General features: G+C 71.6%; 202 protein-coding genes, 1 tRNA gene and 1 riboswitch (2 of these 204 running past the window's edge). Of the genes, 115 read left to right on the top strand and 88 right to left on the bottom strand.

Annotated elements, in window-relative coordinates:
* The 4 genes from OG521_18820 to OG521_18805 all read left to right on the top strand — a co-directional run.
* Positions 1–1,162, top strand: the 3' portion of a protein-coding gene (locus OG521_18820) for an alpha/beta hydrolase (GenBank protein WUW22741.1). It extends 1,166 nt beyond the left edge of the window; the window shows 1,162 of its 2,328 coding nt (coding positions 1,167–2,328); its start codon lies beyond the left edge, outside the window; its stop codon occupies positions 1,160–1,162.
* Positions 1,159–1,755 (top strand): hypothetical protein, encoded by a 597-nt coding sequence (locus OG521_18815; GenBank protein WUW22740.1) that lies wholly within the window; start codon positions 1,159–1,161, stop codon positions 1,753–1,755. Before OG521_18820 ends, OG521_18815 begins: the two co-directional genes overlap by 4 nt.
* A 255-nt stretch (positions 1,756–2,010) precedes the next feature.
* Complete coding sequence (locus OG521_18810; protein ID WUW22739.1) at positions 2,011–3,003, top strand: bifunctional lytic transglycosylase/C40 family peptidase; 993 nt, start codon at positions 2,011–2,013, stop codon at positions 3,001–3,003.
* Positions 3,004–3,271: 268 nt separating this feature from the next.
* A complete protein-coding gene (locus tag OG521_18805; GenBank protein WUW22738.1) occupies positions 3,272–4,006 on the top strand; it encodes a phosphatase PAP2 family protein in 735 nt (244 codons plus the stop codon).
* Between the two features lie 246 nt (positions 4,007–4,252).
* Here the strand turns inward: OG521_18805 and OG521_18800 are convergent, their stop codons facing one another.
* Both OG521_18800 and OG521_18795 read right to left on the bottom strand, forming a co-directional pair.
* A complete protein-coding gene (locus OG521_18800; protein WUW22737.1) occupies positions 4,253–5,845 on the bottom strand; it encodes an FAD-binding oxidoreductase in 1,593 nt (530 codons plus the stop codon).
* Between the two features lie 85 nt (positions 5,846–5,930).
* Positions 5,931–6,119 carry a hypothetical protein gene (locus tag OG521_18795; GenBank protein ID WUW22736.1) on the bottom strand — a complete coding sequence of 63 codons (189 nt, stop codon included), beginning with the start codon at positions 6,117–6,119 and terminating at the stop codon, positions 5,931–5,933.
* Positions 6,120–6,251: 132 nt separating this feature from the next.
* Here OG521_18795 and OG521_18790 point away from each other — a divergent pair, with 132 nt between their 5' ends.
* Together OG521_18790 and OG521_18785 are read left to right on the top strand one after the other, a co-directional pair.
* A complete protein-coding gene (locus OG521_18790; protein WUW22735.1) occupies positions 6,252–7,136 on the top strand; it encodes a hypothetical protein in 885 nt (294 codons plus the stop codon).
* Positions 7,137–7,297: 161 nt separating this feature from the next.
* Positions 7,298–7,492, top strand: a complete 195-nt coding sequence (locus tag OG521_18785) for a hypothetical protein (protein ID WUW22734.1) — start codon at positions 7,298–7,300, stop codon at positions 7,490–7,492.
* A 36-nt stretch (positions 7,493–7,528) separates the two neighbouring features.
* On the opposite strand, the gene OG521_18780 is transcribed toward OG521_18785, so the two are convergent.
* Positions 7,529–7,912 carry a metal-sensitive transcriptional regulator gene (locus tag OG521_18780; GenBank protein ID WUW22733.1) on the bottom strand — a complete coding sequence of 128 codons (384 nt, stop codon included), beginning with the start codon at positions 7,910–7,912 and terminating at the stop codon, positions 7,529–7,531.
* Between the two features lie 200 nt (positions 7,913–8,112).
* On the opposite strand from OG521_18780, the gene OG521_18775 reads away from it, so the two are divergent.
* Both OG521_18775 and OG521_18770 read left to right on the top strand, forming a co-directional pair.
* Positions 8,113–8,733, top strand: coding sequence for a DUF47 family protein (locus OG521_18775; protein WUW22732.1), 621 nt, complete (start codon positions 8,113–8,115; stop codon positions 8,731–8,733).
* Positions 8,734–8,738: 5 nt separating this feature from the next.
* Positions 8,739–9,737 (top strand): inorganic phosphate transporter, encoded by a 999-nt coding sequence (locus tag OG521_18770; GenBank protein WUW22731.1) that lies wholly within the window; start codon positions 8,739–8,741, stop codon positions 9,735–9,737.
* A 119-nt stretch (positions 9,738–9,856) separates the two neighbouring features.
* On the opposite strand, the gene pstB is transcribed toward OG521_18770, so the two are convergent.
* From pstB to mshD, 11 genes are all read right to left on the bottom strand, one after another.
* Positions 9,857–10,633, bottom strand: coding sequence for a phosphate ABC transporter ATP-binding protein PstB (pstB, locus tag OG521_18765; protein WUW22730.1), 777 nt, complete (start codon positions 10,631–10,633; stop codon positions 9,857–9,859).
* A gap of 23 nt (positions 10,634–10,656) precedes the next feature.
* A complete protein-coding gene (gene pstA / locus OG521_18760; GenBank protein WUW22729.1) occupies positions 10,657–11,742 on the bottom strand; it encodes a phosphate ABC transporter permease PstA in 1,086 nt (361 codons plus the stop codon).
* Positions 11,739–12,731 (bottom strand): phosphate ABC transporter permease subunit PstC, encoded by a 993-nt coding sequence (pstC, locus tag OG521_18755; GenBank protein WUW22728.1) that lies wholly within the window; start codon positions 12,729–12,731, stop codon positions 11,739–11,741. The genes pstA and pstC overlap by 4 nt, the downstream gene beginning before the upstream one ends.
* 130 nt (positions 12,732–12,861) lie before the next feature.
* On the bottom strand, positions 12,862–13,998 hold the full coding sequence (gene pstS, locus OG521_18750; GenBank protein WUW22727.1) for a phosphate ABC transporter substrate-binding protein PstS: 1,137 nt from the start codon (positions 13,996–13,998) through the stop codon (positions 12,862–12,864).
* Positions 13,999–14,327: 329 nt separating this feature from the next.
* On the bottom strand, positions 14,328–14,756 hold the full coding sequence (locus OG521_18745; protein ID WUW22726.1) for an NUDIX hydrolase: 429 nt from the start codon (positions 14,754–14,756) through the stop codon (positions 14,328–14,330).
* Positions 14,753–15,769 (bottom strand): CHAD domain-containing protein, encoded by a 1,017-nt coding sequence (locus OG521_18740; GenBank protein ID WUW22725.1) that lies wholly within the window; start codon positions 15,767–15,769, stop codon positions 14,753–14,755. Before OG521_18740 ends, OG521_18745 begins: the two co-directional genes overlap by 4 nt.
* Complete coding sequence (locus OG521_18735) at positions 15,756–18,011, bottom strand: RNA degradosome polyphosphate kinase (GenBank protein ID WUW22724.1); 2,256 nt, start codon at positions 18,009–18,011, stop codon at positions 15,756–15,758. Before OG521_18735 ends, OG521_18740 begins: the two co-directional genes overlap by 14 nt.
* A gap of 243 nt (positions 18,012–18,254) precedes the next feature.
* Positions 18,255–19,265 (bottom strand): hypothetical protein, encoded by a 1,011-nt coding sequence (locus tag OG521_18730; GenBank protein ID WUW22723.1) that lies wholly within the window; start codon positions 19,263–19,265, stop codon positions 18,255–18,257.
* The gene (locus tag OG521_18725; GenBank protein ID WUW22722.1) at positions 19,262–20,164 is read right to left on the bottom strand and encodes an ABC transporter ATP-binding protein; all 903 of its coding nucleotides are present in this window, start codon (positions 20,162–20,164) and stop codon (positions 19,262–19,264) included. The genes OG521_18730 and OG521_18725 overlap by 4 nt, the downstream gene beginning before the upstream one ends.
* A complete protein-coding gene (locus tag OG521_18720) occupies positions 20,161–20,571 on the bottom strand; it encodes a GntR family transcriptional regulator (protein WUW22721.1) in 411 nt (136 codons plus the stop codon). The genes OG521_18725 and OG521_18720 overlap by 4 nt, the downstream gene beginning before the upstream one ends.
* A 91-nt stretch (positions 20,572–20,662) precedes the next feature.
* Positions 20,663–21,601: a mycothiol synthase gene (mshD, locus tag OG521_18715; protein WUW22720.1), complete on the bottom strand. Its 939-nt coding sequence runs from the start codon at positions 21,599–21,601 to the stop codon at positions 20,663–20,665.
* Positions 21,602–22,141: 540 nt separating this feature from the next.
* Here mshD and OG521_18710 point away from each other — a divergent pair.
* From OG521_18710 to OG521_18700, 3 genes are all read left to right on the top strand, one after another.
* The gene (locus tag OG521_18710; GenBank protein WUW22719.1) at positions 22,142–24,007 is read left to right on the top strand and encodes a 5'-nucleotidase C-terminal domain-containing protein; all 1,866 of its coding nucleotides are present in this window, start codon (positions 22,142–22,144) and stop codon (positions 24,005–24,007) included.
* A 485-nt stretch (positions 24,008–24,492) separates the two neighbouring features.
* The gene (locus tag OG521_18705; protein WUW22718.1) at positions 24,493–25,386 is read left to right on the top strand and encodes a phosphatidylinositol-specific phospholipase C; all 894 of its coding nucleotides are present in this window, start codon (positions 24,493–24,495) and stop codon (positions 25,384–25,386) included.
* A gap of 52 nt (positions 25,387–25,438) precedes the next feature.
* On the top strand, positions 25,439–25,753 hold the full coding sequence (locus OG521_18700) for a hypothetical protein (protein ID WUW22717.1): 315 nt from the start codon (positions 25,439–25,441) through the stop codon (positions 25,751–25,753).
* A gap of 109 nt (positions 25,754–25,862) precedes the next feature.
* On the opposite strand, the gene OG521_18695 is transcribed toward OG521_18700, so the two are convergent.
* The 6 genes from OG521_18695 to OG521_18670 all read right to left on the bottom strand — a co-directional run bounded on the left by OG521_18695 (position 25,863) and on the right by OG521_18670 (position 32,824).
* The gene (locus tag OG521_18695) at positions 25,863–27,161 is read right to left on the bottom strand and encodes an LPXTG cell wall anchor domain-containing protein (GenBank protein WUW22716.1); all 1,299 of its coding nucleotides are present in this window, start codon (positions 27,159–27,161) and stop codon (positions 25,863–25,865) included.
* A gap of 284 nt (positions 27,162–27,445) precedes the next feature.
* On the bottom strand, positions 27,446–28,882 hold the full coding sequence (locus OG521_18690; protein ID WUW22715.1) for a HAMP domain-containing histidine kinase: 1,437 nt from the start codon (positions 28,880–28,882) through the stop codon (positions 27,446–27,448).
* Positions 28,879–29,610: a response regulator transcription factor gene (locus OG521_18685; protein ID WUW22714.1), complete on the bottom strand. Its 732-nt coding sequence runs from the start codon at positions 29,608–29,610 to the stop codon at positions 28,879–28,881. Before OG521_18685 ends, OG521_18690 begins: the two co-directional genes overlap by 4 nt.
* An 89-nt stretch (positions 29,611–29,699) precedes the next feature.
* Complete coding sequence (locus OG521_18680) at positions 29,700–30,854, bottom strand: trypsin-like peptidase domain-containing protein (GenBank protein WUW22713.1); 1,155 nt, start codon at positions 30,852–30,854, stop codon at positions 29,700–29,702.
* Between the two features lie 92 nt (positions 30,855–30,946).
* Positions 30,947–31,996: a LacI family transcriptional regulator gene (locus OG521_18675; protein ID WUW22712.1), complete on the bottom strand. Its 1,050-nt coding sequence runs from the start codon at positions 31,994–31,996 to the stop codon at positions 30,947–30,949.
* A gap of 24 nt (positions 31,997–32,020) precedes the next feature.
* Positions 32,021–32,824, bottom strand: a complete 804-nt coding sequence (locus OG521_18670) for a response regulator transcription factor (protein WUW22711.1) — start codon at positions 32,822–32,824, stop codon at positions 32,021–32,023.
* A 301-nt stretch (positions 32,825–33,125) separates the two neighbouring features.
* On the opposite strand from OG521_18670, the gene OG521_18665 reads away from it, so the two are divergent.
* From OG521_18665 to OG521_18635, 7 genes are all read left to right on the top strand, one after another.
* Positions 33,126–34,010: an alpha/beta hydrolase gene (locus OG521_18665; protein ID WUW22710.1), complete on the top strand. Its 885-nt coding sequence runs from the start codon at positions 33,126–33,128 to the stop codon at positions 34,008–34,010.
* A 53-nt stretch (positions 34,011–34,063) separates the two neighbouring features.
* Entirely contained in the window at positions 34,064–34,318 is a 255-nt protein-coding gene (locus tag OG521_18660; GenBank protein WUW22709.1) for a MoaD/ThiS family protein, read from the top strand.
* A gap of 10 nt (positions 34,319–34,328) precedes the next feature.
* Entirely contained in the window at positions 34,329–35,672 is a 1,344-nt protein-coding gene (locus tag OG521_18655; GenBank protein ID WUW22708.1) for a hypothetical protein, read from the top strand.
* Between the two features lie 171 nt (positions 35,673–35,843).
* A complete protein-coding gene (locus OG521_18650) occupies positions 35,844–36,533 on the top strand; it encodes a DUF2993 domain-containing protein (protein WUW22707.1) in 690 nt (229 codons plus the stop codon).
* Between the two features lie 539 nt (positions 36,534–37,072).
* Positions 37,073–37,918 (top strand): sulfurtransferase, encoded by an 846-nt coding sequence (locus OG521_18645; GenBank protein WUW22706.1) that lies wholly within the window; start codon positions 37,073–37,075, stop codon positions 37,916–37,918.
* Between the two features lie 49 nt (positions 37,919–37,967).
* Complete coding sequence (locus OG521_18640) at positions 37,968–38,255, top strand: DUF1416 domain-containing protein (protein ID WUW22705.1); 288 nt, start codon at positions 37,968–37,970, stop codon at positions 38,253–38,255.
* 179 nt (positions 38,256–38,434) lie between these two features.
* A complete protein-coding gene (locus OG521_18635; GenBank protein WUW22704.1) occupies positions 38,435–38,767 on the top strand; it encodes a DUF3099 domain-containing protein in 333 nt (110 codons plus the stop codon).
* Between the two features lie 13 nt (positions 38,768–38,780).
* Here OG521_18635 and OG521_18630 read toward each other — a convergent pair whose 3' ends face one another.
* Entirely contained in the window at positions 38,781–39,143 is a 363-nt protein-coding gene (locus OG521_18630; GenBank protein WUW22703.1) for a DsrE family protein, read from the bottom strand.
* Positions 39,144–39,441: 298 nt separating this feature from the next.
* On the opposite strand from OG521_18630, the gene OG521_18625 reads away from it, so the two are divergent.
* From OG521_18625 to OG521_18600, 6 genes are all read left to right on the top strand, one after another.
* Positions 39,442–40,233 (top strand): hypothetical protein, encoded by a 792-nt coding sequence (locus OG521_18625; protein ID WUW22702.1) that lies wholly within the window; start codon positions 39,442–39,444, stop codon positions 40,231–40,233.
* Positions 40,230–41,042, top strand: coding sequence for a hypothetical protein (locus OG521_18620; GenBank protein ID WUW22701.1), 813 nt, complete (start codon positions 40,230–40,232; stop codon positions 41,040–41,042). Before OG521_18625 ends, OG521_18620 begins: the two co-directional genes overlap by 4 nt.
* Positions 41,039–41,920, top strand: a complete 882-nt coding sequence (locus OG521_18615; protein ID WUW22700.1) for a hypothetical protein — start codon at positions 41,039–41,041, stop codon at positions 41,918–41,920. The genes OG521_18620 and OG521_18615 overlap by 4 nt, the downstream gene beginning before the upstream one ends.
* A 262-nt stretch (positions 41,921–42,182) precedes the next feature.
* A complete protein-coding gene (locus OG521_18610) occupies positions 42,183–42,758 on the top strand; it encodes an FABP family protein (GenBank protein ID WUW22699.1) in 576 nt (191 codons plus the stop codon).
* 85 nt (positions 42,759–42,843) lie between these two features.
* Complete coding sequence (locus OG521_18605; protein WUW22698.1) at positions 42,844–43,305, top strand: transcriptional repressor; 462 nt, start codon at positions 42,844–42,846, stop codon at positions 43,303–43,305.
* Positions 43,306–43,326: 21 nt separating this feature from the next.
* Positions 43,327–44,292: a folate-binding protein gene (locus OG521_18600; protein ID WUW22697.1), complete on the top strand. Its 966-nt coding sequence runs from the start codon at positions 43,327–43,329 to the stop codon at positions 44,290–44,292.
* Positions 44,293–44,365: 73 nt separating this feature from the next.
* On the opposite strand, the gene dtd is transcribed toward OG521_18600, so the two are convergent.
* Positions 44,366–44,815, bottom strand: coding sequence for a D-aminoacyl-tRNA deacylase (gene dtd / locus OG521_18595; protein WUW22696.1), 450 nt, complete (start codon positions 44,813–44,815; stop codon positions 44,366–44,368).
* Between the two features lie 117 nt (positions 44,816–44,932).
* Between dtd and OG521_18590 the strand changes: the two genes are divergently transcribed.
* From OG521_18590 to OG521_18580, 3 genes are all read left to right on the top strand, one after another.
* Complete coding sequence (locus tag OG521_18590) at positions 44,933–45,571, top strand: ABC transporter substrate-binding protein (GenBank protein ID WUW22695.1); 639 nt, start codon at positions 44,933–44,935, stop codon at positions 45,569–45,571.
* Between the two features lie 46 nt (positions 45,572–45,617).
* Positions 45,618–46,610 carry an asparaginase gene (locus OG521_18585; protein ID WUW22694.1) on the top strand — a complete coding sequence of 331 codons (993 nt, stop codon included), beginning with the start codon at positions 45,618–45,620 and terminating at the stop codon, positions 46,608–46,610.
* Between the two features lie 122 nt (positions 46,611–46,732).
* On the top strand, positions 46,733–47,986 hold the full coding sequence (locus OG521_18580; protein ID WUW22693.1) for a GNAT family N-acetyltransferase: 1,254 nt from the start codon (positions 46,733–46,735) through the stop codon (positions 47,984–47,986).
* A 37-nt stretch (positions 47,987–48,023) separates the two neighbouring features.
* On the opposite strand, the gene OG521_18575 is transcribed toward OG521_18580, so the two are convergent.
* On the bottom strand, positions 48,024–48,191 hold the full coding sequence (locus OG521_18575) for a hypothetical protein (protein WUW22692.1): 168 nt from the start codon (positions 48,189–48,191) through the stop codon (positions 48,024–48,026).
* A 256-nt stretch (positions 48,192–48,447) separates the two neighbouring features.
* On the opposite strand from OG521_18575, the gene OG521_18570 reads away from it, so the two are divergent.
* The 3 genes from OG521_18570 to OG521_18560 all read left to right on the top strand — a co-directional run bounded on the left by OG521_18570 (position 48,448) and on the right by OG521_18560 (position 51,481).
* The gene (locus OG521_18570; GenBank protein WUW22691.1) at positions 48,448–49,407 is read left to right on the top strand and encodes a winged helix-turn-helix domain-containing protein; all 960 of its coding nucleotides are present in this window, start codon (positions 48,448–48,450) and stop codon (positions 49,405–49,407) included.
* Between the two features lie 2 nt (positions 49,408–49,409).
* A complete protein-coding gene (locus tag OG521_18565) occupies positions 49,410–50,198 on the top strand; it encodes an HAD family phosphatase (GenBank protein ID WUW22690.1) in 789 nt (262 codons plus the stop codon).
* Positions 50,199–50,323: 125 nt separating this feature from the next.
* Positions 50,324–51,481 (top strand): aminoglycoside phosphotransferase family protein, encoded by a 1,158-nt coding sequence (locus tag OG521_18560; protein WUW22689.1) that lies wholly within the window; start codon positions 50,324–50,326, stop codon positions 51,479–51,481.
* On the opposite strand, the gene OG521_18555 is transcribed toward OG521_18560, so the two are convergent.
* Together OG521_18555 and OG521_18550 are read right to left on the bottom strand one after the other, a co-directional pair.
* Positions 51,462–52,238 carry an ABC transporter permease gene (locus tag OG521_18555; protein ID WUW22688.1) on the bottom strand — a complete coding sequence of 259 codons (777 nt, stop codon included), beginning with the start codon at positions 52,236–52,238 and terminating at the stop codon, positions 51,462–51,464. The two genes, OG521_18560 and OG521_18555, sit on opposite strands and share 20 nt — an antisense overlap.
* Entirely contained in the window at positions 52,231–53,184 is a 954-nt protein-coding gene (locus OG521_18550) for an ATP-binding cassette domain-containing protein (GenBank protein ID WUW22687.1), read from the bottom strand. Before OG521_18550 ends, OG521_18555 begins: the two co-directional genes overlap by 8 nt.
* Positions 53,185–53,269: 85 nt before the next feature.
* On the opposite strand from OG521_18550, the gene OG521_18545 reads away from it, so the two are divergent.
* Positions 53,270–54,037: a TetR/AcrR family transcriptional regulator gene (locus tag OG521_18545; protein WUW22686.1), complete on the top strand. Its 768-nt coding sequence runs from the start codon at positions 53,270–53,272 to the stop codon at positions 54,035–54,037.
* Positions 54,038–54,106: 69 nt separating this feature from the next.
* Positions 54,107–54,808: a TetR/AcrR family transcriptional regulator gene (locus tag OG521_18540; GenBank protein WUW22685.1), complete on the top strand. Its 702-nt coding sequence runs from the start codon at positions 54,107–54,109 to the stop codon at positions 54,806–54,808.
* 42 nt (positions 54,809–54,850) lie between these two features.
* Here OG521_18540 and OG521_18535 read toward each other — a convergent pair whose 3' ends face one another.
* The 4 genes from OG521_18535 to OG521_18520 all read right to left on the bottom strand — a co-directional run bounded on the left by OG521_18535 (position 54,851) and on the right by OG521_18520 (position 58,149).
* Positions 54,851–55,309 (bottom strand): DUF2199 domain-containing protein, encoded by a 459-nt coding sequence (locus tag OG521_18535; protein ID WUW26726.1) that lies wholly within the window; start codon positions 55,307–55,309, stop codon positions 54,851–54,853.
* 124 nt (positions 55,310–55,433) lie between these two features.
* Positions 55,434–55,970 (bottom strand): pyridoxamine 5'-phosphate oxidase family protein, encoded by a 537-nt coding sequence (locus OG521_18530; GenBank protein ID WUW22684.1) that lies wholly within the window; start codon positions 55,968–55,970, stop codon positions 55,434–55,436.
* A gap of 40 nt (positions 55,971–56,010) precedes the next feature.
* The gene (locus OG521_18525; GenBank protein ID WUW22683.1) at positions 56,011–57,501 is read right to left on the bottom strand and encodes an MFS transporter; all 1,491 of its coding nucleotides are present in this window, start codon (positions 57,499–57,501) and stop codon (positions 56,011–56,013) included.
* A 159-nt stretch (positions 57,502–57,660) separates the two neighbouring features.
* Positions 57,661–58,149: a MarR family transcriptional regulator gene (locus OG521_18520; protein ID WUW22682.1), complete on the bottom strand. Its 489-nt coding sequence runs from the start codon at positions 58,147–58,149 to the stop codon at positions 57,661–57,663.
* 131 nt (positions 58,150–58,280) lie between these two features.
* Here OG521_18520 and OG521_18515 point away from each other — a divergent pair, with 131 nt between their 5' ends.
* Together OG521_18515 and OG521_18510 are read left to right on the top strand one after the other, a co-directional pair.
* Positions 58,281–59,399, top strand: coding sequence for a DUF4037 domain-containing protein (locus tag OG521_18515; protein WUW22681.1), 1,119 nt, complete (start codon positions 58,281–58,283; stop codon positions 59,397–59,399).
* Between the two features lie 226 nt (positions 59,400–59,625).
* Positions 59,626–61,059, top strand: a complete 1,434-nt coding sequence (locus OG521_18510) for an MFS transporter (protein WUW22680.1) — start codon at positions 59,626–59,628, stop codon at positions 61,057–61,059.
* Between the two features lie 24 nt (positions 61,060–61,083).
* On the opposite strand, the gene OG521_18505 is transcribed toward OG521_18510, so the two are convergent.
* On the bottom strand, positions 61,084–61,725 hold the full coding sequence (locus OG521_18505) for a sigma-70 family RNA polymerase sigma factor (GenBank protein ID WUW22679.1): 642 nt from the start codon (positions 61,723–61,725) through the stop codon (positions 61,084–61,086).
* 74 nt (positions 61,726–61,799) lie between these two features.
* Between OG521_18505 and OG521_18500 the strand changes: the two genes are divergently transcribed.
* A complete protein-coding gene (locus OG521_18500; GenBank protein ID WUW22678.1) occupies positions 61,800–62,627 on the top strand; it encodes an alpha/beta hydrolase in 828 nt (275 codons plus the stop codon).
* A 46-nt stretch (positions 62,628–62,673) separates the two neighbouring features.
* Here the strand turns inward: OG521_18500 and OG521_18495 are convergent, their stop codons facing one another.
* A complete protein-coding gene (locus OG521_18495; protein ID WUW22677.1) occupies positions 62,674–63,495 on the bottom strand; it encodes an aminoglycoside phosphotransferase family protein in 822 nt (273 codons plus the stop codon).
* Positions 63,496–63,564: 69 nt separating this feature from the next.
* Positions 63,565–64,596, bottom strand: a complete 1,032-nt coding sequence (locus OG521_18490) for a saccharopine dehydrogenase NADP-binding domain-containing protein (GenBank protein ID WUW22676.1) — start codon at positions 64,594–64,596, stop codon at positions 63,565–63,567.
* A gap of 109 nt (positions 64,597–64,705) precedes the next feature.
* Between OG521_18490 and OG521_18485 the strand changes: the two genes are divergently transcribed.
* Complete coding sequence (locus OG521_18485) at positions 64,706–65,653, top strand: helix-turn-helix domain-containing protein (GenBank protein WUW22675.1); 948 nt, start codon at positions 64,706–64,708, stop codon at positions 65,651–65,653.
* A 162-nt stretch (positions 65,654–65,815) separates the two neighbouring features.
* Here the strand turns inward: OG521_18485 and OG521_18480 are convergent, their stop codons facing one another.
* On the bottom strand, positions 65,816–66,514 hold the full coding sequence (locus OG521_18480; GenBank protein ID WUW22674.1) for a TetR/AcrR family transcriptional regulator: 699 nt from the start codon (positions 66,512–66,514) through the stop codon (positions 65,816–65,818).
* Positions 66,515–66,712: 198 nt separating this feature from the next.
* Between OG521_18480 and OG521_18475 the strand changes: the two genes are divergently transcribed.
* The gene (locus OG521_18475; protein ID WUW22673.1) at positions 66,713–67,831 is read left to right on the top strand and encodes a beta-lactamase family protein; all 1,119 of its coding nucleotides are present in this window, start codon (positions 66,713–66,715) and stop codon (positions 67,829–67,831) included.
* Between the two features lie 16 nt (positions 67,832–67,847).
* Here OG521_18475 and OG521_18470 read toward each other — a convergent pair whose 3' ends face one another.
* From OG521_18470 to OG521_18455, 4 genes are all read right to left on the bottom strand, one after another.
* Entirely contained in the window at positions 67,848–68,756 is a 909-nt protein-coding gene (locus OG521_18470; GenBank protein ID WUW22672.1) for an aminoglycoside phosphotransferase family protein, read from the bottom strand.
* A 204-nt stretch (positions 68,757–68,960) separates the two neighbouring features.
* Positions 68,961–70,241, bottom strand: coding sequence for an MFS transporter (locus OG521_18465; GenBank protein WUW22671.1), 1,281 nt, complete (start codon positions 70,239–70,241; stop codon positions 68,961–68,963).
* Positions 70,238–70,855 carry a helix-turn-helix domain-containing protein gene (locus OG521_18460; GenBank protein ID WUW22670.1) on the bottom strand — a complete coding sequence of 206 codons (618 nt, stop codon included), beginning with the start codon at positions 70,853–70,855 and terminating at the stop codon, positions 70,238–70,240. Before OG521_18460 ends, OG521_18465 begins: the two co-directional genes overlap by 4 nt.
* Before the next feature lie 153 nt (positions 70,856–71,008).
* Complete coding sequence (locus OG521_18455; GenBank protein ID WUW22669.1) at positions 71,009–71,917, bottom strand: aminoglycoside phosphotransferase family protein; 909 nt, start codon at positions 71,915–71,917, stop codon at positions 71,009–71,011.
* A 253-nt stretch (positions 71,918–72,170) separates the two neighbouring features.
* Between OG521_18455 and OG521_18450 the strand changes: the two genes are divergently transcribed.
* The 3 genes from OG521_18450 (at position 72,171) to OG521_18440 (ending at position 73,764) form a co-directional block, all read left to right on the top strand.
* Entirely contained in the window at positions 72,171–72,638 is a 468-nt protein-coding gene (locus tag OG521_18450; protein WUW22668.1) for a helix-turn-helix domain-containing protein, read from the top strand.
* Positions 72,639–72,665: 27 nt separating this feature from the next.
* The gene (locus tag OG521_18445; GenBank protein WUW22667.1) at positions 72,666–73,310 is read left to right on the top strand and encodes a hypothetical protein; all 645 of its coding nucleotides are present in this window, start codon (positions 72,666–72,668) and stop codon (positions 73,308–73,310) included.
* A gap of 121 nt (positions 73,311–73,431) precedes the next feature.
* Positions 73,432–73,764: a DUF2516 family protein gene (locus OG521_18440; protein WUW22666.1), complete on the top strand. Its 333-nt coding sequence runs from the start codon at positions 73,432–73,434 to the stop codon at positions 73,762–73,764.
* Here OG521_18440 and OG521_18435 read toward each other — a convergent pair.
* The 3 genes from OG521_18435 to OG521_18425 form a co-directional block, all read right to left on the bottom strand.
* Positions 73,746–75,089: a fused response regulator/phosphatase gene (locus tag OG521_18435; protein WUW22665.1), complete on the bottom strand. Its 1,344-nt coding sequence runs from the start codon at positions 75,087–75,089 to the stop codon at positions 73,746–73,748. The genes OG521_18440 and OG521_18435 overlap by 19 nt on opposite strands.
* A gap of 315 nt (positions 75,090–75,404) precedes the next feature.
* Positions 75,405–76,466, bottom strand: coding sequence for an NlpC/P60 family protein (locus OG521_18430; protein WUW22664.1), 1,062 nt, complete (start codon positions 76,464–76,466; stop codon positions 75,405–75,407).
* A gap of 241 nt (positions 76,467–76,707) precedes the next feature.
* Positions 76,708–77,484 carry a class I SAM-dependent methyltransferase gene (locus OG521_18425; protein ID WUW22663.1) on the bottom strand — a complete coding sequence of 259 codons (777 nt, stop codon included), beginning with the start codon at positions 77,482–77,484 and terminating at the stop codon, positions 76,708–76,710.
* Positions 77,485–77,720: 236 nt separating this feature from the next.
* Here OG521_18425 and mshA point away from each other — a divergent pair, with 236 nt between their 5' ends.
* The 4 genes from mshA to OG521_18405 all read left to right on the top strand — a co-directional run bounded on the left by mshA (position 77,721) and on the right by OG521_18405 (position 82,788).
* Positions 77,721–79,085, top strand: coding sequence for a D-inositol-3-phosphate glycosyltransferase (gene mshA, locus OG521_18420; protein ID WUW22662.1), 1,365 nt, complete (start codon positions 77,721–77,723; stop codon positions 79,083–79,085).
* 62 nt (positions 79,086–79,147) lie between these two features.
* Complete coding sequence (locus OG521_18415; GenBank protein ID WUW22661.1) at positions 79,148–79,756, top strand: YbjN domain-containing protein; 609 nt, start codon at positions 79,148–79,150, stop codon at positions 79,754–79,756.
* A gap of 85 nt (positions 79,757–79,841) precedes the next feature.
* Positions 79,842–81,626: a glycoside hydrolase family 55 protein gene (locus OG521_18410; GenBank protein WUW22660.1), complete on the top strand. Its 1,785-nt coding sequence runs from the start codon at positions 79,842–79,844 to the stop codon at positions 81,624–81,626.
* Between the two features lie 364 nt (positions 81,627–81,990).
* Positions 81,991–82,788, top strand: a complete 798-nt coding sequence (locus tag OG521_18405; protein ID WUW22659.1) for a hypothetical protein — start codon at positions 81,991–81,993, stop codon at positions 82,786–82,788.
* A gap of 7 nt (positions 82,789–82,795) precedes the next feature.
* Here OG521_18405 and OG521_18400 read toward each other — a convergent pair whose 3' ends face one another.
* Positions 82,796–83,038 carry a hypothetical protein gene (locus tag OG521_18400; protein ID WUW22658.1) on the bottom strand — a complete coding sequence of 81 codons (243 nt, stop codon included), beginning with the start codon at positions 83,036–83,038 and terminating at the stop codon, positions 82,796–82,798.
* Positions 83,035–83,283 carry a hypothetical protein gene (locus tag OG521_18395; protein ID WUW22657.1) on the bottom strand — a complete coding sequence of 83 codons (249 nt, stop codon included), beginning with the start codon at positions 83,281–83,283 and terminating at the stop codon, positions 83,035–83,037. Before OG521_18395 ends, OG521_18400 begins: the two co-directional genes overlap by 4 nt.
* Before the next feature lie 181 nt (positions 83,284–83,464).
* Here OG521_18395 and OG521_18390 point away from each other — a divergent pair, with 181 nt between their 5' ends.
* Together OG521_18390 and OG521_18385 are read left to right on the top strand one after the other, a co-directional pair.
* Positions 83,465–83,635, top strand: a complete 171-nt coding sequence (locus OG521_18390) for a hydrophobic protein (protein WUW22656.1) — start codon at positions 83,465–83,467, stop codon at positions 83,633–83,635.
* Positions 83,636–83,933: 298 nt separating this feature from the next.
* Positions 83,934–84,287, top strand: coding sequence for a PRC-barrel domain-containing protein (locus OG521_18385; GenBank protein WUW22655.1), 354 nt, complete (start codon positions 83,934–83,936; stop codon positions 84,285–84,287).
* Between the two features lie 83 nt (positions 84,288–84,370).
* Here the strand turns inward: OG521_18385 and OG521_18380 are convergent, their stop codons facing one another.
* Positions 84,371–85,129 (bottom strand): phosphoglyceromutase, encoded by a 759-nt coding sequence (locus OG521_18380; GenBank protein WUW22654.1) that lies wholly within the window; start codon positions 85,127–85,129, stop codon positions 84,371–84,373.
* A gap of 193 nt (positions 85,130–85,322) precedes the next feature.
* Between OG521_18380 and OG521_18375 the strand changes: the two genes are divergently transcribed.
* On the top strand, positions 85,323–86,654 hold the full coding sequence (locus OG521_18375) for an MFS transporter (protein WUW22653.1): 1,332 nt from the start codon (positions 85,323–85,325) through the stop codon (positions 86,652–86,654).
* 66 nt (positions 86,655–86,720) lie between these two features.
* Here OG521_18375 and OG521_18370 read toward each other — a convergent pair whose 3' ends face one another.
* Both OG521_18370 and phoU read right to left on the bottom strand, forming a co-directional pair.
* On the bottom strand, positions 86,721–86,870 hold the full coding sequence (locus OG521_18370; GenBank protein ID WUW22652.1) for a hypothetical protein: 150 nt from the start codon (positions 86,868–86,870) through the stop codon (positions 86,721–86,723).
* A gap of 201 nt (positions 86,871–87,071) precedes the next feature.
* Positions 87,072–87,749 carry a phosphate signaling complex protein PhoU gene (gene phoU, locus OG521_18365; GenBank protein ID WUW22651.1) on the bottom strand — a complete coding sequence of 226 codons (678 nt, stop codon included), beginning with the start codon at positions 87,747–87,749 and terminating at the stop codon, positions 87,072–87,074.
* A gap of 198 nt (positions 87,750–87,947) precedes the next feature.
* On the opposite strand from phoU, the gene OG521_18360 reads away from it, so the two are divergent.
* Together OG521_18360 and OG521_18355 are read left to right on the top strand one after the other, a co-directional pair.
* Positions 87,948–89,222: an ATP-binding protein gene (locus OG521_18360; protein ID WUW22650.1), complete on the top strand. Its 1,275-nt coding sequence runs from the start codon at positions 87,948–87,950 to the stop codon at positions 89,220–89,222.
* Positions 89,219–89,899 carry a response regulator transcription factor gene (locus tag OG521_18355; protein WUW22649.1) on the top strand — a complete coding sequence of 227 codons (681 nt, stop codon included), beginning with the start codon at positions 89,219–89,221 and terminating at the stop codon, positions 89,897–89,899. The genes OG521_18360 and OG521_18355 overlap by 4 nt, the downstream gene beginning before the upstream one ends.
* A gap of 95 nt (positions 89,900–89,994) precedes the next feature.
* On the opposite strand, the gene OG521_18350 is transcribed toward OG521_18355, so the two are convergent.
* Positions 89,995–90,672, bottom strand: coding sequence for a DUF461 domain-containing protein (locus OG521_18350; protein WUW22648.1), 678 nt, complete (start codon positions 90,670–90,672; stop codon positions 89,995–89,997).
* A gap of 619 nt (positions 90,673–91,291) precedes the next feature.
* Between OG521_18350 and OG521_18345 the strand changes: the two genes are divergently transcribed.
* The 10 genes from OG521_18345 to OG521_18300 all read left to right on the top strand — a co-directional run bounded on the left by OG521_18345 (position 91,292) and on the right by OG521_18300 (position 102,508).
* The gene (locus OG521_18345; protein ID WUW22647.1) at positions 91,292–91,774 is read left to right on the top strand and encodes a CarD family transcriptional regulator; all 483 of its coding nucleotides are present in this window, start codon (positions 91,292–91,294) and stop codon (positions 91,772–91,774) included.
* Positions 91,775–92,206: 432 nt separating this feature from the next.
* Positions 92,207–92,953 (top strand): 2-C-methyl-D-erythritol 4-phosphate cytidylyltransferase, encoded by a 747-nt coding sequence (ispD, locus tag OG521_18340; GenBank protein ID WUW22646.1) that lies wholly within the window; start codon positions 92,207–92,209, stop codon positions 92,951–92,953.
* Positions 92,943–93,455, top strand: coding sequence for a 2-C-methyl-D-erythritol 2,4-cyclodiphosphate synthase (ispF, locus tag OG521_18335; protein ID WUW22645.1), 513 nt, complete (start codon positions 92,943–92,945; stop codon positions 93,453–93,455). Before ispD ends, ispF begins: the two co-directional genes overlap by 11 nt.
* A gap of 125 nt (positions 93,456–93,580) precedes the next feature.
* A complete protein-coding gene (locus OG521_18330) occupies positions 93,581–94,207 on the top strand; it encodes a GNAT family N-acetyltransferase (GenBank protein ID WUW22644.1) in 627 nt (208 codons plus the stop codon).
* Between the two features lie 27 nt (positions 94,208–94,234).
* A complete protein-coding gene (locus OG521_18325) occupies positions 94,235–95,761 on the top strand; it encodes an ABC transporter substrate-binding protein (protein ID WUW22643.1) in 1,527 nt (508 codons plus the stop codon).
* 124 nt (positions 95,762–95,885) lie between these two features.
* Entirely contained in the window at positions 95,886–97,661 is a 1,776-nt protein-coding gene (locus OG521_18320; GenBank protein WUW26725.1) for an ABC transporter permease subunit, read from the top strand.
* Entirely contained in the window at positions 97,658–98,062 is a 405-nt protein-coding gene (locus OG521_18315) for a PPOX class F420-dependent oxidoreductase (protein WUW22642.1), read from the top strand. Before OG521_18320 ends, OG521_18315 begins: the two co-directional genes overlap by 4 nt.
* A 113-nt stretch (positions 98,063–98,175) precedes the next feature.
* Positions 98,176–99,579 (top strand): cysteine--tRNA ligase, encoded by a 1,404-nt coding sequence (gene cysS, locus OG521_18310; GenBank protein WUW22641.1) that lies wholly within the window; start codon positions 98,176–98,178, stop codon positions 99,577–99,579.
* A gap of 82 nt (positions 99,580–99,661) precedes the next feature.
* Positions 99,662–100,618, top strand: coding sequence for a 23S rRNA (guanosine(2251)-2'-O)-methyltransferase RlmB (rlmB, locus tag OG521_18305; protein WUW22640.1), 957 nt, complete (start codon positions 99,662–99,664; stop codon positions 100,616–100,618).
* A gap of 210 nt (positions 100,619–100,828) precedes the next feature.
* Positions 100,829–102,508, top strand: a complete 1,680-nt coding sequence (locus OG521_18300; protein WUW22639.1) for a DoxX family membrane protein — start codon at positions 100,829–100,831, stop codon at positions 102,506–102,508.
* Positions 102,509–102,578: 70 nt separating this feature from the next.
* Here the strand turns inward: OG521_18300 and OG521_18295 are convergent, their stop codons facing one another.
* The 3 genes from OG521_18295 to ugpC all read right to left on the bottom strand — a co-directional run bounded on the left by OG521_18295 (position 102,579) and on the right by ugpC (position 105,082).
* The gene (locus OG521_18295; GenBank protein ID WUW22638.1) at positions 102,579–103,289 is read right to left on the bottom strand and encodes a nucleotidyltransferase family protein; all 711 of its coding nucleotides are present in this window, start codon (positions 103,287–103,289) and stop codon (positions 102,579–102,581) included.
* A 35-nt stretch (positions 103,290–103,324) separates the two neighbouring features.
* Positions 103,325–103,738: a hypothetical protein gene (locus OG521_18290; protein WUW22637.1), complete on the bottom strand. Its 414-nt coding sequence runs from the start codon at positions 103,736–103,738 to the stop codon at positions 103,325–103,327.
* 207 nt (positions 103,739–103,945) lie between these two features.
* Positions 103,946–105,082, bottom strand: a complete 1,137-nt coding sequence (gene ugpC / locus OG521_18285) for a sn-glycerol-3-phosphate ABC transporter ATP-binding protein UgpC (GenBank protein ID WUW22636.1) — start codon at positions 105,080–105,082, stop codon at positions 103,946–103,948.
* A 181-nt stretch (positions 105,083–105,263) separates the two neighbouring features.
* On the opposite strand from ugpC, the gene OG521_18280 reads away from it, so the two are divergent.
* A tRNA-Thr gene (locus OG521_18280) sits at positions 105,264–105,337 on the top strand.
* 122 nt (positions 105,338–105,459) lie between these two features.
* Here the strand turns inward: OG521_18280 and OG521_18275 are convergent.
* The 3 genes from OG521_18275 to OG521_18265 all read right to left on the bottom strand — a co-directional run bounded on the left by OG521_18275 (position 105,460) and on the right by OG521_18265 (position 108,766).
* Positions 105,460–106,551: a winged helix DNA-binding domain-containing protein gene (locus OG521_18275; protein WUW22635.1), complete on the bottom strand. Its 1,092-nt coding sequence runs from the start codon at positions 106,549–106,551 to the stop codon at positions 105,460–105,462.
* Positions 106,552–106,638: 87 nt separating this feature from the next.
* Positions 106,639–108,039, bottom strand: coding sequence for an FAD-binding oxidoreductase (locus OG521_18270; GenBank protein WUW22634.1), 1,401 nt, complete (start codon positions 108,037–108,039; stop codon positions 106,639–106,641).
* Positions 108,040–108,091: 52 nt separating this feature from the next.
* Entirely contained in the window at positions 108,092–108,766 is a 675-nt protein-coding gene (locus tag OG521_18265; GenBank protein WUW26724.1) for a hypothetical protein, read from the bottom strand.
* A gap of 33 nt (positions 108,767–108,799) precedes the next feature.
* Between OG521_18265 and OG521_18260 the strand changes: the two genes are divergently transcribed.
* The 3 genes from OG521_18260 (at position 108,800) to OG521_18250 (ending at position 111,005) form a co-directional block, all read left to right on the top strand.
* Complete coding sequence (locus OG521_18260) at positions 108,800–109,720, top strand: aminoglycoside phosphotransferase family protein (GenBank protein ID WUW22633.1); 921 nt, start codon at positions 108,800–108,802, stop codon at positions 109,718–109,720.
* A 31-nt stretch (positions 109,721–109,751) separates the two neighbouring features.
* Entirely contained in the window at positions 109,752–110,225 is a 474-nt protein-coding gene (locus OG521_18255) for a GNAT family N-acetyltransferase (protein ID WUW22632.1), read from the top strand.
* A 69-nt stretch (positions 110,226–110,294) separates the two neighbouring features.
* Positions 110,295–111,005, top strand: a complete 711-nt coding sequence (locus OG521_18250; GenBank protein WUW22631.1) for a pentapeptide repeat-containing protein — start codon at positions 110,295–110,297, stop codon at positions 111,003–111,005.
* Between the two features lie 19 nt (positions 111,006–111,024).
* Here OG521_18250 and OG521_18245 read toward each other — a convergent pair whose 3' ends face one another.
* The 3 genes from OG521_18245 to OG521_18235 all read right to left on the bottom strand — a co-directional run bounded on the left by OG521_18245 (position 111,025) and on the right by OG521_18235 (position 113,489).
* Positions 111,025–111,522 (bottom strand): hypothetical protein, encoded by a 498-nt coding sequence (locus OG521_18245; GenBank protein WUW22630.1) that lies wholly within the window; start codon positions 111,520–111,522, stop codon positions 111,025–111,027.
* Positions 111,523–111,594: 72 nt separating this feature from the next.
* Positions 111,595–112,233: a response regulator transcription factor gene (locus tag OG521_18240; GenBank protein WUW22629.1), complete on the bottom strand. Its 639-nt coding sequence runs from the start codon at positions 112,231–112,233 to the stop codon at positions 111,595–111,597.
* Positions 112,230–113,489: a sensor histidine kinase gene (locus OG521_18235; protein ID WUW22628.1), complete on the bottom strand. Its 1,260-nt coding sequence runs from the start codon at positions 113,487–113,489 to the stop codon at positions 112,230–112,232. The genes OG521_18240 and OG521_18235 overlap by 4 nt, the downstream gene beginning before the upstream one ends.
* Positions 113,490–113,720: 231 nt before the next feature.
* Here OG521_18235 and OG521_18230 point away from each other — a divergent pair, with 231 nt between their 5' ends.
* The 4 genes from OG521_18230 to OG521_18215 all read left to right on the top strand — a co-directional run bounded on the left by OG521_18230 (position 113,721) and on the right by OG521_18215 (position 117,562).
* A complete protein-coding gene (locus OG521_18230; protein ID WUW22627.1) occupies positions 113,721–114,278 on the top strand; it encodes a heme-binding protein in 558 nt (185 codons plus the stop codon).
* Positions 114,279–114,303: 25 nt separating this feature from the next.
* Positions 114,304–114,918: an ankyrin repeat domain-containing protein gene (locus tag OG521_18225; protein WUW22626.1), complete on the top strand. Its 615-nt coding sequence runs from the start codon at positions 114,304–114,306 to the stop codon at positions 114,916–114,918.
* Positions 114,915–116,048, top strand: coding sequence for a hypothetical protein (locus tag OG521_18220; protein ID WUW22625.1), 1,134 nt, complete (start codon positions 114,915–114,917; stop codon positions 116,046–116,048). Before OG521_18225 ends, OG521_18220 begins: the two co-directional genes overlap by 4 nt.
* A 74-nt stretch (positions 116,049–116,122) precedes the next feature.
* A complete protein-coding gene (locus tag OG521_18215) occupies positions 116,123–117,562 on the top strand; it encodes a M1 family metallopeptidase (GenBank protein ID WUW22624.1) in 1,440 nt (479 codons plus the stop codon).
* Positions 117,563–117,589: 27 nt separating this feature from the next.
* On the opposite strand, the gene OG521_18210 is transcribed toward OG521_18215, so the two are convergent.
* Positions 117,590–119,173, bottom strand: a complete 1,584-nt coding sequence (locus OG521_18210; GenBank protein WUW22623.1) for a M4 family metallopeptidase — start codon at positions 119,171–119,173, stop codon at positions 117,590–117,592.
* Positions 119,174–119,449: 276 nt separating this feature from the next.
* Positions 119,450–120,025 (bottom strand): TerD family protein, encoded by a 576-nt coding sequence (locus OG521_18205; GenBank protein WUW22622.1) that lies wholly within the window; start codon positions 120,023–120,025, stop codon positions 119,450–119,452.
* Between the two features lie 202 nt (positions 120,026–120,227).
* On the opposite strand from OG521_18205, the gene arfB reads away from it, so the two are divergent.
* Positions 120,228–120,662 carry an alternative ribosome rescue aminoacyl-tRNA hydrolase ArfB gene (arfB, locus tag OG521_18200; protein WUW22621.1) on the top strand — a complete coding sequence of 145 codons (435 nt, stop codon included), beginning with the start codon at positions 120,228–120,230 and terminating at the stop codon, positions 120,660–120,662.
* A 24-nt stretch (positions 120,663–120,686) separates the two neighbouring features.
* On the opposite strand, the gene OG521_18195 is transcribed toward arfB, so the two are convergent.
* Positions 120,687–121,250: a flavin reductase family protein gene (locus OG521_18195; GenBank protein ID WUW22620.1), complete on the bottom strand. Its 564-nt coding sequence runs from the start codon at positions 121,248–121,250 to the stop codon at positions 120,687–120,689.
* A gap of 315 nt (positions 121,251–121,565) precedes the next feature.
* Here OG521_18195 and cdgB point away from each other — a divergent pair, with 315 nt between their 5' ends.
* Together cdgB and OG521_18185 are read left to right on the top strand one after the other, a co-directional pair.
* Entirely contained in the window at positions 121,566–123,215 is a 1,650-nt protein-coding gene (gene cdgB, locus OG521_18190; protein WUW22619.1) for a diguanylate cyclase CdgB, read from the top strand.
* 164 nt (positions 123,216–123,379) lie between these two features.
* Complete coding sequence (locus OG521_18185) at positions 123,380–124,375, top strand: carbohydrate-binding protein (protein WUW22618.1); 996 nt, start codon at positions 123,380–123,382, stop codon at positions 124,373–124,375.
* 70 nt (positions 124,376–124,445) lie between these two features.
* Here OG521_18185 and OG521_18180 read toward each other — a convergent pair whose 3' ends face one another.
* From OG521_18180 to OG521_18160, 5 genes are all read right to left on the bottom strand, one after another.
* The gene (locus OG521_18180) at positions 124,446–125,297 is read right to left on the bottom strand and encodes a class II fructose-bisphosphate aldolase (protein ID WUW22617.1); all 852 of its coding nucleotides are present in this window, start codon (positions 125,295–125,297) and stop codon (positions 124,446–124,448) included.
* 56 nt (positions 125,298–125,353) lie between these two features.
* Positions 125,354–126,298, bottom strand: coding sequence for a 1-phosphofructokinase family hexose kinase (locus OG521_18175; GenBank protein ID WUW22616.1), 945 nt, complete (start codon positions 126,296–126,298; stop codon positions 125,354–125,356).
* Between the two features lie 171 nt (positions 126,299–126,469).
* A complete protein-coding gene (nagA, locus tag OG521_18170; protein ID WUW22615.1) occupies positions 126,470–127,627 on the bottom strand; it encodes an N-acetylglucosamine-6-phosphate deacetylase in 1,158 nt (385 codons plus the stop codon).
* The gene (locus OG521_18165; GenBank protein ID WUW22614.1) at positions 127,627–128,556 is read right to left on the bottom strand and encodes an ROK family protein; all 930 of its coding nucleotides are present in this window, start codon (positions 128,554–128,556) and stop codon (positions 127,627–127,629) included. Before OG521_18165 ends, nagA begins: the two co-directional genes overlap by 1 nt.
* 143 nt (positions 128,557–128,699) lie before the next feature.
* Positions 128,700–129,611 (bottom strand): sugar isomerase, encoded by a 912-nt coding sequence (locus OG521_18160; GenBank protein WUW22613.1) that lies wholly within the window; start codon positions 129,609–129,611, stop codon positions 128,700–128,702.
* 293 nt (positions 129,612–129,904) lie between these two features.
* On the opposite strand from OG521_18160, the gene OG521_18155 reads away from it, so the two are divergent.
* The 8 genes from OG521_18155 (at position 129,905) to OG521_18120 (ending at position 138,421) form a co-directional block, all read left to right on the top strand.
* Positions 129,905–131,122 (top strand): extracellular solute-binding protein, encoded by a 1,218-nt coding sequence (locus OG521_18155; GenBank protein WUW22612.1) that lies wholly within the window; start codon positions 129,905–129,907, stop codon positions 131,120–131,122.
* A gap of 32 nt (positions 131,123–131,154) precedes the next feature.
* Positions 131,155–131,424: a DUF3263 domain-containing protein gene (locus tag OG521_18150; GenBank protein WUW22611.1), complete on the top strand. Its 270-nt coding sequence runs from the start codon at positions 131,155–131,157 to the stop codon at positions 131,422–131,424.
* A gap of 145 nt (positions 131,425–131,569) precedes the next feature.
* Complete coding sequence (locus OG521_18145) at positions 131,570–132,586, top strand: trypsin-like peptidase domain-containing protein (protein WUW22610.1); 1,017 nt, start codon at positions 131,570–131,572, stop codon at positions 132,584–132,586.
* Positions 132,587–132,645: 59 nt separating this feature from the next.
* The gene (locus OG521_18140) at positions 132,646–133,422 is read left to right on the top strand and encodes a hypothetical protein (protein WUW22609.1); all 777 of its coding nucleotides are present in this window, start codon (positions 132,646–132,648) and stop codon (positions 133,420–133,422) included.
* Between the two features lie 142 nt (positions 133,423–133,564).
* Positions 133,565–136,531, top strand: coding sequence for a tetratricopeptide repeat protein (locus tag OG521_18135; GenBank protein ID WUW22608.1), 2,967 nt, complete (start codon positions 133,565–133,567; stop codon positions 136,529–136,531).
* A gap of 145 nt (positions 136,532–136,676) precedes the next feature.
* Positions 136,677–136,871 carry a hypothetical protein gene (locus OG521_18130; GenBank protein WUW22607.1) on the top strand — a complete coding sequence of 65 codons (195 nt, stop codon included), beginning with the start codon at positions 136,677–136,679 and terminating at the stop codon, positions 136,869–136,871.
* Between the two features lie 104 nt (positions 136,872–136,975).
* Positions 136,976–137,992, top strand: coding sequence for an anthranilate phosphoribosyltransferase (gene trpD, locus OG521_18125; protein WUW22606.1), 1,017 nt, complete (start codon positions 136,976–136,978; stop codon positions 137,990–137,992).
* 198 nt (positions 137,993–138,190) lie between these two features.
* Positions 138,191–138,421, top strand: a complete 231-nt coding sequence (locus OG521_18120) for a hypothetical protein (protein WUW22605.1) — start codon at positions 138,191–138,193, stop codon at positions 138,419–138,421.
* Positions 138,422–138,565: 144 nt separating this feature from the next.
* On the opposite strand, the gene OG521_18115 is transcribed toward OG521_18120, so the two are convergent.
* From OG521_18115 to OG521_18095, 5 genes are read right to left on the bottom strand one after another with little or no spacing between them, the layout of a single operon-like run.
* A complete protein-coding gene (locus tag OG521_18115; protein ID WUW22604.1) occupies positions 138,566–139,393 on the bottom strand; it encodes an ABC transporter permease in 828 nt (275 codons plus the stop codon).
* Positions 139,390–140,310 carry an ATP-binding cassette domain-containing protein gene (locus OG521_18110; protein WUW26723.1) on the bottom strand — a complete coding sequence of 307 codons (921 nt, stop codon included), beginning with the start codon at positions 140,308–140,310 and terminating at the stop codon, positions 139,390–139,392. The genes OG521_18115 and OG521_18110 overlap by 4 nt, the downstream gene beginning before the upstream one ends.
* A gap of 17 nt (positions 140,311–140,327) precedes the next feature.
* Positions 140,328–141,098: an alpha/beta fold hydrolase gene (locus tag OG521_18105; protein ID WUW22603.1), complete on the bottom strand. Its 771-nt coding sequence runs from the start codon at positions 141,096–141,098 to the stop codon at positions 140,328–140,330.
* 17 nt (positions 141,099–141,115) lie between these two features.
* A complete protein-coding gene (locus tag OG521_18100) occupies positions 141,116–141,910 on the bottom strand; it encodes an ABC transporter permease (GenBank protein ID WUW22602.1) in 795 nt (264 codons plus the stop codon).
* Positions 141,907–142,911, bottom strand: a complete 1,005-nt coding sequence (locus OG521_18095; protein WUW22601.1) for an ATP-binding cassette domain-containing protein — start codon at positions 142,909–142,911, stop codon at positions 141,907–141,909. Before OG521_18095 ends, OG521_18100 begins: the two co-directional genes overlap by 4 nt.
* Positions 142,912–143,163: 252 nt before the next feature.
* On the opposite strand from OG521_18095, the gene OG521_18090 reads away from it, so the two are divergent.
* The 14 genes from OG521_18090 (at position 143,164) to OG521_18025 (ending at position 176,563) form a co-directional block, all read left to right on the top strand.
* Positions 143,164–151,164 carry an amino acid adenylation domain-containing protein gene (locus OG521_18090; protein WUW26722.1) on the top strand — a complete coding sequence of 2,667 codons (8,001 nt, stop codon included), beginning with the start codon at positions 143,164–143,166 and terminating at the stop codon, positions 151,162–151,164.
* Positions 151,161–158,936, top strand: coding sequence for an amino acid adenylation domain-containing protein (locus tag OG521_18085; GenBank protein WUW22600.1), 7,776 nt, complete (start codon positions 151,161–151,163; stop codon positions 158,934–158,936). Before OG521_18090 ends, OG521_18085 begins: the two co-directional genes overlap by 4 nt.
* Entirely contained in the window at positions 158,933–164,557 is a 5,625-nt protein-coding gene (locus OG521_18080; GenBank protein ID WUW22599.1) for an amino acid adenylation domain-containing protein, read from the top strand. Before OG521_18085 ends, OG521_18080 begins: the two co-directional genes overlap by 4 nt.
* A 157-nt stretch (positions 164,558–164,714) precedes the next feature.
* Entirely contained in the window at positions 164,715–167,252 is a 2,538-nt protein-coding gene (locus tag OG521_18075; GenBank protein WUW22598.1) for a non-ribosomal peptide synthetase, read from the top strand.
* Between the two features lie 61 nt (positions 167,253–167,313).
* The gene (locus tag OG521_18070; GenBank protein WUW22597.1) at positions 167,314–168,318 is read left to right on the top strand and encodes a TauD/TfdA family dioxygenase; all 1,005 of its coding nucleotides are present in this window, start codon (positions 167,314–167,316) and stop codon (positions 168,316–168,318) included.
* Positions 168,319–168,358: 40 nt separating this feature from the next.
* A complete protein-coding gene (sbnB, locus tag OG521_18065) occupies positions 168,359–169,384 on the top strand; it encodes a 2,3-diaminopropionate biosynthesis protein SbnB (GenBank protein WUW22596.1) in 1,026 nt (341 codons plus the stop codon).
* Positions 169,385–169,425: 41 nt separating this feature from the next.
* Positions 169,426–170,415 carry a 2,3-diaminopropionate biosynthesis protein SbnA gene (gene sbnA / locus OG521_18060; GenBank protein WUW22595.1) on the top strand — a complete coding sequence of 330 codons (990 nt, stop codon included), beginning with the start codon at positions 169,426–169,428 and terminating at the stop codon, positions 170,413–170,415.
* A gap of 71 nt (positions 170,416–170,486) precedes the next feature.
* Entirely contained in the window at positions 170,487–170,708 is a 222-nt protein-coding gene (locus OG521_18055) for an MbtH family protein (protein WUW22594.1), read from the top strand.
* Positions 170,709–170,730: 22 nt separating this feature from the next.
* The gene (locus OG521_18050) at positions 170,731–171,234 is read left to right on the top strand and encodes a YbaK/prolyl-tRNA synthetase associated domain-containing protein (GenBank protein ID WUW26721.1); all 504 of its coding nucleotides are present in this window, start codon (positions 170,731–170,733) and stop codon (positions 171,232–171,234) included.
* A gap of 100 nt (positions 171,235–171,334) precedes the next feature.
* Positions 171,335–172,270: a clavaminate synthase family protein gene (locus OG521_18045; GenBank protein WUW26720.1), complete on the top strand. Its 936-nt coding sequence runs from the start codon at positions 171,335–171,337 to the stop codon at positions 172,268–172,270.
* A gap of 23 nt (positions 172,271–172,293) precedes the next feature.
* Entirely contained in the window at positions 172,294–173,892 is a 1,599-nt protein-coding gene (locus tag OG521_18040; protein WUW22593.1) for an anthranilate synthase component I family protein, read from the top strand.
* Positions 173,889–174,482, top strand: a complete 594-nt coding sequence (locus OG521_18035) for an aminodeoxychorismate/anthranilate synthase component II (GenBank protein WUW22592.1) — start codon at positions 173,889–173,891, stop codon at positions 174,480–174,482. Before OG521_18040 ends, OG521_18035 begins: the two co-directional genes overlap by 4 nt.
* Before the next feature lie 40 nt (positions 174,483–174,522).
* Entirely contained in the window at positions 174,523–175,851 is a 1,329-nt protein-coding gene (locus OG521_18030; GenBank protein WUW22591.1) for a 3-deoxy-7-phosphoheptulonate synthase class II, read from the top strand.
* A gap of 37 nt (positions 175,852–175,888) precedes the next feature.
* Positions 175,889–176,563 carry a response regulator transcription factor gene (locus OG521_18025; GenBank protein WUW22590.1) on the top strand — a complete coding sequence of 225 codons (675 nt, stop codon included), beginning with the start codon at positions 175,889–175,891 and terminating at the stop codon, positions 176,561–176,563.
* 81 nt (positions 176,564–176,644) lie between these two features.
* Here OG521_18025 and OG521_18020 read toward each other — a convergent pair whose 3' ends face one another.
* The 7 genes from OG521_18020 to OG521_17990 all read right to left on the bottom strand — a co-directional run bounded on the left by OG521_18020 (position 176,645) and on the right by OG521_17990 (position 182,991).
* The gene (locus OG521_18020; protein WUW22589.1) at positions 176,645–177,256 is read right to left on the bottom strand and encodes a sensor domain-containing protein; all 612 of its coding nucleotides are present in this window, start codon (positions 177,254–177,256) and stop codon (positions 176,645–176,647) included.
* Positions 177,257–177,328: 72 nt separating this feature from the next.
* Positions 177,329–177,622 carry a chorismate mutase gene (locus OG521_18015; protein ID WUW22588.1) on the bottom strand — a complete coding sequence of 98 codons (294 nt, stop codon included), beginning with the start codon at positions 177,620–177,622 and terminating at the stop codon, positions 177,329–177,331.
* A 1-nt stretch (position 177,623) separates the two neighbouring features.
* Positions 177,624–179,108: a cation:proton antiporter gene (locus tag OG521_18010; protein ID WUW22587.1), complete on the bottom strand. Its 1,485-nt coding sequence runs from the start codon at positions 179,106–179,108 to the stop codon at positions 177,624–177,626.
* Positions 179,105–179,599 carry a flavin reductase family protein gene (locus OG521_18005; GenBank protein WUW22586.1) on the bottom strand — a complete coding sequence of 165 codons (495 nt, stop codon included), beginning with the start codon at positions 179,597–179,599 and terminating at the stop codon, positions 179,105–179,107. The genes OG521_18010 and OG521_18005 overlap by 4 nt, the downstream gene beginning before the upstream one ends.
* Before the next feature lie 237 nt (positions 179,600–179,836).
* A complete protein-coding gene (locus OG521_18000) occupies positions 179,837–181,378 on the bottom strand; it encodes a tryptophan 7-halogenase (GenBank protein WUW22585.1) in 1,542 nt (513 codons plus the stop codon).
* A gap of 141 nt (positions 181,379–181,519) precedes the next feature.
* Positions 181,520–182,305, bottom strand: coding sequence for a 4'-phosphopantetheinyl transferase superfamily protein (locus OG521_17995; GenBank protein ID WUW22584.1), 786 nt, complete (start codon positions 182,303–182,305; stop codon positions 181,520–181,522).
* A gap of 35 nt (positions 182,306–182,340) precedes the next feature.
* The gene (locus OG521_17990; protein ID WUW22583.1) at positions 182,341–182,991 is read right to left on the bottom strand and encodes a hypothetical protein; all 651 of its coding nucleotides are present in this window, start codon (positions 182,989–182,991) and stop codon (positions 182,341–182,343) included.
* Between the two features lie 88 nt (positions 182,992–183,079).
* Here OG521_17990 and otsB point away from each other — a divergent pair, with 88 nt between their 5' ends.
* Positions 183,080–183,937, top strand: coding sequence for a trehalose-phosphatase (gene otsB / locus OG521_17985; GenBank protein WUW22582.1), 858 nt, complete (start codon positions 183,080–183,082; stop codon positions 183,935–183,937).
* Here otsB and OG521_17980 read toward each other — a convergent pair.
* Together OG521_17980 and OG521_17975 are read right to left on the bottom strand one after the other, a co-directional pair.
* Positions 183,914–185,305 carry a trehalose-6-phosphate synthase gene (locus OG521_17980; protein WUW22581.1) on the bottom strand — a complete coding sequence of 464 codons (1,392 nt, stop codon included), beginning with the start codon at positions 185,303–185,305 and terminating at the stop codon, positions 183,914–183,916. The genes otsB and OG521_17980 overlap by 24 nt on opposite strands.
* Positions 185,306–185,359: 54 nt before the next feature.
* Positions 185,360–186,322 (bottom strand): glucosyl-3-phosphoglycerate synthase, encoded by a 963-nt coding sequence (locus OG521_17975; protein ID WUW22580.1) that lies wholly within the window; start codon positions 186,320–186,322, stop codon positions 185,360–185,362.
* Positions 186,323–186,475: 153 nt separating this feature from the next.
* Positions 186,476–186,602, top strand: a riboswitch (SAM riboswitch).
* Positions 186,603–186,619: 17 nt separating this feature from the next.
* Between OG521_17975 and thrC the strand changes: the two genes are divergently transcribed.
* The 4 genes from thrC (at position 186,620) to groL (ending at position 190,830) form a co-directional block, all read left to right on the top strand.
* Positions 186,620–187,915, top strand: coding sequence for a threonine synthase (gene thrC / locus OG521_17970; protein ID WUW22579.1), 1,296 nt, complete (start codon positions 186,620–186,622; stop codon positions 187,913–187,915).
* Positions 187,916–187,954: 39 nt separating this feature from the next.
* The gene (locus OG521_17965) at positions 187,955–188,233 is read left to right on the top strand and encodes a MoaD/ThiS family protein (protein ID WUW22578.1); all 279 of its coding nucleotides are present in this window, start codon (positions 187,955–187,957) and stop codon (positions 188,231–188,233) included.
* Between the two features lie 417 nt (positions 188,234–188,650).
* Positions 188,651–188,857, top strand: coding sequence for a cold-shock protein (locus OG521_17960; protein ID WUW22577.1), 207 nt, complete (start codon positions 188,651–188,653; stop codon positions 188,855–188,857).
* Positions 188,858–189,204: 347 nt separating this feature from the next.
* Positions 189,205–190,830 (top strand): chaperonin GroEL, encoded by a 1,626-nt coding sequence (gene groL, locus OG521_17955; GenBank protein WUW22576.1) that lies wholly within the window; start codon positions 189,205–189,207, stop codon positions 190,828–190,830.
* Positions 190,831–190,938: 108 nt separating this feature from the next.
* On the opposite strand, the gene OG521_17950 is transcribed toward groL, so the two are convergent.
* Positions 190,939–191,655 (bottom strand): TetR/AcrR family transcriptional regulator, encoded by a 717-nt coding sequence (locus tag OG521_17950; GenBank protein ID WUW22575.1) that lies wholly within the window; start codon positions 191,653–191,655, stop codon positions 190,939–190,941.
* 105 nt (positions 191,656–191,760) lie between these two features.
* Between OG521_17950 and OG521_17945 the strand changes: the two genes are divergently transcribed.
* Together OG521_17945 and OG521_17940 are read left to right on the top strand one after the other, a co-directional pair.
* Positions 191,761–193,452 (top strand): CocE/NonD family hydrolase, encoded by a 1,692-nt coding sequence (locus OG521_17945; GenBank protein ID WUW22574.1) that lies wholly within the window; start codon positions 191,761–191,763, stop codon positions 193,450–193,452.
* 146 nt (positions 193,453–193,598) lie between these two features.
* Positions 193,599–194,546, top strand: a complete 948-nt coding sequence (locus OG521_17940; GenBank protein WUW22573.1) for a helix-turn-helix transcriptional regulator — start codon at positions 193,599–193,601, stop codon at positions 194,544–194,546.
* 38 nt (positions 194,547–194,584) lie between these two features.
* Here the strand turns inward: OG521_17940 and OG521_17935 are convergent, their stop codons facing one another.
* The 7 genes from OG521_17935 to OG521_17905 form a co-directional block, all read right to left on the bottom strand.
* Positions 194,585–198,283: a S8 family serine peptidase gene (locus OG521_17935; protein ID WUW22572.1), complete on the bottom strand. Its 3,699-nt coding sequence runs from the start codon at positions 198,281–198,283 to the stop codon at positions 194,585–194,587.
* 152 nt (positions 198,284–198,435) lie between these two features.
* Positions 198,436–202,719, bottom strand: coding sequence for a S8 family serine peptidase (locus tag OG521_17930; protein ID WUW22571.1), 4,284 nt, complete (start codon positions 202,717–202,719; stop codon positions 198,436–198,438).
* A gap of 156 nt (positions 202,720–202,875) precedes the next feature.
* Positions 202,876–203,691, bottom strand: coding sequence for a hypothetical protein (locus OG521_17925; protein ID WUW22570.1), 816 nt, complete (start codon positions 203,689–203,691; stop codon positions 202,876–202,878).
* 289 nt (positions 203,692–203,980) lie between these two features.
* The gene (locus OG521_17920; GenBank protein ID WUW22569.1) at positions 203,981–205,042 is read right to left on the bottom strand and encodes a CU044_5270 family protein; all 1,062 of its coding nucleotides are present in this window, start codon (positions 205,040–205,042) and stop codon (positions 203,981–203,983) included.
* Positions 205,039–205,614 (bottom strand): RNA polymerase sigma factor, encoded by a 576-nt coding sequence (locus OG521_17915; GenBank protein WUW22568.1) that lies wholly within the window; start codon positions 205,612–205,614, stop codon positions 205,039–205,041. Before OG521_17915 ends, OG521_17920 begins: the two co-directional genes overlap by 4 nt.
* A gap of 77 nt (positions 205,615–205,691) precedes the next feature.
* The gene (locus OG521_17910; protein ID WUW22567.1) at positions 205,692–205,967 is read right to left on the bottom strand and encodes a DUF397 domain-containing protein; all 276 of its coding nucleotides are present in this window, start codon (positions 205,965–205,967) and stop codon (positions 205,692–205,694) included.
* Positions 205,948–206,790, bottom strand: a complete 843-nt coding sequence (locus tag OG521_17905; GenBank protein ID WUW22566.1) for a helix-turn-helix domain-containing protein — start codon at positions 206,788–206,790, stop codon at positions 205,948–205,950. Before OG521_17905 ends, OG521_17910 begins: the two co-directional genes overlap by 20 nt.
* Before the next feature lie 113 nt (positions 206,791–206,903).
* On the opposite strand from OG521_17905, the gene OG521_17900 reads away from it, so the two are divergent.
* A complete protein-coding gene (locus OG521_17900) occupies positions 206,904–207,146 on the top strand; it encodes a hypothetical protein (GenBank protein WUW22565.1) in 243 nt (80 codons plus the stop codon).
* Positions 207,136–207,378 (top strand): hypothetical protein, encoded by a 243-nt coding sequence (locus OG521_17895; GenBank protein WUW22564.1) that lies wholly within the window; start codon positions 207,136–207,138, stop codon positions 207,376–207,378. The genes OG521_17900 and OG521_17895 overlap by 11 nt, the downstream gene beginning before the upstream one ends.
* An 18-nt stretch (positions 207,379–207,396) precedes the next feature.
* Here OG521_17895 and OG521_17890 read toward each other — a convergent pair whose 3' ends face one another.
* Positions 207,397–211,752: a tetratricopeptide repeat protein gene (locus OG521_17890; GenBank protein WUW22563.1), complete on the bottom strand. Its 4,356-nt coding sequence runs from the start codon at positions 211,750–211,752 to the stop codon at positions 207,397–207,399.
* 1 nt (position 211,753) lies between these two features.
* On the bottom strand, positions 211,754–212,068 hold the full coding sequence (locus tag OG521_17885; protein WUW22562.1) for a hypothetical protein: 315 nt from the start codon (positions 212,066–212,068) through the stop codon (positions 211,754–211,756).
* A gap of 302 nt (positions 212,069–212,370) precedes the next feature.
* Between OG521_17885 and OG521_17880 the strand changes: the two genes are divergently transcribed.
* The 8 genes from OG521_17880 (at position 212,371) to OG521_17845 (ending at position 224,693) form a co-directional block, all read left to right on the top strand.
* Positions 212,371–214,437, top strand: coding sequence for a right-handed parallel beta-helix repeat-containing protein (locus OG521_17880; GenBank protein WUW22561.1), 2,067 nt, complete (start codon positions 212,371–212,373; stop codon positions 214,435–214,437).
* 157 nt (positions 214,438–214,594) lie between these two features.
* Positions 214,595–217,165, top strand: a complete 2,571-nt coding sequence (locus OG521_17875) for a S8 family serine peptidase (protein ID WUW22560.1) — start codon at positions 214,595–214,597, stop codon at positions 217,163–217,165.
* Positions 217,165–220,104, top strand: coding sequence for a hypothetical protein (locus OG521_17870; GenBank protein WUW22559.1), 2,940 nt, complete (start codon positions 217,165–217,167; stop codon positions 220,102–220,104). Before OG521_17875 ends, OG521_17870 begins: the two co-directional genes overlap by 1 nt.
* Positions 220,105–220,264: 160 nt before the next feature.
* Positions 220,265–220,657: a VOC family protein gene (locus OG521_17865; protein WUW22558.1), complete on the top strand. Its 393-nt coding sequence runs from the start codon at positions 220,265–220,267 to the stop codon at positions 220,655–220,657.
* A gap of 79 nt (positions 220,658–220,736) precedes the next feature.
* Complete coding sequence (locus tag OG521_17860; GenBank protein WUW22557.1) at positions 220,737–221,189, top strand: helix-turn-helix transcriptional regulator; 453 nt, start codon at positions 220,737–220,739, stop codon at positions 221,187–221,189.
* Between the two features lie 10 nt (positions 221,190–221,199).
* Positions 221,200–221,610 carry a VOC family protein gene (locus tag OG521_17855; protein ID WUW22556.1) on the top strand — a complete coding sequence of 137 codons (411 nt, stop codon included), beginning with the start codon at positions 221,200–221,202 and terminating at the stop codon, positions 221,608–221,610.
* A 23-nt stretch (positions 221,611–221,633) separates the two neighbouring features.
* Positions 221,634–224,027: an excinuclease ABC subunit UvrA gene (locus tag OG521_17850; protein ID WUW22555.1), complete on the top strand. Its 2,394-nt coding sequence runs from the start codon at positions 221,634–221,636 to the stop codon at positions 224,025–224,027.
* 195 nt (positions 224,028–224,222) lie between these two features.
* On the top strand, positions 224,223–224,693 hold the full coding sequence (locus OG521_17845) for a hypothetical protein (GenBank protein WUW22554.1): 471 nt from the start codon (positions 224,223–224,225) through the stop codon (positions 224,691–224,693).
* An 81-nt stretch (positions 224,694–224,774) separates the two neighbouring features.
* On the opposite strand, the gene OG521_17840 is transcribed toward OG521_17845, so the two are convergent.
* The gene (locus OG521_17840; protein ID WUW22553.1) at positions 224,775–225,131 is read right to left on the bottom strand and encodes a hypothetical protein; all 357 of its coding nucleotides are present in this window, start codon (positions 225,129–225,131) and stop codon (positions 224,775–224,777) included.
* Between the two features lie 268 nt (positions 225,132–225,399).
* Between OG521_17840 and OG521_17835 the strand changes: the two genes are divergently transcribed.
* From OG521_17835 to OG521_17810, 6 genes are all read left to right on the top strand, one after another.
* Positions 225,400–225,663 (top strand): hypothetical protein, encoded by a 264-nt coding sequence (locus OG521_17835; protein WUW26951.1) that lies wholly within the window; start codon positions 225,400–225,402, stop codon positions 225,661–225,663.
* Between the two features lie 54 nt (positions 225,664–225,717).
* The gene (locus tag OG521_17830; GenBank protein WUW22552.1) at positions 225,718–226,533 is read left to right on the top strand and encodes an inositol monophosphatase family protein; all 816 of its coding nucleotides are present in this window, start codon (positions 225,718–225,720) and stop codon (positions 226,531–226,533) included.
* 43 nt (positions 226,534–226,576) lie between these two features.
* The gene (locus tag OG521_17825) at positions 226,577–227,461 is read left to right on the top strand and encodes an EamA family transporter (protein WUW22551.1); all 885 of its coding nucleotides are present in this window, start codon (positions 226,577–226,579) and stop codon (positions 227,459–227,461) included.
* 153 nt (positions 227,462–227,614) lie between these two features.
* Positions 227,615–228,421 (top strand): AfsR/SARP family transcriptional regulator, encoded by an 807-nt coding sequence (locus OG521_17820; protein WUW22550.1) that lies wholly within the window; start codon positions 227,615–227,617, stop codon positions 228,419–228,421.
* A 205-nt stretch (positions 228,422–228,626) separates the two neighbouring features.
* A complete protein-coding gene (locus tag OG521_17815) occupies positions 228,627–229,424 on the top strand; it encodes an alpha/beta fold hydrolase (GenBank protein ID WUW22549.1) in 798 nt (265 codons plus the stop codon).
* Between the two features lie 28 nt (positions 229,425–229,452).
* Positions 229,453–230,686, top strand: the 5' portion of a protein-coding gene (locus OG521_17810) for a fatty acyl-AMP ligase (GenBank protein WUW22548.1). It continues 548 nt past the right edge of the window; 1,234 of the gene's 1,782 nt are visible here — the first part of the coding sequence; its start codon is at positions 229,453–229,455; the stop codon falls past the right edge of the window.

Here is a 230,686-nt window from a genome sequence, read left to right as displayed (position 1 = left end):
GTCCGCGGTCCGGGACTCCGAGCGGCAGTACCTCAACGACCGCATTCCGACCGGTTCCAGCGCCGCCGGCCGCAAGGCCTGGTGGAACGGGCTGACGCAGCAGGAGCGTGACCGGTACCTGGAGCTCTCCCCGGACCGGATCGGCGCCCTGGACGGCATTCCGGTCGCCGACCGGGACACGGCCAACCGCCGGCACCTGCCCGATCTGATCGAGAAGCTGGAGGGGCAGACCGACAAGCAGTCGAAGGAGCAACTGGCCGGGCTCCGCGAGATCGAGCGGCAGCTGAAGGAGGACAGCCAGCCCCCGATGTACCTCATCGGCATCAGCGACGAGGGCCAGGGGCGGGCGATCGTCTCGTACGGGAACCCCGACACCTCGCAGAACGTGTCGGCCTACGTCCCTGGACTGAACACCTCCCTCGACGAGGAGTTCGCGAAGAACGACCTCAAGCGCGCCCGTGACACGGCGATCGGCGCCCAGGGGTACGACCCGTCCAGCGCGGCGATCGTCTGGCTCGGGTACGACACACCGCAGGCCCCCGACGGGCTGCAGAGCCTGGCCGTCGCGGGTACCGGGCGGGCGGAGAAGGGCGGTGCCGCCTATTACGACTTCATGGGCGGCATCGCGGCCACCCACCAGGGCAAGGATCCGCACATCACGGCGATCGGGCACTCCTACGGCTCCCGTGCCGTCGGCGCCGCGACCCAGCGGCTCAACGGGATTCCGGGGGTGGACGACATCATCCTCGTCGGCAGCCCCGGGGTGGGCGTGGACCACGCCGTGGATCTCGGGGTCGGGGCGGCGCACGTCTACGTCGGCGCCGCGGCCAACGATCCGGTGACCCAGCTCCCGTCCAAGACGCAGGTGGCGGTGGGCGCGATCGGGATGATCCTGGGCGGGCCGGCCGGCGCGTACGTGGCCGGGGACCTGGCCGATCCGGGCGACGACGATCTCTGGTTCGGCAAGGATCCGGCGAGCAAGGCGTTCGGGGCCGTACGGTTCCCCGTGGATCCGGGCAAGCCGCTCGTCAGCGGTGACGGGGTGAGCTTCGACGCGCACTCGAACTACTTCAATCCGGTGCGGGACGCGATGTCCGCCGACAGCATTGCTCTTATCGTGTCGGGACATGCCGACCGGCTCAAGATGGAGGAACAGCGATGAGCCGAAGGTTCCAGATCATCGCGGTGGCTCTGGCAGCCGGTTTCACGCTGTCCGCCTGTGGCAGCGAGACGGCTTCGTCGGGCGGGAGCGTGGGGGCCGGCGCCTCCGAGAGCCCGAGCGGCAGCAAGGGGAAGAGCATGGACATGCAGGGGGCTGCCGAGCACGCCGACGGCATGCTCGACGCCGTACTGAAACAGATCGACCCGAAGGTGCAGTGGGCCCACGGCCCGACGACCAAGGGCAGCTGTGACGTGACCCGCAGACGGACCGTCATGACCATCGTGTCCGCGGACCGCCGGCAGACCTTCCTCGACCAGGTCGAGAAGTTCTGGCGGACGAGCGAGTACCGCATCAAGGCAAAGAACGACGACGCGGTGTTCCCGGCGGTCTACGCGGTGACGAAGGACGGTTTCGGCATCAGCGTGAGCGTGCGTGCCAAGGGGCAGGCCTTCTTCGAGGCGGACACCCCCTGTGTGAAGGAGTCGAAGGTTGCCGACTCCGCGTCCAAGCCGAACGGGCCCGCGTACCGGGGTGTCTATCCGCTCCCCGGTCCCAACGTGCGGTCCGACTACTGGTCCGCGGGGCAGGCCTGAGGAGCAGTCGGAGGGATGGGGCCGGAGCCCGGCGGGCGGAAGCGAGCCGGGCATGAGCACGGCACGCCCGGTACGGCGCAGATCCGTGCGCCGTACCGGGCGTCCTGTGCGCCGGGCCGTGATCCCGGTGACCCCGGCGACCCGGGATTGCACCCGCATTGACCCCTGATTGACCCGGATGACTCGTACACACCCTCGAAACCGGCCATGAACGCCGCACCGATGGGGGATGGTTGAGGTGTGCGGAAATTCTGGATGGCTGGTGGGATCGGCGTCGGCGTCGCCATGTGCTTCGTGGCGCTGCTCGTCGTCGGTACGTACTCCGCCGCGGCCGGTCTCGGCGGCGGTGGGGGCGGTGCCGTGGGTCTGGCCAAGGGGGCCGTGCCCGCCAGGTACCAGCCGCTCGTCCAGAAGTGGGGCAACCTCTGTCCCGCCATCAATCCCGCCCTCCTCGCCGCCCAGCTCTACCAGGAGAGCGGCTGGAACCCGCGGGCGCGGAGCCCGGCCGCCGCTCAGGGCATCGCCCAGTTCATCCCGGGGACCTGGGCCTCGCACGGGGTCGACGGGGACCAGGACGGTGACCGTGACGTCTGGGACCCCGCCGACGCGATTCCGTCCGCCGCCTCGTACGACTGCGAGCTCGCCGGGTACGTGAAGAAGGTCCCCGGCGACGCCACGAACAACATGCTGGCCGCCTACAACGCCGGTGCGTACCGCGTCATCAAGTCCGGCGGCGTCCCGGCCATCGCGGAGACACAGAACTACGTCAAGATCATTCGGACCCTGGAGAAGAGCTTCGCCCGGCCCGTCGGGCGGGTGCAGCCCTCGCAGCAGGCGGCTGGCGCCATCTACTTCGCGCAGAAGAAGCTCGGCACGAAGTACCTGTGGGGCGGCAACGGCACCCCGGAGCAGGGCGGGCGGTTCGACTGTTCGGGGCTGACCCAGGCCGCGTACCGGACCGTGGACATCGAGCTGCCGCGGGTGGCGAACGACCAGTACAACGCCGGTCCGCACCCCTCGCGCGAGGAACTGCTCCCCGGGGACCTGGTGTTCTTCTCGGACGACCTGACCAACTCGCGGGCCATCCATCACGTCGGCCTCTACGTCGGGGGCGGGTACATGATCAACGCCCCGTACACCGGTGCCGTCATCCGCTTCGACAAGATCGACACGCCCGACTACTTCGGTGCGACACGCGTCACCAAGGACGGTGCCGCGGCACTTCCGACCACCCGGCCCGCGGCCTGACATCCGGGCGCCGGTGGCCGGAACTCTCCGTGAAGCCTGGGCCCTGAGCTGCGACGATGAGTCACTCTTCGATAACGTCATGGTGATCATTCGGTGGAGAGTGGAACGTACGCACGGGACGCGTCGTTCTCTGGTTGGACCGGGGCCGCAGCCACTGACCTAGCGTCGCCCCCACGCACGTGAGTGATCGAACCGAACACGGGGGTTCGTCAAAGCGGCGCACATGGGTGTGCGTCGCAGCAGCAGACAAGGCAAGGGGCCGCGGCAGATGGCTGGACTCGCACTGGATGGGTCGAACCCCGATGTCAGCCTGCTCTACGACATCAACGGACTCGCCAGATCCGCTCCCACCTGGTTCGACCGGATCATGGAGTTCGTCGGCGAGTACGGAATCATGCTCGGCATGGTCCTGGTGGTCCTGTGGTGCTGGTGGAGCGTCCGCCGGCGCGGCACGGCCGAGGACTCGGTGACCGCGGTCGCCGGGCTCGTCTGGGCGCCGCTCGCCGCCGGGATCGCCCTGCTGATCAACATCCCGATCCGCGGTTTCGTCGAACGGCCCCGGCCCTTCAAGGACCACCAGGGGCTGGAAGTCCTGGTCGACGGGAAGAACGACTTCTCCTTCGTCAGCGACCACGCCACCATGGCGATGGCCCTCGGCGTCGGGCTCTTCGTGGCGAACCGGAAGTTCGGCATCGCGGCGATCGCGCTCGCCCTGCTGGAGGGGTTCTGCCGGATCTACATGGGCGTCCACTACCCGACCGACGTCATCGGCGGCTTCGCGCTCGGCACGGCCGCCGCGCTGCTCCTCGCGCCCCTCGCGATGATGCTGCTGACCCCGCTGATCGGCGCCGTCGCCCGGTCCGGCCGGGTGGGCCGGCTCGTCCGGTCGCGCCGGCCGCTCGCCCCTTCCGTGGCGGGGGGCCGGGGCGAGGCGCTCGGGATCCCCGAGCCGCGGCCCGGTTCGGGCGGCGGCTCGGAGGGCGAGAAGGGCCTCGCGGCCTAAGCGCAGGCCTAAGGGCTGTCCCGCAATTCCTGGCGGGCGCACGACGACAACTACGGCACCTCGCCGCGTTGTCGAAACGCCCGAATACGTCCAGTATGCGGGCGCCTCTCCGCCTTGCGATGCACCGCATCTGACGCCGCGCGCTGATCCACCAGGAATTGCGGGACAGCCCTTAGGGGCTGTCCCGGAAGTCCCGCCTGCTCGGTGACGCCCGGCACGGCCCGGTCCCGCGGGGTGCCCCGCGGTTCACAGCGACTGCGGGTACGTGAACACGTCCTCCGGGTCGTACTGCTTCTTCACCTCGCCGAGTCGGCCTGCCGCCGATCCGTAGTAGGCCTGCCGCCAGTCCGTCAGCTTCGGGTCGCCGTAGTTCTGGTACGCCGCCCCCGAGGCGTACCGGCGCAGCGCGGAGTGGGTGTCTTTCAGCCACTTCTGCTGATCCGTGCCGGCCGTGCCCGCACGCCAGGCGCCGATGTACTGGGCGAGCATCCGTGAACGCCGGTGGACGAACGCGGTGGCCTGCGGGTCGACGCGGTTGACCGCCCCGCCCAGCGCGGTGAGGGCGACCGATCCGCCGCCGCCCTGGTCCTCGCCGATCCGGGTGAAGGCCTCGGTCCGGTCGAGCAGGGCCTGGATGCCGGCCGGCGGCAGCGAGCGGTCGTAGAAGTCGGATGCCGCCGCGTACGTCTCGCGCTGGAGCGAACCCTGCGGGGAGCGGCCCGGGGTGGTGCCGGGCAGGTGGCACTGGTCGTCGGTGATGCCCGAGCAGCCCGCGTACACGAGCATCGCCTCCTGGTAGCTGCGGCGGCGCAGCGAGACCGAGGCCGCCGAGGCGCCGATCCGGTCGGCGAGGCGGTCGACGGCGTTCTGCAGATCGCCGTACGTGCCGAGGCTGAAGGCCGAGACCGACACCGTCGGACTGCCGCCGCCCGGTCCCGCCGCGACATGGGCCGAGGACCAGATCTCGTCCGGCTGGTCCGGGCCCCACTCCTGCCAGGCCGTCAGGACGGCCCGGGCGCGCGACCACGGCCAGGACATGTAGGCGGAGACGGTCTGCGGGGCGGAGCGGGTGCGGAAGCGGAGTTCGGTGACGACGCCGAAGTTGCCGTTGCCCGCGCCGCGCAGCGCCCAGAACAGGTCCGGGTGGTGCTTGGCGTCGGCGGTGAGGGTCTTGCCGTCGGCGGTGACGAGGGTGGCGGCGGTGAGGCTGTCGCACGTCAGGCCGTAGGCCCGGGAGACGACGCCGTGGCCGCCGCCGAGGGTCAGGCCGGAGATGCCGACCGTGGGGCAGGAGCCGCCGGGGATCGTCAGGCCGTGCGCGGCGAGGCCCTGGTAGACGTCGAGGAGCCGGGCCCCCGCGCCGATCGTGCCGTCCCCGCCGACGCGGTTCAGTGACGAGACGTCGACGACCAGCCGCCCGGTGCCGCTCGACCAGCCGCCGTAGGAGTGTCCGCCGCCGCGGATGGAGACGGGCACGGAGGCGCGGCGGGCGAAGGCCAGGCACTCGCGGATGTCGGCCTCGTGCCGGACGTAGGCGACCGCGGCCGGTTTCTGGCCGTCGTAGCGGGTGTTGTAGAGCTGACGGGCGGTCGGATAGTCCGCGTCGTCGGGGCGTACGAGGGAACCGGCGAGGCTCTTGGCCAGCGCCGGCCAGTCCGCGGCCACGGCCGACGCGCTCTTCGACGGTGTCGCCGGGGAAGCGGTGCTCCCCGTGGGGGCCGGGGTGGAGCCGCCGGCCGGTGCGCCGGGGTCCTTGCTGTCGCAGGCGGTTGCGGTGGCGCCGGTGAGTACGGCTGCGGCGCCGGCGGTCAGGACGGTGCGCCGCTTCAGCAGGGTCATCGGACCTCCGGTGTGGGGGGAGAGGAAGCGAGCCGTCCCTGGGAGAGGGAGGAGGGAGGAGTGGGGGGTGAGGAGGGTGCGGTGGTCAGAGCGTCGATGCTCTGTGTTCCTCGGCGTCCGTGCGGGCCCGGTCGCGGGACCGGCGGGCCGGTCCCGACCAGCCGCAGCCGCAGCGGGCGGTGCAGAACGAACCGCGTTCGACGGTGGTGGGTTCGTGGGAGGGCCGGGCCGGTGGGACGGCCGGCGGGCCCTCTGCGGTGTGTTGGTCGTACACGCGTCCACGGTACTGGGCGGGGCCGTCCGGCGGTGAGGGGTGTGCGAGCGGCGTTACGGGGGGCTGGGGCTGTCGTTATGCGGAACGGGTGGGGGGCTCGGGCAGGCGGTCGGCGTTGGGGGTTGGCAGGCGATGGTGGTGCAGCAGCACAGGGCCGGAGGCGGGGCGCGCGCTGTGTGCGCCCTCGCCGTGATGGGCGTGATGGCGACGGCCGCCGGGTGTGCCGGGGGCGGGGGCGGGGATCGTGCCGCGGCCGACGACCGGGCCGGCGCCGGGGCCGTCGAAGCGGTGCGGCAGGCGGCGGCGGTGCTCGTGGGAACGGGTTCCGCGGCCGGGAGCGCCGAGGTGAGCACGTCGATGGAGACGGCGTCCGGCGGCACCCGGGTGACGATCAGGGGCAAGGGGACGTACGACTTCCGCACCCAGTCCGGCCGGCTCAAGGTCGTGCTGCCGCAGGACGCGGCGGGCGAGGAGGAGCACCGGCCCATCACGGAGCTGCTGGCCCCGGGCGCGCTCTACATGATGAACCGCGGCGCCGGGGTGCCCGCGGACAAGTGGGTGCGGATCGACACGACGGCCCTGGCGGACGGCAATCTGGTGACCGGCGGGGTGACCGATCCGATGGCCGCGGCCGAGCTGCTGCGCGGGGTGCGGGCGGTGACGTACGTGGGGGAGAGCGATCTGGCCGGGGTCACCGTGCGGCACTACCGGGGGACGGCCGACATCGGACGGGCCGCGCGCCAGGCGTCGGCCGCCTCGCGGGGGGCGCTGACGGCCGCGGCGAAAGGGTTCAGCACGGACGCGGTGCCGTTCGACGCGTATCTGGACGAGCAGGGCCGGCTGCGCAAGGTGCGGCACCGGTTCAGCTTCGCCAACGAGGGACCGGACCGGGAGGTGGTGTCGACGACGCTGCTGTACGGGTTCGGGGTGCCCGTCTCCGTACCGCTGCCGGACGAGCGCGACATCTACACCGGGGAGATCGACACCGGGGAGAGCGGGCAGGGGCGGCGGGAGTGACCGCCGGGCGCGGGCGCTGCCCCGGGGCAGCGGTCGCGGCATGATCCGGACGAGAGGTCCTAGGCATCTGGCGGCGGCGAAATGGTCCGTCCGTGCCATGCGCGGTGTGTGTTCCGCTCCCTACCCTAGGAAGCCGGCGACGGCAGTGAGAGGTGAGTGACGTGGTGACGCTCAGCGCGCGGACCGTATCGGACCATGTGGCCCTCGCCGAGATCGAGCTGTGCGGCGAGCTCATGATCGCGGCGTCGGCGGCGATCGGGGAGCGGCTCAGCGCGGACCGGATCGACGAGGTGCTCGACGTGAAGGTGATCACCGAACGCACCACCGTCCCCCGGCAGGCGGACCACCGGGGGTGACGGGGGAGGGGGCGACGGGCGGGAAGCCGGCCCCGGTCAGGTGCGCAGCAGACGGGCGATGGCCTTGGTGGCCTCCTCGACCTTCGCGTCGATCTCCTCGCCGCCCTTGACCGCGGCGTCGGCGACGCAGTGGCGCAGGTGCTCCTCCAGCAGCTGGAGCGCGAAGGACTGGAGCGCCTTGGTGGACGCCGACACCTGGGTGAGTATGTCGATGCAGTAGACGTCCTCGTCGACCATCCGCTGCAGGCCGCGGATCTGGCCCTCGATGCGGCGCAGCCGCTTGAGGTGTTCGGCCTTCTGGTGGTGGTAGCCGTGTATCCCGCGGTCGTGGTCGGTGATGATCGCGTCCGTGTCCGCGGGGGCCGTGGCGCCCGTGCCGTCCGGCGACCGATCCGCCTCGGTGGCCTCGGTGGTGGTCATTACTGCCTCCCGTTTTCCCTTTACCCTGCCGTTTATATACCCCTGGTGGGTATATCCTAACGAATTCAGCTGAAACGTGACCGGGGGCCCGTGCTGATCACTGTGCCTGATGCGCGACACTGAAGAATGCCGGTTAGCCGTGGCCGGATGATGCGCCTAGCATCAGCCTGACCGAATCCAAAGCACCCCGAGGACCCCACGTGCGCTTTCGTCTGACCCCCAGGGAGACGAGCTTCTACGACATGTTCTCCGCATCCGCGGACAACATCGTCACGGGCTCGAAACTCCTGATGGAACTGCTCGGGGCGGATTCTGCCTCCCGAGTCGAGATCGCGGAGCGCATGCGGGCAGCGGAGCACGCGGGGGACGATGCCACCCACGCGATCTTCCACCAGCTGAACTCCTCCTTCATTACGCCGTTCGACCGCGAGGACATTTACAATCTCGCCTCGTCGCTCGACGACATCATGGACTTCATGGAGGAGGCCGTCGACCTGGTCGTGCTGTACCAGGTCGACGAGCTCCCGAAGGGCGTCGAGCAGCAGGTCGAGGTGCTGGCACGCGCGGCGGAGCTGACCGCCGCAGCCATGCCGAACCTGCGGACCATGGACAACCTCACCGAGTACTGGATCGAGGTCAACCGCCTGGAGAACCAGGCCGACCAGATCCACCGCAAGCTGCTCGCCCAGCTCTTCAACGGCAAGTACGACGCCATAGAGGTGCTGAAGCTGAAGCAGATCGTGGACGTGCTGGAAGAGGCTGCCGACGCGTTCGAGCACGTCGCGAACACGGTGGAGACCATCGCGGTCAAGGAGTCCTGAACCACGTGGACACCTTTGTACTGGTCGTGACCATCGGCGTCGCGCTCGGATTCACGTACACGAACGGCTTCCACGACTCGGCGAACGCGATCGCCACGTCGGTCTCCACCCGGGCGCTGACCCCCCGTGCGGCCCTGGCCATGGCCGCGGTGATGAACCTCGCCGGTGCGTTCCTCGGCAGCGGCGTCGCCAAGACCGTCAGTGAGGGTCTGATCGCGACGCCCGAGGGCGACAAGGGGATGGGAATCCTCTTCGCCGCCCTCGTCGGCGCGATCATCTGGAACCTGATCACCTGGTACTTCGGCCTGCCGTCGTCGTCCTCCCATGCCCTGTTCGGCGGCATGGTCGGCGCCGCGCTCGCGGGCGGCACGCTGGTGCACTGGGACGGGGTGCTCGACAAGGTCGTCATCCCGATGTTCATCTCGCCGGTGATCGGCCTGGTGGTCGGCTATCTGGTGATGGTCGCCATCATGTGGATGTTCCGGCGGTCCAACCCGCACAAGGCCAAGCGCGGTTTCCGCATCGCGCAGACGGTCTCGGCCGCGGGCATGGCGCTCGGCCACGGTCTGCAGGACGCGCAGAAGACGATGGGCATCGTGGTGATGGCCCTGGTCATCTCCGGCCACGAGACGTACAGCGACCCGATCCCGGTCTGGGTGAAGCTGGTCTGCGCGCTGATGCTGTCGCTGGGTACGTACGCCGGCGGCTGGCGCATCATGCGGACGCTCGGCCGGAAGATCATCGAGCTGGACCCGCCGCAGGGCTTCGCCGCGGAGACGACGGGGGCGTCGATCATGTTCGGTTCGGCGTTCCTGTTCCACGCGCCGATCTCGACGACGCACGTGATCACCTCGGCGATCATGGGTGTGGGCGCGACCAAGCGGGTGAACGCGGTCCGCTGGGGTGTCGCGAAGAACATCATCCTGGGCTGGTTCATCACGATGCCGGCCGCGGCGCTGGTCGCCGCGGCGAGCTACGGGATCGTCCTGCTGCTGTTCGGCTGACCGCCGGCCGGTCCACCGTACGAACGGGTCCGCCCCGCTCTCCTCACGGAGAGCGGGGCGGACCCTTCGCCTTGTGGTGGCACCGCCATGCAGCACCCCAAGGCCGTCAGGGGGACCGGTCAGCCGAAGCGGCCGGAGATGTAGTCCTCCGTGGCCTGGACCGACGGGTTGGAGAAGATGCGCTCGGTCTCGTCTATCTCGATGAGCTTGCCGGGCATGCCGACCGCCGCGAGGTTGAAGAACGCCGTGCGGTCCGAGACACGGGCCGCCTGCTGCATGTTGTGCGTCACGATGACGATCGTGAAGCGCTCCTTCAGCTCACCGATCAGGTCCTCGATGGCGAGGGTGGAGATCGGGTCCAGGGCGGAGCACGGCTCGTCCATCAGCAGGACGTCCGGCTCGACCGCGATGGCGCGGGCGATGCACAGCCGCTGCTGCTGACCGCCGGAGAGACCGGAGCCGGGCTTGTTCAGCCGGTCCTTGACCTCGTTCCACAGGTTCGCGCCGCGCAGCGACTTCTCCACGATGTCGCCCAGGGCGCTCTTGCGGTACTTGCCGTTCAGCCGCAGGCCCGCCGCCACGTTGTCGAAGATCGACATGGTGGGGAACGGGTTCGGGCGCTGGAAGACCATGCCGACCGTGCGGCGCACGGTGACCGGGTCGACGTTCGATCCGTACAGGTTCTCGTCGTCCAGCAGCACCTTGCCCTCGACGCGGCCGCCGGGGGTGACCTCGTGCATCCGGTTCAGGGTGCGCAGGAAGGTGGACTTGCCGCAGCCGGACGGGCCGATGAAGGCGGTCACCGAGCGGGGCTCCACCGTCATCGAGATGTCGTCGATCGCCTTGTGGCTGCCGTAGTAGGCCGAGAGGCCGCTGATGTCGATGCGCTTGGCCATCTGAATCACTGCTTTCCGTGGCCTCAGCGGCCGGTCTTCGGGGCCTTCCAGCGGGCGATGCCGCGGGCCACCAGATTGAGGATCATGACGAAGGCGATCAGGACCAGGGCGGCGGCCCATGCGCGGTCGTAGGACGCGGCCTCACCGATCTTGTACTGCTCGTAGATGTAGAACGGCAGTGACGACTGGGCGCCTTCGAAGGGGTTCGGGTTGATCAGCTGGCTGCCGAAGACCAGCAGGATGATCGGCGCGGTCTCGCCTGCGATGCGCGCGACGGCGAGCATGACGCCGGTGGCGATGCCGCCGATCGCGGTCGGCAGGACCACCTTCAGGATGGTGCGCCACTTCGGGATGCCGAGGGCCAGGGACGCCTCGCGGAGCTCGTTCGGTACGAGCTTCAGCATCTCCTCGGTGGAGCGGACCACGACCGGGATCATCAGGATCGTCAGGGCCAGGGCGCCCATCAGACCGGAGGGTTCGAGACCCGCGATCAGCATGATCGAGAGGATGAACAGACCGGCCACGATGGACGGGATGCCCGTCATCACGTCGACGAAGAAGGTGACGGCCCTGGCGAGCGCGCCCTTGCCGTACTCCACCAGGTAGACCGCGGTGAGCAGGCCGAGCGGGGCGGAGATCACCGTGGCGATGCCGACCTGCTCCAGGGTGCCGATCAGGGCGTGGTAGACACCGCCGCTGGCCTCGGGTCCGAGGACGCCGGCCATCGAGTGGGTCAGGAAGTAGGGGTCCAGGCGCTCGGAGCCGCGGCTGATGGTCGTCCAGAGCAGCGAGGCCAGCGGGACGACGGCGATCAGGAAGCAGACCCACACGAGGCTGGTGGCGAGGCGGTCCCTGGCCTGGCGCTGGTTCTCGACGACGGTGGTCGCGACGTACGAGATCGTCAGGAAGAGCAGTGCGGAGATCAGGCCCCACTGGACGCGGCTGTGCCAGCCGGCGGCCACGCCGATGCCGACGCCCAGGGCGATCGACACGACGGCGAAGCCGAGCGGGGCCAGGCGGGGCAGGGTCCGGCTGCTGAGGCTGTTGCGCGGCGCGGCGGGCGCGGGGGGCGTCGGGCGGTCCTGGACGCTGGTGGATGCGTGGCTCATGCGTTGGCCCCCGAGTACTCCTTGCGGCGGGCGATGATGAGCCGCGCGGCGCCGTTGACCAGCAGGGTGAGGACGAAGAGGACCAGGCCGGAGGCGATCAGGGCGTCGCGCCCGAACGCGTCGGCCTCGCCGAACTTCGCGGCGATGTTCTGGGCGAACGTCCCGCCGCCCGGATTGAGCACGTGCAGCGAGATGAGGAAGCTCGGCGACAGGACCGTGGCGACGGCCATCGTCTCGCCGAGCGCGCGGCCCAGGCCCAGCATGGACGCGGAGATCACGCCGGAGCGGCCGAACGGCAGCACCGAGAGGCGGATGACCTCCCAGCGGGTGGCGCCGAGGGCGAGCGCGGCCTCCTCGTTCATCTTCGGGACCTGGAGGAAGACCTCGCGGCTGACGCTGGTCACGATCGGCAGGATCATGATCGCGAGCAGGATGCCGACGGTGAACAGCGAGCGGGCGACGCCGATCTCGGTCTTCTCGAAGATGTACGTCCAGCCGAAGAACTGGTCGAGCCAGAGGTTCAGGCCCTCCAGGTACGGCACCAGGACGAGCGCGCCCCAGATGCCGTAGACGATGCTGGGCACCGCGGCGAGCAGGTCGATCACGTACGCGATCGGACCGGCGAGCTTGCGCGGTGCGTAGTGCGAGATGAAGAGGGCGATGCCGACAGCGATCGGAACCGCGATGGCCATCGCGATGATCGAGCTGATGACGGTGCCGAAGAGCAGGACGGCGATGCCGAAGACGGGCGGGTCGCCGGCCGGGTTCCAGTCGAAGGTGGTGAGGAAGTTGCCCTCGTCCCCGGAGATGGCGATCGCTGCGCGGTAGCTGAGGAACACGGCGATCGACGCCATGATCACGAGCAGCAGGATGCCCGAGCCGCGGGAGAGGCCCAGGAAGATCCGGTCACCGGCGCGGCCGGTGGACTTGGCGCGGGCGCGCCTGCCCGGCGGGGCCGGTGGAAACTCTGTCTGCGTGGTGGAAGCCATGGTCTTTCCGGTCTGTGTGGGGGAGCGGGGCTCCCCTGGCGGCGGTGCACCGGATGGGGGTGGCGGACCGGTCCGGAGGGGTGCACCGGACCGGGCCGCCTGTTGCGTCGTACGTCTTGCGTCGTGCTCGTTACGAGAGGCCGGCGACCGTCTCGCGGACCTTGGCGTTGATCGCCTCGGGGATCGGGGCGTAGCCGGCCTCGGTGAGGAGCTTCTGGCCGTCCGCGGAGGCGGTGTAGGTCAGGAAGGACTTCACGGTGCCGAGGGTGTCGGCCTTGTTGCCGGTGTCGCAGACGACCTCGTACGTCACCAGGACCAGCGGGTAGGCGCCGTCGGCCTTGGTGGTGTAGTCGAGGTCGAGCGCCAGGTCCTTGCCGGTGCCCTTGACCTTGGCGGCGGCGATGGCCTTGGAGGCGTTCTCCGAGGAGGCCTTCACCGGGGCGGAGCCGCCGGTGTTGATGTCGACCGTGGTGATCTGCTGCGAGGCGGCGTAGGAGAGCTCGAAGTAGCCGATCGAGCCGTCCACCTGCTTCACCTGGGTGGCGACACCGGAGGAGCCGGTCGCGCCCTGGCCGCCGGGGGCCGGCCACTTCTTCTCGGGCTCGTACTTCCAGTCGGACGGGGCCGTGGCGCTCAGGTACTTGCCGAGGTTCTGCGTGGTGCCGGAGTCCTCGGAGCGGTGGAAGGCCTGGATTGCCTTGTCCGGCAGCTTGGCGTCCGGGTTGAGCTTGGCGATCGCCTCGTCGTTCCACTTCTTGATCTTCGTGTCGAAGATCTTGGCGAGGGTGGGGGCGTCCAGGGTCAGGCTGTCGACACCCTCCAGGTGGAAGCCGACCGCGATCGGGCCGCCGACCATCGGGAGGTTGATGCCCTGGCCGGTCTTGCAGATCTTCTTCGAGTCGGCGACCTCCTCGGGCTTCAGCGCCGAGTCGGAGCCGGCGAAGCCGACGGTGCCCTGGTTGAAGGCGACGATGCCCTCGCCGGACGAGGAGGAGTTGTAGTTGATCTCCACGCCGGAGCAGGCGGCCATGTACTCCTTGACCCAGAGGTCCATGGCGTTCTTCTGCGCGCTGGAGCCGGAGGCGCGCAGCTGGCCCTTGGCGCCGTCGCACTTGACGTTCGAGGCGGCCTTCGTCTGGCTGGCGTTCCCGCCGGTGTCGCCACCGCTGTTGTTGTCCGAACCGCACGCCGTGAGGACCAGGGCGCCGGAGACGGCGAGGGCACCGAGCGCGGTGGCACGAAGCCGGTTCTTGCGCTGAAGCTTCACTTTCGGGTGTTCCTTCCAGAAGCCGCCGCGGTGGTTTCGGTCTACGACGGCGTGCGAGGTGTGGGTGGTGCGGAAGTCATGTCCGGTGCGGGAGATTCCCGGAGTGGTGCGGTCGTTCGCCGCGCACCGTGTACTGCCGAAATTAGGCAGAACAGGTGAAGCGGTTTGCGGGGGTGAGTGAACGGAAGGTGAACCGTGTCGGGCGGCCCGGTTCCGGGGCGGCGGGGTCCACGGCATGACGGCTCCGGGCGCACGCCACACGCGGGGGCGGCCCGGTCCCGGGCGGCGGATTCCGCCCTCGGACAGCGGGCGGGGCGGAGCGGCCGGCGTTACGCGGCCGGCAGGGTCCGCAGGGCCGCGTCCAGCAGATCGCGGTCGCGGGGCTGGGTCAGGCGGGTGCGGGCGGCCGACGCCGGGAGCCACAGCACGCCGTCCACCTCACTGTTCGGGACGAAGGCGCCCGCCGTGGCCTCGGCGGACCAGTACGTGACCTCCTTCGGGCGGCCGTTCGCGACGTACCGGGCCGTGGGGAGCACGGCACCCGGCACACAGTGGTGGCCCGTCTCCTCCAGGACCTCGCGCAGAGCCGCGTCCCGCGGGGACTCGCCGCGTTTCAGCTTGCCCTTCGGGAACGACCAGTCGTCGTAACGCGGCCGGTGGACGAGGCAGAACTCCACGCCCCCGCCGGCGGACGCGGGCGGGCGGCGCCAGAGCACGCACCCCGCCGCCCGCACCGTGCCGTTCGCCGTCCGGGTCATGGCCGGGTCGCCGCCGCGGTCGCGTACGGCCAGCACTCCCGGAAGACCGACCGCGCCGCCTCCACCTCGTGGCGCTGGTCGGCGTGGAGCACGCCCAGGGCGTACGCGGTCGTCGGCGCGATCCGGGGGGTGCGGGCGGCCGCTGCCGCCGCTGCCGCCGCCTCCGCCGCGTCCCGGTGCAGGTCGAGGGCGTGGCCGGGGCCGGCCAGGACCGGATCGGGGGCGCCGCGTACCACCTCGTGGGCGTACCGGTGCAGGCGCAGCAGCAGCCGGGTCTGGTGCCAGGGCGCGTCGTGCGCCTCGTTGTACGGCTCGGTCGTCCCGTACGGGGGGAGGGCGGCGACGGCGCCGAGCAGGCGCTGCTCGGCGCGGCCGGCCGGGTCGTGCAGCAGGTCGCCGGAGGGGTCGGCGGCCGCGGCGGAGAGCGGGACCTCGGAGGCGAGCAGCGCGACGGCGTCGGCCACCGCGTGGAAGCGGGAGGAGCCGAGCGCCTGGAGCGCGGCGGAGTGGGCGCGGGTCCGGGCCAGGGTCAGCTGGCGCTCCAGCAGCGCCCCGGCGCGGGCGGCGCCGACGCCGAGTACGGCGCGCTCCTTGTCGGCGGAGGCCGAGGCGGAGGCGGAGGCGGAGGCGGTGCCGGACGCGGTACGGGCCGCAGGCAGCGGCGCCCCCGAGAGGCCGTGCAGTGCGTCGAGGAGCCGGTTCAGCCGGTCCGCGTACGCGTGCTCGCGGCCGAGCGTGCCGGACAGCCAGGCCAGCTCGGTGCGCAGCTGCTCGGCCCAGAGCGGGTCGAGCGCGGCCCGGAAGGTGTGCAGGGTGCCGCTGATCCGGCGGGCCGATCGGCGCAGCGCCCAGGCGGCCTGTTCGGCGGCCTGGGGTCCCGCGTCCGTGGGGGCACTGTTCTCGCGGTGCAGACGCAGGCTGCGCAGGAAGTCCGCGGCCTGTGCCCGCAGATACGGTGCGAGCACCGCCCCCGCGGTCACGTCCGCCTGTGTCTGGTGGTCAGGGCGTCGCACGCCGGCGCCTCCGGGCGTCAATGAGCATTTCCTGTACGTGCCGCAGCGGCCGGCCCTCCGCGTCCGTGGCGTGCCGGGTCCAGTTCCCGTCGGGACCCAGGTGCCAGGAGGAGGTGGTGTCGGCCATGCCGGTCTCCAGGAGCCGGCTGAGGGCGGCCCGGTGGGCGGGGTCGGTGACCCGGACCAGGGCCTCGATGCGGCGGTCGAGGTTGCGGTGCATCATGTCGGCGCTGCCGAACCAGACCTCGGGCTCGCCGCCGTTGCCGAACGAGAAGACCCGGGAGTGTTCGAGGAAGCGGCCGAGTATCGAGCGGACCCGGACGTTCTCGGAGAGGCCGGTGACGCCGGGCCGGATCGCGCAGATGCCGCGGACCCAGATGTCGACCGGGACGCCCGCCTGCGCGGCCCGGTAGCAGGCGTCGATGATCGCTTCGTCGACCATCGAGTTGACCTTGATGCGTACATACGCGGGCCGGCCGGCCCGCTGGTTCGCGATCTCCTTGTTGATCCGGACGATCAGCCCGTCGCGCAGGGACTTCGGGGCGACGAGCAGCCGGCGGTAGGTCTCGCGGCGGGAGTAGCCGGAGAGCCGGTTGAAGAGGTCGGAGAGGTCCGCGCCGACCTGCGGGTCGGCGGTGAGCAGGCCGAGGTCCTCGTAGAGCCGGGCCGTCTTGGGGTGGTAGTTGCCGGTGCCGACGTGCGAGTACCGGCGCAGGGTGTCGCCCTCCTGGCGGACGACGAGGGAGAGCTTGCAGTGCGTCTTCAGGCCGACCAGCCCGTAGACGACGTGGCAGCCCGCCTCCTCCAGCTTGCGCGCCCACTTGATGTTGGCCTGCTCGTCGAAGCGGGCCTTGATCTCGACGAGGACGAGGACCTGCTTGCCGGACTCGGCGGCGTCGATGAGGGCGTCCACTATCGGTGAGTCGCCCGAGGTCCGGTACAGCGTCTGCTTGATCGCGAGGACGTCCGGGTCGCCCGCCGCCTGCTCCAGGAAGGCCTGGACGGAGGTGGAGAAGGAGTCGTACGGGTGGTGCAGCAGTACGTCGCGTTCGCGCAGGGCGGCGAAGATGTCGGGCGCGGAGGCGGACTCGACCTCGGCGAGGTCGCGGTGCGTGCCGGCGATGAACTTGGGGAACTTCAGCTCCGGCCGGTCCAGCGACGCTATGCCGAACAGTCCGGTGAGGTCGAGCGGCCCGGGCAGCGGGTAGACCTCGGCGTCGGACACCTTCAGCTCGCGGACCAGCAGGTCCAGCACGTACGGGTCGATGGACTCCTCGACCTCCAGGCGGACCGGCGGCCCGAAGCGGCGTCGCATGAGCTCCTTCTCCAGGGCCTGGAGCAGGTTCTCGGCGTCGTCCTCCTCGACCTCCAGGTCCTCGTTCCTGGTGACCCGGAACATGTGGTGCGCGAGCACCTCCATCCCCGGGAAGAGCTCCTCCAGGTGGGCGGCGATGACGTCCTCGATGGGGACGTAGCGCTGCGGCGAGGCCTCCAGGAAGCGGGTCAGCAGCGGCGGGACCTTGACCCGGGCGAAGTGCCGGTGGCCGCTGACCGGGTTGCGTACGACGACGGCGAGGTTGAGCGAGAGGCCGGAGATGTACGGGAAGGGGTGCGCCGGGTCCACGGCCAGCGGGGTCAGCACGGGGAAGACGCGCTGGCGGAAGAAGGTGAACAGGCGGGCCTGCTCCTTCTCGTTCAGCTCCGGCCAGCGGATCAGCTGGATGCCCTCGTCGGACAGCGCGGGGGCGACGTCCTGCTGGTAGCAGGCGGCGTGCCGGGCCATGAGTTCGCGCGACCGGGTCCAGATCAGGTCGAGGACCTCGCGGGGCTGGAGGCCGGAGGCGGACCGGGTGGCGACACCGGTCGCGATACGGCGCTTGAGGCCCGCGACCCGGACCATGAAGAACTCGTCCAGGTTCGAGGCGAAGATGGCGAGGAAATTAGCCCGTTCGAGGAGGGGGGTCGACGGGTCCTCGGCCAGTTCCAGAACGCGTTCGTTGAATGCGAGCCAGCTGCGTTCCCGGTCCAGGAATCGGCCCTGGGGCAGTTCGTCGCCGTCGGCATCGGGTTCGTACGCGTCGACGTCGGCATCGATGTCGGGGTCGAGATCCGCCGCGGTGGACAGGGCGGCGTGGCCGGCCGACCCGGTGGCGACGGCGTGCGGCCGGTGCGCGGCGAGGGAGCCGACGGACGGCTGGGCGGTGGGCTGGACCGGGACCTCGGAGCTGGGCTGCTGGCTCATGGGCCCATTCTTCCGCGCGGAGTGCTCGGGGGGCGCGTCGGAGGGGGATGAGATCGCGGAGATCGCGTGGTCGGCGCGCTCTCCGCCGGGAATTCTCCCGTTGCGGGGGGTCGGCACAGCTGGCTGCATTGTGTGAGGGTCGCAAGACCGTCTGAATGGCCGGTAACGGCGACATGACATGCAGGAAGCGGTGTGGGCCCGGTCCGGGGGCCGGTGGGGCCCCCGGACGCGGTTCCCCGAGCCTCAGCCGTGCCGTCGGCGCAGCACCCGGAACGTGACGGCGACCAGGGCCGCGGCGAGGACGAGCAGGATGCCGGTCTCGACGAGCTGGAGCGGCCAGAAGTGCGAGGTGGGGTGGTAGTCGATGTAGAACCCGGTCGCGTGGTGCTCCGCCGCGCAGCGGGCCTCCGCAGCGCTGAAGTCCGGCCGGCAGGTCTCCATCGCCAGTCGGCGGCCGTCGGCGGTGATCCGGCCCATGTCGACTTCCCAGGAGTTCCCCTCTAGGCCGCTGATTTCGGTGCTGATCGACGTCCGCAGGGGCCACAGAGCATCTAGCTGGGTGGTCAGTACCACGATGGACGCGCAGGGGGCCAGTACTGCCACGGACATCGCGGGCACCGTGCGGCGGATCAGGACGCCGGCGAGCGCACCGATGGCGAGCCCGAGCAGGGCGCGGCCGACGGGCGCGGTGCCCATGGCGGGGAAGACCAGGGGCGACCACCAGCTGGACGTGTGGTCGAAGTCCAGGTGTGACCGGGCCCAGGCGAAGGCGGCGGACAGGACGGACACCACGGCGATGAGCAGCAGGGCCGGAACGGCGAGCTTGGCCAGCAGCCAGCGGGTCGGGGACACCGACTGCGTCCAGGAGACCTTGTACGACCCGTTCTCGAACTCCCTGGCGATCAGTGGCCCCGCGACGAATGCGCCGACGAACACGGGCAGGAGCAGCATGGCCAGTCCGGTGTACGTGAGCAACGTGCCGAACTCGGACATGGAGTCGCCGAACTCCTGGATCCTGGCATCGCAGCGGGCGCCGCTCGCCCCGGCCGACGAACAGGGGTCGCTCTCGAACGCGTCGGTGACGTGGACGGCCCACAGTGTGTAGCCGACCAGAACGAGGGCCCCGACGAGAGCGAGTGCGCCCGCGGCCCACAGGGCCCGCCGGTGCTGCCGCAGAACGACGCGGGTACTGGCGCGCAGAGTGGGGCCGGACCTGGTAGGGAGGGGCGGTGCGGGTGCGATGGTCGTACTCATGCCGCGCTCACCGCCACTCGGGTCCCGGCGTCCGCGCTCGGCGTGAGCAGGGCGGGTGCGTCGGGGGACCGCAGGTGCGCCAGCAGCAGCTCCTCGAGGGACGGTTCCGTCGTCTCCCAGGCCGAGGTGTCCACCGGACCCTCCTTCCTGACGAGTGCGGTCAGCTGCCGTCCCGTGGTGCGCGACTCCACGACGGTGTGCGGGGACAGGTCCCGCACCGGGCCGGTGAGCAGGGTGTGTGCGGCGAGCAGTTCGTCCGTCTCGCCGCCGAGCCGGATGCGGCCGCCGTCGACCAGGAGAAGGTAGTCGCAGGCGCCCTCCAGTTCGGTGAGGATGTGCGACGACATCACGATGGTCGTGGCGTGCTCGGCCGCCTCCACCATCAGGGCGCCCATCAGCTGGTGCCGGGCCAGCGGGTCGAGATCGGCCATCGGCTCGTCCAGCAGCAGCAGTTCGGGCCGCTTGCCGAGGGCGAGGGCCAGGGCGAGGCGGGTGCGCTGGCCGCCGGAGAGCGAGCGGACCTTCGCATCCCGGGGAAGCGGTGCGGTGATGCGTTCGGCGGCCTCCTGGGACCAGGTGGCCGGGTTGAGTTCGGCACCCGCCCAGAGCGTCTCGGTCACCGTCAACTGCGGGTACAGCGGCTTGTCCTGGGCCACGAAGGCCATCCGGCTACGGGCTTCGGCGGGCGGCGAGCCCAGCACCCGTACCGTTCCCTCGGCGGGCCGCAGGAAGCCCGCGGCGATGCCCAGCAGGGTCGACTTTCCGGCACCGTTGGGTCCGACGAGGGCGCACACGCGCCCGGCGGGCAGCCGGAACGAGCAGTTGCGCAGCGCCCAGCCCCCGCCCCTGCCCCGGTACTTCATGCCGAGGCCGTCGGCCTCGATCGCAGCGCCTGTCATCCGGGCTGATCCCCCTCGAAGGTCGTGTCCAGTACGGCGGTGAAGAGCGCGCTCACGTCGTCCCTGTCCAGGCCGGCGGAGCGGGCCCGGCGGGCCCAGCCGGCGAGTTCGGCGCGCAGCGGGGCGTCATCGGCGGCCGCCGCGCCGCCGAGGGTCCGGGTGACGAAGGTGCCGAGCCCACGCCGGGCCTCGACGAGCCCTTCGCGCTCCAGCTCGCGATAGGCCTTGAGCACGGTGTTCGGGTTGATGGCGGTGGCCTTCACGACCTCGCGGGCGGTGGGCAGCCGGTCACCCGGCTCCAGCAGCCCCAGACGCAGGGCGTGCTTGGTCTGCTGGACGATCTGGAGGTACGTGGCGACGCCGCTGCGCCGGTCGATGCGGAACTCGACCGCTGCGGACTGTGCCATGTTCACCCCTTTCACTAATTGAGTAGTGAAAGGGTGGCGCAAGAAAGGGGCGGCGTCAAGAGACGCCGCCCCGCGGGGTGTTGAGGGGAGCTCAGGACTCCGTGCGGTACATCAGGTCCACCTCGTGGGTGGTGAAGCCCATGCGCTCGTAGACCGTCACGGCCGCGACGTTGTCCGCGTCGACGTAGAGCATCGCCGTGGGCAGCCCCTCGGCGGCGAGGTGGCGCAGCCCGATCGCGGTGAGCGCCTTGCCCAGGCCGCCGCCCTGTGCGTCGGGACGGATGCCGACCACGTACACCTCGCCGAGCTGCTCCTCGGCGTGCACCTTCGTCCAGTGGAAGCCGATGAGCTCGGTGCCCCCGTCGTCGGTGGCCCGCTCGGCGAGGAAGAAGCCCTTCGGGTCGAACCAGGGCTCGGCCTTGCGGTCGTCGAGGTCGCGCTGGGTCAGCGAGCCCTGCTCGGGGTGGTGGGCGAACGCGGCGCTGTTCACCGCGAGCCAGGCGGCGTCGTCCTCGCCGGGCACGAAGGCGCGGACGGTGACGCCCGCCGGCAGCACCGGCTCCGCGAGGTTCAGCGGGCTCAACGGCCTTCGCAGCTGCCGCAGTTCGCGGAACAGGGACAGGCCGAGCACCTGGGCGAGGTGACGTGCCGCGGACTTCCCGCCGTGCGCCCAGACCCGCAGCCGCTTGCCGGTCGCGGCGAGCAGCGCCGCCCCGAGCGCCCGCCCGTGCCCGTGCCCGCGGTGCGCGGGGTGCACGACCAGCTCGGCGGCCGGTGCCTCGACGGGGTCGGTGTCCTCCAGCTGTGCGTACCCGACCAGCACGCCCCCGGCGGTCAGCAGGAAGTGCCGCACACCCTCCCGGTGCCCGCCCCGCAGCTGGAGCCGCCCCTGCTCGGACACGGCCTGCCGGCCGTCGGACCGGGCGGCCTCGGCGAGGAGCTCGGAGACGGCTCCGGCCTGGTCGGGGGAGAGGGTGTCGAGCGTCTGGATCTCGCGTCCGGGGGCGGGGAGGGGTACGTCAGTCGTCATGTGTACGAGCGTACGGGGGGTGGCGGGGTTCCGTCCTCAATCGCCGGACGGGCTTGTGTGCGGGTTCCCCGCGGGGCGCGCTTGCCGGTGGGTGGGGGTCCGGTGCCCCTCCGGGGCGTCTCCTCAGACGACGAACGTTTCCAGTCCCACGCGGCGGGAGCCCGGTATGTGTTCGTCGTCCTGCGGGGACTCCCCTGCACGGCCCCGGACCCGGCCGCCGAGCGTCTGCGGCGTTCGTACCGCCGGGGTTCAGACGCACGCGAGAGTGGGTGGGGGCGTGCAGGGGCGTCCCCGCAGAAAAATGGCGTACTACCCGGCCCCCGCTACGTGTCGGGTTGCCACGCCAGTTTTTGAGGAGACGCCCCGGAGGGCCCCCACCCCCACACACCGGACAGGGGCGAACCCCGCGAAAACCTCGGCGGCAACCTTTTCGTAACCCCAAACATCTGTCGCGCTACGCGCGTTGACTCTAGGCTGCGGCACGCAGGATCCAGACTCGTCACCACCCTCAAACCTCCCGCTGAACTCACAAGGGGTCCGATGTCAGCGACACCGCAGAAGAACCGCGCGTCCCGGCGGGTGCTCGCCGCCGCGGCCGGTCTGGCCACCGTCGGCGCGCTCGTCGCCGCCATGCCGGCCGGCGCCCACGGGCACGGCAAGGGCCACGGCCATCACCCCCCGGCCCGGACCGTCGACGTCCAGCTGCTGTCCTTCAACGACCTGCACGGCAACCTGGAGCCGCCGGCCGGTTCGGCCGGCACGGTCAACGAGACGCAGGCCGACGGCACGGTGAAGGCCGTTCCGGCCGGTGGCGTCGAGTACCTCGCCTCCTCGCTGCGCACCGCGCGCAAGGGGCACCCGTACTCGATCACCGCGGCCGGCGGCGACATGGTCGGCGCGAGCCCGCTGCTGTCGGGTCTCTTCCACGACGAGCCCACCATCGAGGCGCTCAACAAGATCGACCTCGATGTGACGAGCGTCGGCAACCACGAGTTCGACGAGGGCGCCACCGAGCTGGCCCGCCTCCAGAACGGCGGCTGCCACCCGGTCGAGGGGTGCTACGAGCAGGGCAAGAAGTTCAAGGGCGCCGACTTCCCGTACCTCGCCGCCAATGTGACGGACGAGAAGACCGGCAAGCCGATCCTCAAGCCGTACACCGTGTGGAAGAAGAACGGCGTCAAGATCGGCTTCATCGGGGTGACCCTGGAGGGCACGCCGAACATCGTGACGGCCAACGGCGTCAAGGGCCTGAAGTTCCACGACGAGATCGAGACGGTCAACAAGTACGCCAAGGAGCTGGACCGCCAGGGCGTCAAGTCGATCGTCGCGCTCATCCACGAGGGCGGCGCCCCGGCCTCGTCCTCGTACAACTACGACTGCGACAGCCCGGGTGCCGGTGACGGCATCTCCGGGCCGATCACCGACATCGCCAAGGGCATCTCGCCGAAGGTCGACGCGCTGGTGACGGGCCACACCCACCAGGCGTACGTCTGCACGATCCCGGACCCGGCGGGCAACCCGCGCCTGGTCACGTCGGCCGCGTCGTTCGGCAAGCTGTACACGGACACCACGCTCACGTACGACCGCCGCACCAAGGACATCGTGCGCACGGCGGTGAAGGGCTCCGGTACGGCGAAGTCCTCCAAGCACCACCCCGCGCCCGCGAACCCGGTCTCGGCGAACCACGTCGTCACCCGGGACCAGGCGAAGGCCACGGACATGACGGCGCTCATCGCGCGCTGGAATACCCTCGCGGCGCCGATCGCCAACCGGCCGCAGGGCTTCATCTCCGCGGACATCAACGGCCGCGGCTCCACGGCCCCGGAGAAGCCGCTCGGCAATCTGATCGCCGACGCGCAGCTCGAGGGTCTGGCCCCGGCCGACAAGGGCGGGGCGGTCGTCGCCTTCATGAACCCGGGCGGCATCCGCGCCGACCTCGTCTACAAGGCGACGGGCAGCGAGGGCGACGGCGTGGTGACGTACGGGGAGTCGTTCACCGTGCAGCCCTTCACCAACATGATGAACGTCGTCGACCTGACCGGCGCGCAGCTCGTCACCGCGCTCCAGCAGCAGGTCAGCGGTTCGAACGAGGCCAGCCCGAAGATCCTCCAGGTGTCCAGGGGCCTCACCTACACGCTCGACATGACGAAGAGCGGGGCGGACCGGGTGGTCGCGGACACGATCAAGTTGAACGGTGCGGCGATCGACCCCGCCAAGAGCTACCGCGTCGCCATGAACGAGTTCCTGGCGGGCGGCGGCGACGGCTTCGCGGCCCTCGGTGCGGGCACCAACAAGCTGGTCGGCGCATCCGACCTGGACCTGTTCAACGCCTACCTGGCCGCGCACTCCACGGCCGCGGCGCCGCTGGCCCCGCCGGCGACGGACCGGATCACGGTCGTTCAGTAGGACGTACGTGGCAGGGGCGCGGGGGCGGTGGGCCGGACGGTCCGCCGCCCCCGCGCCCGTGTCCGAGTCGGTGCGGGCGGTCCCAGGGCCGGTGCTGAGGATGACCGTCTGTTCCGCGGCCAGCAGGGATGCGGTGTTCAGGTCCGACCGGGCCCAGGCGGTGTGGGTGACGTCCACGAGGTACGGACGCACTCCGGCGGACCGGGCGGCGGCGAGCCGCGGTCCCCGTGTGTGAAGGCCAGGCTCCATATGCCGATCGTTCCGAGGTTCATCCGCGGCTCCTCCGGTGTGGGGGCTCTTTTCCAACCACGCGTCAGCGGCACGCTGCCGGTGCTTGCACCACTCTGTCCGGAACGGGTCCACGGGTGTCCGGATGCCCGGGGGACGGCCTCTTCCTGCGGTGACGTGCACCCGACATAATCCATGGGCCCGGCCCGCACGCCAGTACCACGCTGACCCCACACGGCACCCGGAGGCGACCCCGCATGAGCCCGTACACAGCCAACCGCCGGAACTTCCTGGCCGGCGCACTGGCCGTTTCCGCCACCGCGGTCCTGGGCACGGCACCCGCCCGCGCCACGGCCCGCAGAGCCCTCACCGCTCAGGACTGGATGAGCGGCATCGCGGACGCCACGGAGCTGCGACGGCTCACCATCCCCGGCTCGCACGACTCCGGCGCCCGCTACGGCGGGCCCTGGACGGAGTGCCAGAACACGACGATCGCGGAACAGCTGAACAGCGGGCTGCGCTTCCTCGACGTGCGGTGCCGGATCACGGACGGGTCTTTCGCGATCCACCACGGAGCCTCGTACCAGAACCTGATGTTCGGGGATGTCCTGGGCGCCTGCCGGGACTTCCTGTCCGCGCGGCCCACCGAGACGGTACTGATGCGGGTCAAGCAGGAGTACTCGGAGGAGAGCGACGCGGCGTTCCAGGCGGTTTTCGACGACTACCTGGACGCCAGGGGCTGGCGGCCGCTGTTCCGCATCGACTCCGCGCTGCCCGCGCTGGGGGAGGCGCGCGGCAAGGTGGTGCTGCTGGCTGACAACGGGGGCCTGCCGGGGGTGCGTTACGCCGATCCGGACCTCTTCGACATCCAGGACGACTACATGGCGGAGCCGTTCGCCAAGTACCCGAAGATCGAGGCCCAGTTCCGCAAGGCGGCGGAGCAGCCGGGCAAGCTCTTCATGAACTACGTCTCGACCGCCGCTCTCCTGCCGCCCCGGGGGAACGCGGACCGGCTCAACCCCCAGGTCCAGTCGTTCCTCGACGGCGCGGAGGCGTCCGGCTGGACCGGTCTCGGCATCGTTCCGCTGGACTTCCCGGCGACCCGGTCCGGACTGGTGGAGTCCCTGCTCCGGCACAACCCGGCGGCCTGAGCCGCCGTTCCGGGTCTACGACCTGCTCGCCTGGACCTGCGTACTCGGCCCCTTGGCCGGGATCACCGAGGGTGTGCAGCACGGTCCTCTGTGCGGCTTCCTGAGCGGGCTGGTGTTCGGGCTCGTGTCCGCGTTCGCGGGCGGGATCGGACACGGACTCACCATGACCGCGTGGTGCCAGTGGGTGGCCCTGTGCCGCATCTGGCTGCCCTTGCGGGGACGCCTGTCCTGGGCACTGATCGCCTTTCTCGACGACGCCCACGAGCGGGGTGTGCTGCTGCGGTCCGGTGCGGTCTACCGGTTCGGGCACGCACGGCTGCAAGACCAATTGAGCCGCACTTCATACCGAACCGTTGGGCCGGAGTGACCATCGACCGCACCGACGTCGAAAAGGCGGCGGGCTCCGGAGCCCCGGAGTACGCGGTCAGGGGTGGCGGGCCGACCGGCCTGCCACCCCTGACCGCGGTTCCCGGCTGTCAGACCTGGGAGCCGGCCTTGCGGCGGCGGACGACGAACATTGCCGCCGCGCCGAGTGCCACGGCCGCAGCGCCGAGGAGGCCGAGCTGCGAGGTATCGGACGAACCGGTGGAGGCGAGGGTGCCGTCGCCGGTGGCCACCGGGTTGCTCGACGCCGTGCCCTGGGCCGACGGGTTGGAGCCGCCCGAGGTGCCGGTGGTGCCGGTGCCGGTCGTGCCCGTGGTGCCGGAGTCGGTCTTGCCGGGCTTCGGCTTCGCGGCCTTGAGGACACCGAAGTCGTACATGGCGATGTCCGGGTTGCCCCCGCAGGAGCCGTTCTCGTTGGTGTAGTCGGCCGACACGAAGGCGGCGCCGTTACCGGCCGGGGCCGACGCGTCGATGGTGAGGCGCAGCTTGATGTCGGCGTGGGCGCCGGCCTTCAGCGGGCCGATGCCGTCGATCAGGTGGTCGCCGCCGATGCTGTGCCACTTCGGGGAGGACGCCGTGGACCACTGCAGGTGCACGAGCTTGTCCGTCTCCTTGAGGCCGCTCGTGTCGGTGGCGTGGGTGAAGGCGTGGGCGAGGACGTCGTCCATGGCCTTGTCTGTGCGGTTGCTCACCCGGAGGGAGAGGGCGGTGGTCGTACCGGCGGTGATCGAGTCCGGAACGCCGGTCAGGACGGTGGTGAGACCGGGCTCGGCCACGCAGTCCTGGTTCTCGTTCTCCTCTTCGCGGGCCTTGGCCAGCGCGTCGTCGGCGGCGGTCTTCGCGTGGAGGGCGTCTGTCAGGGCCTTCTGCACCAGGGAGTAGGCGCGGGCAGCGGCGACCCGTGCGTCGTCGGCGGCATTGCCGGCCTCCTTGGCCTTCGCGTCGGCTGCCGTCTTGTCGGCGGCGGCGGCTGCGGCGGTGGCCTCGGCCCGGGTGACGGCGGTCTCGGCCGCGGTCCGCTCCTCCTCCGTGGCCGTCTCGGGCAGCGCGTCGAGGGCGGCCTTCGCGTCGGTGACGGCCTGGTCGGCGGCGGTCTTGGAGGTGCCTGCCTCGTCTGCGGCCGTCTTGGCGGCTTTGGCGGCCAGGGTGAGCGGTGCCGTGTCGGAGAGCGCCTCCTTCAGCACTTCGTAGGCGGCGGTCTTCGCGGCGAGTGCCTTGTCGTAGGCCTCCTGTGCCACGGCCGCGGCCTTTTCGAGCTCTTCCAGTGTCGGCTTGGCCTGCGTCTGTGCCGTCGGTGGGGCGTCCGCGAACGCGGGGGTGACGGAGAGCAGTACGGCGGGTGCGGTCACGGCGACGGCCACGGCAGTGGCGAGAATGCGGCGAATCTTCACATGAGCCCTTGGGTCCGGATCCGAAAAGGAAAGAAATAGGGGCGAACGGCTGCCACGGCGGCAGGATCACGCGGGCGGCTGTGAAGATGCTATGGCTGTCGCTGGAGGCGGTGGCGTGCTTTTTCCGGCGCTATGGACCGGTCCGGGGCCCCGGTCGCGGACAGACGTCACGAAAGGGCGCAGTTGCTCTCAGCCCTGTGCCTTTCGTTGTGACGAAAGGCACAGGGCTTGCCCGGACCCTTGCTGAGCTGCGCGTTGCCCACCCCGGCAGTTGCCCCGCCCCCTCACCCCAGCGGCTCCGGCGGTGGCTGGGGTGCTCCGGGGAGTCGGATGGCGGCCTCCGTGCCGCCGCCGGGGCCGGGCAGCAGGGCGATCTCGCCGCCGGCCTGCTGGACCGTGCGCGCGACGATCGACAGGCCGAGGCCCGAGCCCGGCAGCTGGCGGGCGGAGGGGGAACGCCAGAAGCGTTCGAAGACGTGCGGGAGTTCGTCGGCGGGGATGCCGGGGCCCTGGTCGCGGACCGTCAGCTCGCCGCGGTGCAGGACGACGTCGATCGTGCCGCGCGGCGGGCTGAACTTCACCGCGTTGTCCAGGACGTTGACGACCGCCCGCTCCAGCGCGGCCGGCTCGGCCCTTACGTACCAGGGGGCCAGGTCGGCCGTGATCGTCAGCTCGGGACCGCGCAGGCGGGCGCGTTCGAGGGCGGTGCGGGTGATGTCGTGCAGGGGCACCACCTGGAGCGGCCCGGGCTGGGCGGCGTCCGGGCGGGCGAGCTCCTGGAGGTCACCGATGAGCGAGGCCAGCTCGGTCATCTGGGCCTTGACCGAGGACATCAAGGCCTTGCGGTCGTCGGGCGGGATCGCCCGGCCCGTCTCGTCACTGCGGGCGAGCAGTTCCACGTTGGTGCGGAGTGAGGTGAGGGGGGTGCGCAGCTCGTGGCCGGCGTCCGCGATCAGCTGGGCCTGGCGGTCGCGCGAGGTGGCCAGGGAGGCCGTCATCGAGTTGAAGGACCGGGAGAGGCGGGCGATCTCGTCCTCGCCCTCGACCGGGATGCGGACGGTGAGGTCCTCGGTGTGTGCCACGTGCTCCACGGCCTCGGCGAGTTCGTCGACGGGCCGCAGGCCGGAGCGGGCGACCCAGAGACCGGCGGCGCCCGCGCCGACGACGCCGATGCCGGAGACGAGGAGGAGGACCCAGGCGAGGGTGGAGAGGGATTTGTCGATCTCGCTCACCGGGCGGGCGACGGAGACGCCGAGATCGATTTCGGCGCGCGGCTGACCCGGCCCGCGGGACACCGTCACGGTCACCGGATAGGTGAAGACCCGCATCTTCACCCCATCGGCATCGGCCTCGGAGTGAAGCGCCCCGCTCCGCTCGTGACTGACGACCGCGAGGTCGTCCGCGGTCACCGGGAGCGCGGACGAGTCCGGGGAGGTGCAGGCCGTCCCCTGGGCGTCGATGAGCTGGACGGTGAAGCCCGTGTAGGGCCGGGTCGGCTGCTTGCTGATGCCGGTGCAGTGCTGGTAGAGGTCGATCAGGTATTCGTTGTCGACCTTGGTGGAGCGCAGCGTCGTGTCCCGCTGCTGCTCCAGCTGTGCCTTCGTCACGAACCAGCACGCCGCCGCGACCGCCGCCACCGCGACCGCCACCGCCGTCGCGACCAGCAGCGCCAGGCGGGACCGGAGCGGCAGGGTGCGGAAGCGGTGCAGGGGCCCCGTCACCCCTCGCCCCCGCCCGCCCGCAGCGCGTACCCGACGCCCCGCACCGTGTGGACCAGGCGCGGTTCGCCGCCCGCCTCGGTCTTGCGGCGGAGGTACATCACGTACACGTCCAGCGAGTTGGAGCTCGGCTCGAAGTCGAAGCCCCAGACGGCCTTGAGGATCTGCTCGCGGGTCAGCACCTGGCGGGGGTGCGCGAGGAACATCTCCAGCAGGGTGAACTCGGTGCGGGTCAGCTCCACGCGGCGGGTGCCCCGGCTGACCTCGCGGGTGGCGAGGTCCATCCGGAGGTCCGCGAAGGCCAGCACGTTGTTGTCGGGGAGGTCGGCACCCGACGCCGTCGCGTACGAGCTGCGGCGCAGCAGGGCGCGGATGCGGGCGAAGAGCTCGTCCAGCTCGAAGGGCTTGACCAGGTAGTCGTCGGCGCCCGCGTCGAGTCCGGTGACGCGGTCGCCGACGGTGTCGCGGGCGGTGAGCATCAGGATGGGTGTGGTGGTGCCCGTGGCCCGGATGCGGCGGGCTGCGGTCAGCCCGTCCATCCGGGGCATCTGGATGTCGAGGACGATGAGGTCGGGTGCGTACGACTCCGCCTTGGTGAGGGCGTCGAGACCGTCGACGGCGACCTCGGTGCCGTATCCCTCGAACGCGAGACTGCGTTGCAGGGCCTCGCGCACGGCGGGCTCGTCGTCGACGATCAGGATGCGCTGCGGATCGTCTTCGGCGGGGCTCATCGCTGCTTCGTCCTCTTCTCGGTCCGTACGGGGCGGGGCGCCGCCCGCCAGTTTCTCAGCCTCGCACGGCCCGGGTGCGGCGGCGCGGATCAGGAGCCGTCGCCGGCCCGCAGGGTGTCGAGGTCGGCCTTGAGGGTGTTCACCGGGATGGCGAAGCCGAGGCCGACGCTGCCCGCGCTGGAGCCGGTGGAACCGCTGCTCGAACTCGCCGAGTACATGGCCGAGTTGATGCCGATGATCTCGCCGTCCATGTTGATCAGGGCGCCGCCGGAGTTGCCCGGGTTGAGCGAGGCGTCGGTCTGGATGGCCTTGTACGTGGTGGTGGAGTCGCCGGTCTCGCCGTTGAACTGCTGTCCGCCGAACTCGAACGGCCACTGCTGCCCGCCGCCCTGCCCCTGCCCCTGACCCTGGCCGCTGCCGCTGCCGCTGCCGCTGCCGCTGTCGCCGTCCTTGGCGACCGTGACATCACGGTCGAGCGCGGACACGATGCCGCTGGTGACCGTGCCGGTGAGGCCCTCCGGGGAACCGATCGCCACGACCTGGTCGCCGACGGCGACCTTGGAGGAGTCGCCGAGCGTGGCCGTCTTCAGCCCGCTCGCGCCCTGCAGCTTGATCAGCGCGAGGTCCTTGTCGGCGTCGGTGCCGACGATGTCCGCGGTGTACGTCCTGCCGGTGCTCAGCGTGACCTTGACGGAGGTGGCGCCCGCGACGACGTGGTTGTTGGTGACGATCTCGCCGTCGGACGTGATGACCACACCGGAGCCGGTGGACTCGCCCGCGTTCGAGGTCGCGCCGATCTCGACGATCGTCGGTGAGAGTGCCGAGGCCACGCCGGAGACGGTGCCCTTGCTGCTCTGCGCGACGGTCGTGCCGGGGACGACGCCGCTGCCGTTGCTGGTGGTGCCGTTGTCGGTGAGCTGTCCGATCACGGTGGCGGTGCCGCCGCCGACGATCGCCGCCGCGATGGCCACGGCCGCGAGGAGCGCGACCGGGCGGCGGACCCGGCGCCGGGAGGGCGCGGGCTCGGGCGCCGGCTGCGGCAGCCCGTGGAGGCCGTCACCGCCGTGGCCCGCACCGCCGTCGTACGCGTCGGCCGCGCCGGGACCGGGCCACACGGTGGTTCCGGGGCCCGTGCTGACCGGCTGCGCGGGCTGGTATGACGGCGGCGGCGGGTAGGCCGCGTCGCCGTTGCCGTACGAGGGGTACATCGGGTACTCGCCGCTCGGGCGCTGGCTCTCTGTCATGTCTACGAGAGTGTCCAGCGAACATGAGAGGACCCTGAGTACGTCCTGAGAAGCCCGGCAGAACCTCGTATGCCCGATATAAAGGCCAGCCCTCAGGACAGCACCCGTGCCGCCGGCGGTTCTCCGCAGCCGCACGAGCGCCGGACCACCAGGGCCGACGGGAACTGCTTCAGCCGCTCACGCCGTGAGCCCGACACCCGCAGCGAGTCGTCGAGCACCAGGTCCACGGCCGCCCGCGCCATCGCCGGGCGGTCGGAGAAGACCGTCGTCAGCGGCGGATCGGTCAGACCGGCTTCCTTCACGTCGTCGAAGCCCGCCACCGCCAGCTCGCCCGGCACGTCGATCCGGAGCTCGCGCGCGGCCCGCAGCACCCCGATGGCCTGGTCGTCCGTCGAACAGAAGATCGCCGGGGGACGGTCCGGGCCCGCGAGGAGCTCCAGCGCCACCCGGTAGGCGTCGTAGCGGTTGTACGGGGCCTGGAAGAGCCGGCCCTCCGTGGAGCGGCCCGACTCGTGCATCGCCCGGCGCCAGCCCTCGACGTGGTCGGCGACCGGGTCGCCGACCGCCGGGGTCGACTCCATGCCGCCGAGGCACGCGACGTACTCGTTGCCGTGTTCCAGCAGATGGCGGGTGGCGAGCTGGGCGCCGCCGACGTCGTCCGTGACGACCGCGACGTCGTCGATCGCCTCGGGCCGCTCGTGCAGCAGCACGACCCGGGCGTCCCACGCCTCTATCTCGGCAGCCGCGCGCTCGCTGGGACCCTGGCTGACCAGGATCAGCCCGGAGACCCGCATGCCGAGGAAGGCCCGCAGGTAGTGGACCTCGCGCTCGTCGCGGTAGTCCGAGTTGCCGACGAGCACCATTTTCCCGCGCTCGGCGGCGGCCTGTTCGACCGCGTGCGCCATCTCCGCGAAGAACGGCTGCCGCGCGTCGGGCACGATCATGCCTATGAGGTCGGTCCGCCGCGAGGCCATCGCCTGGGCGACCCGGTCGGGCCGGTAGCCCAGCTCCTTGATCGCGGCGAGTACCCGCTCGCGCGTGGCCGGGGCGACCGGCCGGGGTCCGTTGTTGATGACGTAACTGACCACTGCGGTCGACGTCCCCGCCAGTCTCGCCACATCGTCCCGCGTCACCTTGGCCACGCGCGGCAGTCTACGCGGATGGACCTACCTCTTGGCAGGCTGGACCGGGGCTTCTTCCGTGACCTCCGCTACCTCGGGCTGCTCCGAACGGGTGACGGTTTCGGTGGCCGCCTTCGCGGCGGCCGCCTTGGCCTCCTCGGCGGCGGCCCGCTCCACCTTCTCCGGCGCGACGAAGCGGTAGCCCACGTTGCGGACGGTGCCGATGAGCGACTCGTGCTCGGGGCCGAGCTTGGCGCGCAGCCGCCGTACGTGGACGTCGACCGTCCGCGTACCGCCGAAGTAGTCGTAGCCCCAGACCTCCTGGAGCAGCTGGGCACGGGTGAAGACCCGGCCCGGGTGCTGCGCCAGGTACTTGAGCAGTTCGAATTCCTTGAAGGTCAGGTCCAGGACCCGGCCCTTCAGCTTGGCGCTGTACGTCGCCTCGTCCACCGAGAGATCACCGTTGCGGATCTCCATCGGGGAGTCGTCGGAGGTGATCTGCTGCCGGCCGGTGGCCAGCCGCAGCCGCGCCTCGACCTCGGCGGGGCCCGCCGTGTCCAGCAGCACGTCGTCGATGCCCCAGTCCGCGGTGACGGCCGCGAGGCCGCCCTCCGTGACGACGAGGATCAGCGGACAGCCGGGTCCGGTGGACCGCAGCAGCTGACAGAGCGAGCGGACCTGGGGAAGGTCGCGGCGTCCGTCGATGAGGATCACGTCGGCACCAGGGGTGTCGACCAGAGCGGGTCCTTCGGCGGGGGCGACCCGCACGCTGTGCAGCAGGAGGCCGAGGGCGGGAAGCACCTCCGTCGACGGTTGGAGGGCATTCGTCAGGAGCAGCAGTGAACTCATCGCCGCCCACCTGCCTGGGTCGTCGGTCGATGATCGTGCACGGTTGGCTCGCCCATTACGTCGGTCCTCCTCGTTCCCTGCGAGAGGGGCACTCCCGGGTGGGACCCGGGGGAGTATTCGGCACTGCTTCGTACGCTTTTTCGTGCGGGGCCGTACGACATTTCGTCATACGGTTTTTACCGGTGCGGCCCGCGCCCAGGACCGCTGAGCTTGTCGAAACGTCGTCGTAACAACGCGCGGAAAGCACAAAAGGACCCGGGGGCTGCTTTGCCCGGATCCTCTTCCCAGCAGAATAGCCCACATGAGTTCTGTGTCCGAGGGGCGATTTCGCACTTCTTCTGTTCCCTTGATCACGCGCGGTGCGCTGCGGACCACGTTGCCGACCGATGACGGGGTCCTGATCGAGGCGGTGTACGAACCGTGTACGGCGGATGCCGGCGCGGGCGGGGAGGCCGGTGACGCGGGTACGGCGATCGTCGTCGCGCACGGATTCACCGGTTCGGCCGACCGCCCCGCGGTGCGGCGCGCCGCGGAGGTGTTCTCCCAGCGTGCGGCGGTGGTCACGTTCTCCTTCCGGGGGCACGGGCGCTCCGGCGGCCGGTCCACGGTGGGCGACCGCGAGGTGCTGGATCTGGCGGCCGCGGTGGCCTGGGCGCGGTCGCTCGGACACCGGCGCATCGTTACGGCCGGGTTCTCGATGGGCGGCTCCGTGGTGCTTCGGCACGGGGCGCTGTATACGGCCCCCGGCGCGGAGGGGGAGGCGGAGGGGCGCACGGAAGCGCACGGGGAGGCGCACGCCGACGCGGTGGTGTCCGTGAGCTCCCCCGCGCGCTGGTACTACCGGGGGACGGCCCCGATGCGGCGGCTGCACTGGATGGTCACCCGGCCCACCGGCCGCGTCGTCGGCCGGTACGGCTTCCGGACCCGGATCGACCGGAACGACTGGGACCCGGTGCCGCTCTCCCCGGCCGAGGCCGCCGGGCTGATCGCCCCCGCCCCGCTGCTGATCGTCCACGGCGACCAGGACCCGTACTTCCCGCTCGACCATCCGCGGATGCTGGCCGACGCGGCGGGCGGGGCGGCCGGCCTGTGGCTGGAGCACGGCATGGGCCACGCGGAGAACGCGGCCGACGAGACCTTGCTCACCCGCATCGCCGACTGGGCGATGGACCCGGTGACGCCGTGAACCATGATGGACAGCCGACGCGTGAGCTGACGCGAGACGAGAGGAGCGCCGCCATGCCCGCGGGAACGATCCGCTACTGGGCCGCCGCCAAGGCCGCGGCCGGAACCGCGGAGGAGCCGTACACCGCCGCGACGCTCAAGGAGGCGCTCGACGCGGTGCGCGCGCAGCACCCCGGTGAGCTGAGCCGGGTACTCCAAAGGTGTTCGTTCCTCATCGACGGTGACCCCGTCGGGACCCGGAGCCATGAGACCGTACGCCTTGCCGAGGGCGGCACGGTCGAGGTGCTCCCGCCGTTCGCAGGAGGGTGAACCGCAGAACATGAGCAGCAGCGATCAGCAGCAGCCGTACCCGCAGCAGCCGCCGCCGCCGTATCCGTACGGACAGGAGCCGCAGCAGCAGCCGCAGCAGCCGCAGTACCCGTACGCAGAGCCGTCGCCCTACGGCGGTCAGGGGTATCCGGAGCAGGGGTACCCGGATCCCTCGTACGGGCAGCAGGCGCCCTACGCGGGCGATGCGGCGCCGTACGGCGTCCCGTACGACCCACAGGGCGCTTACGACCCGCAGGGCGCGTACGACCCGCAGCAGGCCCCACAAGCCCCACAGGCGCCCCAGGCCCCACAGGTCCAGCAAGCGCCCCAGGCGCAGGCCGGCGGTGGCTGGCCGGCCGGTGAGCAGGGCGTCACCCAGACGTGGGAGGGGCAGACCTGGGACACCCAGTACCAGCCGACGATCCAGCCCGCACCGGCCGCCTCCCAGCTGCCGCCGCAGGGCGCCGCAGGCTCGTACCCGCTGCCTCCCGAGGCACAGGACGTCCCGGCGGCCGGTCCCGCACCGGTGGCCGGGCCGCAGGCCGCCGCGCAGGGCGAGGACGGCTACAGCGCGCCGACCACCCTGGGCAACAGCCGCATCACCGACGCCCAGCGCGCCCGTGCCGAGGGCCGCTCGCCGATCATCGCCCCCGGCATGCAGCCGGCCGCGATCACCGCGGGGCTCGGGCTGCTGCTCGCGCTCGGGGCGGCCGTCGGGCCGTACGCCCTGGTCGTTCCGCTGGTGCTGCTCCAGGCGGTGACCGCGGCCGGGTGGTTCCGGCTCAACGGCATGTGGCCGGCCCGGCAGGGCATCGCGCTCGCCTTCGCCGGCGGACTCGTCGCCGATGTGGCGCTGCTGGCCGCGGGCCGGGAGAACGGGCCGGCCGCGATGCTCGGCACGCTCGGCGTCTGGGTGCTGCTCACCGTCGTGCTCCAGCTGCGCAGCCGGGCGGGCGCCGACGAGCGGATGCAGGGGCTGATGGCCACGGTCGCGTCGGCCGCCCTCGCGGTCCTCGCCGCCGGTCACCTCGCGGCCGTTCCGGACGCGGTGACGGTCGGCGGCGTGGCCGTCGCGCTCGCCGTGCTCGTCCGGGCGCTCCCGCTGCCCGGACCGGCCTCGGTCGTGGCGGCGCTGGTCGTCGCCGCGGGCGCCGGCGCGGTGGCGGGCGCCGTCACGGACCTGGGCGGCAAGGGCGCACTGCTCGGCCTCGCGGCCGGCGGCTGCGCGCTGATCGGGCTGCGGGTGGCGAGCTATGACTACCCGTCACGCTTCGTGCACATGACCGCCGGAGTCGCGCTGCCGCTCACCTCGGCCGCCCCGGCCGTCTACCTGATCGGACGCATGCTCTCGTAGGCCCTTTCCGCGAACGATCCGCGATCCGTTTCGCGGCGCAGGCATGAGAAGCCCTCCACGGGGAACCGGTGGGGGGCTTCCGTACGTCGATCACCCCGGGCGTGACGTGCGGCCGCAGTAGGCTCACGGGCGCCGGGCGTCCGGACGGACGCGGGGTGGGGGAGGACAGGCATGCGAGCGCTGCGAATACTGCTGGTCGTCGTGGTGGTTCTGGCCGGTGTGTTCATCGCCGTGGACCGTGCGGCGGTGTATTTCGCCGAGTCGGAGGCGGCGGACCGGGTCGTGGTCCAGGGGGCGAGGATCGGTTCCACCGACGTCTCCATCAAGGGCTTTCCGTTCCTGACCCAGGTGGCCGGATCGGAGCTCGACGAGGTCGACGTGAAGGTCACCGGCATCGAGACGAGCGCCGGCGGCCGCACGCTCCGGATCAGCCGGATGAACGCGGAGCTGCGCCAGGTCCGGCTGACCGACGGCTTCTCCGGCGCCACCGCGGCCCGTGCCAGCGGCACGGCCGTCATCTCGTACGCGGACCTGACCGAGGCGGCCGACAAGGACGTCGTCGTCGAGTACGGCGGCAACGGCAAGGTGAAGGTGACCGGTGCGGTCAACATCCTCGGCCGCACGATCACGCGCAGCGTCCTGTCCACCGTCACCCTGGTCGACGGCCACACCGTGCGGGTGCACGCGGACAAGGTCCCGGGTGAGGGAATCCCCGGCCTGGAGGGTCTGATCCGCGAGAAGACCGACTTCGAGCGCGGGGTCGGCGGACTGCCGAACGGTCTGAAGCTGCAGAAGATCCAGCCCACCGCCGACGGCCTGGAGATCTCCGTGACGGGCACGGACGTCCGTCTCGCCGGATAACACCTCCCGCGGCCGGGTAGAGGCCCTGGGTGGCCCGACCGCCCCTTGGCGCCGTGACAGCGGTTGAGCGCCTTGAGGGCCGCCGCGCCACATGCTGAGACGCCGGAGTCCGTTCCGTAGATGCCCGACGGGCCCCACGCCCCGGGCAGGCGCTCCGGACCCTCCGTGTTCCGACTCTCGTCTCGCATTCCGGACGATCGTGTCTCAATATGCGACACAACGGTGACATGTCCGCCCGTACGTCCCTACGATCGGTCCCATGCAGTGCTCTATTAGCGGTCTCCGACAGCGGGGACAGGCGGATCTCACGAAGCGGCGGGCAGTGGACCTGTGCCGCGTCGCCGCCATGCTCTGTCGCACTGTCTGAGCGGGATCTGTCGATTTCGACCTCCCGCATTCCCGGCCCCTCGACCGCTCGTCGGGGCCATCCCGCGTGACGACGGTGCACGCGCCGAGCCCGCGCCGCGCACATCCGGACCGCGCACCATCACGCACCAACTCGCATCATCTCGCCGCAGACTGCCCCGGAGGAGAACAGAATGAGCCGCAGTGACGTCCTGGTAGACGCCGACTGGGTCGAGGCCCACATCGACGACCCGAAGGTTGCCATCGTCGAGGTCGACGAGGACACCTCGGCGTACGAGAAGAACCACATCAAGAACGCGATCCGGATCGACTGGACCAAGGACCTCCAGGACCCGGTCCGCCGCGACTTCATCGACCAGGCCGGCTTCGAGGAGCTGCTGTCCGGCAAGGGCATCGGCAACGACACCACGGTCGTCCTGTACGGCGGCAACAACAACTGGTTCGCGTCCTACGCGTTCTGGTACTTCAAGCTCTACGGTCACCAGGACGTCCGCCTGCTCGACGGCGGCCGCAAGAAGTGGGAGCTCGACTCCCGCGACCTGGTCGACGGCGACCAGATCCCGTCCCGCCCGGCCACCCAGTACAAGGCCCAGCCGCAGGACGAGTCGATCCGCGCCTACCGCGACGACGTCGTGAAGGCCATCGGCACCCAGAACCTGGTCGACGTGCGGTCGCCCGACGAGTTCAGCGGCAAGCTGCTCGCCCCGGCCCACCTCCCGCAGGAGCAGTCGCAGCGCCCCGGCCACGTGCCGAGCGCCCGCAACATCCCGTGGTCGAAGAACGCCAACGACGACGGCACCTTCAAGTCGGACGACGAGCTCAAGGCCCTCTACGAGGACGAGCAGGTCGACCTGGCGAAGGACACCATCGCCTACTGCCGCATCGGTGAGCGCTCCGCGCTCACCTGGTTCGTGCTGCACCAGCTGCTCGGCCAGGAGAACGTCAAGAACTACGACGGGTCGTGGACCGAGTACGGCTCCCTCGTGGGCGTGCCGATCGAGCTCGGCGCCAACAAGTAACCCGTACGACCTGGACCAGCACGACCCCCGACCAGAAGGACAGAACGCCATGTGTGGAGCAAAGGCCGGCGGCCCCGACGCTTCGACGATCAAGCCCGGTGAGACCACCATCCAGGGCAGCGTGACCCGCGACGGCGAGCCCGTCACCGGCTACGTGCGCCTGCTGGACTCGACCGGCGAGTTCACCGCCGAGGTCCCGACCTCGGCGACCGGACAGTTCCGCTTCTACGCGGCCGAGGGCACCTGGACGCTGCGCGCCCTGGTTCCGGGCGGCAGCGCCGACCGTACGGTCGTGGCGCAGACGGGCGGCCTCTCCGAGGTGGCCATCGCCGTCTAGTGCCTCTTCCGCACATGCGGCAGCGGTAGTCGCGGCTCTGCCGACGACCGGCCGAAGGGCCGTACCCCAGGGGGTTGGACGCCTTCCTGAAACCGGGGTACGGCCCTTCGTGCCGTCCGGGCGCAAGCCGGCGCGGTCCAGGACCGGCCGGGTGGGCGAATCGGGCCTACGCTGGATTCATGTACCGCCGACGCCGGCGCGCCTACTTCCTGATGATGGGCGGATGTCTCGTCCTCTTCGTCTCGGCCTGGGCCTTCGTGAGGCTCTGGTCGATGCCAGCCGCCATCGTGATGTGCGTGGTCGCGATGGTGATCCCGCCCGTCGCGGCGATGGTCGCGAACCGGAAGGGCCCGGAGGACCGCTGGTGGGACGACCCCGCCCCGGGGTCCCGGCCCCGGCCCGCGGGCCCGCCCCGCTCCGGCAGGGGCGGCCCCCCGCCGAAGGGTCCCACCGGCGATCCGGAGTCGGACGCGTGGTGGGACGAGCTCGACGGCAAGAAGCGCCGCCAGTGAGCGACCGGCCCCGTCAGTAGACGAGGGCCTGGACGCCGTCGGCCATGACCTCGCTGACGAAGACCTGGGCGCCGGCGATCCGTACGCCCTCCAGGACGTCCTGCTCGGTGATGTCGCGGCGGGCCGCGCACTGGGTGCAGAGGGTGATCAGGCCGCCCGCCTGGATCGACTCGATCAGATCCGGCAGCGGGGCCGCGTGCGGGAGTTCGAACTCGGCGGCACGCCCCGGCAGGGCGAACCAGGCGGACTCCCCGGTCAGCCAGAGCGAGACCTCCACGCCGCTGGCGACGGCGACCGCCGCGACGGTGAACGCCTGCGAACAGCGCTCTGCGGAGTCGGCACCTGCGGTCACCTTGATCACGAGCTTCTTCGGCATATGCCGAACTGTAATCCTCGGCCGTGCAACCTCGTTGGCGCCTTGGGGGTCAGGTGGGTGCGCGGATAACGGAATCCGCGCCTCAGGTCTCGTGGGGGGACCCCTTTTGAATCCGAAAGACACCATTCCTGACGGACCGGCCGAGCCGTCCGACCAGGTGGGAGCGGTGGACCCGGCAGTACCGGAAGCATCTGCTCCGCAAGCGGCGGGCGTCGTACAGCCGGCCGCACCGGCAGCCGCACCGGCAGCCGCACCGGCAGTCGCACCCGCACCCGCACCGGCAGTCGCACCCGCAGCGGTGACGCCGCTTCCCGAGGCTCCGGCCGAGGAGCCGTCCGGTCCGCGGCCCGTCGCGGCGAAGCGGCGCCCGCGCGGCCGCACCACCCTGATCATCGCCGCCGCCGTGGTGCTCGGCATCGCGGCCGGCACCGCCGTCGGCTACGGCGTGCAGGCCCGGCGCGAACCGACCCCGCTGACCGCGCTCTCGCAGCCAGGCCTCGCCTACCCGGCCAAGGCACTGCCCGCCGGCCAGGCGCCGGCCCCGCTCCCCGCGTCGCAGGACCGCCGGGTCCGTACGGACGGTGATCTGCGCAAGCTGATCGCTCCCCGGCCCGCGGGCTGGGAGGACGACAAGGAACTGGACATGTTCGCGCCGGACGGGTGGATGGGGGTGGAGGACTACGCACTCGACTTCGAGGACGAGGACTTCATGTACACCAACCTCCTGGAGTCGGACATCCGCCGGGTCGCGGCCAAGGCCTGGAAGAAGGGCCGGTACCGCACGGCCGCGGTCTGGCTGGTGCAGTTCCGCTCGGGCGCCGCGGCGGCCGAGCACGCGGAGGGCCAGCGCGCGTACATGCCCGACTCCGACCACGGCGCGGGCAACGAGGGCTCCGCGCTCAAGGGCAGCGGCACGGGCCGCTACTACGTCTTTCCGGCCGAACGGAAAGCCGGCTACATGCCGCTGCACCACGCCAGAGCGGTCTTCCACCGGGGCGACGTGATGGTCGACATCAACATCTACGACACCGAGTCGATCAGCAAGAAGGACATCCGGACGCTGGCCGAGCGACAGCTGGAGCGCCTGTGAACGACGACGTGACCCCGCCGGCCCCTGCCGGGCCCGCGCCCGGAACCGCTCCGGAGCCCGCCCGTAAGGGCCGGGCCCGCCGGGTCGTCCTGGCGACCGTCCCCGTCGTGCTGGTGCTCGCCGCCGTCGCCGGCGCGGCCGCGTACACGAAGGTCACGGTCGACGGAGCCGACCGTACGGTCAGCACGGCCCTCTGGCGGAAGCCCGCGCACGGACCGGGCAAGGACCCGGCCGGCGACGTCGCCCGGGGCCGGGCCTCCACCGAGCTGAGCAGGCTGCTGCTGCCCGTTCCCTCCGGCTTCCGGCTCGGTCCGGACTCCGGGACGTACGGGAACGACACCGAGCTCAGCGGCCGCGCGGCGACCGCCCAGATGAAGGACGCCAGCCGCGGTCTGTCGGGCAAGCAGCGCCGGGAGTTCGAGAAGCGGATCGACAAGCTGCATGTGCAGGGCCTCGCGATCCGTACGTACGCCTCGGACGCCAACGACCTGACCGTCGACACCCAACTGGTGCGGATGAAGGACAAGAAGGCCGTCCGGGACCTCTACACGTTCAAGTCGGAGCTCTTCGACAGCATCGGCGTCTTCCGGGACGGCCCGGCGATCAGCGGTCACAAGAAGAACGCCACGTGCTTCCTGGACCCGAAGAGCAGCAAGCAGACGATCGAGGGGATGTTCTGCACGGCCTACGACGGCGAGCTGGTGCTCACCTTCAACGCGTCCGGGACCAAGCCCTTCGACAAGTCGGCCGTCGCCGAACTGGTGAAGGACCAGCTCGACCACATCACGTCCCCGGGGGAGTACGTATGACCGAGCAGACGGCCGCGCCGGCCGCCACCGACACCGCACCGGTCACCGAGCCCGCACCCGCGCAGCTCCCGCCCATGCCGCTGCTGCCGCCCCTGCCCCCGCCGCCCGCCGCACCCCGGCCGCCGCGGCGGGTCCTGCGGGCCGTGGCCCGGTGGACCGCCGCCGTCCTGGTGCTCGGCGGAGTCGGCGCCGGCACGGCGTACGGCATCACCTCGATGGAGCGCACCGAGGTGCCGGGGCTGGCCACCGAGGGTGACGGACGCTGGGAGTACCCCCGGCTGAGCCTGCCCGCCCTCCCGGCGGGCGCGCCGCGCCCCTTCCACGAGGGCAACACGGCCGAGGTCCACCACGCCGACCTGCGCAAGCTGCTGCTCCCGGCCCCGGCCGGAGCAACGGCGGACAAGAAGCTGACGGGCGGCTGGGTCTCCACGCAGCAGTTCGTCTCCGAGTACGACAAGGAAGCCCGCGCCGGCCTGGGCGTCACCCTGCGGGACGCGGCCCTGCGGCATATCGCTGCCCGCGGCTGGACCATGCCGGACGGCACGTCGAGCCGGATCTACCTGCTCCAGTTCAACTCGACGGCCGACGCGGACGCGTACCGCGACGAGCGCTCCATCGGGTCCTCGGCCGGCGATCCGCTGGCCGGTGCGGCCGAGATGGCCCTCGACGAGTCGTGGGCGGGCGGGGGAAGAGTGGTGAACACGTCGTCGTACGTGTTCAGCGAGCAGAAGCCCTTCGGGGCCGCGCAGGCCCGGCAGGGTTATCTGGTCGCCGGCGACACCGTCGCCCTGGTCGTCCAGTCCCGGAAGGGGGGCGGGGGGACGCCGCGCGTCCCCTTCCACCAGACCCTGATCCTTCAGAACCAGCTGCTGGGCTGAGCCGCCCCGCGGCAAACCCCGAACCGACGGGCCGGGCCCCCACCCATTAGGCTGGGGCCCGGCCCTGTACTGCCGCCATACCGCTCGTTCAAGGAGCTCCCGTGCTTGAGGCATTCTTCTCCGCCCTGCTGGTCCTGGTCTGCCTCGGCGTTCTCGCCTTCGCCGGCGTGACCGTGAAGAAGCTGTACCAGGGTCAGCGCTAACCCCTTCCTCCCGTTCCCGGCGTCCCCGCCTCCCGCCTCACAGATCGACTGAGCCGCTCATGATCGAGATCCCGTCCGACCTTCACCCGGACCTCGTCCCGCTGGCCTTCCTCCTGGGCAACTGGGCGGGCGCGGGCGTGTCCGACTTCCCCGGCGCCGAGAAGTGCAACTTCGGCCAGGAGGTCTCCTTCAGCCACGACGGCCGGGACTTCCTGGAGTACGTCTCGCACACCTGGGTCCTCGACGCCGAGGGGAACAAGGTCAGCGCGCTGGAGTCCGAGTCCGGCTACTGGCGCATCGACAAGGACCGCAAGGTCGAGGTCGTCATGGCCCGCGACCAGGGCGTCATCGAGATCTGGTACGGCGAGCTGGCCGACCAGAAGCCGCAGATCGACCTGGTCACCGACGCGGTGGCCCGGACCGCGGCCTCCGGCCCGTACAGCGGTGGCAAGCGGCTCTACGGCTATGTGAAGAGCGACCTCATGTGGGTCGGCGAGAAGGCCACCCCCGAGGTCGAGCTGCGGCCGTACATGTCGGCGCACCTGAAGAAGGTCGTCACCCCGGAAGAGGTCGAGGCGATGGCGAAGAGCCTCGGTGACGACCTGCCGGACGACGGCATCGCGTTCTTCAAGTAGCCGGCGCGGCCCGTTCCGCCCGCCCGCGCGGCCGTTCCTGCGGACAGCCCGGGCCGGGCGGTCACCCGGACCTACACTGGAGCCTGTGGTGAGCACCGACTGGAAGACCGATCTTCGGCAGCGCGGCTACCGGCTGACGCCGCAGCGGCAGCTTGTCCTGGAAGCCGTCGACACGCTGGAACACGCGACGCCCGACGACATCCTGTCGGAGGTGCGGCGGACCGCGTCCGGCGTGAACATCTCCACCGTGTACCGGACCCTGGAGCTCCTGGAGGAGCTGGATCTGGTCAGCCACGCCCATCTGGGCCACGGCGCCCCGACGTACCACCTGGCCGACCGCCATCACCACATCCATCTGGTCTGCCGGGACTGCACGAACGTCATCGAGGCCGATGTCGACGTCGTCGCCGAGTTCACCGAGAAGCTTCGGGGCACGTTCGGTTTCGAGACGGACATGAAGCACTTCGCGATCTTCGGCCGCTGTGCGGACTGCACGGCGAAGGCGGCCGCGGCCGCCCAGGAGGCGACACCCGGTACCGCGCCCTAGATCGAGTCGTACGCTGGTCGCATGAAGAGCCCCCTGCTGTCCCTGCCCGGCGCCGTCCCCGCCGAGGGGCGCGACGAAGGCGTCGCCGCGCACTACGGCGACCTGTTCCGCGAGCAGCGCGCCCTCGCCGATGGTTCCGGACTGGTCGACCTCTCGCACCGCGGAGTCGTGACCGTCACCGGGAGCGACCGGCTGGCCTGGCTGCACCTGCTGATCACGCAGCACGTCACCGACCTCGCGCCCGGCCAGGCCACCGATTCCCTGATCCTCACGGCGAACGGGCACATCGAGCACGCCATGTACCTCGTCGACGACGGCGAGACCGTGTGGATGCACGTCGAGCCGGGCACCCAGGGTGAGCTGATCGCCTATCTGGAGTCGATGAAGTTCTTCTACCGCGTCGAGGTCGCCGACCGCACCGAGGACTTCGCGGTCGTGTACCTGCCGGCCGGTTCCATCGCCGAGGTGCCGGAGGGTGCCGCCGTACGCGAGACGCCGTACGGCCGTGACCTGTTCCTGCCGCGCGCGGACCTGGAGGCGTACGCGGCGGCGCACGGCCCGGCCGCCGGGGTGCTGGCCCACGAGGCGCTGCGCGTCGAGGGCCACCGTCCGCGGCTCGGTTTCGAGACCGACCACCGCACGATTCCGCACGAGCTGGGCCTGATCGGCAGCGCCGTCCACCTCCAGAAGGGCTGCTACCGGGGCCAGGAGACCGTGGCCCGGGTGCAGAACCTCGGCAAGCCGCCGCGGCGCCTGGTCTTCCTGCACCTGGACGGCAGCGAGGTGCTGCTGCCCGGGCACGGCACCCCGGTGCGGCTCGCCGCGGACGGGGCCGAGGGCCGTCAGCTGGGCTTCATCACCAGCTCCGCCCGCCACCACGAGCTGGGGCCGATCGCCCTGGCCCTGGTGAAGCGGAACGTGGCGGTGGACGCGGAGCTGCTGGCGGGGGACACGGCGGCGGCCCAGGAGACGGTCGTCGAGCCGTAGGGCCCGGTTCCGCCCCGAGGCCGTTTCGGACCTCGGTTCAGGCCTTGGCCCAGACCTCGACGATGACCTCGGCTCAGACCTCGACGATGACGGTGAACGGGCCGTGGTTCGTGAGCGAGACCCGCATGTCCGCTCCGAACCGGCCCGTCTCCACGTGCGCGCCCAGCGCCCGCAGCTGCGCCACGACCTCGTCGACCAGCGGTTCGGCGATCTCGCCGGGCGCCGCTGCGTTCCACGTGGGCCTGCGGCCCTTGCGGGCGTCCCCGTAGAGAGTGAACTGCGAAATCACCAGAAGTGGCGCATTCACATCGGAGCAGGACTTCTCGCCCTCCAGGATGCGGACCGACCAGAGCTTGCGGGCGAGCTGCGCCGCCTTCTCCGCGGTGTCGCCGTGGGTGACTCCCACCAGCACACACAGCCCCTCGCCGACGATTTCGCCGACGACCTCGCGACCGCCGTCCTCGCCCCCGGCGCCGGCCACCGTGACGCTCGCCCCGTCCACCCTCTGTACCACTGCACGCATACAGACCAACCTATCTTGGGCTGAACGGGTACAGAGCAACTCCACGGGCCCCCTCGGAGTGGCACCATGCACAAGAGGCGGTGTGCCGACGCACCGGTCGAGGGGATGGACACAAACATGAGCACGCATGGAACCGGGCAGCCCCCGGGCGCAGTGCCGGTCGCGCGCCCCGGCGTCAACAGCAGTGTCAGTACGAGTACGGCTGCGAGTACGAGCACCATGCGGCCACCTGTTCAGCGGACCGGGCACGGCTCCGAGGACGGGTCCGCGGGGGCGGCCGCGCCCGATCTGGGCGCGCTGCGGCTGCCGGAGCTGCGTGCGCTGCGGCGCGACTCGCAGCGTGACGAGGCCGATCTCAGCTATGTGCGGCGGCTCGTCCAGGGGCGCGTCGACATCCTGCGGGCCGAGCTGGCCCGGCGCCGGGACCCCGAGTCGCCGGTGGTGGACCGGCTCTCGGAGATCCTCGCCGACACCCCGTCGCTGCACCGCTCCTCCGCCCGGCACGTCACGCTGAGCACGCCGCGCAGCGACGAGTACCGGAAGCTGGCGGCCGAGACGCTCGCCGAGGTCGAACTCTCCGACCTCGACGCCCGGACGGACGAAGAGCTGCACACCGCCATGGGGCGCCTGGTCCGCTACGAACAGCAGGTCTCCCGGCGCCGGGCACGGCTCCAGCGCACCGCGGACGATTGCAGTGCGGAGATCGCCCGCAGGTACCGTGACGGGGAAGCACAAGTAGACGACCTGCTCGCCTGAAGCGATCCTTCCGGAGGCGGGTCCCGCCCGTCCCCGGAAGGCCACCATGACCTCCAGCGCAGTCCCGTCGCCCCCGTCCGGCATATCCGGCCCGGCTCCCGCCCTGCCCGTGCTGGCCGAGGTCGTCCGGTCCGGTTTCGTGGAGGGCCGTCACCGGGGCTCCCTGGTGGTCCTGGCCGCCGACGGCAGCGTGGAACTGTCCCTGGGCGATCCGGCGGCCCCGGTCTTCCCGCGTTCCTCCAACAAGCCGATGCAGGCCGCGGCGGTGCTGCGGGCCGGTCTCGACCTGTCCGGGGAGCGGCTGGCACTGGCTGCCGCGAGCCATTCGGGCGAGGGCTTCCACCTCGATCTCGTACGCAAGATGCTCACCGAGCACGGGCTGTCGCCCGACGATCTGCAGACCCCGCCGGATCTGCCGCTGGACCCGGTCGAGGCGGAGACGTACCTCGCCGCGGGCCACGTCCGGGAGCGGATCACGATGAACTGCTCCGGCAAGCACGCGGCGATGCTCGCGGTGTGCCTGCACAACGGCTGGGACCCGGCCACCTACCTCGACCCGGCCCACCCGCTCCAGCAGCTGGTCCACCGGGTCGTGGAGGAGGCGGCGGGCGAGCCGGTCGCGGCGGTCGGCACGGACGGCTGCGGGGCGCCGCTGATGGCGATCTCGCTGGTGGGTCTCGCGCGGGCGTTCCGTACGTTCGTCACGGCGGAGCAGGGCACGGCCGAGCGCCGGGTGGCGGACGCGATGCGCGCCCATCCCGAGTACGTGGCCGGCACCCGGCGGCCCGACACCTGGCTGATGCGGGAGGTGCCGGGCACGCTGTCCAAGATGGGGGCGGAGGCGGTCCAGGCGGTGGCGCTGGCGGACGGCCGGGCACTGGCCTTCAAGATCGACGACGGTTCGACCCGGGCACTGGGTCCGGTGCTGGCCCGGGCGCTGGGCCTGCTGGGCGTGGACGCGCCGGTGGTGTCGCGGATCGGCCGGGCACCGCTGCTGGGCGGCAGCGCGGAGGTCGGGCAGATCAGGGCGGCGTTCTGATCCGCCGCTGACCCGCTGACCGGGCAGCCCGGCCGTGCCCGGTTTGCTGCCCGTGCCCGTCCCCGTACCACCCGGCCGAAAACCGGGCGACATCCGGACCCTCCGAATCTAGCGTGGGGCGTATGACCAGCCTCGATGTCCGTACCGTCGCCGAATCCGAGCTCCACGACTGGCTCCGCGCTCTGAACACCGGTTTCCTGCGGGCGCCGACACCGTCGGACGAGGAGGTGGCAGGCCGGTTGCCGTACCTGGACCTGGCACGCATGCAAGGGGTGTTCGACGAGGGGCGGTGCGTGGCGACGTTCCGTTCGTTCGCGCAGGAGATGACGGTCGTCGGCGGTGCCACGGTGCCGACGGACGCGGTCACCAACGTCACGGTGACGCCCACGCACCGCCGCCGCGGGCTGCTCTCGCGGATGATGGCGACGGACCTGGCGGCGGCGAAGGAGCGCGGCGATGTGGCGGCCACGCTGATCGCCGCCGAGTACCCGATCTACGGGCGGTACGGCTTCGGCCCGGCGGCGTGGACCACCGAGTGGGAGGTCGACGTCCCCCGGACGGGCCTCGACCCGCACCGCAGGGTCCCGTCGGCCGAGGACGGCGGCCGGATCGACCTGGTCGACGGCGCGGAGGTCCGCAAGCTGGGGCCGGTGCTCCACGACCGGCTGCGGGCCCGGCAGCACGGGGCGGTGAGCCGCGGCGAACGCTGGTGGGACCTCGTCACCGGTGAGGTGCTCTTCCCGCACGACACCTGGACCGAGCCGTTCTACGCCGTCTACCGCGGGGCCGATGGCACCGTCGACGGCCTGCTGGTCTACCGCTCCGACGACAACTGGGGCGACGCCAAGCAGCCGCTGAACCGGGCGACGGTGCGCAGCCTGATCGCGGTGACCCCGGCGGCGGAGCGGGCACTGTGGCACTTCCTGTGCTCCATCGACTGGATCTCCACGATCCGCACCGGCCACCGCGCCCCCGACGACCTGCTCCCGCTCCTCCTCCCGGACCCGCGCGCGGCCCGCGTGGTGACGCACGCCGACTTCATGTGGGTCCGCGTCCTCGACGTCGTACGCGCCCTGGAGGCCCGTACCTACGCGGTCCCCGGCTCGCTCGTCCTGGACATCCACGACTCGACGGGCCTCACCGCGGGCCGCTTCCACCTGGATGCCACGCGCGAGGGCGCGACGTGCACCCCGACGACGCGGTCGGCCGATCTGGCGATGGACGTACGGGAGCTGGGCACGCTGTACCTCGGCGACGAGTCGCCCCTGCGGCTGGCGGCCCTGGGCCGCATCGAGGAGCTGACCCCGGGCGCCGCGGCTCGCGCGGACGGGGTGCTGAGGGCGGGGCGGCGGGCCTGGTGCCCGGATGTGTTCTAGGGCGGCGGGGGGCGGTGCCTGACCGTGCGAGCGCGGGTCAGGAGTCGGTCGGGACCAGGAGCAGGGCCAGGATCAGGGCCCCCGCACAGGCGCAGTTGGGGCTTCCCGCCTTGAGGCCGAAGGACAGCAGGGCGAAGCCCACCGTCCCCATCAGCCCGTACTTCCACTGCACGATCTGCTCGATGCCCAGCGTGACGAATGGCATGACGATCACTCCTCCGGCGGTGAAGGGGCGTCGATGCTCGCACTCCGTTGTGTCGAGAGGACGCTGCCTGTGTACCTAGAACAACCGATTAACCTCTTAGATTTGACTGGTTGGCTTGACTGTAGGTTTCCCTACGAATGAGTAGTCGTAAACTTGTATGGTTGCCTGGATTGGTTGGTTGTCGTGATGGTCATGTGATTTTCATGGTTGCTCACCCGAAGTCTCCCTGTCTGGCGACCAGTTGTATGGTTGTGATGTGACGAATCGTGAGCATGACTTGGCTGAAGGTGACTTCATCTATCAGCGCGTCGCCGACGAGCTGCGTCAGGGCATCAGCGGCGAGGAGTGGGGGCCGGGCGACCGTCTGCCCACGCGCGCCCAGCTCGCCGAGCGGTTCGACGTCTCGCCCGCCACGATCAACGAGGCGCTGAAGCGCTTGCGCGGCGAGGGCCTGATCGTCACCCGGCAGGGCAGTGGCACCTTCGTCCGCGGCGGACCGCATGGTGACGGGCGTGCGGCGTCGCAGGGGGCCCGTGCCGGTGAGGGCGCCGGGGGGCCGGGCGGTCCCTGGGCCGTGATGGCCGAGGGCGTCAAGCCCGTGAAGCTCGGACCGTATCTGGCCGAGGCGTTCGAGGCGTCCGAGGTGACGCTCGATGTCTTCTCGATGACCACGGAGACGCTGGCCAAGCGGGTGTCGGACCTGAAGGACCGGTTCATCCAGGAGAACATCCCGCCGCCCCGCAGCATCAAGGCCCGGCTGATGCTTCCGGACTGCGACTCCCCGATGCTGACCATTCCCCGCAGGGTCGACGGCGAGGACGACCCCCGCGTGCGGCAGCGGTTGAAGTCGATCCTGCAGAGCCACGCGACGATGTTCCAGGAGGCGTTGTTCGAGCTCCAGCGCTGCGACCCCGCGCCGGAAGTGGACGTCGAGGTGCGAGTGGTGCCGTGCTCGCCCCAGATGAAGTTGTACATTCTGAACCGCAGCCTGGCGCTGCAGGGCTTCTACGTCGTGGATGTGGGCAGCATCCCGCTCCCTCCGGGACGTGAGGAGGTCCGGATATACGACGCGTACGGCACGGGAGCCACCCTCTTTCCGTACCGTGTCGCGGCGACGGCGAAGACCGCCGGGAGCGGACAGCGCGACATCGTGCAGGAGTGCCAGGCGTTCTTCGATTCGTACTGGAATCACCAGGCCACGAGGGTGGATCTCTGATCGTGCTGTCCCCAGTTGCTGCCCCTGTACGTGACGAGGCCCAGGCCGTCCGGCGTGCGCGGAATCTGCTCGCCCGTGCCCAGTGCCTCGTCTGGGACTTCGACGGGCCCATGGTCCGGCTCTTCGTCAGCGAGCAGGGGAGCGGGGACAGCGAGGCGCACCTGATCGCCGACGAGCTCATCGGCATCGCCGCGCAGCACGGCCCCGTGCCGGACGAGGTGCGGGGTAATCCGGACCCGCACGGTGTCTTCCGGCGGTACGACCGGCTGGCGCATCGGCCGGGTGCCACGGAACGGGCGCGCGCGATCGTGGTGGAGATGCGCCACGCGCTCACCGCCCGGGAGCTGAAGGCCGCCGAACACGCTACCCCCACCCCCGGGGCGGACCGGCTCGTCAGGGCCTGGCACGCGCTCGGCCGAGGGCTCGCCGTGGCGTCCAACAACCATGCGGACGCGGTGCGGCGCTATCTGGAACGCACTTCGCTGGACCGGTACTTCGGGGGCGCACCGGTCATCGGGCGCTGCGATGCCGACACCCGGCGGATGAAGCCCGATCCCTGGGTGCTGAACGGGGTCGTCGCCGCGACGGGTCTCGGTGTCGACGGCCATGTGATGATCGGCGACTCCACCGCCGATCTGGGGGCGGCCGGTGCGATCGGCATGCCGTTCATCGGCTATCACCGGGATCGGGCGGGGCGGGACGCCCTGACGGCGGCCGGTGCGCGTACGGTCGTGGGCTCCATGGCGGTGCTGGCCGATGCCGCCGAGGCGTTGTCGGCGCAAGTGCGCTGAACCGGCGGGAAGTTGTACCGTCCCTGTATGGGTCTCAACGCGGGGGGACGCCGTACCCCGACGGTCCGCGGCCGGCAGCCGGCGCCGCCACCCACGGCGCCGGTCACCCCCGGCCGGTGGCGGCGGTGACGCAGGACCACCTGTCCGGCGACCTGGCGCTGCCCGCCGGGCGGGTGGACGCCCAAGTGTCGGCGGCCCGGCGGCGTGCGGCCGCGCTCGTCTCCGACGAGCGGCTCCTGGTGGGCCCGCTCAAGGGCTACCACCATGAGACGTACGCCTTTCCGCTTCCGGACGCCGACGGCTCGGGACGGCAGACCTGGTGGAAGTGCCGGGATCCGCGCGCCGGCCTGTTCTGGTTCGATCTGCGCGCGTTCGCCTCGGAGAAGGAGCTCGTACGGGCCCTGCAGGGGAGCATCACCCGCATCCCCGTGGTGATCGAGCGGGAGGGGGTCTCCCTCTACACCTTCGTCGAGGGGCGGACGCTCGGCGAGGCATGCCCTCCCGGGCAGCCGCTTTCGGGGCGTCACGCGGGGCAGCTCGGGGCCCTGTTCGGCGAACTCGTCTCCGTCCGGCCCGAGTCGGTGGTCGCGTCGGCCGGCCGGGCGGCAGGGCTCCGTCCCGCCGGACGGCAGAACGACTCCGCCGCCTTCCTCGCCCGGCTGATCGACTTCACGGATGCCCACATCTACCAACGGCATCTGCCGCGCTACCACCCGCTCTTCCGGGACCTCGGCATACCCGGCGGCGCCCTCGACGGTCTCCGTGCGGCGGCCGGGGATCTCGTGTCCCGCCCCTTCGCCCTGCTCCACGGCGATCTGCACCGGGAGAACTTCATCGTCGACGCCCGCGACGACCTGTGGACGATCGACTGGGAGCTGGCCATGATCGGTGATCCGCTCTACGACCTGGCCACCCACCTCCATCTGATGCACTACCCGCCCGGGCAGCGGGCGCGGATCACCGGCATCTGGCGCCGCGCGGTCGAGAACGCCCGGCCCGGGAGCTCGGACGGGTGGGAGACGGACCTCCCGGTGCTCCTCGCCTACAAGCAGGCGCAGTCCGTCTACACGGATGTGATCCGGGCGGCGCTGGCCCTCGGCGGGCTCACGGAGGAGCAGCGGCGACGGCAGCTGCCCCGGGCGGCCCGGCGGATCGAGAGGGCGCTGGGGGCCGCGCGCCGGACCCTCGGGCTCACCTGTGAGCTCTCCGCGGACGAGGTGGCCGCCGTGTATGTCCGGTGGTTCGGCGACCGACCGCCCGCCGTCACCGCGTCCGCACCCTGAACAGTGCCCCCGACAGGCCGATCGCGAGCAGCAGCAGGCCCGTGGCCCAGCCGAGGGCGATCCAGGGGGTGTTGCCGGCCGGCTGGTTCAGGAGGAGGGCGCGCAGGGACTCGATGGCCGGGGTGACCGGCTGGTGGTCGGCGAAGGCGTGGAGCCAGGTGGGCATGGAGTCGACCGGGACGAAGGCGCTGCTCGGGTAGGGGAGGAACGACATCAGGAAGGTGAATCCGCCTGCCGCCTCGGGGGTCCTGGCGAGCAGGCCGATGGCCGCGGAGAGCCAGGACAGCGCGACGATGTACGTGGTCAGGACGGCGAGTGCGGTGAGCCAGCCGGTGGGGGTGGCGCTGGGGCGGAAGCCGATCAGGAGGGCGACGCCCAGGACCACGGTGGTGGAGACCAGATTGCGGGCCGTGCTCGCGGCGACATGGCCGGCCAGGATGGCGGCGCCGCCGATGTCCAGGGAGCGGAAGCGGTCGATGATGCCGTTCTGCATGTCCTCGCTGACGGCCACGGCGGTGCTCGCGGAGCCGAAGCCCGCGCACATGAGCAGGACACCGGGGACGACGTAGGTGACGTACGAGGAGTGCGGGGCGCCGGTGTCGATCGCGCCGCCGAAGAAGTAGACGAAGATCAGCATCAGCAGGACCGGCAGCATCAGCGAGGTGATGAGCGCGTCGGTGTTGCGCCTGCTGATCCGCAGAGATCGGCCCGCCATGGTGCCGGCGCGGGCCAGGGGCGCGGTGAGGGTCTCAGACATGGGCGGTCCGGGTCTCCTTCGTCGTGGTGAGGGCCAGGAAGACGTCGTCGAGCGTGGCGCTGTGCAGGGAGAACCGTTCGACCGCCGTCCCGGCCGGGTCGATCTCGTCGAGCAGGGCCCGGACATGGGCCGCCGAGCCGTCGGTCGGCAGGCCGAGGGTGAGCGTCGAGGGTGCGTGGTGCACCGCGCGGTGGGTGAGGCGGAGGTAGGCCGCCCGGTCGGCCAGGACCACGTCGAGGCGGTGACCGGCGACGCGGGACTTGAGGGTCTCGGCGGTGCCCTCGGCGACCGTGCGTCCGTGGTCCAGGACGGCGATGCGGTCGGCCAGCCGGTCGGCCTCCTCCAGGTACTGGGTGGTGAGCAGGACCGTGGCGCCCTCGGCGGCGAGGTCGCGGACCACCTGCCAGAGTTCCTGGCGGCTGCGCGGATCGAGGCCGGTCGTCGGCTCGTCCAGGAAGAACACCTCCGGCAGCGGGCTGCCGACGAGCCCGGCCGCCAGGTCGAGCCTGCGCCTCATGCCGCCGGAGTACGTACGGGCGGGGCGGCGGGCCGCCTCGGTCAGGCCGAAGCGTTCGAGGAGGTCGGCGGCGCGGCGGCGGGCGTCCGCGCGGGAGCGGCCGGCCAGCCGGGCCATCATGCGCAGGTTCTCCTCGCCGGTCTGGGCCTCGTCGACGGCGGCGTACTGGCCGGTCAGGCTGATCGCGCGGCGGACCCGGCTCCGGTCGGCGACGACGTCGTACCCGGCGACACGGGCCGTGCCGCTGTCGGCCGCGGTGAGCGTGGCCAGGATGCGGACGACGGTGGTCTTGCCCGCGCCGTTGGGGCCGAGCAGGGCGAAGACGGTGGCGCGGTCCACCCGTAGGTCGATGCCGTGCAGGACGGGTGGCGCGGATCTTCCGTACGACTTGGTGAGGCCGTGGGCCTCGATCATGGCGGACGACGGCATGACTTCCCCTTCTGCGTATGTGGTACGTGGTAGTGCGTAAGGGTTACGCATAACTAGGATGGACGTCAAGGGAAGGTGGGTTCAGGTGACGCGAGGGAACGGTTCGCAGGGCGGTACGGGCCTGCCGGCCAGCATCGAGGCGGCCTGGGGACTGCGGGCGCGCCCGGTCAAGGGGCCCAAGCCCGGACTGACGCTGGAGCGCATCGTGGACGCCGCGGTGGCGGTGGCGGCGGCCGAGGGGCTCGGCGCGGTGTCGATGGGCCGGGTCGCCAAGGACCTCGGCGCCTCGACGATGTCGCTCTACCGGTACGTCGCCGCCAAGGACGAGCTCTACGTGCTCATGCAGGAGGCGGCCATGGGCCCGCCGCCCCCGCTGCCCGCCCTGGAGGAGAACGCGGGCTGGCGCGAGGCCCTCGCGCAGTGGGCCGGGGCGATGCGCCGCGTCTACCACGCCAACCTCTGGATGCTCCGCATCCCCATCGCGGGACCGCCCGCGAGCCCCCACTCGGTCGCCTGGTGGGAACAGGGCCTCCAGGCCCTCGACGGCACCGGTCTGGGGCCGGGCGAGGAAGTCTCCGTCATCCTTCTGGTCAGTGGTTTCGTGCGGAACGAGGCGCTGGTGACGGGCGATCTCGGCGCCGCCGTCGAGGCCCGCGGCGTCTCGGAGACGGAGGTCATGGAGGGCTACGCCCGCACGCTGGACCGGCTGGTCGATCCCGTACGCCATCCCTCGCTCACCCGGCTGCTGGCCTCCGAGGTGATGTGGGCGCCGGACGCACCCGACTACGAGTTCACGTTCGGCCTCGAACGCGTGCTGGACGGGATCGAGGCGCTGGTCCGGTCCCGGCGGTAGGGGACGGGTGTCGTACCGGTTGCGGGGCTTTGGACGTCAAGTCCGCTTGAGGTCAAGGGCGTACGCTGCATGGTCATGAGCGCAGAGAAGCCCGGGTCAGGGACATCGGCGGATGCGGCGGCGACGGGCGGGGGAGCGGCCGGGCGGGCCGCGCCGGATGCGCCGACGAGTCTGCGGGAGCGGAAGAAGCAGCTGACGTACCAGGCGGTGTCCGAGGCCGCGATCTCCCTGTTCCTGGAACGCGGCTTCGACAAGGTCTCGGTGGCGGAGATCGCGGCCGCCGCGGATATCTCCAAGCCGACGCTGTTCCGGTACTTCCCGGCCAAGGAGGACCTGGCGCTGCACCGGTTCGCCGACCACGAGGACGAGTCCGCCCGGGTCGTCGCCGGCCGCGCCGACGGCGAATCCCCGCTGGACGCGCTGCGCCGCCACTACCTGGACGGCCTGGAGCGGCGCGACCCGGTCACGGGGCTGTGCGACGTCCCGCAGGTGCTGGCGTTCCACCGGCTGCTGTACGGGACACCGTCCCTGGTGGCCCGGCTCCACGCGTACCAGAGCCGCTCCGAGGCCGCGCTCGCCCGCGCGCTCGGTGACCGGGTGACGGACCGGCTGGCCGCGGGCCAGATCATCGCGGTCCTGCGCATCCTGGCCATGGAGAACTGGCGGCGGATCAGCGAGGGCCGCAGCGCGGACCAGGTGTACGGGGCGGCGGTCGAGGAGGCGGAACGGGGCTTCGCGCAGCTGCGGTCGGGGCTGGGGGAGCGGCGGTAGTCCGGCCCCGCCGCCCTGGCGCCCGGCTCCCGGGCTGCTCCGCTACTGGCCGTCCACGGCATGCTGCACCGCTTCCGCTATCTCCCGGACCCGGTCGAACGTGATGCCCGTGCGCTGCTCGACGGCCAGCGGATGATCGGTGGGCTCCAGCTCGATGAACGGGCGCCGGCCGATCGGACGGGTGTGCGCATTGGTCTTGAGGTTGGTCGTACGGGGGGTGTAGAGCCCCAACTCGGTGGTGAGCCAGCCGAAGTACGGCTTCTCGGACTCCCGGCCCGGCGTCTCCCACACATCGAGGGCGCGGCCGAAGTTCTCCCGGCTCAGCGACACCCAGACACCCCAGGAGAACGGCTCCGGGCTGCCGGCCACGGGTATCTCGATCAGGCCCTTGATGAAGTAGTGCTCGTGTCTGACGATGCACTGGTCCGACGAGAGCATGCTGTCGGGGTCGCTCTCCAGGCTCGCGTCCCAGACGTCGGGCGCCATGGTCGAGTACCCCATCGGGAGTTCCGTGTGGTGTTCGCCGCAGCGGGAGCAGGTGTAGCCGGGGTCGGTAGCCATGGGCGGGATCCTAGAGCTTCCGGGAGGTGCTCATGTGGCCCCGGGTGGGGCCCGGCCGCCGAGCTCAGTCCGCGGCCGGGATGTCCAGCGCCGTTCCGTACAGCCGGGAGACGCGGATCCGGATCACCACGCGCCGGTCCGCGACCACCTGGGCCAGGAAGGCCGCCTCCTCGGCCGGGTCCGCGAAACCCGGTGTCAGGGAGAGGAGTTCGCGACTGACGTCGTCCCCGGGCACGGCCGCCGGAGCCGACACCTCCGCCTCGCCCTCGGCGACCGCGAACGAGAACACGTCCGGGCCGCTGACGTGCAGCGCCGCATGCGGATCGGTGCGCAGCTGACGCGGCTTGAGGCGGTCGGCGGTGCTGGACACGCGCACCACACGCTCTTCGGCGTCCCAGGAGTAGAGCACCGTCGTCAGATGGGGGTGCCCGGTGCGCCGCACGCTCGCCAGGACGCCGAACTGCTGCTCCCGGAGCAGCCGGGACAGTTCCGCTTCGGTGAGCACGCGCGGCCCCGGACCTGCGCCCGGACCGGAGTCGGAGCCGGTGTCGGTGACGGACTGTGGTTCGTTCTCGACGGGGGTGGTGGGAAGGGGCGGCATGGGTTTCTCCTCAGGGCCGGCGGGGACCGGTGGGCAGTGGTCAGGCGGAAGGTGCGGGACTTGTCGGTGCGGCTGTTGCCGCCGTGGCCGTGTGGCGGTCCGGCCGTCCGAGCACCACCAGCGCGACGAGGAACGCGGCGGTGAGCAGTCCGGCTCCCACGGCGAAGGCCAGGTGGTAGCCGCCGGTCAGCGCCTCGGCCCGGCTGCTGCCGTCGGCGAGCAGGGTGTCGGTACGGGAGGCGGCCAGCGTGGACAGGACGGCGACGCCCATCGCCATGCCGATCTGCTGGGTGGTGTTGAACAGTCCGGACGCGAGTCCGGCGTCCTCCTCGCCCGCCCCCGACATGCCGAGCGTGGTCAGCGCCGGGAGGGCGAGGCCGAATCCCGCGGCGAGGAACATCACCGGCAGCAGATCCGTGGCGTAGTGCGCGTGGACGGGGAGCCGGGTGAGGAGGCCGAGCACGCCGATCAGCAGGACCAGCCCCGCCAGCAGCACGCTCCGGTCGCCGAACCGTGTGCTCAGCCGGGCCGATATCCCCAGCGACACGGCACCGATGACCGCGGCCGCCGGCAGCATGGCGAGCCCGGTGGCTGTGGCCCCGTAGCCGAGCACCCGCTGCAGATACAGCGCGACCAGGATCTGGAACGAGAACAGCGCGGCCACCATGAGGATCTGGACCAGATTGGCGCCCGCGACACTGCGCGAGCGCAGGATGCGCAGCGGAAGGAGCGGGGTCGCGGCCGTGGCCTGGCGGACGAAGAACGCGGCGAGCAGGGCCACCGCGAGGGCGCCGAGCCCGAGCGTGTGCGGTGACACCCAGTCGTACGACTCGACCTCGACGACGGAGTAGATGCCCACCATCACCCCCGCGGTGACCAGGAGTGCGCCGACGGCGTCCGCGCCCGCGGTGAGGCCGGGCCCGCGGTCGCCGGGCAGGACGCGCGCCGCGACGAGCAGCGCCGCGAGTCCGATCGGCAGGTTGATGAAGAAGATCCAGTGCCAGCCGAGCGCGTCGGTGAGGATCCCGCCGAGCACCTGCCCGATCGAGGCCCCGGCCGCGCCGGTGAAGCTGAACACGGCGATGGCGCGGGCCCGTTCGCGGCTCTCGGTGAAGAGGGTGACCAGGATGCCCAGGCCGACCGCGGACGCCATGGCGCTGCCGGCGCCCTGGAGGAAGCGGGCGGCGATCAGCAGGGCGGGGGTACCGGCCGCTCCCGCCAGTACGGAGGCGGCGGTGAAGACCGCCGTGCCGGCCAGGAACATTCGCTTGCGGCCGATGAGGTCACCGAGCCGCCCCGAGAGCAGCAGCAGGCCGCCGAAGGCGATCAGGTACGCGTTGACGACCCAGCTGAGGCCGCCGGGAGTGAAGCCGAGGTCGTTCTGGATGGCGGGCATCGCCACGGTCACGATCGAGCCGTCGAGCACGGTCATCAGCAGACCGGTGGCGATCACGCCGAGAGCGAGGTGGCGCGAGCGGGCGACGGGCGGGGCGGGGGCCGGGGCGGGAACGGGGCGAGCGGGCGCGGACATCGGGCTCTCCTGTCGGTCGGTTCGACAAGAGAGAACGTAGCAGATGGTTTTGTTGCGGACTATTTCTTTCGGTTCTATTTTCCGCGGATGGCGCGGCTTCCGCCGTGCTGCGCCCGTGGGTGGCGGGGTGGGGGATGGGTGCTGGGCCGGTGGTGTCGCCTACTTCTGGCTCTGGCGGGCCCTGCGGACCGCCCGCGGGTTCTCGGCCGGGGTGGCCAGGTGCTCGCCGGCCAGCTGGCTCAGCGCGCGCAGGAGCGTCTCCCGGTCCGCCCGGGCCAGGCTGCCCAGCGCCTCCTCGTGCACCCGGTCGACGATCTCCTGGCTCCGCGCGGCCAGGGCCGCGCCCTGCTCGGTGACGGCGATGATCCGCGCCCGCCGGTCCCGGCTGGAAGGGCGGCGCTCGGCGAGGCCCGCGCTCTCCAGCGCGTCCACCGTCACCACCATGGTGGTCTTGTCCATGTCGCCGATCTCGGCGAGCTGGATCTGGGTGCGCTCCTCCTCCAGGGCGTGGACCAGGACGCAGTGCATGCGTGCGGTGAGCCCGATCTCGGCGAGCGCCGCCGACATCTGGGTCCGCAGGACGTGACTGGTGTGGTCCAGGAGGTAGGAGAGGTCCGGTGCGGTGCGGGTGGGTGCCATGGCGGTCATGTCTGCCAGCGTAACAATTCGGTCTGTGGCAGATCGTCCGCAAGTGGACGTCTTGCTTCCTGCCCCTCCGCCCGGCAGGGTCGCCGGATAATCGCTGGCGGGCCCCTTCCGGCGGCGGCAGAGTCGACCGTATGCCGATCCCCGTCGAAGCCGCGTTCCTGCCCGGTCTGGAGCTCTCCAGGATTCTGTACGAGACCGCGGTGCGGCCCGTCCTCGACGACGCCTTCCCCGGCCTGCCGTACGCCGCCGCGCGGATCGGCGCCGGATCGGAGGTGCTCGGCTTCGACACCGCGCGCTCGACCGACCACGACTGGGGCCCGTGCCTGGACCTCTTCCTCGCGCCGGACGACGCGGCGGCCCACGGCGACGCGATCCGGCGGCTGCTGGCGGACCGGCTGCCCAAGGAGATCCGCGGCTGGCCCACCCATTTCCGCCCGGCCGCCGACCCGCTCGACCCGGTCGGCCACATGGCGATGACCGACGGACCCGTCGACCACCGCGTGGTCGCGCACGACACCGGCGCCTGGCTGGTCCGGGAGGTGGGCCTCGACGCCTCCACCACGGAACCCGCCGTACGGGACTGGCTCGCCATGCCGCAGCAGAGGCTCGCCCAGGTCACCGCCGGCGCCGTGTTCCACGACGGCCCCGGTCTCCTCACCACCGCACGCGCGCGGCTGGCCCGCTACCCCGAACAGGTGTGGCGCCACGTCCTGGCCTGCCAGTGGCAGCGGATCTCCCAGGAGGAGGCGTTCGTCGGACGCTGCGCCGAGGCCGGCGACGACCTCGGTTCGGCCGTCGTCGCCGGGCGGCTGGTCCGCGACCTCATGCGGCTGTGCCTGCTGCTGGAGCGGCGCTACCCGCCGTACGGCAAGTGGCTGGGCAGCGCGTTCGCCCGGCTGGAGGCGGCCGGGGAGCTGACGCCGTCGCTGCGGGGAGCGCTGGCGGCGACGGAGTACCCGGAGCGGGAGCGGCACCTGTGCGCGGCGTACGAAGCGGTGGCGGTCCGGCAGAACGCGGCCGGGCTGACCGACCCGGTGGACCCGTCGCCCCGCCCGTACCACGGCCGTCCGTTCCTCGTCCTGCACGCGGAACGCTTCGCCCGCCCGCTGGCCGCCTCGGTCACCGACCCGGACCTGCGCGGGCTGCCGCTGACCGGGGTCGTCGACCAGTGGGCGGACAGCACCGACCTGCTCATGGGGAGGGACGGGGACGCGCTGCGGGCGGCGAGTGCGGCGGTGGGCGGACGCTGAGGCGTACGGCCCGGATCCGAGGGCGGCGGCCGCGGTCGGCGGTGCGGCTTCGGACGGCATGAAATCCGGTGGCGGGCCTTCGTGCGCTCCGCCTAGTTTGGACGCCCGTGACCCATGATCCGAAAGCCTTCGCCGACGGGTGCGCGCATGCTCCCGCCCGCACCGAGTTCGTGCCAACTCCCGTCCGCGGCGAGGGATTCGGCCGGTCGATGACCGGCGGCAGGCGATGACCGGCCAGGCGGCGGTGCGGCCCGCGGCCGCCGATGAGCGGCTGTTCTCCCGGACGTACGCGGCCGCCACGTTCAGCTTCGCCGCGGTCATGTTCCTGACCGGGTTCGCCGCACTCGCCGTCGTGCCCATGCTGCCGGTGGCCGCCCGCGACTTGGACGGGGTGCCGCTCTACCCGCTGGTGGCGGGCTGTTTCGTCGCGGCGAGCCTGTTCGGCGGGGTGCTGGGCGGTGACTGGGCGGACCGTGCGGGGCCGGGCCGCCCGCTGGCGGCGGGCGTGGTGCTCGCGGTGGTCACCCTGGTCGTCTCGGCCACCAGCACCACCATCTGGCAACTGGCGGCGGGGCGCTTCCTGGACGGGGTGGCGGCCGGGATGATCGCGGTGGCCATCAACACGGCCATCGCCCACGCCTATCCGGACCGGCTGCGGGCGCGCGCCCTGGCGTTGATGAGCACCTGCTGGATCATCCCGTCACTGGCCGGCCCGCCGCTCGCGGGCCTGGTGGCCGCCTGGTGGTCCTGGCGCCTGGTGTTCTTCGGGCTGGCCGCCCTCACCGTGATCCCGTCGCTGGTCGTCGTCGTCATGCTCCGCAACCCATCCTGGCAGGGACAGGGACAGGGACAGGGGCAGGGGCGGTCCCGGGCGCGGTCGAAGCAGGAAACCGGTCCGGCGGCGGACGTGACGCCGCGGCCCGCGCTGATGGTCGCGGCGGCCGTGAGCGTGGGGGCGGCGCTCGGGCAGTACGCCGTCTCGGGCTGGGACGTACGCCATCTGCTGTGCGGGGTGGCGGGAGTCGCCCTGCTGGTGGTGTTCGTGCCGAGGCTGCTCCCGGCGGGCACGTGGCGTGCCGCGCGCGGACTGCCCGCCGCCGTGCTGCTGCGCGGCCTCACCTCGGGGGCGTACTTCACGCTGGAGGCCTTCGTGCCGCTGCTGCTGAACACCGCGAGGCGCGTGCCGCCCGTGCAGACCGGACTGGCCTTCACGGGGGCCGCCATCGCCTGGGCCGGCTCCTCCTGGCTCCAGGGGCGGCTCCAGGGCCGGGTCTCCCGCCACCGGTTGGTCACGGCCGGGGCCCTGGTGATGGGGGCGGCGGTGGCGCTCGCCGCGGTGGGCACGCTGCCCGCGCTGCCCGCCCTCACCGCCGCCGGGGCCATGGTCCTCGCGGCCGTCGGCATGGGCATGGCCACGCCCTCCCTCACCCTGCTCTCGCTCACCCACAGCCCGCCGGGCCGGCAGGGGTACGCCAGCAGCGCCATGCAGACCAGTCAGAACCTGGGCCAGATGGCGGTGATGGGGGTGGCCGCGGCCCTGTTCAACCTCTTCCTGGGCTTCGGCTCCGCCGACCTGGCGGCCTATGCCGCCGCCTTCGGCCTGCTGCTCGTGCCGAGCGTCCTGGCGGCGACGCTCGCGGTCAGGGCCCGCGAAGCCTGAAGGAGGGGGGCGCGCCGGGGCCGTCTAGCCCCTCAGCCGGTCGCGCTGGATCCGGTGGGCGAGGGCGCGGCGCACGGAGGCCGAGCCGGCCGGGGCGGTGGCGGTCCCGGCCGGTACGTCGAGGCCGCGGCTGATCTCGTCGTACGCCTCGCGGTGGCCGGCGGGCAGTTCCGCGGCGTGCAGCCGCAGGTCCTCCTCGACGAGCCGGCGCAGTTCGTCGACGGTCCGCTCGGTGAAGCGCTTCTTCCCGCGCGCGAGTGCGCCGACGCAGGGAGTGCAGCGGGCGGCTCCGTCGTACGTCTCCGAGAGGTCCTCGGCGAGCCCCCACAGGCGTCCCTCCAGCCACGGCAGGTCGTGCTGGCCGAGGGAGACGTCCATGGAGGGTCCGGGACCGGCGTCCCGGTACTTCGCCACCTGCTTGGACACGGCGGGCTGGCTCATGTCGGTGAGCCGGGCGATGCGCTCCTGGGTCCAGCCGAAGCCGGTGAGCACCTGGATCATCTCGGCGCGGAGCCTGCGCATCTCCTCGCCGGCGCGGATCACGTCGTTCATCCCGGCGAACATCCGCCCGGCCTGCTCCTCGGTCAGAGCGGGGGTACCGCCGGTGCCCGCCGCGGCCGCCGGGGTGCGCGGGGTGTGTCGTGTGTTCTCTTCGGCTGCTGCCACAACCCAGTTATATACCCTGCTCCATACGTCATAACCGAGTTGTATAACCGGGTTATGAGTGACAGGATCGCCCTGTGTCCACCTTCTGCGCCTCCGACGGAACCCAGCTCGCCTACCGCACGTACGGAGCCGGCGATCCGCTCGTCTGCATCCCCGGCGGCCCCGCGGACTCCCGCTACCTGGGCGAGCTCGGCGGCCTCTCCGCCCATCGCCGTCTGATCGTCCCGGACCTGCGCGGCACAGGCCGCTCGGCGGTCCCCGAGGACACCGCCGGCTACCGCTGCGACCGGCTCGTCGACGACATCGAGGCCCTCCGCGCTCACCTCGGTCTCGCGCGTACGGACCTGCTCGGGCACTCCGCCGGAGCGAACATCGCCGTCCAGTACGCGGCCCGCCACCCGTCGCGCGTCGGCCGCCTCGCCCTGATCACCCCCGGGGCCCGGGCCGTCGGCATCGACATCGGCGGGGAGGAGCGGCGTGCGCTCGCCCGGCTGCGGAGCGGCGAGCCGTGGTTCCCGGCGGCGTTCGCCGCGCTGGAGGCGATCACCCGGGGGACGGGCACGGACTGGGCGGCCGTCGACCCGTTCTTCTACGGCCGGTGGGACGAGGCCGCCCGCGCCCACCACGCGGCGAGCCGGCCCGACAACCCGGACGCAGTCGCGGGCTTCGGGGCCGAGGGCGCCTTCGACCCGCCCGCCACCCGTGCCGCGCTCGCCGCCTTCGGGGCGCCCGTCCTGCTGCTCGCCGGGGAGTTCGACCTGAACAGCCCGCCCCGCTCGGCGGCCGACTTCGCCGCCCTGTTCCCCGACGCGACACTCGTCGTCCAGGAGGGGGCGGGGCACTACCCGTGGGTCGATGACGCCGACCGGTTCACGGAGCTGGTGTCGGCGTTCCTGGCATAGGGCCGGCGCGCCTCGCCGGACCGTACGGGATCGCGCCCGCCCGGTCTCAGTCCAGCAGCCGGGACAGCCGAACCGCCTGACGTTCGGCCGTCCCCGGCGGATTGCGGGGGTGCTCGGGGTCGTCGAACGAGAGCAGGAACAGCCATACGAGGGCGACCAGCCGACGGGTGTCGAGCAGCAGGGCCCGCTCCGCGGCGTCCAGTTCGAAACGGCCGATGAACTCCTCGGCGTCGAGGGGTTCGCCGACCCAGGCGGACACGTGCTCGGTGATCTCCGCCAGTTCGAGGGGACGGTCGCTGCGGCCGGACTCCTCGAAGTCGACGATCCGTACCCGGGAGCCGTCCCACAGGTAGTTGGCGAGGTTGCCGTCCCCCGGGCCGAACACCGGCCGGATGCCCGGCCGGTCTCCCGCGTGCCACGGGTCCGCGCCCGCCAGCCACTCCAGGCCGCGGTCCATGGCCCCGCCCACCCCGGGCCCGACCCGGGGGCGGGTCCGCGGCGCCCAGGCCTCGATCCGACGGGCCAGGTACTGCCGGTGCCCCGGCCTGACGGGCACCTCGTCCAGCAGGTGCGCGGGCACGCAGTCGTGCACCTCGGTCACCGCCGAGACCAGGGCGTCGAGCCGGGGGCCGTCGATCCGTTGCCCGCGGAGCGGCAGGCCCGGGAGGCGGAACATCGCCACGGTCGGTTCGTCGGAGGTGAGATCCGCGTGCCGGGGCGCGGGGGCGAGCCCGGGAGCGTGGGCGCCGAGCAGCGTGAGCGCCCGCCATTCGCGCTCGCTCTGCTCGTGGTGGCCGGGACGGAACGTCTTGATCACGGTGTCCGGCCCGAGGTCGAGACCGTGCGTGCTCCAGGAATCGGCAGTCATGGGAGGGGATCCTGCCAGGCGGGCAGGGCCGGGCCGGCGGCTCGGCCCTCACGCCCGAGGCGCGGCCGGTCAGGCCGGCAACTCGACCGTCACGTACGGGGCCAGCGCGCGGAGGAAGTCCGCCGCGTCGAACATCGCCCCGGCCGAGGCCACCCCCGTGGTCCGCGTGCGGCCGGTCAGGATGCGTGCGACGGCCTCCACCGCCAGGGGTGCGGTGACGGCGTAGATGTCCTGGCCGCGTGCCGTGGCGCGGCGCTCGACGCCGTCCGCGCGGACCAGGACGTCGACGACGAACGTCTGGTCCGAGCGCCCCAGCGTGTCGACCGCCTCCGGTGCCGGAGTGTCCTTCCCCGCCAGGTCGCCCGCCGCCTCGACGGACATGTGGGTACGGACCTCGGACACCTTCACATGGCTGGGCACGGTGACGACGTCGGCCATGGTGAACTCCGTGATCACCGCGCGCCGGCCCAGCGGTTCGGGGAACAGCCAGTCGCCCTGCGACACCGCGTCGTCGTGGTAGCGCAGCGCGCCGTCCGCGTACCGCACCCGACGGCCCGCGCGGCGGTCGTGGGAGACCTGTCCCGCCTCCCGGGTGCCCGCCGTGGGGCGCCAACTGCTCAGTCCGTACGCGACGTCCACCGAATCGGCGGACGTCGCCCCGCCCATCGCCGCGGTGACCAGCAGGTCGCCCAGCCCGCCGTAGAAGGCCATGGCCGGCACCACGGGAGTGCCCGCCCGCAGGGCCGCCTCCGTGTGGTCGGCGAACATCGCGGCGTTCGCCTCGATCTCCGCCGCGACGTCGACGTACGGGATCCCCGCCCGCAGGGCGGCCTCGACGACCGGGCCGCCGGTCACCGCGAAGGGGCCGGCGCAGTTGATGACGGCCGCCGCGCCGGCGAGCGCCCGGTCGAGCGCGCCCGCGTCGTCCACGCCGGCCGGCCGTACCTCCGCCTCGCCCCACTCGGCCGCCAGCGCCTCCAGCCGTGCCGCGTTCCGGCCGGAGAGGACCGGGGTGAATCCGCGCCGCCGGAGCTCGGCGACGATGAAGCGACCGGTGTGTCCCGTCGCCCCGTAGACCACGACCGCAGTCGCTGTACTCATGGTTTCCCGCTCTCGACCTGGTGGTTCGGTGTGCTGAGGTGTCCAGTCTCGGTGCGTGCGGTGTCCGGCCGTGAGGGTCCGGACCGACAGCATGCGTACACTTTCGGACATGCCAACTGTCGCGCTGCTGACGGCCGGTGACCTGCTCCACTTCGAACTGGGGGTGGCGTACGAGATCTTCGGCAACCCGCCGCGCGAGGCGTCGGACGGCTGGTACGACGTACTGCTCTGCGGGCCCGGTCCGGTGCGGGTCGGCCCCTTCACGGTCGAGCCGGACCACGGGCTGGAGCGGGCGGCCGGCGCCGACACGGTGATCGTGCCCGCGTGCGTCGACATCGACGTGCCGCCGCCGGCCGAACTGGTCGAGGCGGTGCGCGCGGCGCACGAGGCGGGCGCGCGGGTCGCCTCGCTGTGCACCGGGGCGTTCGTGCTCGGTGCCGCGGGGCTGCTGGACGGCCGGCGGGCCACCACCCACTGGGCGCACGCCGCCGAGCTGGGCAGCCGCCATCCACAGGCCGTGGTCGACCCGGACGTCCTGTACACGGACAACGGCAGCGTGCTCACGTCCGCGGGCAAGGCCGCCGCCGTGGACCTCTGCCTGCACCTGATCCACCTCGACCACGGCGCTGCCGTCGCCAACGCGGTCGCCCGCCGCCTGGTCATGCAGCCGCACCGGCCGGGCGGCCAGGCCCAGTTCGTCGCCACGCCGGTGCAGGTCTCGGGCGACCACGCCCTCGCCCAGCTGCTCGCCTGGGTCCAGCAGCGGCTGGACCAGCCGCTGTCGGTCACCGACATGGCGCGCAAGGCGAACACGAGCCCGCGCCACCTCGGGCGGCAGTTCCGGTCCGTGATCGGACAGACGCCGATCCAGTGGCTCCTGATCCAGCGCGTGCGCCGCGCGCAGGAGCTGCTGGAGGCCACCGACGAGAGCATCGAGGCGGTCGCCGTTGCCACGGGCATGGGGACGGCGACGACGCTCCGGCGCCAGTTCAAGCGGATCGTGGGGGTTCCGCCGGACGCCTATCGGCGCGCGTTCCGCAGCACGCACGCGGTCTGACGGGGCCGGACGGGTGGCCGTCGCGGCCCCGGGGCCTGCCCTCCGGTCCCGCCCCACCGGGCCTCAGGCCCGTATCCGATGCTCCCGGGGCCAAGACTGGATTCAGCCCCGGGTTCAGTCCTGGGTTCAGCCTCGGATTCAGCCCTGGGGTTAGTCCCGGATTCAGCCCCGGCTTCCGTCCGCGGTTCCGACGGCCGCCCCGGCCTTCGCTTCGACCTCCGCTTCGATCCCGGCGAGCTGCGCGGCCAGGATCTCCTCGAACGCGGCGCGGCGGTCCGCGCCGAGCGGGCGGACGTCGCGGGCGAAGTGGGCCAGGGCCGGGAAGCGCTCGGGGTCGGCGCCCAGCACCGCCACGCGGAACAGCTCCATGCCCTGCTCGTGCTCCTCCGGCGTGACCGTGCTGCCCCCGGCCTCGGAAGCGATCAGCGCGGAGATGAGCACGGCGATCCGGTGGTAGCGCACCGGGATCTCCGCGTCGGGCAGGCCCGAGGCGCGCAGCGCCTGCAGCACCTCCTCCATGACCAGCCGGGAACCGGTGCCGCTCGACGCGTAACGCCCCCAGACGGCGGCGAGCTGCGGCTGTTGGCCGAAGGCCTCGCGCATGCACAGGGCCAGGGCCCTGATGCGCTGCTTCCAGTCGCCCTCGGCGCTGTGCTCCTCCATGGCGGCCAGGATGATCCGGTCGGCGACCGCGCGCAGCAGTTCGGTCTTGCTGCGGAAGTGCCGGTAGAGGCTGGAGGAATCGGTCCCGAGCACCGCGGCCAGCTTGCGCACGCTGAACGAGTCCGCGTCGCTCGTGCGCAGCAGCTCCGCCGCCGCATCCAGGATCTCTTCGGTCGACCAACGCCTTCGGCCTGCCATTTCGCTCCTCGCCACTGCCTCTCGACTGCCTTCAGCCTAGCTTATGCACTTGGTGTTGCACGCACCGCGTGCATAATGGGGACATGAGTGTGCCGGACGGCCGGGCAAGGACGGGCCGGCATGCCACTCGTGCCCTGTTGTCCCGGGCCGGGCGACCGATGCGGAGCTCGCCCCGGGGATTACGGAAGGACGCATGACGTGAAGAACCCACTGGACACCGCAGCGCTGAACGCGGCCGTCGACAACGTCCACCGCGCCGGGATGCCGGGACTGTTCGCCGAGGTGCGGGACGGCGACCAGGTCTGGCAGGGCGCCGCCGGGGTCGCCGATGTCTCCACCCGCCGCCCCGTCACCGCCGGGATGCGGCACCGCGTCGGCTCCATCACCAAGACCTTCACCGCCGCCGCGGTCCTGCAACAGGTCGAGGCCGGCCGGATCGGCCTGGACACGCCGGTCGGCCGGTACCTGCCGAAGCTCGTTCCGGGGGAGCGCGGTGACGCGATCACGGTCCGGATGCTGCTGAACCACACGAGCGGCCTCGCCGAGTACCTCCCGTACGCCTATCCGTCGCTCAAGGCGTTCCCCGTCCTCGCGGAGACCGGACCCGAGAGCCTGGACGACCACCGGTTCACGCGGTTCGACCCCGTCGAGCTGATCGCGATGGGCGTCACCGCCCCCGCCGTCGGCACCCCGGGCGGCAGTCCGGGGGTGTACTCCAACACCAACTACCTGCTCCTCGTCCAGCTCCTGGAACAGGTGACCGGCGGCACGGCCGAGCAGTGCATCACCCGGAACGTCATCGAGCGGGCCGGGCTCCGGGACACCGAACTCCCCGCCGGGACGCACGTCGACGGCCCGCACTCGCGTCTCTACGAGTCCTGGTTCGGCATGATCGACCCGCCGCGCGACTACAGCGTGTACGACATGTCCTGGGTGGGCCCTTCGGCATCGCTGATATCGACCGTCGCGGACCTCAACCGCTTCTACGGGCTGCTGCTGGCCGGGGAGATCGTCGGCCCGTCGTCGCTGGAGCAGATGCGACGTACGGTCCCGGTCGTCTCCCAGGAGGGCAGGATCATCGAGTACGGACTCGGGCTGCACCCGATGGAGGGCTCCGGGCAGGGCGACTTCTGGGGCCACGGCGGCACCGTCTGGGGCGGGGGCGCGCTGGCCATGGCCCGGGCCGACGGCGGGCGCCGGATGGCGGTCGCGGTGAACATGCAGCGGTGGAACAGGCTGGACTCCGCCGGCCGGCCGCAGCCCCACCCCATCGACGCCGCACTCGCGGAGCTGTACCGCGTCGCGCTGTACGGCTGACCGGCGTCGGGCGGCTTCAGGCGGTCGTGGCCTCCGCACGGCCGAGCAGGATCGCTGCGCGATCGAGGAGCTCGCTCACGTTCCGGATTCCCGGCTCAAGGCCTCGGCTGTGGACGAAGACGGTGAGATCGAGGGCGACTTGCGCGAAGCAGTACGCCAGCACGCCGGGGCCGGCCACGTGCTCGCCGGCGGCGCAGAGCATCCGCACCGCGTCGGGCGTGATGCCGTGGGCGCTCAGCAGCGTCGCGTAGTCGAAGACCCTCGTTCCACTGCCCAGGGCTTCGATGTCGATGACACCGCTGACGCGATCGGCGTGCAGGAGGATGTTGCCGGGGCGGAAGTCGCCGTGGACCAGGTCTCCGGTGGGCAGAACCACCGGTCCGTGGAGGGCGAGGAGCCGTTCGCAGATACGGACGAGTTCCCGCCCGACCGGGCCGGTCCCGTCCGCCTGCCGCCACAGGTCGCCGCGACGGTCGGCGATGCGGCCGGTGACGAACCGCGACCAGCACCTCCCGGGGTCGGGATCGAGACCGGTGTGCGTCTCCAGCAGACCGATCAGCAACCTGGCCTCAGACGCGCCCACTTGTTGGGGGCTGTGTCCGACGACGTACTCCTGGACCTGGTATCCGAATCCGTCCGCGCTCGTGCCGACGGCGAGCCAGGCCGGCGTCGGATATCCGGCGGCGCGGATCCTCGCGACTCCCTCGGCGGCGCGCTCGATCCGGCGGGCCAGGTCGCGGGCGGGGTTCCATTTGAGTACCGCCTGTCGGCCGGTGTCATCGGTCAGGAGCCAGGCTCCTGACTGGAAACCGTCGTCGAACCGGTGGTCGAGCCGGAACCGGGTGTGATGCGTACGGTTGGCCTCGGTCAGGACGGCCTGCGCCGTACGGGCATCGGCTCGGCCGGGCGGGTTGTTCCGGGGCACGGGGATCTCCTGGCACGTCGAACGGGCCGCGGTCGGGCGCTGACGGCGGCGGGGCGCATGCGTCGGCCGCCGGTCGGGCCGGCGGCAACGGAGATCAAGCCACCTGATCCACGTTACGGAGCGCCGGGGCCGAGGAGCAAGGGCGTTTCGGCAGGTGCCACCCCCTCGGTCCACGTCACTGCGGCGCCCCGGCGCCCCGGCCCGTCATGCCGGGGATGACGAGGGTGCGGGCGTGGATTCGGCTCCATCGCCACGGAGTTCGGCGCGGCGCAGCGCCGGGGCCGCGACACCGAACACCGCCGCGAGCAGGCAGATTCCACCGCACACGGTGAAGAACATGGCGGCGCCCCACACGTCCACGGTGACGCCGGCCACGGGGAAGAGGACCGGGGCGAGACCCAGCGCGCAGAGCGTCGTGACCGAGGTGACCCGGCCCAGGTACCGGGGGTCGGTCTCCGTCTGGACCAGGGCGCCGGTCACCGTCGCGGTGACGCCGCTGGTCAGCCCGACCAGCGCGCCGAACGCGACGGCGAGCGGCAGGGATCGGGCGTGCCCCAGGGCGACGGTTCCCGCGGCCGTGACGAACAGTGCGCCCGACACGGTCATTCCGGCGCGCGGGACACGGGAGCCCACCGTCAGCAGCAGCGCGGCGGCCGCGGCGCCGACGCTGAACGCGCTCGCGATCCACCCCATCCCCGCGGCACCCCAACCGCGTTCGTCCGCCAGGAGCACCAGACCGGCGGCGACCGGACCGCTGAAACACATCTCGCTCAGCCCGATCACCGTGACCAGTGGCGCCAGCATCCGATGGCGTCGGACGTAGCGCAGCCCGTCACGCAACTCGCTCACGGCGGAAGCACGGTCGTCCGTCGACGGAAGGGAAGGCAGGGGCGGCACCCTGACGGTGAGCAGCAGGGCGAGCGAGAGGGCGAACAGCGCACCGGCGGCGGCGAACGCGCCCGCCGCGCCGCCCACGGCGAGCACGACCCCCGCCAGGAGAGGGCCCGCGGCATTGCTGAGCCGGATCGAGAGGCCGCGCATCCCCTGGACGCGGGCGAGCTGTTCCGGGGCCGCGATGCGCGGCGGAAGGGCGCCCACGGCCGGCATGAACACCGCGTCGACCACGCCGAACACCACGGCCACCGGGACGAGCAGCCAGAGGCCCGGCGAGATCAGCAGCACGGCCGCCGCGGCGGCGAGAATCACGACGCTGCGCGTCGCGTCGCTCGCGACGGCGACCCGGCGCGGCCCGAACCGGTCCGCCACCACACCCCCGCCGAGCATGAGCACCGCCCGTGGCAACGCCCCGGCGGCGATCACGAGCCCCACCTGCGACGGCCCCGCGACCCTGGCCGCGGACCAGGAGAGGGCGAGGAAGTAGACCACGTCACCGGTGACGGAGGCGGTGTAGGCGGCGAGCCAGCGCAGGACGTCGGCGTCCCGGTACGCGGGCGGTCCGGGCACCGGGACGCCCTGCGGGGTCATGCGTCACCCACGTCGAGATCCACGGTGCCGGGCACGGGAAACGCCTGCACCTGGAGTGACACCGGGACGGCCCCATGCGGCGCTCCGGCCTCGCCCTGCCGGTAGGCCGAGATCACCTCGAAGATCTCGGCGCGCATCCGCTCGACGTCCTGCGGGGCCAGCCGCATCGTGAAGTCGCTGTACACGCTGGCCTCGTACCACTCCGCCGGAAGCAGCGGCACCTCGTCGGCGGCCTTCCGCAGGCGTTCGACGGCGGCGAGGGCGACAGCATGGGCGTAGGCGCGCCCGGCCGCGCGCTCGTGCTCGGGTTCGTCGGCCGGGTCGTGGATCGACTGACGGTGCACGGACTCCCACCATCGTTCACGCCCCGTGCCGCGACCCGGCGTCTCCACGATGAGCCCGCCCGCCGCCAGCCGGCGCAGGTGATAGCTGGCCGAACCGGGGTTGATGCCGAGCTCGGCGGCGATCCGGGTCGCCGTGGACGGGCCGCGCTGCCGGAGCAGGGCCAGCACGTTCAGGCGCAACGGGTGGGCGAGCACGCGGAGTCTGGCGGTGTCGAGCCGGATGTCCTGGGTCCCGGCGGGCTGGTCGGGCGGTGCGGGCGAAGGGGTCATGGCCGCAGAGAGTAGACCCACAACAGTTGTTTCGAAAGAGTTGTTGTGACACTGCCTGCGCTGTGCCTCGCCCCCGGCCCGGAGTCCCCTCTGAGACGCAGAGACGCGGACACGCAGAGACGCGGACACGCAGAGACTCAGTTGCTCAGTGACTCAGCGCGTGGTCGCGTCAGTGAGGATCGCCTGAAGCCGGGCTCGGCATTCGGCGACGAAGGCGGGGAACGTGTCCCAGTAGTAGGAGATCCCGCTGACGCCCACCGCGATCGCCCAGGCGCGGGCACGGGTCCAGGTCACGGTGTCGAGGTCCAGGGCGTTCCAGTAGGCCTGTCGGGCTTGCGGCGGCAGGTCCCAGAGCGTGGAGTGCTCGGCGTCGGGGAAGCCGACCGACAGCCCGCCGAAGTCGATCACCGCGTGGAGTCTGCCGTCCCGGACCAGGAGGTTGGTCGGCTTGAGATCGCCGTGGAGCCACACGTGAGGCCCGGAGGGCTCGGGCAGTGCGAGTGCGGCTCGCCACAACCGTTCCAGGGTGTCGACGTCGAGCTCCTGACCCACGGTGGTCCGGCAGTCGTCGAGGCACCCGCTGATCCACTGGTCGCACGGCGTCAGGCCGCCTCCGCGGTACCAGCTGAGGCCGTCCGTGCGAGTCGCGCCCATGAGGTCGATGCGGTGGAGCTCCCTCACGACCGCCGCCAGGTCGGCCCCGAAGCCGGCCCAGTCCCGGACGGTGCCGGGGCCCGCCTCGTCCCCGTCGATCCAGCGGTAGACCGACCAGACCAGCGGGAAGGCGTCGGTGGGCGTCCCGGCGTGGACGGGTTCAGGAACCGGACACGAAAGGTGGGGGGCCAGACGGGGAAGCCATTCCTGTTCCTTCCGCACGGACTGTGCGTTGCCGGCGGTTCGTGGAAGGCGTACGAGCAGGTCGTCGCCCAGCCGGTACATGGTGTTGTCCGTACCCGCGCCCGCGGGCGACAGCGGCAGGGCGGCCCATTCCGGGCGCTGCGCCCTCAGCAGCGATCGGACCAGCGTCTCGTCGACCGGGATCTCGTTCTCGTGAAGCGTCACACCGGAAGTCTCATCGCCGGCCGGAGCGGAAGGCCAGCGACTTTCGTCGTCTCGTAGCTCGTAGCTCGTAGCTCGTAGCTCGTAGCTCGTAGCTCGTGCGCGAGGAAGGGTGGCACGGGAGCAGGTGGCGGACGGCGTGCGAGGGGACAGCGGCGCCGGTCGTGCCCCGCATGGGTCACCCGTACGAGTGGTACGGAACACTTTTGCAAGCACCTGCTTGCAAAAGTTAGCAACGAGGGTCCAGTATCGGGTCATGGCATCACTCAACGTCGGCAATCTCGGCGAGTACCTGCGCGAGCAGCGCCGTACCGCGCAGCTGTCGCTGCGGCAGCTCGCCGAGGCGGCCGGCGTGTCCAATCCCTATCTCAGCCAGATCGAGCGCGGGCTGCGCAAGCCCAGCGCCGAGGTCCTGCAGCAGGTCGCCAAGGCGCTGCGGATCTCCGCCGAGACCCTGTACGTGCGGGCCGGGATCCTGGACGAGCGGGAGCGGGAGGAGCTGGAGACGCGGGCGGTGATCCTGGCCGATCCGTCGATCAACGAGCGGCAGAAGAGCGTGCTGCTGCAGATCTACGCCTCCTTCCGCAAGGAGAACGGGTTCGAGGACGAGCCCGTGGACGAGCCAGTGGACGAGGAGGGGCGTGCGTCCGGTGCGGATGCGCCCTTCAGTGTCGACGGCAGTGCTGCCGATACAGCTTCAAAGCCCTCAAAACCCTCACACTGAGTCTGATGATCCGGGAGGACCACAGTCATGGCCATCACCGATGACCTGCGCAAGACCCTCACCGACCCGACCCCCCTCTACTTCGCCGCCGGTACGGCCGATCTCGCCGTGCAGCAGGCCCGGAAGGTTCCGGCCCTGATCGAGCAGCTGCGGGCCGACGCGCCGGAGCGCATCGAGGCCGTGCGCAACACCGACCCCAAGGCCGTCCAGGAGAAGGTCGCCGGGCAGGCCAAGGAGGCGCAGGCCACCCTGCAGGCCAAGGTCACCGAGGTGATCGGGGCGTTCGACACCGACCTGAAGAAGCTGGGCGAGAGCGCCCAGGACCTGGCGCTGCGCAGCGTCGGCGTGGCCGCGGAGTACGCGGTCAGGGCCCGGGAGACGTACGAGAAGGTCGCCGAGCGCGGCGAGCAGACCGTGCGGACCTGGCGTGGCGAGACGGCCGAGGAGATCGTCGAGATCGCCGTCGTCGTCGAGCCGCGCAAGGAGTCGAAGCCGGAGACGGTGAAGGCGGAGCCCAAGGCCGCGCCGAAGCCCGCGCCCAAGCCGGCGCCGGCCAAGCCCGCGCCCGCCGCGAAGACGGTGAAGGCCGAGGCCAAGCCGTCGCCCGCCGCCAAGAAGGCGCCCGCCCGCAAGCCCGCGGCCAAGAAGACCACGCCGCCCACCGCCAAGTAGCGGCGGCGCGGTGCCCGGCAGGTGTGCCGGGAGGACGGGCGGGCACCTTTCGGGGTGTGCCGGTCGTTGTCCCGGTACCTTGGCCGCGAGGCGCTCATTCACTCACTAGGCGGTGCACATCATGTTGCTCGAAGGCTTCAACACGTTCCTCGGGCTGATCTACACGGCCATGCTCGTCCTCGCCGTGGTCGCGCTGGTCATGGCCGCGGTCGCCCGCGAGGACGCCTACCGTGCCGCGGACAAGCAGAAGAAGTCGTTCTGGCTGATCATCCTCGGCATCGCGGTGGTGGTGAACCTCTGGGTGCCGTTCCTCTTCGTGCAGATCGCCGGGCTGATCGCGTCCATCGTGTTCTTCGTGGACGTGCGGCCCGCGCTCAAGGCCGTCTCCGGCGGCGGGCGTCGCGGCGGTTCCAGCAGCGACGGTCCGTACGGGCCCTACAACGGCGGGCGTTGAGCACCCGCGGGTGACACCTGTCCGGGGCGGGGGCGCGGGATGCTCCGGCCCCGGTCGCACTGCTGCGCCCGGCGGCGGACGGCTTCCTGGTCGCGGTCGAGCAGCAGGACCGCGACGTCGTCGGTGAGTTCGCCGCCGTTCAGCTCCCGGACGTGGGTCACCGCCGCTTCCAGCAGGTCCTCGCCGGTCAGGCCCTCGGACAGCTGACGGTTGATCATCGCGACCATGCCGTCCTGGCCCAGGCGCTGGGTGCCGTTGCCGACACGGCCCTCGATCAGTCCGTCCGTGTACATCATCAGGCTCCAGGAGCCGCCGAGCTCCACCTGCCGGCGCGGCCAGCGGGCGCGCGGCAGCAGCCCGAGCGCCGGGCCGCCGTCCTCGTACGGCAGCAGATGCGCGGCCCGTCCCTGCCGGGCGATCAGCGGTGCGGGGTGGCCCGCCAGGCACAGGCCCGCACGGCGGCCGTCCGGCGCGATGTCGACGGTGCAGAGCGTCGCGAAGATCTCCTCGCTCTCCCGCTCGTGCTCCAGGACCTGCTGGAGGGTGGAGAGCAGTTCGTCGCCGCAGAGCCCGGCCAGGGTCAGGGCGCGCCAGGCGATGCGCAGTTCGACGCCGAGGGCCGCCTCGTCCGGGCCGTGCCCGCAGACGTCGCCGATCATCGCGTGGACCGTGCCGTCCGGTGTGCGGACCGTGTCGTAGAAGTCCCCGCCGAGCAGCGCGCGGCTGCGGCCGGGGCGGTAGCGGGCCGCGAAGTGCAGATCGGAGCCGTCCAGCAGGGGCGTGGGCAGCAGTCCGCGCTCCAGCCGGGCGTTCTCCTGGGCGCGCAGCCGGGACTCGGTGAGCTGGTGCTGGGCGACGTCGGCGCGTTTGCGTTCGACGGCGTAGCGGATGGCGCGGCTCAGCAGCCTGCCGTCGAGCTCGTCGCGGAAGAGGTAGTCCTGCGCGCCGACCCGTACCGCCTCGGCGGCCAGCTCGGCGTCGTCCTCCGCGGTGAGCGCGAGGACGGCGTGCCGGGGCGCGATGCGCAGCACGTGCTTGAGGGTGGCGAGACCGTCCGGCTCCGTGCCCCGCTCGCCGCGTGTCTCGGCGCCGGTCGGCAGGGCCAGGTCCAGCAGGATGCAGTCCACGTCGTCGGTGAGGAGGCGGCCCGCCTCGGTCAGGTTGCGGGCGGCGCGGATGCGGACCCGAGTGCCCGCGGCGGTGGAGAGCTCCGGGACGGTGAAGGTGCCCGCCGGGTCGTCCTCGATCACCAGGAGGGTGAGGTCGGTGCCGGAGCTGGCCTCCGCAGCGGGAGCGGCACGTTGCTGCGGTACGGGTACGGGCATCGGTTCGGGTTTCCTTCCCTCCCCCCGAGGGCGCGGCGGAACGACGATCGACGACCCGCCAGACGGGGACGATAGCGGTACCGGATACGGGAACGGAATGGCGCGCGGCACTCCGCCTCCGGCATATGCACCGCCATAAGCCGCGTCAGGTCACGGATCCGGCGCGATGTGCCGTCCGCGGCCGCCCGGGACGGCATGACAAAGGTCACGCCGGCCGTCCGGGCCGCAGTGGCACCGCTCACGCCGGTGGCCGCGGGGGAGGAGTCGTCGGCGCCCGGATGCGTCCGCTCGTCCGGACGGACGGGTCCGGGAGCCCTACTTGTCCGGGCGGACGACGCCGAGGATCTCCATCGAGCCCGCACCGGCGAGCGTGACGTTGCGGCCGGGGCGCGGGGCGTGCACGATCGCGCCGTCGCCGATGTACATCCCGACATGGCTGGCGTCGCCGTGGTAGATGATCAGGTCGCCGGGGCGCATGTCCTCGATCGCGATGTGCGGCAGCTGCGCCCACTGCTCCTGCGAGGTGCGCGGGATGGGCCGGCCCGCCGACGCCCACGCCTGGGAGGTCAGCCCGGAGCAGTCGTACGACTTGGGGCCCTCGGCCCCCCACACGTACGGCAGTCCGATCTTGGCGGTGGCGAAGGCCACCGCCTTCTTGCCGCTCGCACTCGCCTCGCGGTTGATCTCCTTCAGGGCGCCGGAGCTCAGCCAGGCGGTCTGCGACTTGTACTCCGCCTCCTGCTCCAGCTGGAGGAGCCGCGCGCGCTCCTTCTTCTCCAGCCGGGACTCCAGCTTCTTCGCCGCCGCGATCTGCTCGTTGATCTTCTTCTTGGCCTTGGCCTGCTTGACGCGATTGGCTTCGAGCTTGGTCCAGTTGGTGCTCGCGTCCTGGGTGTACGTCTCCAGGTCCTGCTGGGTCCTGTTCAGTTCACCCAGCAGTCCCTTGGTGGCCTGCTGGCCCTGGCGGGCGCGGCTGACGCCGTCCAGGAAGAGCCGCGGGTCGCCGCTGAGCATCAGCTGGGCGCCCGCCGGGAGTCCGGCGTTGCGGTACTGCTCGCGGGCCTGGGCACCCGCCCTGCTCTTGAGGTCGGCGATCTTCGCCTGGCCCTCGACTATGGCCTGGGCCAGCTTGACGATCTCGCCCGACTGCTTCTTGGCCTTCTCCTCGGCGAGGTTGTACGCGTCCGTGGCCGATCCCGCCGCCCGGTACAGGCCGTCGATCTCCTGGCGCACCTCTTCGAGGCTCTTCTTCCCCGGCTCGGCGGGGGGAGCCGGCGAGGGAGGGGCGGGTGCGGCGAAAGCCTGGACCGGCGCGGCCAGTACGGCCATGGCGCACACCAGAGTCATCGCGGCAGCGGCGCAGTGACGTCGGTACACGAACTCCCCCTCCGAGCAGATCCCATGAATCTGATTTACCGTCAGTAACTTATGGTGCCGACGAGATCGTGCCATGCCCTACCGAAAAGCAACAGAGGCAGACACATCTCCGCCGGTCCGCGCCCCTCGTGTCACTCCAATGGCCCGGCTCCCGTGATCCGGCTTCCCTGTTCTGGGACGAACGATGCCGGGCCGGTGTTCCCGTTGGAGGGGGATTCCTCCCCGTTCTCCATGTGTTGGGCTACTGCTCGGGTCGCAGTGCCGCCCATTTCACCGTCACTTCGCCCTGGCGCCACCGCCGTACGCCGTCCGTCAGCGGCCAGTCGCCGGACAGCGCCCGCACCGCGGTGATCCAGCGCTGCCGGGCGCCCAGCGAGGCGTACGGCGCCGCGGCCGCCCAGGCGCGGTCGAAGTCGCGCAGGAACGCGTGGACGGGCTCGCCCGGCACATTGCGGTGGATCAGCGCCTTGGGCAGCCGCTCGGCGAGGTCGGACGGCCGGCCGAGGGAGCCGAGCCGGGTCGCGAACGTGACCGTACGGGGGCCCTCCGGGCCCAGCGCCACCCAGACGTGGCGGCGCCCGATCTCGTCGCAGGTGCCCTCCACCAGCAGTCCGCCCGGAGCGAGCCGTTCGCACAGCCGCTGCCAGACGGCGGCGACCTCGCCCTCGTCGTACTGGCGCAGCACGTTCGCCGCCCGGATCAGGGCGGGCCGCTGCGGCAGCGGGATCTCGAAGCCGCCGTGCCGGAAGGTGAGGCCCTCGCGCTCGTACGGACGCGCCGCCACGACCCGCTCGGGGGAGATCTCGATACCGACCACCGAGGTGCGCGGTTCGGCGGTGCGCAGGCGCTCCAGCAGCTCCACGGCGGTCCAGGGGGCGGCGCCGTACCCGAGGTCGACCGCCACGGGGGCGTCGGCGCGGCGCAGGGCGGGGCCGTGCGTGGCGGCGATCCAGCGGTCCATGCGGCGCAGCCGGTTCGGGTTGGTGGTCCCGCGGGTCGCGGTGCCGATCGGGCGCATGACACAGAGCGTAACGATCCCGGCGGACGGCCCGCCCCGGGACCGCCGTGACGCGGTCGCGGGGGTGCGGCAGCCGTTGCGGCGACACGCCGGAGCCCGACCGTAATGATTTGGCAAAGCGGAAATGAAAGGAGGAGTTCCGCTGTTCCAGACCTTCGAAGGGACCCTGTGTCCCTTCGGTGCCATGCCTTGAACGAAGTCGGTACCAGTGCCCTGAGCGAGGAGGACCGGACGACGTGAGCCAGTACGTCTCTCGGCTCGGCAGCAGCCGCGTCGCACCGCGTCTCAGGTTCCCCGCCGGTCTCACCGGCACCTTCGCGGGCGGCCCCCGCAAGCCGCGCCGGATCGCGATGCTCTCCGTGCACACCTCCCCGCTGCACCAGCCGGGGACGGGCGACGCGGGCGGCATGAACGTGTACATCGTGGAGCTCGCCAAGCGCCTGGCCGCGATCAACATCGAGGTCGAGATCTTCACCCGCTCCACCACCGGCGCGCTGCCGCCGGCCGTCGAGCTGTCGCCCGGCGTCCTGGTCCGGCACGTCGACGCGGGCCCGTACGAGGGCCTGGCCAAGGAGGAGCTGCCCGCCCAGCTCTGCGCCTTCACGCACGGCGTGATGCAGGCATGGGCCGGCCAGCGCCCCGGCTACTACGACCTGGTGCACTCCCACTACTGGCTCTCCGGCCACGTCGGCTGGCTCGCCGCCCAGCGCTGGGGCGTCCCGCTCGTCCACGCCATGCACACCATGGCCAAGGTCAAGAACGCCTCGCTCGCCGAGGGCGACACCCCCGAACCCGCCGCCCGGGTCATCGGCGAGACGCAGATCGTCAGCGCGGCCGACCGGCTGATCGCGAACACCGCGGAGGAGGCGGACGAGCTCGTCCGCTTCTACGAGGCCGATCCGGGATCCGTCGCCGTCGTCCATCCCGGCGTCAACCTGGACCGCTTCCGCCCCGCCGACGGGCGCGCCGCGGCCCGGGACCGCCTGGGGCTGCCCCAGGACGCCCTGATCCCGCTCTTCGCGGGCCGCATCCAGCCGCTGAAGGCCCCGGACGTGCTGCTGCGCGCCGTCGCCGTCCTGCTGGACCGCGACCCCTCGCTGCGCTCCCGGATCGTCGTGCCGGTCGTCGGCGGCCCCAGCGGCAGCGGCCTCGCCAAGCCGGAGGGGCTGCAGAAGCTGGCCGCCCGGCTCGGGATCGCGGATGTCGTGCGCTTCCATCCACCGGTCGGGCAGGACCAGCTCGCCGACTGGTTCCGGGCCGCGTCCGTGCTGGTCATGCCCTCGTACAGCGAGTCCTTCGGCCTGGTCGCCATAGAGGCCCAGGCGGCCGGCACCCCGGTCGTCGCCGCGGCCGTCGGCGGGCTGCCGGTGGCGGTGCGCGACGAGGTCAGCGGCTTCCTGATCCCGGGGCACGACCCGCAGGCGTACGCCCGCGCGCTCGAACGCTTCGCCGTGGCGCCCGAGCTGGTCGGCCGGATGGGCCGCGCGGCGGCGGAGCACGCCCAGCGCTTCGGCTGGGACACGGCGGCGTCGGCGACGGCGGACGTGTACGGCGCGGCGATGCAGGAACACCGGCGGCGGACGCGGTCGCACCACGCCTGAGGGGTGCCCGCCCGCAGGCTTCCCGCCGGACGGGCGTCCGGTGCCTGACGTACGCTCGTTCCATGGCTGACGTACCCGGCGAAGCGGCAAAGACACAGGTCGAGCAGGGCGAGCAGGCCGAGGCTGTCGAGCAGGGCGAGCAGGCCGAGGCGGGCGGGCAGGCCGAGGCGGGCGGGCAGGCCGCGCAGGTCTTGCGGATCATCGAGGCGACGTTCGAGGACGCCGGACTCGACTGGGAGAGCCCCGCGCCCGGCAGTTACGTCGTCCAGCTGCCCGGCACCCGCAAGCTCGCCACCACCTGCTCGCTCATCGTCGGCGCGCACGCGCTCTCCCTCAACGCCTTCGTCATCCGCCACCCCGACGAGAACGACGCGGCGGTCCACCGCTGGCTGCTGGAGCGCAACCTCCGGCTCTTCGCGGTGAGTTACGCGATCGACTCGCTCGGGGACGTCTACCTCGTCGGCAAGCTGCCCCTCTCCGTGGTCACGCCTGAGGAGCTGGACCGGCTGCTGGGTGCCGTCCTGGAGGCCGCCGACGGCGCCTTCAACTCCCTCCTGGAGCTCGGTTTCGCCAGTGCGATCCGCAAGGAGTACGCCTGGCGGGTGGCGAACGGCGAGTCCACGCGGAATCTGGACGCGTTCACGCATCTGACCCAGCGTCCCGCCAACTGACGCTCATTGCCCGGCGGTTCCCGCCCGGTTCCCCTGTCTGATTTCCCCGGTGCACGGCTCTTTCGCCGTGCCGGGGACTCGTGGCATGCTCACCGCCGACGAGGACATGAACGTCGTTCACATCCATGAAAGGCGGATCGGGCTCATGGTGACCATGGGGAACAGGGCGGACATCAGCAGGCGTGGACTGCTCGGCGGCGCGGTGGCCGTCGCCGCGGCCGCGGCGACCGGCACGTTCGGCGGCGGGACGGCCCTCGCCGCGGACGGCGCCGCCACCGCCGCGACGGCCGGCGGCGGGCCCCGGTTCACCCCGCTCTGGGGGGAGTTCGCCGCGGAGCCCTTCACCCACCCGCAGATCCCGTTCATCGGCCGGGCCGGCTACCGCGGCGGCTCCGCCCTGCCCCGCCCCCGGGGCGGCCACGGCTTCACCGCCAACGTCCTGCACTACGGCGCGAGGCCGGACAACTCCGCCGACGCCGCCCCCGCGATCAACCGTGCCATCGCCGCTGCCGGAGAGCGCGGCGGTGGCACGGTCCTCATCCCCGAGGGCACGTACCGCATCGACGACGTCATCCGCATCGGTCACAGCGACGTCGTCGTGCGCGGCGCGGGCAGCGGCCGCACCACCCTGTACGCGACGAAGAACCTCACCGAGCTCATCGGCGTGTACGGCAGCCGCTACGGCGGCGACAAGTCCAGCTGGTCCTGGGCGGGCGGGCTCATCTGGCTCTGCCCCGAGGCCCGTTGGACCTCGCTCACCGACGCCATCAAGGCGAAGGCCTGGCCCTTCGAGGGGTGGACCGGCAACAAGCGCGACGAGTGGCGCACCCTGACCACCGTCGCCCCCGCCCGGCTCGGCGACCGCACGATCACCGTCGACGACGCCCGGAAGCTGAAGCGCGGCGCGCTCGTCCTGCTGCGCCTCGCCGACGACTCCGCGCACACCCTCCTGGAGCACATGGCGGGCGGCGGCGCGGGCCCGGAGGCGTACTACTGGGACGACAAGACGAAGCTGACCTCGTACGTCCCCTACGAATGGCCGGTCCGCATCACCGCCGTGCACGGCCGCCAGGTCACCCTGGAGCGGCCCCTCCCGCTCGACGTCCGCCCCGAGTGGGACCCGCGCCTGACCACCCTGGCCACCCCGCTCACCGGTTCAGGCGTCGAAGGGCTCACGCTCGAAGCGGTCGAGACCCCGCAGTCGCAGCACCTGCTCGACAAGGGGTACAACGGCGTCGCGTTCCAGTGCGCGTACGACTGCTGGGCCGAAGACATCACCGTCCGCCACGTCGACAACGGCTTCGGCCTCATCGGCGCCTCCGCCTGCACCCTGCGCCGCACGAGGGTCGCGGGGCGCGGCTCGCACCACCCGTACTACTGCCGCGAGGGCAGCCACGACAACCTGGTCGAGGACTTCACCATCGAGCAGCGCACCGTCCCCGCGCCCGACGGGACCCAGCTGCACGGCATCAACGTCGAGGGCCTGTCCAGCCACAACGTGTGGTCGCGCGGGGTGATGGAGATGGGCACGTTCGACTCGCACCGCGGGATGCCGTTCGCCAACGTCCGCACCGACATCACCGTGAACAACAACGGGCGGCACGGCGGTGACGCGAGCGCCGGACCGCTGTTCGGCGCCCGCTTCACGCACTGGAACATCCGCGTCACCAACGGCCGGGCCGGCCTGATGCGGATCGACGGCCTCGCCCCGTACAGCGCGACCGTGGGCGTCAGCGAGGTGACGGAGTTCGACCAGATCGACGTCCCCGACTTCACCGGCGAACTGCACACCCGCCTGGAGGCTTACGGAACCCCGGGCGCGGTCCGGCCGGCCAACCTGCACGACGCCCAACGGGCCCTCGGGCGCTGAGGAACGGGAGCCGGCGCTGCCGCGGCCCTCGGGCCCTGTCCGGGGTCCCTCGTCCGCGCAGTGCCGACTCCACCTCACCGAGCGCCGCTTCGAGCTGCGGCACCACCTCGTTCCACGTCCACTCCAGCTGCTCCCCGGACGTCTTCCGGCGCGGGTTGCTGCCGTTTGTGCCGGATGCCCCGTTCAGGGCCCTGCCGGAGTGATCACGACGTCGTCACGATCACGTGCGATGCCCGCTTTGACGGATCGCCAAACCACAGCGTGCTCATAGAGTTGGCAAACCCCCACGACCCCACAGCCGCGCCGAACCCGGTGGCGGCCGCTCTCGTGCGGGCGAAACACCTTGAGACAAGAAGGACGGGCCATGCGACCCACTGCCATACGCCGTACCGCCGTTGCCGCCACCGTGATGTCCCTGGCCCTCCTCACCGCCGCCTGCGGTTCGGACACCGCGGACGGCGACGCGGCGAACAAGGACAGCGGCAAGGCGGGCGCCTCCTCGTCCGCGAAGCCCGCGGACAAGGCCGGCGCGAAGGCGCTGAGCGCGGCCGAGCTGGAGAAGGTCTCGCTGGCGCAGGGCGACGTCAAGGGCCACAAGATCGCCAAGGCCGGTCCCGCCGACGCGATCTCGGGGGACGACGTCACCACGGACAAGGCGGCCTGTGACGCCTTCGCCGACGCCCTGATGGGCGCCAAGGCCGGACAGCCGGCCGCGTCCACACAGCGCAAGGTGGTCAGCGAGCCGAAGAAGGGCGGCGACAAGGAGAGCGACGACCCGGCGGAGGCCTTCAAGGCCGCCTTCGACATCACGACGACGCTCGTCACCCTCGCCTCGTACGAGGACGGGGGCGCCGAGAAGACGCTGTCGGGCCTGCGGACCGCCGCGACCGAGTGCGCCTCCGGCTTCACGCTCACCGCGGCCGGCTCGAAGCAGAAGATCGTCAAGATCGCGGAGGTGCCGGTCAAGGGCGGCGAGGAGGCCGTGGCCTGGTCGGTGACGGTCGAGGCGGAGGGCGAGAAGAGTGCGATGAAGCTGATCGAGATCCGTCAGGGCGCCACGGTCGCCTCGCTGACCTCGCTCAACCTGGGCGCGGCCGGCGCGGGCGGCGACTTCGAGCTGCCGACCGCCGTGATCGACGCCCAGGCCGCCAAGCTCGCCTGAAGCGCGGTCAGGGCAGCGGGACGAGCCGCACCACGGTGACGGTGAGGACCGATCCGGAGACGTAATAGAGCACGATCGCCCCGGCGACCGTGGCCTCACGGCGATCGTGCTCACTCTTGACGGCGGACGAGGCGTGCCCGTACGGGTCCCGGCCCAGCGTGCGCGCCATCTCGTCCCGGAAGGTGTCGCCGTCCCGCATCTTGGCCAGGGTGTCGTCGGCGGGCGGCGCGTAGGAGATGCGGAAGCTCAAGCGACGCTCCGCCTCTCGGCCTCGTCCTGCGCCAGCCGGTCCAGGATCCGCTCGGCCTCCGGATCGGGTACGGCCTCCAGCATCCAGTGCCGCATCACGGACTGGATCTCGTGCACCCCGGCCTCGTTGATCGCGTGGTCGAACTCCTCGCGTCTCGCCTCGGGCAGGGCGTCACGGATGGCCGGGATGCTGTTGGGCACCTCGACCTCGGCGCCGCCGACAAAGGTCTTCAGGGGCTCACTCATGGCTCTCTCCCCGCTCTCCCCGCATGCGCCACAGGGTACGACGGCGAGTGAGGCGCGTCACGTCCGGCCACGCCGGTACCGCGAACCACCACACACGGAACGGGCTTTGCGGCGAACTTGTGGACCCGGGGTGAGTAGGGCGCGAATACCGGGGCACATGACGCCTCGGAGGTTGATACCCATGGTTCCTATCATTCTTGTTCTTCTGCTCGCGCTGCTTCTCTTCGGTGCCGGTTTCGCACTGAAGGCTCTGTGGTGGATAGCCGTCATCGTGCTGGTGGTGTGGCTGCTCGGATTCGTTATCCGTCCGACCGCATCCGGCGGTAAGCGAGGCCGCTGGTACCGGTGGTGACGCGGCATGAAGACTGACCGCACAATAACGCGGGGTGGGCCACGACAATTCGTCGTGGCCCACCCCGCGTTATTGCGCGCTCCAGCGAAAAGGGTGCTGGGCCCGGAGCCGGGACCAGGGCCGTGACGCCCGTCGCCACAGGGCCCGGAGCTTCTTCTGCCGCGAACGTGTGTAGGGCTCTTGATGCAGGGCAGGCGATCTTCCGAGAGGGTGCCGGCCTTTCGGTCAGCACCAAGACGCGACTCCCCGGACTATCCGGTGGAGGGGCGCAGAATCTCGAAGAAGGAGCTGTTTTTCCATGAGTGACAACATTTGGGGCTATCAGCCGGCCGCCGGCCACACCGCGGGCGCTGACCTGATCGGCTACAAGGTAGAGGCGACCGACGGAAGTATCGGATCGGTCGACAAGCACTCGGACGAAGTCAACTCCTCGTATCTCGTTGTGGATACCGGTGTCTGGATCTTCGGAAAGCACGTCCTGCTGCCGGCGGGCACGGTACTCACCGTGGACACCGAGCAGCGGAAGGTCTTTGTCGACCTGACCAAGGACCAGATCAAGCATTCCCCGGAATTCGACAAGGACAAGCACGTCGGTGACGCCGGCTACCACGAGCAGGTCGGCGGCTACTACCGGAGCCACCGCCGCACCTGATCCCCACAGCGCGACCCGGTAGACCAAGAAAGCCCCCTGCCCGCGGAGCATCCGCGGGCAGGGGGCTTCTTCGGGGCTGTCCGCTACTTCTTGCCCTGGTTCTTCACGGCCTCGATGGCGGCCTTCGCCGCGTCCGGGTCGAGGTAGGTGCCGCCCGGCTTCAACGGACGGAAGTTCTCGTCCAGTTCGTAGGCGAGCGGGATGCCCGTCGGGATGTTCAGGCCCGCGATGTCGGCGTCGGAGACGCCGTCGAGGTGCTTGACCAGGGCCCGGAGGCTGTTGCCGTGGGCGGCGATCAGGACGGTCTTGCCGGCGAGGAGGTCCGGGACGATGCCGTCGTACCAGTACGGCAGCATGCGGTCGACGACGTCCTTCAGGCACTCCGTGCGCGGGCGCAGCTCCGGCGGGATCGTCGCGTAGCGCGCGTCGTCGCTCTGGGAGAACTCGGTGCCGTCCTCGAGGGCGGGCGGCGGGGTGTCGTAGGAGCGGCGCCAGAGCATGAACTGCTCCTCGCCGAACTCGGCGAGCGTCTGCGCCTTGTCCTTGCCCTGCAGGGCGCCGTAGTGGCGCTCGTTCAGCCGCCAGGAGCGGTGGACGGGGATCCAGTGACGGTCCGCGGACTCCAGCGCGAGCTGGGCGGTGCGGATCGCGCGCTTCTGGAGCGAGGTGTGCAGTACATCGGGGAGCAGGCCGGCGTCCTTGAGCAGCTCACCGCCGCGGACCGCCTCCTTCTCGCCCTTCTCGGTGAGGTTGACGTCCACCCATCCGGTGAACAGGTTCTTCGCGTTCCATTCGCTCTCGCCGTGGCGGAGGAGGATCAGCTTGTACGGTGCGTCGGCCATGGGTCCGAGCGTAATCGAACCCGTACGGGCAGCGCGCGCCCGGCCACAGGGCGGACAGGTGGGGCGGCGGCGGCGCCGATTGACGGCTGCCGTCAAATGAGTGGCAGGCCGGAATCCCGGATTTGTAATGTTCGGACGGCTGGCGGGCCTCTTACCGTCGGTCTTCGATCCGTACGTCCCGGGGGGAACCCACATGCCTGTCGCCGGTCTCAGACGGGCTGCCCGTGAAACCGTGTCCGGTCTCCCCAGGGAGTTCTGGTGGCTGTGGACCAGCACGCTGGTCAACCGCCTCGGGGCGTTCGTCGCCACCTTCATGGCCCTGTACCTGACCCTGGACCGGGGCTACTCCGCCTCGTACGCCGGTCTGGTCGCCGCCCTGCACGGGCTCGGCGGGGTCGTCTCCTCGCTGGGGGCCGGGGTGATGACGGACCGGATCGGCCGGCGGCCCACGATGCTGGCCGCGCAGGTCTCGACCGCCGTGTCGGTCGCCGTGCTCGGCTTCATGGTCCATCCGGTGGCGATCGCCGCCGTCGCCTTCGTCGTCGGCATGGCGAGCAACGCCTCGCGTCCGGCCGTCCAGGCGATGATCGCCGACATCGTTCCGGCGAAGGACCGGGTGCGGGCCTTCTCGCTCAACTACTGGGCGATCAACCTCGGGTTCGCGGTCTCGTCCGCGGGGGCCGGCTTCGTCGCCGAGTACAGCTATCTCGCGGGCTTCGTCGCCGAGGCGGTGATGACGCTGGTCTGCGCGGTCGTCGTCTTCATGAAGGTGCCCGAGTCCCGGCCGCGGAAGACCGTGTCCGCGGTGCCGGGCAACGCCTCCGCAGCCGTCGCCTCCGACGACGTACGGCTGGGGACGGTGCTGCGCGACGGGCGGTTCATGGGGGTCGTCGGGCTGTCGTTCGTGATCGCCCTGATCTTCCAGCAGGGGTACGTGGGGCTGCCGGTGGCCATGGGGGCGGACGGGTTCAGCAGCTCCGACTTCGGTACGGCGGTCGCCGTCAACGGCGTACTGATCGTGGTCCTGCAGATCCCGGTCACCCGGTTCATCCAGAGCCGCGACCCTCGCCGGCTGCTCATCGTGTCGTCGCTGCTCGCCGGGTACGGCTTCGGGCTGACCGCCTTCGCCGGATCGGTCGCGGTCTACGCGCTGACCATCTGCGTCTGGACCGTCGCCGAGATCGTCAACGCGCCCGTGCAGAACGGCCTGGTCGTCCGGCTCTCGCCGGCCCACGGCCGGGGCCGCTACCAGGGCATGTACACCCTGTCGTGGTCGGCCGCCGCACTCGTCGCCCCGCTGATGTCCGGTGTGGTGATCGACCACTTCGGGGCCGGCTGGCTGTGGGGGACGTGCGCGGTACTGGGCACCCTGGCGGCCCTCGGCTACTGGCTGCTGATGCGGAGCCTGCCGAAGGAGGGGGCGGCCGCGGTCCCCGCGGTCGTGGAGAGCGGGCCCGCTGGTGCGGCGGACGGGATCGTCGCCGGGACCACCGGGCCGGAGCCCGCCGTGGAGCGGATGGCCTGAGGGCCGGCCGGGACGCGGAATGGGGCGCCCCGCGCGGAGACTTCCGCGGGGGCGCCCCGGCGCCGGTCAGCCGGAGCAGCCGCCGCACTGGCACGGCGCTCCGGACTGGCAGCCGCACCCGCAGCCCGAGCCGCAGCCGCAGGCGCCGAGGACGCCGCCGTGCGCCGCATCGACGGGTGTCTCCCGCTGGGGTTCGGTCGTGGGGGAATCGGCCATGGTTCCTCCTCAGGACGTACGACAGGGCCGTGTGCCCGCGCGGGACCCACGACCGGGGCGTACGGACAAGTCGTGCCGCCCCACCCCATTGCATGCCCACCCGGGCGGGCGCATCAACGGCGCACACGCGCAGGAACGAATGTGCGTATCCGGATGTGCTGGATATGTTCCGTGTCTGCCGTTATGTGACTTCGTGGAGCGTTACGCGCCGTCGACCGGTGTCGGCTGCTGGATGTCGTCCGCGTGCTCGCCCGTCACCAGGTAGACGACGCGCTTGGCCACGGAGACGGCGTGGTCGGCGAACCGCTCGTAGTAGCGGCCGAGCAGCGTCACGTCGACCGCCGTCTCGATGCCGTGCTTCCAGCGGTCGTCCATCAGGTGCTGGAACAGCGTGCGGTGCAGCAGGTCCATCTCGTCGTCGTCCTGCTCCAGCTGGAGCGCCAGGTCGACGTCCTTGGTGATGATCACCTCGGCGGCCTTGGCCATCAGGCGCTGCGCGAGCTGGCCCATCTCCAGGATGGTGGCGTGCAGGTCGTGCGGGACGGCCGACTGCGGGAAGCGCAGCCGGGCCAGCTTGGCGACGTGCTGGGCGAGGTCGCCGGAGCGCTCCAGGTCGGCGCTCATCCGCAGCGAGGTCACCACGATCCGCAGATCGGTCGCCACCGGCTGCTGGCGGGCCAGCAGTGCGATGGCCCTGGCCTCCAGGTCGTGCTGCAGGTCGTCGACCTTCTGGTCCGCGGCGATCACCGTCTCCGCGAGCTTGAGATCGGCGTCGAGCATGGACGTCGTCGCCCGGCCGATCGCCGATCCGACGAGCCGGGCCATCTCGACCAGCCCCTCGCCGATCGAGTCGAGTTCCTCGTGGTACGCGTCACGCATGGGATGTCCCTCTCCAGTCCTGAACCGAGGCCGGGGCCAGCTCTGCACCCCACGGTGCCACCGTGACGGCCGTACGCGTCGGGTTCCGACCGGCCAAGTGAACCGGTGCTTGCCCCTCGGTGAACTCTGGGCGACGAGTGTTCGGACAGGCACCCGGACGGCTGGGAGAGTGTCCGCCGTGCCGCATAACCTGGAGGCATGGACGTGAACGCGGCGGTCGCCGCAGCTGCAGCGATCGCCGGGGTGTGCACCGGTGTGATCGCCATGCTGGCGTTCCGCTGGAGCGAGCGCGAACAGAAGAAACCCACGCGTACGTCCCTGCGGCCCGACAGCGGTACGCCCCTTCCCCCCGGGGTCGACACGGTCCTTTCCGTGCTCAGCTCCTCCGCGGTCGTGCTCGACGAGAGCGACAGCGTCGTCAAGGCCAGCTCCGCCGCGTATGCGCTGGGACTGGTCAGGGGAGGGCGGCTGGCCGTCGAGCCGATGCTGAACATGGCGAGGGACACCCGGCGCGACGGCGAGATACGGCAGGTCGAACTGGACCTGCCCCGGCGCGGCACCGGCCGGGGCGAGGCCCTCGCGGTCTCCGCCCGGGTCGCCCCGCTGGGGTCCCGGCTGGTGCTGCTGCTGGTCGAGGACCTCACCGAGGCCCGCCGCATCGAGGCGGTCCGGCGCGACTTCGTCGCCAACGTCAGCCATGAGCTCAAGACGCCGACCGGTGCGCTGTCCCTGCTCTCGGAGGCCGTCATGGACGCCTCCGACGATCCGGAGGCGGTGGAACGGTTCGCGGGCCGGATGCAGATAGAGGCGACCAGGCTCACCAACCTCGTACAGGAGCTCATCGACCTCTCCCGGGTGCAGAACGACGACCCGCTGGAGGACGCCGAACCGGTCCGGGTGGACGAGCTGGTCGCCGAGGCCATCGACCGCTGCCGGCAGCAGGCCGGCTCCAAGCAGATCACCATGGCCGCGGGCGGCACCGCCGAGCTCCGGATATGGGGCAACCGCGGCCAGCTCGCCGCCGCGCTCGGCAACCTCGTCGAGAACGCCGTCAACTACAGCCCCGCCCGCACCCGCGTCGGCATCGCCGTCCGCCGGGTGGTCGTACCCGGCGGGGACGAGATCGAGATCGCCGTGACCGACCAGGGTTTCGGCATCTCCGAGAAGGACCGGGAACGGGTCTTCGAACGCTTCTACCGCGTCGACCCGGCCCGCTCGCGCGCCACCGGTGGCACCGGCCTCGGCCTCGCCATCGTCAAGCACGTGGCCGCCTCGCACGGCGGGGAGGTCACCGTCTGGAGCTCGGAGGGACAGGGCTCCACCTTCACCCTGCGGCTGCCCGAAGCGGGCTCCGCACGGGACCGGGACCGCACATCCGGCGGCCCGCTCATCGTCAACGGCGACGAGGCGTCCTACCAGGACGCCGCACCCGACACTTTTGATTCGTTCCCTGCCCCGGAGGCTCTTCCGTGACCCGAGTGCTTGTCGTCGAGGATGAGGAATCCTTCAGCGACGTCCTGTCCTACATGCTCCGCAAGGAAGGCTTCGAGGTCGCCATCGCGGCCACCGGACCCGACGGCCTGGACGAGTTCGAGCGCAACGGCGCCGACCTCGTGCTCCTCGACCTGATGCTGCCCGGCCTCCCCGGCACCGAGGTGTGCCGGCAGCTGCGCAGCAGGTCCAACGTTCCCGTGATCATGGTCACGGCCAAGGACAGTGAGATCGACAAGGTCGTCGGCCTGGAAATAGGAGCCGACGACTACGTGACCAAGCCCTTCTCCTCGCGGGAGCTCGTCGCCCGCATCCGCGCGGTGCTGCGCCGCCGCGGGGAGCCGGAGGAGGTCACCCCGGCCGCCCTGGAGGCGGGACCGGTCCGGATGGACGTGGACCGTCACGTCGTCACGGTCTCCGGCGGCAAGGTCGACCTGCCGCTGAAGGAGTTCGACCTGCTGGAGATGCTGCTGCGCAACGCCGGCCGGGTGCTGACCCGGATGCAGCTGATCGACCGGGTCTGGGGCGCGGACTACGTGGGTGACACCAAGACCCTCGACGTCCACGTGAAGCGGCTGCGCGCCAAGATCGAGCCGGACCCGGGCGCCCCGCGGTTCCTCGTGACGGTGCGGGGGCTCGGGTACAAGTTCGAGCCGTAAACCGGCCCACGGCCGCCTGCGGGGGTCATGGATACGGCTGAGGCGCCTCCCGGTCCGGGAGGCGCCTCAGCCGTGTGCGCGTGCGGGGTGTGCGGTCAGCCGTTCGGCTGCGCCGAGTCGGACGCCGCGTCGGTCGGGGTGCCCGAGTCGCTCGCGGAGGCCGAGCCCGAGGGCGTGGTGGACGCGTCCGGGGTCTCGGACGCGGAACCGCCGGCCGACGCCTCGGGCGTCTTCTCCGGCAGCTTCGGCGCCTTCGGCAGCGAGCTGGGGCCGAAGCCCCTGAAGTAGTTGTCGGAGGGCACGACGGACGCGCCCAGCGTGAGGGCGCCGGTCCGGCTGAACTTGAAGACCAGCGGCTGCACGTTGCCGTTCTTCGTGGCCTCGTTGCCGTTCTCGATCACGGCGGACGCGTTGCCCTTGCCGCCGAGGACGACCCGGCCGCCGGCCGGCACCACGACCGGGCCCGAGCCCTTGGCGGCGTGCAGCTGCACGGAGCCGCTGCTGCCCGTCAGGGTGATGGCGTCGAGGGTCTCGGCCTTCGAGCCGTTGTTGAACACCGTGGCGGTGACCACGGCCGGACCGTTGGCGCCGCGCACCGGCTGGGTGACGACATTGGCGTTCTGGATCTTGATGTCGCCGGACGAAGTGGCGGCGTTGTCAGGCCTGACCTCGAGCGTCTGCGCGTTGTTGCCCGCACCACATGCGGAGAGCGCGGCGATCGAGAACGCGATGGCAGTGGCGGCGAGGGCGCCGTGTCGAAGGCTGCGGCTCACGGCGGCGGCAACTCCTTGAACGAGCGGACGTGCGGACGGGGTCGGGCGAGCGGTGTAAAGCCGCCCTAAGGGTGTGTCAGCGGCCAGGTTACCGAGCCCCCGTCCCCGCCCCGCACCCGACCCGCCCCTCACGGGCCCGGGGATCGCGGGCCGTCACGGGGCTGATCATTCGCACGCCGTTCACATAACACGCTTGATCAATTCCGCCGCGCGTTCGCCACGCGCTTCGCGCCGCTGTTCACGTGCCGTGGCGCATTCATTGCGCTTAATCCGCGCGGAGCTTCCACGGCGTCCGGCGTTGATCAATTTCATTGGCCATCGGCACTTACCGCCGTACGGGTGATCGATGCCCGAACGGAGTACGGATTGTTCATCATCCGGAACCCGGCAAAACGGGACTTCTCGTCACTTCCGAGCGGGTTCCGGTAGGTGTAACGTCCGCGTTTCTCCTCGCCCGTACAGCGGCTCCGACCTGCGAATACCGTCCTCCGCGGGCCTTCCGCAGCACGTCCGTGTTGCAGTTGTCAAGCCCCGAGATATGCCCTGACCTGCGAAAACGCCATTCAGGAGAAGCAGTTCTCGTGTTACTCTTGATAGCCACGGAAGGGGTACCTGTCACATGACGTTCAAGGTTGGCGACACCGTGGTCTATCCCCATCACGGGGCCGCGCTGATCGAGGCTATCGAAACTCGCCAGATCAAAGGCGTGGACAAGACCTACTTGGTGCTCAAGGTCGCTCAGGGCGACTTGACGGTGCGTGTACCAGCGGACAATGCGGAGTTCGTGGGTGTGCGCGACGTGGTCGGGCAGGAAGGGCTGGACCGGGTCTTCGAGGTGCTGCGCGCACCGTATGCCGAGGAGCCGACGAACTGGTCCCGACGCTACAAGGCAAATCTCGAGAAGCTCGCATCCGGCGATGTCATCAAGGTCGCGGAAGTTGTCCGTGACCTGTGGCGTCGTGAGCGCGAGCGTGGACTCTCCGCAGGTGAGAAGCGCATGCTCGCCAAGGCTCGCCAGATCCTGGTGAGCGAGCTCGCTCTCGCGGAGAACACGAACGAGGACAAGGCCGAGGCTCTTCTCGACGAGGTCCTCGCGTCCTGAACCGGATCGCACCGGTCGTAAATAATGTGCCGCGGTGCCCGCTGACCAGCCGTTCACACGGTGTGTCGTCGGGCGCTGCGGCATGTCCGGGCGCGGTCATGACGCGGGGCTCCCACGGGGAGGGCGTTCCCTGCGGGGAATCCGGGCAGGAAGGCACGCTCGCGGGACTCCTGCGGGCGGCGCGGCCCGGCGAACCCGGATGTTCTTCGCGAAGCGCCGACGCGTTGGCCTCGTCGACGATCCCCCGGTACTTTGCTCGCGATCTTGTGAAGACGACGTGCGGCGTCGATCCCGAGCGGCCGGGGCGGTACCCGTCTCGCCCGGGGTCACGGAAAGGGTCCCGGTCGGGTCAGGGCGCAGCGCCCGGCTCGCTTGTGGCCATACCCACGTCGGCCGTGGAGACAAACATGCCGATGCTTCGGAGTGCAACCGATGTCTGAACAACCGCGTCCTTACCGCACCGCCGCCGTGATTCCCGCGGCCGGCCGCGGCGTACGGCTCGGCCCGGGCGCCCCCAAAGCGCTCCGCGCGCTGGGCGGGACCCCGATGCTCGTCCACGCCGTGCGGGCCATGGCGGCCTCCCGCCATGTGTCCCTGGTCGTGGTCGTCGCGCCGCCGGACGGCGCTCCTGAGGTGCGGAACCTCCTCGACGAGCACGCCCTGCCCGAGCGCACCGACTTCCTGGTGGTGCCCGGCGGCGAGACCCGGCAGGAGTCGGTGCGGCTCGGGCTGGACGCGCTGCCCGCCGATGTCACCGCCGTCCTGGTCCACGACGCGGCCCGCCCGCTGGTGCCCGTCGACACGGTGGACGCGGTGATCGAGGCCGTACGGGACGGGGCACCCGCCGTCGTCCCCGCGCTGCCGCTCGCCGACACCGTCAAGGAGGTCGAGCCCGGAGCGCCGGGGGAGCCCGAGCCGGTGCTCTCCACTCCGGTACGGGCCAGGCTGCGGGCCGTACAGACGCCGCAGGGCTTCGACCGCGCCACCCTGGTGCGCGCCCATGAGCAGGTCGCCGTCAGCGGCGAGGGCGCGACCGACGACGCGGGCATGGTCGAGCAGCTCGGCGCGCCCGTCGTGGTCGTGCCGGGGCACGAGGAGGCGTTCAAGGTGACCCGGCCGCTGGATCTGGTCCTGGCCGAGGCGGTACTCGCACGCAGGAGGGCGAACGATGGTTTCTGAGAGCTCCGAGGGGCGCAGCGCACCCGTGATCCCGCTCGTCGGGATCGGCACCGACATCCACGCCTTCGAGGAGGGCCGCGAGCTGTGGTGCGCGGGTCTCCGCTGGGACGGCGAGGGCCCCGGCCTGGCCGGGCACTCCGACGCCGACGTCGTCGCGCACGCCGCGTGCAACGCGCTGTTCTCGGCCGCCGGTCTCGGCGACCTCGGGCAGCACTTCGGCACCGGGCGCCCCGAGTGGTCCGGCGCCGCGGGCGTCACGCTGCTGACGGAGGCGGCCCGCATCGTCCGGTCCGAGGGCTTCGAGATCGGCAACGTCGCCGTCCAGGTCGTCGGTGTGCGGCCGAAGATCGGCAAGCGCCGCGACGAGGCGCAGAAGGTGCTGTCCGCGGCCGTGGGCGCACCGGTCTCGCTCTCCGCCGCCACGTCCGACGGGCTCGGCTTCACCGGCCGCGGCGAGGGCATCGCGGGCATCGCGACGGCCCTGGTCTACCGCACGGGCTGAGCGGGTCGTCGTGGTGCCGACGGCCTGACCTGGGGCTACCCGGAACCCGCGGCCTTGTTGCACATCACTTGCACGTACGCTGATACGGCAATGATGCGGCGCGCAAGGGACGGTGAAGCTCCGGGATGAGCACGACGACGATCGCTCCGGCAGGGGCCGACGCCGACGGGTACGTCCTGCGCACCGCCGGTCCGCAGGACGTCGGCGGGGCCCGGGCCGTCATGCTCGACACCGTCTACCGCGACCTGCGGTCCGGTTACGTACCGCGCTGGCACGCCGACATCATCGATCCCGGGGCCGCCTACCTGAGCCCCGGGCGCTGCACGCTGCTGGTGGCCGAGCACGCGGGCGAGATCGTCGCCACGGGTGCCGTGCGCGACCGGGGCCCCCAGGCGCCGCCCAATCCGCAGTGGGTCGCCGACCGCTTCCCGTCCGGCACCACCGCCCAGCTCTGCCGGATCTACGTCAGGCCGGAGCACCGCAGGCGCGGGCTCGCGCGCCGGATGGTGCGCGAGCTGTGCGCCTTCGTGGCGGACGCCGGCGGGTACGAGGCGGTCTACCTGCACACCGATCCCGCCGTGCCGGGCGCCGAGCCGTTCTGGCGGTCGCTGGCGACGGAGGTGTGCGACGAGCGCGCACTGCCGGGCGGCGGCCAGGGCATCGTCCACTTCGAGCTGCCGTTCCCGGGGGCCGGGCCGCGCGAGGGCGCCGCCGTCGGCGCGGGCGCCACGGTCACCCCGCCCGTTAAATGACAATCATTTTCATATAAGGTCGTTGCCATGCCCACGCCCCGACGCCGTCGCTCCGCGCTGCCGCTGACCCTGTCCGCGACCGCCCTCCTCGTCCCGCTCGCCACCGCCTGCTCCGGCGGCGCGTCCGGCACCGATGGCGCGGCGGACGACGGGAAACGCCTCCGGGTCGTCATGGCCTTCCCGCCCGCCCAGGCGATGTCCCCCTACGGCGACGACGCCGTCACCCTCAGCCGCCTCGCGGTCATCGAGGGCCTCACCGGCCTCGGCCGCGACGGCGCGGCCGAGCCCGCACTCGCCTCCTCCTGGAAGCGGGACAGCGCCAAGGAGTGGACCTTCACCCTGCGCGATGCGGTCTTCCAGGACGGCACGAAGGTCGACCCGGCCGCCGTCGTCCGGTCGCTGAACGCCGCCGAGAAGGCGTCGCCCAAGCCCCGCGTCCTGTCCGACACCGGTATCACCGCGAGCGCGGCGGGTGCCGGCGCCGTACGGATCGTCACCGACGAGGCCGACCCGCTGCTGCCCCAGCGCCTGGCCAACCCCTCCCTCACCATCCTGTCCGCCGCCGCCTACCGCGACGGCAAGGTGAACCCGGCCGGGCACGCCACCGGACCCTTCACCCTCGCCGCGGTCAAGGGCGCCGTCAGCGCCACGCTGGAGCGCAACGACACCTACTGGGGCGGCAGGGCCGAGTCCCCCGGCGCCGACGTCACGTTCGTCGCCGACGGCACCGCCCGTGCCAACGCCCTGCGCACGGGCGCCGTCGACGTCGCCGAGTACGTACCCATCTCCCAGGCCTCCCTCCTCGGTGACGGGCTCGTCCACGCATTCCCCTCCGCCCGCACCAACGGCCTCTCCCTCAACACCCGGCACGGTGTCTTCGCCGACCCGGCGATGCGCGCCGCCGCCCGTTCGGCCATCGACTCCGAGGCCCTCGTCAAGGCCGTCCACGAAGGCCGCGCCGACACCGCGCAGGGCCTGCTCGGCCCCGGTGTCCCGTGGGCGGCCGCCGCCCGCAAGGCCCCCGTCGGCCGGGCGGCGGCCGCGGACCGGGCGCAGGTGGCGAAGACGAAGGAGATCGTCCTCGCGACGTACACCAACCGGCCCGAGCTCCCCGAGGTCGCCACCGTCGTCCAGCAGCAGCTCACCGGGCGCGGCTTCACCGTCAGGCAGGTCGTCCGCGACTACGCCCAGCTGGAGGCCGACGCCCTCGCCGGGAAGTACGACGCCTTCATCCAGGCCCGCAACACCCTCCTGGACACCGCCGACCCGGTCTCCTACCTCGCCTCCGACTTCACCTGCGACGGCAGCTTCAACATCTCCCAGCTCTGCGACGAGCGCGTCGACGCCGCCGTGGACAAGGCCGCGGGCACCGCCGGGACCGACGCCCGCCACGCCGCCGCCGCGGCCGCCGAGGCAGACGTACTCGGCACCGACGCCCTCGTACCGCTCCTCCACGAACGCTTCGTCCAGGGCTACGACGACAGCCGCGTCCACGGCGTCTCGCTCGACCCGATGGAGCGCACCCTCATCACCGCAGACACCCGCGTCGGGTGACCGGGTGAAGCACCCGGTGCAGCGGCGGGAGACGCCGGCCCCGCCGCGACGCCCGGCACGCACTCCCGCCGCGCGCACGCGCCGGACGCCGCTCCGCCGCGGGCCGACGCTGCCGGCCGCGGCACTGGCCGGGCGGCTCGCCGCACTCCTCGCGGTCGTCGCCGTCATCGGGCTGCTGCCCCGGCTGACCCGGACCGATCCCGCACTGACGATCCTGCACGCCCGGTACGCCGACCGGCCGCCCACCGCCGAGACCCTCGACGCCATCCGCGCCGACACCGGCCTCGACGGCGGGCCGCTCCACGTACTCGGCGGCTGGCTCGGCGGGCTCCTCCGCGGCGACCTCGGCACCTCCTGGGTCTCCGGGCAGCCCGTCGCCCCCGACGCGATATCCGCCCTCGGGGTGTCCCTGACCCTGATGGGCGTCTCACTCGCCGTCGCCCTCCTGACCGCCGCCGCGCTCGCCGCCCGCACCCTGCGGCGCGGGGCGCGCAGCCGGATCGTCACCGCCGGGGCCGGCACCGGCGCCGCCGTCCTCGCCGCGCTCCCCGAGTTCCTGATCGCCGCCGTCCTCGCCGCGGTCGTCGCCGTCCGCCTCGACTGGCTCCCCGCCCTCGGCTGGGGCACCCCCGCACAGGCCGTGCTGCCCGCCCTCGCCATGGGTATCCCGGCGGGCGCACTCCTCGGCCGGCTGCTGGACGACGCACTGCCCGCCGCGTTCGCCGAGCCGTGGGCCCGCGCCGCCACCGCGGCCGGCCTGCCCGGACACCGCACCGCCCGCCACGCCCTGCGCCGCACCCTGCCCGGCCTGCTGCCCCAGCTCGGCATGGTCGTCGTCGGGCTCACCGGCGGAGCCGTCGCCGTCGAGACCCTCTACGCCGTCCCCGGACTCGGCTCCACCGCGCTGGCCGCCGCCCTCGCCCAGGACCTCCCCGTCCTCCAGGCCTGCGTCCTGATCCTGCTGGTCCTGGGCACCGCCGCCGGCCTCGCGGCCCGCCTCACCACCCGCGCGCTGCTCGGCCCCGCCCTCCACGAGGACGCCCTGCCCGCGCTCGTCCCGCCGGCCGCCCGCGCACGCCGGTCCTTGATCGCCGGCGCACTCCTCCTCGCCGCGCTCTTCGCCGCCGTGACCGCCGCCGGACTCCTGCGCGACCCGCTCCACATCGACGCCGCCGCCCGCCTCGCCGGACCCTCCGCCGCCCACCCCTTCGGCACGGACTCGCTGGGCCGCGACATCCTCGCCCGCCTCGGCCACGGCGCCGCCCGCACCGTCCTGACCGCCGTCGCCGTCTCCGCCGCCACCCTGCTCATCGGCCTCGTCATCGGAGCCGTACGCGCCGGAGCGCTCACCGAGACCGCCAACGCGCTGCCCGCGATCCTCACCGGCCTCGTCGTCGCCGGCGTCGCGGGCCCCGGTCCCTGGGGGGCCGCGGCCGCCGTCACCGCCGTGGCCTGGGCGCCCCTCGCCGCCCACACCAGCGCCCTGCACGCCCAGGAACGCGCCGCCCCGCACCTGGCCGCCGCCCGCGCACTCGGCGCCGGACCGCTCCACCTGCTGCGCCGCCACCTCCTGCCCGGCGTCCTGCCGCCCATCGCCCGCCACGCCGTCCTGCGCGTCCCCGCCATCGCCCTGGCCCTCGCCTCCCTCGGCTTCCTCGGCCTCGGCACCGCACCCCCCTCACCCGAATGGGGGCGCATGCTCTCCGAGAACCTCCCCTACGCCGAACGCGCCCCCTGGTCCGTCCTCGCCCCCGCGGCCGCCCTCGCCGTCCTCGGCGCCCTGGCCGTCCTCACCGCGGCGGCGGTACGCGGCGCCGGAAGCGGGAAGCGGGGCGGGGGAGGCGTGGTTGGGGTAGGGGTAGAGGCATCACCGACCCGCTCAGGAGGACGTACGCCATGACCGCCGCACTCTCCCCCGAACTCAAGGCGCTGCTCGACACCCCGGTCTTCGTCACCGTGGCCACCGTCCAGCCCGACGGCAGCCCCCAGGTGTCCCCGGTCTGGGTGAAGCGGGACGGCGACGACGTCCTCATCTCCACGACCACCGGCCGCCGCAAGGAACAGAACCTCGCCCGCGACCCGCGCGTCTCCGTCGTCGTCCAGCCCTTCGACGCCCCGTACACGTACGCCGAGATCCGCGGCACCGCCACCCTCACCACCGAGGGCGGACAGGAACTCATCGACGAGCTGTCCCTGAAGTACACCGGCAAGAAGTACGCCGACTTCAACCCCACCTCCGGTGCCGACGACCCCCGGGTCGTCGTCCGGATCACGCCCCGGAAGGTCGTCGGAGCCGTCTGAGCACCCCGGACGATCACCTGTCACGGCTCCGGCCCGCCCGGAGCCGTAACAACTGTCCACGCAATCGCCCAAGGGGTCGCTGGGCACTGGTGCGCGCCCACTACCCTTGAGGCGTGACTATTCGCCTGTACGACACCAGCGCCCGGCAGATCCGTGACTTCGTCCCGCTCACAGCGGGCTGTGTCTCGATCTACCTCTGTGGCGCTACTGTCCAGGCCGCCCCGCACATCGGGCACATCAGGTCCGGACTGAACTTCGACATCATGCGCCGCTGGTTCGCCCACCGCGGTTACGACGTGACGTTCGTCCGGAACGTCACCGACATCGACGACAAGATCATCAAGAAGTCGGCCGAGCAGGGCCGCCCCTGGTGGGCCATCGGCTACGAGAACGAGCGCGCGTTCAACGACGGCTACGCCGCGCTCGGCTGCCTGCCGCCCACGTACGAGCCCCGCGCCACCGGCCACATCACCGAGATGATCGAGATGATGCGCGGCCTCATCGAGCGCGGCCACGCCTACGCGGCCGACGGCAACGTCTACTTCGACGTCCGCTCCTTCCCCGGCTACCTGGAGCTCTCCAACCAGGACCTGGACGACCTGCGCCAGCCCTCCGGCGACGGCGAGACCGGCAAGCGCGACCAGCGCGACTTCGCCATGTGGAAGGCATCCAGGCCCGGCGAGCCCAGCTGGGAGACCCCCTGGGGCCGCGGCCGCCCCGGCTGGCACCTCGAATGCTCCGCGATGGCGCACAAGTACCTCGGCACCGCCTTCGACATCCACGGCGGCGGCATCGACCTGATCTTCCCGCACCACGAGAACGAGATCGCCCAGGCCAAGGCCTTCGGCGACGAGTTCGCGAAGTACTGGGTGCACAACGGCTGGGTCACCATGGCCGGCGAGAAGATGTCGAAGTCGCTGGGCAACTCCGTGCTGGTCAGCGAGATGGTCAAGGCCTGGCGCCCCATCGTGCTGCGCTACTACCTCGGCACCCCGCACTACCGGTCGATGATCGAGTACAGCGAGGACGCCCTGCGCGAGGCGGAGTCCGCGTTCGCGCGCATCGAGGGCTTCGTCCAGCGCGTCACCGAGAAGGCCGGCGAGACCGTCGAGCCGGCCGCCGAGGTGCCGCCCGCCTTCGCCGAGGCGATGGACGACGACATGGGCGTCCCGCAGGCCCTCGCGATCGTCCACACCACCGTCCGTCAGGGCAACTCCGCCCTCGCCGCCGACGACAAGGAAGCGGCCGTCGCCCGCCTCGCCGAGGTCCGTGCCATGCTCGGCGTCCTCGGTCTCGACCCGCTCGACGAGCACTGGGCCGGCGAGAGCGACCGCGGCGACGATCTGCACGGCGTCGTCGACACCCTCGTCCGGCTCGTCCTCGACCAGCGCCAGTCCGCCCGCGAGCGCAAGGACTGGACCGCGGCCGACGCCATCCGCGACCAGCTCAACCAGTCCGGCCTCGTCATCGAGGACAGCCCGACCGGACCACGGTGGACACTCGGCCCGCGCCAGTAGTCCTCCATGTGCCGCCCGGCCCGCCGGGCGGCACACTTTCACTTATACGCATGCACGTCTGAAGCAACGAAACAGGTAGGTCATGGCCGGGAACAGCCAGCGCAGGAACCGCCGCACGTCCAACAAGAAGGGCATGCAGGTCGGCAGCGGCGGTAACCGACGCCGCGCTCTCGAAGGCAGGGGACCGACGCCGCCCGCCGAGGAGCGCAAGAAGCACAAGAAGAACCGCATCGCGACCGCCAAGGCCAAGCAGGCCGCCAACCGCCGTCCCGCGCCCCGCCGCGGCGGCGTCAAGGGCACCTCCGAAATGGTCGTCGGCCGCAACCCGGTCTTCGAGGCCCTGCGCGACGGCGTGCCCGCCACCACGCTGTACGTCCAGCAGTACATCGACAACGACGAGCGCGTCCGCGAGGCCCTCCAGCTCGCCGGCGCCCGCGGCAACATCAACCTGATGGAAGCCCCGCGCCCCGAGCTCGACCGCATGACGAACGGGCTCAACCACCAGGGCCTCGTCCTCCAGGTCCCGCCGTACGAGTACGCGGACCCGCAGGACCTCACCGCCGCCGCCTACGACAACGGCGAGGACCCCCTCATCGTCGCGCTCGACGGCGTCACGGACCCGCGCAACCTCGGCGCCATCGTCCGCTCCGTCTCCGCCTTCGGCGGCCACGGCGTCGTCGTGCCCGAGCGCCGCGCGGCCGGCATGACCGCCGGGGCCTGGAAGTCCTCCGCCGGCACCGCCGCCCGTACGCCCGTCTCCCGCGTCACCAACCTGACCCGGGCACTGGAGGCGTACAAGAAGGAGGGCATCGCCGTCGTCGGCCTCGCCGCGGACGGCGAGCACACCGTCGAGGACCTCGAAGCCCTCGGCGGCCCCGTCGTCATCGTCATCGGCAGCGAGGGCAAGGGCCTCGGCCGCCTCGTCGGCGAGACCTGCGACTACCGCGTCCGCATCTCCATGCCGGGCGGCGCCGAGTCCCTCAACGCCGGTGTCGCCGCCGGCATCGTGATGTACGAGGTCGCGCGCCGCCGCGCCTGATCCGCCACCGGGACGGGCCGCACGGCCCGTCCCGCGGGACCACCCGCCCGGGCGGCGCCCGACCGGCCCCCGGGCCGCCTCCGCACGGGTCACACCGGGGGCGCATCCGGACCCGCGCACGCCCCGGCGCACCCCGCCACCCCCTGTTGACGGGCCTCGGACACTTCGACACCGTCAAGGCAGTGTCCTAAACACACATCACTCGGTTAGATGAGTGTGGACACCAGAACGCCTCGGTTCGACGAACAACCCGCCCTGAGCATGACCAAGGTGGACTGCGACCCTGCGCAGGTCATCGTCAACCACGCCAGCTTCCGGGTGCAGCTCGCCCCCGGCCAGCGCGCACGGCTGCGCGGTGTGACCCCCGCCGGTGCGCCCAGGATCCCCGCCATGAGCGGCAGCGGAGCCGGCCGCGGCCGGCGCGCCCCCGTCGTGTGGAGCGGCAGGTCCGCCCCCGGCGACCCCGGCGCCACCGGACTCCTCCAGGCCGTCCGGAACTCCACCGCCGGCCGGCCCGACACCGCGTACGACCCCTACGAGCCGTACGCCTCCTACGAGTTCGAAAGCGGCCGCGGCGGCGCCGGCACCCAGGTCATCCCGCGCCTCGAAGAGACCCAGCCCAACCCGGTCGTCACCGCGCCGCAGGGGCCCGGCCGTCCCGGCGGCCCGCTGCTGCCGCCCATGCGCCAGGCTGTGGGCGCCTACGACGCCGTCGAGCCCGGCCGGTACGACCAGGACGGGCCCGACCCGGACGCGTACGACGACTACGCCGACGACATCACCGACACCCGCGGCCGGCGCCAGGGCGCCGACGCCGTCCGGCACGCGTACTACCCCGGCCGCCGCATGAACCTCGGCGTCGTCCTGCTGCCGATGCGCGTCTTCCTCGGCTTCATCTCCATCTACGCCGGCATGGGCAAGCTCTGCGACCCCGTCTACTTCGACGGCGGAGACCGCGGCTCCATGGTCAAGTGGCTGACCTCGCTGCACCCGTGGGCCCTCGCCGGACCCCTGCGCGACTTCGCGCTCTCGCACCCCGTCGGCGCCGGACTCACGATCGCCTTCCTCCAGGTCGTCGTCGGCGTCCTGACCGTCCTCGGCCTCTGGCAGCGCGTCGCGGCCTCCGTCGGCGCCCTGCTGTCCGCCGCCCTCCTGGTGACCGTCAGCTGGCGCACCGTCGCCGTGTACGACGCGCCCGACATCATCTACCTCGCCGCCTGGAGCCCCCTGATCATCGCGGGCGCCCCCGTCTACTCCGTCGACGGACGCCTCGCCGGAGAGGCCTGGCGCAAGCTCGGCCCCCGCTCCGAGATCTGGGACCTCCGCCGCCGCGTCCTGCGCCGGGGCGGCGTCGTCGCCACCGTCGTCGTCGGCCTCACCCTCCTCATCGGCTCCATGCTCGGCGGCGCCGTCCGCTCCTCCGAGGTCGTCACCGTCCCCGGCCCGAACGGCGTCCCGACCAACCAGCTCCCCGGCTCCCCGCTCCCCGGGGAGTCCCGCGGCGGCAAGGCCTCCAAGTCCCCCGCCGGACAGCGGCCCGCGCCCTCCCGCAGCACCGCTCCCCGCACCCCGTCCGCGAAGGCCTCCACGCCCGCCACGGACAGCGTCCGCGAGTCCGGCCAGGCGGCCGGCGCGAGTGCCGGACAGCCCAGCCAGACCCAGGGCACCGGCCCCGGTACCCCGCAGCGGACCACCCCCCAGCAGCAGTCCCCGGCAGGCAGCTCCGGCCCCAGCTCATCCGGCCCCGCCGGCAGCGGCGGCGGTTCGTCCACCGGCGGCACCGCCCCCGGCAGCGGCTCCACGGGCGGCTCCACCGGCGGCGGCGACACCGGTGGCGGTGGTGGCGGCGGCGGTGGTGGCCGCAACCCCATCGGCGGCCTCCTCGGCTGACCCCCACGAGCACGCCGAAGGGGCGGGTACCGGAAACGGCTCCGGTACCCGCCCCTTCGGCGTGTGCGCGCTACTGCCCGTCCAGCTCCTTCGCCGCCTCCGTCAGGTCCTTCGCGGTGTCGATGGCCCGCCAGTACGCCCCGTGCGGCAACGGATACCCGGCCAGCCTGCGCTCGCGCGCGAGCCGGGGGAACGTCGTCCGCTCGTGGTCGCCCCGGTCCGGCAGCAGCCCCGTGAACGCGGGGGAGAACACGTACACCCCCGCATTGATCAGATACGGCGAAGGCGGGGACTCGATGAAGTCCGTGATGTGCCCGAACGCATCCGTCTCCACCGCACCCCACGGAATGCGCGGCCGGGCCAGCGCCAGCGTCGCGGTCGCATCGCGCTCGGCATGGAACGCGGCCATCTCGCGCAACGAGAAACGGGTCCAGATATCACCGTTCGTCGCGTACCAGGGCTGCTCCGGATCGGGCAGCCGGGCCGCCGCGTACTTCAGCCCGCCACCACGCCCCAGCGGCTCGGACTCCACCACCGTGGTGACCCGCAGCGGCAGCACGGCCTCGGCCAGCCACTCCTGCAGCACCTCGGCGAGATGCCCGCACGACACCACGGCATCGGTCACGCCCTCGGCGGCCAGCCAGGAAAGCTGATGGCCGATGATCGGAGTCCCGGTGCCCGGGATCTCGACCATCGGCTTGGGGCGGTCATCGGTGTACGGGCGCAGCCGCGATCCCTGGCCACCCGCCAGGATCACGGCCTGCGTCGGAAACGTATGCATGCCAGGCACGATATGCCGTGCCCGGCCGGGAGCGGTCAGCTGAACTGCGCGACACCCGAGGCGAAGGAGGTGTCGCAGACGGGCCGCGAGAAGCGGTGCGCACGGGTCGGTCCGTACTGCGCGACGGCCGCCTTGCCCAGGGCCCTGGCGATCGACATGCAGTGCCGGGCGAGCGACGGGCGCCCCTCGACGGCGCGCTGCAGATCCGTCAGCGCGGCACCGGGGTCCTTCTCCTGGAGCTCCAGGAGGAGCTTGTCGCGCAGGATGTCCTGCGGAGCACGCGGCTTGGCGCGCTTGGAGACGGTCTGCGCGGACGCGGTGAGCATCTGGGCGTCGGAGTTGGAGGCTGCCCACGGCACGGCGGTGACCGCGAGGGTCCCGGACAGGACCATGACGACAGGCAGTACGAATGCGAGAGTTCGGCCGATACGGCGCGCGGTGTGGGTCACGCAGCGAGCGTAGCGGTCAGTGATGATTTGGCGACATTTCGTCACCCTCGCGGGGGACGGTTCGAGTGAGTTTTTCGAATCCCGTGTTGACGACCGGTAGTGAAATGCCCGTTGTGCCGGGGAATTTGCCGCCGCCCGCCCAAACCCCCCAACGCGCGGTGGCCCCGCACGAGAGACGTGCGGGGCCACCGTACAGCGTGCGCGGGATCAGTCGGTGAGGCGCTCACCGGTCGAGGTCGCGAAGACGTGCAGCTCGTCCGGGCGGGGCACGACGTGGAGCTTGGTGCCCTTCTCCGGGACGGCGCGGCCGCCGACGCGGACGACCAGGTCCTTGTGCTCGCCACCGACCTCGGCGGCGCCGTAGACGAAGCCGTCGGCGCCGAGCTCCTCGACGACGTTGACCGAGACGGCCAGACCGGCCGGGGCGTCGGCGGAGTCCTTGGTGAGGGTCTTCGCGGCGGCGCCGCCGTGCTCGACGATGTCGAAGTGCTCGGGACGGATGCCGACCGTGACGGTCGTGTCACCGCGGTCCGCGGCGGCGGTGAGCGCCTCGCGGGAGACCGGGACGACGCTGTTGCCGAACTTCACGCCACCGTCGGTGATCGGGACCTCGACCAGGTTCATGGCCGGGGAGCCGATGAAGCCGGCCACGAAGAGGTTCGCCGGGCGGTCGTACATGTTGCGCGGCGAGTCGACCTGCTGCAGCAGACCGTCCTTGAGGACCGCGACACGGTCGCCCATGGTGAGGGCCTCGACCTGGTCGTGGGTGACGTACACGGTCGTGATGCCCAGGCGGCGCTGGAGCGAGGCGATCTGCGTACGGGTGGAGACACGGAGCTTGGCGTCGAGGTTCGACAGCGGCTCGTCCATGAGGAAGACCTGCGGCTCACGCACGATGGCGCGGCCCATCGCCACACGCTGACGCTGACCACCGGAGAGCGCCTTCGGCTTGCGGTCCAGGTAGTCGGTGAGGTCCAGCATCTTGGCGGCCTCTTCGACCTTCGCGCGGATCTCGGTCTTGTTGATACCGGCGATCTTCAGCGCGAAGCCCATGTTGTCCGCGACGGACATGTGCGGGTAGAGCGCGTAGTTCTGGAACACCATGGCGATGTCCCGGTCCTTCGGCGGCAGGTGCGTGACGTCGCGGTCACCGATGCGGATCGCGCCGCCGTTGACGTCCTCGAGACCCGCGAGCATGCGCAGGGAGGTCGACTTGCCACAACCGGAGGGACCGACGAGGACGAGGAACTCGCCGTCCTCGATGTCGATCTCGAGCTGGTCGACCGCCGGCTTGGTGGAGCCGGGGTAGACGCGGGACGCCTTGTCGAACGTGACACTGGCCATGCTGAATCTTCTCCTCAACCGGCAGGAACGTGCCGGACGATCCGTTGCAAAGGGAGTGGTCTGGTCCACCTGGGTGAACTTCCAGCGACGCTACCTGGCGGTTTGCGATCTGTCAGTAGTTGGAGGTGTGTGAGATTTCTGCGCGGGGCGGGGGCCGCCGTTGGTTACACTGCTCCGGCACGCCTCCTTAGCTCAGCTGGCCAGAGCAACGCACTTGTAATGCGTAGGTCATCGGTTCGAATCCGATAGGGGGCTCGGCGAAAACCCCAGGTCACGTGTGCTGTGACCTGGGGTTTTCTGTTGCCTGGACGCGATGGTGGGCCCGAGTGACTCCGCGCAGTACTCGGCGACCAGGGCGGCCACCGCGGCGGGAGCGGTCATGGCAGCGGGTCTCCGTCGAACGGGGCGGCCTCGACGCTGTGCCGGGCGGCCCGGGGATGGAGGAAGCGGAGCAGTCGTACGCCCTCGGGCTCGGCGTCGTCCGGAAGCTCCGCGCGGACCAGCGGGGTGAGAACGAGCCGGGCGGCCGACCCCTTCTCGCCGGCCGACCAGGTGCCGGCCACCCGGCCGTCGACCAGGTAGGTGGCCGCCACGTCACCGTTGGACCGGTTGACGACGCGGCGCTGGACCTCCGGGTCCATGATCCGGCCGCGGTCGGTGTGGGCGAGCAGCGCCGAGTCCCATTTGGGCAGCAGCCGGAACGGCACCCGGACCCCTTCGTCCGGGTCCATGGCATCCGGCACGTCCAGCAGGTCCCGGCCGTCGGGCCCCTCCAGCCGCTCCACCGGGTCCGCGTACGGCAGACCCGCCCGGACCCGTCCCACGGTCAGGCCCGCGAACTTCGCCGCGTCGCGCAGTCCGGCGGGTCCGTACGCGGTCAGGTAGGCGCGCAGCCAGCGGCCCATCGCCGCCGGGCCGACGAGCTCCGGCGGTTCCCGGTGGCACTGCAGACTCGCCTTGCCGTGGTGTCGCCAGAAGCCGGACGGCGGCGGTTGCACCAGCGGCACCAGGGCGCGGGCGACATGGAGCAGTTCGCGGGGCGTCACCGCGTCACCCGTCAACTCGCCCATGAAGGCGCGCAGTTCTTCGCGCTCACGCGGCTCGCGGGTGAACTCGGCGACCGCGGCCGCGGTCTTCTCGTCCAGGCCCGGACAGCGGCGGCTCCAGTGCTCGGTCGCCTGCTCGCGCCAGATCTCGCCCCAGACCGGATAGTCCGCCCCCGCCACGAGATGCAGGGTGCCGCGCATGAGGGTGGACTTCACCACCGTCGCATCGCGCAGACAGTCCTCCAGTCCGGTGGTGGAGGCTCCGTCCAGCCGTGCCAGCAGGGCGAGATAGGGCGAGGGCGAGTACTGGGCCTGGAGTCCGAGCAGCAGCCGCACCGCCTGCCCGCTCCCCATCGGGGAGCGGGCGAGCAGCAACTGGCGTTCCAGGTAGCGCAGTGTCAGCCGGCGTTCCGTCAGCCGCATGACGGCTTCCTTCGGTTCGGGGCACCTCGTCAGGAGAGGGACGCCTGTGCCAGGTGTTCGGTGCTGTTCCTCGATTTCGCCGGACGCTCAGCCCCGCCCCGACAGCCGGTCCGCGAACTTCGCGATCGGGTCCGTGCCGGGGCGCGGTGAGGTGAGTTCGCGGCGGTCGGCGGTGCGGTAGGCGGCGTACATGCCGTGGACGCCGAGCCAGCGGAGGGGTTCGGGTTCCCAGCGGCGGACGCGGTGGTTGACCCAGGGGAGGGTGGTCAGGTCGGTGGGGCCGGACTGGCCGGAGTCCTGCTGGATGAGGTCGCGCAGGGTGCGGGCGGCGAGGTTGGTGGTGGCGACGCCGGAGCCGACGTAGCCGCCGGCCCAGCCGAGGCCGGTGGAGCGGTCGAGGGTGACGGTGGCGCACCAGTCGCGGGGGACGCCGAGGACGCCGGACCAGGCGTGGGCTATCGGGGTGCCGGCGGTGGTGGGGAAGAGGCGGATCAGGAGTTCGCGCAGGGCCTCGATGGTGGCCGGCCGGGTGCGTCCGTCGTTGTCGGTGGCCGAGCCGTAGCGGTACGGGAAGCCGCGGCCGCCGAGCGCGATGCGGTCGTCGGCGGTGCGCTGGGCGTACATGTAGGCGTGGGCCATGTCGCCGAGGGTCTCGCGGCCGTCCCAGCCGATGGTGTCCCAGACGGCGGCGGGGAGGGGCTCGGTGACGATCATCGAGGAGTTCATCGGGAGCCAGGTGCGCTTCTGGCCCTTGAGGTTCGCGGTGAAACCCTCGGTGCAGCGCAGGATGTAGGGGGCGCGGACCGTGCCGTACGGCGTGATGGCGTGCTTGGGCTTGATCTCGGTGACGGGCGTCGACTCGTGGATGGTGACGCCGAGCGCCTCCACGGTGTCGGCGAGGCCCGTGACCAGTTTGGCGGGGTGCAGGCGGGCGCCGTGCGGGGTCCAGCTGGAGCCGACGGCGCCGGTGACGCGGACGCGTTCGGCGGTCTCGCGGGCGCCGTGCAGGGTGCGGTCGCTCTCGCCGAAGGCGATCTCGACGGAGTGGAAGTCCTTGAGGCGGGCGAGCTGGGCGGGGGTGTACGCGACTTCGAGGACGCCGCCCCGGTGGATGTCGGCGTCGATCTTCTCCTCGGCGGCGACGTCGATGACCTCGGTGACGGTGTCGTTCATCGCCTGCTGGAGGCGGACGGCCGCGTCGTGGCCGTGGAGTTTCGCGTAGCGGTCGCGGCCCGCGATGCCGTTGTAGAGCCAGCCGCCGTTGCGTCCGGAGGCGCCGTAGCCGCAGAACTTGGCTTCCAGGACGGTGATGTTGAGGAAGGGGACGGCCTTCTTGAGGTAGTACGCCGTCCAGAGGCCGGTGTATCCGCCGCCGACGATGCAGACGTCGGCGTTGCTGTCGCCGGGCAGGGGTTCGCGGGGGGCCGGGGTGCCCTGGTTCGCGTACCAGAAGGATATGCCGCCGTTGACGGTACTGACGGTGCTCATGTGTCCCCTGCTGTCCGTGTGGCCGTGGAGTGCGGTGCTCTCTGGCGGGACGTTACTGCGCGGGGCGGGGTTTCGTCTTGTGAGTGGTGCGGGTCAGCGGGTAGCAGGCGAGGCCGATGAGTGCGGCGGTGAAGTGGCCGACGTCGGTGAAGGTGGCGCCGGTGATGAGGGGGACGCCGTAGATGACGAGGACGGCGAAGAGGTAGACGTACCGCCAGGGGCGTGCCACGTAGTAGGTGAGGACGGCGACGACACCGGCGAGTGCGTAACTGACACCCACGTCCAGGGTGTTGACGGCGGTCTCGGGGGCGTGGCCGTGCCGGATGGCCCAGGCCAGTACGCCTTCGCTGACGAGGGTGGCGAGGACGTGCGCGGTGGCGGCGACGGTGAGCCAGCGCAGGGTGCCCAGGCGGCGTTCGGCGGGGGCGTGGAAGACGGTGTAGAGGACGGCGTAGGGGAGCCATCGGCCGCCGTCGATCCAGAAGGCGCTGCTGATGAGGACGCGGACGGGGTTCTGGGACAGTTCGTGGATGTTGGTGGAGCGCTGGCGGAGGAAGTCCTCCTCGAAGGCGGGCGACATCTGGTGGACGATGACGGTCGTGACGAAGAGGACGGCCAGCCAGATGTACGTGCCCGGGGCGCTGCGGATCCAGGAGCCGGCGCCACGGAGCCACGCGGCGGGTGCGGAGCGGGGCCGGGTGGGCGGGGCGGGCTGGCTCGGGGTCATAGCCGATTGACGCACGCTCCTAGGATCGTGCGCGTGATTGACATTCCGGATGCGCTGATCGCCACTCAGTCCAAGTACAACGGTGCGGCCGGGCGGGCGTTCGTCGCGGCGCTGCCGGGGACGGCCGAGGGGTTCCTGGAGCGGTGGGGGCTGCGGCTGGACGGGGACGCGGCGTACGGGGTGTGCGCGCTGGTGCTGCCCGTGGTGCGGGAGGCGGACGGGCTTCCGGCCGCGCTGAAGCTGCAGGCGGTCGACGCGGAGACGGTGGGGGAGCCGGTCGCGCTGCGGATGTGGGGTGCGGCGGCGGCCGGCGCGGTGGGGCTGCTGGAGCATGACGCGGCGACGGGGACGATGCTGCTGGAGCGGCTGGACGGGGGCCGGCCGCTGTCGGGGTTGGCGGATGCGCGGGAGGCGGTGAGGGTCGTCGCGGAGCTGCTGGCGGGGCTGACCGCGGTGCGGGTTCCGGAGGGGGCCGGGCTGCGGGGGCTGGGTGAGGCGGCGGACCGGATGGTGGCGTCGGCGCCGGAGGTGGCGGGGCTGCTGGCGGACGCGGAGGAGCGGCGGCTGGTGGCGGACTGCGCGGCGGCGGTGCGGGAGGTCGCGGGGGAGCCGGGGGACCGGTTGCTGCACTGGGATCTGCATTTCGGGAACGTGCTGGCGGGGTTCGGCGGCGGCGCCGGGGACGCGGACCGGTGGGTGGCGATCGATCCGAAGCCGTTGGCCGGGGACGCCGGGTTCGAGCTGTTCCCGGCGCTGGCGGACCGGTTCGACGCGGCCGACGCGGTGTGGCGGTTCGATCTGATGACGGACGTGCTGGGGCTGGACCGGGGGCGGGCGCGGGCGTGGACGCTGGGGCGGGTGCTGCAGAACGCGTGCTGGGACACGGAGGAGGGCGGGCGGCGGCTGGCGCCCGTCCACGCCGAGCTGGCGCGGAGGCTGCTGGGGCGGGAGTAGGGGGTGTGCCGGTGCTGTCTACGCTGCCCTCATGATTCGTACCGCTACTGCTGCCGACGTCCCCGCCATCCACGCGATGGTCCGCGAACTGGCCGACTACGAGAAGGCGCTGCACGAGGCGAAGGCCTCCGAGGAGCAGCTGCGCGAGGCGCTGTTCGGTGAGCGTCCTGCCGCGTACGCGCATGTCGCCGTGTCGGACGACGACGGTGAGGTGGTCGGTTTCGCCCTGTGGTTCCTGAACTTCTCCACGTGGCGCGGGGTGCACGGCATCTACCTGGAGGATCTGTACGTGCGCCCGGAGCGCCGTGGCGGCGGGCACGGGAAGGCCTTGCTGAAGGAGCTGGCGCGGATCTGCGCCGAGCGCGGTTACGAGCGGCTGGAGTGGTCGGTGCTGAACTGGAACGCCCCGTCCATCGCGTTCTACGAGTCCCTGGGCGCCCGGCCGCAGGAGGAGTGGACGGTCTACCGGCTGACGGACGGGGCCCTGGCGGAGCTCGGCCGCTGAGACCGGGGCGGCGCCCTGCCGCGATGTCCGCGGCGGGGCGTTGTCAGTGGTGTGCGTCACGATGGGGGCATGGTGCGCAGCAGCGGTAGTGGTGGCGGGACGGGCAGGTCGGGCAGGGGCGCCAGGGGCGGTGTCCCCGAGGCGCGTCGTCCTGAGGTGCGGCTGCCGCCGCTGGTGGCGTACGAGGGGGGCGGCCTGGAGGCGGACGGGGATTACGACGGGGTGCGGTTCGACGGGGTGGACCTGGCGGACGAGTCGGGTCCGGGGGCCCGGTTCATGGACTGTGCGCTGGAGGGCTGCGCCCTGGACCGTACGGAGCTGGTCAGGTCCCGGTTCATCGATTCGGTGCTGACGGGGGTACGGGGGGTGGGCACCGACCTCGCGGGGGTGTCGATGCGGGACGTGGAGGTCGTGGACGCGCGCCTGGGCGGGGTGCAGATGCACGGCGCGGTGCTGGAGCGGGTGCTGATCAGGGGCGGGAAGATCGACTACCTGAATCTGCGGAAGGCCCGGCTGAAGGACGTGGTCTTCGAGGGCTGCGTGCTGTCGGAGCCGGATTTCGGGGAGGCGCAGCTGACCCGGGTGGAGTTCCGGGACTGTGTGCTGAAGCGGGCGGACTTCAGCGCGGTGCGGATGGAGTCCGTGGATCTGCGGACGGTCGCGGAGCTCGACATCGCACGGGGTGTGGAGCGGCTGGCCGGTGCGGTGATCAGCCCGTCGCAGCTGATGGAGCTGGCTCCGGCGTTCGCGGCGCAGATCGGGGTGCGGGTCGAGGCGTGAGCGGGCGGGCCGCGCCCGGTCAGATGCGGGGGAAGCGGGCCTGGAGGTCCCAGACGGTGGGGTTGTCGGCGAGGCCTTCGTGCATGTCGGCCAGGTCGGCGATCAGGTCGTGCAGGAAGTCGCGGGCCTCGCGGCGCAGCAGGGAGTGGCCGAAGGTCAGCGGTGCTTCCTCGGCGGGCATCCAGTCGGCCTCGACGTCGACCCAGCCGAAGCGGCGCTCGAAGAGCATGCGGTCGGAGGATTCGGTGAAGTCGAGTTCGGCGAACTGGCGGCGGTGCGAGCGGTTGCCGCGCGGGTCCCGGTCGAGCTGCTCGACGATGTCGCACAGGGCCCAGGCGAAGTCGAGTACGGGCACCCATCCCCAGGCTGTGGAAACTTCGCGGTCCTCCTTGGTGTCCGCGAGGTAGACGTCCCCGGAGAACAGATCGTGGCGCAGGGCGTGGACGTCAGCCCGGCGGTAGTCGGTCTGCGGGGGGTCGGGGAAGCGTCGGGAGAGGGAGTAGCCGATGTCGAGCACGGTTCGATGGTGTCATGCCCGGCGTGTCGCTCCCGCACCAGCGGAGGGGCGGGGTCCGGCGCGGAGGGTGGTTCAGGGCAGGAGCCGCTGCTCCTTGGCCACGGAGACCGCGCCGGCCCGGGTGTCGACGCCGAGTTTGTCGTAGATGCGGCCCAGGTGGGTCTTGACCGTGGCCTCGCTGATGAACAGCGCGCGGGCGATGTCGCGGTTGCCCAGGCCCTGTGAGAGCTGGCCCAGGATGTCGCGTTCGCGGTCGGTGAGGCTGGGCAGTGGTTTGCGCATGCGGGCCATGACGCGGCTGGCGACGGGCGGGGACAGGGTGGTGCGGCCCTGGGCGGCCGAGCGGATCGCGGCGAAGAGCTCCTCGGGGCGCTCGGCCTTCAGCAGGTAGCCGGTGGCGCCGGCCTCGATGGCGCGGGTGATGTCGGCGTCCGTGTCGTACGTGGTCAGGACGAGGACGTGGGCGCCCTCGGTGCCGGCCACGATGCGACGGGTCGCTTCGACACCGTCGATGCCCTCGCCCAGCTGGAGGTCCATCAGCACGACGTCCGGGGTGAGCCTGGCGGCCAGGGCGACGGCCTCCTCGCCGCTACCGGCCTCGCCGGCCACCTCGATGTCGGGCTCGCTGCCGAGGAGGGCGAGGAGCCCGGCGCGTACGACGGCGTGGTCGTCGCAGAGCAGGATCCGGACGGGCGGGTTCGCGTCGGTCATGCGGTGTCCCGGTGGGTGAGGGGGCCGGTGGGGCGGGCGGGTGCGTCGGGCAGGGGCACGGTGGCGGTCACCACGGTGCCCTCGCCGGGGGCGGACTCGATGGTCAGGGTGCCGCCGAGCTGCTGGATCCGGGCGCGCATCGCGGGCAGCCCGTGCCCGCGCACCCCGTCGGGCGTCCGGGCCCGTGCGGCGGGTGCGAAGCCGTGGCCGTTGTCGGCGATGTCGAGGACGGTCCGGTCGTCGACATGGGTGAGGGTCAGGGCGGCCTCGGTGGCGCCCGCGTGCTCCCGGACGTTGGCGAGGGCGCCCTGGGCGATCCGCAGCAGCGCGGACTGCACCCGGCCGGGCAGCGGGCTGTGCGGTGTGCCCTCCACATGGCAGCGCACGGTGAGCCGGCCCTCGGACTGCGCGGTCTCGCGGGCGGCGAGCGCGTGCAGGGCCGCCTCCAGGCCGCCGCCCTCGGCGAGGTCGGCGGGGGCCAGGTCGTGGACGAAGCGGCGGGCCTCGGCGAGGTTGCGTTCCGCGATGCCGGTGGCGGTACGGACGTGGCGGCGGGCCGTCGCCGGGTCGGCGTCCCAGGTGCGGTCGGCGGCCTGGAGCAGCATCTGCTGGCTGGACAGGCCCTGGGCCAGGGTGTCGTGGATCTCCATGGAGAGCCGCTGGCGTTCGGCGAGGGTGCCTTCGCGGCGTTCGGTGGCGGCCAGTTCCCGGCGGGTGCGCAGCAGGTCGTCGATGAGTTCGCCCTGGGTCTCCGCCTGGCGCTGCATATGGACGAAGACGGCGGTGGCGACGGCCGCGACGGCGGGCGGGGCGAGGACCAGGTTGGGGTCGAAGCCGTGCGCCAGCCGTAGCTGCGCGGCGACGACGAACAGCGTCAGCAGGGCCACCAGCGCGAGCGCGGCCCGTGGCGGCAGGATGCGCAGCCCGGTGTAGAAGAGCGGGACCGCGCACCACGCGAAGCTCGGCGCGAGGACGACGAGCACCATCCAGACGGCGACCAGCACCCCGAGCCAGAGCAGGCTGCGCGGGGTCGGGCGGGAGCCGAGGACCGGCCCGAGGACATACAGGACGGCCAGGGCGACGGACAGGCCGATGATCCACGGGGTGCGTGTCTCGCCCGGGTGCCGCAGCAGGAACCGGGTCAGCGAGGCGCCCAGCAGCAGGAAGAACGCGGCGTGCATGAGCAGGGCCAGGGCGCGGCTGCCGGGGTCACCGGCCCGCCCCGCGTCTCCTGCCCGCCGCCTCCGCTGCTCCACCCCGTCCCCCTTCCCCTCACCGGGCCCCCTCGCGGGAACTGCTTCTGACCTGCGCGGACCTTCATCGTCACGCCGAACGGGCGTCTTCGCATCAACCGATCGGCCGATGGGGCCGTCAGCCGTCCCGCACGTGCTGTCGAGCCGGTACGCCGACCGTTCGGAGCCGGAACCGGCCCAAGGATGGAAACAGAACGCAGAAGCCACGCACCACCCCCGCCGAAGGAGCTCACCATGAAGAAGATCTCGCTGCGCACCCGTGTCCTGACCGGTGCCGTCGCCGCAGCCGCCCTCGGGGCCGGCACCTTCGGCGCCATGTCCGCGAACGCCTCCGCCCCGGCCGCCGCCCCCGCGACCACCGTCAAGGCGGACACCGCGAACCGCAACCTCCAGCAGTCCACGCACCTGACCGCGGACGCCGCATCGAAGGCCGCGCAGGCCGCCCTGGACGCCGCGGAGAAGGAGAACCAGCGGGTCGCCGTCTCCGTCGTGGACCGCAACGGCAACACCATCCTGACCCTGCGCGGTGACGGCGCGGGCCCGCAGGCGTACGAGTCCGCCGAGAAGAAGGCGTACACCGCCGTGTCGTGGAACGCCCCCACCTCCGAGCTGGCCAAGCGGCTGACCCAGACCCCGAACCTGAAGGACATCCCTGGCACCCTGTTCCTCGCGGGCGGCGCCCCGGTGCAGGTCAAGGGTGCTCCGGTCGCGGGTATCGGAGTGGCCGGAGCGCCCAGCGGCGACCTCGACGAGAAGTTCGCCGAGGCCGGCGTCGCCGCCCTCGCCAAGTAGTCGCCACCACGTACGGGAGACGGACATGAACGCCCTCGATCAGCAGCTGCTCGACGCCGCACGCACCGGCGACACCGATTCCGTGCGGACCGCGGTCGAGGGCGGCGCCCGGGTGGACGTCCGCGACGGGGAGCTGCGCACCCCGCTGCTGCTGGCCGTGCACGGCGGTCATGTGGAGGCCGCCCGGCTGCTCGTCGACGCGGGCGCGGACCCCGACGCGCAGGACAGCCGGGAGGAGAGCCCCTGGCTGGCCACCGGGGTCACCGGCAGCGTCGCGATGCTGCACGTGCTGCTGCCGGCCGGTCCGGACCTGAAGCTGTGCAACCGGTTCGGCGGGATCGCGCTGATCCCGGCGAGCGAGCGGGGCCACGTCGCCTACGTACGGGAGCTGCTGCGGGTCACCGACATCGACGTGGACCACGTCAACCGGCTGGGCTGGACGGCCCTGCTGGAGGCCGTGATCCTCGGCGACGGCGGCCGGGCGCATCAGGAGATCGTCGAACTGCTGCTGGCCGCGGGCGCGACGCCCGGGCTGCCGGACGGCGACGGTGTGACGGCGCTGGCGCACGCGGAACGCCGCGGCTTCACGGAGATCGCCGCGCTGCTGCGGGGCGCACGGGACGCGGAGGACACCCGGTGAGGGCCCGGCGGGCGGTGCTGCTGCTGGCCGCCGCGGCCGCGCTCGCCGGCTGCGCCACCGGGACCACCGGCGCACCGGACGGGAGCGCGGCCGCGAAGAGCCCGGCCGCGACGGGTCCGGCGGTCACCCCCTCGGTTCCGGCGGCGGCCGGGAACACCCCCGACGGCACGCTGCTCGTCGCCGACTTCGGCGGGGACACGGTGACGTTCGTCGATCCGGAACGCGGGGCGTTCGACCGGGTCGAGGTCGGCACCGCCCCCTACGGTCTGGTCGTCGGGGACGACGGCCGGGCCTGGGTGGCCACCGCCGAGGGCGTCGCGGTCGTCGACACCCGGACCCGCACCCGGCCGGCCCTGATCCCGTACGAGACGGAGACCGGGCCGGTCACCACGGGCGAGTACCGCGGCGGCGGCATGGGCATCGCCCTGGCGCCCGACGGCCGGCACGTCTACGTGGGCGTCAACGTGCCCGGTGCCGAGGGGGTGCTGGAGGTGATCGACACCGGGTCCCGGAAGGTCACCGGCACCGCCCCGGTCGGCCGCCGTCCCTTCGACGTGGACGTCTCGCGCGACGGCGCGGAGGTGTACGCCACCGGCCACGACTCCTTCGACGTGACGTCCGTGCGCACCGACACCCTGCGCACCCGGCGCATGGAGGTGGCTCCGTACGGCACCGAGGGCGGTCTCGGCTCCTGGCTGAAGCCGCACTACGCGGCCGTCCGGCCGGCGGACGGGAAGCTGCTGCTGCCGTTCGAGGGCGAGCGGCTGGCCGTGCTCGACCCGCGCACCGGCAAGGTCGCGATCGAGCCGATGACGGCCGGCACCCACCAGCACGGTGCGGCCCTGGCCCCGGACGGCACGCTCCTCGTCGTCGGCACCGGACCGATCGCCTCCGACGACGAGGAGGCGTCGCTGACGGTCCGGAAGCCGGACGGCTCCGAGCGCGTCGTCCCGCTGGACGGTCCGCACGAGGACGTGGCGGTCTCCGGGGACGGCCGCACGGCGTACGTCACCGGCGGCTTCACCCGGGACGGGTACTGGAACGGCATCACGGTCGTGGACCTCGCAGGGAAGAGCGCGCCGGTCCGGCTGGCGGCGGGCGAGCGGCCGTTGGGGATCGCGGTGCTCTGACGGCCGGGGGCCGGGGCTCCCCGCCCCGGTCAGGCGCCTCCGGACTCCGACATTCCGCACATAGGATCACCGGTGTGGATCATCGACCTCCGGCATCCCGCACGGCCCGCGGCCCCCGCACGGCAGGGGCGGCCGCCCTGCTGCTCGCCCTCGCGGTCCTGGCCCCCGCCTGCACCGCCGGGACCGGCGGGGTCGAGGGGAAGCCGGGTGCCTCCGGTGTGCACGATCCGTACTTCCCGAAGCTGGGCAACGGCGGCTACGACGTGACGCACTACGACCTCACCCTCGACGTCGACCCGGACGAGCAGACGCTGCGCGGAACCGCCGAGATCACCGCGCGGGCCACCCAGGACCTGAGCTCGTTCAATCTCGACCTGGCCGGGCTGACCGTCGATTCGGCGACCGTGGAGGGGCGTCCGGCAGCGGTCAACCGGGCGGGCGACGAGCTGACGCTGCGTACGGACGCCGGGGTCGAGGACCGGCTCCACAAGGGCGAGACGTTCCGCACCGTCGTGCGCTACTCCGGCTCCCCGCGGACCATCACCGACGCGGACGGGTCCGAGGAGGGCTGGCTGCCGACCGACGACGGCGCACTCGCCCTCGGGGAGCCGACCGGGTCGATGGCCTGGTTCCCGGGCAACCACCACCCGGGCGACAAGGCCTCCTACGACCTGAAGGTCACCGTCCCCGAGGGACTGGCGGCGGTGTCCAACGGGGTGCCGGCCGGCCCGCCGGTGACCTCGGGGGACCGCACCACGTACCGCTGGCACACCGCCGAACCCATGGCGAGCTACCTCGCGACCCTGGCCGTCGGCCGCTTCACGACCAGGACGTCGGTCATGGCGGGCGGCATCACGGTGTTCACCGCCGTGGACCCGGAGTCGGCGAAGGCGAGCGCGGCCACGCTGGCCCGCGTCCCGGAGGTCGTGAAGTGGGAGGCGGAGCACTTCGGCCCGTACCCGTTCTCCGCCACCGGCGCGATCGTGGACCGCAAGGACGACGCGGGCTATGCGCTGGAGACGCAGAACCGGCCGTTCTTCCCCGGGCCGCCGAGCATCGGGCTGCTCGTCCACGAGATGGCGCACCAGTGGTTCGGCGACTCCGTCACGCCCGAATCCTGGCGCGACATGTGGCTCAACGAGGGTCTGGCGACGTACGCGGAGTGGCTGTGGGAGGAGGAGAAGGAGGACACCCCGGCCCAGGACTCCTTCGACGAGGCCTATGACGACGACGCCAACTGGGCCTTCCCGCCGGCGGATCCGCCCGGCGCCGCGGACATCTCGGAGCAGCCGGTGTACGGGCGCGGGGCCATGGTGATCCACAAGATCCGCGAGGCGGTCGACGACGACGAGGAGTTCTTCGCGCTGCTGGCCGGCTGGACGAAGGCGCACCGGCACGGCAACGCCTCGACGGCGGACTTCACCGCCTATGTGGAGAAGACGACCGGGCAGGATCTGTCGGACCTGTGGAAGAGCTGGCTGTACGGCAGGAGCCGGCCCGCCGCGGACGGCTGACCGGCTCCCGGGGCAACGCGTTGGGTGTTACTTCACGTTGACGCCGGCCCAGGCGGCGCTGACCGAGGCGAGCTCGGCGCTGTCCGCCCCGTACAGGTCGGTCGCCGCCTTCTCGGTCGCCTCGCGGGCGGCCGCGTAGTCGGTGGTCGACGTCATGTACTCGGAGAGGGCCTTGTACCAGATCTGGACGGCCTTGTCCCGGCCGATGCCGGTGACGGTGGAGCCGTCGGAGGTGGGGGAGTCGTAGTCGACGCCGTTGATGGTCTTCGCGCCGCTGCCCTCGGCCAGCAGGTAGAAGAAGTGGTTGGCGACACCGGACGAGTAGTGGACGTCCAGGTCACCGACGCTGCTGTCCCAGTAGTCGGCCGAGCCGCCGTCCTTGCTGGGCTGGTCCATGTAGCGCAGCGGGGTGCCGTCACCGTTGATGTCGATCTTCTCGCCGATGAGGTAGTCGCCGACGTCGGTGGCGTTGTCGGCGAAGAACTCCACCGAGGTGCCGAAGATGTCGCTGGTGGCCTCGTTGAGGCCGCCGGACTCGCCGACGTAGTCGAGGTTGGCGGTGGAGGCGGTCAGGCCGTGGCTCATCTCGTGGCCGGCGACGTCGAGGCCGGTGAGGGCGCTCTTGTTGTCGGCGCCGTCGCCGTACGTCATGCAGAAGCAGCTGTCGTCCCAGAACGCGTTGACGTACGCGTCGCCGTAGTGGACCCGGGAGTAGGCGGCCTTGCCGTCACCGGCGATGCCGTCGCGGCCGAGCGCCGACTTGTAGAAGTCCCAGGTCTGCGCGGCGCCGTAGTGGGCGTCGACGGCGGCGGTCTGGCGGTCGTTGCCGGTGCCGTCGCCCCAGGTGTCGTCGTCGTCGGTGACGAGGTCGCCGGTGCCGCTCTCGCCCTGGTTGAGGTCGTACGTCTTGTGGCCGCCGCGGTCGCCGTCGGTCAGTTCGAAGCCGGAACCGGACGCGGTGGTGGTCAGGTCGACCTTGCCGCTGTACTGGCTGTTGCCGACGCCGGCGGTCTCGATCTCCTCGTAGCTGTGCAGGACCTTGCCGGTGGTGGCGTCGGTGATGATGCGCTTGCGGCTCGGGGTGCCGTCCTGCTGCACGCCGGTCTTCACCGACTCCAGGGCGAGGACGGGCTTGGAGCCTCCCGCCCAGATCACCTTGCGGGCGCCGGCCACCGTCTTGATCTTCGCCGTCGTGGACGGCACGGATATTTTGGCGTTCGTCGCCTTGGTGACGCTCTTGAGCTTGCCGTTGCCCGTGGTGTGGGTGACGAGGTCGCCGCCGAGGACGGGCAGCCCGGCGTAGGTGCGCTCGTAGCGGGTGTGGACGGTGCCCTTGGCGTCCTTGATCACGTCACGGGCGATCAGCTTCTCCTGGCTGCCGAGCCCCAGCGAGTCGGCGGTCGAAGAGGCGTCGCTCTGGGCCGACTTGATGGCGGACGTCCGTGCGGAGGCGCTGTTGAAGGCGGGCGAGGTGGTGCGGGGAGAAGCGGAGGGACCGTCACCGGGGGTGTTCGGGTCGGCGTTCGCCGCACCCGTCTGCACTCCGACGACGACCATCGCGGCCACGGCGGCCAGGGCTGCGGCGCGACGGGTGTTCATGTGGGGGGTCATGCTTTCTCCGTTGCTCGTTCCGTGGGGGGTTACGAGCGGAGAGCGTGCCACCGAATGACCAGCTTTGACGGTGTACCAACAATTACCTCACAATTCTTTGACCAGTTCTTGTCCGACTGGGGCAGGACTGTGTCCGCTATCCGGCGGACTTCCTTCGATTGGGCAAACACGCGTGGCGTGCGCTCCGTTGGCCGCGATCAGTGGTATAAGGGCACGCCTAAGCCCCCGGCCGCAGGACGTTCGGCCGGGGGCTTCGGTGGGGCTGGGTGCTGGACGTCAGAGGCTGACGCCGAAGTCCTGCGCGATGCCGCGCAGGCCCGAGGCGTAACCCTGGCCGACGGCACGGAACTTCCACTCGGCGCCGTTGCGGTAGAGCTCGCCGAAGACCATGGCGGTCTCGGTGGCGGCGTCCTCGCTCAGGTCGTAGCGCGCGATCTCGGCGCCGCCGGCCTGGTTGAGGATGCGAATGTAGGCGTTCCGCACCTGGCCGAAGTTCTGGCTGCGGGTCTCGGCGTCGTAGATCGACACCGGGAAGACGATCTTGTCGATGTCGGCCGGCAGGCCCGCCAGGTTGACGTTGATCTGCTCGTCGTCGCCCTCGCCCTCACCCGTGACGTTGTCACCGGTGTGCACGATGGTCTGGTCCGGCGTCGACTTGTTGTTGAAGAAGACGAAGTGGCCGTCGGAGAAGACCTTGCCCGCCGTGTTGACCGCGATCGCCGAGGCGTCGAGGTCGAAGTCGGTGCCGGTGGTGGTACGGACGTCCCAGCCGAGGCCGACCGTGACGGCGGTGAGGCCGGGGGCCTCCTTGGTGAGGGAGACGTTGCCGCCCTTGGACAGGCTTACTGCCATGGGAAGTCCCTTTCATCTTCGGGTGCGGGCTTCGTGCCATCACGAAGCTACCGTCACAGTTCATAACGCAGGCAGGGGACCGTGAGGTTCCTTCCGCCTTTACTTTCTTTACCGAACTGATGACGGGGCGCGGCAGACGGCGGACGGGATACGTCAGGGGCGCGTCAAAAGAAGGTGACGTACCCCCGGCGGGACAGGGAACATGGGTGTCATGTCCGGGCCCTATGTCATCCGCGGTGCCGTCCTCCTGCCGGAGGCCGAGCTCATGTGGCGTTTCTCGCGGTCCTCCGGGCCCGGGGGACAGCACGTCAACACCAGCGACTCCCAGGTGGAGCTGCGCTTCGACCTCGCGGCGACCGAGTCGCTGCCCGAGGTGTGGAAGGAACGCGCGCTGGAGCGGCTGGCGAACCGGCTGGTCAACGGCGTGGTCTCGGTCCGCTCCTCGGAGCACCGCTCGCAGTGGCGCAACCGTGAGACGGCCGCCGTGCGGCTCACCGCCCTGCTGGCCGAGGCCACCGCGCCGCCCCCCAAGCCGCGCGTGAAGCGCAAGATCCCGCGCGGGATCAACGAACGCCGGCTGCGCGAGAAGAAGCAGCGCGCCGACACCAAGCGCGGCCGCTCCGGCCGCGACTGGTAGCGGGCGGCCCGCGGCCGGTCCGGTTCAGCCCAGCTGCCGGTAGCGCCCGCGGAAGTAGGCCAGCGGCCCGCCGTCGCCGCTCGGCAGCTGCGCGCCGAGCACCCGGCCGATCACCAGCGTGTGGTCACCCGCCACGATCCGCTGCTCGGTGCGGCACTCCAGTGTCGCGAGCGCGCCCCCGACCAGCGGTGCGCCGGTCACCTCTCCCCGTACATAGGGGATGTCCTCGAAGAGCAGCCGGTCGCTGATCCGGCCCTTCATGGCGAACCGTCCCGCGATGTGCCGCTGGCTCTCCGACAGTACGGACACGGCCCACAGCGGCTGTTCCGCCAGCAGGTCGTCCATCCGGGAGTCGTTGCGCAGGCTCACCATGACCAGGGGCGGGTCGAGCGACACCGACATGAAGGCGGTCGCCGTCATGCCGACGTCCTCGCCGCGGCCGTGCTCGTCGAGCGGCGGCTCCTGGGCGGTGATCAGCACCACTCCGGCTGCCAGCCGGGCAAGGGCGCCGCGGAACTCGTCGTTGCTCACCCCCTCAGCATGGGGGACGGGCTCGGTACGCGGGACTGGGGGCTTCGTCTGCAACACACCGGGAACGCTAGCCGCGTACGGTGGGGCCCCGCATCGGGCCAGGGGACCAGCCAGGTCCTAGGACCTGCCGTCCCGGGCGGGTCCGCCGGAGGATTTGCGTTTTTGCGTTCAAGAAAAGGACGGACCACTTGGGGGCGAGACCGGGACCCTTCACCATCTGTTGTGACTTGAGTCACAGAGCGCAATATTTGTTGACCCTGTGTACCGGGTGCACAGCTCACTGTGATTCAGTGGCCGTGACACTGCAGTAAGTACGTCAGGTACGTCGATATGAAATCTGGAGTGCTGTCGAGGTCTCGGGGAGTGCGAGCGATGGAGGCCGAGTCGGAGCCGTACGTCCGTCTTGCGACGATGCGGCAGCTGCATCAGGCCGTGGCCGATCTCAACACGGCGCGGAGCCTGGCCGACACACTGCAGACCGTCGCCGACGGAATCGTCGCCGGTCTCGGCTACGAGCTTGCCTGCGTCAACCTCGTCCGCCCCGACGGTGACCTCGTCGTCGCCGCCTTCGCCGGCAACAGCGCCGCCGAGGCCCTGATCACCGGCCGCGTCGGCTCCCGCGAATCCTGGGAGCGCCGGCTGGGCATGGGCGAGATATGGGACGAGCTCCGTTTCATACCCCACACCGACGGATGGGTCCTCCTCGACGACGACGTCCCGCAGTGGCACACCGAGGGCCCCGAACCCCGCTTCGAGGACGAGTGGCACCCGCAGGACCGGCTCTACGCACCGATGTACGCCTCGGGCGGCGGCCTCGATCTCCTCGGCGTCATATCCGTCGACCGCCCCCGCAACGGCCGCCGGCCCGGTGCCTGGGGCCGCGAGGCGCTCCAGATGTACGCGTCCCAGTCGGCCATTGCGATCAGTAACGCCAGGCTCCGGGCAAACATGCAGCGCGCCCTGGTCCGCCTGGAGCGCGAGCAGCAGGCGCTGCGGGCCAGTGAGGAATCCTTCCGCCAGGCCTTCGAGTACGCCCCCAGCGGCATGGCCATCGCCGAGCTGGGCGGCGACCAGCACGGCCGGCTGCTGCGCACCAACGACGCCCTGTGCCGCCTGCTGGGCCGCCCCGCCTCGGTGCTGCGCCGCTACTCCTTCGCCGACCTGGTCCACCCCGAGGACATCGGCACCCTGCTCAGGACCTCCGCCGAGGGCGGCCGCGCCGAGCTGCGGCTGGGCCGCAGGGACGGCAGCTGTCTCTGGGTCTCGCTGCGCAACTCCGTCGTCGCGGACACCGCGGACGGGCCGCGCTTCCTGCTGACGCACGTCGAGGACATAGAGGAGCGCAAGCGCCACGAGCTGAACCTCGCGCACCGCGCCTCGCACGACGCCCTGACCGGGCTGCCCAACAGTGCGGAGCTGCGGGCCCGGCTCGGCGCCCGGCTGTGCGAGCGTCCGCACTCGGTGGCGTCCACGGACGTCGAGGCGCTCGACGCGGCGTACGGCGATATCGACGAGGCCCGTGTGCACGGCTTCCCCTCCGAGGCGTTCGACGCCGGGCGGAGCGTCGCCCCGTACGACCACCATGTGCATTCCGTCGCACCCGACACGTCGGGCGACGACGGGTCGAAGGGGCTCGCGGTCCTCTTCTGCGATCTCGACGGCTTCAAGTCGATCAACGACCGGTTCGGCCACCACACGGGTGACGCGGTTCTCATCGAGGTGGCCCGGCGGCTCACCACGTGTGTCCGCGACGGGGACACCGTCGCCCGGCTCGGGGGTGACGAATTCGTCGTTCTCGCGGACGGGCTCGGGGCGGCGGACGCCGCGGACCTGGCCGTACGCCTGCGTAACGCCATCATTCCGCCCATTCGGGTCGACGGCCGGGCGGTGCGGGTCGGGGCGAGTTTCGGCATCGGCTGGGCCGCCTGCGGGATGACCGCCGAAGAGGTGCTGCGCTCCGCCGACCAGCGGATGTACGTCGAGAAGCGGTCCCGGTCGAAGGTTCACCGCAGGGCCGGCTGACGTTCGCCGGCGCTTCGCACCGCGGGTTCCGCGTGTACCCCACCCCGGTTCCCGCCGCACCTCCGGCAATTCTTGGTGACGGCCGTTCGGGGTAGGCTCGGCCGGTCGGCGACGGCTGACTGCATACGGCGACGGCTGGCGACATGGTGAGGAGTGACCCAGGGATGGCCGGGAACAACGGCGCGAGCACACCCGAGGACGACGATCCGTTCGGCTACCTCTACGAGGACGGGCGGGCAGCCGGCGCACAGCCGCCGGGTGGTCAGGGCGGCTACGGCTACCCGGGTCCCGCCGCGCAGCCGGGCGTGCCGCGGACCTCGTACAACCAGGTGCGGACCGTCGGCGAGCGCCAGTACGGCCAGCAGGTGCCGCAGCAGCAGGCGTACGGGCAGCCGCAGGCGCCCTACGGCCAGCCGAACCAGCAGTACGGCCAGCCGAACGCGCAGTACGCGGCCCCGGAGACGCACCCCGGTGGCGCCCCCACCGCGCAGGTGCCGCACCAGGGCGGCCGCGGCAGTGGCGGCGGCCCCGGCAAGGGCGGACCCAACACCAAGGGCCTGCTGATCGGTGCGGTCGCGGTGGTCGCGGTCGTGCTCATCGGCATCGGTGCCGCGCTGATGACGGGCGACGGCGACAAGGGCGAGAAGAAGGACGACGCCGCGACCTCCTCCGGCGCGGCCGGACAGGTCGAGGAGTCCCCGAAGCCCGAGCAGAGCGCCAGCTCCGAGGCTCCCGTCGAGCTCCCGAAGCAGGACGCGGCCTCGCTGAAGCTCGGCGGTGACGCGGGGCTCGACAACACCGTCAAGGGCGCCAAGAGCAACAACGGGCAGTACATCAACCTCAACGCGGTCGGCAGGTCGGCGACCTGGTCGGTCGAGGTGCCGCAGGCCGGCGAGTACACGCTGTTCGTGACGTACGGCGTGCCGGGCAAGGACGCCAAGACGTCCCTGACGGTGAACTCCGAGGACCCGCGCTCCATCAACATGAAGAACTTCGCCAACGCCCCCGAGGGCGATCTGGAGAAGGGGTGGACGACGACGTACGCCTACGTCAACCTCACCAAGGGCCCGAACACCCTGATGATCTCCTGCAACGACGGCGACCAGTGCGACGCCAATCTGGACCAGCTGTCGCTGAAGGCCGGTCACCAGACGCGCTGACCCGCCCCGCCCGTACGCACGACGGCCCCCTCGCCATTCTCGGTGAGGGGGCCGTCGGCGTCCCGGACGCTCAGCCCATCAGGGCGAGGAAGCCGGCCACCGTCGCGGCCATCGCCTCGCGGCCCGGGGCGATGTACTTGCGCGGGTCCACGCCCGCGGTGTGCTCGGCCAGGTGGGCGCGGACGGCTCCGGTGAACGCGGTGTTCAGCGCCGTGCCCACGTTGATCTTGACCATGCCGGAGGCCGTGACCGCCCGGCGGATCTCCTCGTCCGGGACGCCGCTGGAGCCGTGCAGCACCAGCGGGACGGGAACGGCGTCGCGCAGCCGGCCGATCAGCCCGTGGTCCAGGGCGGCGGTGCGCTCGGTCATGGCGTGCGAGGAGCCGACGGCGACGGCGAGCGCGTCGACGCCGGTGGCGGCGACGTACGCGGCGGCCTCGGCCGGGTCGGTGCGGACGCCGGGGGCGTGGGCGTCGAGCGGGGCCTCGCCCTCCTTGCCGCCGACCTTGCCGAGCTCGGCCTCGATCCAGATGCCACGCCCGTGGCCCCAGGCGACCGCGGCGGCGGTGGCCCGCACGTTCTCCTCGTAGCCCAGCTTGGAGGCGTCGAACATCACCGAGCCGAAGCCCTCGTCGTGCGCCTGGTGGAGCAGTTCCACGGACTCGACGTGGTCGAGGTGGAGGGCGAGCGGGGCGGTGGAGGAGCGGGCGACGGCTGCGGCGGCCGCCGCGACGGGGCCGAGCCGGCCGCCGTGGAACTTCACGGCGTTCTCGGAGATCTGCAGGATGGCGGGGGCCCCGGCGCGCTCCGCACCGGTGGCGATGGCCTCCGCGTGCTCCAGCGTGATGACGTTGAAGGCGGCGATTCCGCGTCCCCGGGCCTGTGCGGCGGAGACGAGTTCACCGGTGGTGACGAGCGGCATTGCGGACCTCTGTCGATTCCTCGGGCCCGTGGGAGGACCCGGTGGGGGAGCGGCGCTCAGGCCGCTCCGGGTGCGTGTTCCTCGATACGGACGCGCGGCAGCAGTTCCTCGTACGCCGCACGGTCGAACTCACCGGCCGTGGGGGAGAGCACGGTCGCCGTCGACAGTGCCACCGCCCGTCGCAGCCGGTCCGGCCAGTCCAGGCCCTCCACGAGTCCGGACAGCAGTCCGGCCACCGCGGAGTCGCCTGCCCCGGTCGGGTTGCCCTTCACGGGCGCGGGCGGGGACGCCTGCCAGCTGCCGCCGGAGGCGACCGCCAGCATGCCGTCGGGCCCCAGGGAGGCGATCACCCCGTGGGCGCCGCGGCGGCGGGCGTCGCGGGTGGCCCGCAGGGGGTCGCGGGAGCCGGTGAGCTGGGCCAGCTCACCGGCGTTCGGCTTGATCAGGTCGGGGCGGGCGGCGATGCCGCGGCGCAGCGGCTCGCCGCTGGTGTCGAGCAGGACGGGGACACCGGCGGCGCGGGCGAGGCGGACCAGTTCGGCGTAGGCGCCGACGTGGATGCCGGGCGGCAGGCTGCCGCACAGGGCGACCGCGTCGGCCGTGGCGAGCAGGTTCCCGTACGAGGCGAGGAAGGCGGTCCACTCGTCGGCGGTGACGTGCGGTCCGGGTTCGTTGAACTGGGTGGTGTCGCCGGTGGCCCGGTCGACGACGGCCAGGGTGCGGCGGGTGTCGCCGGACACGGGGACGAGCGCGTCGGTGACGGTCGCGGGGCCGGCCGGGAGGGCGGCGAGCAGCGCGCGCAGGACGGCTCCGGTGGCGCCTCCGGCGAAGCCGGTGACGACGCTCTCGTGGCCGAGGGCGGCCAGCACCCGGGCGACGTTGACGCCCTTGCCGCCGGGGCGCTCGGAGAGGTCGGTGACCCGGTGGCTGGAGTGCGGGACGAGTGCCGGGACGCCGTACGTCAGGTCGAGTGCCGTGTTCAGCGTGACCGTGAGGATCACCTCGGCCGCCCCCTCGATCCGTGTGGAGCGCGGATCCCTTGCCAGAACGCGCTTTCCCCGTCTGTTTCCCTGGCGATCATGTCAAAAGGGCGACGGTCGGCCCAGACCTCCGGGCCAACCGCCGTCTCTTCGTTACGTAGCCCGGCCGCGGTCATCGGCGGGCCGGCGCGGTCATCGGCCGGTCTGCGGCCGGATGATCCACTCGCCCTTGCGCATGACGCCCCTGAGCCGGAACTCCTCGTCCAGGACGACGAGGTCGGCGTCCTTGCCGGGCTCCAGCGAGCCGACCCGGTCGTACACGCCGAGGAGCCGTGCCGGGTTGGCGGAGATCGACTGCACCACGTCGCCGACCGGGATGCGGTCGATGGTGACGGCCCGGTGGAAGGCGGTGTCCAGGGTGAGGGTGGAGCCCGCGATGGAGCCGCCCTCGACGAGCCGGGCGACGCCGTCCCTGACCTCGACGGCGAGCGGGCCCAGCTGGTACTCCCCGTCGCCGAAGCCGGCCGCGTCCATGGCGTCGGTGATCAGCGCGACGCGGTGGGCGCCGGCGTGGTGGTAGGCCAGTTCCAGGGCGGCCGGGTGCAGATGCGTGCCGTCGTTGATCAGCTCGACCGTGATCCGCTCGTCCTCCAGGAGGGCGGCGATCGGGCCGGGCGCGCGGTGGCCGAGGGCCGGCATCGCGTTGTAGAGGTGCGTGGCGACGGTGGCACCCGCGTCGATCGCCTCGACGGTCTGCTCGTACGTGGCGTCGGTGTGGCCGATGGCTGCGATGACACCGTGCTCGGCGAGCAGCCGTACGGACTCGATGCCGCCGGGAAGTTCGGTGGCGAGGGTGAACATCTTCGCGGTGCCGCGGGCGGCGTCCATCAGCTTGCGGACCTCGGCCGGGTCCGGGTGGCGCAGCAGCTCCTCGCTGTGGGCGCCCTTGCGGCACGGCGAGATGAAGGGGCCCTCGAAGTGGATTCCGGCGAGGTCGCCCTGCTCGACGAGCTCGGAGAGGATGCCGGCCCGTTCGGCGAGGAAGTCCATCTCGCCGGTGACGGTGGAGGCGACCAGGGTGGTGGTGCCGTGCTCGCGGTGGGTACGGACGCCGGTGAGGACGTCCTCCACGGTGCCGGAGGTGAAGGAGCCGCCACCGCCGCCGTGGTTGTGCATGTCCACGAAGCCGGGCACGACCCAGTGACCGGAGAGGTCGACGACCGGGGCGTCCTGTGCCGAACTGCCGGCGATGCGGGTGCCCTCGACGATCACCCGGCCGTTCTCGACGGTGCCGGTGGGGAGTACCACCCGGGCACCTGCGAGAACGGTGCTTTCTGCGCGTCCGGCCATCAGGCGGATACCTCCGTGGAGAGAAGATCCCAGGCGAGCAGCCCTGCGCCCAGGCATCCGGCGGTGTCCCCGAGGGCCGCCGGGACGATGTGGGGCAGCTTCTGGAACGTGACGCGTTCCTCGACGGCCGCACGGAGTGGTGTGAACAAGGTTTCCCCCGCCTCGGCGAGACCGCCACCGATGATGATCGTGCGGGGGTCCAGCAGGGTGAGCGCGGTGACGAGTCCGGCGGAGAGGGCGTCGACCGCGTCGCGCCACACCTCGACGGCCTTCGGGTCGCCCGATTCGACGGCCTTGGCGCAGTCCGCGGCGTCGGCCTTCGCGTCGCCGGACGCGGCGGCCCAGGCGCGGCTGACGGCGGCCGCGGAGGCCAGGGTCTCCAGACAGCCGCGCTGGCCGCAGTTGCAGTCCGGGCCGTCCGGCCGGACCACGATGTGGCCGATCTCGCCCGCGTAGCCGTGGGCACCGGACTCGATGCGGCCCGCGATGCCGATGGCGCCGGCGATGCCGGTGCCCAGCGGCACGAAGAAGAAACGGTCGGCGCCCCTGCCCGCGCCGATCCGGCCCTCGGCGAGCCCGCCGGTCCTGACGTCGTGGCCGAGGGCGACGGGTACGCCGATCCGTTCGCCCAGCAGCCGCCGCATGGGTACGTCGCGCCAGCCGAGGTTCACGGCGTTGACCGCGATCCCGTTCTCGGCGTCGACGATGCCGGGCACGGCGACACCGGCCGCGAGGGCGCTCTCGCCGAGGTGCTCCTCGCCGTGCGCGCGCAGATCCGCGGCGAAGGCGAGGACCGACTCCACGACGGCGTCGGGACCGCGCTCCCTGCCGGTGGCGCGCCGTGCCTCGTGGAGCAGGGTGCCGTCGGCCCCGACCAGTGCGGCCTTCATTCCGGTGCCGCCCACATCGAGGGCGATGACGTGTTTCACGGGAAACAGTTTCGCCCGACGAACCCCAAAAGGTCTAGTCCACTATCGCTGTTTGTTGCGCATCCATACAAAAGTCGGGGGCGCAACACGGCCGCAACCCGCCGACATCCGTCCGCAACCGGCGGTCGGCGGGTACGGAACCTTTACGCGCCCGGCAGGATCACGCTGCGCGAGAGGTTGCGCGGGTGGTCCGGGTCGTACCCCTTGGACTCGGCGAGGACCACCGCGAGCCGCTGCGCCCGGATCAGGTCGGCCATCGGATCGGCGGAGCGGTGTGCGACGAGCGTCCCGCCGACGGCGGCCACCTCGCCCGCGAGCCCCTCGGGCAGGGCGCCGAAGACCCAGGCGACCCGGTGCGGGCCGGTGATGGCGATCGGGCCGTGGCGGTACTCCATCGCGGGGTACGACTCGGTCCAGGCACCCGCCGCCTCGCGCATCTTCAGCCCGGCCTCCTGCGCGAGCCCGTACGTCCAGCCGCGCCCCAGGAACGTCCACTGCTCGGCCGCGACCACCGCCTCGTCCAGCGGCTCGGTCACCGCCAGCTCCGCGTCCACGGCGGCCTCGGCGACCGTCTTCACCCCGGCAGGCAGTGGGCCCGCCGCCTCCAGGCCGGCCCGCAGGAAGGCCAGCGCGGTGGTGGCGAAGCGGGTCTGGACGACGGACTCCTCGTCCGCCCAGTCCAGGACGGCCACCGTGTCGGCGGCCTCCATCACCGGGGTCTTCGGGTCGGCCGTCAGCGCGACCGTGGCCGTCCGCCCGCGCAGCTCGCCCAGCAGCGCCAGCACCTCGCTGGTCGTGCCCGAGCGGGTGATGGCCACGACCCGGTCGTACGCCCGCCCGGCGGGGAACTCCGACGAGGCGTAGGCGTCCGTCTCGCCCTGCCCGGACGCCTCCCGCAGCGCGGCGTAGGCGATGGCCATGAACCAGGAGGTGCCGCACCCGGTCACGGCGACCCGCTCGCCCGGACGCGGCAGTCCGTCGAAGACCGCACCCGCCTCGGCGGCACGTCGCCAGCAGCTGGGCTGGGTGGCAATTTCTGCTGCGGTACGGGACATGCTGGACGGCTCCTTGCGGCTGGCGGATGGCTGGGAGGTCCGGCGACACCGCGGTGTCCGGGTGTCCGGCCGAGACCTCCTTAGCAGCCGCTCCGCGTCCGGTGCAATGCGGCTGCGTTGCGGAAGCGATACCCGTGTGGTGTAGACCTCCTGGTGAGGGGTGGGGGAAAATCGCAGCTCATCCGGAGGGCCCCATGCCGACGTGGGTGCCGCGGATGGCGTGATCAACGAGGACGGACTGGGCTGTGCAGCGGCGTTACTTGGGACTGACGGCGATTGTCGCCGCACTGGGGATGACGGCCACGCTGTCGGGCTGCGGCGGTGAGAGCGGCTCGGGCGACGTCACACTGAAGCTCGTCGCGGCCGACTACGGCACCGGCGAGGCGAACAAGTCCGACACGTACTGGGACGGGGTCGCCCGGAGCTTCGAGGCGTCCCACCCCGGCATCAAGGTCGACGTGACCGTCCTGCCGTGGACGGACATCGACCGCAAGGTCGCCGAGATGGTGAAGGCCGGAAAGGCCCCCGACATCGCGCAGATCGGCGCGTACGCGGACTACGCCAAGGCCGGCAAGCTCTACTCCGCCGACCAGATGCTCAGCATCCCGACCCAGGCGAACTTCCTGCCGAAGCTCGCGGAGGCCGGCCGGGTCAACCGCATCCAGTACGGGCTGCCGTTCGTCGCCAGCACCCGGCTGCTCTTCTACAACAAGCAGCTCTTCTCCAAGGCGGGTCTGCACGCCCCGCAGACCTGGGACGACATAGCCGCCGACGCCGCGGCGCTCAAGCAGCGCGGGGTGTCCTACCCCTTCGCGCTGCCGCTGGGCCAGGAGGAGTCCCAGGCCGAGACCATGATGTGGCTGCTCAGCGGCGGCGGCGGTTACACCGACGACGTCGGCTCGTACGACATCGACTCGGTCGAGAACGTGAAGACCTTCGACTGGCTGAAGTCGAACCTCGTCGACAAGGGTCTCGTCGGCCCGGTCGCCCCGGGCAAGCTCGACCGGGCCAAGGCCTTCGCGGCGTTCACCAAGGGCGAGGTCGGCATGCTCAACGGCCACCCGACCCTGATGGAGGAGGCCGAGAAGCAGGGCGTGGACGTCGGCATGGTGCAGCTGCCCGGCACCGACGGCCCCATCAAGGAGTCGATGGGCGTCGCCGACTGGATCATGGGGTTCAAGCAGAACGACCACCGGGTCGAGATCGGCAAGTTCTTCGACTTCATGTTCAGCGACAAGAACGTGATCGAGTTCGCCGACACCTACGACCTGCTGCCGGTCACCGACAGCGCGTCGGCCGCGATGGAGGACGACCCCAGGTTCAAGCCGCTGCACAAGTTCCTGGCCACGCTGCCCAACGCGGAGTTCTACCCGTTCGGCAAGACCTCCTGGGCCCAGGCCAGTGAGTCGATCAAGCAGAACATCGGCAAGGCGGTCCAGCCGGGCGCCAACCCCGGGAGCGTGCTCGAACACATCGCGCAGGAGTCGACGGCCGCGGAGAACGCGGAGTAGCGGCCCGCCGCCCGCGCAATATATTGGCTGATATGACCGCCCTCCCCCCGAACGGCCCCGCCGGCCCCGACGACTCCACTCCGCTGACCGACCGGGACCGCGCGGTCCTGGCCGTCGAGCGGCAGTCGTGGGCGGGCCCGGGGGCGAAGGAGCGGGCGATCAGGGAGCGGCTCGGCATCTCCCCGACCCGCTACTACCAGCTGCTGAACGCCCTGCTGGACGACCGGCGGGCGCTGGAGGCGGACCCGGTGACGGTGAACCGGCTGCGGCGGGTGCGGGAGGCCAGGCGTGGACGCCGGTGACATCCGGTCGCGCCCACCGCTCCTGACGGGGCCGCTTCGCGGAGCGAAGCCCGGACGATAGGAGTCCGAAGTCGCCCTTTCCTAGCGTCGTCTGACGCACGCGGCACTCCGTGTGCGTCAGGCTTCCTAGGGAAAAGGACTCTTCATGTCCGAACGGAGCAGTAACGGGCCGCACGAGAAGAGAGGGCTCCGGGCCGGGAACCGCCGCAGGATCGGGGGACTGCTCGTCGCCCTGAGCGCGGTACTCGCCTCGCTGGTGGCGGCCCCGTCGGCGCAGGCCGTCGGTGACGACGACCTCATGACGATGACCCGGGCGCGCATCGACGTTCCCGGTGCTGGTCCCGGCAGCCAGGCGCAGCGGGCCGCGCTGCGGGCCTACTGGACGCCCGAGCGGATGCGCGAGGCGATCGGGGACGAGGAAGGGGGCGCGGCAACGGCCCGTACCGCGGCGGGGACAACGGCGGCGGCGGCCGTGGCGGACGAGGCGCTGTCCGAGACCGTCGGCTATCTGCTGTTCAACCACCCGGACGGGACGCCTTCCCACTGCACCGGGACGGCCGTCGCCACAGCGTCGCAGACACTCGTGCTGACCGCGGCTCACTGTCTGCACGAAGGCCCGGACGGCGGCTGGATGAAGAACATCGTCTTCGTCCCCGCGTACGACAACGGCGCCTCGGGGCACGGGCTGTTCGAGGCGTGGAACATCGCCACCGACTCGCTCTGGTCCAGCGGATCCGAGCCCGATTTCGAGCACGACTACGGCATGGTGATCACCGAGAACAACAGTAAGGGCCAGCGGCTCGGGGAAGCGGTCGGCGGCCAGCCGCTGGCCGCTGAGTACGAGGTCGACAACGGCGAGCCCGTCGCCGTCATCGGATACTCCGGCAAGCCCTTTGACGGGGAGCACCAAGAGCTCTGCGAAGACCTCATCCTGCCCGCTCCGCCGCCCGAGAACCTTTGGGAAACCGACTGCCCCAACATCACCGGCGGGGCGAGCGGCGGCCCGTGGATCGTCGGCTACGACCCCGCCACAGGCTCCGGACACGTCGCGGGGCTGACCAGCCAGGGCATCGCGGGCGGTACGGCGTTCTCGCCGCAGTTCGACGACCGCGCGGTCGACTTCGTGGACCTGATGGAGCAGATAGCCGGGGCACGGCCCTGAAGTCCTGAAGGCCCGACGGCGGCCTGAGCCGTACGGTGAAGGAGGACGGAGGGAGCCCGATGCGGGACGAACCAGGCCATGGGCATGAGCCCGTCGACGGGCCTCCGTACCGCTGGACACCCGAGCGGATGAGGGCGAGCCGGCCGTCGCCCCTCCCGATGCGGCCGCCATGGCCCGGAGGAGAAGGGGGCGGCGGCCGGCTTCCCTCGTCCGTGCTCGGCCTCGCCTCGCCCCCCGAGCGGCTCCGCCCTCCGGCCGAGGGGGCGCAGGTGTGGACCCTGCTGCTGTCGCAGCAGGGTCCGCGCCACGAGGCCGCCGGTGCAGCCGCGCTCACGGCGGCGGAACACGGGGTGTACTCAGGACTCGAACCGGGCGCGGCACGACGCCGGTTCGCCGTCGTCCGCGGAGGGCTGCGGCTGCTCGCCGCAGCGCATCTGGGGTGTCTGCCGGGCCGGGTCGCCGTCCTGGACGGCGCCTGCCCGCTGTGCGCACGGCTGCACGACTGCGTGGCGGCGGGCGAGGGGGCCGGGCCCGTGCACCTGTCCTGGGACCGTTGCGGCGATCTGGTCGTCTACGCGCTGGCCGGGACGACCGTGGGGGTGGGTGCCGCCCCGTTCGCCGAGGACAGCGACCCGGCCGCGAGGGGGGACGCACGGCGGGCGGCCCGCAGGACGGCGGCCGGCCGCGCGCTGATCCGCGGCGGGTGTGCGGCAGGCCCGGGGACCATCGGGGACCGGACCGTGGATCAGGTGGCCGTTCCCCGTGGATACACCGCCGCGGTGGTGTGCCGAGCGGCCGTACCCAGCGGCCCGGAGCGGCCCGCCGCGATCGCGTGAAGGCCGTCCGCGGCCCTTTTCCCTCCCCTTTCGAACGCGTGGTTGGGTAACGTGATCTGCGCATGTCCTCGGGGGGCGGGGGTGTACAGCAGGGGGAATCGTGGGGGAACGTCTGAATTTCAGGATTTTGGGACCACTGGCGGTGACGGACGGGGAGACCCGCGTCGCGGTCGGCGGCGCACGCCAGCGCACCATTCTCGCGCTGTTACTGCTCAGTCCGGACCGCGTCGTGTCCGTCGACACGATGGTCCATGTGGTGTGGCACGGCAGACCACCGGCGACCGCGCGCACGCAGATCGCGATCTGCATTGCGGCGCTGCGCAAGACCTTCAGAGCCCAGGGAGTGGACGAGGAGATCATCGCCACCGCGCACCCCGGCTATCAGCTGAACACCGCCGGTCACGACATCGACGCGGTGGACTTCGGCCGCCGCGTACAGGAAGCCGAACTGGCAGCCGAGGAAGGGCGGACCGCCGAGTCCGCGCACGCCTACGCGCGGGCGCTCGGGCTGTGGCGCGGGCCCGCCCTCACCGGGGTGACGGGCCAGCTCGTCGAGGACGCGGCGGGCCGCCTGGAGGAGCTCCGGCTCAATGTCTTCGACGACAGCACGTCGGTGCAGCTGGAGCTCGGACGCCAACAGGAACTGGTCCCGGAACTGGCCGCCGTCGTACGGGAACACCCCTTGCGTGAACGGACCCGGCACAACCTGATGCTCGCGCAGTACCGGTCGGGCCGTCGCGCGGAGGCGCTGGAGACCTTCCGTGACGCCCGGCGCCACTTCATCGACGAGCTCGGCCTCGAACCCGGTCCCGATCTCCAGGAGCTGCACGACGCGATTTTGGCCGACGACCCGTCCCTGGCGGCCGTGGCCGCCGAACCGGCCCAGTCGCCGCGGGAGCGGTCGGCCGCCGCCGAGGACGTCGTCATCATTCCGTCGGAACTTCCGCCCGATGTACCGGGGTTCGCAGGCCGTGCCGCCGAACTCGCGGCACTCGACACGTTGATGACCGGTACCGGTGAGGAGAACGTCACTCCGCTCGGGCTGATCACCGGGGTCGCCGGGGTGGGCAAGACAGGGCTGGCAATGCGCTGGGCCCACCGGGTCGCCGACCGGTTCCCCGACGGCCGGCTCTTCGCCGACCTGCGCGCCTACGACGAACACTACGAAGCCACTGCGGCGACCGAAGTGCTCGGCAGGCTCCTTCGCTCACTGGGCGTGCCCAGCCAGCAGATTCCGGCCGCTCCGGAGGAACGGGCCTCGCTCTACCGCAGCATGCTGGCGAGCCGCAGCGTCCTGATCGTGCTCGACAACGTACGCACACTGGCGCAGATCCGGCCGCTGCTGCCGGGCAGCGGCAAGTGCTGCGTGCTGGTCACCAGCCGGGAGCAGCTGGAGTCGTTGGTGACCTCGTCGCAACAGGCGCGGGTGCACCTCGGGCCGCTGTCCGAGGCGGAGGCGCTCCAGCTCCTCGGTCATGTGGTGGGCAGGGGCAAGGTGGACGCCCAGCATGCCGACGCCGTGCGTCTCACCGAGCTCTGCGACCGACTGCCGCTCGCCCTGCGGATCGCCGCAGCACGCCTTGCGTCCAAGCCGCACTGGAGCGTCCGCCATCTGGTGGCGCGGCTCAGCGACGAGCGCCGGAGGCTCGACGAACTGAGTCAGGGGGAGTCCCAGGTACGTGCCGGATTCGCCCTCAGCTACCGGTACCTGCCCCCGGAGGCGGCGAGGCTGTACCGGCGGATCGGTCTGCTGGACGCGCCGGACGTCACCGCCTGGGTGGGGGGCGCGCTGCTGGACATCGACGTACTGGAGGCGGAACGGCTCATAGAGCACCTCGTCGACGCCCAGTTCCTCGAAGTCATCGGCGTCGATGCCACGGGTCAGCTCCGCTACCGCTTCCAGAGCCTGCTGCGCCTGTACGCGTGGGAACGGGCCCAGGACGAGGAGCAGGAGGCGGACCGAGTGGCCGCCTGCGAGCGGGTCTTCCGCACCTGCCTCACCATTGCCGAGGAGGCCCATCGGCGTGAGTACGGGGGCCACTTCAGCATCGTGCACAGCGACGTTCCACGCAGGCCCACCGATCCTGTGCTGCTCGAGTCGCTGCTGTCGCTGCCCCTGGAGTGGTACGAGTCCGAGCGGCTCCCGCTGGTCGCGGCGATCGGTCAGGCGGCGCGGATGGGTATGACGGCCCTGGCCTGGGACCTGACCCTGTCCATGACGGTGCTCTTCGAGACGCGCAACTACATCGACGACTGGCGGGCCTGCGCCGAGCAGGCCCTCGAGGCCGCCCGCGCCGCCGGGGACGTGCGGGGCCGGGCGACGATGTCGCACAGCCTGGGCGCGGCTGAACTGCGGCTGCGCAAGCTGGACGATGCCGAGAAGCACCTCCTGACCGCACTGGACCTGTACGCGGCGGTGGGGCAGGAGCTGGGCCTGGCCCTGGTGCTGCAGAGCCTGGCGGTCATCGACCGCATCCGGGGCGACGTCGGAGCGGCCATGAGGCGTCTTGAGGCGGCGCTGCCGGTCTTCCGCAAGCACGGTGACCTCTCGTCGGAGGCGTACGCCTTCAGCGGGATGGCGCAGCTGGAACTCGAACGCGAGCGGCCGGAAGTCGCCCTGGAGCTGGGGGTCGAAGCGGTCCGGGTGTCCGAGAGCATCGGAGAGGGCGGGGAGCGCAACCTGGCCCAGTCCACGTACCGGGTGGCCCGTGCCCATCTGGCCCTGGAGCGGTGGGGCTCCGCGGAGGAGGCCTTCCTGCGCGTGGTGCTGATCGTCAAGGAGAAGTCCGACATGGTCGGCCTGGCCTACGCCCTGCTCGGCCTCGGCGAGACCAGGCTCGGTGCCGGGTCACCCGAGCTCTCGGAGATCACCCTGCTCGACGCGCTGGACATCGCCCAGCGCGTCGACAGCCCCCTCGTGGAGGGCATGATCAGTCTGGCTCTCGGCGAGGCGGCCCGGCGCAGTGGCCGGTCCGCGGAGGCCCGGGACTGTCTGACGGCCGCCGAGGCGTTGTTCAGCCAGGTCGGTGCGCCGCGTTGGGAGGAGCGCGCGCACCGGATTCTCGCGCGTCTCGACCAGGGCGATGTGGGGCGGGTGGAGTCTCCCTGAGCGAACGGCGCCCGTCTGACATAGGGGTTATCGTCCGGCGCGGGCCACGAAGTCCGGACAATACCGAGCCGAAGCCGTGCCTTCATAACGTTCATCCCGTCGAAGAAAGCCGCAGCTCAGCGGAGTTCACGGGAGAGGGAACGACATGCAGCGCACCTGGGGTTCACGCATCAAGCACACCACCGTCGCACTGATCGGGGCGGCGGCACTGCTGACCGCCGTTCACGTCGGCACCGACGTGGCCGACGGTGCCGCGAGAACCTCGGTCGCGGGTGGGCCGACGGAGTCGGCCTCCGCGACCCCGCTGACCAGTGGGCCGGGGAACGAGGACTGGAACTGAACCGCAGCGCCCGGCCCGCCGATGTTCCACAGGGAGAAACGGTGATCGTTGATACCGCTCCGCTCAGCCCCCGTCCCACCTGGCCGAGGTTGCTCCACGCCACTATGAACGGGCGTGACCTGTCGGCCCCCGACGCGTCCTGGATGATGGACCGCGTCATGCGGGGGGAGGCATCCGCCGTTCAGATTGCCGGACTTCTCGTCGCCCTGCGCGCCAAGGGGGAGACCGTGAACGAGCTGGAAGGGCTCGTCAGCGGCATGCTCGCCCACGCGGTGCGCATCGAGGTGCCGGGGCCGTGTGTCGACGTCGTCGGCACCGGCGGCGACGGGGCCCGAACCGTCAACATCTCGACCATGTCGGCGCTCGTTGTGGCGGGCGCCGGTGTGCGCGTGGTCAAGCACGGCAACCGCGCCTCCAGTTCCGCGTGCGGTTCCGCCGATGTGCTGGAACAGCTGGGGGTGACCCTGCGGCTCGCTCCGCAGCGGGTTGCCGGGCTCGTCGCGGAGGTCGGCATCACGTTCTGCTTCGCGCCGGACTTCCATCCGGCGATGCGGCACGCGGCCGTTCCGCGCCGCGAGCTCGGTATCCCCACGGTCTTCAACGCCCTTGGCCCGCTGACCAATCCGGCGTCCCCGACGGCCCTGGCCGTGGGTGTCGCCGATGCCCGGCTGCTGCCGCTGATCGCCGGGGTGCTGGCCCGGCGTGGTTCCACGGCGCTGGTCTTCCGCGGCGACGACGGACTCGATGAACTGACCGTCACCACCACGTCGACCGTGCTGAGTGTCGAGGAGGGCACCGTACGGCGGGAGACCTTCGACCCGCGCGGCGTCGGCATTCCGTACGCCCCCGTTCAGGCGCTGCGTGGTGCGGACGCGGAGTTCAACGCCGCGGTCGCGCGCCGCGTGCTGGCGGGCGAGCCCGGGCCGGTGCGCGACGCGGTGCTGCTCTCGGCCGCGGCGGCTCTGGCGTCGGCCGAACCGTCCGGGGGCAGTACGGTGACGGAGCGGCTGGCTCCGGCCGTCGCCCGTGCCGCCGATTCCATCGACTCGGGGGCCGCGGCCGGCACGCTGGACCGCTGGGTCGAGGCGACGGCTCAGTACGCCATGGAATCCGCCGCCTGAACGATTTATTTTCCTCCTGTTTATTTCAGCAATTCGAGCCGTCCTGTTCCCCGGGGCGGCTCAGCTGTTTTCCCCGCTCATCATTGTCCGAAAGTATAGGGATTTCCTACCTGTTCGACTTCAGACCCGATGGCTAACATTGAGAAAACATGCAAACCGTTTCACAATTGGGCTCTGTGCCCGCTGGGAGGTGAGGCCGTGAATTCCGCCGCGGGTGCCGTCATCGCGAGTTCGATCATGCTGAGCAGCACGATCCTGGTACTCGCGGGGCTCTTCTGGTTCACGACGGAACGTGCCAGGGACCGGGGTGCGGCGGCCAGGAGCGCCGCGGCCGAGCGGGACGGGCTGCGCGCCGAACTGGCCGAGGTCCGCGAGCGCGTGGCGGCCATTCAGCGGCTCCTGGAGGATGCGGTGGACGAGCGGCCGTGAGGGTGCGGGGCGTACGCACAGCGGGAGGGGCGGGACCCGGTAACCGGTCCCGCCCCTCCCGTCTGTCGTTCCCGAACGGACTACAGGGCCCCATGGGAGAGCCCGGACCGTGGTCCGGGGCTCTCCTCGTCCGGCAGGGCCGGCTCAGACGTCACGCCGCTTCAGCCGGAGCGAGGCGACGGCCAGCAGCGCCACGCCCCACACGGCGCACACCGCGAGGCCCTGCCACGGGTTGAGCAGCGCCTCCGGGTCCGGGTGTGCGAACACGATCAGTTGGCCCGCGTTGGTCGGCAGGTACGCGGAGACGTGCTCGCCGACCGTCCCCGGCAGGCTGGAGGCGAGCGGCGAGAGCACCAGCACGAAGCCGATGACGCCGGCGATCGCCCCCGCCGTGTGACGGATGAGCGCCCCCGCCCCGAGAGCGACCAGACTCATCGCGGCGAGGAAGAGCCCCGTACCGGCGACGGCCCGCAGCACACCCGGGTCGTCCAGCGAGACCGGAGCGTGCGACTGCAGCAGCCCGGCACCCGCGAAGAACGAGGCGAACGCGGCGATCTCGCCGACCACCAGGGTCAGCGCCGCGAAGACGACCGCCTTGGCGACCAGCATGGGGGAGCGGCGCGGCACGGCGAGGACACTGGCCCGGATCGTCCCGGTGGAGTACTCGCTGGTGATGACGAGAACGCCCAGGACGCAGATGACGAGTTCGGCCAGGCCCAGGGCCCCGAAGATCGTGCCGACCGGGTCGTCCACGACGCCCTGGCGGTCGGCCGTCGAGGCGCCGTCCCACTGCGAGGCGGTGATCGCGGAGATGAGCACCGAGACACCGATCGCGGTGACCGTCATCAGGGCCAGGGTCCACAGCGTGGAACGTACCGAGGTCAGCTTGATCCACTCGGCGCGGAGCAGGCCGGTGAATCCACCGCTGCGGGCAGGTAGCTGAAGCGTGGGGGAGGGAAGGGTGGTGGTCATGCGGCGCTCCTGGAAGGCGTGGCGTCCCCGTACTCGACGCTCTCGCTGGTCATGCGCATGAACGCCTCCTCCAGGGAGGCGCGCTGCGGGGTGAGTTCAAGGATGACGATGCGGTTCTCCGCCGCGATGGCGGCGATGTGCGCGGTGTCGGCCCCGGTGATCACGAGCTCGTCCGGGCCGGCGATGACCTCGCCCCCCGCCGCGGTGACCAGGCCGCTGAGGCGTACCGCGTCCGGCGTGCGGACCAGGACGGAGGAGGCGGAGTTGGAGTCGATGAACTCGGCCACGGGGCAGTCGGCGAGCAGGGCGCCCCTGCCGATGACGATGAGGTGGTCGGCGGTGACCGCCATCTCGTTCATCAGATGACTGGAGACGAAGACGGTCCTGCCCTCCTCGGCCAGGGACTTCATGAGGTTACGGATCCACAGCACGCCCTCCGGGTCGAGCCCGTTGACCGGCTCGTCCAGCAGGAGGATCCGGGGGTCGCCGAGCAGCGCGGCCGCGATGCCCAGACGCTGGCCCATCCCGAGCGAGAATCCGCCGGCCCGGGCCTTGCGCACCTCCGTGAGCCCGACCCGCTCCAATACCTCGTCCACCCGGGTGAGGGGCAGGCCCTGGGTCCGGGCGAGGAAGCGCAGGTGGTTGTAGGCGCTGCGTCCCTTGTGGACGGCCTTCGCCTCCAGGAGCGCGCCGACGGTTCGCAGCGGGCTCGTCAGTTCGGCGTAGGGCTTGCCACCGATGGTGGCGGTGCCGCTGTCGGGCCGGTCCAGGCCCAGCAGCAGCCGCATGGTGGTCGACTTCCCGGCCCCGTTGGGGCCGAGGAAGCCGGTGACCCGGCCGGGCTGAATCGTGAAGCTGAGATCCCGCACGGCGGTCTTGCCGCGGTACTGCTTGGTGAGTCCGCGGGCTTCGACCACGGGGGCCGGTGCAGTCATCAACAGGTCCTTTCCAGGTGGGGGTGGGGTGTCACAGAGGTCAGCCGGCCGGACACGTCGTCGGCCAGGGCGGCGGCGTGCGGCACGAGGTAGAAGTGGTCGCCGTCGAATCCGCGCGAGGTGAACCGGTCCGGGCTCACACCGGACCAGGCCCGTACGGAATCAGGGCTGACATGGGGGTCGTGCTCGCCGTAGTACGCGGTCACCGCGGTGTCGAGGGTGCGGAGCCGGGCCCTCGGGGCGTAGTCGTCCAGCAGCCGGTAGTCGGCCCGGATGGCGGGCAGGACGAGTTCCAGCAGATCGGGGTGGTCCAGCGCCTCGGCCAGGGGCCCGCCCCGGCTGCGCACATCGGAGATCAGCGCGACGTCGTCCCGGTCGGCGAGACCGGTCGGGACGAGCCGGTGCGGCGCGGCGCGTCCGGAGGCCAGCAGCGCGGCCGGGGTGCCGGCCCCGCGGTCGGCCAGGCGCAGCGCCGTCTCGTAGGCGACGGACGCGCCCATGCTGTGCCCGAAGAACACCACCGGCCGGTCGAACAGTGGCGCGAGGGCGTCCGCGAGCGGGACGGTGAGCTCCTCCATGGTGCGGGCGAGCGGTTCACCGATCCGGTCCTCACGGCCGGGATAGCGGACCGCGTACACCTCGGCCGCCGGGCCGAGCCGCTGCGCCCAGTCCCGGAAGAAGCTGGCGGCGCCACCGGCGTGCGGGAAGCACACGAGACGGACCCCGGAGCCGGGGGCGGCGGGCGCGCGCAGCCAGGGAGAGTACGGCACGGCTCCCGTCGGCGCGGTCACTTCCGGTTCCGGTACTGGCGGACGGAGAGCGGGACGAGGACGGCCATCATGCCGATGCTCCAGGCCAGGGCGGTCAGCACGTGGCCCGCCACCGGCCCGCCCACCATGAGGTTGCGGGCGGCGTCCACCACCGAGGTCATCGGATTGTGCTCGACGAGGAAGCCCAGCCAGCCCGGCATGGTGCCCGGCGCCGCGAAGATCGAACTGCCGAACTGGAGCGGGACCATGGCCAGCATGCCCACGCTCTGCACCGTCTCGATGGTGCGGGCGGTCAGCCCGATCAGGGCGTGCAGCCAGGCCAGGGCGATCCCGTACAGCAGGATCAGCCCGATCGCCGCCAGTGCCTGCAGTGGCCCGGTGTGCACCCTGAACCCGATCAGGAGCGCGAAGCCGAACACCGTCAGCAGGCTGACCAGCATGCGGATCGTGTCCGCGAGGATCCGGCCCGTCAGCACCGCGGAGCGGGCCATCGGCAGGGAGCGGAACCGGTCCATCACACCGGTCGTGAAGTCCACGTTCAGGCTGGTGCCCGAGGTCCGGGACGCGATGGTCGTGGTCAGCGCCATGATGCCGGGCATCACGTACTGCCGGTAGGCGCCGCTGCTGCCGGAGATCGCGCCGCCGAAGACGTACACGAAGATCAGGGCGAAGATCACCGGCATCAGCGTGGCGTCGAGCACCTGCCCCGGGCTGCTGAGCACCTTGCGCAGATTGCGCCGGCAGATGGCCAGGGAATGGCGCACGGCCTCCTGCACGCCGGGGACCCCGGCCGTGGGTATCGCCACGCTCATGCCGCACTCCTCGTCAGTTCGTCGTTCGTGGCGGGGCCGCCGGACGGCGAACCCGCCCCACCGGTCCCGGTGAGGGTCAGGAACACCTCGTCCAGACTCGGTACGTGGGTGTCGACCCCGGCCAGCGGGAGGCCGGCCTCGCCGAGTACCCGGATCGCGGACGTCAGCTCGTGTCCGCCGGCACTCAGCGGCAGGGAGACCCGGTCGGTGTCCTGGTCGCCGACGGAGGGGCGCAGCCCCGACGCGATCAGCGCGGTGCGGACGGCGGTGAGGTCGGCGGGCCGCTCCGGGGTGATCCGCAGCACCGGGCCGCCGATCCGCTCGCGCAGCTCGGCGCTGGTGCCCGAGGCGATGATCCGGCCGTGGTCGATGACCACGATCGCGTCGGCGAGTGCCTCGGCCTCCTCCATGTACTGCGTGGTCAGGAGCACGGTGGCGCCGTTCCTCTTGAGGCTCCGTACCTCTTCCCACAGCTCGTTGCGGCTGTGGGGGTCGAGGCCGGTGGTGGGCTCGTCGAGGAAGAGCACCCGGGGCTCGCCCATCAGGGAGGCGGCGAGGTCGAGGCGGCGGCGCATCCCACCGGAGTAGCCGGCGACCGGGCGGTGCGCGGCGTCGGTGAGACGGAACCTCTCGAGCATGGAGCCGGCGCAGGACCGGGCTTCCTTGCGGCCCATGTTGAGCAGGCGGCCGATGAGATACAGGTTCTCCCAGCCGGAGATGTCCTCGTCCACGGCCGCGTACTGACCGGTCATGCCGATCAGCGAGCGCACCTCACGGGACTGCTTGGCCGTGTCGTAGCCGTGCACGAGGGCGCGGCCTCCGTCCGGCTTCACGAGCGTGGACAGCATCCGGACGATGGTGGTCTTGCCGGCCCCGTTGGGGCCCAGCAGACCAAGGACCGTGCCGGTCGGAACCTCAAGGCTCACACCCCGCACGGCGGGAGTGTCCCCGAAGTTCTTGACGAGATCTTCTGTCCGTATCGCAGGGGGCGTGATTGTCATCAGATCCTCTCGGTCTTCCGCGGGAATGGCGGCGACACCCGAAAGTAGGCGAGCGGCTTATCGGCGGCATATCACCGGCTTATGCCGCCGCTGGTGCGGTGACTGAAAGGCTTTCAATAACGCGGCGAAAGCGCTCATTCCTAGGTTGTGTCCCCAGGTCGAATGCGAGTACCGCGGTGATGCGCGAACTGAGGAGTCGGACCCATGGCAGGTGTGGTGATACGGGACCCGGAGCGATCCGGACCCGGCCCGGTGGCACGGCTCGGTGGACAGGCCCGGCGAACGCCGGACCGAATGGCGGTGACCGGCGCCGGAATCTCGTGGAGCTACCGGGAGTTCGACCGTTCGACGGACCGCCTCGCCGACCGGCTGCGGGCTCTGGAGGTGACCGGGGGCGACACCGTCGCGGTGTACGCACGGCGCACCCCGCACCTGGCGCTGGCGCTGCTCGGCATCGCGAAGAGCGGCGCCGCCTTCACCGTGCTGGACGCCGCCCACCCGCGGGAGCGGCTGAGCCGGTACGCGGCTCTGGCCCGCCCCCGCGCCTGGATCGCCTGTGACGGGGACGGCGTCCCCGAGGACCTCGCGGCCGGTGTTCCGGTGCTGAACGCCGACGACTGCGTGCAGGACGACGCCGGGACCGCCCCGGGACCGCGGCCGCCCCTGACGGGTGCCGGCCCTGCCTATCTGGCCTTCACCTCGGGCACCACCGGCGAACCCCGCGCCGTCCTCGGGGACTGGGCACCGCTCGAACACTTCCTCGACTGGTACACCTCACGCTTCGACCTGGGCGAGGACGACCGCTTCGCGGCGCTGTCCGGCCTCGGCCACGACCCCCTGCTGCGCGACGTGTTCGCCCCGTTGTGGGCCGGGGCGGCCCTCGTGTTCCCCGAGAGCGAGGTACGAGAAGCGGGCCGGATCGCCCACTGGCTGGGCCGCGCGGGCATCACCGTCGCCCACCTCACCCCCGGCCTGGGCGACGTGCTGGCCGACGAGGCGCCCGAGGGCGGGTGGCCCGCGCTCAGGCTCGCCGGGTTCGGCGGTGAGGCACTCGGCTGGACCACCGCCGACACCTGGGCGGCCCTCGCACCGAACGCCCGCGTCCTCAACATGTACGGCACCACCGAGACCCCGCAGGCCGTATCCGTCCTGGTCGCCCGCGAGCCCGGCCGTGCCCCGGCCGCATCGGCACGCCACGGCGCCCTCGTGCCCCTCGGCCCCGGCATCGACGGCGTACGGCTGCGCAGGAGCCCCGACGGCGAACTGACCGTCCACACCCCGTACCTGGCTCGGTACGCCGACGACAGCGATCCCGCGGGCTTCGCCGGTGCGTACGGCACGGGAGACCTGGTGCGGGCCCTGCCGGACGGGACGTTCGGGTACGAAGGGCGACGCGACGACCAGGTCAAGATCCTCGGCTTCCGGGTGGAGCCCGCGGAGATCGAGTCCGTCCTCCTGCGCGCGCCCGGCGTGGCCCGCGCCGCCGCCGTCGTACGGGACGGTGCCGTCACCGGCTACGTGGTCCCGGTCCGGGACGCGGACCTCGTCCCCGACACCGTCGTCCGGTTCGCCGCGGCGCACCTGCCCCCGTACAGCGCGCCCGCCCGGGTGCTGGTCCTGAACGCCCTGCCCATGACCGGAAACAACAAGATCGACCGGGCGGCGCTGCCCGTACCGTCCGGGGGCGACGGGACGGGCCGCGCGCCCCGGACCGTGCGCGAGGACCTCATGTGCGGTCTCTTCGCCGAGGTGCTCGGGCAGGAACGGGTCGCCCCTGACGCCGACTTCTTCGTCCTGGGCGGCCACTCCCTGAAGGCGAACCGCCTCATCAACCGCATCCGCCGGGTCTTCGGCGTGACCCTCCGGGTCGGCGACGTCTTCGACGCCCCCACCGCCGCCGCGCTCACCGCCCGCCTCGGCGCGGCGGCCACGGGCCGGCCCGTGCTCACCCCCACGGAGCGGCCCGGTCAGGTGCCGCTCTCCGCCGCCCAGCGCAGGCTCTGGTTCGTGTCCCAGCTCGACGCCGAGGACACCTCGTACAACACCGCGTACACGCTCCGGCTGACCGGCTCCCTCGACCGGGCCGCGCTGCGGGCCGCGCTCGACGACCTCACCGCACGGCACGAGATCCTGCGTACCGTCTACCGGGAGTCCGACGGCGAGCCCCGGCAGGTCGTCCTCGATGACGCGCCGGTCCTGCTCTCCGCCGACACGGTCACCGAGGCCGAACTCCCCGAGCTGCTCACCGCCGCCTCCCGGCACCGCTTCGACCTGGCCGCACGGCCGCCGCTCCACACCGTCCTGTTCACGACGGGCGAGGACAGCCACGTCCTGCTGATCGTCGTGCACCACATCGCGGCGGACGGCGGCTCACTCGGCCCGCTCGCCACGGATCTGTCGACCGCCTACGCGGCCCGTCTGTCCGGCAGAGGCCCCGACTGGCAGCCCCTGCCGGTCCAGTACGCCGACTACACCCTGTGGCAGCACACCCACGACAGCGGCGAGAGCGATCTCGCCTACTGGGAGGAGCGCCTCGCCGGTCTGCCCGACGTGCTGGACCTCCCCACCGACCGCCCCCGCCCCGCCGTCGCCGGCACCAGCGGCGGCAGGGTCGCGTTCACCCTCGACGCCGGGCTGCGCCGCGGGCTCGACTCGCTCGCCCGGCGTACCGGCACGACTCTGTTCATGACCGTCCAGGCCGGCATCGCGGCCCTCCTCACCCGGCTGGGCGCGGGCACCGACATCCCCCTCGGCACAGCCGCCGCGGGACGGGACGACGAGGCGCTCGACGACGTCATCGGCTGCTTCGTCAACACCGTGTGCCTGCGCACCGACACTTCGGGCGACCCCTCCTTCCGCACCCTCCTGGCCCGCGTCAGAGCGGGATCGCTGGGCGACTTCGCCCACCAGGAACTGCCCCTGGACCGGCTGGTCGAGCACCTCAACCCGGTGCGCTCGCTCGCGTACCACCCGCTGTTCCAGACCATGCTGACCTTCCAGGGCGGCGACCGCGCCGAACTTTCCCTCCCGGGCCTCACCGCCGAACTCGGCACCGTCGACCGGCAGTCCGCGAAGGTGGACCTCTCGTTCCTGTTCGAGGAGACCGCGCCGAAGGGTGCCGCCCCGGGTGGCCTCGCGGGCACTCTCGAGTACTCCGCCGCACTCTTCGACGCGCGGAGCGCCGAGGACATCGCCGCCCGCCTGGTTCGGCTGCTGACCGCCGCCGCCGACCGCCCCGACCTGCCGATCGGCGCGCTCCCCGTCCTCGGCGCGGCCGAACGCGACCGGCTGATCGATGGATGGAACGACACCGCGCACCCGGTGGACGAAGCGACCCTGCCGGACCTCTTCGAAGCGCAGGCGGCCCGCACTCCGGACGCCGTCGCCGTCGAGCACGGGCAGACGTCCCTCACCTACCGCGAGCTCGACGCGCGGGCCGACGGGATCGCCCGCGAACTGGCCCGGCTCGGTGCGGGCCCCGAGCGCTTCGTCGCCGTCGCACTGCCCCGGGGCACCGATCTCGTGGCCGCGCTCATCGCCGTCGGCAAGGCGGGCGGCGCCTATCTGCCGCTCGACCTCGGCCACCCGGCCGACCGCATCGCGTTCATGCTCGACGAGGTCGACCCGGTCGCCGTCATCACCATCACCGAACTCTCCGGCCAACTGCCCCCGCAGTACCCCCGGATGGTGATCGACGACGCCCGCACGGCGACACGTCTCAACGCTCCCGCGACGGACGCGGGGATCATCCGCCGCGCCGCGCCGTCCAACACCGCCTTCGTCATCTACACCTCCGGCTCCACCGGCCGCCCCAAGGGCGTCATGGTCGAGCACCGCTCCCTGAACGTCTACCTCGCGTGGACCCGCCAGGCGTACGACAGCGTGAGCGACCGGTCCCTGGTCCACTCACCGGTCTCCTTCGACCTCACCGTCACCGGCCTGTTCGCCCCGCTCACCTCGGGCGGCACCGTCCAGCTGGCCGAGCTCGACGGCTCCGCACGGCCCGACGCGATCCGCGAGGCCCCCGCCTTCGTCAAGGCCACCCCCAGCCACCTGCCGCTCCTGATGGAGATCGACGACAGGTACTCGCCGACCCGTCAGCTCGTCCTCGGCGGCGAGTCACTCATGGGCGAGGTGCTCGACGCCTGGCGCGCCCGGCACCCCGACGCGACGGTGATCAACGAGTACGGGCCCACCGAGACCACGGTCGGCTGCACCGAGTACCGCATCGCTCCCGGCGACCCGGTCCCCTCCGGTGTCGTCACCATCGGCACGCCCATCTGGAACACCCGGATGTACGTGCTCGACCGCCGGCTGCAACCCGTGCCGGCCGGAGTCCCCGGCGAGCTCTACATCGCCGGAGCGCTGGTCACCCGCGGCTACCACGCCCGCCCCGGCCTCACCGCGGGCCGCTTCGTCGCCGACCCCTTCGGCCCGCCCGGGGCCCGCATGTACCGCTCCGGCGACCTGGCCCGCCGCAACCGGGCCGGGCTCCTCGAGTTCATCGGCCGCGTCGACCACCAGGTCAAGGTGCGCGGCTTCCGGATCGAGCTGGGCGAGATCGAGTCCCTGCTCGGCGCACACCAGGACGTCCGGCAGGCCGCAGTGGTCGTCCGGGAGGACCGGCCCGGTGACAAACGGATCGTGGCCTACGCGGTTCCGGCCGGCCCCGGTGCCGACCCCGCCGCCATCCGCGCGTACGCGGCCGAGCACCTGCCCGACTACATGGTCCCGGCCGCCGTGGTGCTGCTCGACGCCTTCCCCACCACCGCCAACCGGAAGCTGGACCGCGATGCCCTGCCCGCCCCCGCGACCCCGCAGGCGGGCACCGGCGGCACCGCCCCCCGCACCGCCCGCGAGGAGATACTCTGCGGCCTCTTCGCCGAGGTCCTGGGCATCGAGCGCACCGGGACCGACGCCGACTTCTTCGCCCTGGGCGGGCACTCCCTGCTCGCCACCCGGCTGATCAGCCGGATCCGTACGGTGTTCGGCGTCAAGGTCTCGCTGCGCACCCTCTTCGAGACACCGACCCCGGGCGGCATGGCGGCCCGCCTCGACCACGCCGACACCGCCCCGGACGGACCACGACCGGGGACGCGCCCCGAGCGGCTCCCGCTCTCCCACGCCCAGCAGCGGCTGTGGTTCCTGAACCGGCTCGACGACGCCGGCTCCACCTACAACGTGCCCCTGGGCCTCCACCTCGACGGCCCCCTGGACGTGGCCGCGCTCGGCGCCGCCCTCGCCGACCTCACCGCCCGGCACGAAACGCTGCGCACCCGCTACCCGGAGAGCGGCGGAGAGCCCCATCAGCAGATCCTGCCGCCCGAGGAGGGCGTGCCGCACCTCGACGTCGTCGGATGCGACACCGAGCGGCTGCCCGCCGCCCTGGAGGCTGCGGCCCGGTACCGGTTCGCCCTCGACCGCGACCTCCCCCTCAGGACCACTCTGTTCAGGCTCGCCCCCGAACGCCACGTCCTTCTCGTCCTGATCCACCACATCGCCGCCGACGGCTGGTCCACCCGGCCGCTGCTCCGCGACCTGTCCCAGGCGTACACGGCCCGGATCGGCCGGCAGCCCCCGCAGTGGGCGCCGCTGCCCGTCCAGTACGCCGACTACGCGCTCTGGCAGCGCGGCACCCTCGGCGACGGCAACGACCCCGCTACCCCGCTCGCCCGGCAGTGCGCCTACTGGACCGAGCAGCTGGCGGGCCTGCCCGACGTGCTCGAACTGCCGCTGGACCGGGTCCGTCCCGCGGTGGCGGACCACCGGGGCGAGCAGATCCGCTTCCGGCTCGGCACCGGGGCCCACCGGGCCCTGACCGCGCTCACCCGCGCCACCGGCACCACCGTCTTCATGGCGATGCAGGCGGCCCTCGCGACGGTCCTGACCCGGCTGGGAGCGGGCACGGACCTGCCCATCGGCACCGCCGTCGCCGGCCGCGCGGACGAAGCACTCGACGACGTCGTCGGATTCTTCGTCAACACCCTGGTGCTGCGCACCGACACCGCGGGCGACCCCGGCTTCCGCACCCTGCTCGACCGGGTCCGCGAGACGGACCTCGCAGCGTTCGCGCACCAGGACGTGCCCTTCGAGCGGCTGGTCGAGGCGGTCAACCCCGCACGCTCTCTCGCCTACCACCCGCTCTTCCAGGTCATGCTCGTCCTCCAGGACCACACGGCGGCCCCCGAACTGCCCGGACTCACGGCCCGCGCGGAGGATCTCAGCGCCGGCGCCGCGAAGTTCGACCTCACCTTCAGCGTCGAGGAGCACGAGGACTGCGTCACCGGCGCCCTCGGCTACGCGGTCGATCTCTTCGACCGCTCCACCGCACAGTTCTTCGCCGACGCCCTGGTGCGCGTCCTCGAAGCCGCCGTCGCCGATCCCGACCTGCCGATCAGCGACCTGCCGATCCTGCCGGCGGGCGAACGCGACCTGGTGCTGAACGGCTGGAACACCACCGCCACCCCCCTGCCGGACGGCTCGCTGCCCGCGCTCTTCGAGGCACAGGTGGCGCGGACCCCCGCCGCCCCCGCCGTCCGGCTCGGCGCGGACACCCTCTCGTACGAGGGGCTCAACCGGCGCGCCAACCGCATCGCCCACCGCCTCATCGCGGCGGGAGCGGGACCGGAGACCCGGGTCGTGCTCTTCCAGGACCGGTCCTTCGACGCGGTCGCCACGGTCCTCGGCGTCCTCAAGGCCGGCGCGATGTACGTCCCCCTCGACACCCGCTACCCCGCCGACCGCATCCGCACGATCCTCGACCAGGCAGCCGCCTCCCACATCGTCATCGACCGCGGACACCCGGCGGCGCCGAAACTGCCCGACGGAACGACGGTCCTCCACCTCGACAGCACGGAGGCCGGGCCGGACCACGACCCGGGGCTCCCGATCCACCCCGGCCGGCTCGCCTACGCCATGTTCACCTCCGGCTCCTCCGGCGTCCCCAAGGGCGTCGCCGTCACCCACGCCGATGTGGCGGCACTCGCCGCGGACCGTTCCTTCGCCGGCGGCGGCCACGCCCGCGTCCTGCTCCACTCGCCCCTCGCCTTCGACGCCACCACCTACGAGATGTGGGTGCCGCTGCTGAGCGGCGGCGAGATCGTCATCGCCCCGCCCGGCCGAACCGACATCGACACCCTCACGGCGCTGCTCACCGGCGGGACCGTCACGGCGGCGTTCTTCACGACCGCGCTGTTCAACGTCCTCGCCGAGGCCGAGGACAACCCCCTCGGCGCCCTGCGCGAGGTGTGGACGGGTGGCGAGGCGGGATCGGCGGCGGCGTTCCGCCACGCCGTCGAAGCGTGCCCGCGCACCCGGATCGTGCACGTCTACGGGCCCACCGAGTCCACCACGTACGCCACCCGGCACCAGGTGCGCCGCCCGTACGACTATGAGGGGACGCCGCCGATCGGCGGACCCATGGACAACACCGCGGCCTATGTACTCGACGGCCGGCTGCACCCCGTGGCCCCAGGCGTCCCCGGCGAGCTCTACCTCGCAGGTGCCGGTCTCGCCCGCGGATACGTGGGCCGGCCGGGCCTGACGTCCGGACGGTTCGTGGCGTGTCCCTTCGGTGGTCCGGGGGAGCGGATGTACCGGACCGGGGATGTGGTGCGGTGGGGCGCAGACGGTCAGCTGGAGTTCGTCGGCCGCGCCGACAGCCAGGTGAAGATTCGCGGACTGCGCATCGAACTCAGCGAGATCGAAGCCGAGCTGAACCGCAGCGCCCAGGTGCTGCACAGCGCCGTCGTGGTCCGCGAGGACCGGCCGGGCGACAAGCGGATCGTCGCCTATGTGGTGGCGGGTCCCGGCTTCGACGCGGCGGCCGTGAAGGCCGCCGCCGGAGTCCGGCTGCCGGAGTACATGGTGCCGTCCGAGTTCGTGACGCTGGAGGAGCTGCCGCTCACCCCCAACGGCAAGCTGGACCGCGAGGCCCTCCCGGTGCCGCAGGAGACCACCGAACGGACGGGCCGCGCCCCGCAGACCGCGCAGGAGGAGATCCTCTGCGCCCTGTTCGCCGAACTCCTCGGCCTGGAGACCGTGGGGGCCGACGAGAACTTCTTCGAGCTGGGTGGCCACTCGCTGCTCGCCACCCGGCTCATCAGCCGGATCCGCACGGTGTTCGACGCCGAACTCGCGATCCGCGCCCTGTTCGAGAACCCGACGGCCGAAGCCCTCGCAGGCGTACTGGCCGGCGCCGCAAAGGCACGGCCCAAGCTGCGGCCGATGAAGAGGACCGAGGAGACGTCATGATTCCGCTCTCGTACACCCAGCAGCGGCTGTGGTTCCTGCACCGCCTGGAAGGTCCCAGCCCCACCTACAACGTTCCTCTCGCCCTGCACCTTGATGGTCCGCTTGATGTGGGGGCGTTGGGGTTGGCGTGGGGGGATGTGGTGGGTCGGCATGAGGTGTTGAGGACGGTGTTTCCGGAGGTGGGTGGGGTGCCTCGGCAGCGGGTGCTGCCGGTGGACGCCGACGTGTCCGCCCTCACGGTGGTGGATGTGGACGAGGAGGGTGTGGAAGCTGCCCTGGGCGAGGCCGCCGGGTATGGCTTTGTGCTGGAGCGTGAGGTCCCTGTGCGCGTCACGCTGTTCCGTGTGAGCCCCGATCAGCATGTGTTGCTGGTGCTTATGCATCACATTGTTGCTGATGGGTGGTCTGCGGGTCCGTTGTTGAGGGATCTGTCGGTGGCTTATGGGGCGCGGTTGGGTGGTGGGGTGCCGGGGTGGGCTCCGTTGGAGGTGCAGTTCGCTGATTTTGCGTTGTGGCAGCGGGAGGTTTTGGGGGATGAGGGTGATCCGGGGAGTCTGATGGCTCGGCAGTCGGCTTTTTGGGCTGCGGAGTTGGCTGGGTTGCCGGAGTTGGTGGAGTTGCCGTTGGACCGGTCTCGGCCGGTGGTGGCTTCGCATGTGGGGGGTGATGTGGATGTGTGTGTGGGTGCGGGGACGCATCGGGCTTTGGTGGAGTTGGCGCGGTCGACGCGTTCGACGGTGTTCATGGTGGTGCAGGCGGCTGTTGCTGCGTTGTTGACGCGGTTGGGTGCGGGGTCGGATGTGCCGATCGGGACGGCGGTGGCGGGTCGTTCGGATGAGGCGCTGGATGATCTGGTGGGGTTTTTCGTCAATACGTTGGTGTTGCGGACGGATACGTCGGGGGATCCGGGGTTCCGTGAGTTGGTGGAGCGGGTGCGTGAGGCGGATCTTGCTGCGTTCGCGCATCAGGATGTTCCGTTCGAGCGCGTCGTCGAGGTCGTCAGTCCGGTCAGGTCGCTGGCCTACCACCCCCTCTTCCAGGTCATGCTGGTACTCCAGAACAACGCGAGTGCCGAACTCTCGATGCCCGGCCTGACGGGCAGGCTGGAAGACCTCAGCGCCGGCACCGCGAAGTTCGACCTCACTCTCAGTCTCCACGAGCAGTCCGCCCAGGACGGCGCCCCCGCCGGCATCACCGGCGGCCTGACCTACGCCACGGACACCATCGACGCCACGACGGCTCAGGACTTCGTGGCGCGTCTGGTGCGGCTGTTGGATGCGGCGGTGGTGGATGTGGAGCGTCCGATCGGTTCGCTGGAGGTGTTGTCGGAGCCGGAGCGGGTGCGGCTTCTGGAGGAGTGGAACGACAGTGCGCGTGAGGTGCCGGTGGGGACGCTGCCGGTGCTGTTCGAGGAGAGGGTGGCCGCGACGCCGGACTCGGTGGCGGTGGTGTGCGGCGATGTGTCGCTGTCGTACGGGGAGTTGAATGCCCGGGCGAATCGGCTGGCGCGGTATCTGGTGGGGCGTGGGGTGGGTCCGGAGCGGCTGGTGGCGGTGGCGTTGCCGCGGTCCGTGGAGTGGCTGGTGTCGGTGCTTGCCGTGGTGAAGGCGGGTGGTGCGTATCTGCCGGTCGATCTGTCGTATCCGGCCGAGCGGATCGCGTACATGCTGGAGGACGCCCGGCCCCTGCTTGTTCTGACCGACAGTGCGTCCGTCGATGTCCTGCCCGGTGCGGACAAGGTCGTGGTGGTGGAGGAGCTGGCGGGTGTTCTGGGCGGGTACGACGGTACCGATCTGAGCGATGCGGACCGGGTGGTGTCGCTTGGGCTGGGGGCTCCTGCGTGGGTGATCTACACGTCTGGTTCGACGGGCCGCCCGAAGGGTGTGGTCGTCACGCACTCCGGCATCGCGAGCCTCGTCCGATCCCAGACCGAGGCCTTTGACGTCACGCCGGAGAGCCGGGTGCTGCAGTTCGCTTCCCCGAGCTTCGACGCCGCCGCCTGGGAGGTCTGCATGGCTCTGCTGTCCGGGGCGTGTCTGGTGATGGGGACGTCGGAGGAGTTGTTGCCGGGTACGGGGTTGGCGGGTGTGCTGGCGCGGCATGGTGTGACGCATGCGACCTTGCCGCCGGCGGCGTTGTCCGTGATGCCGGTGGGGGGTCTGCCGGACGGCATGACGTTGGTGGTGGCGGGTGAGGCGTGTCCGCCGGCGATGGTGGAGCGGTGGTCGGTCGGGCGTCGGATGATCAATGCGTACGGTCCGACGGAGACGACGGTGTGCGCGACGATGAGCGGCCCTTTGACGGGTGCGGTGATCGCGCCGATCGGTGGTCCGATCGTGAACAGCCGGGTGTTCGTGCTGGACGCGGGGTTGCGGCCAGTGGCTCCGGGTGTGGCCGGGGAACTGTATGTGTCGGGTGCGGGGCTGGCCCGTGGGTATCTGGGCCGGTCGGGGCTGACGGCGGGCAGGTTCGTGGCGTGTCCGTTCGGTGGTCCGGGGGAGCGGATGTACCGGACCGGGGATGTGGTGCGGTGGCGCGGGGACGGGCAGCTGGAGTTCGTCGGCCGTGCCGACGGGCAGGTGAAGGTGCGGGGGTTCCGTATCGAGCTGGCCGAGGTCGAGGCCGTGCTGGGTACGTTCCCGGGGGTCGGCCAGGTGGCGGTCGTGGTGCGGGAGGACCGTCCGGGTGACCGTCGGCTGACGGCGTACGTGGTGGGCGGGGCGGACATGGCCGGGCTGCGGGCGTATGTGGGTGACCGGCTGCCGGAGTACATGGTGCCGTCCGCGTTCGTGGTGCTGGAGGAGCTGCCGCTGACCCCGAACGGCAAGCTCGATGTGAAGGCTCTTCCCGAGCCCGACGTGACGGCGGCGACCGAGGGTGACCGTGCCCCGCGCAGTCAGCGCGAGGAGATCCTCTGCGGCCTCTTCGCTGACGTCCTCGGCCTCGAACGCGTCGCCCCCACCGCCAACTTCTTCGAAATCGGCGGGCACTCGCTCCTCGCCACCCGTCTCATCAGCGGCATCCGCTCGGCCTTCGGGGTCGAGCTGGCGATCCGGACACTCTTCGAGGCTCCCTCGCCCGCCGCTCTGGCCGGGCGCATCGACGACGCCGATTCCGCCCGCACCTCACCGGTCCGCAAGGAGCGGCCCGGCATCCTGCCGCTCTCCCACTCCCAGCGCCGGCTGTGGGTGCTCGGCCAGGTCGAGGGCGCCGACGCCACCTACAACGTTCCTCTGACACTCACCCTTGATGGTCCGCTTGATGTGGGGGCGTTGGGGTTGGCGTGGGGGGATGTGGTGGGTCGGCATGAGGTGTTGAGGACGGTGTTTCCGGAGGTGGGTGGGGTGCCTCGGCAGCGGGTGCTGCCGGTGGACGCCGACGTGTCCGCCCTCACGGTGGTGGATGTGGACGAGGAGGGTGTGGAAGCTGCCCTGGGCGAGGCCGCCGGGTATGGCTTTGTGCTGGAGCGTGAGGTCCCTGTGCGCGTCACGCTGTTCCGTGTGAGCCCCGATCAGCATGTGTTGCTGGTGCTTATGCATCACATTGTTGCTGATGGGTGGTCTGCGGGTCCGTTGTTGAGGGATCTGTCGGTGGCTTATGGGGCGCGGTTGGGTGGTGGGGTGCCGGGGTGGGCTCCGTTGGAGGTGCAGTTCGCTGATTTTGCGTTGTGGCAGCGGGAGGTTTTGGGGGATGAGGGTGATCCGGGGAGTCTGATGGCTCGGCAGTCGGCTTTTTGGGCTGCGGAGTTGGCTGGGTTGCCGGAGTTGGTGGAGTTGCCGTTGGACCGGTCTCGGCCGGTGGTGGCTTCGCATGTGGGGGGTGATGTGGATGTGTGTGTGGGTGCGGGGACGCATCGGGCTTTGGTGGAGTTGGCGCGGTCGACGCGTTCGACGGTGTTCATGGTGGTGCAGGCGGCTGTTGCTGCGTTGTTGACGCGGTTGGGTGCGGGGTCGGATGTGCCGATCGGGACGGCGGTGGCGGGTCGTTCGGATGAGGCGCTGGATGATCTGGTGGGGTTTTTCGTCAATACGTTGGTGTTGCGGACGGATACGTCGGGGGATCCGGGGTTCCGTGAGTTGGTGGAGCGGGTGCGTGAGGCGGATCTTGCTGCGTTCGCGCATCAGGATGTTCCGTTCGAGCGCGTCGTCGAGGTCGTCAGTCCGGTCAGGTCGCTGGCCTACCACCCCCTCTTCCAGGTCATGCTCACCTTCCGTACCGAGGTGTCCGACGCCGATATCCAGCTGCCCGGTCTGAGGACGGGGATCGACGGCCTGGACACGCCGGCCGCCAAGTTCGACCTGGCCTTCAGCCTGAGTGAACACCGCGACCCGTGCGGTGCCCCCGACGGCATCGCGGGCAGTCTCGTCTACGCGACCGACTCCTTCGACCGCTCCACCGCCGAACTCCTCGTGGCGCGTCTGGTGCGGTTGCTGGATGCGGCGGTGGTGGATGTGGAGCGTCCGATCGGTTCGCTGGAGGTGTTGTCGGAGCCGGAGCGGGTGCGGCTTCTGGAGGAGTGGAACGACAGTGCGCGTGAGGTGCCGGTGGGGACGCTGCCGGTGCTGTTCGAGGAGAGGGTGGCCGCGACGCCGGACTCGGTGGCCGTGGTGTGCGGCGATGTGTCGCTGTCGTACGGGGAGTTGAACGTTCGGGCGAACCGGTTGGCGCGGTATCTGGTGGGGCGTGGGGTGGGTCCGGAGCGGCTGGTGGCGGTGGCGTTGCCGCGGTCCGTGGAGTGGCTGGTGTCGGTGCTTGCCGTGGTGAAGGCGGGTGGTGCGTATCTGCCGGTCGATCTGTCGTATCCGGCCGAGCGGATCGCGTACATGCTCGATGATGCCCAGCCCCTGCTCGTCCTCACCGACAGCGCGTCCGCCGGTGTGCTGCCCGGTGCGGAGAGGGTGGTGGTCGAGGAGCTGGCGGATGTCCTCGACGGGTACGACGGCACTGACCTGAGCGATGCGGACCGGGTGGCGGTGCTGGGGCTGAACGCTCCCGCGTGGGTGATCTACACGTCCGGTTCGACGGGCCGCCCGAAGGGTGTGGTCGTCACGCACTCCGGCATCGCGAGCCTCGCGGTCGGACAGGTCGAACGGTTCGGTGTGACGGCCGGGAGCCGGGTGCTGCAGTTCGCTTCCCCGAGCTTCGACGCCGCCGCCTCCGAAGTCTGCATGGCTCTGCTGTCCGGGGCGTGTCTGGTGATGGGGACGTCGGAGGAGTTGTTGCCGGGTACGGGGTTGGCGGGTGTGCTGGCGCGGCATGGTGTGACGCATGCGACCTTGCCGCCGGCGGCGTTGTCCGTGATGCCGGTGGGGGGTCTGCCGGACGGCATGACGTTGGTGGTGGCGGGTGAGGCGTGTCCGCCGGCGATGGTGGAGCGGTGGTCGGTCGGGCGTCGGATGATCAATGCGTACGGTCCGACGGAGACGACGGTGTGCGCGACGATGAGCGGCCCTTTGACGGGTGCGGTGATCGCGCCGATCGGTGGTCCGATCGTGAACAGCCGGGTGTTCGTGCTGGACGCGGGGTTGCGGCCAGTGGCTCCGGGTGTGGCCGGGGAACTGTATGTGTCGGGTGCGGGGCTGGCCCGTGGGTATCTGGGCCGGTCGGGGCTGACGGCGGGCAGGTTCGTGGCGTGTCCGTTCGGTGGTCCGGGGGAGCGGATGTACCGGACCGGGGATGTGGTGCGGTGGCGCGGGGACGGGCAGCTGGAGTTCGTCGGCCGTGCCGACGGGCAGGTGAAGGTGCGGGGGTTCCGTATCGAGCTGGCCGAGGTCGAGGCCGTGCTGGGTACGTTCCCGGGGGTCGGCCAGGTGGCGGTCGTGGTGCGGGAGGACCGTCCGGGTGACCGTCGGCTGACGGCGTACGTGGTGGGCGGGGCGGACATGGCCGGGCTGCGGGCGTATGTGGGTGACCGGCTGCCGGAGTACATGGTGCCGTCCGCGTTCGTGGTGCTGGAGGAGCTGCCGCTGACCCCGAACGGCAAGCTCGATGTGAAGGCTCTTCCCGAGCCCGACGTGACGGCGGCGACCGAGGGTGACCGTGCCCCGCGCAGTCAGCGCGAGGAGATCCTCTGCGGCCTCTTCGCTGACGTCCTCGGCCTCGAACGCGTCGCCCCCACCGCCAACTTCTTCGAAATCGGCGGGGACAGCATCCTCTCCATCCAACTCGTCAGCCGGGCTCGCCGGGCCGGACTGGCGTTCAGCGCCCGGGACGTGTTCACGCACCAGTCCGCCGCAGGCCTGGCGACCGTCGCCGAGGAGGCCGGCACCGGGGTGGAGCACCGGACTCCGGACGACGGCACCGGGCCCGTCGAGGCCACGCCCATCATGTACTGGCTTCGTGAACTCGGCGGTTCCTGGCAGGGGTTCAACCAGTCCATGGTCGTCCAGGTGCCCGCAGGCGCCGACCACGCGCGACTCGCCACGGCGCTCGGGGCGCTCGCCACCCGGCACGATGTGCTCCGGATGCGTGCCGTGCCGGACGCGGATCATGGCTGGCGGCTCGCCATACCGTCCGCCCTGGAGGCGCAGTCCGGCCGGCCGGTCCCCCTGACCCGGGTGGACACCGCCGGTCTCTCCGGCCCGGCGCTCGACGCCGTGACGGCGCAGGAGGCCGAAGCGGCGCGGCTGAGGCTGGACCCCGCCGAAGGCGCGATGATCCAGTTCGTCTGGTTCGACCAGGGACCCGAGCGGCCCGGACGCCTCCTGATCGTCGCCCACCACCTCGTGGTGGACGGGGTCTCGTGGCGCATCCTGCTGCCGGACCTCGCCGCGGCCTGGGCGGGCCAGGAGCTCGACCCCGTGCCCATGTCCTTCCGCCGGTGGGCCGGACTGCTCACCGAAGCCGCCGGGGCCCGCCGGTCCGAACACGGGCTGTGGGAGACAACGGTGGCCACGCCCGACCCGGTGCTCGGCACCGGACCACTGGACCCGGAGCGTGACGTCGCGGGCACCACGAGGTCCGTCACCCTGCGGCTGCCCGCCGAGGTCACCCGGGAGCTGCTGACGACGGTCCCCGCTTCCTACCACGCAGGGATCAACGACGTCCTGCTCACCGGGCTCACCCTGGCGGTCCTGCAACACCGCAGGCAGCAGGGGCTCACCGCCACCTCGCTGCTGCTGGACCTGGAGGGGCACGGCCGGGAGGAGATCGTGCCGGGTGCCGACCTCTCCCGTACCGTCGGCTGGTTCACCGCCCTCCATCCCGTACGGCTCGACCCGGGCGACGTCGCCGATGCGGAACTGACCGCCCCGGGACCGTTCATCGGGCGGGCACTCAAGCAGATCAAGGAGCAGCTCCGCGCCCTGCCCGACCACGGCATCGGCTTCGGCATGCTCCATCGGCTCACCCCGGAGGGCGGCCGGCTCAGCCATCCCGCACCGGAGATCGGGTTCAACTATCTCGGCAGGTTCGATGCCGCACTCCCCGGGGAGCAGGCGCCCACCGCCGACTGGACGGTCGTGCCCGGCGCGGCCGGTCCGCAGCCGCGGGACCCGGAGATGGCCGTCGGGCACGCGCTGGAGATCAACGCCGTCACCGAGGACCTGCCGGCCGGGCCCGAACTCACCGCGACCTGGACCTGGCCCGACGCCTTGTTCGCAGAGCAGGACGTCCGCGCGCTGGCTACGGCGTGGTTCCGCATGCTGCGTGCGCTCGCCGAGCATGCCGAGGCACCGGACGCCGGGGGATACACCCCGTCCGACCTCTCCCTGGTGTCACTGAGCCAGGACGAAATCGACGACCTGGAAGCAGAATTGAGGGAACTCGCATGACGAACTCCACGAAGACCCCTGTGAAGGCCGCCACGAAGACTCCTGCGAAGGCCTCGGGGCTCGAGGACGTCCTGCCGCTCTCGCCGCTCCAGGAAGGGCTCCTCTTCCACGCCCTCGCGGACGAGGACGGAACGGACGTCTACAACACCCAGCTGGTCATGGCGCTCGAAGGCCCCCTCGACCCGGCCCGGATGCGTGCGGCGGCGACCGCCCTGCTGCACCGGCACGCCAACCTGCGGGCCGCCTTCCGGCAGCGGGCGAACGGACAGGCCATCCAGGTGATCCACCGCGAGGTCACGCTTCCCTGGGCGGAGGTGGACCTGTCGGGCCTGTCCGGCGACGCACGGCACACCGCCCTGGACGCCCTGCTCGCCGAGGACCGTGGCCGCCGCTTCGACCTCGCGGTGGCCCCGGCCGCCCGCTTCACCCTGGTCCGGGCCGAAGCGGAGCTCCACCAACTGGTTTTGACGAACCATCACATCCTGCTCGATGGCTGGTCCGCGCCGATCGTCCAGCGGGAGCTGCTGACGCTGTACGCGGAGGGCGGCGCCCCCACGCAGCTGCCTCCCGTCACCCCGTACCGCACCTATCTGGCTTGGCTCGCCGGGCGCTCCGCGGCCGGCTCCGCCCCCCAGGAAGCCGCCAGGGAGGCCTGGACCGAGGCGCTGGCCGGGTTGCCGGCCCCGACGCTGGTCGCCGCGGCCGACGAGGAGCGCACCCCGCTGCTGCCCGAGTACGCCACCGCCCGCCTCGACGCGGAGCGGACCGCGGCCCTCATCGCGGCGGCACGCGCCAACGGGCTGACGGTCAACACACTCCTCCAGGGCATGTGGGCACTGGTGCTGGGCGCGCTGACCGGCACCGACGACGTGGTGTTCGGCTCGGTCGTGTCCGGGCGCCCGCCGGAGATACCCGGCATCGAGACCATGGTCGGTCTCTTCATCAACACCGTGCCGGTACGGGTCCGGCTCGACCGTTCCGCCACGCTCACCGCCCAGCTGGCCCGCCTCCAGGACGAGCAGAGCGGACTCCTGGACCACCAGCACCTGCGTCTTGGCGAGCTCCAGCGGCTGGCCGGCCACGGAGACCTCTTCGACACGGCCCTCACCGTCGAGAACTACCCGGGTGGCGGCGCCACACCCCCCTCCTACGCGGGACTGCGGGTCCGCGAGGTCTCCGGCAAGGACGCTGCCCACTACCCGCTGCGCATGATCTCCGGCATCGAGGGGGACCGGCTGCTGCTGCGACTCGAATACCGGCCCGACGTCTACGCGGCCCCGGCGGCCGAGATGCTGGTCGCGCACGCCGTACGCCTGCTCGAAGCCATGGCGGAGCGCCCGGGGCGCCCGGTCGGGGAACTGCCCGTGCTCGACGCGGCGCAGCGGGCGGCCCTGCCCGCTGCGCCGGCGGCGGCCGCCCGGGGCGCCGGAGAGGAGCGGGCTCCGCGGCCCCGGCGCTCCGGACGCACACCGCAGGAGGAGATTCTGTGCGGGCTGTTCGGCGAGGTCCTCGGCAGGGAGAAGGTCACCGGCGACGACAACTTCTTCCAGTGCGGCGGGCATTCCCTGTCCGCCGTCAAGCTGCTCGGCCGGGTCCGTGCCGCGTTCGGTGTCTCGCTGCCGGTCCGGGAGCTCTTCGAGGCCCCCACCCCCGCCTCACTCGCCCTGCGTCTCCAGGGCGGGGCGCGGACCGGCCCCGCCCTGGAGAGCGCCGAGCGCCCCGCACACGTGCCGCTGTCCTTCGCCCAGCAACGGCTCTGGTTCATGCACCGGCTGGAGGGTCCCAGCGCCACGTACAACATCCCCATTCCGCTGCGGCTCACCGGCGCCCTCGACCTGCCCGCGCTGACCGCGGCGCTCGGTGACCTCATCGCCCGGCACGAGACGCTCCGCACGGTGTTCCCGGAGAGCGACGGCACCCCGCGCCAGGTGGTGCTGCCGCTGACCGAGCCCGTGGTCGAGGTCCGTGACACCCCCGCCGGTGAAGCGGCGCAGGAACTGCTCGATGCCGCGCGGTACGCATTCGACCTCACGACCGAGACGCCCCTGCGCTGCACCGTGCTGCGCATGGCGCCGGACGAGCACGTCCTGCTGCTCCTGGTCCACCACATCGCGGGGGACGGCAGTTCCGTCGCCCCGCTGCTGCGGGATCTCGCCGAGGCCTACGCGAGCCGGTGCGGCGGCGCCGCGCCGGACTGGTCGCCGCTGCCGGTCCAGTACGCCGACTACGCGCTCTGGCAGCGTGCCGTGCTGGGCGACCCGGAGGACCCCGACAGCCTGCTGGCCCGGCAGCTCGACTTCTGGCGCACCGCCCTCGCCGGCACCCCCGGACAGCTCGAACTGCCCACGAACCGGGCCCGGCCCGCCGTCGCCGACTACCGGGGCGCGTCCGTCGCCTTCAGCCTGGGGGCCGAGGCGCACCGCCGCCTCGCGGACCTTGCGAGGGCCCGACAGAGCACGCTTTTCATGACGGTGCAGGCCGGGCTTGCCGCGCTCCTCAGCGCCGTGGGCGCCGGTGACGACATTCCGATCGGCACGGCAGTGGCGGGACGCACGGACCCGGCGCTCGACGACCTTGCCGGGTTCTTCGTCAACACGCTGGTGCTGCGCACCGACACCTCGGGGGACCCCGGGTTCGGTGAACTGCTGGGCCGGGTCCGCGAGGCCGATCTGGCCGCCTACACCCATCAGGACCTGCCGTTCGAACGGCTCGTCGAGGCGCTCAACCCGGCACGGTCCTCCGCCCATCCGCTGTTCCAGGTGATGCTGGCGTTCCAGAACACGGCGCGGCCCGACATCCGGCTCCCCGGCCTGGACATCGAGTTCGAGGGATTCGGGGTGGGCGTCGCCCGATGCGACCTCTCCTTCTCCGTCGCCGAGACGCACGACGCCGACGGCAGTCCCGCCGGACTGACCGGCATCGTCGAGTACGCCACGGCGCTCTTCGACCCGCAGAGCGCGCAGGCACTGGCCGACCGCTTCGTGCGGCTGCTCACCGCCGTCGCCGCCGACCCGGCCCTGCCGCTCAGCCGCATCGAGCTGCTCTCCGCCGCCGAGCGCGCGGCGGAGCTGGATGCCGGGCTGGGCGTGCCGGCGCCCGTGGCCCCTTCGACGCTGCCCGCCCTGTTCGCCGGGCAGGTGGCCCGCACACCGGATGCCCCGGCCGTCCAGCACGGGCACCTCGTCCTCGGATACGCCGAACTGGACGCGCGCTCCACCCGGCTGGCCCACCGGCTCCGCGCCCTGGGCGCCGGACCCGAGACGACGGTGGCGCTCGCGCTGCCGCGCTCCGCGGATCTCGTCGTCGCGATCCTGGCGGTGTCGAAGGCGGGCGCCGCCTATCTCCCGCTCGACCCGGACTACCCCGAGCAGCGCATCGGCCTGATGCTGGCGGACACCGAGCCGCAGTGCGTCCTCACCACGGCCGGTCACGCCGGGCGGCTGCCCGCCGGGACCGCGGCCGTCCTCCTGCTGGACGGCCCGCAGCCGGCCGGCACCGCTCAGGACGCGGCGCCCCCGGTCGTGGAACTGCTCCCCGACCACCCCGCGTACGTCATCTACACGTCGGGCTCCACCGGTACGCCCAAGGGCGTGGTCGTCACCCACCGGGGACTGGCCGCCCTGGCCGCCACCCACCGTGACCTGCACGGGGCGGGGCCGGGTAGCCGGGTGCTGCAGTTCGTCTCCCCGAGCTTCGACGTGTCGGTCGCCGAACTCACCATGGCACTGCTCACCGGAGGCTGCCTCGTCATCCCGGAGCAGGTGCCCGTCGGGGAGGAACTCGCGGAGTTCCTGCGCACCGAACGGATCACCCACGCCCACCTGCCGCCCGCTGTGCTCGCCGGCCTGCCCGAGACCGAGCTGCCCGACCTGGCCACCCTGATGTCCGGCGGCGAGGCCGGCACCCCCCGGCTGGTGGAGCGCTGGGCCCCCGGCCGGCGCATGGTCAACGCCTACGGGCCGACCGAGGCGACCGTCGAGGTCACCCAGTGGGCCATGGACCCCGCGGAGACCGGCCGCCAGCCCATCGGGCATCCGCTGCCCGGCGTGCGCGTCTACCTGCTGGACGCCCGTCTGCGTCCCGTGGCGCCCGGCGTGCCCGGCGAGTTGTACATCGGCGGAAGCGGCCTGGCCCGCGGCTACCAGCACCGTGCGGGGCTCACCGCGGGCCGCTTCGTCGCCGACCCGTTCGGACCGGCGGGGGAGCGGATGTACCGGACAGGCGATCTGGGTTCCCGCCGCAGGGACGGGCGGATCGACTTCCTCGGCCGTAGCGACGGACAGGTCAAGCTCCGCGGGTTCCGGATCGAACTCGGCGAGATCCAGGCGGCCCTGACCCGGCTGCCCGACGTGGTGGCGGCGGCTGTCACCGTACGCGAGGACCGGCCGGGCGACCGCAGACTCGTCGCCTACACGGTGCTCCGCGACGGGAGCGCCGGCGCCGCCACGATCAGGACGGCACTCGCCGGTGAACTCCCCGAACACATGGTGCCCTCCGCCGTCGTCCCGCTCGACCGGCTGCCCCTGACCCCCAACGGCAAGCTCGACGTACGCGCACTGCCCGCACCCGCGGACCACCACGGAACGTACCGGGCACCGCGCACCGCCCGTGAAGAGGTGATGTGCCGGCTCTACGCCGAGATCCTCGGAGTCGACACCGTCGGCATCGACGACAACTTCTTCGAACGGGGCGGACATTCGCTGCTCGCCTCCCGGCTGGCAGGGCTCATCACCCAGGTGCTCGGCGCCGTCACCCCGGTACGGGCCGTGTTCGAGGCGCCGACACCGGCCGCCCTGCTCCACCGTATCGACACCGAGGGGGGCGAGGCCGGGGGCGGCGGGTTCGACGTACTGCTCCCGCTGCGCACCACGGGCGAGAGCGCCCCGCTGTTCTGCGTCCACCCGGTGGGCGGGCTCAGCTGGTGCTACTCGGGCCTGCTGCGCACCCTGGACACGGACACCCCCGTGTACGGGCTCCAGTCACGGGGCGTGGACGGGGAGACCCCCACGGCCGAGTCGATGCGGGGCATGCTCGACGACTACGTGGCGCAGATCCGGTCCGTCCGCCCGCACGGCCCCTACCACCTGCTGGGATGGTCCCTCGGCGGCACGCTCGCCCAGGCACTCGCCGCCGAACTCCAGCAGCGTGGCGAGGAGGTGGGGCTGCTCGTCCTCCTCGACGCCTATCCGGTGGAGGAGGAGCGCCGGGTGGAGATGGAGGCCCGGCAGATCCTCGTCGACATGTACCAGGCCTACGCGCGCATGCACGGCGAGGACGACACCCTGCCTGCCGCCGAGGACGCCGTGCGGGCCGGCATTGTCGCCTACATGGGGCGCAGCGACGGGGAGGTGCGCCACCTCGACGAGAAGCAGCGCGGTGACGTGCTGAACGTTCTGGTCAACAACGTGCGACTGGCGTCCCCGACGGAACCGGCGCCGTACAAGGGCGATGTGCTGCTGGTCGCGGCGGAGGAGAACGTGCGCGAATGGGCCCACCCGCAGGGATGGGAGCCGTATCTCTCCGGTGAGTTCGAGCGTGTCGGAGTCGCCGCCACGCACGAGGCGATGATGGCGCCCGGACCCGCCTCGGAAATCGGCCGGATTCTTTCCACGCGTCTTTGAGCGAAGCGCACGGGCCGGTGCCGGGTCTCCCTTACGAGGAGGCCCGGCACCGGGCTTTTTCACCTCCCGGCCGATGAGAAGTGAACCGATACTCCGTCGATAAGGCCCCTCCATAGTGTTTCGGACATCAACGTGAAGTCGTCCCCGGCTCACGGAAATGACGGGTACTTCGGGTGGAGGCACGCAGGTGAAGCGGTGCGCGGACGACAAGGACGGAGAGGCCGGCCGGGAGTACTGGCGCGGTGTCCTGGACGCGGGGGGTTTCACTCCGCTGCCCCGGTGGACCGCGGCCGGCGACTGCGCGGACGAGAGCGCTGCGGCCTTCGCCGAGCACCGGACACCGCTCGCCGGCACCCCGGTCACGGCCCCCGCGCTCCTGGCGGCACACGCCAAGGTGATCGCTGCCCTGACCGGCGACAGCGAGACGCTCACCGGATTCCGGCAGGCCGGCCAGGACGCCCTCCCCGTCCGTATCAACACCGCGGACGGCACCTGGGACGACCTCGTCGGCGCCGCACGGGCCGGCGTCGCCGCGCTCGCGCGGTACGCCGGCCAGGCACCCGACTCCACCGGCACGCACGGCGGAAGCGCCCTCTTCGACTCCCTCGTGACCGCACCCGGGGCCGGTGCCCACGCACCGGCGCCTGCCGGTACGGTCCTCGACGTCCACACGGACGGCGACGACCTCGTCGTACGCCACCGCACAGACACGCTCGACGCCGCGGCGGCGGCCCGGATCGCCGGGTACTACCTGACCGCGCTGCGCCGCACCGCCGAGGACTCCGGCGCCCCGCACGGCGAACGGTCCCTGCTCTCCGACGCCGAGCTCCGCCACCAGACCGAGGAACTGGCGGGCCCCGAGCGGGAGGTTCCCGACCGCAGGTTCCACGAACTCTTCGAGGCGCGGGTACGGAGCCACCCCGGGGCCGTCGCCGCCGTACTGGACGGCCGCTCGCTCACGTACGCGGAGCTCAACGAGCGGGCCAACCGGGTCGCCTGGGCTCTGCGGCTCGGCGGGCTGTGGGACGAGGACGTCGTCGCGGTCGTCACCGAACGCGATCTGGAGTGGCTGGCCGCGGTCATCGGCGTGTTCAAGGCGGGCGGTGTCTACCTCCCGGTCGAGCCGCACTTCCCGGCTGCCCGGATCGCGGCCGTACTCACCCGCAGCGCCTGCCACACCGTGCTCACTACCCGGGAGGTGTGCCCGGCCCTGGACCGGGCCGTCGCCGAGTCGGGGGCCGATCCGGTCGTCACCTTCCTCGACGAGCTCCCGGCCGGGCTGCCCAGCACCGACCCGCGATTCCCGGTCCCCGGCGACGCGGCCGCGTACATCTACTTCACCTCGGGCTCTACCGGCGAGCCCAAGGGTGCGGTGTGCGAGCACGCCGGGTTCGTCAACCATCTGCTCGCCAAGATCGAGGACCTGGGCGTCACCGAGGGCACCGTCGTCGCCCAGACCGCGCCCCAGTGCTTCGACATCTCCCTGTGGCAGCTGGTCGCCGCGCTCGTGACCGGCGGCACCACCCACATCGTCGCCCAGGAAGCGGTCCTGGACGTGGGCAGGTTCGTCGAGACGCTGCGGGTCGGCCGGGTCGAGGTGGCTCAGCTCGTCCCGTCGTACCTGGAAGTCCTCCTCACCTATCTGAACGACGACGGCAGAACCGCGCTGCCGGACCTGCGCGCGGTCTCCGCGACCGGCGAGGCACTCAAGAAGGAACTCGTCGAGCGCTGGTTCACCTCCTTCCCCGGCGTCACGCTGTGCAACGCGTACGGACTCACCGAGACGTGCGACGACACCAACCACGAGGTCATGCACCGCCCCCCGGCCGGCTCCTCCGTGCCGCTCGGCAGACCCGTCCGCAACGTCAGGGTGTACGTCGTCGACGAGCGGCTCCAGCCGGTACCGCTGGGGTCGCCCGGCGAGATCGTCTTCTCCGGTGTGTGCGTGGGCCGCGGATACGTGAACGACGAGGTGCGCAGCAAGGCCGCCTTCATGACCGACCCGCACCGGCCCGGCGAACGGCTCTACCGCTCGGGGGACTTCGGTCGCTGGATGCCGGACGGAAGGCTCGAGTTCCACGGCAGGCGCGATGCCCAGCTCAAGATCCGGGGCTTCCGGATCGAGATCGGTGAGATCGAGAACCGGCTGCTGGAGGTGGCCGGGGTGCGGGACGGTGCGGTGGTCGCCGCAGGCCGCGGCGACGCCCGCACCCTCGTCGGGTACTACACCGGCGCGGACGGCCCGCACCCGGACGAGGTCCGGGACCGGCTCGCGGACACCCTCCCCGCCTACATGGTCCCCGCGCGGCTGGAGCGCCGGCCCACGCTGCCGCTCACCTCCAACGGCAAGACCGACCGGAAGGCCCTGACCCGGGAGGCGGAGGGAGCCGGGGACCACCCGGCCGCGCACAACCCGGCGGGTGCCGGGAGCCGGGCCCCGGGCACCCGGAGCGAGGCCCGGCTGGCCGCACTGTGGGCGGACGTGCTCAAGGTGCCGGTCGAGCGCATCGGCCGCACCGCCCACTTCTTCGAGATCGGCGGCACCTCGCTGACCGCCGTACGCCTCGCGATCGCACTCGAACGGCTCGTCACGGTCGGGGAACTGGCCCGTACACCGGTCCTCCGCGACCTGGCGGCCCTGCTGACCGAGCGTCTCGCCGAGCGGGCCGACGCCCCCACCGCCGCTGTCGGCTGAACCGGCGCCGAAGCCCGTACGACACCCCGCGCCACCCGTCACCGAGGGAGACACCGGAGAGATGACGTCCGTACTCGAAGCCACCGCGGAAGCGGAGTACGACCCGGTAAAGGCACCACCTCCGGGCGGTGTCGCCGTCCTGCGCGCCCCGGACCCCGCCGACGCGGCCTCCTGGGCCGCGGAGCAGCGCACCACCGTGCTGCGCGCCCTCGCCGAACACGGTGCCGTGCTGCTGCGCGGCCTCGCCGTCACCACTCCCGAGGCCGTCGAAGCCGTCTCCCGTGCGCTGGGCGTCGACCCCGTGCAGGAGCGGGAGCGCTTCGCCGGCCGCCGCTCCTACCGTCCCGGTGTGCAGGGATCCTCCGAATGGCCCCCGGACGAACCGATGTGCATGCACCACGAGTTGAGCTACGCCGCCGAGGTGCCCGCCCTCGCCGTCTTCGGCTGCCTCATCGCGCCCCGGGAAGGCGGCGCGACCGCCGTCGCCGACGCCCAGGAGGTGCTGAGCGCCCTGCCCGCCGGGCTCGTCGCCCGGTTCGCCCGCGAGGGATGGCAACTGACACGCACCTACCGTGAGGTCGGTGTCGCCTGGACCGAGGCCTTCGGCACCGACGACCCGGGACAGGTGGCCGAGTACTGCGCCGCGTCAGGGATCGAGCACGCCTGGCTGGACGACGGCGCCCTGCGCACCCGCCAGCGCCGGTCTGCGGTGAGCGACCACCCGGTCAGCGGAAGGCCCCTCTGGTTCAACCAGATCGCCTTCCTGAACGAACTCACTCTCGACCCGATGATCCGCGAGTACCTCACGGATGTGTACGGCGCCGACTCGCTTCCCTTCACCACCGCGCACGGCGACGGCACACCGATCTCCGCCGAGGTGATCGCCACGATCAACCAGGCCTACGGAGGCGCCACCCGGCGCGAGCCGTGGCAGGCCGGCGACGTCCTGCTGGTGGACAACATCCGGATGGCGCACAGCCGCGAGGAGTACCGGGGCGAGCGCGAGATCGTCGTGATCCTCGGCAACCCGACCCGGCTCGCCGGCCACGTCATGGACCTGAACTGACCTCCGTACCACCATCCGCACCCCTACGGGAGAGCCCCGCATGACACCGAGTCCCACCTTCGCCGTGATACCGGGAGCCGAGGTCGACCGTGTCCTCGACGGCCGGCACCAGGACGTCGTCGACCTCGTGGAGGCCGCCTACCGCACCCACGGCGAGGGCGACACCGTCAACCCGCCCTCGTACTTCCTGCGCTTCCCCGACCGGCCCACATCCCGCATCATCGCGCTGCCCGCCTCGATCGGCGGGGACGCCCCCGTCGACGGCCTGAAATGGATATCCAGCTTCCCGGAGAACGTGGCGGCGGGCCTGCCCCGCGCGTCCGCCGTGCTCATCCTCAACGACCCGGAGACCGGCTATCCGCTGGCCTGCCTCGAAAGCTCCATCATCAGCGCCACCCGGACCGCCGCCTCGGCCGCACTCGCCGCCGACGTCCTGACCCGGGGCCGCGCACGCCCCCGCACCATCGGCTTCTTCGGCGTCGGACTCATCGCGCGCTACCTCCACACCTATCTGGCGGGCACCGGCTGGGAGTTCGACGAGTGCGGTGTGCACGACCTCTCGCGCGAGCACGCCGACGGCTTCGCCGACTACCTGGAGCGCTCCGGTTCGGCCGGCACGGTCACCGTGCACGACAGCGCCGAGAAGCTGATCCGCTCCTGCGACATCGTCGTCTTCGCCACCGTCGCGGGGGAGCCGCACGTCACCGAGAGCGAATGGTTCGCACACAACCCACTCGTGCTGCACATCTCTCTCCGTGACCTGTCGCCCGACGTCGTGCTCGCGGCCACGAACATCGTGGACGACGTCGAGCACTGTCTCAAGGCCAATACTTCCCTGCACCTGGCCGAACAGCGGACCGGGAACAGGGACTTCGTGCACGGCACCCTCCACGACGTGCTCACCGGAGCAGTCGAGCCGGCCACCGACCGTCCGGTGGTCTTCTCACCGTTCGGCCTCGGCGTCCTCGACCTCGCGCTCGGCAGGCATGTCTACGACACCGTGCGCGCCGCGGGGGAACTGGCGGTCGTCGACGGCTTCTTCCATGACATGAGCCGTTACGGCTGACCTTTCCGCCTTCACGTCCAAGCCCGAACGCGGGAGGCAGCGTGCCGATCATCTCGGCTCCGCAGGAATTCAACGAGGACGACCTCTACATAGATCTGAGGCCCGTTCTCGGCACTTCGCTCTTCCTCAAGTGCGAGGGATTCAATTTCTCAGGTTCCATCAAACTCAAACCCGCCCTGGCCATGGTCGAGGCGGCTGAACGCAGCGGGGTGCTCACCCCCGGCTCGATTCTTGTGGAGTCCTCGTCCGGGAACCTCGGCGTGGCGCTCAGCATGATCGCGGCGAGCAAGGGCTACCGCTTTCTCTGTGTCACCGACTCCCGCTGCAATCTTTCCTCGCGGCGGCTGATGGAGGCCCTGGGAGCCGATGTCCACATCGTCACCGAACCCGATCCGGAGGAGGGGTTCCTCGGAGCGAGACTGGCCCAGGTGCGCGCCCTGTGCGCCGCCGACCCCCGGCACGTCTGGCTCAACCAGTACACGAACTCCGACAACTGGCGGGCTCACTACCGCTGGACCGCGCCTCCCATCGCCCGGGACTTCCCCGGCCTGGACGTGCTCTTCGTGGGAGCCGGCACCACCGGCACCCTGATGGGGTGCGCCCGCTGGTTCAAGGAGCGCCGTCCGCACGTGCGCATCATCGCCGTGGACAGCGTGGGCTCCGTGACCTTCGGCGGCCCGCCGGAAACCCGGATGATTCCCGGCCTCGGCGCGGGGGTGCGCCCGGAGATCCTCGACGAGGCGTACATCGACGAGGTGGTGCTGGTCCCGGAGACCGACACCGTCCGGATGTGCCACCGGCTGGCCGGCCGCGGCTTCCTCTTCGGCGGATCCACCGGGACCGTCGTCGCGGGAGCGGCCTCCTGGCTGGAGGCCCACGACGCCGAACGCGCCGGGACGACCGCGGTCACCATCTCGCCCGACCTGGGTGAGCGCTATCTGGACACCGTCTACCAGACCAACTGGGTGCAGGGCATCTACGGCAGCACCGCCCTGAGTCCGCAGGACGTCACCGAGCAGGCTGCGGCCTGACCGCCCGTCCCCCGGGCCCCTTCTTATCGACAGCCGTACGGACCACCCGTACGGCAGGAAGCGAGCGCGTCATGACCAATCCGTTCGAGGACACCGAGGGGCGCTACCTCGTGCTGATGAACGACGAGGACCAGTTCTCCCTGTGGCCCGCCTTCGCGGAGGTCCCCGCCGGCTGGCGGGTCGCCCGGGAGGAGGGCAGCCACGCGGAGAGCCTGGCCCACATCGAGGAGCACTGGACCGACATGCGTCCGCGTTCCGTGGCCGAGGCGATGTCCCGTGCCGGTCGCTCCTAGCCCCTGGGCCCGGGCCCGGCTGATGGATTTGCTGGCCTTCGCGCCCCACCCCCACCGGTTCATCGGGCATCCGCCGCAGGGGGCGACCGACCTGGCGAGTCTGTTGCGCGGTCACCCCCTGCGGCAGGCGGCGAAATCACTGGTGATCCGGGTCGCCCTGAAGGGCAAGAAGCGGCAGTACGTGCTCGCGGTGGTGCGCGGGGACCACCGCGTCGATCTCGACGCGGTGTGCGCGGCGGTCGGCGGAGTCCGTGCGGGCTTCGCCGACCGGGCCAGCGCGGAACGGCTCACGGGCTGCGTCAGCGGTTCCATCGTGCCGTTCTCGTTCCATCCGGACCTGCACGTGGTCGTGGACCCCGGCCTGCTGGCGCAGGACGAGATCTACTTCAACGCCGCCCGGCTCGATCAGTCGGTTGCCCTGTCCGCGCACGCCTACCGGGCCCTTGCCGAACCCCGGGTGGCACCGATCGCGGACCGGCCCGGCACCACGGGCCTCTTCGCCCCGCCCGTCGCGCGGGCCGCGTGAACCCGGCCGCACCACCGAGGACGTACAGGACCACCAGGAAGGCGAAGCACAGATGACAGCAACCATCCACTCCACCGGCGCCACGACCCCCGTGGCCGACATGACCGACCGGGCCGGGGCCATCGCCGATGTGGCCCGGACAATCCCCACGGCCGCCGGCGACCGCGTCGACGACCGAGCCTGGGTCGCCGCCGCCCGGCACGCCTGGTCCGACCTCCCCGTGGAACTCCGGCGCACGCTGAGGGACTTCCGCCGTGACTCGGGCCCCACGGGAACCCTGCTGGTACGCGGGCTCCCGGTGGGGGACGCCGGCCTGCCGCCCACCCCCGCGGCCGCCGGCTCCGTGCAGCGCACCGCGGCGCTGCCCGCCGCACTGCTGCTGATGATCGCCGGCGGGCTCGGCGACCCGGCGGCGTTCCGTCCCGAGAAGGGCGGTGCGCTCGTGCAGGACGTCGTCCCGGTGCCGGGACAGGAGGACTTCCAGGGCAACGCCGGATCGGTGCTGCTCACCTTCCACACCGAGAACGCCTTCCACCCCCACCGCCCCGACTTCGTCATGCTCCTGTGCCTGCGCGCCGACCACGAGGGCATCGCCGGACTCCGCACCGGCTGCACCCGTCAGGTGCTGCCGCTGCTCTCGGCGGACGGCCGTGAGGCGCTGTTCAGTCAGGAGTTCCGCACCGCCGCCCCGCCGTCCTTCGGTGCGGCCTCGGGGGCCACCGAAGCGCACGCCGTCCTGTTCGGGGCGCCCGACGACCCCGACGTACGGGTCGACTTCGCGGCCACCGAGCCGCTCACCCCGCGTGCCGGACGCGCCCTGCTCGAACTCCAGGAGCTGTTCGACCTGACCGCACGGACCGCCCTGCTGGAACCCGGTGACCTGGCCGTCGTCGACAACCGGGTCACCGTCCACGGCCGGACCGCGTTCCGGCCCCGCTACGACGGCAACGACCGCTGGCTGCAGCGCAGTTTCATCCTCAGCGACCTGCGCCGCTCCCGCGGCCTGCGAGACGCGGACGGCTACGTACTCGGCTGAGAAGACCGGAAAGCGAGAAGCCCTTGACCACGTTGCTGAAATCCCCGGCGGCGCCGTGCGCCCCGCAGTACCGGCCACCGCCCGCCATCCACGTCCACATCGAGGAGACCCCCCTCCCGGAACACCGCCCGCTCGACCTGTGCACCGCCCTGCGCGAGATCCACGGCGACGACGTCTTCCTGCTGGAGTCGCCGCAGGGCCCGCAGCAGGACTGCACATCGGCGGTCATCGGCTACGACCGGCTCGCCGAGATCCGCATCCACCCCGGGCACATCACCGTCACCGGGACCGAGGCCGTCGCCACCGCTCTGTTCGCGGTGGCCGACGGGCTCGGTCTGGGCCCGCCGGTTGCCGGCTCCCTGCGCATCGACGGGCAGGGCCAGGCCCTGGAGCTGCTCGCAGCCGCTCAGAACCTGTTCGCGTTGCACACCGAACAGCCTGTGGACTCCTACGTGTTCGGGTTCCTGGCCACCCTCGGCTACGGGACCGCCTGGCACCTGGAGGACCTTCCCCCGCGCACGGGCGCCACCGGACCGGACTGCGTGCTGGCCCTCTACCGCAACACCGTCCGGTACGACACGAGCACCGGCAGGGCCCTCCACTTCCGGGCCCGGGCAGCAGAGTTCCCGCAGCCCGCGCCGTTCGACATCGTGGAGGCGGCGCGTGCCGCGGCGGACGCCGTCGAGGAGCCCGTACCGGCCGCGCCCGCACCGCTGTCCGTGCGCGACAGCGCCGACCGGGAGACCTTCCTCGCACGCGCCGGCCGTTGCCTGGAGCACATCGGTGTCGGTGACATCTACCAGATCCAGATCGGGCACCGGATCGACGTCACCACCGCGCTGACCCCGCTCGACGCCTACCGGCGGCTGCGGGACCGCAACCCGTCCCCGTACATGTATCTGGTGCCGCACGCCGGCGCCACACTCATCGGCGCCAGCCCCGAGCTGCTGTTCAAGACCGAGGGCGAACGCATCGTGATGCGGCCCATCGCCGGAACCACCCGGCGCAGCGGTGACACCGAGGCCGACGCGCGGCGCGTCACCGAACTGCTCGCGAGCGAGAAGGAACGGGCCGAGCACGTGATGCTCGTCGACCTGTGCCGCAACGACATCGGGCGTGTCTGTGTGCCGCAGACGCTGACCGCCGGACGTCTGATGGAGGTGGAGGCGTTCTCCCACGTCTACCACCTGGTCTCCACCGTCGAAGGGCGGCTTGCCCCGGAGGCCGACGTGTGGTCGGCGCTCCGGGCGACGTTCCCCGCGGGGACGGTGACCGGCGCACCGAAGATCCGCGCCATGGCGATCATCGAGGAGCTGGAGACCGAGCCGCGTGGCATGTACGCGGGAGCCGTCGGCCTGGTCGATGTGCGCGGCTGGGGGCAGTTCGCGCTCTGCATCCGCACGATCGTGCGCGACGGGCCGGTCTACTCCACTCAGAGCTGTGCCGGCATCGTCGCCGACTCGGCCCCCGAGGCCGAGTGGCGCGAGACCCTGCACAAGATGGGGGCCGCGTACTGGGCGTTGACCGGCGAGGAACTGTCGGCTGTCGCGGAGGCGGGAGACCTGCCGGTCACCGTGCCGGGCGGCCCGGACGGCGGACCCCGGGGAGGTGGGTCCCGGTGAGGATCCTGCTGGTGGACGCCTATGACAGCTTCACCCACATCATCGACCAGTACCTGCGCGGCCTCGGCGCCCGTACCGACGTCGTCAGGGCACGCTCCGAATCGCCCGGGCAGCTCGCCGCCCGACGCCCCGACGCCGTCGTGCTCGGCCCGGGCCCCGGGCACCCCGCGGACTCCGGGCACGTCGAGCTGGTGCACGCGTTCGCCGGGCAGGTGCCGCTGCTCGGCATCTGCCTCGGTCACCAGGCGATCGGTCTGGCCCACGGCGCCCGGGTGAGTGTCGCGGGCCGGCTCAAACACGGCAAGACGAGCCCGGTCCGGCACGACGGAACAGGTCTTTTCGCCGGACTCGCCACTCCGATGACCGCCACGCGCTACCACTCGCTCGTCGTCGAGGACCCGCTGCCCCTGGAACTGGAGGCCACGGCCCACGCCGAGGACGACGGAGCGCTGATGGGCCTGCGCCACCGTGAACTGCCGGTCGAGGGTGTTCAGTTCCATCCCGAGAGCATCACCACCGTCGGCGGTATGCGGCTGATGGCGAACTTCCTCGAAATGGCCCGCCGGTCCGTGCCGGCGCCGGTCTCCTGATCCTTTCCGTCGTCCTTCCGCCCGAACGAGGAGTAGTCCCGTGGTCTACCAGGACCTGTGGCGCGACCTGCCCGCAGCCCAACAGCCCGACTGGCCCGATCCGAAAGCCCTGGACGCGGTCCGCGCCGAACTCGGCGCGGCGGTGCCGCTCGTCGTCGCCGACGAGTGCGAACTCCTCAAGCGGCGGCTCGCCGCCGTGGCCGGGGGAGAAGCATTCCTGCTCCAGGGCGGGGACTGCGCCGAGACCTTCGCCGAGGCCACGGCCGACGCGGTGCGGGGGAAGGTGCGCACCCTTCTCCAGATGTCGCTCGTCCTCACCTACGCGGCCTCCGTCCCCGTGGTCAAGGTGGGCAGAATGGCGGGCCAGTACGCCAAGCCCCGCTCCCGTCCCACCGAGACCCGCGGCGACGTCACCCTGCCCGCCTACCGCGGCGACGCCGTCAACGGATTCGGATTCACGGAGGAACAGCGCACCCCCGACCCGCTACGCCTCCAGCACATGCACCGCTCCGCCGCCGCGACCCTCAACCTGGTCCGCGCCTTCACCACCGGCGGTTACGCGGACCTGCGCCAGGCCCACGCCTGGAACCAGGACTTCGTCGCGGGATCCCCGGCGGGTGTGCGCTACAGCGAACTCGCCGACCAGATCGGCCGGGCGCTCACCTTCATGAAGGTCTGCGGCGCCGACGAGGGCATCGCCCGTGCCGTGGAGTTCTTCGTCAGCCACGAAGGGCTGCTCCTCGACTACGAGGACGCCCTCACCCGCACCGACCCGGAGACCGGCCGCACCTACGCGACCAGCGGGCACCTCCTGTGGATCGGCGAGCGCACCCGGGACATCGACGGCGCGCACGTCGAGTACTTCTCCCGGATCCACAACCCCATCGCCGTGAAGCTCGGCCCGACCGCCACGGCGGACGAGGCGCTCGCCCTGATCGACAGGCTCGATCCGGAACGCGAGCCGGGCCGGCTCACGTTCGTCGTGCGCATGGGTGCCAAGGGCGTACGCGACCGGCTGCCTGCCCTCGTGGAGAAGGTCACCGCCGAGGGCGCGCCCGTCGCGTGGGTGTGCGACCCCATGCACGGCAATACGTTCGAGGCGCCCACGGGGCACAAGACCCGGCACTTCGACGACGTCGTCGAGGAGATCACCGGCTTCTTCGAGGTCCACCGCGGTCTCGGTACCCACCCGGGCGGCGTGCACCTGGAGTTCACCGGGGAGGACGTCACCGAGTGTGTGGGCGGCGCGGACGAGCTCCACTTCGAGAACCTCGCCGAACGCTACGAATCCACCTGCGACCCGCGGCTGAACCGCAGCCAGTCCCTCGACCTCGCCTTCCTCATCGCCGAGAGTTACCGATCGCGATGACCGGCCCCACCGGGCCCGGCGAAGGAAGTGAACCCCCATGCGTCTCGTCCTGGCCGAAAGTTCTCCGGTCCTGCGGACCGGCCTGGCTCACGTGCTCGGAGACCTCGGCCATCAGGTGACCGCGGTCCGCGACACGGGGGCGCTGGCGGCGCTCGCCGATACTCACCGCCCCGACGTGCTGCTCGTCGGGACGGCCGCCGCGCCGGTACGGGACGGCGACGCCGTACGGGACGCGCTGGCCGTCCGCCGCAGCCGCCCGGGCACCGGGGTCCTGCTCTACTCGCGGACACCCGAACCGGAAGTGACGGACGCCCTGCTGGAAGCCGGCGGCCCGGGTCTGGGCCATCAGCTGGAGGCGCACATGACGGAGGTGGACCGGCTCGTCGCCGTACTGACCTGGATCGGTGCGGGGCGCACGGCCTTCGATCCGGCCGCCGCGGGTACCGCGGCCGCCGGGCTCGGGGTCCTCAGCCACCGGGAGTCCGAAGTGGTGGCCCTCATGGCGCAGGGGCGCACCAACACCGCCATCGCCGTACGGCTGTGCATCTCGGAGGGCACCGTGGAGAAGCGGATCGCCGCCGTCTTCGCCAAGCTCGAGGTCCCCGGTGGCAGCGGGGACAACCGGCGGGTCCTGGCCGTCCTGCGCTACCTCGACGCCCTGGACCGGACCGGGCCGGGGGCGGGGCGGCGGGAGCTGGTGGCGGCAGCCTGAAGTCCCCGACGGCCGGGCGGGCTCGGTGATCGAGCCCGCCCGGCCGTCGGGGACGGATCGGTCGTTTCACGCGCCGCCCGGTCAGGCAGGCCGGTCCGAACCGATGAACCCGCGCGCCAGACGGACCTGCAGCTTCGCCAGCCGCACGATGATCCACGGCCCCACGAAGAAGGTCACCACGCCTGCCGCGAAGTGCAGCGCGACCACACCGGCCGGGTGGGGTCCGCCCCACGCCGGATCCGGATAGGAGCGCCAGCCCCAGACCGGGTACGTGAGGTTGCGCGCGGAGACGATCAGCCAGCCGGCCACCGCGAGGAAACCCAGCGCGCCCGCGAGCATGTTGAGCACGTAGAAGGCGGCATGGCGGACGAAGCGGTTGTCCCCGGAACGGCGGCCGATCTCCTCGCCCAGCCAGAACCGGGCGCGCACCCGCTCGAAGCCGGGGCCGCACACGGCGACGACGACCAGGACGGCCAGCAGGATCAAGGGGCCCAGTTCCTGGTGGCCGTTGTCCTGTGCCGCCTTCATCGCGTACTGCAGGACCAGGATCAGACTCAGCGCGAGCGGTAGCAGCAGGGTGTACAGCACGTACTTCCAGGTCTGCCGCCGAAACGGCAGACGCAGCAGCCCGCGCAGACCGGCTGGCTCGTCCTGGCGGGCGAGCGGGGCGTGGGGACGGACGGTGTTCGGCATGGGGGGTTTCCTTCCTTGGACGCGGACGCGGAAAGGTGCCCGGTGGGGGCAGGGACCCACCGGGCACAGCGGTCAGGCTGCGGTGGCAGTCTCCTCGATGTCCACCTTCCGCCGGCCCTCGTTGCGCGCGATCGCCAGCAGCTGGAGCGCGATGGAGGTGCCCTGACGCCCCAGTGCTTCGTGATATTGACTCAGGACATCGTTTTCACGGGAGAGTTGGAACTCGTGAAGTCCGGACAGTCGGCGTAGCGTCCGGAGTTGGGAATCAGTGGTAGCGCGTTCCTCGATCAGGGAGATGATCGATCGGTCGAGCGAGGCGAGGTGCGCCTGACGCTCCATGAGCCGGGCGGAGTTGACCGGGGACATTTCAGACCTCCAGGGTGTGCGGTGCTCGCTGGGCAGAGGGCGACGGAATGCGTACGGAGTTGACGGTGACCGGGTCGGGGTCCGCGGGGCCGGGGGAAGCGACGGCGCCGGAAGCGGCCGGGGGACGGACACCGATGGCCTTGAGCAGCGGTCCGGTGAGCGCCGTGGTGGCCAGCGCCATCAGGACCAGGACGGTCAGACCGTTCGAACTGATCAGTCCCGCCTCCCAGCCGATGCCGGCGACGACGACCTCGGTCACCCCGCGGCAGTTCATCAGCGCGCCGAGCCGCAGGGCCTCGTTGCGGGGCATGCCCACCGCCATCGCGGCGCCCCCCGCGCCGGCGAACTTGGACACCGTCGCGGCTGCCACGACACCGACGAGGACCAGCCAGTGCCACGGGTCGAGACCCAGCCCCCGAACGGAGACGTTGAGTCCGACCCCGGCGAAGAACAGGGGCAGCAGCACAGCCAGGGTGAACCCCTGCAACTGCTCGTTCATCCGCTGTGCCGCCCGGGAACCGCGCGGCACAGCGGTGCCGAACAGGAAAGCGCCGATCACCGGATGCAGCCCGATCACCTGGGTGATCGCCGCGTAGGTGACGGCTCCGGCCAGCAGCATCATGGGCAGCAGGAGCTTCGCTCCGCCCTGCCGTTTCTCCGCCGTGAGTACCGCGGCCGCCAGCAGCGGCCGCACGGCCAGCGCGGTCACCGTGACCAGGGCGAGCGTCAGGCCGACCGTGGCGGCGACACTCCCCGTGGCACTCGTCATCGCGAGGATGACCGTGAGCGCCAGCCAGGCCACGCCGTCCCCGACCGCCGCGCCGGCCAGGGCGAACGTCCCGAGTTCGGAGCGGTCCATCCGCAGATCGACCAGGACCCGGGCGAGCACCGGCAGCGCCGTGACCGACAGCGCCAGACCGAAGAACAGGGCATAGCTCGTGTGGTGCCCGGCCGAACCGCGCAGGACATCGGGCGCGGCCACCGCGATACCGAGACCGGCGAGGAACGGGAGCCCCATCCCGCCGAGGACCGTGGCGGCCAGCGCGCTGCTCCCCGCCCTGACCCGCTCCATGCGCAGCTCGCAGCCGAGCAGGAACATGAACGTGACCAGCCCCAGCTGAGCTGCCATGGATATGGTCGACTTCACCTCGGCCGGCAGGAGCCACGCCTGGGCGGACGGCCACACCCAGCCGAGCGCGGACGGCCCCAGGAGCAGGCCCCCCACTATCTCCCCGATCACCGCGGGCTGGCCGAAGCGGCGGAACACCGTACCCAGTAAGTGGCTCAGCAACACGATCACCGCGACGGCCAGCAGGAACCGGGCCGTCGGATCGGCCCCGGAATGCTCACCCCCGCCGCGCACCAGACCGGGCCCCCAGACGACGGTCGCGCTCACCAGGACGACCAGACCGGCCGCCATGCTCACCGCGGGGCGCCGGGACCTGGCCGGGGCTGCGCGCATCGGGCGTGCCGACGACAGGGTCATGACGCCACTCCCTCAGGAGAGGGCCGGGCACCCGGGACCGCGCCGCCGGGCCAGTGCGCGAAGCGGCGCACCCCGTACAGCAGGGGAGTACCCGAGTCCTGGACAACTTCGGTCACTTCGCCCAGCACCATCGTATGATCGCCTATTTCGATCAAGTCGGACACTCGGCAATCGGCCGTGGTGAACGCGTCCTGGACCAGCCAGGGGAGTCCCGCACCGGGTGAAGGCCGCCATTCCACCTGCTCGAACCGGTTCGCGACCGGCTTGGCGAACACCTCGGCGGCGCCCCGACCGCCGTCGTGCAGCAGATTCACCGCGAAGGCGCCATGGGTCCGCAGCGCCCGCAGCGTCTCGCCGCGGGTGTTCAGGCAGACCGAGAGGGTCGGCGGCTCGGAGGTGACGCTGGCCAGGGACGAGCAGGTGAGCCCGCGCGGCAGACCGTCCGGGCCGTAGGTGGTGATCACGGCGACGCCGGTGGGAAACGCGCTCATGAGGGAACGGAACTCGTCCACGGCCACCGGGGCCCGCTCGGCGGCGGCATGGTGGGGTGGCCGCTGCCACGGTCTCACTGAGCGCAGACCCGGACGGGCGTCCGTGGTCCGTGATGCGGGCTGGGCTGGCATTCTCACTCGCCTCCAGGCGCGTATACGGAAGTTCACCGGCAGGGGCGCCGGTACCCGCACGACGGGGGATGTGCGGGCACCGGCGGCAGGAAGGTACGCCCGCGCTCAGTGGATCGAGGCGAGGTACTCGTAGCAGCTGGGAAGTGCGTCGACCAGGCGCTTCGCGTCGCTCTGCACCGCGGCCAGTTCGGCGCGTGCGGCCCTCGGGTCGATGTGCGAGAGCGCGGGCCGCGGCCCGGCGGGCTCGTGCCCGAGGCCCATCAGCATGGTGATCCAGGAGTACTGCTCGAAGCCGTGGTAGGGCTGGTAGATGCTCCGGTCGTCCAGCAGGTGCGAAGCGGCCAGTTCGAGCCGTTCGGCGAGACCGTCCGGCAGGGCGCGGACCTTGGCCTCCTTCCAGTACGGAGTGTCCTCGCGGGCCGCCGCCACGTAGTGGAGAACCAGCAGCTCCTTGACCCCGTCGAGGACCTCGGCGACCCGGCCGTTGTAGTCGTTGCGCAGCTGGGGATCCCAGTTCTCGTCCGGGAAGTTCTTCACCAGCTGCTCGATGCCGTGCTGGATGAAGAAGATGCCGGTCGACTCCAGCGGTTCGACGAACGCGCTGGACAGACCGATGGCGACACAGTTGTTGACCCAGGAACGCTCATTGCGGCCGATGCGCATCCGGATGTGGTTCGCCTCCAGATCCTCCTGGCCGGGGGCGGCGAACTCCCGCAGGGTGCGCTCGGCCTCCTCGGGGGAGCAGAACTGGTCGGAGTACACATAGCCGTGGCCGTTCCGGCCGAACAGCGGAATCGTCCAGATCCAGCCCGCGTCCATCGCGGTCGCCGTCGTGTACGGATTCATGCCCTCGGTGGCCTGGTTCGGCTTGGGGACACGCAGGGCGACGGCCCGGTTGTTCGGCAGCATGTCCTCGAAGGAGAGGAACTTCTCCTCCAGCGTCTTGTTGATCAGCAGTCCGCGGAAGCCCGTGCAGTCGATGAACAGATCGCCGGCCAGGTCACCCTGCTCACGCGTGGTGACATGGCTGATCCAGCCGCGCTCGTCGCGGGCCACGTCGACGACGTCGTCCACGACGTGGCGCACACCCCGGTCGGTGCCGTACGTGGTGAGGAACTTCGCCAGCAGCCCGGCGTCGAAGTGGTACGCGTAGGGGAACTGGGTCCGCTGCTCCTGCAGCGTCGAGCGGCCCAGCGAATCGTCCAGCCCGCCGGCGAACAGCGACCCGTCGAGCATCCGGGGCGAGCGCTGCGCCTCGCACAGATGCGGGGTGAGGTAGACGCCGTGGTCGAAGGGCTTGCTCCGGTCGCCCTCCTTGAGCCACCAGTCGGCGAGGGAGAACCCGTCGGAGGTGCGCAGCCGCTCGAACGGGTGGTAGAAGTGCTCGCCCGCCCTGCGCCAGTTCTCGAACCGGATACCCATCTTGTACGAGCCGGCGACGTGGGGAAGCCATTCGGTCTCGTCGAGACCGAGGTAGTCGAAGAAGTGCCGGACCGTGCTGAACGTGGCCTCTCCGACACCGATGCTCGATACGCGATCGGACTCGACGACGGTGACGGCGATGCGGTCACCGAATGCCGCCTTGAGGTATGTGGCGCTCATCCATCCCGCGGTGCCTCCGCCGACGATGACGACTGACTTGATCACTGAGCGTCTCCTTGTTTCCGGAACCGAAAGAAATGGGTGAGAAGAGAGCTGGACCGAGCCCGTTGGCCGGGCGGTACCGCCGGCTGATGATCCATGTGCCGAAGGTATCCGGGCGCGTTTTCCTTCTGTTATCGATGGGATTTACCGGAACCGTTCGGTGAGCATTTCCGCACCGCTGTGCATCCGGATGGTGACGGAGCCGGCGCCCAGGACGGCCACCGAGCCGTGGTACGCCTCGCCCATGGGGAGATCGGCGAGCGCCGGCAGCGACCGCGTGCCGCCGCCCGGTCCGTGGCGGCGCAGCAGCGCGGCAGGCTCGTGCGGTGCCGAGACGCTGAGATCGGTCATCGCCGAGTACAGCCCCTCGCCGGTGGCCTTCAGCACCGCTTCCTTGCGGGTCCAGTACGTGAGGCAGGCACGCGCCCGGTCCTGGGGCGGCAGCTCCGCCACGGCGGCGCGCTCGTCGTCGGCCAGCACGAGCTCGAATTCCGCGGGCACCCCAGGGAGTCCGCCCGTGCCTTGCCCGCCGGCCGACCCCGGTGGCCCGCCCGGGTCCACCGGCCCGGGAAACTCCTCGACGTCCACGCCGACGGCATGGCCGCGGACCACGGCGACGGCCACCACCTCGCCCGAGTGGGAGATCGAAAGCTCCCAGCCGGCGGCCGCACCGACCGGCTGCGGCTTGCCGTGGGCCCCGCCGCACTCCGCGCACCGCGTGTGCAGCCGCACCGATCCGGGCTCCGCGCCCAGCAGCGCGCCGAGCGCGGTCCTGGCCAGCACCCGCCCGGTGACGAAGCGGGCCAGATCGAGCTCGTGCACGTACGAGGAACAGCGGGCGAGTTCCGCCGCCTCCAGCAGGCCGAACCAGGACGCGGGGCGGGTCAGAGGCCGCTGCAACCAGACGTGGCACTCGATATCCCGGTCCATTACCTGTTGCACCTGCCTTTCCGGCCGACCCTGTTTCAGGCTGCTACGCGCGAACGCGCGAGTTCCTGTCCGGCGGCGCTCTCTGCCTCGTCCAGACGGTCCGACCAATAGGCGTTCAGCTTTCCGTCGAAAAGCCTCCGGAAATTACTGAGGAGCCGCAGCCGCTCGGCCGGAACGGGTTCGTGCTTCACGAAGAACGGAAGATCTGCGGGGGTGATGTGCCGCATACCCAGCAGCGGAATCGGACTGGTGAACGGCCGGAAGTCGTCGTTGTGCAGACCGATCGTCTCGTGCTCGGGCCAGAAGTCACCGATCATCAGCCCCAGCTCGACGAACTCCGGCTTGAGGGCCGCGTGCACGCGCCCGACCATGGCCTTGAGCTCGGTGTCGGGCAGCCCGTACGGCACCGCCATGCCCACGAGGTAGAGCCGGTCGGAGCCCAGCTCCTCGGCCCGCTCCAGAACACCCGCCCGCAGCTTCCGGGCCAGCGCCATCAACGCCTGGTCACCCTCGGACGCGTCGAACTCGGCCATGGTGACGTAGCGCCGGCGGATCGCCTTGACCATGTAGGGGCAGACGACTCCGTCCCGCCCGAGTTCGGGATGCGGATGGATCGGGTACGTGCTCAGCCAGTCCCAGGCCTGGGACATCCGGTCGCCGGACATGCGTGCCTCCCTGTTGTTCATCTGCGGGGACGCTAGCCAGGAGCCGTATCGACTCGGCATCACACCGGCTTCACACCGACGGGGGTGGGCGAGCCCTTAGGCTCGCCCCATGGGCAGTCATCCGCACACCCCACCCCTGCCGGCCCCGACCACCCCCGCCGGCCGGGAGGGCCTCGCCGCCCTCCTCGCCCGCCCCGACCGCGCAGTCATCGCACTCGACTTCGACGGAACGCTCGCCGACATCGTCCCGGACCCCGAACAGGCCCGCGCCCACCCCGGCGCCGTCGAGGCACTGGCCGCACTCGCCCCCAGGGTCGCCTCGATCGCCGTGATCACCGGCCGCCCGGCCGGCGTCGCGGTGCGCTACGGCGGCTTCGCCGGGGTCGCCGGACTGGATCACCTCGTCGTCCTCGGCCACTACGGCGCCGAGCGCTGGGACGCCGTCTCCGGCACCGTCCACGCCCCCGCCCCGCACCCCGGCGTTGCCGCCGTGCGCGCCGAACTCCCCGGCGTACTGGACAGGTTCGACTCCTGGCACGGCACCTGGATAGAGGAGAAGGGGCAGGCGCTCGCCGTCCACACCCGCCGCGCCGCCGATCCGCAGGCCGCCTTCGAGGCCCTGCGCGGCCCCCTCGGCGAGCTCGCCGCCCGGCACGGACTGATCGTCGAACCGGGCCGCCTGGTCCTGGAGCTGCGCCCGTCCGGCATGGACAAGGGCGTGGCGCTCACCCAGTACGTGCGCGAGACCGGCGCCGAGTCCGTGCTCTACGCGGGCGACGACCTCGGCGACCTTGCCGCGTTCGCCGCCGTGGAGAAGCTCCGCACCGAGGGCCCCGACGGCACCCCCGGGCTGCTGATCTGCAGCGGCAGCGCGGAAGTGCCCGAACTGGCCGAGCGCGCCGACCTGTCGGTGCCGGGGCCGGGCGCGGTCGTGGAGTTCCTGTCAGCCCTGGCGCAGCGCCTCTAGCTGGTCCAGGAACCACTGCTGCGGCGGCAGCGCCGTGCCCGCCGCGGCCAGCCGCTTGGTGCGGGCCGCCCGCTCGTCGTCCGCCATCGTCAGCGCCTCGTGCAGCGCGTCGGCGGTGGCGGACACGTCGTACGGGTTCACCGTGATCGCGTCGGTCCCCAGCTCCTCGTACGCCCCCGCCTCCCGCGACAGCACCAGCGCGCAGCCGTGGTCGGAGACGACCGGGACCTCCTTGGCGACCAGGTTCATCCCGTCCCGGATCGGGTTGACGAGCGCGACGTCCGCCAGCCGGTACGCGGCCAGCGAGCGGGCGAAGTCGTCTTTGACGTGCAGGACGACCGGCGTCCAGTCCGCCGTCCCGTAGGCCTCGTTGATGGTTTCGGCGACGCGCTGCACCTCGGCGGTGTACTCCCGGTAGACCGCCAGGTCCTGCCGCGAGGGGTAGGCGAACGCGATGTGGACGACGCGCCCGCGCCATTCGGGCCGCCCGTCCAGCAGGGCGCGGTAGGCGTGCAGACCGCGGACGATGTTCTTCGACAGTTCCGTGCGGTCCACCCGCACGATCGTCTTCCGGTCCGGGCCCACCTGCTCCCGCAGCGCCGCCATCCGCTCGTCGACGTCCGCCTCGTGGGCGCGGCGGCGCAGGAAGTCCGCGTCGGCGCCGAGCCCGTGCACCCCGATCCGGGTGTGGCCGGTGCCGCCGAGGATCTCCGTGCAGCAGCCGATGAAGGCGTCCGCCCAGCGCCGGGTGAGGAACGCGGCCCGGTCCGCGCCGAGGATGCCGTGCAGCAGCTGGGCGGCGATGTCGTCGGGCAGCATCCGGAAGTAGTCGACGGGCGCCCACGGGGTGTGCGAGAAGTGGCCGATCCGCAGGTCGGGGCGGAGCTCGCGGAGCATGCCGGGCACCAGCGCCAGGTGGTAGTCCTGCACCAGGACCGCCGCACCCTCGCCCGCCTCCTCGGCGAGCGCCTCGGCGAAGGCCCGGTTGTACGTCTCGAAGGACGCCCACTGGCGGCGGAACTCCGCGTCGAAGACGGGCTCGACGGGGGTCTGGTAGAGCAGGTGGTGGACGAACCAGAGCACCGAGTTGGCGATGCCGTTGTACGCGTCGGCGTGCACGTCCGCGTCGATGTCGAGCATCCGGACGCCCGGCTCGGCGACACCGCGCCGCACCGCCTCCCGGTCACCGTCCCCGAGGGCCGCGCACACCCACGTCTTGTCGTCCACGGCGCTCAGGCCGGAGACGAGCCCGCCACCGCCCCGTTTGGCGTCGAGCGAGCCGTCCTCGCGCAGGGTGTACGAGACCGGGCCGCGGTTGGACGCGACGAGGACCTGGGCAGCGGGCTGAGGGACGTGCTCGGAGACCATGTTGCGGAATCTAGCCCGATCACCAACCGCCCAAACGTGCGAAGTCCGGCCACGTCATGCCGCGCGGCGCGAAACGTACTCCTCGATCTCCCGCATCGGCGGCCGCTCCTCGGTGTCCACGGGATACGTGTGCGGGACGAAGCCGTGCTCGCCGCGCTCGAACTGGGTCAGCGCCGGGCGCACCAGGTGGCCCCGGGAGAGGCGCAGCTGGGCGGTGCGGTAGATGGCGGCCGCCATCCGGCCGAGCGCCTGGCCGTCCTGGTGGCGGTGCCTGCGGACACCGACGTCGACCTGGGCGAGCGCGTCCAGGCCCACGGTGTGCAGGGAGTCGACGAGCAGCCCCAGCTCCACCCCGTAACCGACCGGGAACGGCAGCCGCTCCAGCAGGGACCTGCGCACCGCGTACTCCCCGCCCAGCGGCTGGACGAAGCCGGCCAGCTGCGGCCAGTGCAGATTGAGCAGCGGGCGCGCCACCATCTCGGTGACCCGGCCGCCCTGCCCCGTGGTGTCGCCGAAGGGACGGTCGTACATCGCCTTGACGAACTGCACCGACGGGTCGGTCAGCAGCGGGCCGACGATGCCGGACACGAAGTCCGCCGAGAAGTCCTTCAGGTCCGCGTCGATGAAGCACACGATGTCGCCACCGGTCACCAGGAGTGACCGCCACAGCACCTCGCCCTTGCCGGGGACGGCGGGCATCCGCGGCAGGATCGCGTCCCGGTGGATGACCCGGGCCCCCGCCCGGCGGGCGACCTCGGCGGTCGCGTCCGTCGAGCCGGAGTCGATCACCACCAGCTCGTCGACCAGCCGGGTCTTCTCCATGAGCTCGCGCCGGATGGTCGCGACGATGTCGCCGACCGTCTCCGCCTCGTTCAGCGCGGGCAGCACGACGCTGACGCTCCCGGCGCGCGACCCGGCGTTCCGGAGGCTGTCCCTGGCGGCCAGAAGACGGTCCAGCGGACGGTCGGCGGCCGACCAGGAACGCCTGGTCAGCCAGCGTTCGACCTCTTCCAGCACGGTCGATACTCCCTGTATGTGATCCATCTCGCGGTACGGACGACTATCTCAACAGTCCGGTGCTTCGGTTACAGTCTTGAACAACGCAGATGGCCGTCGCATGCCGGGGTCCGTCCGCCGATAAACGCCTGGATCCATGGTCCAGTGCCACAGCGCTCATCCAGAGGGACTGAGGGAACGGCCCGTTGAAGTCCCGGCAACCCTCCTGCCGACCGCGAGGTTCGGTAGGGAAGGTGCCAATTCCGTCTCGTGGCGAAATGCGTCACGAGGAAGATGAGGAGAAAGGGCCTCGCCATCATGGCTGTTGAGACTGTTGCAGCACACACCGAATCTTCCGTGGACCTCGGTCCCGCCGCGGCGCTTTCCTGCCGCGAATGCGGAGAGCGATTCCCCCTCGGCCCCCTTTTCGCCTGCGCGTCCTGTTTCGGGCCGCTCGAAGTGGCGTACGACCTGCCGAGCGGCTCCCCGGACGAGCTGAAGAAGCGCATCGAGGCCGGACCCAACAACATCTGGCGCTACGCGCCGCTGCTGCCGGTCCCCGCCGATGTCGCGGACAAGCCCAACATCAACCCCGGCTTCACCAAGCTGGTCAAGGCCGACAACCTCGCCCGTGAGCTGGGCGTCACCGGCGGCCTGTACGTCAAGGACGACTCCGGCAACCCGACGCACTCCTTCAAGGACCGTGTCGTCGCGATCGCCGTCGAGGCCGCCCGCGCCTTCGGATTCACCACCCTCTCCTGCTCCTCCACCGGCAACCTGGCCGGCGCCGTGGGCGCCGCCGCCGCCCGCGCCGGCCTGCGGTCCTGCGTGTTCATCCCGCACGACCTGGAGCAGGGCAAGGTCGTCATGGCCGCGGTGTACGGCGGTGAGCTGGTCGGCATCGAGGGCAACTACGACGACGTCAACCGCTTCTGCTCCGAGCTCATCGGCGACCCGCTCGGCGAGGGCTGGGGCTTCGTCAACGTCAACCTGCGCCCGTACTACGGCGAGGGTTCCAAGACCCTGGCGTACGAGATCTGCGAGCAGCTCGGCTGGCGGCTGCCCGACCAGATCGTCATCCCGATCGCGTCCGGCTCGCAGCTCACGAAGATCGACAAGGGCCTTCAGGAGCTGATCAAGCTCGGCCTCGTCGAGGACAAGCCGTACAAGATCTTCGGCGCCCAGGCCGAGGGCTGCTCCCCGGTCTCCGCCGCCTTCAAGGCCGGTCACGACGTCGTGCGGCCGCAGAAGCCGAACACGATCGCCAAGTCCCTCGCCATCGGCAACCCGGCCGACGGCCCGTACGTCCTGGACATCGCCCGCCGCACCGGCGGTGCCGTCGAGGACGTCAACGACGAGCAGGTCGTCGACGCGATCAAGCTGCTGGCCCGCACCGAGGGCATCTTCGCCGAGACGGCGGGCGGCGTGACGGTCGGCGTGACGAAGAAGCTCATCGAGGCCGGTCTGCTGGACCCGACGCTCACCACCGTCGTCCTGAACACCGGCGACGGCCTGAAGACGCTGGACGCGGTGGCCGCCACCTCACAGGTGAGCGCCACGATCCGCCCGAGCCTGGACGCCTTCCGCGACGCGGGCCTCGCCGCCACCAGCTGAGAAGCTTCTGACCACCCGAGACTTCAGGAAGGGCACACCATGAGCGTCAAGGTCCGTATCCCCACCATCCTCCGCACCTACACCGGCGGCCAGGCCGAGGTCCCGGCCGAGGGCGCGACCCTCTCCCAGGTCATCGAGTCCCTGGAGAAGGACCACCCGGGCATCGCCGCCCGCGTCCTGGACGACCAGGGCAAGCTGCGCCGCTTCGTGAACGTGTACGTCAACGACGACGACGTGCGCTTCGAGGGCGGCCTGGACGCGGTCACCCCGGACGGCGCCGGCATCTCGATCATCCCGGCCGTCGCCGGCGGCTGCTGAGCCACCGCTCCACCCCGTCACCGGAATTGCCCCCTCTGCGACAGAAGCGGAGGGGGCAATTCTGCATGGTTGAGCGCGGTAGAGTGTGGGAAGTCCCCTCCGCTGCCCGTGCCGCCCGCATATGAGAATGCGCCTGGCCACGACAAGAAGCAGCCAAAGTGCCTGAACTCCTTGTGCCATAAGTCGCCTTTGCCTGGCCCGACTTGCCCTGGAATCTCATGAGTTCCTCATATTCGGGCGATCGATGCTGCCCAGAATTCTCGTCCGATTGACCTGTTGCAGAGGGCAGTTGGGCAGATACATTCGGCCGCGGTCGACGCGTTCCGGCGCACGCACCCTCTCCTGTCGGAGGGTGAGTTCTGACCCGGGCCCGCGAAGTGCGGTCCTGTGCAAGGGCCAGTAATAGGGGAGTTAGGCATGGCTCAGGGCACCGTCAAGTGGTTCAACGCGGAGAAGGGGTACGGCTTCATCGCGGTCGACGGTGGTGCGGATGTTTTCGTCCACTACAGCGCGATCCAGATGGACGGATACCGCACCCTCGAAGAGGGTCAGCGAGTTGAATTCGAGATCTCGCAGGGCCAGAAGGGGCCGCAGGCGGACATGGTCAAGCTCGCCGTCGGCTGAGCCCGGCGCCGGCCGCGACACAGTCGGCCAACGACACTACTCACGCACGGAGGGCCCGTACCCCTGGGGTACGGGCCCTCCGTGCGTCCTGTGCCGCCTTCTCCGTCTCTCTCCGCCGCGCTTCGCCCCTCTCCGCTGTCCACATCCCGAGGGGGACGCTTGCACTCAAGGGGGTCGAGTGCTAATCATTGGGCTTAGCACTCTCCGGGTGAGAGTGACAGAAACTTGGACCGGGCCGGTGAGGCCCGCAGGTCCGCCGGGGCAAGGAACCGGCGGACAGGCAGGCCGTCCGTCGCGGGCGCCACTCGGTCCGGAGAATCCACCCCTGTCCGGGAGGACCACTTCATATGGCCAAGATCATCGCGTTCGACGAGGAGGCCCGGCGCGGTCTCGAGCGCGGCATGAACCAGCTCGCCGACGCCGTCAAGGTCACCCTTGGCCCCAAGGGTCGCAACGTCGTCCTTGAGAAGAAGTGGGGCGCCCCCACGATCACCAACGATGGTGTTTCCATCGCCAAGGAGATCGAGCTGGAGGACCCGTACGAGAAGATCGGTGCGGAGCTGGTCAAGGAGGTCGCCAAGAAGACGGACGACGTCGCCGGCGACGGTACGACCACCGCCACCGTTCTCGCCCAGGCGCTCGTCCGCGAGGGCCTGCGCAACGTGGCCGCGGGTGCCAACCCGATGGCTCTCAAGCGGGGCATCGAGAAGGCCGTCGAGGCCGTCTCCGCCGCCCTCCTGGAGCAGGCCAAGGACGTGGAGACCAAGGAGCAGATCGCTTCGACCGCCTCCATCTCCGCCGCTGACACCCAGATCGGCGAGCTCATCGCCGAGGCCATGGACAAGGTCGGCAAGGAAGGCGTCATCACCGTCGAGGAGTCCCAGACCTTCGGTCTGGAGCTCGAGCTCACCGAGGGTATGCGCTTCGACAAGGGCTACATCTCGGCGTACTTCGCCACGGACATGGAGCGCATGGAGTCGTCCCTGGACGACCCGTACATCCTGATCGTGAACTCGAAGATCAGCAACGTGAAGGACCTCCTTCCGCTGCTGGAGAAGGTCATGCAGTCCGGCAAGCCGCTGCTGATCATCGCCGAGGACGTCGAGGGCGAGGCCCTGTCGACCCTGGTCGTCAACAAGATCCGTGGCACCTTCAAGTCCGTCGCCGTCAAGGCTCCGGGCTTCGGTGACCGCCGCAAGGCCATGCTCGGCGACATCGCCATCCTCACCGGTGGCACCGTCATCTCCGAGGAGGTCGGCCTCAAGCTGGAGAACGCCGGTCTCGACCTGCTCGGCCGCGCCCGCAAGGTCGTCATCACCAAGGACGAGACGACGATCGTCGACGGCGCCGGTGACAGCGACCAGGTCCAGGGTCGCGTCAACCAGATCCGTGCCGAGATCGAGAACTCCGACTCGGACTACGACCGCGAGAAGCTCCAGGAGCGCCTCGCGAAGCTGGCCGGCGGCGTGGCCGTCATCAAGGCCGGTGCCGCGACCGAGGTCGAGCTCAAGGAGCGCAAGCACCGCATCGAGGACGCGGTGCGCAACGCCAAGGCCGCCGTCGAGGAGGGCATCGTCGCCGGTGGTGGCGTGGCTCTGCTCCAGGCCTCGGCCGTCTTCGAGAAGCTGGAGCTCTCGGGTGACGAGGCGACCGGCGCCAACGCCGTCAAGCTGGCGCTGGAGGCCCCGCTCAAGCAGATCGCCGTCAACGGTGGTCTCGAGGGTGGCGTCGTCGTCGAGAAGGTGCGCAACCTGCCGATCGGTCACGGCCTCAACGCCGCGACCGGCGAGTACGTCGACATGATCGCCGAGGGCATTCTCGACCCGGCGAAGGTCACGCGCTCCGCCCTGCAGAACGCCGCGTCCATCGCCGCGCTCTTCCTCACCACCGAGGCAGTCATCGCCGACAAGCCGGAGAAGGCCGCTGCCGGCGGCGCTCCGGGCGGCATGCCCGGCGGTGACATGGACTTCTGATCCTGACGGATCGGTAGTTCCTGCACAGCGGTACAAGACACCGGCCCCCGGGGATTCGTCCCCGGGGGCCGGTGTCTTCGTGCGTACGGGCCCGGCCCGTACGCACGGTCAGTCCGTGTCCAGCCCGTCGACCAGCCGGTTCAGGAAGCGGGCGAACGTGGCGTCCGGAGTGACCGGGCGTGCGGCCGACGCGAGGGCCGCCGCCAGTTCCGGGTGGTGGCCGTCAGCCGCGACGGCGGTGAGGTAGAGCACCTCGGCCGCGGCCCGGTCCGGTGACTGGGCCGCCTCGGCCAGCGCCACCTCGTGGGCCACGTGCCCGGCCACGAACGCGGTGAGCTGGGCGAAGACCTCAAGGCGGGCGCCGCCGTCCAGGCCGCTGGGCCGCAGGGCGGCCAGGGCGTGTTCCAGGAACGCCAGGGTGCGGGGGCCGAGCGTGCGGCGGGCGGGCACGGCGGTGGCCAGCCAGGGGTGGCGGAGCATGTGGTCGCGCTGGAGGTGCCCGATGGTCTTGAGGTCGGTGCGCCAGTCGCCGGTGAGCGGACCGGACGCCGGCAGTTCGCCGTTGACGTGGTCGATCATCAGGTCCAGCAGCGTCCCCTTGTCGGGGGCGTAGCTGTAGAGCGACATGACGCCGGCGCCCACCTCCGCCGCGACCCGCCGCATGGTGACCGCGTCGATCCCCTCGGTGTCGGCCAGGGCCACGGCCGCCACCGTGATCGCCTCCCGGCTGAAGGCGGGCGGGCGCCCCCGGCGGGGCCGGTCCGGGGCCAGCCAGAGTTCGCGGGGGTCGACGCCACCGGCGCCGGACCCGTCGGCACGGCTCACGATCCTGCTGTTCCCTTCCTCAGTGCACCTCTCCTGTCCCGCTCATCCAAGCATCGTCTATTCTCGTACACAGTACGAGAATGAGTTGAGTGACGGAGGCGAACGATGACATCACCCGCGCACGACGCCCTGCCGAGGCCCGCCCTGACCCCGTCGGCCGCGAAGCCGCCGCTGTCCGCCCGCATGATGCGCGCCACCTGGCGCAATCTCCCCGCCAAGCGCCACCGGGTCGGCCTGGAGCCGGGCCTCACGGTCCCCGCCGCCGACGGCAGCCCCCTGATCACGGACCACTACTTCCCCCGTGACGAGGGCGACTTCCCCACCCTCCTCGTGCGCTCGCCCTACGGGCGGGGCGTGCCGTGGTCCCCGCAGTACGGGATGCTCTTCGCCGAACAGGGCTTCCACGTCGTCCTCCAGAGCTGCCGCGGCACCGGCGGCTCCGGCGGCACCTTCGACCTCTGGCGCAACGAGGCCGCCGACGGCCTCGCCACGGTGGACTGGCTGCGCGAACAGCCCTGGTTCAACGGCACCCTGGGCACCGTCGGCCCCAGCTACCTCGGCTACGTCCAATGGGCACTCGCCCTGGACCCGCCGCCGGAGCTCAGGGCCATGGTCGTCCAGGTAGGCCTGCACGACCCGTACGCCCTCTTCCACACCGACGGCGTGCTCCACCTGGAGAACTCGCTCCTCGTCGGCACCGGCATGACCTACCAGCACCGCGGCATGAGGCCGTTCATCAAGGCGACCCTGCGCCTGAGGAACCAGCTGAAGACCCTCGCCGCCGCCCGCCCGCTCCGCGGCGCCTACCCGGCCGCGCTCGGGCAGGAAGTGCCCTGGCTGGACGACGTGGTGACCCACCCCGACGCCGACGACCCGTACTGGCAGGGGGCATCGGCGGGCGCGGCGGCCGAGCGGCCGGGCATCCCCACCGCCCTGGTCACCGGCTGGCACGACGCCCTCGCCGACCAGACCTTCGCCCAGTACGCCCGGCTGCGCGCGGCCGGCGGCGAGGCCGCCCTGCTCGTCGGCCCCTGGACCCACACCTCCGCCCTTCAGAAGGGCTGGCCCGAGGTGTTCGCCGAGTCGCTGGCCTGGCTCCGCGCCCACCTGTGCGACGACCCCTCCCAGCTGCGCCCCACCCCCGTACGCGTCCACACGGGCGGCGCGGACGCGGGATGGCAGGACCTCGACGCCTGGCCGCCCACCCCGGCCACCACCTCCTGGTTCCCCACCGCCGACGGCCACCTCACCCGGCAGCCGCCCACCGGCCCCGCCCCGCTGACGTCCTTCCGCCACGACCCCAACGCCCCCACCCCCTCCCTCGGAGGCCCGCTGCTCTCCGCCACGGCGGGCCCCCGGGACAACGCCACGCTGGAGTCCCGCGACGACGTCCTCACCTTCACCGGCCCGGTCCTGACCGAACCCGTCACGGTCCTGGGCGCGGTCTCCGCACGGATCAGCGCCGCCACGGACACCGGGCACGCGGACGTCTTCACCCGGCTGTGCGACGTGGACGCGACGGGCCGCTCCACCAACGTCTGCGACGGGCTCGCCCAACTGCGTACGTCGGGTGAGGAACCGGCCCGTGTCACCGTCCCGATGAGCGTCACCGCGTACCGCTTCGCCGCGGGACACCGCATCCGCTGGCAGATCAGCGCGGGCGCGCACCCGCGCTATGCGCGCAACCCCGGCACGGGCGAATCCCGGGTGGAGGCGACGGAGTTCGTGCCGGTGCGGGTCACCCTGCACGCGGACTCGGAGCTGACGCTGCCCACGGACGGTCCCGCCACCGGCTGAGTACCGGTACGGATCACCGTGCACGCGGGCCCCTGCCCGGTGCTGTCGAGGGCTGATCCCGCGATGATCAGCACCGCGTGGCCGGCACGCCCGGGCTTACCATGCACTCGGTGCCCGATGGCCACCGGACAGCGGAGGGCGGGGGCATGGAACTCGACGAGCTCGGCCTCGTGCCGGACGAAGCGACCGTCTACCGGATGCTCATCGCCCGGCCGTCGGTCCGTGCGGAAGCGATCGGCGACGCGGCTGGTCTGCCCGCCGAAAGGGCGACCGCCGCACTGCGCTCCCTGGTGGCCCGTGGCCTCGTCGTCCGCGCCGCCGACGGCCACCGGTATTCCGCGGCGCCCCCGGCCGTCGCGCTGGGCGCCGAGCTCGCAGCGCACCGCGAGCGGCTGCAGCGTGCCGAGGTGACGGTGGCGCGGCTCGCGGAGACGTACCGCATGGCGACCGCGGACCGTGCCCAGCGCGAACTCGTGGAGATCGTCGAGGGCAGCGAGGCCATCGGCACCCGCTACCGGCAGTTGCAGCTGTCCGCACGCCGCACCATCGACATCTTCTCGGCGGGCAGGCCCCAGGCGGTCACCCCGGCGGACAGCGAGGAGGTGACGGCCATGGCCCGCGACGTGCGGGTGCGTGCCGTCATCGACCAGGGCTTCCTGCGCGAACCGGGCGCCGCGGAGAACGTCGCGCAGTCCCTGGCCGACGGGGTCCGGGTGCGGACCGTCACCGAAGTGCCGTACAAGCTGATCCTCTGCGACGAATCCGTGGCGATGCTGCCGCTGCACGGCCGGGACGCCGACGTCGACCCGGCGGTCGTGCTGCGCGGCGGCCTCGCCCACATGGCCCGGGAACTGTTCGAGCAGGTGTGGGAGCGCGCCAGCCCCTACCAGGAGGCGGCGGGCGTCGGCATCGACCCGGTCGACGTGCACATCCTGCGACTGCTGCTCGCCGGGCTCACCGACACCGCCGTTGCCACGCAGGTGGGTCTCTCGGCCCGGACCGTGCAGCGCCGCATCCAGCTGATGATGTCCCACGCCGGTGCGACCTCGCGGCTCCAGCTGGGCTGGTACGCGGGACAGCACGGGTGGGTGTGACCCCCCTCCGGCCACACCCACCCTGATCGCGGCCCTGTCTACTTCAGGGTGATGGCCCGGATCACGTCCTGGCCGATCGTCAGCCCGCCCGGTGCCCCGGCCGCGGCCCGCAGCGACACCGACTTCGCGGCGCGCGGTGTGTCCAGGACCGTCGTCCAGCGGCCGTCACCGGCCCGCTTGAGCCTGGCGTCCCGCCAGGTCACCCCGTCGTCGTACGAGACCTGAAGGGTGGCCGACGTGGCAGCGGTCGCCCCGTCGTACGTCGCCGAACGCAGGCCCAGGGTGAGGCGCTTGCCCGCCCTGGCCGTGCCCTGCAGGTCCGTGGCGACGTCGTAGTCGAGGTTCAGCATCGGCACATCGGCACGGGCCGTACCCGTCGGCAGCGGCTTGTAGTCGAAGCCCCACGTCGTGCTCGTGCTCGTGGTGCCGGGCCAGGCGGCGGTGGCGCGCTGCCCGGTCGCGACGAGCTTGTACGAGCCCGCCGTCATGTTGGAGGCACGGCCCGACTGGGCCTTGGCCGTGGCCAGCTGGGTGCCGCCGCGGTAGAGCGTGGTCTGCTTGGTGCCGCCGCCGGCCCCGACATGGCCGTCGTCACCGCCGGACCACATCGCGACGTTCCAGTTCAGGGCGTTGCTGCTCGTCTGGTACGGGACGTACGTGTCGCCAAGGCGCGCGGCCTGGACCGGCTTGAACCAGCCGCCGTCATAGCGGCGGCCACCGGCGTACGAGTCCGTCGAACCGCGCTCGAAGTAGCCGTCCGCCGCTCCGAGTCCGGTGTGCTGCTCGTACCAGGACCCGACGGCGGTGGTGCCGCCGGTGACGTACTCCGTCGTCGTCCGCGACCACTTCTCGTAGGCGTCACCGCCCAGCCCCGGGCCCCACGCCGGGATGAAGTAGCGCCCGCCGTAGCCGAGGGTGCCCGGCGCCGCGTACACGCTGTTGTTCACGCGGGCCAGATCGTGGTCGTCCGGCTTGTACGCCAGGGACTTGTCCGGGATGACGTCCTTGAACTGCTGCACCAGGTCGTAGCTGTAGTCCGGGTACTGCTGCTGCTTCACCCGCAGCCGGCCCTTCCCCGACTTCGCCTCCGAGACCAGGCGTGCGCCGTCGCCCTGCCGCACGGAGGCGACGGTGAGCCCGTCGCCGCCGCCGTAGCTCTGGTACAGCCGCCCCGGGGTGTCGTTGACGACGACGAGCAGCGTCGCGCCCGCGTCGGCCGCGGCCTGGGCACGTGCGGCCGGGGTCACGTCGTCGGTGCGGTCGACGATCACGGCCTTGCCGCGCACGTCATGGCCGGTGTAGTCGGCCGCCGCGCCCCGGCCCGCGTACACGGTGCGCAGGCTCGACGAGCCGTCGTGGTAGGCGGTGTTCGGCTGCGGCGTCAGCTCGATGTCCCGCCCGCTGCCGGTCTCGGCGTCGAGCGCCTTCTGCCGCAGCCGCCAGTGCAGGAACGCGCGCATCGAACCGTCCGACACCTTCTTCGTCGGCGCCAGGTACAGCGAGTCGTACTTGGCGGCGAGTATCCAGGAGGTGGACCAGTTGACGCCCGCGCCGGCGTCGTAGGTGCGCTGGAGGTTGAAGACGGCCTGCGTCTCCTCGCTCTCGCGCTCCGGGACCGCGTACGCCTTGCGCACCTTCGTCGCGTCCAGGTCGGCCGTGCCGGACGCGTGGCCGTCGCCGAGCGTGGCCTCGTCCGAGATCAGCAGCGCCTGGCCGAGCGAGTCGGCGGTGTCGCCGGGCACCTCGGCGTAAGACGTGGTGGTGTAGCGGCCGGGCGGCAGACGCAGCGTCTTCGTACCGTCGACGGCGATGAGCGCGGCGTCGGCGGAGTCCGCCGTGTGCAGCGTGACGTTGCCGGACTGCGGTTTCCCGTCCCGGCCCGTCAGCTTGATGGTGTAGTCGTACATCTCCGCCTCCTTGAAGAGGGCGAAGCCGGTGTGCGCGACCGCGCGGCCGGTCGCGGTGTCCGTGGCGACGACATGGCCGGAGAACGTGGTGCCCGCGGGGACCTTCGACGGGTCGAGGGTCAGGGTCACCTCGGTGGTGCCGTGCGCGGGGACCGTCACCGAGGACTGCGACAGCGTGTACGCGTCGGCGTCGGTGTCGAGGGCGAGGGCCAGCGTGACGTCCTCGTCGCCGTCATTGCGGTAGGTGACCGTGCGGGTCGCCGTCTTCGCGTCGGCGTTCGGCCAGTCGTAGGCGGCGGCCTCGACGGAGCCCGTCGCCTCGATGGTGGAGCTGATGGCCGAGGCCACGTTCACCCGGCCGGTGCCCGCCGCGTACGGTGTCTCGGCGGTCCTGTCCGACGTCGACATCAGCGCGTTCTTGATGCGCTCGCCGCTCCAGTCGGGGTGCCGCTGCTTGAGGATCGCGGCCGATCCCGCGACGAGCGGCGTAGCCATCGACGTACCGCTCATCGTCCGGTACAGGCCGCCCGTCCAGCCCGGCACCGACTGCGAGGCGGCGGCGGTCACGTCCGTGCCGGGCGCGGAGACGTCCGGCTTGAGGCTGTGCGTGCGGATCAGCGGGCCCTGGCTGGAGAACACGGCACGGTCGTCGTTCCTGTCGACCGCGGCCACCGTCAGCGCGGAGGCGGCGGCGCCCGGGGAGCCGATGGTGCCCGGGTCGTAGGCGTTGCCCGCCGCGATGACGAACAGCGGACCGCCGTCCGCGGAGAGCTCGTTCACGGCCTGCGACGTCGGGTCCGTGCCGTCGGACCCGTCGGGGGTGCCGAGGCTCATCGACACGATGTCCGCGCCCTGCGCCTTGGCCCACTCCATGCCCGCGATCGAGTACGACTCCTCGCCGGTGCCCTCGTCGCCGAGCACCTTGCCGACCAGGAGGCGGGCCCCCGGGGCCGCGCCCTTCTCCTTGGCGCCGGAGGCGGCTCCGGTGCCGGCGATGGTGGAGGCGGTGTGCGTGCCGTGTCCGTTGCCGTCGTCGACGCTCTGGCCGGGCACGAAGCTCGCGGTGGCGTCGACCTGCCCGACGAGGTCCGGGTGGTCGAGGTCGGCGCCGGTGTCGAGCACGGCGACCTTGACGCCCGTGCCGTCCAGGCCCTGCTGCCAGGCGTCCGTGGCCTTGATCTGCGCGGTCTCGGTGGCGAGCGAGGCCTCGACCTTGCCGTCGAGCCACAGCTTGCCGATGCCGCCCGACAGGGACTTCGGGTCGGAGCCGGGCGCGATGCCCTTCCAGAACGACGTGGCCCGCCCCTTGTCGGCGCGCAGCGCGTTCGCGTGGATCGAGGAGAGCGTACGGACCGACTCGGCGCCCTTGGGCGTGGCCGGGGCCGCGGCCCCGGTCCTCGCCGAGCGGGCGGCGGCCGGGGCGGTCGCGATCACCGGGACGGTGTCCGTGTGTGCGTCGTCATAGCCCATCGCCACCAGTCCGGTGACGTTGAACAGCCGCTCGTCGAGCCTTCCGGCGGCGAGCAGCGACATGGCCTGGCGCGGGATGACGTACGTGTCGTCGCCGCGGGTCTGCACCTCGACGCCTGCGGAGCCGTCCTCGGCCGGGTCCACGGTCACCACGTCGTGGTTGCCGGGCAGGTCGGTGTAGTGCACCAGATCACCGGTGACGAGGGTGATCTCGTAGGACTTGCCGGCCGGTGCACCGGCCCCCGTCCCGGCGGCCGGATCGGCGTCGGCCGCCGGGGCTGTGACCGATCCCCAACCGATGAGAGCCATGGTGAGCGCGGTGGCGGCGGGGAGGTAGCGGCGTCTGGGTATGGATCGCATGGGAACGGTTTATCCGGTCCGGAACACCTTGCGCACCGGCGGAAGGTGTCGAGTTCCCGCCATGGCGAAGACCAGACACCGAGGTTCTCCCGGCCGGGTGAGCGCAGGTGCCTTCCCGGCTGCCCGCGAGCGGGCAGCCGGGAAGGACACGGTCAGGACGGCAGCTTGGCGATGACGATCTTCGTCGATCCCTGGGCCGTCACGTCGGTGGCGTAGAACGCCACCTCACCCCGGTTGTTGATGCCGAGGCCCTCCAGGGGCACCCAGTGCTTGCGGTCCACCATGGAGCCGATGTCGTACATCCGGCCCTGCGGGTCCCACAGCACCGCCGTCTCGATGTCGGGCTCGGACTCGGCGGTGCCGACGATCCAGCCGGCGTCGTTCACGGCCAGCGCCTGGGCGTCGAAGCCCAGGTCGGGCAGCCGGGTCATGGTGCCGCCCGGCTTCAGGACGAACGCGTCGTCGCCGCTCTTGCCGACGATCACGCCGGAGGCGTTGACGCCCCTGGCGGTGCTGTCGGCCATACCGGGCAGCGTGCCCAGGTCGGTGACCGAACCGTCCATGTTCCACTTCACCGCGTGGCGGACGCCCGCCTTGTACGAGTGGCCGACGATGACGCCCGACTCGTTGAGCGCGAGCGGCTCGGTCAGGGTGCGCTGGTCGGTCAGGTGGCTCAGCTTGCGGAACCCGTCCTTCGCGGACCAGATGAACGGGTCGTTGACTTGGAGCTTGCCGCTGGTCGCGGGGTTGTCGATGTACCCGGTGGCGTTACCGACGACGTTTCCGGCGTTGTCGACCGCGAAGCCGCGGTCGAAGCTGTACGCCTCCCAGTCGGGCAGCGGCAGCGTGGTGAGCTTGCCGTCCGCGTCCCACACGGCGCCGCGGGTGCCGCCGCCCGTCAGCGTCACCTGACCCGTGGTGTACGCACCGGACTGGCTCAGGCCCAGGGCGCTGCCGTTGCGCACCCCGGTGTTGTCGAGCAGCGTGACGCCGTGCTCGGCGTCCCAGCGGACCGGCCGGGTGACCGAGGAGACCTGCGCCGAACCGGCCACCTGCCCCTGGTCGTTGAAGCCGAAGCCGCTGGCCGGGCCGAAGGACCCGGTGACGTCGAGGGACGGCACGGTGACGTTGCCGAGCAGCACGTCCGCGCTGCCCAGGGGCGTACCCGCGTCGTTCGCCATCGAGAACCGGCCGACCAGACGGCGGCCGGCCGGCGGCACGGCTTCCGCGACGAGGCGCCCGGCGATCTTCATGGACTGCCCGGTGGCCAGCTTCACCGGCTTCTCGTCGTCCACCGTCACCGCGCCCAGCGACTTCGAGAACATCGTGTCCTGGATGTCGAACGCGGTGGAACCGGAGGGCACGTCGGTGCCCGCGATGTACAGGAAGTAGAAGCCGGGCTTCGGGTTCTCTATGGTCAGCGACTCACGCGAGCCGCCATGGGTGGACGAGGCGACCAGGGCCCCGGACTGGGCGATCAGGTACAGGTCGAGGTCGGCGTCCTCGTCGGAGGCGTTGCCGAGCACGACCTCCAGGCGGGTCGCGTCGCGCGGCACCGTGATCTGCTTGCCGGTCATCGCCTGGGAGGCGACGGTGGGCCGGGCCTGCGACAGGGCGCCGAGCGTGCCGCCGGTCGCGTGCGCGGTCACCGGCGCGAACCGGTTGACGGCGGTGAAGGCCTGCTCGGTGGGGGCGTGCAGGGCGGCCTCGGCGACGACGGACGACGCCGGGTCGAACGCGGCACCCTGAACGGCCGCGCTCAGCCGGTACGGGTTCTCCATGACGGGCGACGTGCGCCGCGCCTCCACCTCGAACTCCCAGATGCCGGGCATCGGCTGCTCGTAGGTGCGCGAGGCAGGGTCGCAGGTCCCGGCGTCCGAGAAGTGCGTGTAGCAGAGGCTGACCGCGGTGGCGTCCACGGGCATGCCCTGCGGGTCGATGGCGAGGAACCGGGTCTGGCTGTCGCCCGCGATCCCGCTCAGGTCCACCTTCAGCGCCGAGGCGCCCTCGGCCACGGACACGAACACCGAACGCGTCTGGTTGCGGTCCACCGAACCCTTGGCGCTGATCGTGTACGAGGACTTCGCCGGGTCGGCGGCGGCCACGACGGTGACCGGGACGAGCTTGTCGACACCGGGGGTCGCCGGGTCGTCGACGCGCAGCAGCGCCGAGTGCGCACCGGTGGAGCCGGTCCGCGCGCGGACGGTGACGGTGGTCGCCCTGCCCTTGCCGAGCAGCACGACGGGCGGGGCGCTGAACGTCCCGTCATTGCCCAGCCACGACAGCAGTGCGACACCGCTGCCGGACCCGGTGCGGGTCAGCCGGACGTCGTACTCCTTGGTGCGGCCGGTGGTCTGGCCGCCGTCTCCGGGGGAGCACCGGTTGTACACGCCGGTGCCGGACTTCGGGGTGGCGAGCATTCCGGCGAGCGCCCCGCACACGGGGGCGTCGACGGTGTACGACGTCGGCTCGGCGCCCTTGGCGAGCAGCTTCCACGCCTTCGGGACGTTGATGAGTCCCGCGCCCTGCGCGTATGCGGGCTGGTCGGCGAGGAAGGTCGCCGAGCTCGTCAGTGCGGAGCGCAGCGCGGTCGGCGTCACCTTCGTACCGGAGCGCCGCGCAGCCGACAGGAGCAGCGCGACATCGCCCGCGACCTGCGGGGACGCCATCGACGTGCCGTTGAACATGCCGTATCCGGCGGGCAGTTCATAGCCGGCGTCGGGCACGCTCTCGCCGGGCATCCAGGTGGGTATGGACGACACGGCGGCGCCCGGGGCGACGATCTCCGGCTTCATGCCGCCGTCCTCGCGCGGCCCTCGTGCGGAGAACGGGAACAGGGACTGGGAGGCGCGCACCCGGGAGCCGTAATCGGCCCACCAGGTCTCCTTGCTGACGGACGCGCCGACCGCGAGCACCTTGTCGGAGACGGCGGGGTCGGCGACGGTGTTCATGCCGGGCCCGTCGTTGCCGGCCGACGACACGATCTGGACGCCGTAGTCGTCGATGAGCCGGTTGTAGAGCACGGCCCGCACGTTGTCGCCGTCGTTGAGGGCGGGCAGTCCGCCGATCGACAGGTTGACGACGTCGACGTGCTGGTTCACGACCGCGTCGATCATGCCCTCGGCGAGCGCGTACGACGTGCAGCCGGAAGCGAACAGGCACACCCGCTCGGAGACGATCTTCGCACCGGGCGCGGCGCCGTTCATCTTCCCGCCGAACAGGCTGTTGCCCGCGCTGATCCCGGCGACGTGTGTGGCGTGCGCGCCCGAGACGATGCCGATGTTCACGTAGTCGGCGGTCTTGCCGGCGTTGGTGCCGCCCAGCGGCGACAGGTCCACGTCGTCGCGGTACTCGACGGTGAACGGCATCGACTCGGTGACGGGGGTACTCGGGTCGTCCGTGCCGAACGAGGCGAACTTCCCGCTCTTCGCGTACGGTTCGACGACATCGCCGTCACCGAAGGTGTGGTCGATATCCGCGTCGACCCACACGCGGTGGTCGGCGGGCCGGTAGAGGACGGCGAAGGTGTCCTTGTAGTCGCCGTCGCGGTTCACGTCGCCGCCCAGCTCGCCGCCGTACGTCGTGCTCTCGGCGAAGGTCTGGAACTCGTACGTGCCGTCCGGCGCCTTGTAATCCACGCCGCTGAAACGGAACGTGCCGCCGGTGGCGGTGACCGTGCGGCTCATCTGGAGCCACGTCGGGTCGCCGTCGGTGAGCGGATCGGTCGCCGTGACCCAGTTCTTGATCTTCGGCTCGCCGGTCGTGGTCTTCCGCAGCGCCGGATGCGCGGCGTCCACGCCGGTGTCCAGGATGCCGATGGTCACGCCGCGCCCGTCCCAGTCGCGGTGGGCGGACGTGAAGTCCGTGGCGCCCGTCTCGCCGGTGGGCAGATACGGATTGTCGGAGGGGGTCCCCTTGCCGGGTGCGGCGGGAGTGCTGCCGCTCTCCGTGCCGGACGAGTGGTCCCGCTTCCGGTCCTCACCGGTGACCGGCGACGGATCGGGGATCTTGAACGTCTCGTTCAGGTCGACGGCGCGGACCGAGGACAGCGCGGCCAGCTCGGAGACCTTGCCGGTGGGCACGGTGGCGCGCACGTACCCGAGCTTGTCGGTGACCTCGCCGACGGTGCCGCCGAGCTGGGTGACGCGACGGCGCACGCCGGCCGTGTCACCGCGATCGGTCGCCAGCAGCAGGGTGACCGTGGCGGCCTTCCTGCTCTCGGCCTTCTGGAGCAGGGTTCGGTCGTGCGAACCGAGCTTGTCCCGAACGGACTTGAGGGCCTGCTTCGGCACATCGGGTACGGCCGCGCCCAGTGGGCGCGGCACAGGAGCCGCCTGGGCGGGCAGGGCGGACAGTCCCAGTAGGGGACCGGACAGCCCGGCTGCGAGGAAGGCGGCGGTGAGCCGTCGTCTGGCGGGGGTTGGTCTGCGGGACATGGTTGTCCTGCTCCTTCCGGGGTGGGTGTGCTCCCCGGGTCTACAGAGTCGGACGGGCCCGGCGCACCAGAAGGCGGTGGCGACAATTCGACATGTCGTAGAGCCGCCATGGCACGGGGCAGGGCGTTACCGGCGTCGGCGGTCCCGCCCCGGGTGTCACCCGCGGGTGCGGTCTGCTCGCGGGACCAGCCCCGCCCGCACCGCGCTCATCCTGGCCCGCACACCCTGCACGGGCACGGCGCCCGCCGGACCTCGGGGAGCGTCGCCCGACGCGCCCCGGCAGGCCCCGCAGACGCCGCCCCGCATCGCCTCCGGGCTGCCGGGCGCCCGGCACTCGCCGCACTCCAGGGTCCGCAGGACGACCTCGCGCACGGGGGCGATCCGCGCGGGCGGCAGTTTGTCGAGCAGCCTCCGGCCGACGAACGCGGCCGGGCTGTAGACCTGCACCGGCAGCCCCTGAGTCAGTGCGGACACGATCTCGGCCTCGGTCGCACCCCGCTCGAACCACTCGCTGACCTGCGGTTCCAGCCTCGCGCAGTCCCGTGCGGACAGCTGGAGCGCGGGGGACGCCTTACCGAGTGCCGCCAGCAGGATGAACGACCGCGAGCGGGTGGGCCGTTGAGGCGTCTGCGGTACGTCACCACGCGTGTACGCCGCCCACCACGGGTCGTCGCGCGCGGTGCGGGAGAAGAACGTGCGCGTCACCCAGAGCAGCACCTCCTCCGTCGCGACGCACTCCCTGCCCCGGCGCAGATGTCCGGCCTCCTGGAGCCGGTTCAGCGTGGTCCGCAGCGCGCACTGCCCGTATGGCAGCACCTTGGCGAGGGTCTTCACGGAGATGTCGGCACCCTCGCACAGCCCGTCGAGGTACGTGGCGACGGCGGCGTCACGCGGGAGGAGGTGGGCGAAGTCCGCTCCGGTGCGGGGGCCTTGGCCGGGTGCCGAACGCTTGCCGTATCCGGGGTTCGCCATCGGGTGGTCGAGTGTGGGCGCGGGGCCGGGCGGGGGAACAGGGGCAGCACTAAAGTGGCTGGCAGCCATGAGATCGGGTCCGTTCGATCATCCTGGTCAGGCCCCTGCTCGGTGTTTGCGCACCGGCGGGGGCCGTCGTGTCCAGGCAGACGCTAGAGCGTGACTACCGTCCGTCGCAAGTCGGTCGCGAAAAGTCAACCCGGCAGGCAGGGAGGGTGGGTGGGAATCAGTCCCGCCATCCATTCCGCTGAAAGAACGCCCGTATCTCGGGGCTTGAGCCCCGGGCGGTTCAGCGTGGCTTCAGCGGCACGATGAGCGTGGGCTCCTCCTCCACCACGTCCGAGGGGTCCGGAGCGGGGCCGCCGGGCACCTGGCCCGGATGGTCGACGATGCCGGTCTTCATGTGGGCGGAGGCGTCGGAGAAGTTCCCTTCCCCTCGCCAGTCGGTGCGGGAGCCGCGGTAGGCGTACGTGTCCGGGTCCAGGAACAGGTACGCGCGCGTGCGGGCCCGGTCGTGGAAGTCGAACGTGATGGCCGTGCCCGGCCGCCCGGCCGCGTCCTTCATGGGTTTGGCGAGCAGCTCGGTTCCGGGGATCAGCGCCAGCGCGCGGTAGAGCGCGGCGTTGATCCTGGGAGGGATGTTCGACGCGACCTCGAGCACGTTGACGATCCGGGCGAACCGCGCCCCGGGGGTGACGGCCGGAGAGGTTTCCCCCGCGCTGTTGAAGCTCTTGTCCGGACTGTAGGGGAGGACAGCGCTCGGATCGACTCCGCCTGCGAAGAACGGGTCGTCACTGACCCGTTCAAGGAGCTTGCGGGGGTCGGTGGGCAGCCGGGACAGGACCTCCCGGGTCTCCTGAGGCTTGTGCCCGACCCCACTGCCCATCGACGCGGCGATGTCGCTCACGGAGACGACGGTGCGGTCGCCCGTGCGGAACGTTTTTCCGACCGACGCGGCCCTTGCCCCGTCGTACCGCACCCAGTGGGGCTGGTGCCCGCAGTCGTCGTAGCAGACCACCGTGTCGGTGTAGACCCACTGGTGGAGACCGGGTTCCCTGTCCGGGCCCTTCGCGGCGTGGGTCGCGGCGGCGTCCAGGACCTGGGCGACCGTCATCGCGTCCACCGACCGGTTCCGCACCCCCTGGCCGCCCGAGGTGGCGACGACGACGGCGGCGGCAACCGTGCCCGCTGCCAGGCCCACCCATGCGGTCCGCCGGACACCCGGCCGTGCGAAGAAACGGCCGGCGGTCACCGGCACGTTCTGCCCGGACGTCTCATCGGCCGCCTGCGCCTCTTCCAGGAGGGCCAGTTCCGCACCCAGCCGCTGCTTGAATCCGACCGGAGTGTTCATCGGGTGACCTCCGAAAGTGGCGTGCTGAGAGCATCGGGCGGGGTGGTGCGGCCTGCGCGCAACGCGGCACGGGCGCGGTGCAGACGGACACGGGTCGTCGCCTGGGAGATCCGGAGGACCTTGGCGGCCTCCTTCGTGGTCAGGCCGTCGACGGCGACCAGATCGATCACCGCGCGCAGCGGCTCGGACAGCACGGCGTGCGCGGCCAGCAGCTCCCGGGCCGCCCGCTCGGCGTCGATGCGCTCCTCGAAGCGCTGTACATCCTGCTCGTCCAGCAGGCGGCGGCCGCTCAGCGCGGCCACCGCCTCCCGCTCCCGGGCCGACTTGCGGGCATGGGAGGCCACCGTGTTGCGGGCGATCCCGTAGAGCCACACCAGATGCGTACCGCGCCCGGAGTCGTAGCCCGCGTAGGCCTCCAGCGCGGCGACGAAGACGTCGGCGGTGAGGTCGGCGGCCACGTCCCGGTCGGCGGTCCTGCGGGTGACGAAGCCGAGGACGGCATCGAAGTGCGCCTCGTACACCTCGCCGAACGGGGTCGGTCTCCGGCCGGGTTCGTGCGTGGGTATCGGCACGCGGGACCTCCAGTGCGGATCGGCAGTCTGTCACCTACCAATTGGCGCGGGGACCGTGAACCGTTACTTCTCGCAGGTCAGAGAGCTGCTGACCGCTTCAGTCCGGCGACGAACGTGGACCAGGCCGCCGCGCGGAACACCAGCGCGGGGCCGTCGGTCGCCTTGGAGTCGCGGACGGGGACGATCGCGGGGACGCCGTCGAGGACTTCGAGGCAGTTGCCGCCACTGCCGTCGCTGTATGTGGACTTGCGCCACGTGGCCATCTCGACACAGTCCCCGCCGCTTGCGCCGCTGTGCGAGGACTTGTGCCAGGTAGCCGTGGACAGGTCGTGGTCAGAACCGCTGAGCTTCATGGTCGTAATCCTCCGCCACCGACTCGATCAAGGCCAGGGACGCTGCCGGTGAGATCGCGCTGGCCACCACCAGATCGTAGGTCAGTTCGTACGTGCGTACCGTGCTTGGGTCGTCCAGGAGTTGTCCCGATCCAAGCCCGTCCAGATAGGCGAGCGGAGGCGCGTCCGAGAACGCCATGAGCTTCAGGCCTCCTCCCATTGCGGCATGGCCGCCTGCGGAGAAGGGGAGGACCTGCACGATGATTCGACGTTGCCGAGCGAGGCTGGCGATGTGGCGAAGGGCGTCCGCCATCACTTCAGGTCCGCCAACCGTCCGTCGAAGGACCGCCTCGTCCAGAACCGCCCACAACATTGGCTGTGTTGGATCGGCGAGCAGTTGTGCGCGCTCCAGCCGGGCCGCCACCAATTCGTCGATGGCGCTTTCGACCGCCGTCGGCTGGTACTCGCGGAACACTGCCCGCGCGTAGGCTTCCGACTGGAGTAGCCCCGGGATGAGCTGAGGGGCGTACTCCTTGATCGTCGTGGCCCGCGCCTCTGCTTCCGCCGCTTCCGCGAAGTGGTCCGGATACTTCGACGACTTCAGCGCCGCGCAGTTCCGCGCGAAGAACCCGTCCGCCCCCAGCAACTCATCGAACTTCTCCGCCTGGTCCATCTGCATCCGCCGCACCCCGGACTCCAGCAGGCCGATGAACGAGCCGCTGACGAAGAGCGGCGAGCCGAGGTCCGCCTGTGAGAGGCCCGCGTCCTCTCTTCGGTGGCGGAGTTCGGCGCCGAGGAGGGCGCGCGGGGAGGAGGAAGGGTCGAGCTTTCGGGGACCAGGCATGACAACTCCCTGTGACACACGTGCGGTTGTTGGAACTGCACCTCTTCCAGGCTAACGACGGATTGGACACGCTGGGTATGCGTGGGAACTACTCAGAGTGGAAGGAATCGATCATGACGACTACGGAGCGGCGCAGGGTGGCGGCGGGCAGGGTGCGGGAGGCGGAGGAGCTGGTGGCGCGGTTGCGGGGAGGGTTCGCGGGGATCGGCGTGGTGCTGCCCTCGCTGCGGATCGACCCGGTCTCGTTCGCGGGCGACGATCCGGTCGGACTCCTCGACCTCGGGCGCTGCAACCTCGACACGGCGTTGCGGCTGTCGCAGGCGCTGGAGGAGAAGGGGGCGGGTCATGACGGCTGAGGGCGGTGGGCTGGAGGCGTGCACGCCGGAGCCCGGGTCGTTCGCGGTCGATGTGCGGGACGGGCGGGTGGGCCGTGTGATGGGGCGGGTCGGGCCGTATGTGCAGCTGCGGCCGCCCGGGGGCGGGGCGGAGTGGGACTGCCCGCCCGGGGCCGTCCGGCCGGCCCCGCCGGGGCTCGTACTGCGGGCGCGGGTGACGGAGGTGAACCGGGAGGGGCAGCTGCCCCGGTGAGGGGGCGGTCGGCGGTGCTCAGACCGCCTCGTCCTCCCCCTCCTCGCCCGCCTCTTCGCCTTCGATCGGGTCATTGATCCGTTCGAGGCGCTCCTCGTACTGCCGCGTTCGCGGATCACCCACCCCGAATATTCGTTGCGCCCGCTCCAGGGTGACCTCCGCCAGAACCTCCGCCTGCGCGTACCGCTTGAGCGCCCGCAAGGTGAGGGCCAGGGAGTCCGCGACGCTGAGTGCGTCCTGGTGGTCGGCGCCGAGGTTGTTCTTGTACCTGCGCAACAGGTCCTGCTGCCGCAGCAGCGCCTCGTCGTACCGCCCGCGTCTGAAGAACAGCCCGGCCTGGTTGCCCCGCAGTCGCAGGACGTCGGGGTGATCCGGCCCCAGGACCCGGTCGCCCCGTTCGGTGGCCGATTCGTAGAGGGCCTCCGCCTGGTCGAACTCGTCCTTGCCGAACGTGATCAGGCAGGCGGCGAGGTTGCCGACGGTGACAATGGTGCGCTGATGATCCGGCCCCAGCACCTGTTCGCGCCGGTGGACCACGTCCTTCCAGAGGGCCAGGGCGCGCCCGTGATCACCGGAGGCGAACACGGTCCCGGCGAACCGGTCGTCCAGCGCCATGGAGTCCGGGTCGTCGGGTTCCCGGACGTCGTCCCACACGCTTTTGACGAACCATCCGGCGGTGAGTCCGGCCAGATGGTCACCGGCCAGATACGTGTAGCGGAGGATTCCGGGGACGACGGCACGGAAGGTCTCGGAATCCGCTCCGAGCCGCACGGCCGACCCGCTGAGCATGCCGAGGGCGCCCACGGCCAGTTTGAAGCTTCCCCAGTGCGCCTGCTCGTCCGGGTCCAGGCTCGACAGGTATGCGTGGTCCGCGAGGAATTCGCGCAGCTGCTTCTGGCCCGCGTTGTCGATGACCTCGGCCTGGAGGGCCTCCGCGACGCTGGGCAGGGCCCGGAGACAGGCCGCGAGTCTCTCGTTCGACGGATCCGCGAGCATCCCGATCGCCGGCTCCGAGCGGATGAACCGCACGAGTTCTTCGAGACGCGGCGGAAGCAGTCGGTTGTCGGTGTAGACGCGGATCTCGGCGCCCGGCTCCATGCTGTCCTTGAGGTCCTCAAGGCCGGCGAGCGTCGCCGGATCCACGGAGGTGCCGTCGAGCATGACCGGCGGCGCTGTCCGCCAGTCGGGGTCCCGGTACAGGCGCCCCTGGGCCTGTTCGATCAGGATCTCGATCGTCTGATTGATCGCCTGGGTGTACTTGAGGCCGAGATCGGTGTCGGCCATCCGGAGCCTGAAGCCGAGGTCCCCCACGAAGTCCTGGCGGGTCTTCTCCAGGTCCTCGGCGACGGCCCGCCCGTGGTTGCAGATCCGCAGGGCCGTTTCGAGGTCCTGTCCCGCCGTGCAGCGAAACCTGATCGCCCTTTCGTACTCCTTCAGGAGAGGGACGAGATACCGCTCCTCGCCGTCCTCGACGAGCTTCTCGTAGACCTCGACGGTCCTGGAGCTCGCGGCGACCGCGTCGTCCGTTCTGCCGAGGACGTAGTAGCTCGTGGCGAGTCCGCGGGTCCGGGCCGCAAGTTCGGGGCGGAAGGCGGCGCCGTCCTGCTCCACGAGTTCCTCGGCGAGATAGGCGCTGTACTGGTGCAGCATGAGGGACTCGCCCGGCTCATTGACGGCGGCGAGAGCCTCGGCGAGCAATGCCGTGATCTGAGTCATGTACGGCAGATGGGCCTTGTACGACTTGTAGCCCCAGTGAGCCAGCTCCTCGTAGCCCTGGAAGGCCTGGCGGGACACCCTGAGCGCGTCGGCATCGCGCTTCGCCCTGCGCAGCTCACCGCTGTACTGGCCCCGCGCGAGTGACAGGAAGTGGAGGTTCTTCCCACGGTCCTCGGCGGCGAGCTCCGTCAGGCATTCCACCGCGCGTTCGGCCGTGCGCAGGGCTTCGTCGTGTTCGCCGGCGTCCGCGAGAGCGCGGGCCAGACCGTGCAGTGCGACCGCCAGTGTCTCCCGCTGGTCCCGCCGGCCGGTCGCGACCGCGTCCTCGACGTAGCCGATCCCGCGCCTGACGGCGTCCAGCGCCCTGGTCGCCTCGCCGAGACCGCCCAGGCGGGCGCCGTAGTTCAGGTAGACGGAGTACACGTTCTCGGGTTCACCCGAGGCGGCGCGGTACACCACACCCCGGGCCGCGAGCGCGGCCCCGAGCCCGTCGAGCGCGGCGTGCGGGTACGGAACGGTGTAATGGGCGTGGTACGCGGCCTCGTTGATGACGTCCACCCCGGTCAGGTAGGGCAGGCCGAGTGCGGTGGTCAGCTGCCGTGCCGCCGTCAGGTCCTGCCGCCCGGCGAGTTCCACGGCGACGTCCACCAGGCGCCGCAGGTGCGCCTGGAGCAGTTCCGAGAGCGACTGCGAGGCGTCGGCACTGCCGACGAGCTGAGCGAGGGACTGCCCCAGGTGGGTTCTGAGATCGTCACTGATCTCCGGGTAGTCGTCCGCGGCGAGCGCCAGGGTGTTCAGCAGGCGCGCGAGATACGCCGGGTGCGCCGCGACCGCGCGTGAAACGACGAGTCGCTCGACGAGAGCGGCCCGGCCCTCCGTCGTCGCGAGCAGATGGGAGGCGATCAGATCCGGTTCGATCGGTGCGAGCAGGGCGCCCGGGGCTCCGCCCGCGACGGCCGCGGCCGGGTAGCGCCGGTGCAGCGCGTTGGCGACGTCCGTGCGGGACCGCTCCGGCTCGCCCTCGAACGCGGGTGTCGATGCGAGCAGTTCCACGAGATCCTGCACGGCCGGACCCGTGAGCGTCATGACGCAGAGCGCCTGCTTCGCCCGGCCGCGGTCCGCCAGCGCGCGCGCACCGTCCTTGTGCGCCGTGCTCGACCTGGTCAGCCGGTCGACCTCGACGTCGATGACGGTGTCAAGGAGCAGACGCGCCGAGTCGTCGGCGGCGGAGATGGGCACCGCCCGGCCGGAGGCCGCCAGCAGGGCGGCGATGTGGACCAGCAGCGGCCGGTCGTATGCGGCGATCCGCCGGATCTCCGCGGCCGGCAGATCCCGCGGGGTGTCCGGTCCGCCGACGGCCTCGCTGAAGGAGCGGTACGCGGCCTCCGCATGCCGTTCGCGGGCCTCCTGCTCGTCGAACGCCTGGGTGGTCAGGGCGAAGGAGCCGGTGAGCAGCGAAGGGAGATCGACATCGCGGGTCCGGAGTTGTCCCGGCCACGCCTCCTCGCCGCGGGTGATGACGAGGAGCCGGATCGAGGCGCCGAGGTGGCCGGCGTCGATCGCCTGCTTGTAGAGGTTCTCGATGAACGTGCCCAGCAGTTCGTGCTGGTGCTCGGCGTAGTCGAAGACGATGAAATGCGGCGTGGCGAAGGTGTGCGTGCCGGAGAGCTTTTCGTAGTCGGCGAATCCCGCCTGCCACATCGTCCGCGGGTCACGGCTGAGTATTCGGCAGGCCTCGGCGGCGATCCTGGACTTGCCCACCCCGGCCGGGCCGGTCAGCCGTCCGATCCTGATGTCCGGTCTCGACGGCAGATCGTTCGCCCAGTCGACGATGCTGTCGAGCACCGTGCCGCTCTGGCCGTCGTTGACGAACTCGACCTGGCGGAAACGGTAGTTCACGAAGGCGAAGAGGCTCGCGTCGGGGGGCCGCGGCGGGGCACCGGACCAGCCGTCGGTGCCGAAGACCGACGGCCGCGCCGACAGATCGACGAGCGGAAAGCTCCGCAGCGGTTCGAGTGCGCTCACCGCTCGCCGCCGTACCGCCGACAGGACCGCGGCGATCGAGACGCCGCGCAGGCGGCCGTTCCACTGGGTGGGGACGCTGGTCACGATGCCCAGCAGATGCCCGCCCGGGCCGATCACGCCCGCGCCCGAGATGCCGCCCCAGTCCTCGTCGGCCCGCGGCACCGGGTCGATGACCTGAATCGCGATCGTTGTGCCGTCGTCGCCGACCACGGGGGCGAGGTTCACCCGCACGACGGTCGGCCTGGGCGACGTGGAGCCGGATTCGATGCCCGCGACCGGGTATCCGATGATCCGGCAGTTCTCCAGCGCCTGGACGCCGCGATGAGTGCCTCCGCGGGTGGCGGTGCCCCTGGGCTCGTCCAGGTCCGGGACCATGAGCAGTGCGGCGTCGAGGCCGTCGGCCTCCAGCGGAACGATCTCCGTGACGGCCGCCGCCGACGTGGCGCCCTCCAGCCTGACCGTGAACTGCCCGGGGGTGACACGGCCGCCGGCGTGCTCGGACGCCTTCGTCACGACGTGCTGGGCGGTCAGGACGAGGCCGCGGGCGAGCAGGAATCCGCTGCCGAGGAACACCCGGCCGTCGGCCGCGTCGAATCTGATCTTGGCCACCCGTGCGGCGAGGTTCTCGGCCATCTCAGTCGTCGTCCCGGACGGTCACCGAGGGCGTGACCAGAAGCTCGCCCCGGTTGCCGTTGAAATCGACGAATCCCGGGCCCAGGGTGAGCGTCAGTTTATGAGAGGTCGTCGACGCGGAATTCTTACTTCCTTTTGCGACCACGAGCCAGCTGACACCCGCTTCGCCCGCGGTTTGTCTGGCCACTTCGACCGTGAGTTCAACCTCGATCTCCTTTACCTCTAAGGGTATGAGTGGATCGCGTTGGTGGTGAGCGGCTGCGAGTTCCCTGCGAAGGCTCGCCAATACCTCACTCAACCGAAGTCCGTCAGACATGACGGGATCGTACCGGAGACAACACCGTCGGTTGTGGGCGGCAACAGGCCGTTCCCCGCCGCCGCGGAGCGCCGGTGACGGCCTCGGTACCGCCCTTCGCCCAAGGCTGGGATCCTGCAACGATGCCGTCCGGTCACGCAAAAACCTGATGAGACAACGCAGTTACACGTCAAGGGTGAGAAATCTCCTTGCAGGAGTCTTGTGGGGCGGGACCCGCGAGTCCTACTGTCGCCTCACCTTCCCGGCGGCCGCCCCACCGGACGTCCCGGTCGTTCACCCCTCCTCAGAGAAACGGGCCTGCGATGTCACGGAAGATCACGGTTGTCGGTGCGAGGTCACGAAGACCGCGCCGGTCAGCCCTGTGTGCGGCCGCGGTTGCCTCGATGACCGCGGCCGCCGTCGGCCTCGGCGTGCTGGCCGGTACGCCCGCGGGCGCCCGCCCCGCCTCCGCACCGGCGCCCTCCGCGGCGGCGCCCGCCGTCACCCGGGCCGCCCTCGATCCCGCGCTGGTCGCGGGGAGGGGCGCGAAGGTGGCCTTCGCCGAGCAGGAGGCCGAGAACGCGGTCACCGACGGCACGGTCATCGGCCCGGACCGCACCGCCTACACGCTTCCGGCGGAGGCGTCCGGACGCAAGGCGGTCTCGCTCGCACCAGGGCAGCATGTGGAGTTCACGCTGCCCGCGTCCGCCAACGCGATCACCGTGCGCTACAGCATTCCGGACGCCCCGGGCGGTGGCGGCATCACCGCACCGCTCGATGTCGCGGTGAACGGCAAGAAGCGCTCCACGATGACGCTGACCTCGCAGTACTCCTGGCTGTACAACCAGTACCCGTTCTCGAACGACCCGGGCGCCGGACTGCTCCACCCCGACTGGTGGATCACCGAGTGCTCCTGCGTGCCCGCGGCCACGACCCCCTCCCCGGTCATCGGGAAGCCGTTCCGGCCCAGCCACTTCTACGACGAGCAGCGGCTCCTGCTCGGCCGGACCTATCGGGCCGGCGACACCGTACGGCTCACCGTCCCGGCGGGCAGCCGGGCCGCGTCGACGACGGTCGACCTGCTGGACTCGGAGCTCGTGGGCCTTCCGCACGTCGAGCTGCTCGCCGCCAACGTCCTCGCGTTCGGCGCCGATCCGACCGGCCGGCGGGACGCGGCAGGCGCGATCGACAAGGCGATCGCCTTCGCCAGGCGCACCCACCTCAAGGTGTACATCCCGCCGGGCACGTACCGCGTCGACCGGCACATCGTCGTCGACGACGTCACGATCACCGGCGCGGGCAACTGGTACACGAAGATCAAGGGCCGCGAGGTGGCGCTCGACGAGCCCGCCGCCGACGGCTCCGTCCACACCGGCGTCGGCTTCTACGGCAAGGACGCGGCGGACGGCGGCAGCCGCAACGTCCACCTCTCCGGCTTCGCCATCGAGGGCGACGTACGGGAACGCGTCGACACCGACCAGGTCAACGGCATCGGCGGCGCGCTGAGCGACTCGACGATCGAGGGCCTGCACATCAGCCACACCAAGGTCGGCATGTGGTTCGACGGGCCGCTGAAGAACCTGCGGATCAGCGACAGCATCATCGTCGACCAGATCGCCGACGCCATCAACTTCCACACGGGCGTGACCGATTCACGGGTCTCGAACACCTTCGTGCGCAACTCCGGCGACGACGGCCTCGCGATGTGGTCCGAGAAGACGGCGAACGCCCGCAACACCTTCGACCACAACACCGTCCAGACCCCGGTCCTCGCCAACGGCATAGCGATCTACGGGGGCACCGACAACACCGTCTCGGACAACCTCGTCGCCGACCCGATCCGCGAGGGCAGCGCCCTGCACGTCGGCTCCCGCTTCGGCGCCGAGCCGTTCGCCGGGAAGCTGAACCTCACGGGCAACACGACGGTCCGCGCCGGTACGTACGAACTGAACTGGAACATCGGCCTCGGCGCCCTGTGGATCTTCGCGCTCGACAAGAGCATCGACGCCGACATCCGGGTCACCGGCAACAGCTTCCTCGACAGCACCTACAACGCGATCATGCTGGTCTCCGACTGGGCGGTGAAGGACCAGTACGTCATCAAGGGCGTCCACTTCAAGGACATCAAGGTCGACGGCACCGGCACCTCCGTGCTGAGCGCCCGGGCGGCGGGCGGCGCCACCTTCGAGAACGTGGACGCGCGGAACGTGGGCGCGGTCGGCGTGAACAACTGCGGCTCGTTCAACTTCCCCGCCACCGGTTCGGAGTTCTCCCTGACGGACCTGGGCGGCAACGACGGCGGCTGGCTCGCGCCCTGGCTGCTGCCGAACACCATCACCTGCAACGACCGCCCCGACGTCGTCCCGCCGCCCGCACCGGGGGCGTGGTGACGCGCGCGGTGACGTGCGTGCGGTGGTCCCAGTAATTCCTCAGTAACGGGCTCCTCATAGGTTCTCGCACCAACCTGGCCGAGCTTGCGGCGCCGCCCCCGGTCTCCGGAGGTCCGGCCGGGTTGACGCGCCCCTCTCCCCGGTAGGAGCCCCCTTCATGTACCCACCCAGAAGCCCCCGGCGCCGCGGCGTCGCATGGGCGGCGACCGCGTTCACGGCCCTGGCCGTACTCGGCGCGGCGCCGTCCGCGACCGCCGCCACCGGATCCGGATCCACCGCGACCCCCGCACCCTCCGCCAAGGTCGACTCCGCTCTCCGTGCCGCCGTCGGCAAGGGGAAGGAGTCGACCTTCTTCGTCGTCATGAAGCAGCGGGCCGACCTGACCGCCGCCCAGGGCAAGCGCGCGCACAAGGACAAGGCCAAGTCGGCCTTCTCCGCGCTGCGGGCCGAGGCCGGCACCTCGCAGAAGTCCCTGGCCTCCTTCCTCGACAAGAAGAAGGTCGGACACGAGTCGTTCTGGATCAACAACGCCGTCAAGGTCACGGGTGACCAGAAGCTCGTCGACGAGCTGGCGAAGCGGTCCGACGTGGCGAGCATCGTCAAGGAGCAGCGCTACGCGCTCGACGACCTGGAGTCGTCCACGACGCCGGGCACGAAGACCGACGCGGACTCCGGTGCCACCGAGGTCACCCCGGAGTGGGGCGTCAAGGACATCAAGGCCGACCAGGTCTGGGACCAGTACGAGGACCGCGGTGACGGGATCGTCATCGCGAACGTCGACTCGGGTGTGCAGTACGACCACCCGGCACTGGTGGGGAACTACCGGGGCAACCAGGGCGACGGCACCTTCAGCCACGACTACAACTGGTTCGACCCGACCGGTCAGTGCACCGACGGGGCCCCCTGCGACAACAACGGCCACGGCACCCACACCATGGGCACCATGGTCGGCCAGGACGGCGTGGGCGTCGCCCCCGGTGCCAAGTGGATAGCCGCCAAGGGCTGCGAGGCCCGGGAGTGCTCCGACTCCTCGCTGCTCGCGGCCGGGCAGTGGATCCTCGCGCCGACCGACCACAACGGGCAGAACCCGAAGCCCGAGCTGGCGCCCGACATCGTCAACAACTCCTGGGGCGGCGGTGACACGAACTTCTACCAGGACATCGTGAAGGCGTGGAACGCGGCCGGGATCTTCGAGGCCTTCGCCTCGGGCAACGACGGCGACGGCGCGACCTGCTCGACCGGCCACGCGCCGGGCTCGCAGGCCGACTCCTACGGCGTGGGCGCCTATGACGTCGCCGGGAAGATCGCCGACTTCTCCGGCTTCGGACCGTCCGTCTTCGACGGCTCGATGAAGCCGAACATCTCCGCACCGGGCGTGAACGTGCGCTCCACGTGGCCGGGCAACAGCTACAACTCGATCTCCGGTACGTCGATGGCCACCCCGCACGTCGCGGGCGCCGTCGCCCTCCTGTGGTCCGCGGCCCCCTCGCTGATCGGCAAGATCGACGAGACCCGCGCGCTGCTCGACCAGGGTTCCGCCGACGTCGACGACACCCACTGCGGCGGCACCGCCGCGATGAACAACGTCTGGGGCAGCGGCAAGCTGGACATCCTGGCCTCCGTCGACGCCGCCCCGCACACCGCGGGCACCATCACGGGCACCGTGACCGACCGGGCCACCGGCAAGGCCGTGGCCGCGACCGTCACCGCTGCGAGCGGCGACATCACCCGGGTGGTCACGACCGTCGCGGACGGCACCTTCCAGCTGCACCTGCCCGCCGGCACGTACGCGGTCACCACGAGCGGCTACGGCTTCGCCTCCCACACCGACTCGATGACGGTCGCCGTCGGCGAGAGCGCGACCCTGGACTCCGCGCTCGACGCGGTCGCCCACCACACCGTCTCCGGCACGGTCCTCGACGTCACGGGCAAGCCGCTCAAGGGCGCCTCGGTGCGGTTCGCCGACGCCCCGCTCGACGCGGTCACCACCGGCGCCGACGGTTCGTACGCCTTCCCGTCCGTCGCGGAGGGCTCCTTCCACCTGGCCGTGACGCCCGCCGCCCCGGTGCTGTGCAACGGCGACTGGTCCGGCGCGCTCACCGTCGACGGGAACGAGACCGTCAAGGCCTCGCTGCCGCCGCGCACCGACGCCGCCGGCACGTACTCCTGCGCGCCCGCCGCGTACGACTGGGTCACCGGGAAGACGAAGGTCGCCCTGAGCGGCGACGAGAACGCCAAGGCCGTCGCCCTGCCGTTCCCCGTGAACTACTACGGAGTCGCGTACACCAGCGCCAACATCACCACCAACGGCCTGGTGAACTTCCTGTCGCCGCGGCTCGGCGACTACGAGAACACCGCGCTGCCCGCCGCCGAGCAGCCCAACGGCGCCGTCGCCGCGTTCTGGGACGACCTGACGCTCGACAAGAAGTCCAGCGTCCAGACCACCACCACCGGCAGCACGGGCCACCGCACCTTCGCGATCGTCTGGAACAACGCCGCCCTGGTCTCCGACACCTCGGTCCGGATCAGCTTCGAGGCCGTCTTCGACGAGGCGACCGGCGCGATCACCCTCCAGTACAAGGGGATCGGCACCAAGGCGTCGCAGAAGGGCTCATCGGCGACCATCGGCGTCGAGAACCAGGCCGGTACGGACGCCCTCCAGTACTCCTTCAACGAGTCCGTCCTCAAGGACGCCTCCGCGATCCGCTTCTCCCCGAAGGGCGCGTGATGAGGAACATCAATCGAAGAGGCCTCCGCCTCGCCTCCGCCCTGGTGGCCGCCGGACTGGCGCTCAGCGCCGCACCGGCCGCCCTCGCCGCCGACGCCGGCGACAGCAGCGGCCTGCTGACCCTCACGGACAGCCAGACCGCCGACCTCACCGCACGCGCCCAGCTCAACCCTTACGGCGACGCCGAAGGGCAGGGCGCGTACGACCCGCAGCACATCGGTGCACGCGAGGACGCGGCCACGGCACCGTCCACCGGCACGACGGGCGGCAGCGGCTCGTCGCTCGACGGCGCCACCGCAGACGCGGCCGGCACCTGGAAGGTCACCAAGAAGTCGTCCGTGGAGGGCGACTACGGCATGGTCGCGACCGCCCCGGTGGCCGGTGCGAACGGTGACTACTTCGCGCTGGACGCGCTCGGCCCCGTCCAGCGCCGTACCGCCGACGGCAAGGAGGTGTGGCGGCGCGACAACGCCTCGCTGTACACCGACTGGAAGATCACGAACGCCCGTCCGTGGCAGACCGAGCCCTACCCGGCGCGCATCGTCATGGGATACAACGCGGTCAGCCCCTTCACCATGGCCTCCGACAACGGCTACACCACCGGGGACCTGACCGGTGACGGTGTGGACGACGTGGTCTTCACCGCGAGTGTCGGCGCCTACCCGTACCGCCCGTTCACCGCCCCCGGATCGAAGCTGCCCACGGGCACGTTCGTGACGGTCCTGGACGGTGCGAGCGGCAAGACGCTGTGGAGCAAGCTCTACACCGGCGTCTACAACATCAAGCTGGTCGGCAAGACCCTGGTCGTCGCCGACTCGCCGACGTTCAACCTCAACGCACCGGCCGACTCCAAGGCGACGCTGAGCGGCATCCGCTTCTCGTACGCCGACGGCGCGCTCACACCCGCCACGACCTGGACGTACGACACCGGCATGTTCACCGGTGCCGGCTGGGCCAGCCTGGAGCCGCTGGGCGACGGCCTGGTCGCCGCTTCGTGGGACCAGCGGAAGCTGAGCGCCACCGCCGACCCGTCCGGCCACACCCTGGTGTTCGACACCAAGGACGGCAGCGTCAAGTGGGAGCAGACCAACCGGCTCTACTCGCGCCAGCTGCACTACGACGCGGCCCGCAAGAGCATCGTCGCGCTGGAGCAGTCCGACCCGAACGAGGGCATCGTCTACGAGCTCGCCTCGTACAAGCTGTCCGACGGCACCCGCACCACCGTCGACCGCCGCATCAACGCACTGCCGATCGACCTGGTGATCGGTGACATCCAGGGCAACTCCCGGCCGGAGTACACGGTCAGCGAGTCCACGCTGGACAACGGGCAGTTCATCAACTCCAACACGGTGCGCGCCGTCAACGGCGACGACGGCAGCGAGCTGTGGTCGCGCACGGTCAAGCGCGACGCGACCAACAGCCATGACGGCGGCGGCGCCTGGGGCCTGCAGGTCGTCGACGGCAAGGTCGTCGCCTCGTACAAGGACGACGCCGGTTACGAGAGCGCCGCCAACCGCGGCGGGAGCCGCTACGGCCGCCTCGCTGTCCTGTCCGGCAAGGACGGCTCGGTGCGCTGGGAGCAGCGCGGCCTGGTCACCTCGCAGATGTGGGCGCAGCCGTTCCGCAAGGGCGGCAGCTGGCTCCTCCGCACGGTCGACACCAACGAGAACATCCGGACCTACGGCCTGGGCGACGGCAAGCAGAAGGACCTCGTCCCGCTCCGGGCCGCGGTCAACTCGGCGGTGGCCACGGACATCACCGGCGACAAGAAGCAGGACCTGATCGTCGGCGGTGTGTCCAACGGCGTCTTCGCCTACGACGGCCCCTCGACGGTGTCGGGGAAGCCGAAGCAGCTGTGGGCGGCGACCGTGCCCGGCCAGGTGCACGCGCTCGTGAAGGCCGACGTCAACGGTGACAAGCGGGACGAGACGATCGTCGCCGCCGACTCCGCGGCCGCGGTGCTGGACTCCCGTACGGGCAAGGTCCTCACCACGATCGACGGCAAGGGCCAGTTCGTCCGTACGGTGCAGGCCGCCGACGTCAACGGCGACGGCAGGGCCGAGATCATCGTCGCCACCGACAAGGTGCGCGTCTACAACGGCAACGGCAAGAAGCTGTGGGAGTACGGCGCCCCGGCGTCCGCCGGTGACGTCGTCTTCGCGGACGTCTCGGTCGCGGACGGCCACGTCTACGCCCAGTACGCCTCGCACACCGGCGACACGGGCTCCATGCAGCCCGGCGTGGTCGGCGGGGTCGCCCTGCGCGCGAAGACCGGAGCCCTCGACTGGGCGGTCACCCCGAAGACGGGATCGGCGACGGACGGCGTCCTCTACGGCGCGCCCTTGCGGGCCGGTACGTTCGCCTCGGCGGGCATTCCGTACGCGGACGGGCACGCGGTCGTCTTCACCGCGTTCACCAGGGACGCCACGGGTGACCTGACGACCATGACGCAGATCCGGGACGGCCGCACGGGCGAACTGCTCCACGAAGCCACCGGTGGCGGCCCGTGGGGCCTCGGCAACTGGCTGACCGGTCCCGACGGACTGACCATGGTCAGCAGGGTGTCGATGCGCACCTTCGGGCCGAACGGCCAGGACTCCCGGGTGCTCACGATCGCGGACTCGCACACGGCCGCCTTCGCGAACGGTCCCGGCGGCAAGCGCATCATCGTCTCGGGCCAGATCGGTGGTGCCGGCACGTACGACCCCTCGATCCTCACCGCGGGGGACGACTACCCGTCCAGCGTGGCCGACGTCTCCGCGATCGCCGGTGACGAGATCCTCGTCACCGACCTGAACGGTGACGGCGTCGACGAGATCGTCTCGCTCAACTTCGACGAGTACGGCATGGACCGTACGACGGCGCTGGAGGGCGGCGGCTACTCCAGCCCCTTCTCCGCGATGCGTCAGACGATCGTGGCGACGATCGACCCGGCCTGACCGGTTCCGGACCGCCGCAGGCCCCCGAGTCCACGACTCGGGGGCCTGCGGCGTTCTCACGGGTGTCGGCCGGGCCCCGCCCGTGGCCCTGCGTGAGAATGGGAGCCGCCGACAGGCTCCGTCATCCGGAACGATCCGAACCACGCACCGGGAGCACGCCATGAGGATCCACCTGTCCAGTGTCTTCGTCGACGACCAGGACAAGGCCCTGCGCTTCTACACGGAGGTGCTGGGCTTCGTGAAGAAGACCGAGGTCCCCATCGGCACGGACCGGTGGCTGACCGTGGTCTCGCCGGAGGCCCCCGACGGAACGGAACTCCTGCTGGAGCCCGACGGCCACCCCGCGGTGAAGCCGTACAAGCAGGCACTGGTCAAGGACGGCATCCCGGCCACCGCCTTCGCCGTGGACGACGTGCCGGCGGAGTTCGAGCGGCTGAGCAGGCTCGGGGTGCGCTTCACCCAGGAGCCCCTGGAGATGGGACCGGTCACCATCGCGGTCCTGGACGACACCTGCGGCAACCTGATCCAGATCGTGCACGACAAGGACGCCTGACCGGGGGCGGGCGCGGGGCGGCAGGGGTGTCTTGCGGCAACGCGGAGCATTCCGCCGCCCGCCGTGGCACGCTTCACGGGTGACCAGCAGAACCGACCCTGCACAGCACCTGAGCGACCTCGCACGGCTCCGCCGCGTCCGCGACCGCATCGACAGGGAGTACGCGCAGCCGCTGGACGTCGAGGCGCTCGCCCGCGGCGTGCACATGTCGGCCGGGCATCTCAGCCGCGAGTTCCGGCGCGCCTACGGCGAGCCCCCGTACGGCTACCTCATGACCCGGCGCATCGAGCGGGCGATGGCCCTGCTGCGCCGCGGCGACCTCAGCGTCACCGACATCTGCTTCGAGGTCGGCTGCTCCTCGCTGGGGACCTTCAGCACCCGCTTCACCGAGCTGGTCGGGGTGTCTCCCAGCGTCTACCGGCGCCAGGCGCAGGAGGCGGAGCAGACCGGGGCGGGGGTGCCCTCGTGCCTGGAGAAGCAGGTGACACGACCGATCAGGAATCGAGAAGCGCCGGTCAGGAAGCCGGATTAGCGTGGCGGACATGAACTTCACCATTCACTCCGCCTTCCTTCCGCACGACGATCCGGACGCCTCGGTCGCGTTCTACCGCGACGTCCTGGGCTTCGAGGTCCGGGGCGACGTCGGCCAGGGCGCGATGCGCTGGATCACGGTCGGCCCGGCCGGGCAGCCCGGCACGTCCCTTGTCCTGGAACCGCCGTACGCCGATCCGTCCGTCACCGACGAGGAGCGCGCCACCGTCGTCGCCATGATGGCCAAGGGCACGTTCGCGCGCGTCCTGCTGACCACGGACGACCTCGACGCCACCTTCGAGAAGGTGCAGGCCGGCACCTCCGAGATCGTCCAGGAGCCGACCGAGCAGCCGTACGGCGTGCGTGACTTCGCCGTCCGCGACCCCGCGGGCAACCTGATCCGCGTCCAGGAACAGCGCTGACCCGGAGAACAGAGGGAGACAGGATGACCAGGGCCAAGAGGGCGGACACGCCGGCGTCCGCGCCGCACGTGGGCGACAGCCACGATCTGATCCGGGTGCACGGCGCGCGCGTGAACAACCTCAAGGACGTCAGCGTCGACATCCCCAAGCGCCGGCTGACGGTCTTCACGGGTGTCTCCGGCTCCGGCAAGAGCTCCCTCGTCTTCGGCACGATCGCCGCGGAGTCGCAGCGGCTGATCAACGAGACGTACAGCGCCTTCGTGCAGGGCTTCATGCCCTCGCTGGCGCGGCCCGAGGTCGACGTGCTCGAAGGGCTGACCACCGCGATCAGCGTCGACCAGCAGCGGATGGGATCCGACCCCCGCTCCACGGTCGGCACCGCGACCGACGCCCACGCGATGCTGCGCATCCTGTTCAGCCGGCTCGGCAAGCCGCACATCGGCCCGCCCAGCGCGTACTCCTTCAACACCGCCTCGGTCCGGGCGAGCGGCGCGATCACGGTCGAGCGCGGGGACAGGACCAAGGCGCAGAAGGCGTCCTTCCAGCGCACCGGCGGGATGTGCGTGCGCTGCGAGGGCCGGGGCTCGGTCTCCGACATCGACCTCAGCCAGCTCTACGACGACACCAAGTCGCTCGCCGAAGGCGCGTTCACCATCCCCGGCTGGAAGTCCGACAGCCAGTGGACCGTGCAGGTCTACGCCCAGTCCGGTTTCGTCGACCCGGACAAGCCGATCCGCAAGTACACCAAGAAGGAGCTGCGGGACTTCCTCTACGGAGAGGCGGTCAAGGTCAAGGTCAACGGCGTCAACCTCACCTACGAGGGGCTGATCCCCAAGATCCAGAAGTCGTTCCTGTCCAAGGACAAGGAGGCGATGCAGCCGCACATCCGGGCGTTCGTGGAGCGGGCGGTCACCTTCACCACCTGCCCCGAGTGCGACGGCACCCGGCTCAGCGAGGGTGCCCGGTCCTCGAAGATCAAGCGGATCAGCATCGCGGACGCCTGCACGATGGAGATCAGGGACCTGGCCGAGTGGGTGCGCGGCATCAAGGAGCCTTCGGTGGCGCCGCTGCTCGACGCGCTGCAGCAGACCCTCGACTCGTTCGTGGAGATCGGCCTCGGCTACCTCTCGCTGGACCGGCCCGCGGGCACGCTGTCCGGCGGCGAGGCGCAGCGCGTCAAGATGATCCGCCACCTCGGCTCCTCGCTCACCGATGTCACGTACGTCTTCGACGAGCCCACCATCGGACTGCACCCGCACGACATCGAGCGGATGAACAAGCTGCTCCTGCGGCTGCGGGACAAGGGCAACACGGTGCTCGTCGTCGAGCACAAGCCGGAGACCATCGTGATCGCCGACCATGTCGTCGACCTCGGTCCCGGGGCCGGTTCGGGCGGCGGCACCGTCTGCTTCGAGGGCACGGTCGAGGGGCTGCGGGCCGGTGACACGATCACGGGCCGGCACTTCGACGACCGGGCGGCCGTCAAGGATTCGGTGCGCGAGGCGACCGGGGCACTGGAGATCCGCGGCGCGACGGCGAACAACCTGCGCAAGGTCGACGTCGACGTGCCGCTCGGGGTGCTCGTCGTCGTCACCGGGGTCGCCGGCTCCGGCAAGAGCTCCCTCGTGCACGGCTCGATCCCGGCGGGGGAGGGCGTCGTGTCGGTCGACCAGAGCCCGATCCGCGGCTCGCGGCGCAGCAACCCGGCGACGTACACCGGTCTGCTGGAGCCGATCCGCAAGGCGTTCGCCAAGGAGAACGGCGTGAAGCCGGCGCTGTTCAGCGCCAACTCCGAGGGTGCCTGTCCCACCTGCAACGGTGCCGGTGTCATCTTCATGGACCTGGCGATGATGGCGGGGGTCGCCACCCCCTGCGAGGACTGCGAGGGCAAGCGGTACCAGGCGTCGGTGCTGGACTACCACCTCGGCGGCCGCGACATCAGCGAGGTGCTCGCGATGTCGGTGGCCGAGGCGGAGGAGTTCTTCGGCGCGGGCGATGCGCATCTGCCGGCCGCGCACCGCATCCTGGAGCGGCTCGCCGACGTCGGCCTCGGCTACCTGAGCCTCGGCCAGCCGCTGACCACGCTCTCCGGCGGCGAACGCCAACGTCTCAAGCTGGCCACCCACATGGGCGACAAGGGCGGTGTCTACATCCTCGACGAACCGACCACCGGCCTCCACCTCGCCGACGTCGAGCAACTGCTCGGCCTGCTCGACCGGCTCGTCGACTCCGGCAAGTCCGTCATCGTCGTCGAGCACCACCAGGCCGTGATGGCGCACGCCGACTGGATCATCGACCTCGGTCCCGGTGCCGGTCACGACGGCGGCAAGGTCGTCTTCGAGGGGACGCCCGCGGACCTCGTCGAGGCCCGCTCCACCCTCACGGGCGAGCATCTCGCGGCGTACGTCGGCGGCTGACGGAACGCCCCGGACGGCCGCGGGACGGCGGCCGCCCGGGGCGCACGGGGCGGCCGCAGTGCGCCTGCCTGCTGCGAGTACGCCCCGGCCGATCGTGTGGTGTTGGCGGGGCGGGACCCCGAATGTTTGTGATCTTGGTGGGTGGGCGGGCCGTCCGGCCCGAACCCCCTCCCCCACATCCGTACGAGGAGTCCCGTGCGCATCCGTCCGGTCCTTTCCCTCGCCGCGTCCGTCGCAGCGGTCATGGCGCTCGCCACCCCGTCCCAGGCCGCCGACAACGGCTCCTACTTCATCCAGGACGCGCGCACCGGCGCCTGTCTGCTGACCAACGAGGGCCTCCTGGGCGGTCAGCTCGGCCCCTGCGGCAACGACGCGGTCTGGCAGCTGCGCAACCTGCCGTACGGCTCGGTGCAGCTGGCCAGCGGCCGGGAGGAGTCCCACTGCCTCGGCCTGTCGCCGCTGAAGATCTCCCCGCCCCCGGTCTTCCTGAGCCCGTGCGGCTCCTCGCCGGACCAGTGGACGATCACCGGCCCGGACGAGGACGGCGCCCCGGTCGCCCTCCGCCTCACCGAGATCCCGTCCCTGGGCACGCTCACCCCGGCCGATGGCCGGGCGACGCTGGCGGGCCGCGGCGCGCCCGAGTGGACGTTCACCCGGGTCGGCTAGGACCTGCCGTCCGGCCGGGGCCGGGTCCGGGGCGCAGGGGCCCGGGACCCGGCCCTGTCGGGTTCTCGTGTTCCGCGGCCGTCAGAAGGAGATGACGGTGGCGCCTTCGAGGGTGAAGCGCAGGAACTCGTCCCGCGCCACCCGCAGGCGCAGCCCGCGCCCGGCGAGCGCGTCCTCGGTCCCGTCGGCCCGGGCCGCGTTGACGCAGGCGCCCACGGCGACGCCGCCGGCTATCAGCTCGTCGACCTGCCGGTTGAAGACCGCGCTCGCCCCGGAGGCGGCCGGATCGGCGAGGAGGCGCTGGGCCGGACCGAAGCACAGGACCTCGACGGTGGTGCCGTGCTCGGCGGCGACCTCCTGGATGCGCTGAGCCACGCGGGTTCCCGTGGTGATGGAGGCGTCGTCGTCGTGGAACACATGGATCACGGTCTTCGGCATGTGCCGCACCTTCCTCTCGGTGACCTGGCCGGGCGTACGGGACCGTATCAATGGTCTTGAGGACTGGGACGATTCGTCTCGCAGTCCGATACGCGAATGAGGGGATGCGCGGTCCGGCCGCAACGCGTGCGGCTGCCGGACCGGCGCCGCCTCGCGACCGGCGGAAGAATAGGCACGCTGAGTAGGCATTTCGGTTACGCAGCGTGGAAGGAATGGATCATGAAGATGAGGGAGCGGAACAGGACGCGTTGCGGAAAGGCGGCCGGCCATGACAGGTGAGGGCGGCAGCGGCGGAGCCGGTGGTCCGGAGATGTCCCTGCCCGTACCGGAGCGTGGGGCGTTCGCCGTCGACGTGCGGGACGGCCGGGTGGGGCGGGTGATGGGGCGGGTCGGCCCCTATGTGCAGCTGCGGCCGCCCGGAGGGGGCGCGGAGTGGGACTGTCCGCCCGACTCCGTCCGGCCGGCCCCGCCCGGCCTGGTCCTGCGGGCACGGGTCACGGAGATCAACCGCGAGGGGCAGCTGCCGAGATGAGGGTGCGAGGCGGCCCGGGACCGAGCCGGGAAGAGCCCCGGATAGCCTGCCCGCATGACGAGCGCGAGCACGGAGTCCGATGCGCAACTGGCCCTGAGGGCAGCACAGGCGGGTGCGGCGGTGGTCCGCGACATGTACGGGGCATCGCTGCACCGCGTGGAGAAGACCGGCGGTGACTTCGCGACGGCCGCGGACCTCGCCGCCGAGGAGACCGTCCTCGACGTGCTGCGGAAGGCCCGGCCCGCTGACGCCGTGACGGGCGAGGAGAGCGGACACACCGGCGCGGACGGCGCGGAGCGCAGATGGCTGGTCGACCCCCTGTGCGGAACGCTGAACTACGCCGTGCAGAACATGCTGGTCGCGGTGAACGTCGCGCTGCGGGTGGGTTCCGCGACGACCGCGGGCGCCTCGGCCGACCCGTTCAGCGGCGAGGTGTTCTGGACCGACGGCACCCGCGCCCGGGTCCGGAAGGACGGCGCGGACCAGGAGCTGTCCCCCTCGCCCGCCTCCTGCCTGGTCGACGTCAACCTCGACCCGAAGTTCCCCAACGCCCCCGCCTTCCGGGCGGTGGAGCTGCTCGCCGCCCCGGAGTTCGCCGAGCGGTTCCGGCCGCGCGTCGTCTCCACCACACTGGCCGTGGCCTGGGTCGCCGCCGGCCGCAGGGCCGCGTACGTCACCGACGGGGACCTGCGCGACAGCGTGCACTTCACCGCCGGCATCGCCCTGTGCGAGGCCGCCGGCTGTGTGGTGACCGACCTCCACGGCCGGCCGCCGTACACCGGAGCGGGCGGCCTGATCGCGGCCGCCGACCGGCAGACGCACGACGCGCTGCTGGGGATGGTCATGAACCAGGCACGGGCCGCCCGTTGAGGCCTGCCACCCCGTCCGGCGCCGCCGCCAGGCAGGTCCACTGATGCCGGCCGTCCTCGTGCTGCTCCTCGCAGGCACCTGGCTGCTCTCCGGCGCCCTGGTCACCGGCACCGAGCCGCTGACCGTGGCGGTGGGCCGTACCGCCGTGTGCTGTCTGGTCCTGACCGTCGCCGCCGCCTCGTCCGCGAGCGGACGGGCCGGTCTGCGGCAGGCGGTGGCGCGGCCGGGGACGGTGTGGCTGCTGGGGCTGCTCGGCTTCGCCGGGTACGCGGCCGGCACGCTCCTGGCCATCCCGCGCATCGGCACCTCGCTCACCAACCTCGTGGTCGCGCTGATGCCGTGCGCCTCGGTCGCGGTCGGCGCGCTGTTCTTCGGCGAGCGGCCGGGACCGCGCAAGGCCGCCGGCGCGCTCCTGGCCTGCGCGGCGGCCGCCGGATACGCGGCGCTGGGCGCGGACGCGGGGGACCTGGACGGGGTGGGGCTGCTGCTGGTGGCGGCCGCGACGACCGCCTTCGCGGTGTACGGGTTCCTGTACCGGGCGCGGCTGTCCCGGCTGCCGCCGCTCGCCGTGCTGCCGGTGCTCCTCGCTGCCGCCACCTGTCTGCTGCTCCCGATGTCGCTGCCCGCCCTGATCGCGCACCCGCCGACCCTCGCCGCGACAGGGGGCATCGTGCTGCTGGGAGCGGCGGTCTACGCCCCCGCCTACCTCGTGCAGCACCGGCTGATCCTGCTCCGCGGCCCGGTCTTCACGGCCGCCGTGCAACTGGCCGTCCCCTTCACCGTCCGCCTCGGCGACTGGGCCCTGGGGACCGCACCCGCGCCCTCGGTGGCCGAGATCCTGCTGCTGGCGGTGTGCTGCGGGGGGATCGCCCTCGTCACGGTCCGGACGGGAGAGCGGCCCGCCGCGCGGGTTCCCTCCGGCCGCTGAGCAGGGCGGGGCGGTGCTCACCGGTCTCCGGACATGAAGATCTCATGCACCGTGCCCCCTTGATCTCACGGCCGGTGCGTGCACCCGTCCCTGTCCGGGCGCGGTCCTCACGTGCGACCGTCATGGATGGAGCAAGCGGAGGGAGCAGGGGCGATGGTGATCGGAGTCCTCGGACCGCTGGTCGTGACGGTCAACGGCACGTCCGTGGTGCCCAGCGCGGCGAAACCGCGGCAGGTGCTGGCGTTGCTGGCGGCCAACCTCGGGCGTCATGTGAGCATGGCCGCCATGGCGGAGGAGCTGTGGGACGGCGATCCTCCGGGGCGGCCCTCGGGTGTGGTGCAGACCTACGTGAAGCAGTTGCGGCGAGGACTCTCCGCGGCGTACGAACCGGTCGGCGGCCCCGACGGGAAGGACGTCCTCGTCCGCAGCCACACCGGCTACATCCTGGACCCGCCCGAGGCGGACGTCGACGTGGACGCCCGCGAGTTCGAGCGGCTCGCCCTGCGCGGGCAGCGGGCGCTGGCCGAGGACGAGGTCGCCGACGCCGCACGCATCCTGGTGCAGGCGCTGACCGTGTGGCGCGGCCCCGCCCTGGCGGACGTCCGGACCGGGCCGGTGCTCGAGACCGAGGTGCGGCGCCTCGACGAGGTGCGCCGCGGTGCGCTGGAGAGCCGGATCGCGGCGGACCTGCGGCTGGGCCGCCACGCGGAACTGGTCAGTGAACTCACCGTGCTCACCACCCGCTACCCGCTCCAGGAGAACCTGCACGCCCAGCTGATCCTGACGCTCTACCGCTGCGGGCGGTCCTGGCAGGCCCTGGAGGTCTTCCGGAAGCTGCGCGCCTCGTTCGTGAGGGAGATCGGCATCGAGCCCTCGCAGCGGCTCCAGCGACTGCATCACGCCATTCTCGCCGACGATCCCTCCCTCGCCTCGCCCGCCTACGATTTGGCCGTCTTTTAGCGGCGGGCCGCACTCTTGGCGCGTGTCGGCCGGGACCCGCTCCACCGTTGGCCGAGGGGTGTGCCGCCGGGCAGGCGGGCGCACCGCCCGTGCCTGTCCGCCAGGGCCGGGCGGGCGCGGCCCGCCCGGACGGCCGCAGTCGGCCGCGCCGTGCGGCCGGGCCCGGCCGGCACACAGTCGCCGGACGAACCCGAGGCGGAGCAGAATGACGCAATACCTGTCCCAGACGCCCCAGATACCGACGGCCGACCCGACCGGAGCCGGTGTGCGGCTGCTCTGCTTCCCGTACGCGGGCGGCGGAGCATCGGCGTACCGGCGCTGGCAGCGCGGCCTCGACGAGCACGGAGCCGGTACGCGGGTGATGCCGGTGCAACTGCCCGGCCGTGAGGGCCGGATGAACGAGCGCAGGTTCACCGACCTCGACGCGCTCATCGACGACATGGACGAGCAGCTCGACGAGGAGCTGGAGCACCCGTACGTGCTGTACGGCCACAGCATGGGTGCGCTCATCGCCTACGGCCTGGCCCACCGCCGCCAGCAGCGCGGTGCCACCCTCCCGCTCGCGCTCGTGCTCAGCTCCTACCGCGCACCCCATCTGCCCGCGCCCAGGATCGCTGACCCGGGAGCGAGCGACGAGGAGCTGGTGGCCGGCCTTGCGGCGCTGGGCGGGATACCGCGGGTGATTCTGAACCACCCGGAGTTCCTGGCGGCGCTGCTGCCCGTCGCCCGTGACGACCTGCTGCTGTGCACCTCCCCGGTGGCCGCGGCCGCCGAACCGCTGAGAATCCCGCTGCACCTGTTCATCGGGGCCAGGGACCGGCTGGTGTCGGTGCCCGAGGTGGTGGCCTGGCGGCGGCACGCCGGGCGCGGCTGCGAGGTGCGGGAGATGCCCGGCGGGCACTTCTTCATCCGCGCCCACGAGGACACGTTCCTGCGCGAACTCGCCGTCCTGCTCCGCCGCTACGCCCATGCCCCGGCACTCGCGGGCCCGCTGCCGGTCTGAACCGCCGCTCAGGAGTGGAGAGACGACGATGAACCAGGAAACATTCACCCAACGCGTGCTGGCCAGGGCGCAGGCCCGCGGCACGGCGGAGGCGTTCGCCTTCGTCCACGAGACGGACGCGCAGCGCCGTGTGGAGCGGCTGACCTACGCGGAGCTCGACACCCGGGCCAAGGACATCGCCTCCTGGCTGCAGGCGCGCGGCCTGGCGGGCCGGCAGGTGCTGTTGCTGTACCCCTCGGGCCTGGCGTTCGTCGAGGCCTTCCTCGGCTGCCAGTACGCGGGAGCCGTCGCCGTGCCGGCACCCCTTCCCTCCGCACACGACCGGCACTTCCAGCGGCTGTCGCGCATCGCGGCCGACGCGGGGATCGGCGCGGTGCTCACCACCGGCGAGCACGCACCGGTGGCCGAGTCCTGGCTGGCGGGCGGCGGGCCGGACGGCGTGCCGTGCCTGGCCACGGACACCGGACCGGTGGGAGACGCCACGCACTGGCGGGAGCCCGAACCGTCCGCCGACAGCCTGGCGTTCCTCCAGTACACCTCGGGATCGACGAGCGAGCCCAAGGGCGTGATGGTCTCGCACCGGAACCTGATGGCCAACGAGGCGGCCATCCAGCGCTCGCTGGGCTCCGGCGCCGACTCCTGCCTGGGCAGCTGGCTGCCGCTCTACCACGACATGGGGCTCATCGGGCATGTCCTGCATCCGCTGTGGCTGGGGGCGCGGGCCGCACTGATGGACCCCGAGACGTTCATGCGCCGGCCGGTGCGCTGGCTGGAGATGATCGGTGACCACGGGGTCACGATCGGGGGCGGCCCCAACTTCGGCTACGACATGTGCGTCCGGCGCGTGAAGGACGCGGAGCTGCTCACGCTCGACCTCTCCCGCTGGGAGCAGGCGTGCAACGGTGCGGAGCCGGTGCGCGCGGAGACCATCGACGCCTTCGCCCGACGGTTCGCCCCGGCCGGCTTCCGGCCCGAGACGTTCTTTCCCTGTTACGGAATGGCGGAGACGACACTGCTGGTCTCGGGCACTCCGCTCGGGCGCCCGGCCGTGACGCGCACCGTCGACACCGCGGCCCTGGAGACCGGGCGGCTCACCGGGCCCGTCCCGGGCCTGGCCGCGCGCACCCTGGTCAGCAGCGGGGTGACGCACGCCGAGGACTTCGAGGTGCGGATCGCCGATCCGGCCACCCTGCGGGATCTCGGCGAGGAGGGCATCGGCGAGATCTGGGTGCGCGGGGCGAGCGTCGCCGCCGGTTACTGGG

The sequence above is a fragment of the Streptomyces sp. NBC_01463 genome (genome assembly GCA_036227345.1).
In the GTDB taxonomy this organism is placed as follows: domain Bacteria; phylum Actinomycetota; class Actinomycetes; order Streptomycetales; family Streptomycetaceae; genus Streptomyces.
Note: the sequence above shows the minus strand (reverse complement) of the source record. Positions and strands in the feature narration are given on the sequence as shown.

What these genes read in the sequence shown, in the direction of transcription:
- OG521_18815 (WUW22740.1), top strand. Translation starts at nt 1,159, where the DNA reads ATGAGCCGAAGGTTCCAGATCATCGCGGTGGCTCTGGCAGCCGGTTTC.
- OG521_18810 (WUW22739.1), top strand. Translation starts at nt 2,011, where the DNA reads ATGGCTGGTGGGATCGGCGTCGGCGTCGCCATGTGCTTCGTGGCGCTG.
- OG521_18805 (WUW22738.1), top strand. Translation starts at nt 3,272, where the DNA reads ATGGCTGGACTCGCACTGGATGGGTCGAACCCCGATGTCAGCCTGCTC.
- OG521_18800 (WUW22737.1), bottom strand. Translation starts at nt 5,845, where the DNA reads ATGACCCTGCTGAAGCGGCGCACCGTCCTGACCGCCGGCGCCGCAGCC.
- OG521_18790 (WUW22735.1), top strand. Translation starts at nt 6,252, where the DNA reads ATGGTGGTGCAGCAGCACAGGGCCGGAGGCGGGGCGCGCGCTGTGTGC.
- OG521_18780 (WUW22733.1), bottom strand. Translation starts at nt 7,912, where the DNA reads ATGACCACCACCGAGGCCACCGAGGCGGATCGGTCGCCGGACGGCACG.
- pstB (WUW22730.1), bottom strand. Translation starts at nt 10,633, where the DNA reads ATGGCCAAGCGCATCGACATCAGCGGCCTCTCGGCCTACTACGGCAGC.
- pstA (WUW22729.1), bottom strand. Translation starts at nt 11,742, where the DNA reads ATGAGCCACGCATCCACCAGCGTCCAGGACCGCCCGACGCCCCCCGCG.
- pstC (WUW22728.1), bottom strand. Translation starts at nt 12,731, where the DNA reads ATGGCTTCCACCACGCAGACAGAGTTTCCACCGGCCCCGCCGGGCAGG.
- OG521_18745 (WUW22726.1), bottom strand. Translation starts at nt 14,756, where the DNA reads ATGACCCGGACGGCGAACGGCACGGTGCGGGCGGCGGGGTGCGTGCTC.
- OG521_18735 (WUW22724.1), bottom strand. Translation starts at nt 18,011, where the DNA reads ATGAGCCAGCAGCCCAGCTCCGAGGTCCCGGTCCAGCCCACCGCCCAG.
- OG521_18730 (WUW22723.1), bottom strand. Translation starts at nt 19,265, where the DNA reads ATGAGTACGACCATCGCACCCGCACCGCCCCTCCCTACCAGGTCCGGC.
- OG521_18725 (WUW22722.1), bottom strand. Translation starts at nt 20,164, where the DNA reads ATGACAGGCGCTGCGATCGAGGCCGACGGCCTCGGCATGAAGTACCGG.
- OG521_18720 (WUW22721.1), bottom strand. Translation starts at nt 20,571, where the DNA reads ATGGCACAGTCCGCAGCGGTCGAGTTCCGCATCGACCGGCGCAGCGGC.
- mshD (WUW22720.1), bottom strand. Translation starts at nt 21,601, where the DNA reads ATGACGACTGACGTACCCCTCCCCGCCCCCGGACGCGAGATCCAGACG.
- OG521_18710 (WUW22719.1), top strand. Translation starts at nt 22,142, where the DNA reads ATGTCAGCGACACCGCAGAAGAACCGCGCGTCCCGGCGGGTGCTCGCC.
- OG521_18705 (WUW22718.1), top strand. Translation starts at nt 24,493, where the DNA reads ATGAGCCCGTACACAGCCAACCGCCGGAACTTCCTGGCCGGCGCACTG.
- OG521_18685 (WUW22714.1), bottom strand. Translation starts at nt 29,610, where the DNA reads ATGAGCCCCGCCGAAGACGATCCGCAGCGCATCCTGATCGTCGACGAC.
- OG521_18680 (WUW22713.1), bottom strand. Translation starts at nt 30,854, where the DNA reads ATGACAGAGAGCCAGCGCCCGAGCGGCGAGTACCCGATGTACCCCTCG.
- OG521_18670 (WUW22711.1), bottom strand. Translation starts at nt 32,824, where the DNA reads ATGAGTTCACTGCTGCTCCTGACGAATGCCCTCCAACCGTCGACGGAG.
- OG521_18665 (WUW22710.1), top strand. Translation starts at nt 33,126, where the DNA reads ATGAGTTCTGTGTCCGAGGGGCGATTTCGCACTTCTTCTGTTCCCTTG.
- OG521_18660 (WUW22709.1), top strand. Translation starts at nt 34,064, where the DNA reads ATGCCCGCGGGAACGATCCGCTACTGGGCCGCCGCCAAGGCCGCGGCC.
- OG521_18655 (WUW22708.1), top strand. Translation starts at nt 34,329, where the DNA reads ATGAGCAGCAGCGATCAGCAGCAGCCGTACCCGCAGCAGCCGCCGCCG.
- OG521_18650 (WUW22707.1), top strand. Translation starts at nt 35,844, where the DNA reads ATGCGAGCGCTGCGAATACTGCTGGTCGTCGTGGTGGTTCTGGCCGGT.
- OG521_18645 (WUW22706.1), top strand. Translation starts at nt 37,073, where the DNA reads ATGAGCCGCAGTGACGTCCTGGTAGACGCCGACTGGGTCGAGGCCCAC.
- OG521_18640 (WUW22705.1), top strand. Translation starts at nt 37,968, where the DNA reads ATGTGTGGAGCAAAGGCCGGCGGCCCCGACGCTTCGACGATCAAGCCC.
- OG521_18635 (WUW22704.1), top strand. Translation starts at nt 38,435, where the DNA reads ATGTACCGCCGACGCCGGCGCGCCTACTTCCTGATGATGGGCGGATGT.
- OG521_18630 (WUW22703.1), bottom strand. Translation starts at nt 39,143, where the DNA reads ATGCCGAAGAAGCTCGTGATCAAGGTGACCGCAGGTGCCGACTCCGCA.
- OG521_18615 (WUW22700.1), top strand. Translation starts at nt 41,039, where the DNA reads ATGACCGAGCAGACGGCCGCGCCGGCCGCCACCGACACCGCACCGGTC.
- OG521_18610 (WUW22699.1), top strand. Translation starts at nt 42,183, where the DNA reads ATGATCGAGATCCCGTCCGACCTTCACCCGGACCTCGTCCCGCTGGCC.
- OG521_18600 (WUW22697.1), top strand. Translation starts at nt 43,327, where the DNA reads ATGAAGAGCCCCCTGCTGTCCCTGCCCGGCGCCGTCCCCGCCGAGGGG.
- dtd (WUW22696.1), bottom strand. Translation starts at nt 44,815, where the DNA reads ATGCGTGCAGTGGTACAGAGGGTGGACGGGGCGAGCGTCACGGTGGCC.
- OG521_18590 (WUW22695.1), top strand. Translation starts at nt 44,933, where the DNA reads ATGAGCACGCATGGAACCGGGCAGCCCCCGGGCGCAGTGCCGGTCGCG.
- OG521_18585 (WUW22694.1), top strand. Translation starts at nt 45,618, where the DNA reads ATGACCTCCAGCGCAGTCCCGTCGCCCCCGTCCGGCATATCCGGCCCG.
- OG521_18580 (WUW22693.1), top strand. Translation starts at nt 46,733, where the DNA reads ATGACCAGCCTCGATGTCCGTACCGTCGCCGAATCCGAGCTCCACGAC.
- OG521_18575 (WUW22692.1), bottom strand. Translation starts at nt 48,191, where the DNA reads ATGCCATTCGTCACGCTGGGCATCGAGCAGATCGTGCAGTGGAAGTAC.
- OG521_18555 (WUW22688.1), bottom strand. Translation starts at nt 52,238, where the DNA reads ATGTCTGAGACCCTCACCGCGCCCCTGGCCCGCGCCGGCACCATGGCG.
- OG521_18550 (WUW22687.1), bottom strand. Translation starts at nt 53,184, where the DNA reads ATGCCGTCGTCCGCCATGATCGAGGCCCACGGCCTCACCAAGTCGTAC.
- OG521_18540 (WUW22685.1), top strand. Translation starts at nt 54,107, where the DNA reads ATGGTCATGAGCGCAGAGAAGCCCGGGTCAGGGACATCGGCGGATGCG.
- OG521_18535 (WUW26726.1), bottom strand. Translation starts at nt 55,309, where the DNA reads ATGGGGTACTCGACCATGGCGCCCGACGTCTGGGACGCGAGCCTGGAG.
- OG521_18530 (WUW22684.1), bottom strand. Translation starts at nt 55,970, where the DNA reads ATGCCGCCCCTTCCCACCACCCCCGTCGAGAACGAACCACAGTCCGTC.
- OG521_18525 (WUW22683.1), bottom strand. Translation starts at nt 57,501, where the DNA reads ATGTCCGCGCCCGCTCGCCCCGTTCCCGCCCCGGCCCCCGCCCCGCCC.
- OG521_18520 (WUW22682.1), bottom strand. Translation starts at nt 58,149, where the DNA reads ATGACCGCCATGGCACCCACCCGCACCGCACCGGACCTCTCCTACCTC.
- OG521_18515 (WUW22681.1), top strand. Translation starts at nt 58,281, where the DNA reads ATGCCGATCCCCGTCGAAGCCGCGTTCCTGCCCGGTCTGGAGCTCTCC.
- OG521_18510 (WUW22680.1), top strand. Translation starts at nt 59,626, where the DNA reads ATGACCGGCCAGGCGGCGGTGCGGCCCGCGGCCGCCGATGAGCGGCTG.
- OG521_18495 (WUW22677.1), bottom strand. Translation starts at nt 63,495, where the DNA reads ATGACTGCCGATTCCTGGAGCACGCACGGTCTCGACCTCGGGCCGGAC.
- OG521_18490 (WUW22676.1), bottom strand. Translation starts at nt 64,596, where the DNA reads ATGAGTACAGCGACTGCGGTCGTGGTCTACGGGGCGACGGGACACACC.
- OG521_18485 (WUW22675.1), top strand. Translation starts at nt 64,706, where the DNA reads ATGCCAACTGTCGCGCTGCTGACGGCCGGTGACCTGCTCCACTTCGAA.
- OG521_18480 (WUW22674.1), bottom strand. Translation starts at nt 66,514, where the DNA reads ATGGCAGGCCGAAGGCGTTGGTCGACCGAAGAGATCCTGGATGCGGCG.
- OG521_18465 (WUW22671.1), bottom strand. Translation starts at nt 70,241, where the DNA reads ATGACCCCGCAGGGCGTCCCGGTGCCCGGACCGCCCGCGTACCGGGAC.
- OG521_18460 (WUW22670.1), bottom strand. Translation starts at nt 70,855, where the DNA reads ATGACCCCTTCGCCCGCACCGCCCGACCAGCCCGCCGGGACCCAGGAC.
- OG521_18450 (WUW22668.1), top strand. Translation starts at nt 72,171, where the DNA reads ATGGCATCACTCAACGTCGGCAATCTCGGCGAGTACCTGCGCGAGCAG.
- OG521_18445 (WUW22667.1), top strand. Translation starts at nt 72,666, where the DNA reads ATGGCCATCACCGATGACCTGCGCAAGACCCTCACCGACCCGACCCCC.
- OG521_18440 (WUW22666.1), top strand. Translation starts at nt 73,432, where the DNA reads ATGTTGCTCGAAGGCTTCAACACGTTCCTCGGGCTGATCTACACGGCC.
- OG521_18435 (WUW22665.1), bottom strand. Translation starts at nt 75,089, where the DNA reads ATGCCCGTACCCGTACCGCAGCAACGTGCCGCTCCCGCTGCGGAGGCC.
- OG521_18425 (WUW22663.1), bottom strand. Translation starts at nt 77,484, where the DNA reads ATGCGCCCGATCGGCACCGCGACCCGCGGGACCACCAACCCGAACCGG.
- OG521_18415 (WUW22661.1), top strand. Translation starts at nt 79,148, where the DNA reads ATGGCTGACGTACCCGGCGAAGCGGCAAAGACACAGGTCGAGCAGGGC.
- OG521_18410 (WUW22660.1), top strand. Translation starts at nt 79,842, where the DNA reads ATGCTCACCGCCGACGAGGACATGAACGTCGTTCACATCCATGAAAGG.
- OG521_18405 (WUW22659.1), top strand. Translation starts at nt 81,991, where the DNA reads ATGCGACCCACTGCCATACGCCGTACCGCCGTTGCCGCCACCGTGATG.
- OG521_18395 (WUW22657.1), bottom strand. Translation starts at nt 83,283, where the DNA reads ATGAGTGAGCCCCTGAAGACCTTTGTCGGCGGCGCCGAGGTCGAGGTG.
- OG521_18390 (WUW22656.1), top strand. Translation starts at nt 83,465, where the DNA reads ATGGTTCCTATCATTCTTGTTCTTCTGCTCGCGCTGCTTCTCTTCGGT.
- OG521_18385 (WUW22655.1), top strand. Translation starts at nt 83,934, where the DNA reads ATGAGTGACAACATTTGGGGCTATCAGCCGGCCGCCGGCCACACCGCG.
- OG521_18380 (WUW22654.1), bottom strand. Translation starts at nt 85,129, where the DNA reads ATGGCCGACGCACCGTACAAGCTGATCCTCCTCCGCCACGGCGAGAGC.
- OG521_18375 (WUW22653.1), top strand. Translation starts at nt 85,323, where the DNA reads ATGCCTGTCGCCGGTCTCAGACGGGCTGCCCGTGAAACCGTGTCCGGT.
- OG521_18370 (WUW22652.1), bottom strand. Translation starts at nt 86,870, where the DNA reads ATGGCCGATTCCCCCACGACCGAACCCCAGCGGGAGACACCCGTCGAT.
- phoU (WUW22651.1), bottom strand. Translation starts at nt 87,749, where the DNA reads ATGCGTGACGCGTACCACGAGGAACTCGACTCGATCGGCGAGGGGCTG.
- OG521_18360 (WUW22650.1), top strand. Translation starts at nt 87,948, where the DNA reads ATGGACGTGAACGCGGCGGTCGCCGCAGCTGCAGCGATCGCCGGGGTG.
- OG521_18345 (WUW22647.1), top strand. Translation starts at nt 91,292, where the DNA reads ATGACGTTCAAGGTTGGCGACACCGTGGTCTATCCCCATCACGGGGCC.
- ispD (WUW22646.1), top strand. Translation starts at nt 92,207, where the DNA reads ATGTCTGAACAACCGCGTCCTTACCGCACCGCCGCCGTGATTCCCGCG.
- ispF (WUW22645.1), top strand. Translation starts at nt 92,943, where the DNA reads ATGGTTTCTGAGAGCTCCGAGGGGCGCAGCGCACCCGTGATCCCGCTC.
- OG521_18330 (WUW22644.1), top strand. Translation starts at nt 93,581, where the DNA reads ATGAGCACGACGACGATCGCTCCGGCAGGGGCCGACGCCGACGGGTAC.
- OG521_18325 (WUW22643.1), top strand. Translation starts at nt 94,235, where the DNA reads ATGCCCACGCCCCGACGCCGTCGCTCCGCGCTGCCGCTGACCCTGTCC.
- OG521_18315 (WUW22642.1), top strand. Translation starts at nt 97,658, where the DNA reads ATGACCGCCGCACTCTCCCCCGAACTCAAGGCGCTGCTCGACACCCCG.
- rlmB (WUW22640.1), top strand. Translation starts at nt 99,662, where the DNA reads ATGGCCGGGAACAGCCAGCGCAGGAACCGCCGCACGTCCAACAAGAAG.
- OG521_18300 (WUW22639.1), top strand. Translation starts at nt 100,829, where the DNA reads ATGAGTGTGGACACCAGAACGCCTCGGTTCGACGAACAACCCGCCCTG.
- OG521_18295 (WUW22638.1), bottom strand. Translation starts at nt 103,289, where the DNA reads ATGCATACGTTTCCGACGCAGGCCGTGATCCTGGCGGGTGGCCAGGGA.
- ugpC (WUW22636.1), bottom strand. Translation starts at nt 105,082, where the DNA reads ATGGCCAGTGTCACGTTCGACAAGGCGTCCCGCGTCTACCCCGGCTCC.
- OG521_18275 (WUW22635.1), bottom strand. Translation starts at nt 106,551, where the DNA reads ATGCGGCTGACGGAACGCCGGCTGACACTGCGCTACCTGGAACGCCAG.
- OG521_18270 (WUW22634.1), bottom strand. Translation starts at nt 108,039, where the DNA reads ATGAGCACCGTCAGTACCGTCAACGGCGGCATATCCTTCTGGTACGCG.
- OG521_18265 (WUW26724.1), bottom strand. Translation starts at nt 108,766, where the DNA reads ATGACCCCGAGCCAGCCCGCCCCGCCCACCCGGCCCCGCTCCGCACCC.
- OG521_18255 (WUW22632.1), top strand. Translation starts at nt 109,752, where the DNA reads ATGATTCGTACCGCTACTGCTGCCGACGTCCCCGCCATCCACGCGATG.
- OG521_18250 (WUW22631.1), top strand. Translation starts at nt 110,295, where the DNA reads ATGGTGCGCAGCAGCGGTAGTGGTGGCGGGACGGGCAGGTCGGGCAGG.
- OG521_18240 (WUW22629.1), bottom strand. Translation starts at nt 112,233, where the DNA reads ATGACCGACGCGAACCCGCCCGTCCGGATCCTGCTCTGCGACGACCAC.
- OG521_18230 (WUW22627.1), top strand. Translation starts at nt 113,721, where the DNA reads ATGAAGAAGATCTCGCTGCGCACCCGTGTCCTGACCGGTGCCGTCGCC.
- OG521_18225 (WUW22626.1), top strand. Translation starts at nt 114,304, where the DNA reads ATGAACGCCCTCGATCAGCAGCTGCTCGACGCCGCACGCACCGGCGAC.
- OG521_18210 (WUW22623.1), bottom strand. Translation starts at nt 119,173, where the DNA reads ATGACCCCCCACATGAACACCCGTCGCGCCGCAGCCCTGGCCGCCGTG.
- OG521_18205 (WUW22622.1), bottom strand. Translation starts at nt 120,025, where the DNA reads ATGGCAGTAAGCCTGTCCAAGGGCGGCAACGTCTCCCTCACCAAGGAG.
- arfB (WUW22621.1), top strand. Translation starts at nt 120,228, where the DNA reads ATGGGTGTCATGTCCGGGCCCTATGTCATCCGCGGTGCCGTCCTCCTG.
- cdgB (WUW22619.1), top strand. Translation starts at nt 121,566, where the DNA reads ATGGAGGCCGAGTCGGAGCCGTACGTCCGTCTTGCGACGATGCGGCAG.
- OG521_18185 (WUW22618.1), top strand. Translation starts at nt 123,380, where the DNA reads ATGGCCGGGAACAACGGCGCGAGCACACCCGAGGACGACGATCCGTTC.
- OG521_18180 (WUW22617.1), bottom strand. Translation starts at nt 125,297, where the DNA reads ATGCCGCTCGTCACCACCGGTGAACTCGTCTCCGCCGCACAGGCCCGG.
- nagA (WUW22615.1), bottom strand. Translation starts at nt 127,627, where the DNA reads ATGGCCGGACGCGCAGAAAGCACCGTTCTCGCAGGTGCCCGGGTGGTA.
- OG521_18160 (WUW22613.1), bottom strand. Translation starts at nt 129,611, where the DNA reads ATGTCCCGTACCGCAGCAGAAATTGCCACCCAGCCCAGCTGCTGGCGA.
- OG521_18155 (WUW22612.1), top strand. Translation starts at nt 129,905, where the DNA reads ATGACGGCCACGCTGTCGGGCTGCGGCGGTGAGAGCGGCTCGGGCGAC.
- OG521_18150 (WUW22611.1), top strand. Translation starts at nt 131,155, where the DNA reads ATGACCGCCCTCCCCCCGAACGGCCCCGCCGGCCCCGACGACTCCACT.
- OG521_18145 (WUW22610.1), top strand. Translation starts at nt 131,570, where the DNA reads ATGTCCGAACGGAGCAGTAACGGGCCGCACGAGAAGAGAGGGCTCCGG.
- OG521_18140 (WUW22609.1), top strand. Translation starts at nt 132,646, where the DNA reads ATGCGGGACGAACCAGGCCATGGGCATGAGCCCGTCGACGGGCCTCCG.
- OG521_18130 (WUW22607.1), top strand. Translation starts at nt 136,677, where the DNA reads ATGCAGCGCACCTGGGGTTCACGCATCAAGCACACCACCGTCGCACTG.
- trpD (WUW22606.1), top strand. Translation starts at nt 136,976, where the DNA reads ATGAACGGGCGTGACCTGTCGGCCCCCGACGCGTCCTGGATGATGGAC.
- OG521_18115 (WUW22604.1), bottom strand. Translation starts at nt 139,393, where the DNA reads ATGACCACCACCCTTCCCTCCCCCACGCTTCAGCTACCTGCCCGCAGC.
- OG521_18100 (WUW22602.1), bottom strand. Translation starts at nt 141,910, where the DNA reads ATGAGCGTGGCGATACCCACGGCCGGGGTCCCCGGCGTGCAGGAGGCC.
- OG521_18095 (WUW22601.1), bottom strand. Translation starts at nt 142,911, where the DNA reads ATGACAATCACGCCCCCTGCGATACGGACAGAAGATCTCGTCAAGAAC.
- OG521_18085 (WUW22600.1), top strand. Translation starts at nt 151,161, where the DNA reads ATGATTCCGCTCTCGTACACCCAGCAGCGGCTGTGGTTCCTGCACCGC.
- OG521_18080 (WUW22599.1), top strand. Translation starts at nt 158,933, where the DNA reads ATGACGAACTCCACGAAGACCCCTGTGAAGGCCGCCACGAAGACTCCT.
- OG521_18075 (WUW22598.1), top strand. Translation starts at nt 164,715, where the DNA reads ATGACGGGTACTTCGGGTGGAGGCACGCAGGTGAAGCGGTGCGCGGAC.
- OG521_18070 (WUW22597.1), top strand. Translation starts at nt 167,314, where the DNA reads ATGACGTCCGTACTCGAAGCCACCGCGGAAGCGGAGTACGACCCGGTA.
- sbnB (WUW22596.1), top strand. Translation starts at nt 168,359, where the DNA reads ATGACACCGAGTCCCACCTTCGCCGTGATACCGGGAGCCGAGGTCGAC.
- OG521_18055 (WUW22594.1), top strand. Translation starts at nt 170,487, where the DNA reads ATGACCAATCCGTTCGAGGACACCGAGGGGCGCTACCTCGTGCTGATG.
- OG521_18050 (WUW26721.1), top strand. Translation starts at nt 170,731, where the DNA reads ATGGATTTGCTGGCCTTCGCGCCCCACCCCCACCGGTTCATCGGGCAT.
- OG521_18045 (WUW26720.1), top strand. Translation starts at nt 171,335, where the DNA reads ATGACCGACCGGGCCGGGGCCATCGCCGATGTGGCCCGGACAATCCCC.
- OG521_18025 (WUW22590.1), top strand. Translation starts at nt 175,889, where the DNA reads ATGCGTCTCGTCCTGGCCGAAAGTTCTCCGGTCCTGCGGACCGGCCTG.
- OG521_18020 (WUW22589.1), bottom strand. Translation starts at nt 177,256, where the DNA reads ATGCCGAACACCGTCCGTCCCCACGCCCCGCTCGCCCGCCAGGACGAG.
- OG521_18015 (WUW22588.1), bottom strand. Translation starts at nt 177,622, where the DNA reads ATGTCCCCGGTCAACTCCGCCCGGCTCATGGAGCGTCAGGCGCACCTC.
- OG521_18010 (WUW22587.1), bottom strand. Translation starts at nt 179,108, where the DNA reads ATGACCCTGTCGTCGGCACGCCCGATGCGCGCAGCCCCGGCCAGGTCC.
- OG521_18005 (WUW22586.1), bottom strand. Translation starts at nt 179,599, where the DNA reads ATGAGCGCGTTTCCCACCGGCGTCGCCGTGATCACCACCTACGGCCCG.
- OG521_17995 (WUW22584.1), bottom strand. Translation starts at nt 182,305, where the DNA reads ATGGACCGGGATATCGAGTGCCACGTCTGGTTGCAGCGGCCTCTGACC.
- OG521_17990 (WUW22583.1), bottom strand. Translation starts at nt 182,991, where the DNA reads ATGAACAACAGGGAGGCACGCATGTCCGGCGACCGGATGTCCCAGGCC.
- otsB (WUW22582.1), top strand. Translation starts at nt 183,080, where the DNA reads ATGGGCAGTCATCCGCACACCCCACCCCTGCCGGCCCCGACCACCCCC.
- OG521_17980 (WUW22581.1), bottom strand. Translation starts at nt 185,305, where the DNA reads ATGGTCTCCGAGCACGTCCCTCAGCCCGCTGCCCAGGTCCTCGTCGCG.
- thrC (WUW22579.1), top strand. Translation starts at nt 186,620, where the DNA reads ATGGCTGTTGAGACTGTTGCAGCACACACCGAATCTTCCGTGGACCTC.
- OG521_17965 (WUW22578.1), top strand. Translation starts at nt 187,955, where the DNA reads ATGAGCGTCAAGGTCCGTATCCCCACCATCCTCCGCACCTACACCGGC.
- OG521_17960 (WUW22577.1), top strand. Translation starts at nt 188,651, where the DNA reads ATGGCTCAGGGCACCGTCAAGTGGTTCAACGCGGAGAAGGGGTACGGC.
- groL (WUW22576.1), top strand. Translation starts at nt 189,205, where the DNA reads ATGGCCAAGATCATCGCGTTCGACGAGGAGGCCCGGCGCGGTCTCGAG.
- OG521_17945 (WUW22574.1), top strand. Translation starts at nt 191,761, where the DNA reads ATGACATCACCCGCGCACGACGCCCTGCCGAGGCCCGCCCTGACCCCG.
- OG521_17940 (WUW22573.1), top strand. Translation starts at nt 193,599, where the DNA reads ATGGAACTCGACGAGCTCGGCCTCGTGCCGGACGAAGCGACCGTCTAC.
- OG521_17935 (WUW22572.1), bottom strand. Translation starts at nt 198,283, where the DNA reads ATGCGATCCATACCCAGACGCCGCTACCTCCCCGCCGCCACCGCGCTC.
- OG521_17930 (WUW22571.1), bottom strand. Translation starts at nt 202,719, where the DNA reads ATGTCCCGCAGACCAACCCCCGCCAGACGACGGCTCACCGCCGCCTTC.
- OG521_17925 (WUW22570.1), bottom strand. Translation starts at nt 203,691, where the DNA reads ATGGCGAACCCCGGATACGGCAAGCGTTCGGCACCCGGCCAAGGCCCC.
- OG521_17920 (WUW22569.1), bottom strand. Translation starts at nt 205,042, where the DNA reads ATGAACACTCCGGTCGGATTCAAGCAGCGGCTGGGTGCGGAACTGGCC.
- OG521_17910 (WUW22567.1), bottom strand. Translation starts at nt 205,967, where the DNA reads ATGAAGCTCAGCGGTTCTGACCACGACCTGTCCACGGCTACCTGGCAC.
- OG521_17905 (WUW22566.1), bottom strand. Translation starts at nt 206,790, where the DNA reads ATGCCTGGTCCCCGAAAGCTCGACCCTTCCTCCTCCCCGCGCGCCCTC.
- OG521_17900 (WUW22565.1), top strand. Translation starts at nt 206,904, where the DNA reads ATGACGACTACGGAGCGGCGCAGGGTGGCGGCGGGCAGGGTGCGGGAG.
- OG521_17895 (WUW22564.1), top strand. Translation starts at nt 207,136, where the DNA reads ATGACGGCTGAGGGCGGTGGGCTGGAGGCGTGCACGCCGGAGCCCGGG.
- OG521_17890 (WUW22563.1), bottom strand. Translation starts at nt 211,752, where the DNA reads ATGGCCGAGAACCTCGCCGCACGGGTGGCCAAGATCAGATTCGACGCG.
- OG521_17885 (WUW22562.1), bottom strand. Translation starts at nt 212,068, where the DNA reads ATGTCTGACGGACTTCGGTTGAGTGAGGTATTGGCGAGCCTTCGCAGG.
- OG521_17880 (WUW22561.1), top strand. Translation starts at nt 212,371, where the DNA reads ATGTCACGGAAGATCACGGTTGTCGGTGCGAGGTCACGAAGACCGCGC.
- OG521_17875 (WUW22560.1), top strand. Translation starts at nt 214,595, where the DNA reads ATGTACCCACCCAGAAGCCCCCGGCGCCGCGGCGTCGCATGGGCGGCG.
- OG521_17870 (WUW22559.1), top strand. Translation starts at nt 217,165, where the DNA reads ATGAGGAACATCAATCGAAGAGGCCTCCGCCTCGCCTCCGCCCTGGTG.
- OG521_17865 (WUW22558.1), top strand. Translation starts at nt 220,265, where the DNA reads ATGAGGATCCACCTGTCCAGTGTCTTCGTCGACGACCAGGACAAGGCC.
- OG521_17855 (WUW22556.1), top strand. Translation starts at nt 221,200, where the DNA reads ATGAACTTCACCATTCACTCCGCCTTCCTTCCGCACGACGATCCGGAC.
- OG521_17850 (WUW22555.1), top strand. Translation starts at nt 221,634, where the DNA reads ATGACCAGGGCCAAGAGGGCGGACACGCCGGCGTCCGCGCCGCACGTG.
- OG521_17840 (WUW22553.1), bottom strand. Translation starts at nt 225,131, where the DNA reads ATGCCGAAGACCGTGATCCATGTGTTCCACGACGACGACGCCTCCATC.
- OG521_17835 (WUW26951.1), top strand. Translation starts at nt 225,400, where the DNA reads ATGACAGGTGAGGGCGGCAGCGGCGGAGCCGGTGGTCCGGAGATGTCC.
- OG521_17830 (WUW22552.1), top strand. Translation starts at nt 225,718, where the DNA reads ATGACGAGCGCGAGCACGGAGTCCGATGCGCAACTGGCCCTGAGGGCA.
- OG521_17825 (WUW22551.1), top strand. Translation starts at nt 226,577, where the DNA reads ATGCCGGCCGTCCTCGTGCTGCTCCTCGCAGGCACCTGGCTGCTCTCC.
- OG521_17820 (WUW22550.1), top strand. Translation starts at nt 227,615, where the DNA reads ATGGTGATCGGAGTCCTCGGACCGCTGGTCGTGACGGTCAACGGCACG.
- OG521_17815 (WUW22549.1), top strand. Translation starts at nt 228,627, where the DNA reads ATGACGCAATACCTGTCCCAGACGCCCCAGATACCGACGGCCGACCCG.